We start from the raw sequence: 230,686 nt of genomic DNA on the forward strand, positions 1-230,686 counted from the left end.
TACAACTGACAAGTTACAACTGACAAGTTACAACTGACAAGTTACAACTGACAAGTTACAACTGACAAGTTACAACTGAGTCCTGCAACATGTTAGCTGTTACTTGTAACTTGTTACCTGCCACCTGCCACCTGCCACTTGTACCCTGTAACCTGTAACCTGTAACCTGTAACTTGCAACCTGTTACTTGTAACTTGCTCCTATATTTGTTATATTATTTTACAGGAGGCGAAAAAATGAAAACAGCAATACCGGCGCTTATTTTGTGTTTTATCTTTATTTCATGTGCCTCCATGTCCGACTATGAAAATACCCTGAAAAACTTTAATTACCCCAATAAAATTCCCGGGACCGGCCTGATAAAAATGGAAGACGGCTATTTTGAACAGGAATTAAAACCCGGCTCTATGAATATGGCACAGTCTTCATACATCTGCGGGGCGCACGGCTACCTTGACGATGATGCCGTGGAGGATATGGCGTCTGTTATCGCGGTTTCAGGCTCCGGAGAAGGCACATATTATTATCTGTACATCCTTGTAAAATCCGGGGAAGAGTATAAATACAAAGCCAGCGCACTTTTAGGCGACAGAATAAAAATTAAAACTATCAAAATCGGCAATAAGAAAATAGGAATTCAATACTTAACTCACGGCGCTGATGATGAAAAAAATAACCCCACTGTAAGCACAGCATCAATTTTCGCCCTTTACGGGGACAGGATAAAAAAACTTAAGTAACGGAGGATACAAAATGGCTGAAGAAATTAGCACACAAAAAGAAACACCAAAACCCCCAAAAACGGTAGAACTGGCGGTGCTGTTTACGTTTCTGGCGATTATGACAGGGATGACAGAGTTTATCCTTGAACTTGCCGGAATAGGACAGCAGACAATAGAAATGGAAAATTATGAGATAACGGCGATAATTGGTTTTGCGATAAATTTTATATTCATGATTCTGTTTCTAAAAAAGCAGAACTGGGCAAGAATACTATTTACGGTGTTTTTCTTCCTGGGGCTGCTGGCACTTGTGCCGATAGTGAAAGAGGAGTTAAAAAGCGACCTTATAGGGGCAACATCAAGTATACTTCAGACAGTTTTTGAACTTATTGCAATAATGATGCTTTTTTCAAAAACCTCTAATATCTGGTTTAAAAAAGATAAAACCGTTATAAAACTTTAATATTTTATTTTTTGTAAATTTCAGGGAAATACGAAGCGGGCGCAAGCCCGCTTTTTGCTTCTTCTTCGCTAAGCTCCCCATAGTACAAATCCATAAGCCCTTTGGGCTTGTATTCACCCGATATTACTTTTTTCATGCGTTCAACCCTTTGCTTATTGGCTTTTGGTTTATTTATCGCGTGAAAAGCCTCCGGTGCAATTACCATTGCCAGGATTGATAAAAACTGCTCCCTGTTAATGTCTTTAAAAGGTTTGCCGAAAAAAGCCCGCGCCGCGTTTTCAAAGCCGATTATAACCGCGCCGTTATGTTTTCCAAGATAAGCCTGATTTAAGAAAAGCGTAAGCTGGTCGTTTTTTGATACCAGCGCGTTTAAAGCAAACTTTGACACAAGCATAAGTTTAAGTTTTCTTATCCCGGGCTTAAACTTTTTAAAATAAAACTTCTTGCCAAGCCCCTGCGTTATTGTGGTGATACCCGCACCGGGAGATTTTAAGTCTATTCCGTCGTGGGTGAAAAATGCCGGGTCTTCAATTGCCAGTATTGCGTCAAGCTGCTCTTTACTTAAATCCGCGTAAGTAATTACCGCGCCCTGAAGCAGCGGCTTTACAATTGCGTGGGTATCAGAACGCGCTTTTATGACAACAGCGGAGTAATAGATGATAATTGCGGCAATAATAATCAGCAGTACCCTTCCCGTGAGTTCTAATGCCTTTTTCATTTTATCTCCACAAATACCGGTGCGTGGTCAGAACCCATCACATCGCTTAAAATACCGGCTGATTTTATTTTTGGTTTTAATTCTTCGTTGACGTAAAAATAATCTATCCTCCAGCCTATATTCCTCTGCCTTGCGCCGCTTTTATAATCCCACCAGGTGTAATTATTCCCGTCTTTATTGAACATCCTGAACGTATCCAAATAACCTTTAGACACAAGTTTATCCAGAAACGCGCACTCCTGCGGCAGAAAACCTGATGTTTCCCTGTTTTCTTTCGGCCGCGCAAGGTCAATTTCTTTATGTGCCGTGTTCACATCTCCGCAGATTATAATATCTTTCTTCTTTCTGTTTTTTTCGGCATTTTTTAAAAACTCTTCATAGAAGGCAAGTTTTTTATCCACAAATTCCGGGCCTCTGCCGCCGTTGGGAAAATAGATGTTATATAAGAAGAACGTTTCATACTCCGCTACTATTGTCCTGCCCTCGTCGTCAAACTGCGGTTTGCCAAGGCCGTATTTTACATTTAGAGGTTTTTGTTTTGACCACAGCGCCGTCCCGCTGTACCCTTTTTTAACAGCCGATGACATGTAAAAATTATACCCTTTGATATTTTTTAACCCTTCCGGAAATGTCTCTTCCTGCGCCTTTGTTTCCTGCACACAGAAAACATCCGGATTTTCTTTTTCTATGAAAGGTATTAATAACCCTTTATTATGCACCGCCCTTATACCATTCACATTCCACGAAATAAATTTCATAAATCTCCTTTTCGCACAGGTTTTCGGTTTAAGTCTTAATTTTTTCGTTTTGGTAGCCGCGCCTTTTAAGGCGCGTTGTTTTTATTTAGCGTTTTAACTGCCCCGGGCTAAAGCCCGCGCCTACCAGATCTAAACAAAGCATCTAAGCATCCAAACTTCCAAGCGTCCATCTATTTTTTCTTTCCCTGATTTTCCACTTTCTCCATTGACTTTTTTATCTCTTCAGGGTCGCCAAGGTAATAATGTTTTAACACCCTCATCTCATCATCAAGTTCATATATTAAAGGTATGCCCGTGGGGATATTCAGTTCTGTGATATCCGCATCAGAGACGTTATCAAAATATTTTACCAGGGCGCGCAGTGAATTGCCGTGCGCGGATATTATTACCGTCTTGCCCTGTTTAATATGCGGGATGATATTTTCCCGGTAATACGGCACTGTCCTTGCAACGGTGTCTTTAAGGCATTCGGTTGAAGGTAATAAAACCGGATCAAGGTCTTTATATAATTTATCATTTAAAGGGTGGCGCGGGTCATTTAGTTCAAGGGCGGGCGGGCGTGTGTCATAGCTTCTGCGCCATATTTTTACCTGGGCTTCGCCGTATTTTTCAGCCATCTCCGCTTTATTAAGCCCCTGCAGCGCGCCGTAGTGGCGTTCGTTTAACTGCCACGCTTTTATGACAGGAATATGCTGTAATTTCATGTCATCCATAACTATGGATAAAGTCCTTTCCGCGCGTAATAAAACAGAGGTGAATGCGATGTCAAAATTCAGATTTTCTTTTTTTAAGGTTTCCGCGGCTTTGTGGGCTTCTGCAATTCCTTTTTCAGACAGGTCAACATCGGTCCAGCCCGTAAACCGGTTTTCCTTGTTCCACTGTGATTCCCCATGGCGCAACAGTATAAGTTTATGCATGAATTAATTATACAACAGAATATAAGAATTTAACCCATATATAAAACACGAGGGACAGAGGGACGGAAGGAAAGCCGTAGCTGGGCGGCTAAGCAGCTTGGCAGCTGGGAAATAAAAACGCGAGGGACGGAAGGTTGGTTTGGATCTGGTAGGCGCACCTTTTAAGGTGCGTTGTTTTAATTTTTATTTTTTAATAATCAAAATCAACACCAGCTGCCATGCTGCTCAGCCGCTTAGCTACAGCCTTTATTTATGGGATATGGGTTAACAGTTTATTGGTTAAATATTTTTATATATTCCCCATACCCTTCCTTATATAAATCCTCTTTGGGGATGAACCTTAAAGACGCGGAGTTTATGCAATACCTCTCCCCTGTAGGATTAGGCCCGTCATTAAAGACATGGCCAAGGTGAGAGCCGCCTTTTTTACTTTTAACTTCCACGCGCGTCATATAACCGCTTTTGTCCTCTTTTTCTATTACTGATGCTTTATCAATGGGCTTTGTAAATGACGGCCAGCCCGTACCGGAATCAAACTTGTCAGTTGAACTGAACAGCGGTTCTCCTGTCACCACATCCACATATATGCCCTCTTTATGATTATCCCAGTATTCATTTTTAAAGGGCGGCTCTGTCCCGCATTCCTGCGTAACTTTATACTGTATGGATGTGAGCATCTTTTTAAGGTCAGGCTTTTTTTCATCTTTCCACGTCTTCTTTAAGAATGCTTCCCTGCCGGAGCCTTTTTTGTACATCCCGTAATGGAAAGGGTTTGTCTTGTAATAATCCTGGTGATACTCTTCGGCGTCATAAAATTCAAATGCCGCCTTTATTGAAGTCACAATTGGTTTATTAAATACCCCGGATTTTTCAAGCTCTGTTTTTGATTTTTCCGCGGCTTTTTTCTGCTCTTCATCCAGATAAAATACGGCCGTAATATACTGGCTGCCCTTATCCGCAAACTGGCCTTTGGCGTCAGTAGGGTCTATCTGATGCCAGAATATTTCAAGCAGCCGTTCGTATGATACTTTTTTAGGGTCGTAAGTAACTTTTATTGCTTCAATATGCCCTGTGCTTCCGGTAGAGACCTCTTTATACGAGGGGTCTTTAGTAGACCCCCCGGTATAACCAGCCCTTACATCAATCACGCCATTTTCTGCTTCAAACGGGCCTTCCATACACCAGAAACATCCTCCCGCAAATATCGCTGTTTTATTCATATTATTCACCGCTCCCTTCGCCAATATGGCTGCAGCTGTTAAAATCAACACCGCTGTAATTACGATAAGTTTTTTCATCTATCTCTCCTATATATCACCTTTGTAGTGATATTATAGCAGGCAGAAATCACAAAGTCAAGTTTTTGGGGTTGCAGCAGAATATATTCTCATCCTTTTAAAGTAGAGACGCATCATGATGCGTCTAGGGTTTGGTATTTCAAAACCGGAGACGCAATATATTGCGTCTCTACATTTAAAAAAAACACCGCCAATAAAAACAAAAAGCCGCGGGTACGTGCGACACACATACCCACGGCTTTAATTCTATTATGTAATTTATTTAATGATTAACGATTCTGCTGTTGCTTCCACAGGTTTTTTAACATCAAGTAAATCCAATACTGTTGCGCCTATGTCCGCTAATACGCCTTTTGCCTTTAACTTCACCTTATCCGCATCTTTATCCACATATATCATTTCCACCGGATAAGTGGTATGCGCTGTCTTAACCGCGCCTGTTGCCGCGTCTGCCATCTCTTCCGCGTTGCCGTGGTCAGCCGTTATCAGAACCGTGTAGCCGGCGTCAAGCGCCGCTTTTGTTACAAGCCCTGTGCATTCATCCACTACTTCCACCGCTTTTTTTGCGGCTTCATAAACGCCTGTGTGGCCTACCATATCGCAGTTGGCAAAATTAATTGTTACAAAATCGTATTTTCCTGTTTTTAATTCTTCAATCGCCCTGTCCTTTACAAAATACGCTTCCATTTCCGGGTGTTCCGCGAAAGCCGATGGGTCAAAACGCCCTTTTAATTCTATGCGGTCTTCGCCTTTATACGGTTCCAGCATCTTGCCGTTAAAAAACGATGTAACGTGTTTAAACTTCTGTGTTTCGGTTATGCGCAGCTGTTTTAAACCTTTTTTTGAAACCTCTTCGCCTACCAGATTCGCCATATCGCCGCCTTCGTCAAGCGGGGGCAGTACATTAAATTTAAACGCGTCATAATACCTGGTAAGCCCGCAGTACGCGATGTCCAATTTTTTATCGCGCTTTCCGGCGTACACATCATCCACAAACGCGTTGGTAAGCTGTATCGCGCGGTCCTGCCTGTAATTAAAGTGAATTACGCCGTCGCCGTCCTTTATGCCGGGGTAATCGCCTATTACTGTCGGCGGAATGTATTCATCTGTCATATCTGTTCCGTCCGGAACCTTGTCGTTTTTATAGCTTTGTTCAATTGCCTCGCGCGCGGAATTTGCTTTTTTGCCTTCGCACTTTACCATGCAGTTATACGCCATATCTGTTAAGTCCCATTTTTTTCCGCGGTCCATAGCGAAATAGCGCCCCATTAACGTGCCTACAACGCCTTTATTATATTCCTTAAACTTTGCTTCCAGTTTTTCAAGGTAGGTAAGCGAGGAACGCGGGTATGTGTCGCGGCCGTCCGCGAAGAAATGAACGTAAACATTTTTTATATTCTGCGCTGCAGCTTCCTTTATTATGGCAAACAGGTGTTCCTGATGCGCGTGCACGCCTTCATCCTGAACAAGCCCCATTGCGTGAAGGGCCCCTGATTTTTTTGCCGCTTCAAAAGCGCGCTTCATGTTGGGATTGCCGAATACCGTACCCTCTTCAATGGCCTCATTAATACGCACCACTTCCTGTTTTACAATCCTTGCCGCGCCCATGTTTAAATGTCCCACTTCGGAACTTCCCATGTATCCAGCGGGAACGCCTACAGACAATCCGGAAGCTTCAAGCACACTGTGCGGATATTGTTTTAAAAGCGCGTCAGTATAAGGTTTATTCGCGTTTTTTACTGCATTATAAGGCGAGTCGGGTCCAATTCCCCATCCGTCGCGGATGATAAGAAGTACTTTTTTAGCCATTACAGAACCTCCGGTTATTTTCGCGGAATGCCGGGGGCACACCGCAGTTTTTTCAACAGGTCATATATTACAACAAAGAAAGGGTTATGTAAACAACGGGCTTGGGAGGAAAGCAGCTCGGCAGCTCGGCAGCTTAGCAAGGACATAAAGGCGCGGCTCGGCGGCTTAGTGGCTTAGTATTTTGCTCCAACCAAGCTGCCAAGCTGCCAAGCTGCTGAGCCGCATGTTTAAAAACAGCGCAACCTTTTCCCCTTATCCTATGTCTAATATATTGAAGAGCAAAAGTGGTGACGCTTTACAACGGAGTGTGCGGCCATGAAGGTAAAAATAGCCAAGATAAACATTCAGAAAAAGCCTTCAGAGATAACCTTAAAAGAACTTCTTGAACTTGACGCAGTAGAAGAGCCGTTTTTGGGCACGCTTTGCGACCTTGATAAAGATGCCTTTTCCACTGAAATAGTCCAGATTTCCTCCCGGTCTTTAAGGACAGTTTATATTAGTGAGAATTAGTAACGGCGGAGGCTTGGACGCTTAGAGGCTTAGAAGCTTAGAAGCTTGGTTAAAACTAATACCGTAAAAAATCAGGCCGGCAAAAGCACAGAGGGACAGAAGAAGTGAAAATAAAGCGATTTAAGCTATAAGCAATTAAGCAGAAGCGATAAAATAAACAACATCGAACGCTGAAAAAATATAGGTTTTTCCAAGCATCTAAGCATCTAACCATCCAACCATCAATTACTTACTACTTGCTTTCCTTCATCTTACCCAACGCTTTGAAAACTTTTTCCCTTACCTCTTTTAACGTGTTTTCGTTTTCTGCGGAAATTCCTATGACAAACGGCATCTTTGAATAATACTTTATCTTTGCCCTTCTTATGTTTTCACCCGGATAAAAATTACCATAAAAACCAAGCTTATCTTCAGAAATATACTTAAGCTTCTTTTTCATATTCTGCTTATCCTGCGACCACCCTAAAAACACAAGATAAGACGGCCCTTTAAGGGCTATTGAACCATAACTATTCATGTCTTCTTCCTGTTCTATACTAAACACCAGACCGGCTTTTTTTAAGACGTCAACAGCACCCCTTAAATCTTCATAAAAACCTTTTGGGACTTTGTCAGCTTTAAGATATACCACTAATTTCCCGTCCATATAAACAGCCTCTCCCGAAGGCTGATCCCTAAACTCTTCTGAAAACAGCTGCGCAACACCTTCCCTTTTATTGCCGGTCATTTTTCCGTTTACACTTTTATTGCCGTTTTGAAAATAGCAGGTAAAATCAGAGGCGTTACCCCCGGAATAATTGTATTCACACTCCACACATCCTTTGCAGCGGCTGTAAAAAGTCTTTACAACACCTTCAAGTTTCCCGTTTTTGTAATTTTCTTCCAGAAAAGGAGTGCCGCTGTTAATTTTCCACAAAACCTTGCCGTCAGCAAATTCATTGTCTTTAAAAACAACTTCAGCATAGCGGTGCTCCGCGTAGGAAAACTCCCATTCTATCTCAGCCAATCCGTTTATGATTTGCCCTTCTTTCTGAATAGTGCCGTCATCTTTATAAGTCCACGAGGCTATTTCTTTATACTTTGAGTCTTTAAAAATTAATTTATTTTCATCAATGTTTTTAATAGCGTGAATTGTGGGTTCCGAGGAAAAAACTGAAATAACAAAGATAAGCGCAAACAGAGAAACAAAGAATACCTTTTTCATGAACACCCCTCCATATTTTTTTATAATATTAACAAAAAAATATAAAACATCAAGTTTTTATTTTATCAGCGGAAAAAACAGGCGGATTAAAGCTAAGGTCGTCCCGATTTTATTTTAGCGGCGATATTACCAAAGGTGTCTGTCAGGATGGTATCGCGGTTTTGGGAGAGGTACTGTACAAGTTCCCTGTGCGCGCGGTCTGTGACGGAGATATAATCGCCTTCAATTCCGTGAAATAAAAATACAACCCACATACCGTTCTGCGCGGCTTTCTTTACCATTTCTATCATCTGTGCGCCGTCACATTCCACCCCAAAACACGGCACCTCGTACAGATCAACAGACACAGGGTCAGCGTAAATGCTTTGCACGCCCCTTGCGGCTATGAACTTTTCTTTTATTAAAGGTTTATAGCTTATCTCCCTGCTCTTACCAAGAGAGCTCTGCCCGCACGGGTAAGCAAACACATATTTGTCGGCTTTATAATTAAATTCATCTTTTACTATCCTTAAATTTTCATCAATCTCTTCACGCATTCTTGCCATGTCATAATCCTGCAGGGCAAAGCCCTTAGGTACAAAATCAAAGGAGATGTCACACGGGTGGTTTATTGTATGAATGCCTATTTCGTGGCCGTCAGCTGCGGCGCCGCGCCAGGCAGGATATTTTTCCGGATTTTTAAGCGCTTCGCCCGACACAAAGAAGGTTCCTTTTAACCCGGATTCATTTAACGCGGGAACCGCGTATTTAAGCTGTGAATCAAGGCCGTCGTCATAGGTTAAACTTACCATTGCGCTGTAATCAATAATCATCTTACCGGCTTCTTCATAATAACAGCGCCAATGCGCTGCATTATTTTTTTTGCCCCTTCAATGTTCCACTTCCAGTCAAAAGGCCTTACTTTGCGTAAAAGGTATAAAGGCCTGAAAAGAAGTTTCCTGTATATATGATTCCTTAATTTCTTTAAATCATCCGCTGTAAGCGCCTGCGTCCTTATTACCGGCTCTTCCGCAAGCGGGAAATATTTTGACCAGTCTTTTGTAAGCAGAAAGCCGTTTTCTTCGTAATATTTGTAAATATCCGTGTTGGGAAAAGGCGTGGAAAAGCACACCTGCGTGTAGAACGGGTCTATCTCTTTTATGAATTTTATTGTCTCTTCAACGGTCTCTTTTGTTTCACCGGGAAGGCCTATAATCACAAGCGCGTAGAACATTATGCCAAGCTCTTTGCACCATTTTGCAGCCTGCCGGATATCGTCAAGGGTCACGCCTTTTTTAATATTTTTCAGAATTTCCGCGGAACCGGTTTCCACACCTATCGCTATTTCTTTCATGCCCGCTTTTTTCATGGCTTTTAACATTTCATAAGTTACAAGGTTTGCCCGTGTGCAGCAGACCCATTCAAGGGAATTAAGCCCTTCTTCTACCATCCTTTTAGACAGCTCTTCCACCCTGCCGCCCTTTATGGAAATGGTATCGTCAAAGAATAAGAATGATTTTATGCTGAAATTTGACTTCAAGTATTTAATTTCCTGAATTACGCTTTCAATGTTTCTTTCCCTGCAGCGCGACTTCCCATAAGCGCAGAACGTGCAGTTAAAAGGGCAGCCGCGCGTTGTCTGAACAAGCGCAAAAGGCGCGGACATAACACCGGTATGATAAGGTTTTAAGGACGGCAGCAATTCATAAGCCGGAAAAGGCAGCTTATTGATATCTTTTATTTCCGCGGCTTTCTCATTTGTAAACACGCGCCCGTTACAGCGAAAAGAGATTCCGGGCACTTTAGCCAGAAAAGTCAGGCAGCCTTCAGCTCTGTCTTCGGCGCTTAACAGCCATTGGCCGGGTTGCAGGTCTTTTGTTTTTTTATGCACCATAACTTCCCTGCATAGGGCGCCAATCACGGCTTCCGGTTCTGAATCTATAAAGACATCCACAAAGTTTTTCTTAAAAATTGAATCCCTTATTTCCGTGACATCCGCTATTATTTTATTTCTAAGCACAGTCAAGGCGCCAAGGCCGTGCGCTATTTTTAGAACTTCCAGATCCTGTTCCTGCGTGTCAAACCCGCAGCGCGAAACCACAATATCAGGGGCAAATTTTATCATTTCTTCGGTTACCGTCTGAATTCCCATATCAAACCCGTTAGCATCAATCAGCTTAACTTCATAATCCGCCTCTTTATTAATAACCGAAGCCATATATAACAATGAAAGCGGCGGATAAACCGACCCCATATCCTTATGCTCAAACCGCTCTTCCCTTACCACAGGAAAACCATCCACCCGCGGCGGGTTTATAAACAATACTTTAAGTTTGTTAATCGTTCTTCTCCCATCTTTTTTCTTAACTGACTATATCACCATGGGTTAATTTTGTAAATTGCGGGTTTTTAAACAAATCCTCCACCGCTACCTATAAGGGTCTACTAAAAAACGAATCAAAAATACCGAAATAATTATGACCACTCCCAAAACAAACAAATTACCAGTTTCCAAGAACGCCGCCAATAAAAGAAATACAAAAAAACTTGATAAACTTAAAAGTGTTCGATCGCTAGGATTGAACTTCGAATAATTCCGCCAAATTTTCAACCTTTTAGATAAAGCATTTGACCACGAACCTTTAAAATAGAAATCATCAAATAAGAATCTTTTTTCATTATATTGAAAAACAAATGTATCAGCAGGTCCATCAAATGGATCTTTATACCTCTTTACAGATAATTTATTTATCTTTATCTCGTACTTCTTAAATAACCCAATTAATACAATTGTATTTTTACGTATTACAATTTTTCTAATAAAATAAGGCGGCGCAAACAACGCACGTAAAAAAAACGCCTTGAATTCATTATTATCACTTTTCCTAACCATTAATCACATTCTCCTCTTGCTGATTAAAATTATATTGTTAAATATGATTATCCCGTAAAAGAGCTTCCACATTCACCACAAAACTTACTGTCGCTCCGGTTTATTACGCCACATTGTTTGCAAATATTGTTTGAGGTTGCCGCTTTAATAATAAAATAGAGTTCCGGCAAATTGCGCCTTCTGTAGATTTTTACCTTATTACCTGACTTTGTCGTAATAAAAATACGCACGGATTGATCTTTAACACCATATCTAACAAATTCTTCACAGCCATATTTCAATTCAGATATCTCATTATATTTTATTACATGTTTTCCCCAGTAGTTTATTAGCGTCAACTCATCCTTATCAAGCATCACATATGTGAATCCGTTTTTGTCTATAGTCATTGAATTTTTTGAATTAATACTGTATTGCCGAGGAACTCTATTTACACCAGACTCTAAATTAACTCTGCTTAAAATTTTGTTTATCAAATCATCATAATTTTCCATTTGATAATCAACAAACATAAGCATTTTCTTGTTTCCATCAAACATTTCAATGCGTCTCATAGGAATATTTTCATATAAATATTTAATCTCTTCCCATTTTAAAGTTTTCCTGCCTGACACACCCCTAAATTCTATTATATCCTGATCAATAGTAACTTTCCTGTAAGAATCAATTAAACCCCATATCAAGAAAAACGATACCATTATGGCTATAAATTTAATTTTTCCCGAACTTATACTATCCGTCAAAAAAGCATCTGCACCAAATACAAAAACCAATAATGAAACCCCGGTCAAAAAAATACTATAATCAAATTTATATACTTTTTTCTGCATCCAACTCTCCCCTGTCAATCTATAAATTCTTTTATTTCCTCTCTTTAATGTACTCCCCTGCCAGTATTGCATAGCTTTTCATGTCCCTGAAACTGCTTCCCTTATAAGCGTATTGTTTTAAGATACCTTCACACTTCATGCCGCATTTTTCCAGTACTTTCGCGGAGGCGTCATTTTCCGCGTCGCAGTATGCTTCTATGCGGTTAAGTTTTATTTCGTTAAACCCAAATTCAATTGTTTTGGCGACGCCTTCTGTCATATACCCTTTGTTCCAGCAGTCTTTGCGGATGGCAAACGCAATCTCTGCCCTTTTATTGGCGGAGTAATAGGACACAAATCCACAGACGCCTATTAACTGATTATTTTCTTTAAGAATAACCGCCCAGTTGGAAGGTTTGTTATCTGCGTAACGTTTTGTAATAAACCTTACCAGCACTTTTGAATCTTCAATTGTCTTATGGGCGTCCCATGAAGTGTATTTTGCCACATCCGGGTCGGATGCGAATTCAAACACCGCTTTATAATCATCCGCCTGCACCGGGCGCAATATAAGCCTTTTTGTTTCCAGCACCGGAAGATTTACAAAATGTTTTTTCATTTTCCATCCTTAGATGATGGCAGCAAGTATTTATCAACACTGCTCTTTGCGTCAGCAACAGCCTTAGGATTTTCATCCTTAATTACCGTCAACAACTCATAAATGTATTCACCATCATGAGAACCGGAATATTGATCCAAAAGGATCAAAAGCATGGCTGTATTGGCATCACCAAATACTTTTCTGTTTTTTTCTATGTGTTCAATTAAAATCAGCGCCTCGCCGCGATACACAGCATAATATTCATCATTTTTATTAGTACGCCTTTGAACAGCCGCTAAAACATAATCTAGAGTTTGCTCGTATGTCTTTAGATTATTTATATTTGTCTCTACTTCTTGCCTTTTGGGTTCCATTAGCGCAGACAGAGCGTCCTCATTTTTTTCAACACGTGATAAAAATACCGGGCTTATAAGAAACAAAGAAAATACCTGAACATTTAAAAAAGTAAAAACCACTATATACAATAACGAAAAAAGTATTTTAAAAACTTTTCTATCAGCCAGCGTCCAAACTAAAAACATCCCTATAAACGGCAATAAAAACATACCAATACCCAAATAAAATTCAATTGCTACAAATGTGTTATATATAAATTCATTGGTTATAAAAAGAAGCATCAGATTAATCAGAAGTAAAGGCACCCAAAAAATTAATGAAAAAATAGAAATATACAAAATATTATTTCGCTTTGTCTGTATTCTCTTTGTTATTTCAACATTTCCCATTTTTCCCATCCCATTTATTAAATTCAAACCAAATCCTGCCAAACTCAATAATCCTTTGTATGCCCCATTAACGATTTAACTCCGCGAAAGGCAAGGGCAATTTCGCGCGGGCTGCGTATTGATAATAAGCTCTTTATCAAAAATAACGGGTGCTTGTGAATGTTCCACATCTTCTTGCACCAGTATTCATTATCATAGTTAGACTTTAATATATTATGCTCCATATCCATTTTTTCATAATCTTTGCCGTCTTTTGTCAGCCAGCCGTTGTTTTCCGCGTCTTTGTATAGCGGGGTGCCGGGATACGGCATAATTATGGACGCCTGCATGGAATCCCCAAAGTGTGTCTTATATAGCATAAGTTCTTTTGCCGCGGCGTATGTTTTTTTCACCGAATCCTCGTTTTCCCACGGATATCCCACCATCATTGTCAGCAGCACTTTAAACCCGTAGCGCTTTGCCCTTTTAACATTCTCTATAATATCTTCTATTTTTTCAAGTTTGCCTATCCTGTGAAGCGTGGCAGTGTCGCCGGATTCAAGGCCGACTTTTAATAGCCTGTACCCGATCTTTTTCATAAGCGCGCATTTTTCCTCTGTTAAATTTTCCGCGCGCGCGTTGGAACTTATTACAAACTTTCCCTTAATCCCCCGCTTTTCAATTTCAACTAAAAATTCCTGCATCCACGCCGTATTCCATACAGCGCCGGATTCATTGTCGTCAAAAATCTCGTGAACGCCGTATTTCTTAACCAGCATTTCCACTTCGCCCGCCACATTAGCCGCGGAACGCAGACGCGCTTTTCTTGCCCAGAACGCGTGCTGCCAGATGCAGAACGTGCATACGCCGCCTGTGTCTTTTCCTTCACGGCCGCAGCCGCGCCCTGTTAAAATATACGCGCACGGCCTTAAAAGATACGCTTCGCCGTAAGTTTTCCAGTTTGTCAAATCGCGGTCAATATATGGAAGACTGTCAAGGTTATCATCAAGTTTAAATCTGCCGGAATTTTTTACTTCGCCGTTTTCCCTGTAATAAACCCCCGCAGGCATTTCCCCTTTACCGGACAGATGCGCTGCAAGCTGAACCGCCAGAATATCATAATCGCCGCCGGTTAAAATATAATCTGCCGGACAGTTGCTCATTGACTCTTCCGGAAAATACGTGACATGGTCGCCGCACAGTATAACTTTGCACGCGGGATATTTTAATTTGAATTGTTTTACCCATTCCCAGTGAAATTTAATTATGGGCGTCTTTGTTTCCACCATTACAATTTCCGGCGCAAAGGTATCAAGCCTTTCGTCAAACCCTTCAGCTGTCATGCCTTCGTTTATTCCGTCAAGAAAAAGCACCTGATGCCCCTGTGCTTTTAAATTGGACGCAGCGTGCGCGGGTATTAAAGGGTATATTTTTATCTGCCTTGAATGGGTGAATTTAAACTGCCTGTTCTGGCCTAAAAGCGGTATTTTTCCGCTGCGGTAAACCGGGGGATAAATGATGGCAAAACGCATGGTTAATTACTTCTTGCTTTTATTTCTACCACAGATAATCCAGCGGGTTTTTTACAGCGCCGTTTCTAAAAATTGAAAAATGAAGGTGCGGCCCTGTCGTGCGCCCCGTGTTTCCGGACTTGGCAATAAGCTGCCCGGCTTTTACGCGCTGCCCCTGCTTTACGTGTATCTTGCTTAAATGGCCGTATAAGGTGGAATACCCGTTGTCATGCTGTATGCGTATGTAATATCCGTACCCGTTGGCAAAACCCGCTTCTGTCACCCTTCCCGCGGCTGCGGCGCCTACCCACGTGCCTATCTTTGCGCGTATGTCCACGCCGTTATGCATTTTTGTAACGCCCTGAATTAACGGGTCGTTTCTTGTGCCGATAAGGGAAGTGTATTCACCGGCAAGGGGCGACCTGAAAAGGCGCCTTGTGGCAAAAAGTTTTGACATGTCTTCATTTAACAGCACCGGTTTTTTCCCCTGCATAAAAATAATATCGCCGGTCTTTACTTTGCGTTTAATATTGTTATATGTTTTTATATAGTCTTCTGTCACGTTATACAGCTCTGCTATTTCCTGTAATGTTTCCCCGTCTTTTACCTGATGAATTGTTCCGCCCAGATTTGGAAGTATTATCTGTTCGCCAAGGCCGGCGATAAGGTTTTTAAACTGCGGATTACACCCTACTATCGTATCAATTGTATAATTTCTTTTTTTCGCGATTCCCCAGAAATTTTCCCCGGCTTTAACAGTGCATACGGAAAACCTGGCTTCTTTTGCCAAAGACTTCTTATTCAGGTAAACAAGGGCAAGTTCCAGGTCACGGCTGCAGACATCGGCATAGCTGTCATTCATAAGTTCTGAATAGTCCTGCTTGTCATCTGAAAGAAGCGTGTTGCCTGATGCCTTTGGCCTTAAAGGGGCGTTTGCCGCACTGTCGCCCGCGCTTAACAGGATACCCGCGAAAGTAATTACCGTAACAAAAGCTATAAACACAAAAAGCACCGCCACCCTCTGCAGCGACACATTTTTTAAATGCTTTTTAATAAAATTCTGTAACATTCCACACATCCTTGAAGTTTTGTATTATGTATAAAAATATATAGCATATTTTGGGTTAAATCAAGCATAAAAACGGAGGCTTGTAAGGTTGGATGCTTGGAGGCTTGGATGCTTTGAGGCTTGGTAAGGCTTGGACGCTTGGAGGCTTTGACGCTTGGAAGCTTGGTTAGTTCGATTTTGCCGAGCATCTAAACATCTAACCGTCCAAGCATCCAGCTGAGCTTCTAAGCATCAACCAAGCCTCTAAGCTTCTAACCATCTAAGCATCCATCCAAGCATTTATTGACGTACCCTGTTAAATAGGTTATAATTTTTCAACTTACTTATGCACTTTATGTTACGCCCGGAGGTATTAAAAATGCTTCAATACAACAAATCAAGGAAACTTTTTGAGGAAGAATTTTATCATTATGAGCTTCAGGATGTAACAGAACCCCAGCTTTACAGGGACTTCTTTCCTTATGATGATGTCCCCAAAATAGTTTTCAACAACAGGGTCATGCCTATGGACCCGCCTGATGATATCTGGATTACAGATACCACTTTCCGCGACGGACAGCAGTCGCTTCCTCCCTTTGAAGTTGATGATATTGTCCACCTTTATGACCTTATGCACAAACTTGACGGCAATACGGGTTTAATACGCCAGACAGAGTTCTTTTTATACACAGAAAGGGACCGCGCCGCCATTGAAAAATGCCTTGCGCGCGGATACAAATACCCGGAAATTACCGGCTGGATACGCGCCGTGGAATCTGACTTTAAACTTGTTAAAGCCATGGGCTTAAAAGAAACCGGAATTTTAACATCTGTTTCCGACTACCACATCTTTTTAAAACTTAAATGGACCCGCAGACAGGCTCTTGATAACTACTTAAAGATAGCAAGGACAGCGCTTGATAACGGCATAATTCCGCGCTGCCACTTTGAAGACATTACCAGGGCGGATATTTACGGTTTTGTAGTCCCCTTGGCCAACGAACTTATGAAACTTTCCAGAGAATACAATATGCCCGTTAAAATAAGGATGTGCGACACCATGGGCTACGGAATTGCAATGCCCGGCGCCGCCCTTCCGCGAAATGTCAACGGCATCGTTTACGCAATGCACCATTTTGCCGGCGTGCCTTCCGAATGGCTTGAATGGCACGGGCACAACGATTTTTACCGCGGCCTTACAAACGGCATTTACGCCTGGATGTACGGCGCGTGCTCTGTAAACGCAGCGTGGCTTGGCATTGGCGAAAGGACAGGCAACACGCCGCTTGAAGCGCTTATCATGGAATACATTTCTTTCCGCGGGCGCGAAGGCAAAGAAACTCTTGACACAACCATCATCACGGAAATCGCGCGCTACATGAACCAGAAAATGGGTATTGAAATAGCCGCCAAACAGCCGCTTGTGGGCAAAAACTTTAATGTCACCAAAGCCGGCATACACGCGGACGGGCTGATGAAGAACGAGGAAATTTACAACATATTTGACACCAAGAAAGTTTTAAACAGGCCTATAATGGTGGGCATCACTGATAAGTCCGGCGTGTCCGGAATTGCGCTGTGGATAAATTCTTTCTTTGAAATTCCCGACGGGGAAAAACTTGCAAAGGATAATGCCGGCGTTGTAAAAATAAAGGATATCGTGGACAAACAGTATGTGGACGGCAGAATAATAGGCATTGCCGATGAAGAGATGATAACATGGGTAAAGGAATTCCTTCCCGATATTTATAAAAAATTCGGTCCGACCGTAGGAGTATAAAACATGGCTGAAAAAATTACAGTAAACGAAAAACACGAACTTAAAGTACCTGCCAACCCGATAATATGCTTCATCGAAGGCGACGGCATAGGCCCTGACATCTGGCGCGCCACTCAGTCTGTCGTGGACGCGGCTGTTGAAATCGCTTACAGCGGCGCAAGAAAGATAGAATGGAAAGAGATTCTTGCAGGCGAGAAAGCAAAAAACGCAACGGATTCCTACCTTCCCGAAGAGACAATTGACGCGATAAAAGAATACACAGTGGCAATAAAAGGCCCGCTTACAACACCGATAGGCGGCGGCATACGCAGCATTAACGTCACTTTAAGGCAGCGCCTTGACCTTTTCGCGTGCATCAGGCCCGTGCGTTATTTTCAGGGCGTTGATTCCCCTGTTAAAAAACCGCAGGACCTAAACGTGATTATATTCAGGGAAAATACCGAAGACGTTTATTCCGGCATTGAATGGGAAGCAGGAAGCGAAGACGCAAAAAAAGTTATCTCTTTTATCAACACCAATTTTAACAAGACCATACTTTCCGAAAGCGGAATAGGCATTAAGCCAATGAGCGAATTCGGCACAAGGCGCCTTATGCGCATGGCAATTCAGCACGCAATAAAAAATAAAAACAAAAGCATCACCATAGTCCACAAGGGCAACATCATGAAATTTACCGAAGGCGCGTTTGCAAAGTGGTGCTACCGCGAAGCGGAAGAAAACTTCCGGGATATAATTGTAAAAGAATCTGAAGCTGCAGCCGGCACGTCAACAGAGGGCAAGATATTAATAAAGGACAGGATAGCGGATGCCATGTTTCAGCAGATACTGTTAAGGCCGTCGGAATATGACATTATTATCACCCCTAACTTAAACGGCGATTACCTGTCAGACGCCGCGGCAGCGCAGGTAGGCGGGCTTGGAATGGCGCCCGGCGCAAACATAGGCAAATACGCCGTGTTTGAAGCCACACACGGTACCGCGCCTAAGTACGCAAATCTGGATAAAGTAAACCCGGGCTCCCTTATGCTTTCAGCCGTTATGATGCTTGAACACCTTGGCTGGCCGGAAGCCGGCAAACTTACCATTGACGGAATTGAACGCACAATTTCAAACAAAACAGTGACATACGACCTTGCGCGCCAGATGGAAGGCGCCGTTGAACTTAAATGCTCGGAATACGGAAAAAAGATTGTTGAGAACATGAAACTTATATCAACTGGCATGTAACAGGTGACAACTAACAGCTAACAGGTAACAGCTGACAAGTTACAAGTAACAACTATCAGGTTAAAGTACAAGTTTTCAGCTGTAACTTGTAAGCTGTTACTTGTAAGCTGTCACCTGTTACTTGTTACTTGTAACCTGTTACTTATCTCTCTTGGAGGTTTATTATCATGAAACCAAAAATAGGAATTGTAGGCGCAGGAAACGTGGGCGCGTCTGTCGCGCACATCTCACTGATGAGAAACCTTGGCGATATTTATCTGCTTGACCTTTACGCGGACCTTGCCAAAGGCAAAGCCATTGATTTAAACCAGAGCAAGTTTTTGCTGGCTTCTGACTGTATGGTGGAAGGCGGCGGGGATTACGCTAAAATCGCGGAATGCGATTACGTGGTGGTAACAGCAGGCCTTGCAAGAAAACCGGGGATGTCCCGCGACGACCTTCTTTTTGCCAACTTTGACATTATAAAAGGCGTGGCAAATGAACTTAAAAAATCAAAAAAGAACCCTGTTGTAATAGTGGTTTCCAACCCCCTTGATGTTATGGCTTATACCCTGCAGAAAGTGACGGGTTTCCCAAAAGAACGCGTAATTGGAATGGCAGGCGTGCTGGATACATACCGCTTTCTTCACTTCATACAGAACGCCACAGGCGCCGCCGCGGATAATATACAGTCAATAATTTTAGGCAGTCATGGAGATACTATGGTTCCCCTTTTATCCCACACATTTGTTAACGGAGAAGCGCTTGAAACTGTCATGCCCGAAGCTGATGCAGCCGCGCTTGCGGATAAGGCAGCCAACGGCGGGGCTGAAATAGTGGCGCTGTTAAAAACCGGAAGCGCGTATTACGCGCCCGCGGCATCCGTGGTTAAAATGCTGGAAGCAATTATTCAGGATAAAAAATCCGTTATCCCCTGTTCCGTGCTTGCGGAAGGTAATTTTGGAATAGACGGAATATACGTGGGATTACCCGCAGTGCTTGGTAAAAACGGCGTTGAAAAAATTGTTGCGCTTAAATTAACAGCGGTGGAAACAGAAAAACTTAAAAAATCCGCGGCAGCCATTAAAGAACAGATTGACAAAATAAACCCGCGTTTTTAAAGGATAATAATTTGAGATTATTGCGTTCGGAAAAGATATCAGAGGCAATTGAACAGCTTGTAATTGATGCCAATTATTTCCTGCCCTATGACATAGTATCAGCGGTAAAAGAAGCCGCCGGGGAAGAAAAAGAAAGAAAAGCCAAAAACGTCCTTTACAAAATCGTGGAAAATTACAAGACCGCCAAAAAAGGCGAATACCCGCTGTGCCAGGATACCGGCATTGTGGTGGTTTTTCTGGAAGTGGGAAACGACGTAAAAATAGAGGGCGACATTTACAAAGCCATAAACCGCGGAGTGGAAGCCGGATATAATAAAGGCTACTTAAGAAAATCCGTGGCTGACCCCCTTACAAGAAAAAACACCGGCACCAATACCCCTTGCGTTGTACACACGGAGATTAAGCCGGGAAATATGCTTAAGATTTCAATTATGACCAAAGGCGCGGGCGCGGAAAACAAATCCGCCGTTAAAATGCTTACCCCCGCCGACGGCGAAGAAGGAATAATTAATTTTGTGCTGGAAACGGTTAAAAAGGCCGGCGCTTCCGCCTGCCCGCCCTATATAATAGGAATAGGTATAGGCGGCAACCTTGAACGCGCGCCGTATCTTGCCAAAAAAGCGCTGCTGCGCGAAATAGGAAGTTCTAATACCAGCAAAGAAGCCGCAGTACTTGAAAAAAAGATACTTAAACTGATAAACAAACTTAACATCGGCCCGCTTGGGTTCGGCGGAATAACCACGGCATTATCGGTAATGGTGGAAACTTTCCCGTGCCACATAGCAAGCCTGCCCGTAGCTGTAAATATTCAGTGCCATTCTTCAAGGCATAAATCAATAACAATATAGCTTTACCCGGAGGACGTTTTGAAAAAGATTACCACCCCGCTTGACGCGGAGACAATAGAGGATTTAACGACCGGCGACGAAGTGCTTATTTCCGGCACCATATACACAATGCGCGACGCGGCCCACGCCCGGATAGCGGAGATGGTGGCAAAAAAGGAAAAACTTCCGCTTGATTTTAAAAATCAGATTATTTATTACTGCGGCCCCACACCGGCACGCGACGGCAATGCCATAGGTTCATGCGGCCCCACCACATCATCGCGCATGGATAAATTCACCCCTATGCTTTTAAACCTTGGCATAAAAGGCATGATAGGAAAAGGCGAACGCGCCACACCGGTAAAAGACGCTATTGCAAAGAATAAAGCAATTTATTTTTCCGCGCTTGGCGGCTTAGGCGCGGAATACGCCAGGTCGGTTGTAAAGTCCGAAGTGGTGGCTTTCGCGGAACTTGGCCCGGAGGCAATTTACAAGCTGGAAGTGGAAGATTTTTACGCAGTGGTTATAGATGACACAAAGGGAAATGACTTATATTCAATGTTCCACTTCAGTTAAGCATAACCGGCCTTTTTTATTCCGATATAACAAGCCCGCACGGAAATACCGCCAGAACATCCCTTAAATATAATTTCCTTCCGTCCGCCTTTACCGTTTTACCGGTTATCGCGCACGTAAAAACCTGCGGCGGATCTTCGGGCAGTATTATGTGAGTATCGCCCCAGACGTGTTCACCCGCGGGCATTTCATCTTCGCGTACCATCATAGAAGTAAACCTTGGCGCCGCAATCACGGCAAGTTTTTTATCCTTATCCCTTGCAAACGTAACAACTTTATCCGCGTGCCTGCCTGCGGTTTTTAAACTTACAAACCCGCCGTTTGTAAATAGCTGTTCTTCTTTGCGCCTTGCGTTAAGCATTTTAAATATTAAGAACTGCTTTACAAGCCCGCTTTTATACTTTGCTAAAATTTCCGCGGTAAAAGAAGGGTCATTTTCCCTTTCTTTTATTATCGCGGCGTTATTTTGAATTACGCCGTAATCCAAAGCCCTTCTGTTGTCCGGATCCACAAAAGCAAATTCCCACAGCTCTGTGCCGCGGTAAAAGTCCGGGACTCCCGGCGCCGCTATTTTTATGCAGGCCTGCGATAAAGAATTTAGCACGCCGTAAAAAGAAACTTTTTTTACAAAAGGCAGAAAATCGTGCAGAAAATCCTTCCCCGTTACAGGGTCTGTTATCTTCATCGCAAAATCAGTTACAGCGTTTTCATAAATTTCATCCGGCTTTATCCATGCTGTGTATACTTTTGCTTCCCTTACCGCTTTTATCACAAAATCCTTAACCCTTTCCCTGAAACCCGGCACTTCTGCTTCATTAAACGGCCATGCTGACAGTAAAGCCTGATACACCATGTATTCATCATTTTTGCTTATCACAGCCGGCCTTACCGCGTAATTGACAGACGCCCATTTTTTAGTTCTTTCCGACCATGCCTTCGGCATTTCCGAAAGCACATTAAGCCTTGCCCTTGAATCTTCCCCCCTTTTTGCGTCATGGGTGGACGTGGCATTCATGGTATGCGGCCAAAGCCTGGCGCGTTCCAGGCAAAAATTATTGAATTCCCTGATACTTATCCCAAATTTGTCAGGGCTGCTTCCCACTTCGTTTAAAGACAGCAGCCTGTTATATATGTATAAAAACGTGTCTTCAAAACCCTTTGCCATAAGCGGCCCTGTCAGCTGCTGAAGTTTCATGACCACTTTTATCCATCCCTGTTTTGCCGGTTCATCCATAAAATCATCAAATTCAAGCAGAAGAAACTTTTTCATGAAATCAAGTTCATACGACAGCCCCGGCGCGTTTCTCTTTGCCGCTTCTATCGTTTCCTTTATATACGCGGTATCCTTGTCTGTTACGTATTCATTATTTACATAAGCCCTGTAAACAGGGAAAAAAGCAAGCACTTCCACAAGGGCTCGCTTTATTCCATACATTGTAATGTCGCTTCCATGCCTGTATTTTGACATTATATCTTTGATAGCAGAGGCCAAATTATCAACATCACCGGCCATTCTTTTTCCTATAATAAGCCTCTTTTTCGCGGTCATAACGCCATAGTAATCAAACTGCGCGCCTGTAAATTTTTCATACGCCTTTGTCATCTCTTTTTCATTTTTCTGCATCACAAAAATACCGTTCACATAATTCATAAAATCATATCCTGTCGTGCCCTGAACTGTCCAGTACGCGGGAAGTTTTTCCGTGCTTTCAAGTATTTTTTCCACAACAATATATGCTTCAGGCGCGGCTTTTTTTAAAATTCTGATGTACGCGGTGGGGTCATACAGCCCGTCAATATGGTCTATCCTTAATCCTGATATAAGCCCTTTGGAAATAAGTTCAAGCACAAGCCTGTGAATGGCGTTAAATACTTCGGGTTCTTCAACCTTTACGGATATAAGCCCGTTTATGTTAAAAAACCTCCTGTAATTTATCTCTTCAGACGCCACTTTCCACAGCGCCAGGCGGAAATACTGTTCTTTTAAAAGCGCGTCCAGCAGGTTAAATGATTCAGGTTTCCCCGGTTCTCCGTTATACAAAGTTACAATCCCGTCAATATATGTTTTTATTTCCCCGCCCGATTCATACAGTTCCCACAAAATGGACTTGACAAAATCTATCTGCTCTTTCCTTTCGGTGACATCATCAATACCTTTCAGGTTCTTAAGCACATACAGCGCGCCGGTAAAACGCATATAGTCGTTATTTTTTCTGCCCAGCTTTTTTTTAAGTTCATCAATACCGCCGGTAAAGAAAGAATAATATGATTTTATGGCTATGGGAAAAGAGTGTTCATAATAACCGGCGGTTAGCCCGTCTTTTGAATATTGAACCTTTATTTTTCCGCTCTCAAGCGCTTCGCCGTATGGTTCTCCAAGAAAAGGCGCCAGCAGCCTGCCGTGCATGCTTTCAAATGAATGGCCCCAGGTAACATCAAAAAAATTTTTATATTTGGAATCTATCCCGCTTTCAAGGACATCCATAAGCATATAATTATCTTTTGTAAATGCCATATGATTGGGCACAATATCCTGAACCCATGACACCCCCTGCGCCGCGCACGCTTTTACGGCTTTTTCAAACCCGGTGATACCGCCTATTTCGCAGCTTATCTTTCCCGGATCCGTGACATCATAACCGTGCGTGGAGCCTTCCGCGGCTTTAAAAACAGGGGAAGCGTAAACATCAGAAAAGCCCATTAAAGACAGGTAGCCGGCAAGTTCCGCGGCCCGTGCCAGCGGAAAATCTTTATTAAACTGAAACCTGTACGTCGCGCGCGGTATATTCATCAGAACACCTTTACCCCAAGAAGTTCCCCGATTGAATTAAAGGCATCAAGCCACTTCATGGCGTCTGCATCGCCGGATGCCGCTTTTTCCGAATACAATCCGTAAAGCCTTTTTCCCATCCTGTAATAAACATTCTGAGCGCGCCAGAAATTAATATCCTTTTTCATATCATTTAAGACTTCAAGGGTCTCTTTTGTTTTTTCCATAAGCTGTGTGCCGTCTGTTTCTTCCAGCGCCATCTCCATTATATCGGCTATTTCGCCGCCCACAACCATTCTCATAATGTTCCTGTCCGGTTCAACCCCCCACTTTTTTATTTCCGTTACAACACGTCCAAGTTCTTCGGGCTGCGGCTCTTTTGTTTCCATCAGCTCTTTCATCCATTCATTTAATACAAATTCCACGGAGGTTAAAAAAGCTTTGGGCACATAAATCCCTTTTTCTTTTATTACCGACATTATCTGGTAATTGGATTCGTAAATCTGTGAATAGAGCGCGGATATGTTGTTCATGATGGGCTGGAATATCTTGTTTAAAATATCGTTCTGCTCCGCCTTAAAAAGGTGCCACAGCGAATAGTTATATTTTTCAAACCTTTCATCAATTGCCCTTACCGAATCCTGAACACTGTTGCTTAAAAACGCTTCTTTTATGCTGCCGTGCATTTCATTAAACGTTTCTTCCGTGGTGTACGGCCTTACCCCTGCAACTATATTGTGGTCCCCCAGATGCAGCACGGCAAAACTTACTTTTTCCTCTTCAAAAGTAATGTCAGATTTCATATACGCGTGGCCTATTGCAAGCCTCTGCCTTCCGGCTTCCAGTTTTTCAAAACTTCCCACATTTACGGAATAGCAATAAACTTTGGGATTTTCACGGTATTCTTCAAAAAGCGACGAAACCGCGAAATGCACGCTTACGCGGAAAAGGTCAATCATGGCGGGTTTTACAAACTTTTCAAACACACGCGCCCCGTCTTTGTACTCGTGGATATTGCTCTTTGCTTTTGCTATTGTGTTTACAAATTCGGGTTCCAGGTCAGGGCCGCCGCACTGCCTTAAAAGCTGTATGGACCTTGCGGCATACTGCATTATCTGTGTTGTCTCTATCCCTGACACTTCGTCAAAAAACCAGCCGCAGCTTGTGTACATTAAAAGCGCGTTGTGCTGAAGTTCAAGCAGCCTTGCAGCCTCTGTCAGTTCTTTTCCTTCAACTTTCCTGCCGGAATGTTCCTGAAGCAGCTTCTGAATTGAATCTTCCCCCGGTTCCAGTATTACCTTTATATAATCATCCCTTAATTTCCACGGCTGTTGCGAATATTTTACGGCTTTTTGTTCATAAAAATCCGCCATTTTATCCCTTGCGCTGTCAAAAGCTTCCCTTAAAGGTTCGCGCCACTTCTGTTCCCATCCATGCTTTGTCCCGGAATTACATCCGCAGTCCGACTTCCATCTTTCCACCCCGTGTATGCAGCTCCACGAGCTGTTGTCATATATTCTGACTTCATGCTGAGGCGGGAATTTTTCCAGATATTCCCCGAAAACAGTTATCTTAGCCAGCTGTTTTGTTTCAATTTCATAAACGCAGTACGCAAGCGCCATATCGCCATGCACCTGATGATGTCCGTAAGTCTCGCCGTCGGTGGCTATGCTTACGATTTCCGGCCCGGTTTCTTCCGCGGAAAAAGCCCCCATAAGCCTGTCCCTTAAAACCTCGCCGCTGCTTAAAAGCCCGCCAAAACCAATGTCCTGCGATATAGGGCCGTCATAAAAAAATATATCAATAAATTTTCCCGAAGGAAGAAAACACCTGTAAGGCCTTTTGGGGTCAACCCTGCCTTCGCTTACGCTTTCCCATTCCGTGCCGTTTATTTCCTTTATTTCAGATGCCTGCCTTGGCGCCAGTATTGTAAACTTAATATTTTCCTGCGCCAGAATTTCAAGGGTTTCCAGGTCAGCCGCGGTTTCAGCAAGCCACATGCCTTCCGGGTACCTTCCAAACCTGTGCTGAAAATCGGCAATACCCCATCTTACCTGTGTTTCTTTATCACGCTTTGACGCAAGCGGCATAATAATATGGTTGTATACCTGGGCAATGGCGGACCCATGCCCGCCAAAATAATTGCGGCTTAAGATATCCGCTTCTATTATGGACCTGTACACATCAGGTTTTTTCTTTTCCATCCAGGATAAAAGCGTAGGCCCAAAATTAAAACTTATTTTAGAGTAGTTATTTACAATATCAACTATTTTTTTGTCCTCATCAAGTATCCTGGAAGCTGCATTTGGGGCGTAGCATTCAGCTGTTATCCTTTCATTCCAGTCATGATAAGGAAAAGCGGAATCCTGAAGTTCTATCTCTCTTAGCCAGGGATTCTCCCTTGGAGGCTGATAAAAATGGCCGTGTACGCATATATATTTGTTCATTTGCCCTCCTTAACATAAAAACCAAAAGATAAAGGTTTTATTGTACCGTCATCTCCGGCCTGTACCGTGTATCCATCCGCCTTAAGTTTATACGCGGCCTCCCCAAAATTAAGCGCAAGTATGCTGTTTTCCCCTTCACATTCGTATTTTATTATAACACAGGAATCTTCTATACTTACCTGCCTGACAGTTTTTTCATCATTAAAACACCGCGTTTTTTTACGTATGTCAATAAGGCGCTTGTATAAATCAAACATCTCCGCGCCCGCGCCATTTTCATGTTTTGAAAAATCAGGGGACGAATTAAGAAACGTGCTTTCAGAATAAGGGTCAGGCGGTTCTTCGCCGTCTTTTAAAAATCCCGCGAATTCTTTTTTGCGGCCTTCCCTTACCCCTTCTATAAGCCCTTTATCCGTATGGCTGATAAAGTATAAAAACGGCTTTGTCTCGCCGTATTCTTCTCCCATAAATAAAAGAGGCACAAAAGGGGAAAGCAGGCACGCGGCAGCCGCCAGCTTTGCTTTTTTTCCGCCGCACATTGAAATCAGCCTGTCGCCTTGTGCCCTGTTTCCAATCTGGTCGTGGTTCTGAATAAATGCCACAAACCTGCCCGGGTCTATGCCGCGCGCGGAAGTGCCGTGAACTTTTTTTCTGAAAGCTGAATATTGGCCGTCATAAACAAAAACACTTTCCACCGCTTTTGCCACATCAGCCGCGCCATTAAAATCGCCGTAATAACCGCTGCTTTCACCCGTAAGCGCGCTGTGAACAGCGTGATGAAAGTCATCCGACCACTGCGCGTCAAGGCCGTATCCGCCGCTTTCAATATCCTTTACAAGGCGGCTGTCATTAAGGTCGCTTTCTGCAATTACATATGCTTTTCTCTGTCCCGCCAGGCAGAAATCCAAAACTTTTTCTTTTATCTCCTGCAGTATATGTTTTTTACTGCCGTCAAAAATAGCGTGAACAGCGTCAAGCCTTAACGCGTCCACGTGAAAACTTTCTATCCAGAATACGGCATTCTGAATAAAAAAATCCCTGACACCGGCGCTGTGTTCCCCGTCAAAATTAACCGCGTCCCCCCACGGGGTTTTATACCTGTCTGTAAAATACGGCCCATAACTGCCGGTATAATTTCCTTCCGGCCCAAGATGATTGTATACAACATCCATAATAACCGCGATATTATTTTTATGAAGTTCGTTAATAAGATATTTAAGTTTTTCCGGGCCGCCGTATGTGTCCTGCGGGGCAAAAGGGTATGTACCGTCATATCCCCAGTTGCGCCCTCCCGGAAACTGCGCCACAGGCATTATTTCCAGCGCGTTTACCCCAAGTTTTTTCAGATACGGTATCATTGAAACAGCGGATTCAAAAGTGCCCTGCGGAGTGAAAGTACCTATATGGGCTTCATAGATAATCATTTTTTTTAAGTCCGGCGGAGAAAACCCGTCATCGCTCCAGGGGAATATGTTCTGATCGTATATAATAGAAGGGCCGTGAACGCCCTGTTTCTGCCAGAAAGACGCAGGGTCCGGCCTTTTGTCCCTGCCGTCAATAAGGTACATGTATTCCATTCCAACGGTTACATCCGGCACCATTGTCCTGAAATAGCCGTCCTTATCCTTTTCCATATACAAAATGGGCCGCGGATATCCCTTTATCACAAGTTCTATTCGTTCTTTAAGCGGAGCCCATACACAAAACTCACAGGCGCCGCCCTTAAAAAAGGCGCCGTGTTTCATCTTTCCCCCTTTTTTAACTGATAAATAATTTTATCACACATGTACTGTTTATTAACAAAAAAAAATGCTTTTTTAAAAAGAAAAACCGCGGGCTGCCGCGGCCGGGAAAGATTCACTTTTTTTCATTCGGTTTATACTTTAGGGTTTTCATCGGTTAAAAAAACTTATTACTTAATAATAATTTCGCCCATTTCCCTGCACCCTTTACAATAACTTTTAGCGTATTCCCATTCGTCATTATCGCCGGTTATCATATCCCAATAGGGAAAAGAACTGCACTGAACAGGCCTTGCCTTATATATTTCGCATCTGCCGTTCTTTAAGAAAGTGCAGGAACTGTTGACCCCCGCGGGCAGCACCCTGCCAATCTGATGCACCCACCGCACGTATTTATCCCTGAACTGCTTTTCTGTCATTTTAAGGTGCCGGCTGATATTTTTAATGTCAGTAATTGTAACGTGAATATACCCTTCCACCTTGCAGCAGTCCCCGCACGCCTGACATTTAAAACTTTTATTGAATTTTCTTCTTTTATTCTTCTTCATAATATAAAAATCCTCCTTAATAATATTAACCACATTATCACAAGGAGGATTTAAAAGTATAGTTGTTTTTATTTTTTAACGCGTAAGGCCTGTCACATTGCGCCCGGATTCTTTAAAAAAAAAGGCGCACCATTCTGCGCCTTTACATTTATTATAAACACTGCCGGCAAATTAAACCGGCCTCGTAATTATCCCATCATTATATTTATTAAATTGTCCCATTTATTGTGCAGGGCGTCCATGTCCGATAACCTGTAGAAATCCCTGTTGTACAGGTGGTGTAGGCGGACTTTTGTCTTTTCCCTTAAATTATTCTCATGCGTTGCCTGTTTCTGCCTTATTACCGCGATAATGGCTTCCGCCGTTACCCCGCATATCTTTTTCCCTGAAAAATCCATAATCGTCATATCAGCACCTTCTTCCTGCGTTATGCCTGTCTTTTATTTCCTGTCCACTTTTTTCATTTTATCCATTGCATCCCTTATATATTCCAGCCCGTATTTCCATTTCTGCTGAAACATATTTAAGCCGGTTAACCGTTCTTCAAGATTTTCCATTCTCTCGTCGCTTATTGATTTAGGGTTATCTTTTTCTTTTCTTATTTCCGCCTGCGTTTTGTAATATCCCATATCCTTCACCTCCTGTTTCAGCTCTTCTTACATACCAATTATACCCTTTATATACAGCAATAGCAAATAAGGGGCGGTACAGCAGCAAAACCGCGGGTTGAATTAGAAAGGAAAATCGCCGCCCGAGGATGGTTTTTCATTTTTTATGGGGGTTAACTTCCATTCTCCCGGCCTGCTTGCTTTTACAGGGTCGCCGGCTTTGCCCTGCTTTTTCAATCCGTCAACAAAAATGGCTTTATGAGGGACAGCCGGGCATACATATTCGCATGCCCCGCACCCTATGCAGATATCCGGCAGAATTTCCGGCGCGGCAATGCCGTTATTCAGCACGGAATATACCGCCTTTGTAGGGCAGTGTTCTGTGCATACCGTGCAGGGTTTGTGGTCACTCCACGAGATGCAGTTTTCTTTTATAAGATGTACCCTGCCAAGCTGAACCGACTTTTTTTCTTTTATTAAAACCTGTTCAAGGGCGCCTGTCGGGCAGACTTTTGTACATTCATTGCAGCTGTACAGGCAGTATGAAGCGGAATAATTCATAACCGGCTGCATTAATTTTAACGCGCCAAAATCCGCCACATTTGCCGCTATCACCTTCTGCGGGCACGCGGATACGCAGGCGTGGCACGCGGTGCAATGGCTGTTATAATGATGAATGGAACCGGCGCCGGGAGGCAATACAGGCAGGCTCTTTTTTACGGGAATTACGGATTTAAAAGCAAAAAGGTCTTTACTAAAAAACGTAAGCCCTGCCGCAGCAACCGTAAAAAACGCCAGTTTTTTTATTGTTTTTCTTTTGGCATTATCCTTTTTTATAACAGATACTTTTTCATAACCTATGGCATCATCTTTACACGCGCTTATACAGTTAAAACACCCCACACACCTTTCAAAATCCACTTTTAAATTTTTATGGTCAATACATCCGGCTTTGCACGCGGCTTCGCACCTGTTGCAATGCGTGCAGTTATTTTCGTTAATTTTTATCTTATAAACAGATTTTTTAGCGATAAGCGCAAGCACCGCACCCGCAGGGCACAGCGTATTGCAGAAAAGCCTGCCTTTAATAAATGCGGCAGCCGCCATAAACAATACAAAAAAAACTGAATACCAGAAAACTCCCGCAGACACGGCAGAGCGAGACAAAAACGAAGCCGCGCTTCTTGACGCGGCGCTGTAAGGCTCCAGAACCGACATTATTGATATAAAACCCGCCGCATAGGCCAGAACCGCGGCCGCCAGTATTACAAGGTGAAAACCAAAGTAACTTTTTGAATACTTAAATTTATTTTTCGGGCTAATTTTATACCTTAAAAATATAAAAAAATCCTGAAAAATTCCAAGCGGGCAGACAGCCGAACAATATACCCTTCCAAAAAACAAAGCCGCTAAAACGGAAACAAACACAGCCGCAAAAGAGGCAATGGTAATTCCTCCGACGCTCTTTAAAAGCGCGGGCATAAACTGGCTTTTGGGCACAAACTGAAGCAGCGCGTTATATTCGTGCACGGCGCCGGAAAAAAACACAACAAAAAGCGCGCCGTAAATAAGCGAAATTATTATTCTTGCAGGTTTCAAAGGGTTATCCTTCTTATGTTTATTGAATCAAGGTTCATAGTGCCTATACCCTTGCCATCGGCAAGCTTTATATATTCAATATCCGAAGGGTCCGCCCCTGCTATCTTTGCGGATGCCGCGTCAGCTGCCACCATATCTTTTGACATTATAAGGGTTTTCATCAAAACGACGTCTTCCTTGGAAATACCTCTTGGCCCGTTGGCTTTCATTACCCTGTAACAGTCCACAATATTCAAATCGGGTTTTCTGTACGCCGCAAAATCCGCTATGCACTGATGAAGCCCCGTGGCGTGCCAGCTCCAGCGGTTCCACACTATTCCCATAAGATTTTTCATTGCAATGGTAAGCCCCGAAGATCCGTGATTTTTTAACACCGGCACGTTTATAAAAACGTCGCTTTCAACCGCAAGCTTGTGCACTTTTGTTTCTTTAAGGGTTTTACCCCCCGGCACTTTTACATCAATATAATCCGCCTCTGACGCGGCTGACACCACAAGCGCGCCCGCTTTTTTTGCCGCGTCTTCAATGCCGCTTGTCTTATATGTTTTTTTCCAGTTATCGCACGTGTGGTCAAACACATACACTTTTTTAGCGCCGGCATCAACACAGCTTTTTACCACCGCTTCCACAAGCTGCGGATTGGTATTGCCGCCAAGTTCAGGCGTTACATCCCAGCCGATATTGGGTTTAACAACCACCGTCTGCCCCCTGCGGACAAACTGCGAAATGCCGCCCATTGCAGCCAGGGCGGCGGCGTACATTTTAGCCGGGGTTGAATTTTTTACCGCCACAAGATACGGCGGTGTTTTGCCTTCAGCTGCGGCACCGAATAGTTTTGACGCGGGAAGCATTGTATACGCGCCCGCGGCTGCAGCGGCCTGAATTGATTTTTTTATGAATTCGCGCCTGTTCATTTTTTTCACCCCTGAATATTTAATTTTTTAAAGCCCTGCCCGTAAGCAGCGAGATTTCAAACAGCAGATATAGCGGCACTGCAACAAGCATCTGCGATATCACGTCCGGCGGGGAAAAAACCGCCGCTATGATAAATATGGCAATTATTATGTATGCCCTTGCCTTTGACACGGTTTCATATTTAAGTATACCCGTTTTCATAAGCAGAAGCATAACAAGCGGCAGAAGAAAAACCGCTCCGGTTACCATAATTACCGATGATAAAAAACCAAAATAATCCGTCATCCCCCACACAGGCTGTATATTATCCTGCCCTGCAAACCCCGCAAAAAAAGAAAACGCCGCCGGAAGCATAACTTTATACGCAAAAAAAGCCCCGCCGTAAAAAACCGCGGGCGCGGCAATAAGCCCCCACGCGAAAAAACTTCTCTCTTTGCTGTCAAGCGCCGGTTTCACAAACCCCCACAACTGGATTAAAAAGAACGGCACCAGGAAAAACAAGGCTGTTACCGCGGATACTTTAAGGTACGTTGTAAATTTCTCGTACACCCTGAAATAATAAAGTTTTTCCGCCGCGCCGGCAATAGGGCGCTGAAGAAATTCCATTATCGCTCCGCAGTAAAAAAAAGATATAAAAAAAGCGGCTATAAAAAAAGCAATAACCGCTATTATCCTGAAACGCAGCTCTTCAAGGTGTAAAACAAAATCCGGCAGCTTCTCAGCCGCCGGTTTCTTATTTATCTTTTTTTTCGCCGCTTTCTTCATCTTTAATGTCCTTAACGCCTTTTTTAAATTCGGTCACGGCCTTTCCCATTGACTTTCCAATTTCCGGCAGCTTTTTCGCGCCAAAAATAACAAGCACGACAAGCAGTATTACAATTATTTCCCCGAATCCGATATTCAAAGCACACCTCCGTTATTGTTTTTATTTTTTCACGTAAAGCGTCTGGGTGGGATAGGCAAATTCTATGCCCTCTTTTTCAAACGCTTCGTAAATTTTAAAGTTTATTTCCTGATTAATATCCATATACTTATTATAATCATTTCCTTCAACATAGTAAACAACTTCAAAATTAAGCGAGAAATCGCCGTACGCCGAAAAATGCGCCCTGTCAAACCTTGCCCCGCTTATCGCCGTTATTATCCCGCCGATTATTACGGGTATCTTTTCAAGTTTTTCTTTTGGCGTGCCGTAAACCACCCCAAGTTTAAAAAGGACCCTTCTTGTAACCATTTTTTTGTAATTTTTTACCTTTGAATTGGTCAGCGCGGAATTTGAAACCACTATTTCCTCCCCGCTTAAGCTGCTTATACGGGTGGTTTTTATCCCGACGTTTTCCACGGTTCCCATGACATCGTCAAATATTATAAAATCCCCGATCTTAAACGGTTTGTCAAACATTATAGAGATATAACTGAACAAATCCCCCAGAACCGCCTGCGCGGCAAGCGCCACGGCTATACCGCCTATGCCAAGGCCTGCCACAACAGCCGACACTTTATATCCCAGATTATCAAGTACAAGGATTATTCCTATAATCCATATAACCATTTTTATAAGCCCCATAATGCCTTTCATGCTCTTTGCCCTTATTTCATCGTCTTCCCCTTTAACCGCAACTTTAACAATCATGAAATTAAGCACCATAATAACAGCGCGTATTGCAAAAATTGTAACCAGTATTATCCCGGTTTTATTTACTAACGCTTTATATTGCCCGGCAACAGAGAGGTTATTAAAAGCAAGAAAAAACAGCCCGGCATAAATAAGGGGATATACTATCTTTTCAAACACGTCAACGGCAAAGTCATCTAACTTCCAGGAAGATTTACTTATCCATTTTTTTATCCTTGAAACTACAAACTTATTTAATACAAACAATAAAACCGCAGGCACCAGAAACATGCCGATAGACACCAGATACCTTAACACCGTATTGCCAAAAATCACTTTATCAAGAAAACTTTCCTGCTGAAAAAAATCAAACATAACGTCCTCCTTAAATTATTGATATAAAGAATTATAAGATAATGCCCCGAAATGTCAACCTTACAACGCCGGAAGATACAAATAGCGTTTTAAAGAAATTTTAGATACGCCTTTTATCTAAGGCATGCCGCTTTGCCGAATATCTGCACCTTTTCGCCCTTGGCCGATGCCGCCTGTATCCGGTATATATACAGCCCGGACGCGACAGGATTCCGGTTTTTATTCCTTCCGTCCCATAAAAAGCTGTTTATCCCGTGCAGCCCTTTAACCGGTTCTGATTCAAAAACAACCTCTCCGGATACCGTGTATATTTTCACAGTTACATCCGCTTCCGCGGTCAGGTAATATACTATCTGCGCCTCTTTTCTGAAAGGGTTTGGAAAAGTCCCCTTGCCCATAAGCATAAGCACCGGAGGAGTGGGAGATGCGGTCGGAGTTATTGTAGGAGAAGGAGTAAGCGTACCCGTTACAGTCACGGTGGGCGTGGCCGTTGTTGTTGCTGTTTTGGTCGGATAAAAAATATACTGTGTGTCAGACGCGGTCTCTGTTACATTGTCGGCGGAAATATACGCGGTATTGCTTATGAATCCCGCGTAAGCATTTGTTATTATAGAAGGAAAGCATACCGTAAACGGCTGGCCTTTACCCACACTGCTGTACGTCCATATCACCTGCCCGCCGGTATAACTGCCGCCGCCGTAAGGGGCAATAGGCATTAATTCCGGAGGCAGGGGGTCTCTTATGACCACATTTGAATAAGTGCTTATTGCCGTTCCAATTTCTTCCAGAAATACATCCCAATCAGACGAAGGAGTCCAATAATCCAGCCATATGCCGTGGGTAAGAGAGGGTAAATCTTTAGGATTGGAATACGTATAACCCATCATATCCGCGCATATTGCATGAATCGCTACGCCTTCATCAGATAATGATTGCGCGGTATGTGTCAACGAATGAACCCCATTACCGTCTTCAATTGTTTTAACCGTGTTATCAGTTACAAGTATTATTGTTTTTGAAGCGTCAGCCCTCCACGCGGATGACTGCGCGGACAAAAGCCCTTCAAGCCCGCTTTCCGGGCTGTCTCCGCCTGATAGAAGCGAAATTCCGTTTATTGCCGACAGAAAATCCGCGTCAGACGGCATAAAGCCATAATTGGTAATAGGCTCACCTATATATATATATCGCTGTATGTTACAAGGCCCTGCCTGTAATCTATACCCTCCGCTGCCAGAAGGTTTGTCATATGACTTATATTATTTTTAATATTGGTTATACCTGTACTCATAGATCCGCTTATATCTATCACCCATACAATATCCGCTTTTGGAACAGATGCCGAAGCTTCAATTTCCAGGCAGACAGTAACCGTATCCCCTATAAAGCCCACTGATGGTTCAATGGATTTATTCAGCGTTAACGGCCCGGAAAAGGCCGCTGTATATAAAAATAAACTGACAAAAAAAATAAATATTACCTTTTTCAACTTCCCTCCCGCGTATATTCCGTGTCTTTTCTACATAATATATTATCGGCCGGCCTTATGCTATGCCGTATTCCTTTATCCTGTAAAGAAGCGTCCTTCTGCTTATACCAAGAATTTCCGCGGCTTTTGTCCTGTTACCTTCGGTCTTTTCCAGCGCCTGCCTTATAAGCGATACTTCAGCTTCCACCTTTTTATCCTTGCCGGCCCTAAACATAAGGCTGTTATCTGTTTTACACTCCGCTTTGCTTAAATATCTTGCCGCGATTTCTTCCGTGACTTCCGCGTCTTTTTCCATTATAAGAAGTTTCTGTATCACGTTTTCAAGTTCCCTGATATTTCCGGAAAACCTGCATTCCGATATGTATTCAACAGCTTCAGGGGTAAATTTCTTCTGCGCTATGCCGTATTCGTCCGAATACTTCTTATTAAAGAAATTTATAAACAGCCCCACATCCTCCCCGCGTTCACGCAGAGGAGGCACGGCAAATTCCACCACATTAAGCCTGTAATATAAATCTTCCCTGAACGTCTTTTTTTCAATGGCTTCCTTTATATTAATATTAGTGGCGGCTATTACGCGGGCGTCTATCTTAACGGGCTTTGTATCGCCCAGCCTGTTTATTTCCTTGTCCTGCAAAGCGGCAAGCAGTTTTGCCTGAAGTTCATTTGGAAGTTCGCCTATTTCATCAAGAAAAATAGTGCCGCCTGTGCCAAGTTCAAATTTGCCGGGTTTATCGCATGCAGCGCCGGTAAAAGCGCCTTTTCTGTAGCCAAAGAGTTCTGATTCCATAAGCGTTTCCGGAATTGCCGCGCAGTTAACCTTAATAAACGCGCCCTGCCTTCCGCTTTTTTCGTGTATTATTCCCGCTAAAAGCCCTTTACCCGTGCCGGTTTCCCCCGTTATAAATACGGGCCCGCCCGTTGTTGCCACGCGGTCTATCACGCTGTTAATTTTTTCAATTTCCGGGTGGCGGGACTGAAAAAATATTTTTTCTATGCCGCCGGAAAACTGTATTTCCATTTCAGAACTGCACCGCTCTGACACTGCTTTTTTTACTGTGTTTACAAGCTCGGACTCGTCAAAAGGTTTTGATATAAAATCATAAACCCCGCTTTTTACCATATTCACCGCGGTTTCAATGGAACCAAAAGCGGTAAGTATTATAAAAACAGGCCCCAGTTTTTTTGCTTTTTCATAAAGCGCTATGCCGTCCATCCTGGGCATGTTTATGTCGCTGATAACCAGATCAACTTCATTGTCATTTATTTTTTCCAGCGCTTCCACCCCGTCAGCCGCTTCTATTATGTCGGTAAAGCCGTTTCTTGCCAGAAGCTGTTTTAAGACCTTTCTTATATTATCCTCATCATCCACAATAAGCAGTTTTGCCATTATGTCCTCCCCCGGTAAATCCGGTTTTTATGACGGAAGCGAAACAGTGACTTCCGTAAATGTTTCCCCGTCGCTGTCTATAATTAAAAGCCCGCCGTGAGCCTTTACCAGTTTTTCCGACACAGCCAGCCCAAGCCCCGAACCTTTGGACTTGCTTGTATAAAGCGGCTCTTTTACTTTTTCTATAAGCGCTTTATTAATGCCGCAGCCGTTATCCCTGACTTTTATTTCCACTGACTCTTTCTTTTTTACCGTCTCTATTTTTATCACCGGACTCTGCCTGCCTTCCATTGCTTCAACAGAATTTATCAGCAGGTTATATAAAACCTGTTTTAACTTGTCCGGGTCAGCCATGACATTTACAGGGCAGTTTGTACCCGTAAGCTGAAAATCAACTGATGCGGCCTGCGGCTGCAGTTTGGAAAGTTTTACGCATTCATCGGCCAGCGCGCATAAATCCGTCTGTTTAAGGTCAAGCCTGACCTCTCCCGAAAAGTCTTTCCACGTATCCAGAATTCCCGTAAGCCGCCTTACCTCTTTTCTTACTATTTCCACGTTTTCGCGGTCATCTTTCCTGTCGGGAATAATAAGCTGCACAGCGCCCCACAGCGCGGCAAGGGGATTTCTTATTTCATGCGCCATCTGTTTTGCCAGAAGCCCTATACGCTTCATATTCTCTTCTTCCATTATTTTTTTCTTAAGGCGCATCGCGTTTAAAAGCACGGATGTTTCCATAGCCGCCAGATTAAACGCTTCGCATTCATCCTGCGTGAAAGAAATATCAGCGGTCTGTTTTTTCCCGGCAATAATACCGGTCACTTCGCCGCCGTATTTAAGGGGCGATGCTATGTCCGCGTTTAAAACATTCAGAAAATTTTTCTCTGTTTCATCGGATAAACCGTAGCGTACCGCAACCCTGTCAGGGACAGCCATGGAATTTAAAACAAGCGGGAATTTGCCGGCTTTTTCAGGCTGAAGTATCGTAAAATACTCGCCTTCTTTTACATAAGATACAGTTTCCGTTTCAAGGTATTTTTCAAGCACACCCTGTATATAAAAAAGTTTTTCTTCTTCATCCGCCTGCATGGTTTTTGCCCCTTCAATGTGTTTGACCACAATTCCGGAAGGAGGCGACCCGGAAGCCTGTTCAAAAAAGTCCGAAAAAGAATTTCTGGTACGCGCCGAAAAAAATACGGCGCCAAAAGACAGAATGACAAAAACCGAAGCCATGGCTTTCCACTCTCCGTTTAAAAGGTGCTCCGCAGCCAGAAATAAAAAAGCCACTATAAGCGACACAATTACGGAAGCCGCAAAATTTCTTATTATAATTCCGGTGTCTAAAAGCCTTAATCTGAAAATGGCAAAAAATATCATTAACCCGTAAACCATATTGGATACTATCCCGGCGTGCTGTATTTTATGAAAGCCAAGCCCGCCTGTAAGGTCCAGCATGCCGCCGGCAAAAAGCACAAGGAAAGCCGAAATAACAATACCTATTTTTATCCGCTCCTGCCGGAACTTGACAAGCCGGTAGTTGCTGATTAGCATATAAAATACGACAATAAGCGCCGCAAAGATATATATCATAATGCCGGTCTGATATAGAACGGATTTTTCAAATTCTTCAAATGCCGGATTGAAAAAAACCATCAGAGCCGCCCCGGCAAGGATAAACGCGGGCAGCCCCACAAAAAAGGTGTATTTTATTGTTGTCTTTTTTTCAAGACGAAAAAGCGAACACGCAAAAAACATGCCTGCTGCCGGAATAAAAGAGGTTACTATCCTGTTGATTATTTCAAATTCTTCAATGCCGTAATGCTGCCAGAAAAGCACGCAGCCCGCCCATCCGGAAAGCAATAAATTCAAAAGCGCAAAAGATACGCTTAGCGGGTTAATTCCCTTTATAAGGGCTATTATTGCCAGAATGGCATTAACAGCCGCGGCTATCGCGATAATGTTATAAATCATTGTAAATAACAATTTATCACCGCTTTAAGTAATTATCAAGGATAATTACAGCCATTGGCACTCCCTTAAAATAAAAGTAGCAGGCCGGCATTTCTACCGGTCTGCTACACCCCTCGGACCCTGAACTTTGTTTCTTTAATTTCTGTATCGCCTCACTCCGGCTATAACTAAGCATAAAACATGCCGAATAATATCCTATATTTTATAGGGTTTTATTGAAAGGTTTATGCGCAAATCTTTGCACGTTGCACACTTTTGAGTTTTTCTTGCGCAGTTATAAATTGCTTTATTTATAAGGAATTTCTATTCTTACCTCTGTATAGGCGGCGCCGTCGCTTTCCAGAATAAGCGTCCCCTTGTGCGCCTCCACAATTTTATCAGACACATATAAACCAAGCCCTGTGCCTTTTACCTTTGTGGTAAAAAGCGGCTGTTTTAACTTTCTCATTATTTCCGGATTAATACCCGTACCGTTATCTTTTACCCTGATTTCAAAAGTTGTTTCCTTTTGAATTAAGGATACTTTCACCATTGGCGCGCGGCTTTTTTCACAGGCGTCTGCCGCGTTAAGAAGTATATTTAAAATTACCTGTTTCATCCTGTCTTTATCAAATTCCGCAGTAAAAGAAACCGCGGGTTTTTTAAAACTAAACTCCACATTCCGACCGGTTAACTGCGCCATCTTTACCGCTTCTTCCAGAAACATTATTACATCATTCGGCGACTTTTCCACTTTTATGCGGTCGGAAAAATCTTTCCACGATTCAAGTATGCCCCTAAGCCGGTTAATTTCATCCCTTATTATGGCAACATTTTCCGCGTCTGTTTCGCTTTTGGGGTCAATTAACTGCGCCGCGCCCCAAAGGGCTGTAAGCGGATTTTTTATTTCATGCGCCATCTGCCTTGCCATTAAACCTATGCGTTTCATATTTTCTTCCGCGTCAAGCGTACGCCTTAAAAGATAAGAGTTAATACACGCGGATATTTCTATTGCCCCGTCCGTAAAAAGGGAAATTTCATTTTCCAGAAAAGAAATATCAGCTGTCTGTTTTTTCGCGGCTATAACCCCTTGTTCTTCGCCGGCGTAAAGAAGCGGCGCTATTATATCCGCTCCGAAAATCTTAAGGGTGCCATCCTGTACGCCGGCTTCATACTTAAGCATTATGCCGCTTAATTTACCGCTGTAATCCACGGTAACACCGGAATCCGGCCCCATGCTCCACGACGGCACATAATAGTTTCCTTCCTTTATATATATAATGACATCCATTTCCATAGTTTCAGACAGCAGCGCAATTATCGCTTTTATTTTTTCTTCATCGCTTATCTCTGAAACCTTCATTTTTTTAAGTTCCTGCGCGGCCAGTTCGGTGCCCGACGCGCCGCTTACGGAATCAACAAAAAGTTTTATTACCCCGTGAAGAAACCTTGCATAGTAAAAAACAGCAAAACTTAAAATAAACAGCGCCATTATTCCAAAAAACCTGTCTTTGCCGTAAAAATAAGCGGCTATGGCATAAAACACCGTCGCGGCGCCTGCCGCTATGGAATAAATAATAAGATTTTTCAGCACCACTCCGGCGTCAAACAGCCTGTGCCTGAAAATGGCGCCAAACAGTATCAGGCAGTACACCGCGTTTGCAATGTTTCCCATGTGGTTAAACCTGTGAAGCCCAAGCGCGCCGGTTAATTCAAACAGGGCTCCCGTGAAGAGCACGACAAAAGCAAATATCACGTATTTTATCTTTATCTTTTCCTGCTTATACTGAACTTTGCCGTATTTAAACAAAAGCACCATAAAGCCTGCCATGCTGAAAACAAGAACATGCATAAGCATCCACACTTTAAACGGCGGAGTATTATAGAATGAATTCAACGCCGGCGAGAAAAACGTGGATATGCTGTACAGCGACAGCAGCGCGGAAAAAATTACGGATATTTTTAACAGGGATATACCCGGGCCTTTTGTAATTTTAAAAAAAGTAAGTATCAGAAAAATTCCGGCAGGCGGTATGAATGAAACCACAACCGCGTTTATTTTTTCAAGATAGTGTATCCCGCCGGGGCCCTGCCAAAGAATTACAAGTGCGTTCCATACCGCAAGCAGTATGCTTAGTATGGCAAATGAAATATTAAGCCTGTTTTTTCCTTTGGTTAAAGCCAGTATGCCAAGGACCGCGTTTACAGCGCCTGTTGCCGCGATAAGATAAAAAATTGTGCTGTTATATGATTCCACCATTGTGTTCATGTCCATACTTTATCACCCCGCCTGCTTATTTTCAAGTTAAAGTAAAAAGGCGGGGATTGCTCGCCCCGCCTTTTTTATACCCTTTATTTTTAAAACCTTATTGAAGTCAGAACCCCGAATACCGGGAATTCAAGGCCGTGATTGCCGTCATTTTCCACTATTTTCTGCTGCGACAGGGATTCAGAATATGACACGGAAGGCTGTGTGCCTATAGGGATAACCATAAGGTCAAAAGAATAGGTCTTGTTAAGTATGGCTCCCGCTTTTACAAGCACCCCCGCGTGGCCGCCGATAATTATGTCATAGTACGCGCCCACGCTTAAACGGAAGTCAATAGGCTTAACCGGCAGTATCAGGGCTATTTCCGCTTCCGGCATAAAATCATACAGCCCGAAAGACCAGCTGGCATCAAAGATTCCAAGCGCTTTTTTGTTAACCCCTTCATAGGCCACGTATATCAGAGGCAGGGTGAACTTTGAAGAAGCCAGCGGCAGGCTGTTTACCGCGCCGCCCGCCCCAATAACCCAGAATCCGGTCTTATCTTCTTTCTCCGCGTATATATCCCTTTCCCACGACGGTACATTATCATTTGCCTGCATATATCCGCCCGCAAAAAGCGTCCCGCATAAAGCACCCACCGCCGCAGCTGTCATTACAAACTTTCTTACACCGTTTTTAATTCTCATTGTTATTCTCCTTTTTCATTTTGTTTTGTCCTGAAAGCGCGTTCATTAACGCTTCAAGTTTTTTTATGGATTCGGTTGTTTCAAATATTACGGAATAAAAATCAAGTGCTGTTATCACCCCCAGTCCGGAACAGGCGGCAATCTTTGCCCCTTCATCCGGGTGAAATACCGCCGTTAAAAGGGCGGCTGCCTTTGCGGCTGTGAAAAAAGCGCCTACAATATTTTTTCCTATCGCGAAATTACCGCTGTACGCCGGAATAAGCGACAGCACCGCCTGATTGACGGGGTCATTGGACATTTCCTGCGCGAATTTTTCCTGAACCCAGACCCCGATAGGTTTATTGCCTGTCATATAGTGGTCATAATATCTGGGCATACCCATAAGCTCCCATGTGTTAAAATTTCTAAAACCGGCATTGTCGGCAAGAAAATCAAACAGGTCCAGCGTATAGGTAAGTTCCGTTATATACCACCCGTTATTTTTTCCGGCTTTTACCACCCTGCTTTCAGACGCTATCTTTCTTTTTGCCTCTTCATCAAAATTAAACTTAAAATCCAGAAACCTGTCTATTGAATAAACCATTTCTTCCCTTGCGTACTGCAGCGACCTGTTCTGCGCGGATAAAACATCTGTGCCCGGTATTTCCGCAGTACCCCTGGAATTAATTGTATAAATTTTATTTCCGGTTGTAGAAGCGCATCCGCAGAGAACAATTACCGCCGCTGTAACCACTGCCAGTTTTATTTTTTTCATTTTATTTTCTCCTTTTGGTATTTGTAACACCTGTGTAATAGCAACAAGCGTGCCGCGGCTTTTACCTATATTTTTAAGGGATTCTAAGGTGCATTTCCGCGCAACGCGTTGCGCGCACGGCAGATATGCGCTCATATAAAGAATTGCAGCGCAGGAAAACCGAGGGACAGAGGGACGGATGATAAAAAATAGCTGTTTAAGCTATAGGCAGATAAGCAGAAGCGAAAGAAAAAATTTTTTATGCTATAGCTTAACTACTTAAAATGCTAAAGTGCTATGTTTTGTCGTGGTAGACGCGGGTCTTTAGCCCGCGGAAGTTGATTTTGATTTGAATTTTTTTGTCTTGGTAGCCGCACCCTTTAGGGTGCGTTGTTTAGATTTCGTTATTGCTTATCTGCCTTCGTCTTAATCGCTCGTTTTTTAAATCAACTGCCGCACCCTAAAGGGATGCGCCTACCACTACATATATCTAAGCCCGGTAAACACGGAGGGACGGAAGGAGAAACAAACATAAAACAAATATCGAGAATTCGAAATTCGAAAATCGGAATAAAACCACAGGGGTTGGGTGTGTTTTTTCAGTGCGTGCCGCGTAAGCATAGTATGTATGCGGCACGGGCGGTTTAATGCTGCGCCGGCAAATCCGGTTGTGCCGCGGGTTCCCGATTGCCAATGAGTGAACACAGTATAGATTTCAAGGTTGTTTGGATACAAACATACCAATTTGCGGCGCGTGCTGAAAAAATACACACAACACCTGGAAGACTGCGGCTGGGCAGCTGGGAGGAGCGAAAGAACAGCGGTTTAAGCTATAGGCAGATAAGCAGAAGCGGAAAAGACAAATAAAACACGAGGGACAGAGGGTCGGATGCACTGAGGGACGGAAGAAAAAACATAAAACAAATATAGAGAATTCGAAATTCGAGAATTGGAAGAAAACCACAGGGGTTATGTGTTTTTTCAAAAGCGGGATTTATCGGGAAAAGTTATCCATGAACTTTATCATCTGTTCGTTTATAAATGCAAACCTGTTCTTTTTTTCCATTACAGTGTCAAGCGTCCGGACATATTTACCCGGTACAATTTCATTTTCACATCTGCTGTAAAGTTCTTTAACGCTTTCTTGTGTGGATTCAAGGTGGAACTGAAACGCGGCTATATCATTCCCACAAATAAAACCCTGATTTTCACACGCGTCAGAATACGCAATACGCTCGCAACCGTCAGGTATTTCAAAAGTTTCACCGTGCCAGTGAAAAGCAGAAAATTCATGCGGGATGCCTTCAAGGACTTTTAAATGCCTTCCTGCTTCCGTAAGATAAGTATTATGCCAGCCTATTTCTTTCTCCCTGTTGGGATAAACCCTGCCCCCCAGGCATTCTGCCAGAAGCTGCGCTCCCAAGCATATGCCCAGCACTTTTTTGCATGAAGATATTGCCATTGATATAAAACCTTTTTCGCCTGACAGCCACGCGTATTTATCAATATCATTAACACTCATCGGGCCGCCCATTATTATAAGCATATCAAAAGCGTCCATTTCCAAAAATTTTTCATTTTCATATACCCTTGTATATGTCAGCTTATGCCCCCTTGCCTTTGCCCACGGTTCTATTGTGCCGGGACCTTCAAAAGGCACGTGCATAATTATATGTATGTTCATTTTTCACGCCCGTTAAGCCTTACCATTATATACACCAGAAAAAGAAAATTAATCATAATCATAACGCCCAGTATCAGATCAGTTGCCGCCGACTTATTTTCCGCCTCTTTTATCCTCTGCAAAGTAAGCGCTTCCCTTTCATCAATCATCTTTTCTTCAAGCACCCGGTCAAGTATCTCCCTTGTCTTCTTTATATCTTTCTGCTGAATCTGCTGCGCAGGTACAGGCACAAGCGTGGCGGCCGATTCTGCCGCGGGGGTCTTTTCAATATTTTCTATCAGTACCATTATTTTGTCTTCTTTTTCAAGCGCGAATAAAATCATTGAGGAAGATAAAACAATAACGCATGCCAGTATCTGTTTTTTCATTTAACACCCCGTTTGTCCGTTTGATTAATTATACACCAAAAATTTCTATATTTCTTTTAATCTTGACCGCCAAAAATGTTTATACACGGCAGACGCGCAAAAAATACCCGCCATAAAAATGACCACAGTTGCCCCCAGGGGCAGATTAAACGCGAAAGCCAGCAGGCTGCCAAACGCCCCTCCAAGAAATCCCGCCAGGCCTGATAATATTAAAAAAGACTTAAAACTTATGCACACCTGTTTTGCCGCGGCAGCCGGCAGGATTATCATTCCAAATATCATAAGCCCGCCCGCCGTATTAAGCCCCGCAGACACCACCGCGCCGGTTAAAAGCAGCATCATATAATATATCCGTTTTTCTTTAATCCCGTTTGCCGCGGCCATCTGCCTGTTAAACAGCACAAACACAAGCCTGCTGTAGTAATAAACTATAAAAACGGTTTCTATTGCCAGGATAAAAACAGAAACAGCAATATCCGCCCAGCCGGAAAGAAAGACATTTCCCCAAAGTACCGAATACAGCATCTGCCTGTGCCCTTCAAAGATTCCCACACCTAAAAGCGCAATCGCCATTAAAAACGCGAACATCACGCTTAAAATTGAATTAACCGATGACTTAACCCTGTCAGAGACAGGCCCTAAAAGGGCCGACATTAAAATAGACGCGGCAAAAGCCGAAAGTTTACCGGGAAGCCCTAAAATAACCCCCCATACCCCGCCTGCCATTGCGGCGTGAGACACTGCCACGCCCACAAAAGGAATTTCCAGAAGCAAGATAAACGCGCCTGCAAGGCCGCACGAAGCGCCGGTAAAAACACACGATAAAAACGCCTTTACGTAAAGTTCATCCATATATTTTTTCCATGGCGTTTTTTCCGCCAAACAGCTTATCTGCCATGCCGTCAAAAGAAATTTCCCCTTTTTTCAGCACAACCACGCGCGCCGAAGAGAACGGCATGGCGTTTATCATATGCGTTACAAATATAACGGTGATATTGTGTTTTTTATGTATTGAATCGGCAAGTTTAAGAAAATTTAAGTACGCGTATGGGTCAAGGTTAAGATTAGGTTCATCAAGCACCAGCAGTTCCGGTTTTCTTACAAGCACCATAGCAAGCATCACTTTTTGTTTTTCCCCGCCTGACAGTTCATAGAAACGTGATTTTAAAATTTTCTGTATTTTAAGTTCAGTTACTATTTCACTTATTTCTTTTTTTACCGCCGCTTTATCCATTCCCGTGCTTAACGCGGAATTTTCTATCAATTCCCACGCGGTGGCGGGAAAACCGCGTTCTTCACACGAAGACTGCGGAATGTAGCCGTATAATTTTGTGTTTAAAAAAACCTTACCGCATCCCGGCTTTATAAGCCCCAGCAGGGATTTTACAAGCGTGGTTTTACCGGAGCCATTTGGCCCCACAATGGTTACAAATTCCCCCCGTTTTATTTTAAGATTTACCCGCGACAGTATTTTTTTTGAACCCAGTGTAATACCAAGATTTTCCACCGCGGCGAAAACATTGTTCATTGCCTGCAGTCTCCTGCGGTCTGCTTTATAAGGTTAAAATTGTATCTCCACAGCGCAAGAAAAGCGCTGTCATCGCCGTAGGCGCCCGGAAAATTTAAAAGCACCGCTTTTTTAACTTTCAGTTCCTTATTTATTATTTCAGCTGACGTATCGTGGCTGCCGTTTAAATTGCTTAAGATAACCGCGGCAGACTTGTTTCTGCCCTCTTTAATAATTGATGCTATTTCATTTGCGGTAAGATTTTCCGCCTCCCCGAATAACGTTACAGGGACAAAGCCAAAATATTCCGCCAAATCCTTCTGAACCGCGCTTACAACCGCTTTAACCTTCTTTTTCCTCATACAGCTTATGTACATCTGATCATCAGTCACATTTTCCATAATAGAAAAGACCACAGCCTGCCTGTTTTTTTCATACTGCTCAAAATTCCCCGGAAAATTCCCGTTTAAAAGCGCCGCCATTTCTGATAAACCGTTAAAATACCCTTCCGGCGTTGTAAGCGCGGATGCCTTTAAAACTTCCACCCTTGCTTTTTTATTTATCTTTTTTATCGCCTGCGCCAGCGCCTGCTGATACGGGTGTATTATTATAAGTTTTGCTTTTTTTACCGCAAGGGCGTCCTGAGGCTTTAAATCAAAATGTCCCGGGCAGGCATCCGGCGGGATAAGCACGGTATTTTTTATCCCCGGCGCTATATCCTTTGCCAGCGACGCAATCATGGATGTGCCGCACAAAACATTCTGCTGCGCCGTTTTATCGCCGCACGATGAAAATATTATTACAGCTGCAAGTAAAACAAATATCTTTTTCATAAACACCCCATATAATTAATTTAATTTAAAAACTATGGCTATCTGCAGGGCAAACGGCTCTGCTTTTATTGCATCCGGAAGCGGCGGATAAGGCGCGGCGCGCCATATATTCCGCACCGCTTCTTTATCAAGCATTTCATCACCTGACGATGTTAAAAGCCGCGCGTCTGCCACGGTGCCGTTACGGTTAATGGAAAAAGCCACCACAGACTTTCCCGCAATTCCCTTTTGCCTGGCCTGCGGCGGATAAAAACGGTTTGCCTGTATCCTCTGTTTTACCGCGTCATTGTACGCGTAGACTGAATTCTGTGTTTCAATATCTCCGCCGGCAGCAGCCGTGCCGCCGCCCATATCATTATTATCTGAAGTTTCGCTGCGCGCGGCCGTATCATTTTTAGCCAGTTCTGTTTTATGCCCGGTCTTTGCGACATACGGCATAAGTTCAAGCGTGACATCCACCGGCTGATTTGTAACCGTATGCTTCCCTTTAAATAAAGAAAACATACCGGATGCAGTGCCTATTATTCCGGCGTGCAGCATGGCAGAAATTAATAACGCCGCGGCGGATACGGGTAAAGTTTTATTTTTTTTCACAATTTACCTTCATATTCAGCTGTACAGGAACCTTTTTATTTTCTTGGAAGGCGTCTTTTCAAATTCCTGCGCGTGTATTTTAATGGCAGATACCTGGCTGTAAGCCGGCAGCTGCGTGTTAAGTTTTTTTCTTATATTTTCAATCTCTTTTTCAAGGCCCGCTTCGTCAAGCCCGTCTTTATCCGCGCCGTCCATATCCGGAAAAACAAGCGCTGTTATTTTTCCGCCCCTGTCCACCACAACGCATTCGCTTACATAGCGCATCACCGAAAGTTTTGTTTCTATCTCTTCAGGATAAATATTCTGCCCGGAAGGGCCAAGTATCATATTTTTCGACCTGCCGCACAGCGCGATATTGCCTTCGCTGTCCATAGTGCCAAGGTCGCCTGTCTTTAACCAGCCGTCCACAATGGTATCGCGCGTGGCCGTCGGATTCTTATAATACTCTTTCATCACGCTTTCACCCTTAAGCAGAATCTCGCCGGGGACCTTTGCCGGGTCCGGCGAATCTATCCTTGCCTGAAGATAGTTTATCAATTTTCCAACGCTGCCCTTTTTATGGTCTTTCCAGTTGGCGTAGGAAACAAGCGGGCCGCACTCTGTCATGCCGTACCCTATCGTGAACGGAAATTTAATAGATTTGAAAAAATCATCCACTTCCGGGCTTAAAGACGCGCCGCCTATTACTATTTCCATGAAGTTTCCGCCAAAAACATTCACTATCTTTTTCCTTATAACCGCTTCAATGCCTTTGCCCACAACCGGCACATTCAGTAAAAATCCCGTGGGGGTGCCGTCTATGCTCTTTTTTATCTGATTCCTGTAAATCTTTTCAAGCACAAGCGGCACAGAGAGGATAAGCCTTGGCTTTATCTTTGCAAACGCCTCCACAAGTACTGTGGGCGAAGGCAGCCTGTCAAGATACGTTATGTGGCATCCCGCCGCTGTGGGGAATAAAAATTCAAAAGCGCAGCCAAAAGAGTGCGCCAGCGGAAGAAACGACAGAACGTTGTCGCCCGGTTTTAAAGGCATGTTTTCCATGGCAAACCTTACGTTAATATAAAGGCTGCGGCGGCTTAACACCACTCCCTTGGAAAGCCCGGTAGTGCCGGACGTGTACACAATGGCGGCGGTTTCGCTGTCAGCGATGTCGCGCATAAAAAAATGCGCCGGTTCTTTTTCGGGTTTTTTTCTTGCAAAAATATTTTTAACCGCGGATACGGCTCTCATGAATAACGCGGCCTTTTTATTTAAGTATTCCCGCTCCATCGTGTCTATCCTGTACGCGGCGGCAAGTTTCTCGGTTTCAGTCAGTTCAAGCTGTTCTAATATCTCTTCAGAGGCGAATAAAAGCACGGAGTCTGAATGGTTTATTATGTGCTGAATTTCCGACGGTTTAAAATCCGCCAGAATGGGCACTATCACCGCGCCGTAAGTTATGGCAGACAGGTAAGTAAGCACCCAATTGGTGCTGTTACGCGCGGCAAGGGCTATCTTGTCGCCTTTTTTTAACCCCGCTTCGGAAAAAGATTCGTGCATCTTGGCCACTTTTTCCGCGGCTTGTGCATAAGTTATCGGCTCTTTGCCGTAATCCGAAAAAGCCGGCAGCGCCGCGTTTTGTTCAAAACTCTGCCTGTAAAGTTCCGATAATGTCTCCGCCATAAGTCCCTCCGTTGCAACTGACAAGTTGCAGGTTACAAGTTACAGCTAACAGCTGACAAGTTACAGCTAACAGCTGACAAGTTACAGGTTACAAGTTACAAGTGACAAGTTACAGGTTACAACTGACAGCTTACAAGTTGCAGCTGACAGCTGACAAGTTACAGGTTACAACTAACAACTTACAACTGAGAACTGACAGCTGTTACCTGTTACTTGTCACTTGTCACTTGTCACCTGTTACCTGTTACTTGTCACTTGTCACTTGTCACTTGTCACTTGTCACTTGTCACTTGTCACTTGTCACTTGTAACCTGTAACCTGTAACCTGTAACCTGTAACCTGTAACCTGTAACCTGTAACCTGTAACCTGTAACCTGTAACAACCTGTAACCTGTAACCTGTAACCTGTAACCTGTAACCTGTAACCTGTAACCTGTATTACAACCCTTCCACGTTCATATCTTTCGGATATGTAACTTTTACCCTGTATGTAATTACCTTTTTCGCGCCCGCGCCAAGTTTAAACTTCAGCGTGCATATTCCTTTTTCATCTTTTTCCACGCACTCTTCGCTTGCTTTGTAAACTTCAACTTTAATCTTATCGTGCTGCGATACGGGCATGGGCTCTTTAATTTCCAGCTGTGCCTCTTTTTTGTTGAAATTTTCAACTGTTATCTTAAAGCCGTAATCAGCGCCGTTGTCGCCGCCAAAAAGGCCGCGGTCTCCGGTTTTCTTATCTGTTATTTCCCTTTTTATCTTTATGTTCTCGTCTATGCCAAAGGAGACCGTAAGTTTGTCCCCTGTGTTTATCACTTTGCCAATCTGCTGTTTGCCGGAATAATCGCCGTCAAGATACACGGCCATCTCGCCGGGCATTAAGGAAAGTTCGTCTTTGTTTTCTATTTCCGCGGTAAGGTAAGCCGCGTCGTTCTGCGAAGGCACGGCCGAATAGTACATTCCCGCGGTGTCAAATTTCATATTTTTTAAAAAGACGCTTTTAGGTTCCCCGTTTGACTGAACATTAAACCTTCCCTTCATTTCCACCTTCATGGAAAGTTCATTTTCCATTATAGCGTTGTAAGCCGCGGGCGCTTCGCCGTAAGCTTCTTCAGCTTCAGCCATTACCGCTGTGTCCATTGCCATTGCCGCGGGCGCGGCTTCCGCTTTCATAAGCATCTTCTGAGCCCTGTAAACCTGGCGTTCCCTTAAAATCCATGGCGCAGGCTGTGGGATATTAATATTGTGCTGCTTGTTTCCCGTAGATACGGTAAGTTTTATATTTTTCCAGTCTTCCCCGGACTGCTGGTAAACCACAGCGTTATATGCCACTTCCGCCGATAACGATTCCGGCGTATAATTTGCTTCATAAGACGGGTACCAACCCGCGTTATATACGGCGTACTTAACGGTTATTCCCGCGTCAGTTAACGCCGCGGAAGAATCTATCCTTATAAAAAGCACCTTATTGCGCTTTAGGTTACCCGCGCGCACGGAAGAAAGTTCAGATTCCATTACCGCGGCTTTTTCTTTTAATTCTTTAACTTTCTTTTCAGCCGCGCGCTTGTCTTTGTATGCCTGCTCTAACCCTTTGGACGCGAACTTTATTATGGCGTCAAGATTTGCCACAGACACGTCTTTTGTAACCAGCGCTTTTGAAACCTCATCCGCGGACTTGGCGTTTATTGATTCCAGCGCCTTTATCTTTGATTCATTTGCTTTTATCTTATCTTCAACTGCCGCTATTTCAGTTTTTATAGTTTCAAGAGTAACCCTTAGTTCTTTCTCTTTCTGCTCGAAAACCGCTTTTGAAAGCACCTCTTTGTATTCAAACTCTTTTACAAGAAAAGCGCCTGCCCCGGATTTTTTTACCGAAAGGGTGTTTTCCACCATTCCCACAGGCAGGTCGGTTATCGCAAGAAGCGTTTCGCCTTTGACAAGTGAGGCATTAACATTTCTTTCCACATATGCCGTGTTTGAATAAACAGTAACGCCGGATATCGGCGCCTTAATTTCCGCGGCATTTTCAAACCCCGGGATAGCCGCGTACACTGAAATACACGAAAATAAAGACAGTACCATAATAAGCTTTTTCATATTATTACCTCCAAAAGTAATTAATACGCTAATTTTACACCCGTTAAACCTTATTTTCAATTTAATAATATGCAAGTATGCTATTGCTTTATACTGCGGATAAATTATAATTAAAGATATATGAAATATGTCCGATATATAACAAAGAATCTGCAATAAGGAGCATTAAATTGGCGCTAAAAAACTGTGAAAGATGCGGAAGGACAATGGATACAGGCCAGTCATCGGCAACTGTGTGCCCTGACTGCCTTATGAAAGACGGCATGGACCTTGGAAAAGTGACTTTATACTTGAGAAAAAACCCCCTTGCCAGCGTGTCTCAGGTCTGCAAGGATACCGGCGTCCCCTTTTCAACTGTCAACCGGCTTATAGATAAAGGCACGCTTAAAATTTCAAACAGGCCCAACTCTTCTGTATGCAGGTTCTGCGGAAAACCTGCAAAAGACAGCGTATGCCCTTCCTGCCGCGACAAACTGAAAAATTCCGGCATAATAAAATAAATTTTGCAAAACATCCAAGCCTCTAAGCCTCTAAGCATCCAAGCATCATTTTACTATATGTCCGGTACAGGCAATTCATTTAAGACAGCCGTCTGGGCGGGCGAAAAATTAAAGGAACACGGCTGTGCTGCGTCTGTCATACCAATGGAGAAAGCATCCCTTAAAAACAACCCGCCGTCAGATAATAACCTTACGGGAATATTTACACCCACTCACGCTTTCACCGCCGCATGGCCCGCGATTAAATTTGCTTTTATGATGCCCCGCGTAAAAAAAGCGCCCGCAATTATTATAGCCACCCGCGCCGGCGCTTACTACGGCCCGCTGCCCCTGCCCGGAATGGAAGGCACAGCGTGTTTGATTATCGCGTTAATACTTCTGCTTAAAGGTTATGACATACGCGGTTTCGCGGGAATGGATATGCCCACAAACTGGCTTGCCCTGCACTGGGGAATGACGGAGAAACACGCGCAGTATTTTTACGACAAAACAAAACGCGAAATTTCCGCGTTTATGGATACGGTTGCATCAGGCAGGCGGATATTTAAAGGCATTCCGTCATGGATAATGGGGCTGACGTTTTTACCGGTAAGTTTTGCGTATTTGATAGCCGGTCGTTTGATGCTGTCCAAGGTTATGTTTGCGGATGAAAAGTGCACAAGCTGCGGTATCTGCGCGGCCAACTGCCCTTACGGCGCGATTATAATGAAGGGTGAGAAGATAAAAAAACCTTACTGGACGTTTAAATGTGAAAGCTGCGAAAGGTGTATCGCTTACTGCCCGGAAAAATCCATTCAGGCGGCGCATTCATATTTAGTAATTGTGTGCTGGCTGCTTTTTGGGGCTGTTACAGCCGCGGTTCAGCAGGTAATAATACAGAACCCTGTTTTTAATAACGAATTTGCTTCAATGATTTTTATGTTGATCAGCTCGTTGGGGTTATTTTTTGTGTGCTATTGGGCGCTTTATCTTATTACCCGCTTTAAACCATTCGCGTGGCTGTTTTCCCACACCACCTTTACAAAGATATTCCGGCGCTACCACCAGAGCGACGTAACCCTGCGGGATTTGAAGAACGGGAAATAGAAACCGAGGGACGGATGCACAGAGGGACAGAGGGACAGAAGATTACCGGCAGCTAGACAATCGGTTTGGCCTTGGTAGCCGCGGGCTTTAGCCCGGGGCAGTTGCAGTTGTTCTAAATTGGTTTTAGATTTGGTAAGCGCACCTTTTTAATACCGAGCCCATAATAATATTACCCGGTATTATATGCGGCAGTTGATTTAAAACAACGCACCCTGAAGGGTGCGGCTACCAATACCAAACCATGTTGCCAAGCCTCCAAGCCTCTAACCATCCAAGCCTCCAAATAGCCTCCAACCATAAAATCACTTTTATTCTCCCCCCATATACGGTATATTTATCATTATGATTAACGAAAATACACTCCACGAATATGACAGCGAAACAAAAAACGCGGCGCTTATATCGGCAATGATAGCGGCTTTTTCCATGTCATTTATGGGTTCTTCGCTTAACGTGGCATTACCTTCAATAGGAAAAGAATTCGGCGTAAGCGCCCTTTTTCTTGGCTGGATTGCCACATCCTACCTTTTAAGTTCGGCAATCTTTCAGGTACCATTCGGCAGGCTTGCCGACATTTACGGAAGGCGCAGGTATTTCACCTTAGGAATGATAATTTTTACATTATCATCACTGGCCACCGTGTTTGTTACAAACGTCGTTTTATTTATAACCCTGCGCGTGGTTCAGGGTATTGGAGGGTCAATGGTGTTTGGGACGGGTGTAGCGATTTTAACATCTGTTTTTAACGCCAGAGAACGGGGCAAAGTACTTGGGCTTAACGTTGCCGCGGTTTATACGGGGCTGTCAGCAGGGCCTTTTTTAGGCGGCATTCTTACGCAGAATTTCGGATGGCGTTATATATTTCTGCTTAATACCTCAATGTGCGCGGCAGCTGTCTTTTTTGCCGCGTTTAAAATGAAAGGCGAATGGGCGGAATCGGGCGGCGAATCTTTTGACCTTATCGGCTCTTTAATTTTCGCGCCCGGAATGTTCTTTTTAATATTCGGGCTGTCGTCATTGCCTTCAACGACAGGCGCAGCGGCGCTTATACTTGGCATACTGCTTCTTATTTTATTTGTTATTGTGGAATTTAGAATAAAACACCCTGTTATGAATATGAAGCTGTTTTTTCACAACGCGGTGTTTGCCTTTTCAAATCTGGCCGCGCTTATTCACTACGCCTCTTCTTTCGCGGTCTCTTTCCTTTTAAGTTTGTACCTGCAGTACGTTAAAGGCTTTTCCCCGCAGGCGGCAGGGCTGGTGCTTATGATACAGCCGGTAATTATGATGGCATTCGCCCCCGCGGCAGGAAAATTATCAGACAGGTTTAACCCGGGTAAAATTGCATCATCAGGAATGGCAATGACAGCAGCCGGCCTTTTAATGCTTGTCTTTATTAACGCGCAGACGCCGGTGTATTACACGGCAGCCGCGCTTATTTTTATAGGGTTTGGGTTCGCGTTTTTCTCTTCGCCCAACACCAACGCGGTTATGAGCAGCGTGGAGAGAAAGGACTATTCAATTGCGTCAGCCGCGCTTGGGACAATGAGGGTGACAGGCCAGATGACCGGCCTTGCCATAGGGATGATGGCGCTTTCAATATTCATAGGAACCGCAAAGATAGAACCTTCAAATATGGGCGAGTTTATAAAAGCCGTACAGGCGGCGTTTATGCTGTCAGCCGCGCTGTGTATTACGGGTATTTTCGCGTCATTGCAGAGAAATAAAAGATAAACCTTTAATTGTGTTTCAGCGGGTCGGCAATGCCGGCTTCTTTAAAACCTTTCGCGCGGAGTCTGCACGCCGGGCATTTATTACAGGGCTTATTATTACCTTCATAACATGTGTGCGTATATTTCATCATATCAAGCACTTTCAATTCTTTCGCCAAAAGCACTGTCTGCATCTTGTTTTTGTTCAGTAAAGGAGTATGAATTTTTACAGGGTATTCCATCCCCAGCGATAGGCTTTTTTCCATTGAACGGATAAACTCCCCCCTGCAGTCCGGATATCCTGAATAATCCGCCTGCGACACGCCTATTACGATATTTTCCGCTTTGTTAACATAGGCGTAAGCCGCGGCAGCAGTTAAAAACAGGATATTCCTGCCAGGTACAAAAGACGCCGGCAGTTTTTTGTTTATTTTATCGTGTTTATTAATTGATGATGTCTTATCAAGCAAAGCGGAGTTTTGGATAGCTTCGTACTCTTTAACAACAATAACCGTGTGTTTTACCCCGGCAAGTTTGGCAATTTTAGCCGCGCTTTTAAGTTCTATTTTATGGCGCTGGCCATAGTCAAAGCTTACAGCCATAACGTTTTTGAATTTCTTCATCGCCCAAAAAAGCGCAGTGGTTGAATCCTGCCCGCCGGACAAAAGCACAACGCATCTGGAATTTATTTTTTTCATTTATCTCCGCCTTAAGTGTTTTAAGGATTTTACTATGTATCCCACCCGTGGTCAACACGATTGATGTTTGCCATTGGCATTGTATTTAATGTAGAGACGCATCATGATGCGTCTCTGATTTTGATTTTAAAAAATACGAGGCGCAATATATTGCGCCTCTACGTTATAAAACAAACCGAACAAACTAAAACAAAACCATCTCAACCGCATCTTCATCCGCAGAAGTACTGCTATTTCTTATTTTACCTTTTATTTCAAATCTATCACCAAGCAGATTAAACTCTTTAACCCACACAAAATAATTTTCCATTTTCTTTTCATTGATAGCAAACCTGTCAGCGGATTTATCATACTTCAAACTAACCAGATATCCGGACTCATTGTGATTGCAAACAAAATAAACATCAGTATTTGATGCCCAAACAAATTTCCAGGACACATCATATCGTTCCTTCAAATTCTCAAATTTCTTTTCCTCTCCATTTTCAAAAGGATATGCCACAAACATTTTTCTTGCTTTTAGATCTAAAACATCCACATAATCTGACATATACTCCTCAGGCATACCCATTCTCGGCATATATCTGAGCATACAAATAAATCGTTTATCAGGAGATATCGCAATACTTCTTGCAGGAAAATACATCATTTCTTTTTTCTTATTTATTTTAAACATCGTAAAAACGGCATTTTCATTCGAACCAAACGAATAACCTTTAACTAAAAATTCTTTATCTGTTATCCATATAATATCTTCTATTCTGTCCGTTAAATTTTTAACAATATGCTTTTTAGCGCCTTTCCCTGATAGTTTCATAGTCCATACTGTAAAGTATTCAAGATTGCCTTTTTTCGGCACTATCTGATCCTTTTTATCAAAATACGCAACCATTTCTTTATTCGGCGAAAGTATAATATGCTTTTTCTCTCCCAATCGATCAAAAAGTTTAATTTTAACCCCATCTATTTCCGCATAAACCTTTTCACCTTCCACTATAATCTCTTCACTGAAATTATATTTTGATTGCTCCTCTTCATGCGGTTCATCTTTTGTGTTAACAACAATAATATTTCTGCCTTTTTTCATTTCTTTTATTCTTTCATCTATTGCTTTTTCTTCTTCCTCCGTAAACTTAATATCTGCAGAAAAAACACACTGCGTAAATAATAAAAAAATCACTGCAAGAATGTATTTGTTTTTCACTTTTCCCACCTCATATGGTTTCATTATTAATTTAGCTTGTGCTTTTCGTTCTGGTAGCCGCACCCTTCAGGGTGCGTTGTTTTAAATCTATACTGTCCCTGCTTCTTCTGCCCGTAAACTCGCTTCATCGCAGGGATTTCCGCTGCGCATGCTCGCTCCAACCGCACCTTAAAAGGTGCGCCTACCAGGACAAAAATCTAACTGCCGCGGGCTGAAGACCCGCGTCCGCGTCTACCAAAAATCAATCCTAAATACGCTCTTTTAAATCTCCAAAACAGCCATCACGGGTTCACCGTTATGATTTGTGCCGGTTATTCTTATTCTGTTATTAACCCATTCAAGTTTTTCTATTTTCATTATCGATTTATCAAATATTTTCAAAGTCTTTCCGGGATTCTTTATGTCTTTATGAAAATTCAACACAACCAGCTTATTATTTTTAATGCCTGCAACTATAAACGCCACAGTATCCGGGTCTTTCCAAACAAAATCTGACAGCATGCCGATATCTTCGCTTTCAAATTGATAAACTACAGGTATGGGTTTTTCATCAAACTTTATCTTTTTATTGCCGGTCAGAGATAACAGTTTTACCGCCATTCTTATTGATTCAGGAGCCCCTCTTGGCGGCAATTGTATATAAATTATTTTATCTGCAGATTTCGGCATGCTGAATTTCGCCCCCAACAAACTAAGAAACCTGCTTTTATCCTTTAACCAAGAAAATCTTATCTCTTCATATCCCTTGTCTTTGTCACAGCGGCAAAACAAAATATTATTATTGGGTATCTCCACATCCAATAAATCAAAGCAACTAACCCCGGAATTTACTATAAATTCTAAGCGCCCATTTTCGGCATTATGAACATAAACATCAAAGATTCCCTCGCCTTTCTTCTTTGCATATAATATTTTCTTTTTTGATATCGAAAACTTAATATTACGTTTTTCATCCGTATCATCATTTATAATAACAGTATTTTTATCTTTTATTAAAAGGATTTTGTTATCATTGATAACTAATTCGCCGTCAACAGATTCAGCACTAAGTGGTAAAAAAGACAATCCAATTAAAGCGATAACCGCGATAAGTGAAAGTAATGTTATTTTTTTCATCCCAATTCCCTTTGTTTTGATATTTTATAATTACAAGGATATGTTAGCATAATTTCTTTAAAAAAGCGGTGAGATTTAGGATTTTGAACAAATACAAAACCGAGACGCAATGTATTGCGTCTCTACGTTAACGTTTTTTAAAACAGGCACTTAAAATCCGCAATTACGATTTTCCCGTCTTTTAAAACAGCAAAAGCAATCTCAAAATGATTTTTATCATTATAGTGTACTTTTTTTATCCCCAGCTTGCTGTCACAAACCACATTTATTATACCGGGAGTATTATTAAAGGTTTTAAGCCGGGATAACGCAAGGATAATTCTGCAGAATATTTTTTTCTTTTGCCCTGTCAGCATATTATATTTTAGTAACGCCTGTTCCAGAAAAGATATTAACTCCATCTATTTTTTTGCCGTTGTTTTGATTTTGGAAGGTATTTTTTTACCTGTTACTTCAGAAAAACCTTTGGCTGATTTTAATTTCTCTTCAAAATTATCAAACGCGGATTCAAAGTTAAACGAATCTTCTTTAAGTTCCACAATCCTCATCTCATCCAGCATGGCGCGTTCAAGTAATTTGTGTATTTTATACCCTTTTTCATCGCAAAAGTTCCTGAATTTATCCCTAACATCCTTATCTATCTTGTTTGTAAAGGTCGCAAGTTTCGCCATATCATTCACCCCGTATGCTGTCAGTTTTTGTTTCCATACAAAGTATACCCGCGCCACAATTCAAATTCAAGTACAAAATAATTATTTATTACGTGGTTTTGTTTTTTAGGTTTTAACCCCATAATTTCAAATCTACTGCCGCACCTTAAAAGGTGCGGCTACCAGTTCCAGTTCTTCCAAGCCTCCAAGCATCTAACCATCCAAGCCTCTACTTACCAAGCCTCCAAGCATCTAACCATCCATGCCTCTACTTACCAAGCCTCCGGCTTACAAAGTCCTCGCCGCCGTCAAACATATCACTTTCCCCGCTCCTGCTTTTTTTAACACGCGTGCGGCTTCATTTAGCGTCGCGCAGGTGGTGGCAACGTCGTCAACCAGCGCGATTGGCATGCCCGTAACGTCAGACGAGGCTTTAAACGCGCCTTTTACGTTTTTTGCCCTGTCTTGCCTTTCAAGAAACCTCTGCTGCTGCGTCTCTTTTACTTTTATCAGAGCGTTAATTACCTTATTGCCGCTTAGCTTTGCCAATTCTTTTGCCAGCACTTCACTTTGATTATAACCCCGCTCCGCGCCTGTTAACCTGCTTACCGGGACGGGGACAAAAACAAAACCGGTTAAATCCACATCCGCGTTATTCATAAAATATTGCGCGATTACTTTTCCGGCTTTTGTCTTTTGATGAAATTTTAAGGAGTGTATAAGCGCCCTAAGCGCGCCTTCATACGCGCCGGCAGAACGCGCGTAATCAAAATACCTTTTGTTCACCCTGCACGCGGTGCATGTGTCAACGTGTTTGGACGGTAATGAAATACCGCAGATTTTACAGTAATTTTTGCCGATTGGTTTTATGGAATTGTAACAGGAAGGGCAGACATAACCGTATTGAAAATCCTTTATGTACCTGCCGCAGTTTGCGCATTCAGTGGGATAAAAAAGGCTTATAAGCCCGTTTACAAACTTCATCTCTACCCTCTATGTTTTAATATCTTACAGCAGCGCTTTACACAGCGCTATTATCTTCCCCGCGATTATTTCATTTGTATAATTTTCACTTACGCGTTTGTATCCCTTTTCAACAAGTGAATTAAATAATTCTTTATTATTCTGCAGTTTTTCTATTGCTTCAGCAAGGCCAAAAGGGTTGCCTTCCCTGAAAATAAGGCCTGCGTCACCTATGACATTGGGTATTTCACCGGAATCAGAACCAATCACGGCTATTTTGGAAGCGAACGCCTCTATCAACACCCTTCCAAACTGCTCTTTCCACCCTTCTGTCGTCACTGACGGTAAAATTAGCACCTGCATATTCTTTATACATTCGTTAAGCTGCGCCCTGTCCATATACCCGTGAAAAATAACCCGCTCTGATATATTTAGTTTTGCTGCGGAGTTTTTAAGCGTATTAACGTATTCTTCATTACCCGTACCCACAAGATTTAAATTAATATCTTTTACTTTTGACACCGCTTCAATAAGTGTATCCATGCCTTTTTCTTCTGTAAGCCTTCCTATATATACCGCCTCTTTAATCCCGCTGCCAAAACCGCATGCAGGTGAAAAATCACTGATATTTAAACCATACTGCGGTATTACCTCCAGAGGATTTACAAAACCTTTTACTTTAAGGATATCAGCGGCTTCTTTATTGCCCGCCACTGCCGCGTCCGCGTTTTTAAGGCAGTATTTTTCTATTTTATTGTAGATAAAGTTGTAGCTGCGGTGAATGTTTTCCCAAGTGAAAAATACGGTTTTTTTGCCCGCTTTTTTTGCGGCTTTTATGAACTGCCATGTCACAGCCACAAAAGGTTCTTCTTCAAGATAAACAATATCGGGGTTATGCTTTTTGATGATGTCATAGGCGTTAAGATACAGGTGGAAGAAACGTTTTTTTATCATAACCGTTTTACCGGTTTCGTAAGTTATGGATTGATTACCCGTATATACAGGCGCATCTATGCCGCCTTCGGGCCAGTAAGGCGGGGTTACAAGTATAATTTCAGCGCCGAATTTTTCCGCCATAAGGCACAGCTTCTGCTGGTGGTACTGTAAAACAGAGCTGTGGGATACAAAAAGTATTTTCAAAACGCTACCCGATATCAGTAAACAGGTTCTTATGTTCTTTTACCCAGCCATAAAGTTTTTCCACGCCCTTTTCAGGCGAAGTTTTTGGCTGCCAGTTTAACATCTTTTTTGCCTTTGCTATATCGCAGACAAAAACAGGCTGGTCGCCGGGGCGCCATGGCCCAAACTTTGTGGGTATCTTTCTGCCGAAGAATTTTTCCAGAAATGCCAGAAGCTCCAGAAGCGACATTGTGTTTTTTGCGCCGCCGCCTATGTTAAAGGCCTGCCCTTTTACTTTGTCTATGTTTTTAATCGCCGCTTCATAAGCGTCAATTAAGTCCTCTATAAACAATACGTCGCGCACCTGTTTGCCGTCGCCGTAAATTGAAATTGTTTTGTTCAACATGGCGGCTATGGTAAACCACGCCACCCAGCCCTGGTCTTCTATGCCAAACTGGCGGTAGCCGTAAATGCAGCTCTGCCGGAACACCACTGTCCTTAAACCGTATATCCTGCTGTAATCTATCATGTACTGATCCGCGGTTCCCTTGCTGCACCCGTAGGGGGAGTGAAAATCCAAGAGCCTTCCTTCGCTTATGCCTTTTGGGTAATCCCTATAAGCATATTTGCCTTTTTTTTCAACTATCTTAATATCTGTCATACCGCCGTAAACTTTGTTGGTGGAAGAATAAATTATAACAGGGTCAGACTTTGTGTTTCTTATTGCTTCTAACACATTAAAAGTGCCAAGCGCGTTAATTTCAAAATCTTCGCGCGGGTCGGTAACAGAAGTGGTAACCGCCACCTGCGCCGCGTAGTGCAGCACCACGTCAAAATCCTTGTTCTTTTTAAAGACTTTTAAAAGGTCATTATAAATACGGGTATCGCCTTTTATAAATGTCAGGTTTTTGTGTTTTTTTAACATTGAAAGGTTCCAGTCCGTGCCCCTGCGCGACAGATTGTCAAACACATACACATCATGGCCCTGTTTTAAAAACCGCTCCGCGGCATTAGCCCCAATAAACCCCGCCCCGCCTGTAATTAATATTTTCACATATCACCTCGTATTTTTAATTTTGTCTTTATTGGTTAAACATTACCGCATGCTAATCCCATTCCTGCCGGACAGCGCAGGAGCGCTGTCCCTATAAGGTCTATTGCTTTCGTAGGGGACGTGCTCCTGCGCGTCCCGCTGATCTTCTTTCTTAATTTATTATCTATGGGTTATGGGATAAAAGTTTATGGGTTAAAATCATTCCCCAAACTTCGCCCTTATATACCTTTTAAGCGCGTCGCGCCATCCCGGCATTATGTCCTTGTCAATCAAGCCCAGGTGATAATTTCTTAAAGCGGAAAAAGCCGGCCTTTTGGCGTCCCTTTTCCACTGGCTCTGGTTTACCACTTTTACCTTGCCCGGCTTGTGCATTATTTTTATTATCTCTTCCACCATTTCCACGCGCGAACAATATCCTTTATTGGAAGCGTGAAACACGCCGCACTCTTTTGACAGTATAAACTGCTTTATCAGTTCCGCCAGATCTAATGAATACGTGGGGGAACTTACCATATCTTTTACCGCTATAATTTCATCGCCTTTATTTACGCCGTTTACAACGTAATCCACAAAATGGTTGCGCCTTTCGCCAAACACCCACGCCGTCCTTAAAATTACGCCGTTGCCCAGTATCTCCCTTACAAACCTTTCGCCTGCCAGTTTGGATTTGCCATAAAAATTGCAGGGATTTTCAGCATCAAATTCAATATAGGGCTCGTTTTTTTTGCCGTCAAAAACATAATCAGTACTTATGTGTATCATGCGGGCGCAGTATTCCCTGCAGGCAATGGCGATATTCTTGGGGCCGATTGCGTTTACTTTCATCGCGCGGTCATTATCTTTTTCGCACGCGTCAACATCGGTAATGGCCGCGCAGTTTACAACCACAGACGGCTGTTTATTTGCCATATATTCAAGGACTGCGTCAAGGTCTGTTATATCCACATCCTTGCTTGAAAGCGCGCTTACCGCGTATGTTTCATCGCATACTTTTTTAACATCCGAACCTAAAAGTCCTGTACCGCCAAAAATAGCTACTTTCATCTTTCCTCCGTTTTACTTATATGCTTTCTTAAAATAATCTTTAAACGCCCTGCCTTTTAACGCCGACCACCAGTTATTGTTTATTACGTACCAGTTGATTGTAAGTTTCAGGGCTTCGGTGAATGTGTGTTTGGGCTTCCAGCCAAGTTTTTTAATTTTGGCTGATGAAAGCGCGTAACGCCTGTCATGCGCAAGCCTGTCTTTTACAAACCTCATAATGGACACGGGCTTTTTAAGCTGTTTGATTATGGTCTTTGCCACAAGTATGTTTGGCTCTTCCACATTTCCGCCCACGTTATAAACCTCGCCCGGTTTTCCTTTTCTTAAAACAATTTCAAGGGCGGCGCAGTTGTCTTCAACATATATCCAGTTGCGCACCTGTTTGCCGTCGCCGTAAAGCGGAAGCTCTTTCCCCTCAATTGCGTTGGTGATAAAAAGAGGGATAAATTTTTCCGGATGCTGAAAAGGTCCAAAGTTATTGGAACTTCTTGTGACAATAACCGGCAGGCCGAATGTTTTAAAATAAGCAAGCGCTATAAGGTCAGAAGCGGTTTTGGACGCGGCGTAAGGGCTTGTGGGTTCAAGCATATCTGTTTCAACAGATTTGCCCTTTTTCACGCTGCCGTAAACTTCATCGGTGGAGATATGAACAAACCTTTTAACGTTATGATTTTTTGCGGCTTCAAGCATGTTCATTGTCCCGCGCACGTTTGTGTCTATAAATACACCCGGATCAAGGATAGACCGGTCCACGTGTGATTCCGCGGCGAAATGAACTACAGCATCCATACCCGCAACAGCTTTATCAACAGCACTAACATCACGGATATCGCCTTTGATAAATGAGAAGTTTGAGTATTTTTTGAATTCAGTTATAGTGTCAGGATTTGAAGCGTAAGTCAAAGCATCAAAGACTATGATTTTGTATTTTGGATATTTCTTAAGCATAAGCCGTGTAAAACAACTGCCAATAAATCCCGCTCCGCCTGTGATAAGTATTTTCAAGTTGCCCATTCTCCTTATTAGCATTTGTCCCGTTCTGTCACCTTTCTCCTATCACCTTTCTCGTTCTATGTACTGTTCTGTCACCTTTCTCCTATCACCTATCTCGCCTTATCTCTTTGCTTTTCGCCCTGGTAGCCGCGCCCTTCAGGGCGCGTTGTTTCAAATCAACTGCCGCACCTTAAAAGGTGCGCCTACCAGATCTAAACCTAGCTGCCTAGCTGCCTAGCCGCCGAGCTGCCGCCTTATCTGTCCTTCCTGCTCCAGTCGTACGGTATTTCGCTTCCGTGCGCGGGCAGCCTGAATTCATCCGGCTCTTTGGGGTTGTACGTTTCCGTGGGGGTGTTGATTATAATTGCTTCATATTCAGAGGCGCCCTTAAAACCGTGATAAACATTATTTGGAATCTGCACCATCTGCATATTGTGTTCGCCTATGAAAAATTCATTTATTTCGCCCTTTGTCTTTGAACCTTCGCGTGAATCATAAAGCACAAGCTTTATCATGCCGCGCACGCATACAAAACTGTCAAACTGTTTTTTATGATAATGCCACGCTTTGGTAACGCCCGGCATTACGGTGGTCATATATACCTGCCCGAATTTAATAAACATTTCATCGTCATGACGCATCATTTCGGCAAGGCGCCCGCGTTCATCACACATTACTTTAAGCTGTTTTATCTTCACTCCGTCTATCATTTTATCCTCCGCGTAACTTTATATTTTATTCGCGCCGCTCTTTTTTACAAGTATGTTGGCTTCCAAAAGGGCGTCTTTAGATTCACCGCTGTCCATCCACCATCCGTCAAGCACGTCATGGGTCATCATCTTTCTGTTTATGTAGGCGTTGTTAACGTCAGTTATTTCAAGTTCGCCCCTTTTGCTGGGTTTTAACTTTCCTATTATATTAAAGACTTCCGGGGGGTAAAAATATATGCCGATTACGGCAAGGTTAGAAACAGGGTCTTTTGGCTTTTCTATGATTCTTTTAACTTTACCGTTAACCACTTCGGCCACGCCGTATTCTTTGGGGTTATCAACTTCTTTAAGGATTATCTTCGCGCCCTTTTTCTGTTTCTTAAAATCCGCGGCGGCTTTTTTAATGTTCTTTTCTATTATATTATCCCCAAGCACAACCACCATTTTATCGTTGCCCACAAATTCCTGCGCAGTCCGTAAAGCGTCGGCAATACCGCCTTCGCCGTCCTGATAACCGTAATGAAGGCGCTTTAACCCAAACTCTTTTCCGTTGCCCAAAAGCCGTAAAAAATCCCCGGAATTGCTTCCGCCTGTCACCACCATGATATCCTCTATCCCGGCGTTTACAAGCATCTGAATAGGGTAATAAATCATCGGTTTATCATAAACCGGCAATAAATGTTTATTGGTAATTCTTGTAAGCGGGTGAAGCCGTGTTCCAAGCCCCCCGGCCAGTATTATCCCTTTCACACATACCTCCATAACCGCATTATTGGCTGTATTTTCATTGATTATAGCAGATAGGCGATTTTTTGCAAATGGTTAAAACAGGGGGATTACTATCTTTAGAAGGGTTTATCTTTTTGGAGTTTCCTGCGAAGAACTGATTCGATTTGATATATCTAAAAGTCGCAGTTTTATTAAGACTGCGTCGAAAAATAGAAAAGTCTCAATTCTCGAGAGCTTCAACTTCATAAAATCAGCCGTGCCTGACCTTGAAAGTAGAAAGTAAAACCATTTTCATAAAAAACCCGAACCCTTTACCTTATAAAAACTGATGTTCCCTCTATCACCTGTTTTGCGTAAGTGCCATTACCTTCTACTTTCAGGATCCGGTACCTGTTTTTTCCTTTATTTAATTCCCAAAAATATGTTTGATAAGCATTCCGACTGCCAGTGACATGCCTATTACCACCGCCGTTATCCCGGAAACTTCCAAAAATGCCTTTTTATAGTCTGTGTTTTTAACCACGGACATATAAAAAGTAAATGCTGTCAGTATCACCGCAACCGCGCAGAGCGAGTAAGAAAGCGCGGCCAGATGATTAGCAACCAGAAAGAACGGCGTTACAATCGCGGCTGTTACAAAAATATAAACTGTGCCGGCATATATCGCGGCCTTTAGCGCTTTTTTATCGCCTATATCTGTTTTTTGCGAGAGGTATTCGGAAGCTGCCATGGCCAAAGTGGCTGCCACTCCGCTTACAAGTGCGGTTTTACCCACCATAATTGAATTTGCCAGGGCAAAAGTTAGCCCCACCACTATGCCCGTGATCTCCTGTATGGAATTATTTACAGCCAGTATCATTGACCCCATGTGCTCCACAGCGTCTTCCTCCAGCTGCTTTACCAGGGCTTCTTCATGCTTTACTTCATCATTTATTATTTTTCTTATTCCGGGAAGGCTGTCTTCGGCGTTTTCATAATTATGCTCTGCTTTCACTTCGCCGTTCTCCATCATTTTCACGGAAAAAGTCATGCCAAACAGCGCGGCGGTAACAGTGTATATGAATATCCTTAGCCTGTCAGGCTTTGTATCTGTCCCGGTTATTTTTTTAAAGTAATTATAATGCGTCATTTCATCTTTGGATATCTTCGTTAAGACTTCCCTGTTCTTTCCTTTCGCCCTGCCTGCCATAAGCCCGTAAACTATGCTTTCCGTGATTTCATTTTTCTGATAAAGAAGTATCCTTTGCATTGTACCGCTGTCCATGTATCCTCCTGTAATAGTTGATATGCATACGACAAAACCAGTCACAAGTAAAAACCCGGTACTGATTTTCCACTAGTGAACTATAAATAACTTTCCCTTATATATATGTTTGTCCGGCGTTTGTATGACATAGTAGTATATACCAGGCGATACCCTGTTTCCATATCTGTTCTTTGCGTTCCAGTTTACAAACGTAGTAACAGCATCCACGGCATACACAAGTTCGGCCGAGAGCGTATATATGTTCAGGCGCGAGCCCGGCACCATGTTGCGTATTTTAAGAGCGTTGTCAATAGCCGTATCAGGATTAAACGGATTCGGATATACGCAGGGCTCGTCAACCGGATAAAAGACACTGTTTGAACTTATAGCCGGATGTTTTGAAGGCGCGGTATAGAAAGCGTCATTGTAATCGCACCAGGCGGTATTCTGTATGGGGTATCCGCTTATAAAAGTACGCACTGTGGCCATTATTTCTACCCGCGCTATTTGCCCGGGGTTAAGAACAGGAATTGTAAAAACCACATAATTGCCTGTAACCTGCGGCGCAATCGCGGCCGCATATCCGTTATAGTCCAGCTGTGAAGGCAGAGTATCCCAAACTATAAGATTTGTGACGCTTTGCAAAGTAGTATTACTTACGTTTATGGAAAAAGTCACATTAGCGCCTGTTTCAGGCTGGTCTCCGGTAACGGATTTTTCAATCGTAAGTTCCGCGGCCTCTATGGCATTTGTTGGTGTCACAGTCGCAGTCACAGTCACAGTCGCAGTCGTGGTCGCAGTCGTGGTCGCGAGAATTGGCGTGGTTGTATGTGTCAACTGCGGTGTAATTGTATTTGTCGTCGTGCATGTTTCCGAGAAAAAAGCTGTCTGCGTGACAGTCTGCGTATGCCACATGGTTGCGGTATTAGAAGCTGTTACCGTCAGGGTAGGAGTATCTGTTTCCGTGACCGTCTGTGTGAATACTTCGGTTTGTGTCTGCGTAACAGTATTTGTCTGTGTGCAAGTGGGGGTATTTGTATGTGTGGTGCATACACCGAACTTTTGCACCCTGTTTGCACTTAATGAAGAATCAGTAACATATATATTTCCGGCATTATCAAAGGCAATAGCTACAGGAAAAAGAAACTGCCCATCGCCAATACCCATAGTGCCCCAATCATACTGATAAATTCCTGCCTGATCAAAAACCTGAACATTGCGGTTTCCGGCGTCAGCTACATATACAAGTCCGGCGCTGTCAACAGCTACTCCAAAGGGATTTGAAAACCCTCCCCACTGCAGTATATAATTGCCTGATGAATCAAACTTCTGCACCCTTTGGTTTGCCGCGTCCGCCACATAGACATTGCCTGTTGAATCACAGGCTATTCCATAAGGGTTCAAAAACTGCCCGTCTCCGGTTCCATTGCTGCCCCATTGCAGGATATAATTTCCGGATGAGTCAAATTTCTGGACCCTGGAATTACCCAGTTCTACAACATAAATATTACCCAAAGAATCAAGTGCAATGCTTGTCGGCGCGTGAAATTGCCCGTTCCCGGCGCCGGATCCGGAGCCGACATCAGATATATATGTGCCTGCAGCGCTAAATTTCTTAACCCGGTCATTATCAGAATCAACCACATAAACAAACCCAAGAGTATCACAAGCCACTCCAAAAGGGGTATTTAACCCGCCCCACCCTGATATATAATTCCCCGAAGTCCCATATCTCTTTATCTGGTCATTGCCCTGGTCAGCAACGTAAACATTGCCCGAATTATCCACGGCAATCCCATAAGGCCCGTTAAAAACCCCGCCGCCCAAAGACCCGTCCCATTTGGTTATAAAACATGGCGCAGCAGCAAAGGACAAAACAGCCGTAAAATTCAGCAACAAAACAATGACAACAATTTTTTTTAACATTTTCCCCTATTCCCGTTATTTGGTAACCAATCAGCCATACCAGACCTTGAAAGTAGAAAGTAAACCCATTCTCATTAAAAACCTGAACCCTTTATCTTATAAAAACTGATATTTCTTCTATCACCTGTATTGCGTAAGTACCCTTACTTTCTACTTTCAAGGCCCGGCACCATTTTCCTTCTTCTGCTGCAATCAAAAAATACTTTCTACTTTCAAGGTGGGCACTAATTTCTTACCCTTTGAAACAAGCTTCAGACTCCGCAGATTATTTTCCTATCTTCTAATTTTTATAGCCGGTAAAACTTTTCTATAAATTACTTCTTTATCTTTAAAAAGAATAGCACATACTATATAAGTGCCGTTTGCTAAATTTTCCGTTTTGATACTGTACTTCATTTCAGGAATAGCATCAAATTCTTCACCGCAAACAAGTCTTAAACTCACTGTATAGATTTTTATTTCCACGCTGTCCGCTCCTGAATCATTTCTTAAAAAAACCTGCATCCGTTCATTAAACGGATTAGGATAAACCATCATCTCATTTTCAGAGTATAGGCTTATCTCCGGTGTAACCGTAGGTGTTTGTGTTATGGTACTTGTAGAACTTGGCGTCTGCGATACAGTAGCCGTTTTAGTCACTGTAATAGTCTCTGTAATAGAAAAAGTCGGCGTGATTGTTGTTGTAGGTGAAGATGTATGTGTTTCTGTTGCAGAGAAAGTTTCTGTAATTGTAAATGTGGGCGTCGGAGAAAGAACAGGCGTGTCTGTTGAAGTTGGCGTCCTTGTCCCTGTTGTTGTTCTGGTGGGCGTGATAGTTGCCGTACAAGTTCCTGTACGTGTCGGCGAGCATATTGGAGTCACGGTTTGAGTCGGTCCATTCTCAACACAAAAAGCCGCAAATCCCCAGGCATTATGATATGTAGAACGCCTGAAATTTCCGCCGGTAAATAGTTTTTTTCTGTCCTGTGAAATTGCTATTCCTCTGCACCAACCATCAACAGGCGGTACAAAAGAATGGTCAATATAATTATTATATATATCAGCCCTTGATATAAAGTATAATCCGTCTCCGTTATCATTATTAAAAGAACCGCAGTAATACAGCCAGCCGGCGCTTGTATCCAGTTCAACATCCTCAGAACTATTTAAAACCGGGAAATTCGGGTCAAAGATACCTGTAATCCAGTCATATTTTCGTAATTTACTTGATCCCGACGAATAAATATTAGACCCATCAAACGCTATTGTATCTCCCGAAACATTCGGATTATAGGATGTATCTATAGCACCTGTGATCATACTGGCCTTTCTTATTCTACTCGTGTTTATGTCCCCATAGTAAATGTCGTTGCCAATAATAAAAACATTCCTAACAGAACCAGACGCTCCCTGATTAAATACAGGATCAACTGCACCTGTGATGCCATCAACTTTTGCAAGATAACTTCTGGTTATCCCCCCTATGCTGGTCATATCTCCACCCATATATAAATTAGTACCATCAAAAGCCAATCCATACACTTCATTACTGCTGACCCCTTCTATAATTCCCGGAAAAAAGGACGCATCGCCATTGCCTGTAGCAGCATCAAGTTTCGCCACCATTCTTCTTCCATAACCTCCCGCAGAATAAAATGCACCGCCTACATAAATGTAATTATCTGCAAGACATATAACATTTACACTACTTCCCATTTTTGCGTCAAATGAGGCATCTACAAGCCCTGTAGATATATCTATTTTTGCTAAAGCCCTTCTTTGTATCGCACCAATACTGGAAAAATAACCTCCAAGAAAAATATTAGCCCCATCATTTGCAATTGTGATAACTTGATGGCTAGCATTAGGCATAAAGGAATTATCCGGAATACCCGTTGTTTTACTAATTTTCGCACAAGCCAGGCGCGCAGTATTGCTTACGCTTACAAATGCTCCCCCTATATATAAATCAGAACCCGACGGCGTTATAACAAAAACTGAATTATCCGGACCAGCTGAAAAAGATGTATCAAGCGCGCCGTTTATCTGATCTAATTTAACTATAAATTTTGCCGTTGTGGCATTCACAGAAGCAAAACGTCCGGCTATATAAACAGAAGCAGCATCAACGCACACATCATAGACAGCATCATCATATAAACTCGCACTATTAACGTCCGTAATAAAAGAAGTATCCAAAATCCCCGTCGAGGCATTTATTTTAGCAATTCCTCTTCTTATCTGCGAAGGTTCATTCACCTGAAACGACCCTCCTGCAATATAATAATTAGTCCCGTCACCATCAATATCAAGCACCGTACCAGCGATAACCGGGTTAAAAGCAGGTATTCTCGCTCCTGTTAACGCATTAACTTTTATTACCGATCCATATTCTATTACACCATTACTAAAATGAGAACCTCCAAGCACCAGATTTGAGCCATCCGGATACATTGTATTTACAGCAAACCCGCCAAAATTGTCAGTTACGTTAAACGTCATATCAACAGCACCTGTTACCGGATTAAGTTTTGCAATAGATGATCTTCCACTTGAATTTATATTCATAAAATTTCCTGCCACATAAAGACTGCCACCATACAATAAAAGTTTCTTAAACACCCCGAAAGCAGTTGGCGAAAAATCAGGATCAAGCGCTCCGTTCGAATAAATGTGTGCAATACTTTGCCTGCTTATACCTGCGACATAATCAAAATCTCCCGCAACATACCATCCGCCAGAGCCGTCTGAAATAGCGGTATTAATAACAGTTCCTGATACTTCAGGAAACCCGGATATTATTTGACCCGTCACACTATTTACAGGCGAACCATTTCCTGTTCTTGGTCCAATTATTCCGAAATTACCGCCTATATACACGCTGTCCGCTGTAGCAGTTACACTATAAACCACTCCATTTACAACCGGAAAACTAAGCAAACTTAAATATCCACCCGGAGTAGGTGTTATAGTACACGACGGAGCAGGTGCTCCATAAACTGAAATGCTAAAAAAAATAAACAAAATAGTTAAACAAAATAAGTCCCTTTTCTTCAAAATACTCAAAGAAACTGCCTCCCTGATTTTAGATACCATTTCAAAAATATTAATATTTAACTGTTATTAATAAAATAATCAGTGCCCAACTTTGAAAATAGAAAGTAAAACTACTGTTTTTTAAAGAAATCAGCCGTGCCAGACCTTGAAAGTAGAAAGTAAAACCATTTCCATAAAAAACCTTAACCCTTTATCTTACCTTTAATTAATTCTTATCTTCGTAAAAACTGATGTTTCTTCTATCACCTGTATTGCGTAAGTACCCTTACTTTCTACTTTCAAGGTCCGGCACCGTTTTCCTTCTTTCAATACCTGTTTTACTGCTTTCCAGCATCCTTCTGTTCAAATATCGCGGCAATGGGATCAACAGCTTCACCGACTATTGTTCCTGTTTCCCAGCCTGCTAATCCGCCTCCAAATAATCCAAGACATACCGCAAACACATCAATTATCGGCACTATCAAAGCCATTTCGCCATATGCGTATTTCGAATTATTAACACATATCCAAATTCCCCATGTAAGGCCGGCAGCTGCACCGGCTACTGTAAAAATCTTAGCTGTAAGGCCGTACGCATCAGAATCTTTTTTCTCGTCATAATACAAAACCGACGGCAGCAAAAGCCCTGCAGCAGCGCATGCGATACCGGCATCTGAATTCTTAAAAACAGGCACTGCAATAAGCCCTGCCGCCAGCCCTCCCGCAAGTCCAATCCCCTTAACTTTTAACCTGTCAAGCTGCCTGTCAGCTGAATATTTAATTGTGTTATTTTTCTTTTCAAATTCATCCTGTTTGTCCTGCAATCCCGGAGTGGTTGCACAGGAACACATAAAAATAGATACTGCACACAACAGAACAACCAAAACCCTTCCGGATTTTTGTCTTTTGTTAAAACTCCGGCTAATTAATGACTTGTAACTACTTTTTAATCCCAAGTTAAAATTCATCTACGCTCCCGGCGCCGCTTTACGGCGTAAAATATCAATAACCAGTACCATAACCACCTAATATCCTCGACAATTGCTTATTCAAATTTAAACCATCAAAAATACCACTTACTGTCAACCACAACCTGTATAACTTCGAAATCTTTCAAGTATCCCGTTTCCTGTTCAGGTAAGTCCTGGTAAGAAATATGTTTTACGGCAATGTTGATATCACCGTGGTCCAGCTTATATCCAACACCAAAATTTATATTTAACATCCCCATATAAGACTTACCCTCTCTTACATAAGGAATCAACACATCATCTACATCCGAATATTCTTCTGAATAAATAGAATACCCGGCACCGGTTCTAAGGGTAAGTTTTTCTGTCACGCCCCATTCAACCCCCAGCTTTCCTTTATAATAATCCATTTGCCGATCATATCCCTGATTATCATACAGATTATTGTAATTTATATTTTCATAATTAAACTCAACAGGTATTAAGATATTACCCGGCGCTTTGGCAGACGATCCTGCCGAAATGCTGTATCTGGTGTTTTTACCGCCATTTTCATCTGAACGCATAAAATACCTGCCGTCTATTCCAACATTAAAAATATCAAGGCTCTTTTTCAAAACCGCCTTAACATCAAATAATAGCGTGTCATCAAAGATGATTTTTTCGTATGTTCCATCAAACCAATTTTCTCTATATTCCGCATATCCTAACCCCACCCCTATATTAAACAAAAACTCTATGTCTTCGGGGGCTGTTTTCGATACCGCAGCACTTAACCTTAATGTTTCATCATTTATAGTTTGCGTACTAAGTACATCATTATTATACGAGTATGAAACCGCAGTTTTATTTCCAACAGCCAAAGAAAACAGCCAGTCAGTTTTGTCCTCCGGCAGCAAAGACAGAGAAGCATGATAAAAAGATTTGCCGACATTTTGATGTATTTGCGTATCATCGACGAAATAATAAGACCCGCTGAAACCCGCTGACAGCCTTCCGATTATTCTTCGGGCAATTTCAACAGCCCCGCCTAAATGTTTCTCCCTATATGGAAACCCCGCGTATGGTTTAACCGAAACAACCGTATCTTTATCAAACCAATACACTATTCCAATGTCCCCTGTATATATTAAAGTATTTGCAGACATTTCCTTTTTGTATCTAAGATGCGTTTCCCATCCAAAATCAACAGCAATAATATTCTGCATAGGCCTGTTAAGCAACGATGACACATATCCTGCGAAATAGCTGTCATTCAACCTGCTCTGGCCCGGTATGGCCGTGCTTTGATCCCCCAGCGCCGAAATACGCGCCGCCCCGCCGTCATAATACGAATCCGCAAATACGGATGTGCTGATAATAATATAAGCAGCTAAAATTAATATCCTTCTCATTTTCCCTCCGGTTAATTTTCACTACAACAAAACATCAAACCCCTACATCCACTGTTCCCCGCAGTCTTTACAAACCATCTTAGTATAAGTGAAATTTGCAGATTTCACTTTTCCGGAGCCGCACGAAGGGCAGTAAAACCCGGCATATTGTGCGGCTGATTTTTTTAATATGGCGGTAAGCGCTATGATTAACGGCGCGAGAAGCGCAAGCAAAAACAGGAAAATAACCGCATTAAATTCTTTGTTTGTCATCGCAGGTACAATTACCGCAGCCAATACTCCAATCACCGACATCACCAGATAAATTATAAGAATTATCCTGCTTATTCTGCCGCCTTTGGCAAAAAAGAACAGAAGCAAAGCCCATATAATCAGCTGGCCTATGTTTGATGTTGGTTTTCCGTTTAAAACCGCAGACCCAAACAAAGCAAGCACAAAAATCCCGGCGCTTATAAGTACCGTTATCACGCTTCCCGGCATCCTGCTTTTTATTTCATTCTGATTTTCCATACCGCCTCCCGAATACTGATAAAATCCCATATTGCTATTCAACAAATTAAAATTATTATACGCCTGACAAACGGAATTTGGAATATAAAAAACGGCATTGGGGTTACAATTGAATTGCAGGATTTTAACGGAACTTTACACCCAGATAACCTTTATCTCCCCTTCCACTTCCTTAAATTCCTTATCCCCTGTCAAAACCGGAGCTTTGTGTATCTTAGCCAGCGCCGCCGCGAAACAATCCGCATATGACATTTTTTTATGCGCTTTTATTCCGGCTGCGGCTATTGCAGTATCAATATCTATAACCTCTATTTCAATCGAAGTGGAAGCCATAATGCCACGCAGCGCTTCTGCAGCTTCAATGCCTTTTTGCCTTAATATTATGTAATATAACTCCCCAAAATTAACAGAACTCATTATTAACTTTGTCTTCTTTGCCTGCCATTCTTTTATATATGCTGCAATCTTAGCGCTGTTTGGCTCGCCAAACATAAGCGATGTCATTGCATACGTATCAATAATTACTTTTTCCATTTTTTTGCCTTTCTTTCCATTTTGCCATACTCTGCGGCACGTTCTTCAAGCAGTATCTTAGTCAGGCTTTCCCCGCCGGAAAATATACCGATAAGAGAATCAACATATTCAGGAGTCTCCGGCCTTAGTGTAATAGTACCGCCCTGTAAATCCACGTGTATTTTTGTACCCTTTTTAATCTTCATCTTTTTGCGTATTTCCGCGGGTATTACAATCTGCCCTTTTTCAGTGGCCGTTATTGTATACATTTTTATCCTCCGTCTTACTTTATTTAACCAAGTATACATAATTACATAATGTATTACAAGTCTGATTTCAGAAAATTCGGATATCATCTACGTTTGATTTACAGCCTGATATCTTCTTCCCTGCAACTGCAAATAGCAATGTTACAAATCAGGCTTTGACGCCTCTTCTTTTTATCCTTTTCAGAATGAACTCCTGCCCCGGGGCAAGAACATATACGCGGGACGGGTTGGTTACAAGCCCAAGCAGTTTCTTTGGGTCTGCGTTAAAGGGGGTAAAGTCCGGCGCGTCCACCGACCCCCAGTGGCATAGTAACAGGTGCGTATCCGGATACGCGTTTGCAAGCTTTACCGCGCCTTTTATCCCAAAATGCCATTCGTTATCCGAAAAATCAAAAAAGATTGCATCGGGCACAGGCATATGCAGATGCGATTTTAAAAGGCGAGAATCCCCCGGCGCCCATATTGTACCGTCAGGTGTCTCTATAAAAAATCCGCACGCATCGCTGTCTTTAAACCGGCGGGTATTGCCCGGCTGTTCGTTCTGCCACGCGTGATCAACCGGCGTTAATTTTATTTTCACCGGCCCCACGATAAATGAATTGCCTATTTTATGCCCTACAGAAGGCAGCTCTTCTTTTTTCATAAGTGAAGCACCATATATTGTTGAATGAAACTTTTTTGTTACGCCCTTCAGCGCGGCGCATGTGGCAGCGCTGTAATGGTCGTTATCACTGTGCGTTATTAAAACCGCATCAAGGCGCGGGACTTGTCTTGCCTTTACCGGCATATCAATAAGCAGCGGCATATCAAAACCCTGCAGGACAGGGTCCAGCATAATGTTTGTGCCATGGCAGTTAATATGAAAACCGGCAAGCCCCAGCCAGCGTATGGATGTTTTATCGTAAGGTTTAAATTCTTTTGCCCCAAAACGCATGGCCTTAGGCGCTTTGGCCTGGTACTTTTTCTTGCCGGCTTTTCCTGTTTTAACCGCTTTACCCCGAATACCCAAGTATTTTTCCCCTTTTCATATTAATGCTTATTATTTAAGCACTCTTCCTATTATATATAATTAAACCTAATTGCCCCTTACAAATATTTTCCCTCTGCGCAGCAGTTTTGAATTCTGCCCCTGTTCATATATCAGATAATAATAAATTCCGGAAGAGACTTTATCACCCCATTGATTCAGCCCGCACCAGAAATCAGCCGTGCCAGACCTTGAAAGTTGAAAGTAAAACTATTTCTGTTAAAAAAAATGCACCCTTTATCTCATCTTTAATTAACTCTTTTCTCCATAAAAACTGATTTTTCCTCTATCACCTGTATTGCGTAAGCGCCATTACTTTCTACTTTCAAGGTCCGGCACCGTTTTCTTTTCTTCTTCTCTTCAATTTATACCCCGAAATTATATATCCAAAAGAACCTGAATGTTTTCTTATTCTACTCCCACTCTCCCCCGCAGTCTTTACACACCATCCTGGAATAATTAAAGTTTTTAGATTTAACTTTTCCGGAGCCGCATGAAGGGCAGTAAAACCCGGCATATTCTGCGGCTGATTTTTTTAATATGGCAATCAGCGCGGTTATTAACGGCGCAACCACAACCAACAGAACTATCAGCAAATTAATTGTGAATTGATGATTTGTTACAGCAGGCACAATTACCGCAGCCAATATGCCCAGAATTGATAATACAAGATATGCCGTAAGTATTATCCTGCTTATTCTTCCTCCTTTGGCAAAAAAGAACAGCAGCGATCCCCAAATTAAAATCTGTAACACAGCCGTCAGATAAACCCCGCTTACCGCTGTCACCGCAAGCAGCATAAGCACAAAAACCCCGCAGCTTACAAGAACAGTTATAACGCTTGTTGGCATTTGTTTCTTAATTGCTTTACCATCATTCTGATTTTCCATACCGCCTCCCTTGTATTATCAGCATCCCGATTCCGTGATATTACCCTATCAGTATACTCCCGTGCTTATATATGTCTGATTAATAAATTCTATCTCTGTTTCCGTCAATTCAGCGTGGCCTGGTTCGTAATAGCATTTAGACTCTACCCGCAGAAACGAAACAGGCTCGTACCGTCTTAATATTTCCCTCTTTTTATTTGCCCCTATCGTAACTTCAATATGCATGATGTGGTTATCGAGGTTATCATATTGATCTCTTGCTATCATCATATAATCTGAATTATACGTAGTAATACCTTTCCCCAGATACATTCCGGTCAACAAATAAAAATCCTGTTTTGTCAGTTTTCCGGCCATGTTATAGGTATACAATACCTGAAGCGGAAATACCGGGACAACCTCATGCTGTTCTCTTCTATATACCAGCCCTGCCGAATCAGTCTCGTAATAATTGGTTGCAAAAACATTACCGCTGTTATCCCTTTGAACAGTGGTTCTAATCCTGCCTCCGGGCCAATAATTAAAATCGGACTTCACAGATAATAGACCGTCTTTAAAGTAATCAATTCTGATAATTTTTCCCAAAACGTCATAATAGTATTTATATGCTTTATCAAAACCTTGTATGGTGTCCTGTGCGGTGCATGATACAAGCTTGCCCGCATCATCATAATAATAGCGTTCATAAAAACTTACGTTTTTCAAATAATCATACCCCTCCTGATAAAACATCCTTTCCTCCACTTCCGTTTCAATTGACGTGGGGCATTTATGCTTTGTGCAGGAAGCAATAACCAATAATGTAAAAACAAGCACAATTCCCGTTATTGATTTTTTCATTTACCCTCCGGTAAAAATCATCACATTCCCGTACTGTTTTTAATAAATTAAAATTATTATACGCCTGACAAACAGAATTTGGAATATAAAAAATGGCATTGCGGTTAAAATTGAATCGCAGGATTTTAACGAAACTTCACACCCGGATAACCTTTATTTTATTACTTCAACTCTCCTCTATTTTTCACGGGCGGCAGGAAATTCTCACCTGTTACAACTCTTTTACCGGTCTTGCTTTCAAGTTCTTTTCTTGCCCTTTTCGCTATTTTTCCACCCTTTTTACCCGCAGTGCCGTTCTGTGCCATTCCTTTCGCCTTCATTGTCTCGGCTATCTGCCGTGTTGATAATTCGGCAAGCGCGGTAAAAATAAGTTCGGCTTCAGTCATATGGTCACGCAGGTTCTGCTGCTTCAACCCTTTTAACCTTTTATGTTCTTTAACTTCCAAATCAGACCATTCTTTATGAATTATATTTGTCAGGATGGCATATTCCTCATCTTTTTTAATCTCATTTTTACTCCAGTAGTCGGTCAGCTTATTCCTTGTTTCCTGCCCTGTCATCCTCTGTTGTATCCATTTTTCGCTCCTTCCGTGTTTCTGCCAGTTTTCTCTAGCCCTGTTTAAAGACCTTTCAGGGTCAGCCATCTCCTGCATGCGTTCATAGCCCACCTTCGCCAGCCAAAGTTTGATGGGCTCGGCTTTTGGGCTTGGAACAGACTGTATCAACCGGAGGATAGTTTCAGGATTCGCAGCATCCGTAATCCTCATTTTCCCGTCTTCCGCGGCCATTTTCAAACGGTGACAATTTGTCACCGTTTGACTGCCTTCACTTTTAAGACGTTGTTTCAGCTTATTCCAATATTTTCTTGCCGTTTGAAAATCAGGCTGCTGTATCAACGCTCTTACGATATCAACAACAGAAAAATACCATATTTCACTTTTTTCATCATACTGACGCCTTATTTTGTAATTTTCAAAAAATGCAAGTGAATTTTCCATAACAGTTATAACCCTCCGCTTTTGCATTTAAAAATATTTATCCCTCTCCCAATTATGTTTTGCATTATACGCTTCAGATAATAATACGTCAATTTTTTAAATATTTTCAGTATAATACAAAAATAACCCGCACCACACCTTCTACGTTTATGATAATGTGTTGTAAAACATTAAATTGCAGGATTTTATCGGAACTTTACACCCAGATAACCTTTATCTCCCCTTCCACTTCCTTAAATCCCTTATCCCCCGTCAAAACCGGAGCTTTGTGTATCTTGGCCAGCGCCGCCGCGAAACAATCCGCGTATGACATTTTTTTATAAGCCTTATACCTTGCCGCCATAACAACTTCTTCTTTTCCCGCCTCTACAATTTCAATTGGAATGCCGGCAAGCATACTTTCAAGCGACTCTGCCGCTTGCATTCCTTTTTTTCGCAGCATGAAATAGTATAATTCTCCAAAATTAATTACTGACATCAGCATCCTTGTCCTGTTTTGACGGAACTTGTCAATATGCGTGAATATCTCTTCATAGTTCTTTTCGGCATTAAGCAGCGCGGCAATGGAATACGTATCAATTATCACTTTTCCCATTTCTTAAACCTTTTCTCTGACTCACGTTTTTCCGCCGCGCGTTCTTCAAGCAAAAAATCCGTCACATTTCCGCCCTTGCCAAAAATACCCACAAGCGACTGCAGGTATTCAGTTGTTTCAGGCCTTAGTGTAATAGTGCCGCCCTGTAAATCCACGTGTATTTTTGTCCCCTTTTTAATCTTCATCTTTTTGCGTATTTCCACGGGTATTACAATCTGCCCTTTTTCAGTGGCTGTTATAGTATACATTTTTATCCTCCGTCTTACTTTATTTAACTAAGTATACATAATTACATAATGTATTACAAGACTGATTTGGGTAAATTCAGATGAAACCGCTTAATTCCTGTTTGTTTAACTTCCCTATATATACAGCATTATCCCCTGCAAATAAAAATCATGTGGTTACAAACCAAGTTTTTATTTAATACAATTTTAAACCTAATTACCCCTTACAAATATTTTCCCCCTGCGCAACAGTTTTGAATTCTGCCCACGTTCATATATCAGATAATAATAGATTCCGGGGGAGACTTTATCTCCCCATTGATTCAGCCCATACCAGTAAATCACGGGTTCCTGCGGCCTTGCCGACCAGACAAATTCCGCGCTTATTGTATATACTGCCACCATTGAATTAGCAGGCACATTTTTAAATTTAAGGGGAACACCGGAATCAATATTAAACGGATTCGGGTAAACCTGAATTTCGCCGCCCGGCCATACTATTGTGGCGGTTACAGTGGGAGTGCAGGTGGATGTCCGCGTAAAAGACGGCGTTAATGTAATTGTCCATGTTGGGGTAAACGTCGGCTCTGCGGTGTGTGTCCATGTAACCGTCAGGGTAACAGACGCGGTCAAAGTGCCGGTCATAGTCTGTGTTACGCTCTGTGTCGCAGTCTGTGTATTTGTTAATGTCTGTGTCGGCGTTGCTGTCTGCGTCTGCGTTATTGAATACGTGGATGTCGCGGTTAAGGTTGCCGTGGGAGTAGGCGTTAAATCGGTTCTCCATTGAAGAAACGACACGCTGGAACCAGACACCCATGCGCCGCCGGTCCTGAACATAACACCGGGCCTGCCTGTATTATCCAGATCTAATGATGTCCCTACCCCGCTGCTGACAAACATTCCCGCGGCAAAGCCGTCCGGGTCTGTCCATGCTGAACCGCTCCACTGCGCGTAACGCACGCCAACAGGAGAATCCGCGACATTATAAAGGCTGCTTGTCCACGCCATACACGGTGTACCAAACGCGTCAGTATCAAGGCATAAATAATCTGCAGTATTCATAAAACCGCCGGAAACGACAATATCTCCAATACCCGTGCCGTCCACATCCACCCACGCGCTGCCGTTATATTTAAGATAATAAACATCCCTGTTATAAGCGCCGGGCAAATTTATGTCAGACAGCCACGCCACATGAGAATACCCAAAAGCGTCAATATCAAGATCCGGCGTTACAGAATTATATGTGTCATTTGAAATATTGATACCGGCAAGCCCGCTGCCGCTTATATCAACCCATGCAGAAGAGTCCCATTTAATATAATAAATTTCATTTGGGGCAATAATGCCGTTTGCCTCGCTGTATACTATATGCGGGTTGTCCATCGCGTCAATTTCAATATCAGGATCAGTGGAAATATTGGATGAATTGCTTACATTGCTTTCTCCCGTGCCCGTGCCGTCCGCGTCCACCCATGCGGCGCCGTCCCATTTAAGGTAAAAAATATCACTGTATGAGCCGTTTTCTTTAACAAAGACAACATGCGCCTGCCCCAAAGAATCAAGCGCAAAAACGGCATTTGATTCAGTATCCGTGCTGTTAGTGATGTTTATTTCACCCGTGCCCGTGCCGTCCGCGTCTACCCACGCACTGCCGTTCCAGCGCATATAAAAAACGTCATTATTTAATGTCGCCGCCTCATAATTTATCCAAAGCACATGCGCCCTGTCCGCGCTGTCCAGCCTTAATTCAGCGCTTTCACCCGCGCCTATCATCATATTTGACTGCCCGACACCGTCGGCATCCACCCACGCGGTTCCGTTATATTTTAAATAATAAAGATTACCGGAATCGCTCCAAAGCACATGCGGATAGTTTAAGCTGTCATATTTCATGGAAAAAGTTGATGTCATTACAAACGGAGGATGTATAAGCACCTCCGCCGTCCCCGTGCCGTCAACATCCACCCAGGAAGAAAACAAAGCATAAGGAAAAATCATAAATAAAACCATCACAATTAAAAGCCGTTTCACTGATTCTCCTCTTCTGACTTACAAAAAAATTTCAGCATCAGAAACTGTTTTTTTACCATGCCTGTTATTGTCACTTACCGGATAATAACACATATATTCAACCCGCCGCCACTAAATTACGAATCAGGCAATAACACCTTGCCCCGGAGAAAGGTCCTTCCTTATAATACCCTGCTATACGCAGGAAATATCATATTCGCCGTAAAAAAACTGCCGATTTTTTTCATTTAATATTTTACTGTCTAAGTAATCTACGCGTGACGTTTTCAGGTTATAACAGGAAATTGAAGCCGGTTATAATTTCATATCCCGCTTCTTAAATTGACATATTACTATTCTCTTCCATTAAATCACATTTCCCGGCAACGACCTGCCTGTTACCATATTCTTAAACTTTTTTGCCCTGTACCCAAAAGCCGCGGCAGCATAAATCTTTTCGCCTTTTTTAATGCCCAGCGCCTTTCTTACAGCCGCGCTTTTGTTTATAAACATATTATTGCCTGTAAGGTTTCTGCACCCAAGCCCAAGGGTTCTTGCGTAAAGGTCCATATTGTAAAGTATATACTGCGCGCTTTCAATTGTAAGCGGGGCGCTGCCGCCTGATACAAGGTAAACTATCGCAGGCGGCCTTGATTCGTACGACCTGCCAATTTTTATTGAATGTGCAAGTTTCGGTTCGCCTTTAAAATACTCTTTTTTAAGCGCGCCCGGCAGAAGCGATGTAAGCAGAAAACGGATTACCGGATTTTTAAAATAGTTATTATATATGCCTTTTGTTATCTTAAAAAGCCCGTTGTCAACAGCGTCTATAACCGCGTCATCATACGCTATAATGGCCCTGAAAGTATGCGTGTGCGACGGCGCGTAAGCGCCTATATTAATAATATCATGCAAAATATCCACAGGCGGTTTTTCAGGCAGAAAATTTCTGTCTGTGCGGCGGGACATTAAGAACTTTTTCATCTGCGCCGCGTCCACGCTGCAGTCAGCGGTTATTTTTTCCGGCGCCTTTTCATCCCACCAAAGCGCCCGCGAAGAACAAATCGCAACACACTGCCCGCATTCGCTGCACGCATCATAATCTATAGTTATTTTTTTACCCGACAATTTCATACAGCTTTCGTGGCAGATTTCAACGCACTGCCCGCAGCCGGAGCACATTTCAGATTTTATTGTCACCATACATATAACCCCTTTTCATTGACGGCATTTCTTTCGGCAGCCGTAAAATTTCGCATACATAACAGCTTACAATACACAAAACTTTTTATTTTACTCCCGGCGCTTTATAAACCCCGCTTTTAAACTTTTTAACCGAATCCGTTATCATAAACGCAAGAGTCGTGATGTCTATATCTGACAGCCTGCGGATATAAAGGCACGCCCTTCCCCTTGAATGTTTCCCAAGCTTTCCAAGTTCCACAGGATAATCATCAATATTGGGAAAAATATACACTGAAATTTTGCCTTTTCTTGCCGCAAAGGCGGTTTTCATCCAGTCGCCCTGCCGTCCTGATTTATAAATGTAATGTACTTTCCCAAAACCCACAATAGACGGCCCCCACATAACAGGTTTCTCTCCTGCCGCCTTTTCCATTATAGACGCCAGCTTTAGGCAGTCCTCTTTAAGCTGAATATCCTTTATGGAGTTTATGTATTTCATTGCGTCTTTCTTTGTGGGCTGTGTCTTATTTTCCGCCATTATCCCCTCCCTTTAATATCATCCTACTTGTATTTGATTTATACTATTTTAATCCCCTTTTTTTCTATGTTGCCGATTAGTGCCAGATTTTTTCTGTCTTTATACTCTTTTTCGGTAAGTATATACCCATTAAGGACATTTCCATACAGTTCAAGAAAATCCGCAGAAAGCCTGTCTATTATATCCATAGCTTCTTTCTTTTTATTATTATCTTTAACCAGCACAAACACATCAATATCGCTTGTATCTGTTTCTTTTTTTACCGCAACAGAACCGAATATCTTTATCTCTTTTACATCTGCATTTTTAAAAGCCTTTTTCAGCCTTGATGCCATATCGCCAAACGGTACATTTTTTTGTGCAGCCGAGTCTATTATGGGTTTTAGAACGGAATATGCGTAACTATTTTCATTTACCGCCCATACATTTGAATTGCCAACGCCTTTTACTGTGGTAAGGTTAATTTCCTTAAATTCAGCAAGCGCCCTGTTTAGTTTTACATTTGAAACCCCAATTACACGGCTTAATTCCCTTTCACTCATGTCCGGAAACTTTTTTTGTCCCAGCATGAATTTAAGGATTTTTATCTTATCCTCTGAGCTTAATACCTTTAAAACTCCGGAATTTATTTTCATAACTCTCCTGTGTTACATATTTGTAACAATTGTAACATAAAAGCAACTTTCATTCAATACCCGCCATACCTCTTATATTACATTTAATAATTATTAAACCCCCGGAAGTTTTACACAGTTCATCTTTGTTAAATATAATTAACAACTGTTAAATAAATTAAACAGGGGGATGCAGCTGCATCCCCCTGTTTATAACAGATTTAATTTTATATTTTTAATACGTGAACTTCTGCACCCTGTTATTATAAGCATCCACTATATAAAAAACATTGCCGGTTATGTAGATGGCTCCCGGGATATCAAACTGCCCGTTTCCCGTACCGGCGCTTCCCCACTTTGAAAGATAATTACCTGAAGAATCAAACTTTTGTATCCTGTTAGTCATATCAGATACATACACAAAACCCCTTGAATCCACCGCAATTCCATAAGGAGTATTAAATTTACCGTTCGTTGAACCCGCGCTTCCCCAGGTTAAAACATGCGTCCCGCCGGCTGTAAATTTGTGCACCCTGTTATTAAATGTATCTGCCACGTAAAAATATTGCGTGGTTGTTTTATTGTCCGGCGCAATAGCGCACGGATTATTAAACTGTCCTGTGCCCGATCCCGCGGTTCCAAACTGGCTCTGCTTTACATTGGACAAATCCATCTTTTTAATCAAATTATTGTCGGTATCAGGCACAAAATAAAAACTATCCGATGTCACGGTTGCCATTGTGCCGCCCCAGGCGCCGTTTGATCCGCCGCCAAAACTTTCAGCGCTTGCTCCGTAATATGTAGGAGTTGTTCCGCCGATTCCAAACTTTTTTATTTTTGTAGAATCCGTTATAAACACAACGTCTTCCCCGGTTCCGGCATAACCGTCTATTCCCTGCGGATTAACAAAAGTGGTTGAATCTCCCCACTGCCTTACATATCCGCCGGCAGTTGTAAACTGCTGAATCCTTTTATTATTCCTGTCGCAAACATAAACATTTGAACCTATAACTGTAATTCCCGCGGGCAGGTTAAACTGCCCATTTCCTGTGCCAGAAGCCCCAAACTGCGAGCTGTACACAGGCACCGCAACAGCGGTCTGGGTTGCAACAGCGGCAACGTGTGTTTGTGTCGCATTTGGTGTATTGCTTGAGGTATGTGTCAGCGTTACGGTATTGGTTATCGTCCTTGTAATTGTCCGGGTGGCTGTGCGTGTGAAAGTGGCAGTGGCAGCCGGAGTCCTTGTGCGGGTTGCCCTGCGGGTGGCTGTACGGGTAGCGGTGCATGTTGACGACGGCGATAAAACCGGCGACGCGGTTTGGGTAATTGTGGCGGAATCGCCGGGCGTTATTGTTATTGTGGCAGTTGCCGTAAGTGTGTCTTCTGCCGCAGGAATCTGCGTGGGTTCAGCCGCCGGCGCTGTAGGATTGTTCTTTTTACATCCAAAAATAAAAACTGTAAATACCATAATTACCCAAATAAATAGTACGCCTTTTTTCATGTTTTCTTCTCCCCTTAATTTTTATGCAGCCGCTTTGCAGGTATTTTATTAAACATAACAGGCAAAACACAGGCAAATTATCCGGTTTATCCCCGATTACATCCCCGTATTGCGCAGCCGCACGGATAAATATACCATAATAATACTTTTAATTACCACATAAACTTACCCAAAAATTCCCATTCAGCATATACATTAAACATAAATTCCGCTGATTATTTTTTCTTTTTACGTTTAGGCTTAACTTCACCAAGTTCATTTTTTGACAGCTTAATAAGCGTGCTTATCCATTCCCTTTCTTCAAACCTGTCCTTAATGTGAAAGTACATCTTTGCGCCGGGATAAGGAGCACCGAGCGTGACTTTATCATCTTTAAGTATGAATTCTTCCCCTGCTTTGGTAGGTTTAACGAAAAGTTTATCATCGCAGATAAGCGCGACAATTACCCCGTCTTTATAAAGGCCGTATTCCCCAAACATCTTTTTTGCGGTAACCCCGCCTGCCCCCTGCATCTGGTCCACAATAAAATCCGCGAAGCTTTTGTCAGTTGCCATATTCTACTGCACCGTATTTGCTGTCTTCTTGTATATATAAACCTGAACTGCCTTCGGGTCAGAATTTATGGCGTCCCCATCCACACCCATCATAAGCATGTGCTCTTCAAGCATTTTTGCTTCCCTGTTATCTGTGGCAACATCCCAAAGCCAAAGGTCATTCTTTTTATCAACTTTGTGTTTTTTGTAAAGCGCGTCTTCCGCTTTTTTCGCAATCCCCACATACCAGTTGCCGTATCTGGGGCTGTGGTCTGTAATGAATTTTAAAAACTCCTCGCGCAGCTGTTTTTCATATTTTGCCATTTCCCCTCCGCTTATCTGACTTTTTTACCCTTTCATAACATCATTAAAACCCGTCCGCCGTGTTTCTGTCAACATTAAACTCTCATTCCCTCCGCATTCAATGTGCCAGTTTTTATCGGTAATCGCATTTAAAAACTTTATGTCATGGCTTACCAGAACTACGGCGCATGGGCATTCCTTAAGCGCGGTTTCAAGGCACTGAATTGATATTATGTCCATGTGATTTGTCGGTTCATCCATCACTATAATATGTGGGGTTTTCATTATCCCCATGGCAAGCATAAGCTTTCTTGTCTCACCGGGGCTTGGCGAAACACTCTGCAGAAGCTGTTTTGGGTCCGAACCAAGATTGCTGATAATCACAAGCACGCGCCCAAGATCTGCCCCGTTCATGGCGCGGATCTGCTTCCAGATTTTATCTGACTGTACTTTTGTTATTTCCTGCGGAATATAGCAAATGTGCCCTTCTTCGGTATTTATTCCCTGCATCATAAAATTAATAAACGTGCTTTTTCCCGCGCCATTACCGCCTGTAACCGACACCTTTTCATGTGTATCAAGAATCAGCCGTGGAATAACAAGTGTTTTATTACCCATGCCAATAACGTGCCTTTCCGTTTTAAAAATATAGTTTCTGCGGCTTTTAGAGCCTGGCAGGAATATTACATGCCTTTTTTCCTTTATATATTCAATCCTTCCCAGCTCATCCGAAACCCGCAGTACTCTTTTTTCCATTTGTTTCTGAAGCCTACCCGCTACCGCGTCTTTTCCGGTCAGCCTTGCAAGGTCTATTTTGGCACGCCCGTCAGAATCATGCCTGTCAAGGTGTTTCTTGGAGCGTTTCGAATCCGCCTGCATCGCTTTGTTTTTTCTATTCGTTAGCTCATCTGATAAACGCCGAAGCCCGCGCTGTTTTTCCATGAACTCTTTCTTTTTTGAAGCATTAATAATATCCAGAGTTACCAGAGCGTCTGATATGCCTCTATTATGCGCCGTTATCCTATTGCCGTCAATAATCAGGCACCCACGGCAAAGTTCATCGGACGTTTCCCTGTCATGGCTTACAAGAAGCCCAATACCCGCGTACCCCTTAAGCGCGGAAACAACCGCCTGCTTTGCCGCGGCGTCAAGGTGATTAAACGGCTCGTCCACGCATAACACGTCCGGATTCATCCACAGCGCGCACGCAAGCTGAAACTTTTTACGCTCGCCATGCGAAAGTACCTGCCAGTTATCAAACCAGCCGCGCTGTACCCCCAATTTTCGCATGGCATTTTCCGCGCTGCCGTTATTATCATCAATCATCTTACGTGATATTTCAGGCGGCGTGTCCGTTCTCTGCTCACAGTAATAGACACTGCCGGGTATTGTGACAGTTCCGGAATCGGGCATAATAATAGCTGAAGCCAGTTTTAGAAAAGTTGTCTTACCCGTGCCGTTAGCACCTGCTATCGCGTACCATCCGGGCGGAAAGGAATGCGACAATTCCGCGATAAGCGGAGCAGACATAGAATCGTAGGAAAAAGTGACTTTATTAAAGTTTAGAAACTTTTGGAACATAGAGGCCTCCTGCCATTTGATTGTTGCCGGCAGACAGGCGCTGCGTACAGAAAGATTACGGGCGCGTTTGCCGGTTTTAAATATTTCCGGTTGATATTATTCGCATTCCCGTTCTCCTTTGTTTTTATTTACCGCATTAATAATATATCAGAAAATAACCGCTTAACGCAAGTGCCCGCGTTAACATTTCTTTACATCTTTACAATACCCCTGAAACCCCTTACAGAATAGTATGATTCCGCGCCGTTGTGGTAAATAAAAACCCTGCCAAAACGGTTGTCGCCAAACAGCGCGCCGCCTAATTTCCTTACGTCATCAGGGGTCTTTATCCAGCTTGATGTCTTTGTGTCAAACTCCCCAAGTTTCTGTAGCGCCATATATTCCTCTTCTGTTAAAAGTTCAATTCCCATATCAGATGCCATATCAACAGCGTTATTTTTTGGCTTAAACTGCTTTCTTGAATTTAGGGCTTCCCTGTCATAACACACGTTTGTGCGTGCTGCGGGCGTCTGGGCGCTGCAGTCACAGAAAACATACGCGGTTTTTTTCTTATCAATATTTATTACATCCGGCTCGCCGCCGGTTCTTTCCATTTCATTAAGCGTCCATAATATGGCCGGTTTTAACAGAAGCTTCTTCTGTACATCCGCCCATTTAATGCCTTTGTGCCTGTACAAGTTCTTTTCAAAACGCTCTTTTAAAATTTCCAGAACTTTTTCCGCCTGATTCTGCTTTAATTCCGCTTTTTTCATTTCCCCCTCCACATCTTAATTGGATTTAAAAATTCCAGCTGTGCCTGTATTTAATTATATACTAAAATATACAAATTTAAAGTATCACTTTAAATTTGTATATTTTAGATTTTTTACAACAGTCACCTGTTTCGGGCGGATTTTACTCCCCGCCCAAAACAGGCATTAAAAAAGTTTTACTTTTTCACCGCTGTTTTTGAAGGGTGTACAAGTTCTTCAAATGTATCCTTTCCTTCGTCAATAATTTCCCCTGTCTTTTCCCCTATCCCCTCAATGAAAACCCTTACTTTTCTTCTTGTTTCCTTGCCGGGCTGCGTCGCATAAAAAACACCAAGGCCCGCGCCGATTACCGTACCCAAAAGCAAAGCTAATACTGCGTCTCCAGCGTTATGTTCGCTCATTTTTTTCCTCCTTTAGCGGTTTTTCCCAAAAAGCCGCTTATTTTTTTTACAATTTTAGCAACTATCCCTTTTCCCAAAAACATCAATTCAACAAACGGAGCCGCCATGTTAATAATTTCAGCCACGCCTTCAAGTTCTTTGGCTGTCTTTCTTACCTGCACCATGGTAATTATAAAAAATACCGTCCCTGTGGTAATAGCCGCAGTAGTGACTATTACACACACCACAATTATCATATCCATTGTTTCCCCCTTTTATTTCTTTTTTTCAGAACTAAAATCCATCTGCCTGTGCGCGTCCCGTATTATGTAAAACACAACAAAACTTATTACAGCCGCGAAAAAACACCAGACTGACGTAAGGCACTGCATATAAAAAACAGCCGATACGGCAAACGAAACAGCCATAATTATTCCAAGTATGTACATCCTTTTAACGCCCGAAATAAAGAGCGGAAGGACAGTCACCGCCAGATAAAGTATAAGCGCTGTCCAGCCTAAATCGTCCTGAAATCCGCTTTGATAAGTAAGATGCCTGGAACTTACCTCTGCGTATATTCCATGAGCGATAAGCAGATACGCATCGTATATTCCTACGGCGCATCCCATGAATGCCATCACATAAAGAATTTTTTTACGTATGCTGTTTTTTTCAAGCAGCAGTACGGAAAGCGGTATCATTACCGGCCACAATATCTGCGCCATTATTATAAACATATACGTGGCCGCCGTACGCACGCCCTGGTAGCCTTCCCGCGCTATCGTCAGCCATAAAATACCTTCCGCAAACTGCTGAATGGCAAAAAATAAAGGAATGGACGCAAAAATTAACTGCGCCGGTTTATGCACTTTTTTAAGCGTTTCCACCCCTATAAAAGTCAGCAGCACTCCTGCTGTAAGGCTTGCCCCTGCCGAAAAGCACATCAGCGGTAATCCCGCGTTTTATTGGGCATATTCACCATACTTTGACTTGCCGCTTTAATTCTGCCGTGAATGCCGTTGCCATGCTTAAAACTGTTCTGCACGGGAATGTCATCAGGCGCCGTGCTTACAAGCCCTGCCCGGCTTTCCTGTGAATTTTTAGGTTCTTTTTTCATCCATAACAAAAATTTCTTTCTTATCATCTGCAAACCTCCATTGGTTTATACTTAAATCATACCTGATGAAAATCTGCCGCGTTATGCCCCTGTTCCGCTATTTATTGACTTAATTCATTACATCAATAGCCGTATCCGGCGGGGCTGCCGCCGCGTGTATAACCACCCTTAACCCGCCATTCTGCGGTGTCATAAGTTCAACAATATTGCCTGCCGATTCAGCCAGCCTTTTTACCACAGCAAGCCCCAGACCCGTGCCCGTATACTCTTCCTGCTGTTCTTTTGATAAACTGTAAAACGGCTTAAAAACGCTTTCAATTTCAGATTTTTCTATTCCCGGCCCGTTGTCTTCCACGCAAATTTCACCTTTGTCAGCCGTGACTTTAAGCACAACCTTTTCTTTGTCGGAAAATTTAAATGAATTTTCAATCAGTTCTTTAAGGACCGTTTTCTGCCACTTTTTTAAGTCTGTCAGCGCGCTGTTTTCTTTTAATTCGTAATTTTTTTTATAGACTGTTTCAAAAGTTTCTGCCATCTGCTTTAAATCAAGGGTGCTTATACTGTTTCCTTTATACCCGTCTTCCCTGTCAGCGTAATAGATATCATCCATCCCGGCAAATTCAGTCATTCTCATTGCCAGTTTTTCGGTCAGTTCCGCATTGCGGACAAGCGCAAGGGCCAGCTGGGCAAGCTGTTCTTCGGGAGGATGCGCGGCAATAAGCCTGGAGTAGCCGTTGATAACCGCAAGCGGCGCGCGCAGCCGGTCTGATATAAGCGAAATAAAATCCCTTTTCATCCTGTTTCTTCCATATTCTTCCGATATGTCCCTTATGACAAAAACAAAAGCCTCTGTTTTCCCGCTTTTTGACGTGGATTTCGCGAAGCGTATAGAAATGTAAGACATTGCTGTGGTATTAACAGCCGGTATTTCCATTATAAAAGTCCCTTTTTCGTCGTTCTTATCAATAACGCGGCCGTACTTTTCCGCCAGAAAAGAGGCAAAATTACCCTTAAATTTATTAATCTTCAGCAGCCCGTCAGCAAGCGCGTTTGAATGCATAATATTGTAATTTTCATCTGTTATTACAATTGCGTCAGATACCAGTTCTATCACGCTTATAAGCTTATCTTTTTCATTTATCTGCCTTCTTAAGACTGACAGTCCCGCCTGTGTTTTGACCCTGCTGACAAGTTCTGTTTTATCAAATGGCTTGGTGATAAAATCATCAGCCCCCGCCTGTATTCCCCTTATTACGTGTTCTTTGTCATTAAAGGCGGACAGCAGAATTACCGGAACGGCGCCGGTTGCGGGATTTTTTCTTATCTCTTCCAGCACCTGATAGCCGGACATACCGGGCATAAGAATATCCAAAAGGACAAGGTCAGGTTGAAACGAATTTAAAAAACTTACAGCTTGCGGGCCGTTATTTGCTTTTTCAACCACGTAATCTTCCGGAGCAAGCAGCGCTTCAATAAGTTCAATATTTTTTGGTTCGTCGTCAACAAGTAATATTTTTATTTTCATAAACTGCAGCTCCGGAAATTTTTTTACGCTTAAGCCTTGGCAGGCTTTATTACAATTTTTTTCTCTACAATTACCCGCAGGCCGCCATACTTTGTAATTTCCAGGCGGGTTTCCAGTCCGGCAGTTTCAGCCAGCCTTTTTACTATGGAAAGGCCAAGCCCAACTCCTGGAGTATTGCCGGAGGAGTTACGGTACCCCTGGTAAAAAGAGTCAAATGCTTTTTTGCGGTTTGTTTCGGACATGCCGGGGCCGTTATCCTCTACAATAAGGCTTTTTTCAGTCACCTTCACATCCAATTCAAGCGTGGGCTTATCATTAAACTTAAACGCGTTGCTTATAAGTTCTTCAGCCGCCATCTTCTGCCAGTACTTCACGCTCATCTCGTCCTGGTTAAGGTTTAACTCATAGGGTTTTTTGAATTCGGCGGAATACACATCCATTATCGCCCTTATATCAAGAAGCTCGTCAGAACCGTCCCTTGCCCTGTTTTCTATTTCCACAAAATAAAGTATCCTTTTTATAAGATTTTCCATCGTCTGACTGCTGCTTACTATCGCGTGTGCCATGTCCTTTAACTTCTCGTCAGACGCGAATGATTCAAGCATTTTTGAATAGCCGCTTATTACCGTCAAAGGCGTGCGCAGTTTATGCGATATAAGGGATAGAAAATCCGTCTTCATCCTGTTTCTGGTGTGCTCATCTGTGACATCTTTAAATACAAACACACAGGAACTGCCTTCCCCATCCCCCCCTTCCACCCTTCGGTATTCAATAGAAAAGAAAAACGACGGAGCAGATGTGGTTTCGCCCCGTCCCGCAACAAACACGCTGCTTTCCGGAAATTTTGTTATGTCGTGCCCAAATTTTTCCAGTATAAATTTGGCAAGGCTGCCTTTTAACTCTTTTAACTGCAGCATATCAAGCGCCTTGCTGTTTATCTGCTGTACATTAAAATTTTCATCGGTTACCGCCGTGCCTTCAAGCACCAGATCCATCATGCTGTAAAGTTTTTCTTTTTCGTTTATCTGCCTTCTTAAAAGCGACAAGTTTACCTGTGTCCTTACCTTAAATACCAGTTCGGCTTTGTCAAATGGCTTTGAAATAAAATCATCCGCGCCCGCGCCAAGGCCTTTTAACCTGTCCTCCCTTTCCTTAAGGGCGGTCAGAATTATAACCGGCACCGCCTTGTCCGCCGCGCTTTTCCTTATTTCTTCCAGCACGTCAAAACCCGACATGCCGGGCATCATCACATCAAGCAGTATCAGTTCAACGTAATTATGCGAAAGGTACTCCAAAGCCTCTTTCCCGTTTTCCGCCTTTACCAGCGTATAATTTTCCGGTTTCAGCAGCGCTTCAAGCAGTTCAACGTTTTTTGGTTCGTCATCCACAATAAGAATTTTTGCTTCCATTTTTTACCCCTTAGCACTTTAATTTTTCGTATATCGCCTCAAAATCTGCGGCGTACTCGGTAAATACTCTTAATACAGAAGGGTCAAAATCGCCGGGATTGGTCCTGCCGTCGCCTTTTACAATTATGTCAACCGTTTTTTGGTGGTCAAAAGCAGGCTTATAAACCCTTGCATTTCTAAGCGCGTCATACTGGTCTGCTATTGTGGTTATGCGGGCTTCAAGCGGTATCTCTTTTCCCGCAAGCCCTTCAGGGTATCCCCTGCCGTCCCATTTTTCATGATGGCTGGCCGCAATCCTGCGGCCCATTGAAAGCCAGTCCTGGCTTCCTATTATTTTTGCCCCAAATACCGTGTGCAGTTTCATGACTTCAAATTCTTCAGGTGTTAAAGGGCCTGGTTTTCTTAATATTTCAGATTTTATGTGTATCTTGCCCACATCATGCATCTGCGCCTGCATCCGTATTTTTTCGGTAAAAGTTTTATCAAGCCCAAGCCTGGCAGAAAGCATAGCAGCGTACTCTCCCACCCTTACAATATGCATTCCGGTATCTTCGTCATTTGCTTCCGCGGCGCGCGCAAGGGTTAACACAAGATAATCATAAGCCTGTTCTGTTTCTTTTATCTGCTGCGACACGGAACGCAGAAACATAATCTGCATGGTAATGGCTTTAAGTATCACCGCATCCTGTTCATTTACGTTTTTCTTATATCCGTACGCCGCCGCGCATAAGCCCGCGCCTGCCCGGCAGATAAAATTCCCGGCGTTTATACCCGCCTTTGAAAGAACCCCGGAGACCTTAACCGCTTCATCCTGCGGGTGTTCATATTCGCCTGAATAAAACATCCTTGTATTGCCTTCAAGCAGAAACGAAAGGTTATTCCCGGGAAAACTTTTTCCCGGCTTTTTGCTGAACCCGGAATTCATATCATAATGCAGCCACCCTATTTCATTAGTGCCAATAAGCATGCCGCGCGGCCCGCGTCCGTTGGCAGACGCAATCCCCGTCATAAGTTCGTCAACTTCCGTGAAGAAATTAAACCTGCTGTTTTTAAGCAGTTCGGCTGACCTGTTTCCCCTGTCAGCCAGCCCTGATAAAACCCCAAAGAGCGAAACAATCTTTGAATTTTTTTCGGATATTTCAAGCAGTTTCCTTATGCGGGTCAGCACTTCCGCTTTTTCAAACGGTTTTGTAATAAAATCTTCAGAACCGGCTTCAATACTTTTAATCCTGTCTTCCCTGCCGGACAAAGCCGTTATCATTACCACAGGCACACCTGATGTTTCCGGCGAAGCCTTGATAAGTTTGCATACATCATACCCGTTTAACCCCGGCATCATGACGTCAAGAAGCACCAAATCTATTTCTTTATTTTTCAGAAGTACAAGCGCCGCGCTGCCGTCTGCCGCTTTTATTACATTGTAGCCGGCAGGAATAAGTATGGCTTCCAACAGTTCAAGATTAAGCGGTTCGTCATCCACGCACAGTATCCTGAATTTATTCACATAACCGTTATTTTTTGCCCTGAAATTTTCAATAAATTCTTTGTATCCTGAAGCGCTGACAGGTTTTATCAGCACAGCGTCATATATTTCCTCTAAATTCTTAACCTCTATTTTAGAAAGCCCGGGCTGTGCCAAAGCCGCTATTTGTAACGGATTCCATTTATCTTTCTGCCGCAGGCGCGAAATTATTTCGGCGGCTCCGGTTATTGCTGTTTGAACATCCATAAAAATTATTTCAGGTTTGAACTCTTCGGCTTTTTCAGCCGTTTCTTTTTCATCCCCGGACAGTTCCACTTCACAGCCCATTTCAAGAAGAATTCCGGCGGCAAGCGCCCTGCTTTGGCTGTCTTTATCAGCGATAAGTACTTTTATCCACATGATACAGCCCGCCTTTTATTTTTTTTACTGTTCATCTTATAAAGCCCCTTATGGTTTTGGCAAACGTACGCGTGTCTATAGGTTTTCCTATAAATCCTGAATTTATAACACCCCTTACCTCTTCAAGGCCCTCCTCCATTACGGAAGCCGTGACAAATACTATCGGTATTCCCTCTGTAAGCCTGTCCTGCCGCAGTATCATAGCCGCGTCAGTTCCCCGCATATCCGGCAGCCTTACATCCATAACTATTACATCCGGATTAATTGACCTGGCGGCTTCAATTCCGCCTGTCGCGTCCCGCGCGGTAAAAACTTCAAAACCGTCAAGTTCCAGAAGGTCTTTTTCAAGCAACAGGTTATTCTTATTGTCGTCAACAACAACAACTTTATTTTTCATTTTTTTACGCTCCATTCTGATACTATCGGAAGTGTAAACGTGACAGCAGTGCCTTTATCCAGCCCTTTTGACTTTACAGAGAGGTTTCCGCCGTGCAGTTCCACCATTTTTTTTGACAAAGGCAGGCCCAGCCCGGTACCTTCCGTCACCCTTGAAAACGGCGTGTCCACCCTGAAAAAACCTTCAAATATTTTTTCCATGTTCTCCGCGGCAATACCCACTCCGGTATCCCATACCGTAACTTCCACGTTCAATCCGCATTTTTTAGCTTTCATTCCTATCTTACCGCCTTCCGGCGTGAATTTAACCGCGTTTGAAAGCAGGTTGTATATTATCTCTTTTACCTTAAGTTCATCAGCTTCTATGTCAGGCAGCCCCGGCTCTATATCAAGCTGTATGTGCAGGTTCTTTTTTCCGGCAAGGTCGGCCACCAGCAGTGATATTTCATTTAAAAGAGTTTCAGTGGGAAGCAAAACAAGTTCCAGTTTCATTTTTCCGGATTCCACTTTCGCCATATCAAGTATCTGATTTATTAAAAGCAGCAGGTGCTTGCCGCTTGTAAGGACATTATTCACATATTTTTTCTGTTTTTCATTTAAAGGCCCAAAAGATTCGTCATAGAGCACTTCCGAAAAACCATTTATGGAATTCAACGGCGTCCTTAATTCATGTGACATGTTTGCCAGAAATTCCGACTTCGCCGTGGCCGCACGCTCTAATTCCGTGGCCAGGTCTTTTAATTCCTCCCGCGCCCTTTCCAGCCCGTTTTCTATATCCCTTCTCCCGGTAATATCCTCAACAGATAGAAGTATTATCCTCTCTTTTCCCAGAACCCTTATAATCTGACGCGCGTTTAAAAGCATTATGCGCCTGCCTATTGTGGCAAAATTATGTTCAACCTCGTAATTGTCAAATGTGGCCTGCTTTGGAAGGATTGTTTCAAGAAGCTCTCTAAGTTTTGGAATGTTCCACTGTTTGTTTCCAAGGTCATATATAAGCTGCCCCACGGTCTCTTCGGGTTTTACCTTAAAAAATTCGTAAAATGAACGGCTTACAGAAACAACCCTTAGGTCCTGATCAAGCACAAGAAGGGGCTCGCGGATTGTATTAATAACACTCTCTGAGTATTCACGCGCGGCGTCCTCTGATATTTTTGTGGTTTCCAGTTCCTTGCGCGCTTTTTCCAGCCCGTTTTCTATTTCCCTGCGCTCCGTTATATCTTCAATTGCCAGCAGTATTATACGGTCTTTGCCCATTACCCTTTGTATCTGCCTGGCGTTTAAAAGCATTATACGCCTGCCTATAGTTGTAAAGTCGTGTTCAACCACATAATTGTCAAAGGTGGCTTTTTGCGGCAGGATTGTTTCCAGAAGTTCGCGCAGTTTTGGTATGTCCCACTGTTTGTTTCCAAGGTCATATATAAGCTGCCCCACTGTCTCTTCGGGGTTAACTTTAAAAACTTCGTAAAATGAACGGCTGACAGATACTACCCTTAAGTCCTGATCCAGCGAAATCAACGGTTCGCGGATTGTATTAATTATGCTTTCCGAATACTCACGGGCTTCATCTTCTGACCTTTTTATTATATCAAGCTGCTTTCTTGATTTTTCAAGCCCCATTTCAATTTTTGAACGCTCTGTAATATCCCTAAACACAAGCACGGCTCCGGCCACTCTGCCGTCACGGCCGCGTATGGGCGCGCAGGAATCTGCTATAACAAATTCAGCACCGCCGCGTGATATAAGTATTGTGTGGCTTCCAAGCCCGTGCACCGTTCCATGTTCCAGGGTTTCTTTTATGGGTATAAAGCTTGGTTTGCGCGTTTCCTGATTTATAATATGGAAAACTTCTTCCACAGGATGCCCTAAAGCCTCTGAAAACTTCCATCCGGTCAGTTTCTCAGCGTGCGGATTTAAAAGTGTTATGTTTCCGCCTCTGTCCGTGGCTAAAACCGCGTCGCCTATGGAATTAATGGTGACCGCAAATTTTTCTTCGCTTATCTGAAGCAGCGCATTTATATTCAAAAGTTCCACGTTTAAATCTTCCTGCATACCCAAAAGGCGGGACGTTTCAGCCGCCATAGCGTCTTTCAGCCTGTTTTTTGAACCGCGGTAAACCATCAGCGCGTAAGAAACCGCTATCACCATCATTATCAGGCCGGCTGCCATAATTATTATAAACATATAGCGCATACTTTGCCTGAAAGCGCCTTCCTTTTTATTCAGGCTATCCTGTTCAATCTTTTTAAAGGCATTTAACTGCAGCCGTATGGAATCCATAAGCCTTATGCTTTCACCGGTGTTTAAAAGTTCCAGGGCCGCTGTTTTTTCGCCGGCTTTGTAAAGATGAACAGTTTTAGCCGCTAATTCCATCTTTGCTTTCACCATTGATATCATGGCTTCCAGATATTTACGACCCTCCGAAGAAGGTGTACTATTCATTAAAGTTTCAATGCGTCCGGGCGTCATTACGGCTGATTTACCGTAATTTTGAAGAAAACTACTGTTTCCTGTAAGTAAATATCCGCGCATGCCGGTTTCAGTTTCCAGCAGTTCAAGGTAAAAATCGTCAGCCTGATTTATAACAAGGTTAATGTGCTGCCTGTCTTTTTCGCCTTTCTCTATCTTCATAAACTCCCGGATTGATATTGCCGCCACAATTAAGGAAAGGCTAAGCAGGATCACGCCTGCGGATACCGCGGAAAATTTACTGCTTTTTTTCAGATTTTTTTCATTTTCTTTCATTAAAAAACCATTCTTTCTTCCGGTTTAACGAAGTATTTTTTTCTGCATACTTCATATTTAAAAACAGCGGCAGGGTATATGGGGTGAAAAAGCTGCCGGGCTTTCTTTGCCGAATATTCTGAAAAAACTGTATTCCAAAAAGCGGTTTTTTAAAAGACATAATTCCCTCCATTTACAATAAGAACTGTAATTCTTTCCTTAAACAAGCATACACACAGTAAATACATTTAGTTATGCCATGATTCCCTTTTTTATTGACTTTTATCAGATTTAAAAACCCAAATATAAAATTTATTATTTAAGGGCAATATTCAGTTTTTTCATACGTTTTTTATGGGCTTTCACAGAAGCTTTGGCATAATAACGGTTTTCTTTATCGGGTATAAACGCCGCTGTTTTTATATACAGCTCTTTCGCGCCTTTGGTATCGCCCATTTCCCAAAGGGTGTCAGCCAGAAACATCCCCCCTTCGGTGTCTGCCGGATTGGCCTTTAAAAACTCTGTAAGATAGGACTTTGATTTATTTTTATCCGGCCATCCGAAAAAAACCGGTATGTTGGGCGACATATAATGCAGCCTGCCCAGTATCTTGCAGGCAAATGAACCGCTGTAATTTTTATCAATGCGGTAAAGTTCTTCTCCGTAAAACTTTATTTTTTCAGCAACATCCTTATTGCTGTTGTCCATCACATTCTGGGTTATTTCCCCCCGCCTGCCCCAAAGCAGCGCCATAACATAGTTATATTCCGCGGTTTTTAAAAGCTTCTTATCAGAAGATTCAAACCGTTTTATCAGCGCTTCATAGGCTTTTTTCTTATCAGAAGATTTTTTGGTAAAATAGCGGTGTTTAAAATCGCAGGCGTCAACATACTTAACCATAATGGCAGGATTTATTTTTCCGCCGCCCAGCGCCTTATCATAGGACGCAATAGCGGAATTTATGCTTTTTATGGATTTATCAGCGCGAAAACTTGTTTTGCCGGCGGTAAAATATTTATCTCCGTCAATTTCCGCTTTTTTCTGTTCAGGATTAACACTTCCAAAAGCATACCCCGTTAAAAAATATACCGCAGCAAAAAAAATAAGAATTTTTTTCATAAAACCTCCGGCGCGGCTTTTTTTCCTGTGCAGCATCAAAATCCCGCTTATATTAATGATATACCCGCGGACGGCGCTTTGTAACAGCCGCATTCCCCTTTTTATCTTCTTTTATCCAAAGGCCATTTATAAAAAAAATTTAAATTATCTTAAAAGATAACCGTAGACAGGTGCCATAATTGAAAAACCCTATGATTAATGCTTACCTTCCTGCATATCCTTTTAAAAGATATGCAGGAAGTATCCCCCCTCAAAAAAACGCCCTGAAGTTAATTAAACCAGAATCTTATACCCAGCCCGCCGCCGCCGGTAAACCTTACCGCCGGAACTACGCTTATGCCGGGTTCAATCTGCAGAAAAACATCTATCGGAGCATCCCTTGGTATCCAGGCTATTCCAAGCGGAACCTGTATTCCTGCCGCCAGCCCGCCGTGCGCCAACGCTGCCCAGCCTTTTATTCCAAAATAAAGCGGGAATTTATTGTCATCCGCCCTGATGATGCTAAAATCATGTATCAGGTATGCGGCTCCAAAACCCACGCCGCCGTAATTAAGGTCCCACGTTGCGTCAAACTGAAACGCTGTATTTCCACTTGTCCAATTCTTGACGCTAAGCCCGTTTACCACACCAAGTACAATTCCCAATCCAAGGCCCCTTGAACCCGCGTACGCGCCGCCCGCGGCAGAATGGCCAGCAATGCTTACATCAGCAGAAACAATTGTTACAAAGGCAAAAAGCGCTATAACTGTCATCAACAATTTTTTTCTCATTTTTTCCTCTTTTTATGCACTGTTAAGCGCTGTTTTTAGAAAATTAAATTAACGCCCACGCCGATGTTTATACCCGAAAAATCCACTTCAACCGGTTTTCCTTCGTTATCACTGAACGGGTCGTCTGACGGAATTACGTAAAGCCCGTAACCCGGCACTTCCGCGCTTACGCTTTCCACATTTTTAAAGCTTGTCATTTTGGCAAACCTGTAGCCGCCATTTAAACTTACAGACAGGAATGGAAGGATTTTCATTTCAGCTTTCGCGGACAAATCAGCCACAAAACCGTTTGCACCGTAAAGCGTACGGACATCCGGGCTGTTATTGTATGAAGTAGTCTGTTCGCAGTACGCAAGTCCCCAGCCCGCGTATACTCCCGCGCTTAATGCCACGGCAGATTCAGTGCCCAGCGGCATATAAAAGTTTAAGCCCGCCATAACAGGTATAAGGTAATTGGCAATTGATGTTTCAGTGTACATCCAGGTCAAAGGCGGAACATTTATAAGCCTGTATCCGGTATATGTTGACGGAAATATGTACTGTACGCCCGTCCTTATGCCGGCCATGATATTGGTATCAAGATTCACGCTAAGGTCAACGTTTCCAAATATCCCGTTGCCATACCCTTTCCAGTTTGCGTTTGACGTTGTCGTGTAGGCTGCAGCGTCAGTTTTAATAGTTTCCCAGTACGAATTCATACTTTCCATTGAAGAGTAAGAATACCCGCCGCTAACCGAGATATTAAAAGCGGCAAAAGAAGCAGAAGCAAAAGCCAGTGCAATTACGGTTAAAACAAATAATTTACGCATAAAACCTCCCTGTATTTCAATTTTAAATCAAATTTAAGTAATACCTTAAAACATAAAACGCCACATAAAACCAGCTTAAAAAAGCTCCTAAAATACACCACAGTATGGAATGATGAACCTGCCACATAAGAATAATGGCGATAACACTTCCTACTCCTATTCCTCCGAACGCATAATCAGACCTTCTCATATCTGCCCCTCCTTTCTGTTTTTTTAATATTAGGTGCCTTATTTAGATACTTAATTTATTAAAACTTCATTAACCTTCATGTGCCTGCCCGTCATCCCTCCAGTAACCCTGCCTTTTGTAATGCAGGTGCAGCCTTTCTTCATAATTTCTGTCAGGCATTGTTTCCGGGGTATATTCCGGAGATTCTTTTACATCATTCATTTTAAGGTTAAGGTGTACTTTAAGTTCTTCAAAACTTACGCTTTCTATCCAGTGCGGGGACACAAGAACTTTTTTGTCCGCAAACCACTTGCCCAGGCTTATTACCAGATAACGTATCGCCCAGACCTCATCATCAATGATAAAATCTTCAACCTTTCCCATTTGTCCCTCTTCGGCATGTACGTTGTAGCCGGTGACATATTTTGTCCCGCGAAGGTTCGGATTCCAGACCTTATTGGTGTCAGGCTGTGATTCCGTATTTTTTTCCGCATTGTCTAATATTGAAGAGCCGTTCCAGTAAACCGGCCAGCCAAAAAAATGGTAATAATCCTCTTCAAACTGCCGTGTTACGGGTTTATCCGCGTCCACAGAAGGCGCGTCTTCAACCTGCTTTTTCGTCAGTTGTATATATATATTTTTATCTTCCCTTGTAACTTCTTTTAAAGCACAAGGTGATATCAGAACCTGCTTTTTTAAAGAATCCTGCCCGGTTGAAGCCACCAGGTAGCGTACAACCCAGAACCTGTCGTCAAAATAGAATTCATCCACTTCGCCTATCTCACCGTCAGTACATTTCAATTTATAGCCCTTTAAATTTTTTACGCTGTTAAGCATTTAAAATACTCCTTAGGCTGTGCGGCTTTAAAGCCTGTTATTTTCAATTCTGCAGCTTCATTTTTTTTAAAATATCTCCGGCTGCGGACAGTTTCAGGTCAGGCGCGGTGGACGTTTCCAGATCTTTTAAAAGCGCCTGCAGAAGTTCATCAAATTCCGGGTCTTTCTGGTTTGTCAGCACGTGATATACCCCCTGCCTTAAAAGCGGCGAATTTTCGCCCCTTTCAACAAGCATTTTAAGCAGAATCGGCCACGCCAGTTTTTTAAATTTTTTTAACCCTTCCGCTGCCGCCCACGCGGTATCCGGAAAAATATCTTCCAGTTCCATCACCAGATGCTTAATCACTTCCGGATGATTTATAGTGCCTAAAGCCATTACAGCTTCCCACCTTATCTCTTTGGTGGAAAATCCTTTCAGTGCCCTTCCAAGATGCCCTATTGCCGGCGCTCCAATTTCCACCAGCGCGCGCCTTGCCCGCTGACGTATTGTCATGTCGTCATTCCCGATTAAACCGATAAGCGTTTCCACATCTTCCATTTCTTCATCCTGCGCGCACATATTTTCGCTCCTATTATTGCCCGTTTTAAACCTTTTATCAGAACCCTGCATATCAAGAATAACCTGCATGATGAAAATTATGAATAGCGCATGTCCGCTTTATATGGACTTATTTCAGCAGGTTAAAGCAGCCTGTTACCTTATCTTTTCCACCTTTACAACCGCTATCAGCGGCAGATGATCCGAAGCTGCTTTTTCAAGCGCTGTGCGCGGCGTTTCTATCGTCTCTGCCTTTACGCCTTTGCCAAGAAATATATGGTCAACAAGCCCCAGCGGAAAAACACTTGGAAATGTCTTAAGATGGCCAAAACCCGGGGCGTGAAAATGTATGCTGCTAAGGCGCTTTTCAAAAGCACAGTATATCCGCGAATTTATCCGCGAATTAAAATCCCCGCATAATATAACCGGGGACAACGCGCCTATGGCGCCAAGCCATTCTTTACCAAGCAGATACTTTGCCTGCATCATGCCTTCAGGCGCAAACAGGCTTAAATGTGTGTTTAATACCTGTATTTTTCTGCCATGCGCGTTTATTTCCACCCAAAGGACGCCGCGTTGTTCCAGAAAAGGCGTCCTTATAAGTGCCGGAAGCGAACCTCTCTTTATAAGTTTCATGTTAAACCTGCTTAAGACTGCATTGCCGTGAAAACCGGCTTTAAGCATTACGCTTGAATGGTAATAAAAATTCATGGAAAGAAGGCCGGCTATTATTTTTGCCTGCTCAACATTGTCACGCGTATCAATTTCCTGCAGCGCGATAATATCAGGATTGTGCATGGCTATAACTTTGGCAATTTGCTCCGGGTTTACCTTCCCGTCACGGCCCCTGCAGGAATGAACGTTGTAGCTCATAATTTTTAATCTCAGTTCTCTTTTATTCGGAGCTTCAATTTTTGAAATCAGCGACGCCGTCCCGTTGCCGCGGTTAAGCGACCTAAACACAGCAGCGCGTATTGCCTGGTTATCAATATCAGCAGTATCAGGCAGGCTTATATCCGGCGGAAAAATGGCAAACCCGGAAGTTTCATTGGCTCCCGGCCCTCCATGGCTTCCGCGTTCATTATAAAAAGTGACTGTTTTGCCGTCAGGTTTCATCCCGCATAAAATTATATCCCCGGCATCTTTATGTCCGCACAAATCCGCCAGGTCTTTTGCGGTTCTTTTAAGAAACGGATGGCTTTTGCCAAGCACGGCTGCCGCGTTTTGCGGAAGCACGTGTTTCCCGGTTTCGTTCCAGACATAAGCCCTGCCGCGCCCCGCCCGTATAAGCACCATGGGTATTTTCGCGTTCGCGGCAAGCGACTTTGCTATTTTCATTTTTTCTTTCATTTTTAATTTTGCCGGAGTATAAATATGCCCCACAGGCCCAAGCGCGGTTATGGCAGCGTATCTGGAAGTTTTAATATTTTCCTGCATTTCAACGCGCTGCATTTTTTTCATTCTGCCTTTATCCATCTGATTCAGCGGGTATCCGCCGGGCGGCTCCGGCTGCGTATTAACACAGTCAATTGATGTTTCAGTTTTAATTACTTCATTAACCGCTTCCTGCACAGGGCGCCCATGCAGTTCCCCGTAATAAGATGCTTCTTCCTGCCCGTGGTCAGAATAAACAATCACATCATAATCCCTTAACGGCGAGCGTTTGGCGGCTTTCCAGATTATCCTTATAACGCTGTCTACGGCGCGAAGCGACCAGTGCGCAAACCGTGATTTGGGCCCGCGGTGGTGGGCCTGTTCGTCATAACCGGCAAAGTTCATGTGTATCACCCTTATTCCCCGGGCTATATCTATCTTGGCGCCCACGCCTATAACTTCCCGCATAATCACGCAGGCAATTACCCTTAATGGGATGTATTTTATTTCATGAAACAGGTTTTTTCCAAGCAGGGAACCCCGTATAGAATCTATAATTGCAAGCGTTAATTCCATGGCTGCCAGGACAGCGCCCCTGAGTATTATATGAAGGTGCATCAGCGTAAAAATACCTATTGCAACCGGGTTTGCCGCCGAGAAAAGAGTTTTCCACCCTATGGCAGAAACACAAAAATGCGCCTCATCTGCGCCCCCGGTAAAAATATTTCCATAGGCGCTTCCGCCCTTAAGAAGGGGGATGCCTTTATTCCTGATTCGTTTTTCCACCTTCACGGCGTGCGCGGGATTAAACATATTAAATAAAATCCCTGTTTTTTTATCCTTAAAATTGAACGCCGGAACGCATGTTTTCACGCCGTAAAAAAGTTCCCCCTGCACGGCAGGCGTGCTTGAAGGCTGCCCGCTGTAATGTTTATACTCTTTGCAGCCTTCCCTTTTTAAAAGCATTTTCAGGTGCGGCATTTCGTTGTGCTGCAAAGCCCTGGTGAATTCCGCATGGCTTAAACCGTCTATCTGTATTATCACCGCTCCCGGTTTTGCCGACTGTTCTTTTATCACGGACAGCCTGAGCAGTTTTACCATCCATGCGTCTATGCTTAAAAACCGCCTTATCTTTGCCCAGCGTGTATTAACCCTGAAAAACATTTAATTCCCTTTTGCCGCTAAAATACCGTTGCCTGCAATATTTTTATCCGGCAGGCCGGTTATTAACAAAAAACATCACGCCGGTTCCGCCCCTTAAACTGCCGGAACACAGCGCAATGCGTATTTGTTTTACAGTTTCTTTCCGCCTTTCAAAAGCCATACAATAATTAGTATGACGGCAAGGACAAATAAAATATGTATTGCCCCGCCAAGCGTATAAGAAGTTACAAGCCCAAGCGCCCATAAAACAAGAAAGATAATACCTATAGTAAAAAGAGTGTTCATCGTTTTTTTATCCACCTTTTTTATCCCCCTGTTAATATAATATTCTGAATCCAAGCCTTGCTGATAAAGTCCAGTCAATGGCCGGGACAAGAATAATCATGGGTGATACTTCTAAAAATATTTCCAAAGGGTCTATAGGAAATAACTGCAGCCCTACAGGCACCCTTCCGCCAAAATGAAAAGTATTTGGGGCGCCTCCCGTAATTGCAGCGTAGCCGCCTATGCCGATATAATAGGCAAGCCTTTCCGCAATAAAGTGATTTACAAGCCAGGCGTCAAGGCTGACGCCTATAAGCGAAGCTTTGGGCATAAAATTCCACTCTATTCCCAATACGGGAAACTGTCCGTACCTTAAAGTTAAGCCTGCTCCGCCTCCGGCGCCTGTACCGTTGCCGGCAAGGTTTCCGTAAAAGCCTATTCCGCTATTGTAAGCAGCACCGGCAGGCACTGCTGACATTAAAAATAAAACAGCCAAAACTATCACTATTTTTTTCATATTTTTTCTATCACCTTGCGTATTTCCGCCTTTGATTTACCAAGCTTTTTTTCCAGTTTTCCAAGCAGTTCTTCTTCTTTTCCTTCAACAAAAAGAAGGTCATCATCGGTTAAATTCGCGTACTGCTGTTTTAATTTTCCCGCCAGTTCTTTTAAGCTCCCTTTAATTTTAAGTGGTTTCATTTATCCTCTCCTTTTTTATTATCGTGGGCGCAGCTTTAAGCTGCGCCCACACAGGCAGTACTAAAACCCCAAACTTACCCCTACACCAATATTAAAGCCGCTGAAATCATAAGCCATATCTGTGTTATCTGAATCTTTAAGTACATCTCCCTTTTCACCCGCCGAATGTGAAATACCAAGCGAATCGGTATAACTTACATCCTTAGACTGCTTAAGCTGCATAATTTTTGCAAGCCTGTAGCCTGCGTTAATGTTAACATTGATGCCTGATACCATTTCGTAATTTACTTTTCCCATTAACTCGCCTACAAATCCCGCACCGTCAAACGGCTGTACGGATTCCGCGGTCACTCCAAGTATGTCATATTTTGTTTCGTATGACGCTAAAGCAAAACCATACCCGCCGTAAATACCGGCCATTATGGAAATAGGAGTTGATGCCATGCTGAAATTTGTAATTACGCCTATTTCAACCGGTATAAGCCCCGCGTTTATGGTCTGTTTAACTGTTTCAAACAGGTAATCAGCACCTGCCGGAAGGCAGTAAATATAACCGCCCCTTAACCCGACCATAATAAACGGAGCCATTGCCGCGTCAACATTCAGCATCATCGCTATTCCCGCGTTCATTTCTCTAACATTACTTCCGCCGTCGTTTAGCTGCGCGTTCAACTGATTCATGGCGGGCATTGTGTAATCAATGTCTAAACCCACATTTATAGTCTTGTACGGCTTGTCTTCATTGTTTACTGCATCTTCCGCAATTGCCGGTAAAGCAAAAACACATACAATCATTGCTGCTGCTAAAAATTTTTTCATTTACTTTTCTCCCCGTTTTTTTTTCCGGGCGGGGTAAAACCCGCCCGGTACACATTTACTATTGTTTTACTATTGTTGCCTGATCCAAAGAAACCTGCCCTGCTGCCGCTCCCTGTACCATAGCCTGGCCGTCAAGCCTTGCACGTGTAAGTAATGATATGGAAGTGCTTGCAATAAGCGTGCCTTTCATCTTGCTGTCTGTCCCTAAAGTAATGGCTGAACCTGCCACCCAGAATATATTCTTTGCCTGCGCTCCGCCGGCAAGTACAACTTCGCTTGTACTTTCAGTGGTGATGGATGTGGCGCTGCGGAATACAAATATTCCGTTAGAATCCCCCTGCGCGTCAAGGTACAGAAAACCGCCCGGTGATATTTCAATTGAAGATCCCGATTCATACAGTCCCGGAGCAAGCGTAAGCCCATTTAAGTTGCCTGATATGGATGTGGGCGTTCCTCTTCCTGAATCTACCGCGTCATTATACGCGGCAAGCGCGTCTGTCTTGGCCGCAGTCAGCATATTTGCCACCGCAAGCGAATCATCCGAAGCGTAAATCCCGCCGTTTACTTCCGGAGCTGTAAGTCCGGAAATATCCGACCTTACACCCGGGCTTAAACCCACATCTCCCGTAATTGAAGAACTTGGAATATTGGTTATTGCCGAATTTGAAAGTATGGCATATACCGAAGCTGTTCCAAGTATCACTGCCGCCTGGCCTACCGCGCCTGTGGTTGTTGCGATAGGCGTGGGTATTACTGTTGCTGTTGCCGCCGGTGATGACGGATTTGAACTGTTACATCCTGCCGAAAATACTGACAGTGCGATTGCAAGCGACAATCCCGCCGCCGTTAAAATTATTTTTTTCATTTTCAAGCTCCTTGTTTTTTTACTTAATTATTCTAAGCATTACTTTTCTGTTCATTTCCCTGCCTTCTGCAGTCTTATTGTCAAAAGCCGAACCGCCCTGGCCTTCACTTACAATTGAAAGCCTTTTTTCTGATATTCCTTTTGATACAAGGTATTTTTTAACAGTATTCGCCCTGTCCCTTGAAAGTTCTATATTGTAATTACTGGATCCCACATAATCCGTGTATCCCGATATCTCCACTTTCATTTCAGGTTTTTCTTTCATCAGTTTAACCGTTTTGTTAAGCACGGCGTATGACTCCGGCAGAAGGGTGGATTCATCAAAAGCAAAATTGACCCCAACCAGTACCAGTTTGTCATTTGCAAGCGAAAGAATATACCTGTCAACCACCTTGCTGTTGTATATCAGGCGGTCCCTTTCCTGTTTTGTCATTCCGTCTGCCTGTCCGTCTCCCTGTATGTATGACGGTCCGCACTTTTCACACAGTTCAGATGGTTCCCCTTTTCCAAAGATAAAATTAACGCCGATTGTGAAAGTAAGATGGGAATCCTGAGCGTTTACCTCTCCCGGAACTATGGTGCCGTCAAGCGATGAGCCGTCGGAAATATGGTATCCAAATTCGGTTGTAAGTTTTACATCCTGCGCAACCGTAAAATCCACGCCAACGCCAAGATTAAGCTGGGCTCCCATGTCATTTTCATCCGGTATTACAGTCTGCGGATTGTTTATCATCTTGTAGCTTGCCCCAACTCCGCCTAAGATATAAGGCGATATTTCTTCGCAGGGCACGGGATAGAACAGCATATCAAGGTCACCCGTTATCAGATTTGTTGACTGATTAATAAGCTCTGCTGCCAAATTTGTGTAACTGCCTTCCATGTGCGAAAATGCCCCTTTTAACCTTAATCCAATATGTTCAGAAAAGTTGCGCTGTATTGAAATATACCCCTTATAATTGACGTTTTCCGCGTCAATGTTGATAGAGGCAAATCTTGGATATCCAATTCCAAGCCCCAAAGCCCAGCTGTCGCTTGCTATGGGTTCCTGCGCAAAAGCCATTGATGCCGCTGCGGCAAAGACCAGTGTTAAAAGTGTCTTTTTCATTTACTCTCTCCTTTTTTTTTATTTTCCGGGCGGGATTTTTTTCCCGCCCGGATTAGGTTATTACGGAAGAACTATAATGTTCTGCGAAAGCGAAATCTGTCCGGCCGAGGCGCTTTGAATAATTGCCCTGCCATTCAGGTCTGCCATGTTCAAAAGCGAAATGGATGTTGAAGCAATCAGAGTGCCTTTCATTACAGAATTTGTACCAAGCGTGATTGCTGAACCTGCCACCCAGAATACATTCTGCGCCTGAGCGTTGCCTGTCAGGACAACCTGACTGGTGCTTTCTGTTGTGATGGTGCTAGCGCTTCTAATAATGAAAACCGCGTTTGAATCGCCCATTCCGTCAAGATAAACAATTCCGCCCGCTGATATTTCTATGGACGAACCTGATTCATACAATCCCGGAGCAAGCGTAAGGCCGTTTATATTGCCTACAAGTGAAGTGGGTGTTCCTCGTGAAGCATTTACGGCGTCAAGGTAAGCCGCACCCGCATCATCGTAAGCCTGTGTAAGCATTGCAGCTGTTCCTGCCGGCACTAAATCATCTGACGCGTATATTGCGTATCCCGAAGCAACCTGTCCGTCGCCGTCAAGCAGCCCTACGATGTTTGATCTTGCTCCGGGGCTTATGCCCACGTCTCCCGTTATCGAACTTGAAGGAATGTTAGTCAGATCCGAAAACGAAAGTACGGCAAAACGCGCCGATGTTCCAAGTACCGGTGTTACCTGCGCGACTCCGCCTATAACTGTAGCCAAAGCGGTGGGTATTTCAGTCGTTGTACTTGTAATTGTTGCCGTTGCTGTAATTGTTTCAGTTGCTGTACTTGTTACTGTAATTGTTGATGTAACAGTAACCGTTGGTGAAATTGTTACTGTCTGCGTTGCGGTCCGCGTTGCGGTTTGTGTCGCAGTATCCGTTAAAGTTCCTATTACAATTTCAGTGGCAGTCATAGTATATGTATTTGTATTTACCACAATATCTGTTGCCGTATCGGTTGGCGTGGACGTATTGACTGTAACAACCTCTGTTGATGTTCCGGTATAGGTGTATGTTACAGACACAACCGGTGTGTTAACTGCGGGAGATGTAAGACCATCCCTTTTTGAACAGCCTGCCGCTATAGTGTACAGCATAGCCGCGACCAGCATAAATCTTAAAAAGTTTTTCATTTTCATCCTCCTTTAATTTTTTATTTCTACTGCCTGATTTTTAAAACACTTCATATTTCTTCTTACTGTGCTGTTATTACTGTGTTTACAAGCGTTACCGAAGCGCCAAGGCTTAATGCCCTTCCGTTTAACACTGTTAAAGCAGCGTTTCCTGCCGTTGAAAAAGCCGCTCCCGCGTTGCAGATAATTGTGCCTTCCATAGTTCCGCCGCCTGCCGCGTTGATAACCGCCGAACTTCCAACCTGCCAGTAAACATTAGCTGCTTTTGCATTGTTTATCAGTATTATGCTGCGTGGCTGTGCTGCCTGTCCTACTGTAAGCGTTGTTGCCATCTGGAATACAAATACCGCGTTTGAATTGCCCTGCGCGTCCAGAGTCAAATCACCCAGCGTTATTCCAAAAGTTCCGCCTGCCGCCGTGTATGTTCCCGGTGCCAGTACCAGATTTCCAAGTTCTCCCGCTCCCGGATCAGTCCCTGCCGGTAAACCCGCAAGGTAACCATATGCCGTTGAAGCGTCATCCCATGCCTGCTGTGCAATTACAAGTTTATCCGCGCTGCCCGGTGCCGGTACATCACAGTAAACCAGACCTGATACCGCCCCTATATTAAGGGTTGTTTCTGTATATATATCAGCGTTGCTGTCATGAAATCCTGTGACAAGTGTTGAAGCGCCTGTTGTGCCCACATCTCCCGTTATAACTGTGTCAATACCGCTGTTTGTAGTCCCTGCGGTTCCTCCAAATACAGCGAAAGCGGATGCGGAACCTAATTCAACAACCGGATAAACCACTGCCGTTGTGGAAGTTGAAGTAGCCGTGGCTGTCACTACTTCTGTTGCCGTTGATGTGGATGTTGATGTGTCTGTTGCTGTTGCCGTTGAAGTGGAAGTCGATGTGTCTGTTGCCGTTGAAGTAAATGTTGATGTGTGTGTTGAAGTACTTACAACTTCAGTTGAAGTCTGTGTAAACGTCAGCGTGTTTATCACCTGTGTTGACGTATGCGTGAACGTCGCTGTGTTAATTGTTTCAGTAGGCGTGCTTACAGGCGCCGTAGGTGATTTCTGGCAGCCTATTGCCGCCGCTATAACTATCAGCGGGAACAGCAGTACTATAAGGTTCTTTTTCATTTTTATTCCTCCCGGAAAACTTTCAGTTTTAAAATAATCTTTTTTGCTTCTTACTTTTCGTACAATTCTTTACTTTTTTTTTTGAGCTTTTATCCGCGTCAAGCCAGACCTGCAGCTCGTTGCCAAGTACATACCCCCTTTTTTCATAGAGTGAATACGCAAATTCCCTTGCCTGTTCAATTTTTCCCCATGCTTTTCCCTTTGGCAGCTTTTCAACCGCTTTTATTACTTTCTTGCCGTCTTTATTACCGCCCATATTTTTCACCTGTCCTTGTTTGTATGACAAGCATACAGGCGCGGCGCATTTTAGGGTATGTCGGCAATCCACTGTTTATAGACTTAATTCAAGGCGGGTTTTAACACGGCAAAAGGCGGGTGTATTTAAAAAATAATCATGCCAAAATCGAAAACAAAACTAAACGCTTAAAAAAAGGCTTAAAAATTACCTTTTACTGTTTAGTTTTTTTACGAATTTGCGGTAAGTTTTGCGTTTTAGATTTTTTGGTTTGGATACTTACAGATGGGTTTTAAATCTTATGCGGCAATTTACTGCTGTCCGGCCAGCATGCTTATCTTTCCAAGAAGTTTTACAACGTCAAAGGGCTTATTTAGTACAATGTCTGCAAACTTAAGTATCTTTGTCTTTTCAGCGTAGCTTAAGTCATCTTTATCCGGCAGCGTGGAACCCAGTATGCTGCCGGTTAGCACTATTGTTCTAATCGTGTTTTTTTCGGCTTCAAGTACTTTTAAGACATCAAAACCGGTCATGACAGGCATTTTCAGGTCAAGAAGCATTACATCTATTTTATGCTTTTTTATAAGATCAATGGCTTCACGCCCGTTGGCAGCCTGCATAACCATATATCCTTCACCTTTTAAAATAGTGGAAAGTTCCTCGCGCATATCTTTTTCATCATCGGTAATAAGCACTGTTTTTTTAACCATGAACCCTCCTTAAAGGAAGCGTCACGGTAAAAGTACTGCCCTTTCCATACGTGCTGACAATTCCAATTGTGCCGTCGTGCATTTTAATCATATCCCTGCATATCAACAGCCCAAGCCCTGTCCCTTTTGTTTTTCTGGTAAAAAAGGGCTTGAACATTTTTCCCATGTCTTCTTTACTTATGCCTATTCCGGTGTCTTTTACGCTTACTTTTATCCGCCTTCCGGAAATCAGCGCAGCTTTTACTGTCACTTTCCCTTCTTTGCCTTCTATTGCCTGATACGCGTTGGTGATTATGTTGGTAAACACTTCCTTAATCTGCAGAGGATCCGCCCACATATAAACTTTTTTTACCGTGCTCATCATCGCGCTTATTTTTATTTTTTTGTCTTCAAAATGCCTGCTGACATTGTCTATACTTTCAGAAATAAGGGTGTGAATGTTTACCATTTCAAATTCCGGCATTTTCATCCTGGAATAAACCAGCAGGTTGTTTATTATCTGCCCGCTCTCTGTAACTTTTTTATCAATGCTGGCAAGGTGCTTCAGCAGGTCTTTGTCCTTTACCTTTTTTCTGATATTATACGAAGCAAGGTTTATCACGCCCAGCGGATTTCTAAGTTCATGGGCCACTGTCGCCGCAAGCGTGCCTAAGTCTGCCAGGTGTTTTGAAGCAAGAAGCTCGGACGTACGGCGCTGCACTTTTAATTCCATGTGGGTGTAAAGTTTTTTAATTTCGTTTTCTGAATTTATTTTCTTTGTAACGTCCACCCCGTAAGTGCGTATTGTTTCTTCCGCCGGTATATACACCATAGTCTGCAGATAATATTTGTTGTTTACCTTTATGTCGCGCTTTATTATTTTTTTTCTGCTGCCTTTAAGGTTTACAAAAATTCCGCTTATCCCCTCAAACCACGGGTGCTGCAGGGTATTTTTAGCGGCGTCCGGAAACATCTTTTTAAAAGCGGGGTTTATATAGTAAAGTTTTCCCGTGGAATCTATCTCGCTTATCGGATTCGGGTCCAGTTTTGGAAAAGCCGCTATTTTTTTCACTTCAAGTTCAACAGCCGTTTTCTCTTTACGCATTCTTATCATTATAATGCCGTAGGACAGGTCATACGCCAGTTCTTCAAACAATTTCACTTCCGCGTCAGGATAAGATTCCTGCTGCGCCGAATACACCATAAGCACGCCAAAAGTTTTATTATCAGACTTAAGCGGTATTGCCATAAGCGAAGCGAAAGAATGTTTTAACGCTTCCGTGCGCCACGGGGCAAAATTAACATCATTATTTATATTAAAAGTCAGCACTGTCTTTCCCATTCTTACAGCCATTTCGGCAGGGTGATTTCCCTCACTTATGTTTGTCCAGGTTTTACCCAGTTTTTTCAGATAGCCGCCCTCATCCCCCGCTTCTGCCATGGGAATCAAAGAACGCTGATTATTGCCGGAAGTAAAACCCACCCATACCATTTTCATTCCGCAGTCATCCACTATTATCCTGCAGACTTTATTAATATATTCCTGTTCGCTTTTCACGTGCATAAGCGCCTGATTCGTATTACTTATAGCCCTTAGCGCGTTATTGAATTTTGTAAGTATGTACTCCGAATTCCTGCGCTGTGTTACATCCTCAATTGCCAGCAGTATTATGCTCTCTTTACCCGCCGCCCTTATAATCTGACGGGCGTTTAAAAGCATTATGCGCCTGCCTATAAAGTCAAAATCATGTTCAACTTCATAATTGTCAAATGTGGTCTTCTGGGGCAGAATCCTTTCCAGAAGCTGCCTTAATTTTGGTATATCCCACTGTTTATTGCCAAGGTCGTAAATAAGCTTGCCTACCGTATCTTCGGGCTTTACCCGGAAGAATTCATAAAAAGAACGGCTGACCGAAACCACCCTTAAATCCTGGTCCAGGGCTATCAGTGGCTCCCTTATGGTATCAATTAGGCTCTCCGCATATTCCCTTGCCGCGTCTTCTGATATTTTTGTAGCGGCAAGTTCAAGCCGCGTTTTTTCAAGGGCCGCGTCTTTCTGCATGCGCTCTGTGACATCGCGGAAAACAAGCACGGCGCCTATTACCTTCCCCTCGCGGTCCTTAATAGGCGCGCATGAATCGGCTATATCCCGTTCTGATTTATCTTTTGAAATCAGAACAGTGTGATTCGCAAGCCCCTTCACCGTCCCAAATTTCAGCGTTTCCATTATTGGTACTGCTGCCGGCTTGCGGCTGTCATAGTTTATAATATTAAATACTTTATCCACCTGTTTTCCAAAAGCATCCCGCTGTGTCCAGCCGGTCAGCTCCTGCGCGACCTGGTTAAGTATGGTGACACAGCCGTTTGTATCCGTGGCAAGGACACCGTCCCCTATGGAATTAATGGTAACCGAAAACATTTCTTCGCTTTGTTTTAAAGCTTCAGCTGTTTTTTTTAACCTGGTTATGTCTAAATTTACGAATATTATACCCTTGGGTTTGCCGTCGTCGTCACGGTGAAGTATCGCGTGGCTTGAAACAATCACTCCGGTTCCGTCGCGCTTAAACTGCGACAGCTCGCCTGTCCAGATATAATTTTTTACGGTCTCCGCGATAAATTCATACATTCTAAGGTGAAATTCAGTTTTAAAAAGCTCATACGCGGTTTTTCCCACCGCCTCTGTTTTTTTCCACCCATACAGCAATTCAGCGCCGCGGTTCCAGGAAACTATGACGCTGTCCGTGTTTATTTCATAAATTACATCCTGTTCAAGTACAAGCTGTTCCATATCGGGTTCTTTACCGCTGCCGCTGACCATATTTTACGCTCCAATGACGGGTTATTTTTTTTTCTTTTTCACGGAATGAATAATTTTTTTCCCAACCTGCCTGTCCCTGAACAAAGCCGGCGTAAAACCCGTTATTTTTTTAAACGTCCTGATAAATGATTCGGCATTCGCGTACGCAAGCTTATCCGATATCTGATTCACGTTAAATCCCTGTTTCAATAATTCCCGCGCTTTTTTTACCTTAACAGCCGATTTATAATCACTGAAACCCGTGCCGGCCAGGTCTTCAAATACCCGGCTTAAATACTTTGCGCTTAAACCCACATAATCAGACGCTTCTTTTAAGCTTACCTTTTTATCAAAATTACGTTCAAGAAAATTTTTCACCTTATCTATTTTCGCCTTAACATTGCCCGTGTCAGGAATACCTTTTGATTCCTTTTCACCCAGCATTTTTACAATTATCCGCCTTGTCTCTTCCACGTTCATCGGTTTTTCTATGTATTCATCAGCTTTATTCTTAAGGCTTTCCACGACCACATCTTTTGACCTGTTGGCCGTAAGCATAACTATTTTTATATCGGGCTTAATTTTTTTCATTTCCAGAAGCACTTCATTTCCTTTAATACCGGGCATTTCTACATCAAGCAGCACAAGGTCTATAGTATTGGGTTTTTTCAATATACTAAGCGCGGCTTCCCCGTCTGCGGCCTGTGTTATATCATATCCTTCAAAACAGTCGCAAAATTCAAACCTGAACGCTGCATCGTCGTCCACAAGCAGTAAATTGTATGACATAACCACCTCTCTTTTACTCCGGGATTTTTATTTATTCCCGTCACCCATTAAAACCACCAATTATCTAAAACAACTATATCAGCACAACCCCGGGTTATAGAGTATTTAAATACCCAATTAACAGACTTATTTCCACCTGTCCGTTATTGGACTTTTATAAAAACACTCAATCACTTGATTTATATTGTTTAAGTTTAAGGAAATCTGCGTGTTCCGGGAAGAGTATTTAAATGCCATCCGCCGTAATTTTGGCATTTATCAGCGCTAAAGAGCGCCTTGTATATCCGTCAAAAGGGTGTGATTTACTTTAAATATTTTGCGTATTAATATTATACACCTTAATCAGCACATAACAAAACTTATATTTAAAAGCGGCTTTAACCCTATAAGCCCCCAAGTACAGCTGCCTTATCACCCGTCAATAGGTTTTTATCTTCTTATTTACACTGTATTTCCATCGCGCCTTTTTCCCCTATGTCATAGCCGCCCGGCAGTTCCGGTTTTCTGCCGAAAGCGGAAGCATTTGACCCGTTGTAAATACAACTATTTTGCGCAGATACTTTGCTTACGCTGTCTTTATCGGGATAGCACATATAGATTACGCCGCCTTTGCTTTTGGCGGCAATGGGAGTTAAAACTTTTACAAAGCGGTGCTCCTGAATACCTGTAATTGTGACTCCTTCCGGATTAATACCCACAAGATTTTTACCAGCGTAAAAATTATGGCTGCCGGCGCCTATTTCAAGCACGCTGTCCGGCATGTAAAGGGTATCTTCATCAGCGTATATGATACCTACAGAAAAATTATCGGTAATAGCCCTGATATTGGCCTGTTCTTTTATGGAATAGAATACCGCATAGTCTATTCTGTTAATGCCGTTAGAACGCAGATATGACAGTACAGTATTCTTCAAACCCTGTGATACTTTGCCTTCATCACATGCAAGCACAAGCATGGCGGAGCCGTCTTCAAGCCTGTAAAAAACCGAATTTATCCCCTGCGCGGGTATGTAGGATGCGGCAAAACCCGTTTTCGGCACAGCCGAAATAATATATACCGCCATTACTGTTATAATCATAGAATGTTTTAACGTAATTTTTTTTACTTTAACTTCCACATCAGCGTGCGGAAGCGCCAGAAAATAAATGTAATAAAGTATCACCGCCGCAGCCGGCAGTGATTTTAATGATACCGATGCAAAGGGCATCTGCCCCATTATCGCGGATGATTTTGTCATAATTTCTATTATCAGCCACTGCGCGGCTCCAAACGGCGCCGCAAGAACCGGCGCAATTGACCCAAAAAGCCACATGGCAAAACCCAGTATGGTGGCAAACCCTGACAGGGGGACAATGATAAGGTTGGCAAATACAGAGATAAGCGAGAACTGATTAAATGTATTTATCATCACCGGCAGCACAAAGACCTGCGCTGTAATTGTGGCTGACAGCGTTTCAGATACCCACTTAGGCAGAAAAATCAGATATCCGGAGACCTTCTCATTTAAATATATAATTCCAAACGCAGCAAGAAAAGACAGCTGAAACCCGGCTTCAAACAGCGCCTGAGAATCAAATAACAGAATAAAAAATCCCGCCGCGCACAGCGAATTTAACGCATCCCCGTCGCGCTGTATCACGTATCCAAAAAGAATAAACGAAGCCATTATAGCAGCCCTTACTATGGATGCTTCACCTCCGGTTATAAGGGCAAAACACCAGATGCAGAAAATTGCGATAAACGCGGAAAGTTCTTTCTTTACCCTTAGAATTTTTAAAAACACAAATACAAAAACAGTAATAAGCCCGGCATTCATCCCTGACACGGCAAGTATATGGGCTGTGCCTGTTTTTTTAAAGTCATCATAAACATTGGCAGGGATGGATTTTCTGCTGCCAAGCATTACCCCTTCCAGTATGCCCGCCTGAGGGGCAGGTACGTACGCGTAAATAAGCGCCAGTAATTTTTCCCTTGCGCCGTAAGAGACATTCCCTACAATATTTGTTTTGCGGCCGATTTTTACAACTTTAAAATCAGACGCGTATGCCGTATATGATATCCCGATGCGTTTAAGATAAAGCGAATAATCAAACCCGCCTTTATAAGCTGCTTTCTGCGGTTTTTTAAGTTTGGCTTCTATTTCAAGTATGTCGCCATGGTCAATTTTAAGATTCGCTTTTCCGTCAACAGTAACCCTGACTTTTGCCGCGCGCAGTCTTGTTTTTTTAATATTTTTACTGCCGGTTTTTATCCCTGTTATACTGCCGTCAAAATACGTCCTGCCGCCGGAGCGCTCCGGCATTCCCGACACCCTTACTGTAAACGCACTCATCTCCGGAAGATATTCATCAACCGACGCGCTGTTGGTTAGAAAAATACTGACAGTTACCACAACAAACCCGCAAGCAGCCGTGATTAAAAACACCCGCGTCCTGCCCTTTTTAAAGATAATAATACCCGCTGCCAGCAGGCACAGAATAATTATAACTGCCGGTAAATAATTATTAACAAATCCGCCGGCTGCTATCCCGCAGGAAAAAAAAGCGATAAGCGCCAGAAACGGCCTGTTCATTGGACGGTAACAAACCTTTTTATTTTTAGATATTTCTTACTGCCTATCCCTTTTACTTTCTGCAGCTCTTCAGGCGACTTAAACCCGCCGTTTTCCTTCCTGTAAGTGATTATTTTATCAGCGTACGAGGGGCCTATTCCCGGAAGTTTAACCAGTTCTTCCGCAGGCGCCTGATTAATATTTACAAGCAGCTGTTTTACGGAAGATTGCGCCTGAATTGTTGTGGTTTTTGGATTGATAAAAGCAAGGATAAGAATTCCCGCTATAGCCCCTATAAGAATAGTAAAAATGACAGACTTTTCCTCTTTGGTGAATGTTCCCATCTCTGGCCCCTCTGTTTTCCGGTTACCCGTTTGTATATTGAATCAGTATTTTATTTTTATCCCATAAACATCTATCCCATATCCCATAAATAAAACTTAAATCTAAACAACGCGCCCTAAAGGGACGCGGCTACCAGATCTAAATCATTTCTCTGAGCTGCTGAGCCGCTGAGCTTCCGAGCTGCTGCCCTTATACGTCCTTAAACCTTCCCGCGGATTTTTCGTAGCCAAGCGACGCGAAGTTATGTACAAAGTCCTGAAGGTTATCAAACTTTTTTTCAAACTCTTTTGTGTCATCATCCGTAAACGGACCAAGCACATAATCCACAACCATACTCTTTTTTTCCGGCCTTCCCACGCCAAACCTTATCCTGGGATATTTGTCTGTCGCAAGATTTTCTGTTATTGATTTAATTCCGTTGTGCCCGCCGTCGCCGCCTCCGTTTTTTAGTTTAACCGTAAAAAGCGGAAGGTCCATATCATCGTGGCATATAAGGATGTCTTCAGGAGAGATTTTGTGTTTGTCCGCGAAAAACTTTACCGCTTCGCCGGAAAGGTTCATGTATGTCAAGGGTTTGATAAATAAAACAGAAACGCCGCGGATGCTTTTTGTCGCATACGCGGCGTACTTGTTTTTCTCTGTAAACGAAAATCCCAGCTTTGACGCCAGAAAATCCGCGAACATGAAGCCCACATTGTGCCTTGTGCCTTTGTACTCTGTTCCCTTGTTTCCCAGGCCGGCTATAAGCTTCATGGCTTATATTGTTATTTTTTCTTTGGTGCAGGTGCCGCTTTCGCCGCAGGTGCTGCTTTTGCCGCAGGTGCGCCTTTTGCTCCCGCTTTTCCTGCCGGTGCCGCTTCTTCAGCCTTTGGCGCGCCTTTAATAACTTCAGGTTCTTTTGCCGCTTCAACGCCCGGTACTGCCGCTCCCGGTACTGCCGCAACTTCCACCTTAATTCCCTTAACAATTACAACAGGAAATTTTGGGTTATCCATTATTTCCACGCCTTCTTTTAACTTAATATCCGACACCTTTATTTCGTCGTTAATCATAAGCGCGGATACGTCAAGGTCTATCCTGCTTGGAAGGTCTTTCGGGAAACATTTTACGTTAATGTGCCTTGCAATGTGTTCCAGGACGCCGCCGGCTTTAACGCCTTCCGCAAGCCCTGTTGTAAACACGGGCACTTCAAACCTGCCTTTTTTATTGTCAGTTACAGCGTGCAGGTCAGCATGAATAATTTCATCCGTAACAGGGTGCCTTGAAACTTCTTTGATGATTACAGTCTTTTCTTCTTTTTTGTCGTGGTCGGTAAGCTTCAGAGTGATAAGAATAGTCCCTTCCTGAAGTGTCTTAACCGTTTTTTCGATATCCTTAATCCTTATCTCTATCGGCATGGTCTTTGTTTCCTTGCCGTAGATTACAGCCGGAATCTTTCCTTCTTTTTTCAATTTCTTTACTGATGCATTTTCCTGTCTTACTTCCGCCTCTATCGTTACTTTTTCCATTTTAAAACTCCTCCTATCGGAATGTTACGCTGTATTCAAGGTTGTGTATTACCTGAACAGCTCACTTATGGTCTGCTCGTCGTGTATCCGCTTTATTGCTTCGCCGAATAACTTTCCGACTGACAGTACCTTTATTTTTTTAACTTTTTCACGGTCTGCCTGGGGAATGGTATTTGAAACCACCACTTCCAGTATCTCTGAATCATTTATTTTTTCAACTGCCTGTCCGGAAAATATCCCGTGCGTCATGCATGCGTATATTTTTTTCGCGCCTTTTGCCTTTAAGAACTTTGCCGCCTGCACAAGCGTGCCGCCTGTGGCAATCATGTCGTCCGGTATAATTACATTCTTTCCCTGTACATCGCCTATTATGTGCATGGCCTCAACTGATTCAGGGCCGCTTCTCTTTTTGTCAACAATTGCTATCGGGGTGTTTAATTTATCGGCAAAGTACCAGGCGCGTTTTACGCCGCCGATGTCAGATGCCGCCACAACAAAGTCATCCTTTTCAACCATCTTTCTGAAATAATCTATAAACACAGGCGCCGCCAGAAGGTGGTCCACCGGTATGTCAAAAAATCCCTGTATCTGGTCAGCGTGCAGGTCCATTGTCAATATTCTGTCCGCACCGGCTACTGTAAGTACATTTGCCACAAGTTTTGCCGTGATAGGCACCCTGGGCTGGTCTTTTCTGTCCTGCCTGGCGTAACCGTAATAAGGCAGTACAGCTGTTATCCTTCCGGCAGAAGCGCGCTTTAAAGCGTCCATCATTACCAGAAGTTCCATCAAATTATCATTTGTAGGCATGCAGGTGGACTGAATTACAAATACATCCGCGCCGCGTACATTGTCATTTATTTTTACCCTTATTTCACCTTCGGGAAACCTTCCTACAAACGCGTCCGCAAGTTCCACGCCCGCGTATTTAACAATCTCTTTTGCAAGGTTAAGGTTGCTTGTCCCTGAAAATACAAGCATCCTGTCTGTTCTATGCCCTTTTTTTGCCTTTTTCATTTGGTCTTTCTCCTCTTTTTTACCCAGCCGGTTTTTGTTTCCTGCCTGGGCCTTGCAATCGCCAGAGAATCATCCGGCACGTTTTCCGTTATAACGGAACCCGCGCCAATTACCGCGTTCTTTCCTATTTTCACCGGCGCCACAAAAACTGAATTGCTTCCAACGTACGCGCCGTCTAAAATCACCGTTTTGTTCTTTTTCACGCCGTCATAATTGGCGGTAATGGTGCCCGCGCCGATATTGACGTTACTGCCAATTTCAGAGTCGCCTATGTAGCTTAAGTGCGCGACATTTGTATTATTACCTATTGTGGAGTTTTTTACTTCCACAAAATTTCCTATCTTGCAGTTATTTCCTATTACAGCGCCCTGCCTTAAATGCGCCGAAGGCCCTATGCTGCAGCCTGTGCCGATTTTTACGCCGGCTTTAATTACCGTAAAGGGGTGAACCGTTGTATCACTGCCAATTTCCACGCCTTCTTCAATGTAAACCGTGTCAAAATCAACAATAGTTATACCATTTTCAGAAAGCTTTTCAAGAACTTTTTTGTTTCTAATCTTTGCCGCCTCCGCAAGCTGAGCCCTGCTGTTCACGCCCGCAAGCTCCCTGTAAGGGACATCCACGGGCACAAGCGGCCTGTCTTCTGCGTACATTAAAGCCGCGATATCAGTCAGGTAATACTCGCCTTTTGCCTTGTTTACCTTTATTTTTCCAAGGTTTCTTTCAAGGCTGTCTTTCCTTATTATATATATACCGCCGTTTATTACCTTAATTGTCTTTTCGCGGTCATTGGCGTCTTTATCTTCAACAATTCGCATCACATAATCTTCGCTGTTTCTTACAATCCTGCCGTATCCGGCCGGATTTTCGGCAAAAGAGACACCAATTATACCACCGTCACTTTTCTTTGTAAACATTTTAATTAGAAAACTGACAGTATCCGGTGTTATAAGCGGAGTATCCCCGCTTAATATCATTACCCCGTCTTTTAAGGGAATTTTTGCCTTAATTACCGAACTTACGGCGTCTGCCGTGCCAAGCTGTTCTTTCTGCAGTACAAATCTTATATTTATGCCGTTATACCGCGCTGCGGCAAAACTTTTAAGCTGCTGCATATTGGCGCCGGCTACAACGGTGATATCAGAGACCTGCGCTTCAAGGCACGCGTCAATAACGTGCGCCAGCATGGGCTTACCGCTTACTTCATGCAGGACTTTTGTTTTATCGGATTTCATCCTTGTGCCTTTGCCTGCAGCAAGGATTACCGCGGAAATTCCGTTTACAGGTTTCATTGTTTTTTCATTTTTTACGGCCGCGGCGCCGGCAGCATTTTCAGCGCGCTCTTTTCCGGAAAAAAACGCCACATCAATTTCCATGTCTTTACCCAGCGCGTTTTTGCCCACTTTAAACTTTTCATTATTCCGCGTTTTTTTCATCCTGTTATTTACCGCACGATCCGTCTTTTGAATGCTCACAGGCAGAGCAGGACTCTTTGCTTCCTTCTTTTATGTTGTTTTCTTTCCTTTTATAATCGGTCTCATAAAAACCGCTGCCTTTAAAGATTATTCCGCTTCCGCGGCTTACAAGCCTTTTTATCTTACTGCCGCCGCAATTGGGGCATTTTTCAAAAGCATCATCTTTAATTGACTGTTTGTGTTCAAATACACCGCATTTTTCGCATTCATAATCATAAGTGGGCATCTTTTTTTCCTCCGCTACCTGAAACTTTTATGTTCAAAATCAACGCATTTTTTGGAATTGGGGCGCTCCGGGTGCGCGCAGGTGGAAGGGTGGTTAAGCCTGCATACGTCGCACAGAAAACCGTTATCCAGTTTTATTAAAAGCTTCAAAAAAGCATTTTTTACTTTTTTTAACATTTGTCCGCCTTATCTCTTTTGAAGGATTATATTACATACCGCCCAAAAGTCAAGAGAACCATAAATATAACCTATTTTTTCAGCAGCAGCCAGAACATTGCCGCCAGAGATACCGCTATAAGATACGGTGTGATACTGTGTATTAAATGCACGGCATCATGCGCGGGTTTTTCAAAACTTAAAATAGCACCGGTGGCAAATAAGGCAGCTGCAAATATGCCTGACGCCGCCATAAGAATTATTATTACGGTTTTTAAATCAAAACCTTTCTGCAGCTGTACCGCTGCCAGTACGGCAAACACAACCCCTGCAAGCGCAAGCAGTTTATGCACCGTAAAAATTACCGTATTTAACGGCCTGCCTGTACCGCTTACCCAATAACCGGAAAGTACAGCCAAAATTAATAATACTGCCGCCGCTATTATCTTTGCATTCACGTTTTCCCCCCTGACGTTTTATTTCTTTAATTTTTCATTTATCTGTTTTACCAGTTCTTCCGCCATCTTTCTGTTGGCTTCCACATTGGGATGCCAGTCACACCCCATTAGTTCCTGTGGTACGGATGATAGCGTCACAAAATATGTCTTTTTATCTTTAAATCTTTTTATGATGTTTTTTATGTATTCCGGCAGCGGCTCACCCATTACAGGGCCTGCCACGCAGAATATGTCCGCCTGCGGATAATAACCGCGCACGGTATTCAGGATTGAAAGATAACCTTTTTCAAAAAGCTCCCTGTCCGGCTTTGGCTCCGTGGATAAATCATTTGTGCCGAGGTTAATGACCACTATTTCCGGTATCCACGATTTAAAATCCCATTCAGAGGTGTCTATGTTCATTAAGGTTTTTTTGTAATAATAACCAATGGGCTTATCTGTTGGAATCTTTGATTCCCCATAATTTTTAACCACACCGCGCCCGGATATTGCAATCATATGCGCCTGTGCGCCCAGCACGCGCGAAGTGATGGAGGCAAAAGAGAGAAAATTATTCTTGTATTTCTTCTCGCTGCCTTCCTCACAGGTAACAGAAGGGCCTTCTATACCATAACCCACGGTAAGCGAATCGCCTATAAACTCTATTTTCTTTGCGGGCTTAACAGGCGGGGGCAGAACTTTTGCTTTCTTATCAAGAATGAAACCTTTAAAAATACCTACACCGTCGTATGTTTCAGTCCTTTTGGTGATAATTACCGAATGCGCCCCGCGGTTAAGATTTTTTGCTATGACATATTTTTTAATTTTAGCGTCAGCCGTTATAACCGGCATGCGTGTTCCGTCAACAAACACATTATAATGGTTTGCCCCGTCTTCAAGCAGTACAGCGCAGTATGAGCCTTCAAAGTTAAGCGCTATTTCAATTCCCGGCCAGTCAAATTTTGGCGCGTTTTTATCGGTAAAATCAATGCGGCCGATATATGATATGCCCGGGTCAGACGGCAGAACAGTTCTTACTGCGTTTTTAAAGCCGTAAAAAATACCGCCCGCAAAAGCAGCGGCGCCGATTACAGCAAGAAGCAGTATTTTTTCCATTACTTTCCCCTTTTCTGTTTCTTTTCTTTTTTCTCCGCGTGAAGTTTTTCCGCGTACACTTCTATCAGTTTATGCACAACACTTTTGCCAAGGTATTTTTCCAGCTGTTCGGCAAGTGAAAACGCCGCCACCACATCCATTTTTCCGGAAACGCATCCAAGCGCGCAGGTCTGCTGTGAAAGATAATATCCGTTATGCCCGCAGATGGTGGTCACAAATATTTTTTTATCCACCTTTATAGTTTCAAGCGGCCACGAATAGCACACCGCCGGTTTGTATTCAGTGCGTTTTAAACCCTTATTTATTGATATTAAATCTACCAGGCACAACAGCGCTTTGCCTTTAATAACGGAGAGCATGCAGCTGCCGTCTTTTCTGTGATTAAGGTAAATACCGCTTTTATCTTTTTTAAAGACTTTTTCTTTCAGCACCCACGGATATTTTTCCGCGAATTCTTCTTTGTTATCTTCTATGAATTTTTCAAGCTTTTTTCTTTCTTTTGGCTCTATATCCACCGTGTAATCAGTGCAGCAGCAGCCGTGATATTTTTTTCCTTTCAGTTTAAGGCATTTTGAAGAATCGCATTCGTAGGTGGTGTGAAACAGGCTGTATGTGTCAAAAATGTAATTGTCAAATTCCACCAGCCCGCCGTTCTTTCTAAGGATGCTTATGTACTGTTTTAATTTTGCCTTGTTGTTGGGTATGTGAATAATTGTTTTCATAAAACCGCCGTTTTTATTATTTAACAAATTTAAACACGCATATTATAACAAAAAAACGGGCGGAGCGCACGTAAGCGCGCCGCCCGTTTTTATCAAAACTTTTTATTAATCAAAAAGCATTTTTTTCTTTGTAAGCAGAAGGATAAGGTCAATAAGCGTGCCTATTCCGGCAAATCCAAATGTTAAAAGCCAGATTATGCCCGAAACAATCTTTCCGTTATAAAACCTGTGAAGCCCCGCAAGCCCGAAAAAACCCACACAACAAAGTAAAATCGTAATTGTTTTCCTGTCTGCTGCCATTTTTACGCCTCCTAATTTTTTTATTAATGAATGTATTATAACACCTGTCTTGTGTTTTTCAACCCTGTCAGTTTTTTAACGGCGCCAATATCCGCGGGCGCAAAATCATACCGGGTAAGGTTTGGGATTTTAACCCATTTAGAATCTTCATGCACATTAAGAGTAAGGTCACCCGATACTATTTCACATAAAAACGAGGTCAATTCTATTTTATCCACGGCGGTTACTTCAAATAAATCCCCCACCTTTATTTCAAGGTTAAGTTCTTCTTTTATCTCCCTTTTCAGGCACTTTTTTAAAGTTTCGCCTTTTTCCGCTTTGCCGCCGGGGAATTCCCACTTTAAAGCGTGCGCGTCATCTTTGGCGCGCTTTGTTATAAGCACTTTTTCGCCCTTCATAATAATTGCGGCCGCCACTTTTATCATTTAATAAAACCTTTATCCGCGCATTCTTCTATAAGATTCCGCGCGTATTCCCATAATTCAGCCGAACCATTTCCAATGTGGCTGTTTACTTCAACCACCCGTTCTTTGCTTATTTTATGTTCTACCCACGCGCCGCCGTTGTGGGCGTGGTTCTGCATTATGGGTTCCAGCCTGTCTATGGCCGCGGCAAATTTGGCTTCAGGGGTTTTCTTTTCCTCAAATTCGCGCCACAGCGCTTTTAATTCATCACCCATAGGCGCCGGCACCATGCCGAATATTTTATCAGCAGCTTCATTATCTTCTTTGCTTATTTCACCCTGTTTTTTGTTATACACCATTATATCGCCGGAATATATTTCCGGCAGGTCGTGCACAAGCACCATCTTAATGACTTTATTTACGTCTATTTTGGTGTTTGAATATCCTGACAATATGACCGCCATCATGGCAAGGTGGTAGGAATGTTCCGCGTCATTTTCATGGCGGGAGTTATCAAGGATGCGAGTCTTTCTGAATATTGATTTTAATTTATCTATCTCTTTAATAAATTCAAGCTGTTTATATAGTCCGGAATTTATCAAATTCTTATTCCAGCGCGGCAAGATAATCTTTTGCTTTTTCCTCGTCATTAAAAACTACAAGGTTTTTTCTTCCGGTAAAAGCCACAACGCCTTTAAAAACCACTTCGGTTATGCCTTCCATCCCTATTATAGCGGAAGCTTTTATATAAGGGGTATTGTCTTTTACAAAGTCTTTCATGGCAGCCACTGCCGCCCTGTCATATTTTGTCTTACTGATATTTACAAGGGCAAGAACGGAGCCCTTTGGCCGGCTTGTAATTATTTTTTTTGCTTCAGCAAGAAGCCCCGGCAGCTGTGCCGGAGTGCTTTCGGAATAATCTTCATATAAAATCTTTTTTCCTTTATGCTCAAAAAAACTTATGCCTGCCATAGAAACCTCCTGATAATGGTTTAATTACACCATAATAACATCAGGATTATTTGAAGGCAAACATTTTTCAGTTGTTTTTCCACTCATTGTACCAGCCGTTTAACAGGGGTACAAATTCAGACACGGCTTTCTGCTGGCCTGCCTCGCTTGGATGGTTATCTGTGGAAGGATAATACAGCGTGTTCCGGCTGTTGGCCACAATATGCCGCTCTGCGCTGTTAATTACCATGTGGTGATTGTCAGGGTGTGTCAGCACATTGTAATAATCATAAGCGTAGACGTTACCGTGAGTGTAATTTTTAAGCCAGCCGTTTTGCCTGTCTGCCAGCCAGTTGGATATTTCCCGTGTTAAAAGCGGGTCTTCAAGCACCTGTTCCGGCGGCGGGATGATAAGGATAAAAAGTTTATCAGTATGCAGCGCCGTATATGTAAGGATATTATTATAAATCGTTTTCTCATCATCAATAGACCCTTCCACTTCGCTGTTAGGATAGCACGACTTAAACATTATTATTTCATTTTCACCCGCAGGTTCGGTAATTGTATTTGTGTAGCAGCTGTTTGCGTCTTCATCATAGACGTACGGCATTACTTCATCCCTGAACCAGTCAGGCCAGTCTTCGGTATCAGTATAAGACCCCTGGTCATAACCCGGATCAGACCAGCCATAATTTGTATCGCTGACAAAGTAATTGTTGGTATTAAGCGCGGTTGCCAGCCCGCCGTAAGATGATTCCAGCCAGTGCTGCCCGGTGCTGTGGTGAATGAATATGATTTTTACCGTTGATGAAGGTGCGGCGGTGTTTAAATTGCCTGCTTCAGGCACAGGATCAGTAACTGCGGCAGGATTTTTTTTATCAGAACACGATAAAGAAAATACCACAACAAGTATAAGTATTAAAACTGTAAAAATTCTGAATTTCATAAAAACCCCCTGTTTTTTACCGCCCCCGGTATAACAGTTGATTAATTATGACAAAAATAGATTATAATAGTTCCGCAGGTTTTTTATCTTATTACTGCTTATCGTACCTTAAAACCCTGCTTATGTTATACCCCGTGTGGTAATCCGTAAGATACATATTTCCCTGACTGTCAAACGCCACATCCTGCAGTCCGTTAAACGACTGATTCTCGCACGAGAAACAGTCATTAAACATATAAATCACCTGTTCACCGCTGAAATCCTTAAAGATTAAGGAATTTGAAATCACCTGGACCACATTACCGTCACTGTCACACCCAATACTTTCAGAACTGCCCAGCCATACAGGATTAACTGGCAGAGCCCCGTCAGGATTAATTATGTACGCGTACTGTTCACAGGATACATAAACATTATTGTTATTTTTATTAATTGCCAGCCTCTTATTTAATGCTGAAAATTGCGGATGCCCCGTTGACTCACTTTCCCATTTTGTCACAAAGACACCTTCGGTTGTATATTTAAGAATTCTTGCGTTGGAACCGTCGCTTATATATACATTGTCATTTCCGTCTATCGCCACATCAACCGGTCCGTTAAACTGAGTGTCGCCGGTCCCTTCAGTACCCCATTGAGCCACATAAACACCATCCTGCGTGAATTTTTGTATCCTGTTATTTCCTGTATCCGCAACATAAATATTATTTGAACTGTCAGCGGCGATTCCCGTCGGTGCGTCAAATTCTCCGTTGCCGTTTCCGGCAGTACCCCATTTTCTTACAAAAACTCCGTTTGAAGTAAATTTTTGTATCCTGTTGTTTCCCTTGTCCACAATGTATATGTTGTCAACGGAATCGGCAATAATGCCTTCCGGCGCATTAAAGTTACCGTCTTCATCGCCGGGAGCGCCCCATTCGTCAACTTTTAGAAAAGCAGTGGAAGATACGGGAATAGGCGTCGGAATCGGCGTCGGAATTTCCCCGTCATTTACAGAACCGATTTCAGATTTCGGCTCTGATACATCCATTTTTTTGGAACATGAAGATATTATAAACACGGACAAAATTACAATACAAAACAATGTTAATATATGTTTCATAAACCCTCCAAAAATTATTATTTTAAACAAATAAATAACCATCCCTTACGAACGGCTATTATTATTATTTTAATACATTTCGTACTCTATTGTACCTTCTGTTACCGTAGTCATAACAATTCCCATAAAACTGTTTTCCATAGTTACTTTTATATAAGTTGGCAGATCAGCTTCATTATACGCGTAAACCATTGATTCAGTGCTTGTATCTCCGCTTCCGTAATCTTTAGGAATAATCACGGACAGAATATTCCCCCTGCTGTCACAGGTGACCGGCCCATAACCCATAGGTACGTCAGCAGCACTGAATACCTCAATCCCGGAATTAAAACCGAGCGCGTCAAAATAATAAACCGTGTATGTAGAAAGCGTTGACCCCATATATGTGTTATTTCTTGCAAGCTTACCCGCTGCATTATAAAAATATTCCGTGGCGCCTTTCTGAATACCTCCCTGATAACTTGCATCCCTTGTTTTCTGTCCCGCGGCATTATATTCAAATACGTCAGACTGCATAAGAACACCATTTTCATCATAATAATCAATCCTTGTCTTTCTGCCCATTGAATCGTTCTGGTAAACTTCCCGCTTTTCAAGAATCCCATCTTTATCATAATACTGAATTTCCGTCAGCTTGTCCGACATAACAATTCCCGTAAAACTGCTTTTTAAAGCTCCGGTACTGTCATTTACAATTCCACTTATTGTATTTCCTTTATCATCAAAAATAATATTTCCCGTGGTATCAAGAAGCCCGTCCGCATAGGTTGCCACTGTAAGCCCTGTCTGAATTGCACCGCCAGCAGCATAAATAAAATCATATTCTATCCTTCTTAGCTCCAGCATAGAGTCATCAATAATAAAAGTATAGCTTTTCACCCTGTAATTTGTGCCTGTGCCTGTTGCCGTGGCGACAGCGGTAAAAGTGGCGGTTGAAACGGATGTGCTTGTATACGTTTGAGTATAAGTATGCGTGAACGTATTAGACGGGGTGTTTGTGCTGATAACAGTTACTGTCCCCAAAGTGGATGTGGCTGTTATTGAACCTGTCGGCACAACCGCAGGTGTTTCGGTGGATGCAGCAGTTAGAACCGCTGTTAATACGGGTGTATTTATATCCGGTTCTGTGACAGCAGCCGGAGATACATGCCTTGAGCACGCGGAAACTAAAATGATTAACGAAAAAACGTAGATTGCAGCAATTGTTTTTTTCATAATTCCCTCCGCAAGTAAGATATATATAATATTAACACATATTTTGCGGCTTTGTATATAAAAGCCCTTATAATCTGTTTTTGTACTTTGCGGCAAGCGCCATGGCTTTTTTCAGCGAGACGCCGCCGGTGCAGCCGGTCTGCGTCACGGCAAGCGCGCCGCAGGCTGAGGCAAATAATATTAAATCAAGGAGGGTTTTTTCATCTTTTATCTTTTCTTTTATGGTTTTGCCTTTAAGCTTTGAAAGTTTTGCAATTAACCCCGATGTGAATGCGTCGCCCGCGCCTGTGGAATCAACGCACTTAACAGGCAGCACTCCCATTTCATATGTTTTGCCGTTGTAGGAGAAGACAGTATTATCACCGCCGCATGTAATAACAGCAAACTTAAAACCTGACTTTACCAGAAAATCAAGCGCCTGTTTGACGTCTTTTTTGCCTGTTATAAGCCGCGCTTCATAATCGTTAATGTGCAGTATATCCGTAAACTTCCCGCACTTAAGCAGGTTGCCGCCGAATTTATCCGAAGAAATAATGTAATCCAGGACAGTAATCGCGCCGGATGTCTTTGCGGTTTTTAAAATACTGTCAAGCCCGCTTTCTACATTAGGCATTGACGGAGTCTCGCCGGCGTAAAAAACAGCCGGTTTAATTCTTTTTATCAGTTTAATAACTTCGCCGGAGGTATAACAGTCGTTTGAACCTTTATCGCCGATAAATGCCCTGCTTTTGTCTTTAAACCCAAGAATAAAACATTTCGCGGTCTGCCCGTTTTTTATAATTTTAACTTCACTTTTAATTTTATGTTTTTCAAGATACCCGGTCAGCATCTTCCCGAACATGTCATCCCCGGCTACACTTGCGCAGTATATGTTTTTCATACCAAGTTTTGATAAATCAACCGACACATTTAATACATTGCCGCCGGGATGGTGCGAAATCCGCGATTTAAATCCGGTATTGGGTCCAACAACAGAATCCAGCCCTTCCGCGAAAATATCCACCACAAGCGTGCCGATACACAAAATTTTTGTCATTTTTGCCCTCTTTTTTATTATTCTTTAAGCCCCGTTCTGTTTAATTCCATAAAAAGTTTTGAAAACGTGCTTATGATTTTTTTTGGCTCTATCTTGGGGTAATCCCGCGCGGCGCGCAGCAGAAATTCCTTGTAATCGCGCTTTATTGCCATAGACGCTATTTCCTGCAGGGTAAAAGTTTTAAAAATAGCATTAAGCGCCCGCGCCGCAAATTTCAGGCTAAGGTCATTACCTATAAGAAAACTTCTTATAAACATCGGGCTGTTTATTTTCATCTGGCTGACAGTTTTATTGAAAATGGCGTCGTTCATATTTTTTAAAATGTCCGCGGCAAGGTAATGCAGTTCATACCCCGGATACCTCACGGCAATTACATGTTTTTCATATTCAATCTTTCCTGTTTCAAACCCTTCATTAATGCATTTAGCAAGCAGCTTTGCCTCCTGCATCGCACGCAAAAGCCCAAACCCGCTTGAAGGCAAAGGGGATGACACGCTGTCGCCGCAAAAAAATATCCTTTCACTGCTAAAGTGTTTTCTTTCCATCAGTGGAATATTTCCGGATATTATGTTTGTCCTTTTTCCTGACACGCCAAGAAATTTAATATACTTGTTAAGGGAATCTTTCATTCTTTTTCCGCTTTTATTATCCAGTTTTTCAAATGAAAAACACCCAATTAAAACGTCGTGCTTATTATAGGGAAGAAACCAAAAATAATCTTTACCCGGAAAAGCCGCGTCAAAAATAAGCGCTTTTGAAGTATCCTTTATGCTTTCTTTTAATTTCATTTCAACCGCATAGCACCCCATGTGGTCATTACGTGCCATATTGCCGCTTAATTTACGCTGTTTTTTTGAATTCCAGCCGGTAGCATCCACACAATATCGCCCGCTATAGGACGCTTTGGAGGTTTTGATGCCTACCGAACCGCTTTTCTGCCTGCAGCTTAAGTACACTTCTTTTTCTTTTACTTCAACGCCGGAGTTAAGCGCTTCTTTTTTCATTTTTAAAAGCATTTTCTTAGTGTTAACTATTACAGAGTCTGATTTTTTAAGGTCATATTTGCCGCCTAAAAAACTGGAAAACGTAAGGGTGTCAATCCTGTTAACGGCTGTGTCCGCGTAACCTTCTTTTTTAAGCCCGTCATACCAGGTTATCCAGCTTCTGGGCGCACTGCCTATAATACCTTTTTCTATCAGAAGAGTTTTTAATCCTGTTTTGGATATTTCACGCGCGGCAGTCAGTCCCGCCGGCCCCCCGCCCGCCACAATAACATCATATTGTTTTATAACACCCACCATTGCCGAACTTAATCCTTATCTTTTATATCAGCCAAAGCATCCTGTACCATCAGCTGATTAAAAAACATGGGTATTATTATAAGCCTGTGAAAGGGACGGATGAAAAAAAACTCCAGTTTTCCAAACCATGTATTATATTTCACCGTTGTTGACTCTATTATTCTGTAAATACCCGCTTTATCCGTGTTTTTATCCAGCAATACAGATAACCTGAAATCCATGTTTTTATCATCCAGCCCCATTATCACTTCATTTTCCAGAACCTGAAAAACCATAAAGCCGCCAAACTTATCGCCCTGTTTAATTGAATCAGGCCCCCCGGATTTCATCTGATTCTCTTTTGTATAAAATTCCTTTGACCCTATCAACAGTGCCGCTTTGTCCCTGATTTTCTCAAGAACTTTCATCCACCACGGGTCCATGCTTCCATCAAGGACCTTTATAAGCGCTTTTTTAACATCTTCTAACGTTATCTGCCTTCCCCACCGGGCAAACACGCATTCATAACTCTCTTTATAACCGAATGATTCCTTCTGCGGATACAGAGCGGATAAAGGGGTAAATGGTATTTCTTTTATTTTGTAATCTTTCCTCATTAATCTCCCTCCAAAAATATCCGAATACGCCGCCGTCTCCAAAAAAAACGCCTTTTACACCGTCAACTTCCCTGATAAACAATCTGATAATATTCGGATTTTCTTTATATTTTAGTTGTTAAAATAAACCTAAACTAACTACAACTGCCCCGGGCTGAAGCCCGCGCCTACCGGAACATTACAAACCTGAACACAAACAGGATGCAGCATTAAAAACCCATGTCTGTCAAAACATATTATAAACAATCGCTCCGGCAGCCGCGCTTTTTAAGGCGCATTGTTTAGATTTCGCTTCTGCTTAATTGCTTATAGCTTAACTCTCTCTTTTTTAGCTTAACTTCAGCAGAAAAAATTATTATTTTAATTCAAACTTTACCATCACACCCGCTGATATCTTTACAGTCCCCGCCGATAACGTGCCGCCGCTTTCTGATTCCGCATTGACGCTGTCCATCATCGCGTTTGCCGCCATTTTTCCGGCCGCACGGAAATACTGCTGCTGCGGCTGCAGTTCTTCAATTGCAAGCGGTTTTCCTATCCTTCTGCCAAGCGCCGCGGCCATCGCCTTTGCTTTTTCCTGTGCGGCTTTTAAAGCAAGCGCCCTTGCTTCGTCCGAGTATTTTCTTTTTTCTGAAACAACAAATTCAACGCCGTTAAGATAGTTTGACCCGGCGCCAAGTATCCCTTCTGCCACCGCCTCATATTTTTCCAGTGTGCGTAAAAGCACCGTAATATTTTTTGTCACCGTATATCCGATAAGCACCTGTTTGCCGCTGTAATCATACCTGGGCTGAATTGATATCCTGTCCGTCTGAATGTCTTTTTCATCAACGCCGTTTAGTTTTAGGGCTTCAAATATTTTTCTTGTTTTGCCGTCATTGTCTTTTTTTGCCGCTTCTATCTCTTTACTTTCGGAATTAACCCCAAAACTGATTATCACCTGGTCCGGAACCGCCTTTACATCCGCCATTCCCGTCACAGTAATGTAACGCTTTCCGTTTGAATCATCCGCCCCCGCCATTGCACCACATGCCAGCAGCAGTACAGCTGCAAAACAAAAACTTTTAATACGCATATTTTCCCCCGGTTTAATGTATTTTAAAAACAAATATATTCTATCAGATAAAACCGTCTGTGCCAACATTCATCCGGCCATTTCAAACCATCCCGTTTTACTATACTAAGGTCAAAAAAAAAGCCCCCCTTATTCAGGAGGGCTTTGTAAATATTTCTTATTTTTGGGACAGCTTTAACGCTTCATCAAGCGCTTCTTTTATATCGTCAATGTGCTCAATGCCAATTGAAAGCCTGATTAAATCCGGGGTAATTCCGCCTGCCTTCTGCTGTTCTTCTGTTAACTGGGAATGTGTTGTACTTGCGCTGTGGATTATAAGGCTCTTCGCGTCGCCCACGTTTGCCACGTGCGAAAACAGCCCGATATTGTTGATAAGTTTTACCGCGGCATCGTATCCGCCTTTAATGCCGAATACCACCATTCCGCCAAAACCATTCTTTAAATATTTTTTTGCTACACTATTATCTTCATGTGAAGCAAGGCCGGGATATTTTACCCACGCCACTGCCGGATGCTTTTCAAGGAACTTTGCCGTTTCCAGCCCGTTATAACTGTGACGCTCCATCCTTAAAGCAAGCGTTTCCACTCCCTGCAGAATCTGCCACGCGTTATCCGGTGATATCGCCGCGCCAAGATTTCGCAGAGGCGTTAAGCGGAACTTAAGCGCGTAACACAGCGGTGACAGCTCCCCTAAGTCGTGCGCCCACCTTAAACCGTGATAACTTTCATCCGGCTTGTTGAAAAGTTCAAACTTTTCATCTTTCCAGTTGAACTTTCCCGCGTCAACCACAATGCCGCCCATTACCGTGCCATGCCCGCCTATCCATTTTGTAAGCGAATGCACCACAATATCCGCCCCGTGTTCTATTGGCTTTAAAAGCGTAGGCGGAGTGAATGTTGAATCCACTATAAGCGGCAGCTTGTGCTTTTTTGCAATCTTTGACACTTCTTCAATATCCGTAACACCAAGCGCCGGGTTGCCGATAGTTTCAACGTATATGGCGCGGGTTCTGGGATTTATCGCTTTTTCATACGCCTCAAAATCATTATGTCCGACAAACACAGTCTTTATCCCGTGCTGCGGCAAAATGTCATTTAACATCGTATACGTTCCGCCGTAAAGGTTATTGGCGGACACAATTTCATCCCCCATTTTACAGATGTTAATCAGCGCGTAATGTATTGCGGATGTGCCTGTCGCGGTTGCAATAGCCGCCACACCGCCTTCAAGCGCGGCAATCCTCTGCTCCAAAACATCAGTAGTGGGGTTCATTAACCTTGTGTAAATATTTCCAAGCTGGCGAAGCGCGAATAAATCCGCCCCCCTTGCCGTTGTGCCAAGGTCATAAGCCGTGGTTCTGTAAACAGGCACCGCCCTTGACTTTGTGTCGCTGTCGGGTTTGTGCCCTGCGTGAAGCGCCTTTGTTTCTGCCCTGTAATTTTTTTCTGCCATTATTTTTCTCCTTATTTTTTTGTTTTGTTTTTATGACACCTCTTAAAAATTTCAACTACTTACACATTCGCCTCATATTTACCCTCCCTGTTAATTTATTCTTCAAAAAGCCAGGTGCTTAAATACCGCTCTCCTGTGTCGCACATTACTGTCACTATCAGTTTGCCTTTATTTTCCGGCAGTTTTGCCAGTTCAAGCGCGCAGTGCAGGTTCGCGCCCGCGGAAATACCTATCAATAACCCTTCCTCTTTTGCGGCCCGGCGCGCCGCCATACCAGCGTCTTCTTCTTTTACTTTCATAATGCTGTCAATTACCTTTAAGTTTACAACTTCAGGAATAAAGTTTGCCCCTATCCCCTGAATCTTATGCGGCCCGGGTGCTTCGCCTGACAGCACTGCGGACTTTTCCGGTTCAACAGCCACCACTTTTATTTTTTTGTTTTTAGATTTTAAATACCCGCCGGCGCCGCTGACCGTACCGCCTGTCCCGACCGCCGCTACAAATATATCCACTTTACCGTCTGTGTCTTTCCATATTTCAGGGCCTGTTGTCTTTTTATGAATTTCCGGATTAGCCGGATTTTTAAACTGCTGCGGTATAAAACTGCCGGCAGTTTTGGATGCAAGTTCTTCCGCCGCGTCCACCGCGCCTTTCATCCCTTTTGCACCTTCTGTTAAAACAAGTTCCGCGCCAAGGGCTTTTAACAGTTTTCTTCTTTCCACGCTCATTGTTTCCGGCATTGTCAGTATAAGTTTGTATCCCTTTACGGCGCAGACATACGCAAGCGCGATGCCTGTGTTTCCCGATGTGGGTTCTATTATTACAGATCCCTTTTTTATCCGCCCTGCTTTCTCCGCATCCTCTATCATTGACAGGCCTATCCTATCCTTTACGCTGGACAGCGGGTTAAAGAATTCCAGTTTTACCGCCACCTTTGCGTAACCTCCCTCATTCATTTTATTGATGTATACAAGGGGGGTGTTGCCTATCAGTTTTGTAATATCGGCTGCTATCTTCATTATGTCCTCCTGTTAAATCAGATGTAGTATGTTCCTTCGTTTTCTTTATTCAGCGTTTTATAGTCATTTACAAGGTCTTCAAGTGTCGTGCCTTCAAGTATCTTTGCTGTCTGCGCTTCCAATTTGCACCACAGGCTGCGCGCCGGACATCGCCTGCTTTTCGCGCACAATGCGGCGTCATTTACACATTCAACCATTGCGCTGTTACCTTCAAGTGAATTCATTACCTGCAGCATATTTATCTTTGAAGGTTCTTTTGCCAGTTCATAACCGCCTTTAGCGCCGCGGTGCGATGTAATTATACCCGCGCTTTTAAGCTGAAGCACTATCTTGCTTAAATATTTTTCGGATATATCCTGCTTTGCGGCTATTGCATTTAACAGCTGCGGCCCTTTGCCGTAATTATACGCAAGTTCAAACAAAAGCCTTGTGCCGTATCTTGTCCTTGTTGAAAGTTTCATCCTGCTCTCCTGTCAATCTCTACCATTTAGGTCTTGATAGTAGTAATTATATTCAAAAAATTTGAATTGTCAACTGTTTTTATTATTTATTTAAAAGTTTGTTTTTCAGCGCTTCCCTTGCGCGGAAGATAAGCGATTCCACCGAGGATACGGACACGGACAATATCTGCGCTATCTCCTTATAGGACTTATCCTCATATACCAGCAGCACCATTGCCATCCTTTGATTTTCAGGAAGAGACAGCAATGCTGTGTTTACATTTTCTTCGGCCTGGTTTTTTTCCGCGCGCAGGTCAGCGGAAACAGATGCTGTATCGGCGATATCACTTAAGTCTTTCGCGTGTTCGCCTGTGCTTTCTTCATAAATACTTTTTGCCCCAAGCCCGGCATCTGTCTTTTTTTTCCTTATAAAATCAATGGCGGTATTTGAAGTTATCCTGTACAGCCAGGTGGTAAATTTTGCCGAAGGGGAATAATTGCCTGCGCCTTTATAAACTTTAATAAAGACCTCCTGGGCAATATCTTCAGCTTCCTGCCTGCCGCGGACAAGCCTGTACGCATAATTAAGAACCGCCTGCTGATACTTATCAAGCAGTTCATTAAACGCGTTCTTATCCCCCTGTTTAACCCTTTGCATTAAATTATGGTCTTCCATCATAACCGCCTTTAACGTTACAGAGACACTTCCCTTTTTCCCACGGCTCTGCGCTTACATCTGTATATTGTTAAATGAACAGTGTGGCGTCTGACCCGTCGGACGATTCCAGCATTGAGGCTACTCCGCCAATTTCCACTCCGTCAATTAATTCTTCCTTTTTTATTCCCATAAGATCCATTGTCATCTGGCACGCCACAATTTTAGCGCCGCTTTCTATCGCGGATTTAATAAGTTCTTCAACGCTGCTTATGTTATGTTTTTTCATGATGCCCCTGATCATAACAGGCCCCATGCCCGCCATGTTCATCTTTGAAAGCGATAATTTTTTGCTGCCGCGCGGAAGCATAAAACCAAAAGCTTTTTCAATAATGTTTTTCTTTAAGCCCTTTGGCTCTTTTGATTTTTTAAGGGCATTTAAACCCCAGAACGTAAAGAACATGGTCATTTTGCGCCCCATGGAAAGCGCGCCGTTGGCAATAATAAATGAAGCAATTATTTTATCCATATCGCCGGAAAACACTATCATTGTTTTATCGTGGGATGACGTCATATTTGTTTTAACCTCCGTTTTTTCGCCCGATTTTTCTATAACGGCGCTTATCACTCCCTTATCTGATTCAAGCGAAAATATTTTGTTGCCCGTGGAACGTGCCCAAGCGCCCACGTCATTATAAAAACCCGGGTCTGTCGCTTTTATTTCAAGCCTGTCGCCGGGCCTTATGGCGTCAATTTCTGTTTTAAGCCTCATAATAGGGCCGGGGCACTGCAGACCGCACGCGTTAACAGAAATTATTCTGGACGGTATTGCTTCCTCACGCCTGTCCTGCGCTTTTGCGGAGCCCATTTCCTGTTTTTCATCAAATATATTTTCGTTGCCCTGTTTGCCGGTTATGGCGGAATATGTAATGTATCCGCCGGAGACATTATAGACATTGTTAAAACCGTTCTGAACCATTATCCTGCACGCAAGATAACCCCTTAACCCCACCCTGCAGTAAACCGCCACTTTTTTATCTTTTGGAACGTCTTTCAGCCGTTTTCTTAATTCATTAAGCGGGATATGCACGGCATTGGGTATCATGCCCAGGTCTGTTTCTTCTTTTTCCCTCACGTCAAGTATATACCAGCTGCTGTTGTTATTAATAAGTTCCGCACAGGTGGTCTGCCTTACCCTTCCTTTAATAATATTTTCCGCGACAAAACCCGCCATATTAATGGGGTCCTTTGCCGAAGAAAAAGGCGGCGCATAGCAGTGTTCAAAATTAAGCAGGTCTTCAACGGTCCCGTTTTTCTGTATGAAAGCCGCTGCCACATCAATCCTTTTTTCAACCCCTTCATAACCCACTGCCTGAACACCCAATATTTTACCGTCAGACGGCGAGAACATCATCTTTAAAGACATCTGCGTGCCGCCCGGATAATAGCCGGCGTGATTATTGGGGTGTATCACAACGCTTTCATAATGGATTTTATCGGCGTCAAGCGCCCTGGAATTTAATCCGGTAGAAGCGGAAGTCATATCAAATACTTTAATGACGCCGGTGCCGATGGTGCCCCTGTACTTTATTTTATTGCCCTCTAACAAATTCTCCGCGACAAGCCTTCCCTGTTTGTTAGCCGGCCCCGCAAGCGCTATTGCCGCTTTTTTTCCGGAAACGGGATTTACAGTTTCAATGGCGTCGCCCACCGCGTAAATATCAGGGTCAGATGTCTGCATGTATTCGTTGACCGCAATTCCCCTTGCGCCGATTTCAAGGCCTGCCTGTTTGGCAAGCGTAACATCCGGTTTTACACCTATAGAGAACATCACAAAATCAGATTCAATCTCTTTGCCGCTGTTTAATGTTGTCTTTATTTTGTTATGCGCTTCGGCAAATGCCTTTACCCCGTCATTAAGGTATAGTTCAATACCTTTCTGCTGTATATGCTGATGAAGCATGGCTGCAAGTTCAAAATCAATTAAACCCATCACCTGCGGCAGCGCTTCCACTATTGTCACAAACATGCCCTTGTGCTTTAAATTCTCCGCTATTTCCAGCCCTATGTAGCCGCCGCCCACTACAACAACTTTTTTTGGATTATTATCCCTTATGTAATTGTATATCTTATCCGTGTCTTCCATATTGCGAAGGGTGAATATTTTTTTACTGTCTATGCCGGGAATAGGCGGCTTAACCGGTTCCGCGCCCGGGGATAAAAGCAGTTTGTCATATTTTTCAGCGTATTCATTGCCGGTCTTTAAATCTTTTACCCTTACTTCTTTTGCCTTTGTATCAAGAGACAGCACTTCAGAATTAACGCGAACGTTGACGTTAAACCTGTCTTTGAATGATTCCGGTGTCTGTAAAAGCAGGTTCTGCCTTTCGGTAATCTCCCCGCCTATATAATAAGGAAGCCCGCAATTGGCAAATGACACATAGCCGCCTTTTTCAAATACGGTAATTTCCGCTGTCTCTGACAGCCTTCTTAACCTTGCGGCCGCTGACATGCCGCCTGCCACTCCGCCTACAATAACAATTTTCATAATTTTGCCCTCCCTAACTTATTTTTAATGCCTTTTTCATAAATATTTTTCTTGCGCCCAAGGGCAGACATCATAATTTCCGCCATCATGGAACATACCTTTGGAATTCTGGGGTCGGATATGCTGTAAAAGACATTCTGCCCCTGTTTTCTGGAAACCACAATCCCCTTGCTTAAAAGCAAAGACATGTGCTGGGAAAGGTTTGCCTTGCCCAGCCCGGTTGCCTTTATTATCTGCGACGCGTTAAGTTCTTCATCGCACAATAATTTTATGATGTTAAGCCTGTGCGGGTTGGAAAATGTCTTACAGATATCTGACTGGGCTTTTATTAAGTCTTCCATAACACCTCCGTTAAACAGTTAATTGGATGTAGTTCACTAATTTATTAACTATTTAACTTATATCAGATGTCCTGATTATTGTCAAGCCCTCCGTTCCCTAATCATTACCCTTAATCATCACAAGCATCATTTTGAACTGTTCCAGCGCTTTTAACGCATGCGGTTCATTTGCCGGCATAATTAGGGATTCCCCTGCGTTAAGAATGTGAGGTTCGCCGCTGATTTTAATTTCTGCTTTGCCTTCCGTCACATTAACCAGCGCGTCAAAAGGCGCGGTGTGTTCAGACAGCCCCTGCCCCTTGTCAAAAGCAAAAAGGGTTACAGTTCCGCTTTTTTTGTTGATTAACGTCTTAGAGACAACCGCCCCGTCGCCGTACTTTACCGAAACGTTCACGTCAAATTTTTCAGCCATAACATCCTCCTGTTTTTTAAAAACAGATATTTTTTTTCTTCTTTACGCACGGTTTATTGCACTGATAGCATATTTCATTTGTAAGGGTGTGCTTTTCAAAATACTCCTTTATATTGCCAAGCGTGGTGTCCGCAATGTTTTCTACCGCCTCTTTTGTGAAAAACGCCTGGTGCGAAGTGATAATAACATTGGGAAAAGTAAGCAGGCGCGCCAGCACGTCATCGCTTAACACCCTGCCGGAAAAATCTTCAAAGAAATACTTGTCTTCCTCTTCATACACGTCAAGCCCTGCGTACCCTATCCTGCCGCTTTTTAACCCGTTGATAAGGGCTTTGGCGTCTATAAGGCTTCCGCGGCCGGTATTTATTACCATCACGCCCTTTTTCATCTTCTTGATGCTCTGCGTGTTTATCATGTGAAACGTGTCTTTGTTTAACGGGCAGTGAAGCGTGATGATATCCGCTTCTTTATAGATTCTGCTTAAAGGCGCGTACTCTATTTTATTATCAACGGCGTACTTTTTATCAGGAAACGCGTCATAGGCAAGCACCTTTACACCGAAACCTTTAAGGATATTTATCATCTCCCTGCCTATTTTACCCGTCCCTATTACGGCCGCTGTCTTGCCCTTCATGTCAAATCCTAAAAGCCCGTTTATGGAAAATTTGCCATCGCGCGTCCTAAAGTATGCTTTATGCACTTTTCTGTTAAGGGTCATCATAAGGGCTGCCGCGTGTTCCGCAACAGCATTAGGCGAATATGCCGGAACCCTTGCCACATGCAGGGTATTAAAAGCGCCTTTTAAATCCACATTGTTATAACCCGCGCACCTTAGAGCGATTAATTTTACACCCTGCTTTTTAAGTTCTGTGATGACCGGAGCGTCAATGGTGTCATTGACAAACGCACATACAACATCCGCACCGCCTGCCATAAAAGCGGTCTCTTTATTCAGGTGGGGCGGAAGATACTTGATTGTGTAGCCGTATTTTTTGTTCACGTGGTCAAAATTTGCAATGTCATAGGGCTTTGCGTCAAAGAATGCCAATTTTATCTTTTTCATATACTACCCTCCTTATTTATCAGTATTATATCATATTGCCATCCTGCTTCACCTTGAATATTACTAATTTAGTGATATATCAGCTGTTAAAAAAAGCCGTTTTCACGGCTTTTTATTTTTAAGAAGGGAGCAGGCTGATAAAGGGGTTTGGGAGGGGTATTATCGTAGATACCTGCTCCCCGTCTTATTGTTATCGTTTTAGTCTGTGACTTTTAAAGAACCATATATCTATCACCTTGTTAGTGATATTATACCTGCTAAATTCAAAAAGTCAAGAAGAAATTAAAAAAAAAAATTTAATTTTTCCGCAGCACTTCACACAAAGGGCTTGGGTTGTATTTTTTCGGGGCGCGCTGCCCAAGCCTTACTAAAGATCTAATACGCGGGACGCGCAGGAGCACGTCCCCTACGAATACCAAATCATTTAAATACATGCCCTGCTTCACGGAACCAAAGGGTTAAATCCAGGCCGTCCATCGGTATTTTTATCTTTTTAGAGAACTTTTTCATCTTCTGTTCTATTTCAAGGTATTTCGCGTTTGTAAGGCTTTCCGGAATGGCGGGTATCACGCCCATCCTGGCCAGATTCCTTAATATGTGCCTGTCCAGAATGGCAATATCATCGCCAAAACCGATATTTCTTAAAAAGTGGCTGGCTTCTTTATAACCATAACCTTTAATATTTTTAACAAGCCATTCGCGCATTTCATACGGGTCTTTGAACTCTGACAGGAACTCTTTAATTATAAACTTCCCGTTCTTTACGAATTTGTCCCTTGCTTCACAGGCATAGACCGCTTTTTTGTTTTTGAATCTGACCCCGTTAATTTCTTTAAGCTGCAGAAGCTGCGCGGGTGTGGCGTTTAACAGCAGTTTTTTCTCCAGAATCTTTTCCACGCACGCCCAGCAGTTAACCGCCTTTGACTGCGGCGTAAATATGCAGAAAATCATTTCATGCATTATGTCGCGCGACGTGCCGTTTTTCCACTTGCTCCTGAAACTTTCAAGAGCGCGGCCTATTGTGTTCTTCTGTGATACATATATCTTTTTTACGGCTTTTATTTCTGACGCATAAGACATTCAGTCCGCTCTCCCGTTAAAAAGCGTTATTTAAAATCTCTTCCAGTTCTTTCCTGTCTTTTATGGGGGCAGGCACTCCTGCCACTTCTATAACCTTATCTGCTATTTTTTTCAGTTCTTCCTGCTTTATGCCAAGGTCTTTTAGATTATCTTTTAAACCAATCTCGGTCATAAACGCTTTTAACCTGTCAATTGTATAAGGTATTTTCATTTTATCATCCACATCTTCCGGAATTCCAAACACGCGCTGTCCAAACTGAATCACCCTGTTGGGCCTTAACCTTTCAAGAAACTGAAGATACGACGGCAGTATTGCCGCTATTCCGGCGCCGTGCGCTATTTCATCATGCAGCGCGGATATGGCGTGTTCAATGGGATGCACGGTCCAGTTTCCCGCGCGCCCCGCGTTTGGAACGCCCATAAGCGCGACCGTGCTTGAAAGCGAAATGTCCGCGCGCAGTACCGGGTTTTTTAAATCTTTCATTAATTTGGCGCCGCTTTCCACGCAGGTTAACATCACACCTTCTGTTATCCTGTCCTGCAGGGCGCAGTTTTCATCGCCTGTTAAATACTCTTCAAGCACGTGCATTATTATGTCTATTATTCCTTCCGCTGTCTGCTGTGCCGGAACCGTCGTGGTAAGCAGCGGGTCTACAATTGAAACTTTTGGATAAAGAAATTCCGGATTATATAAACCCTGTTTCTGCCCCGTTTCCGGATTTGAAAAAACAGCCGCAGGATTGCCTTCTGAACCTGTTGCCGCAAGTGTCGGGATAAGCATTAATGGAAGGGCTTTTTCAATTTTTTCCGCGCCTTTGTCAGGGATGTAAACAAAGTCCCATATGCTTTTTTTATTCGCCGCAGCCACGCATACGCCTTTTGCAGCGTCCATTGCAGAACCGCCGCCAAGACCTATTACCATATCGCAGTTTTCAGCTATTGCAAGTTCCGCAGCTTCATCCACTTCATTTACTTTTGGATTAGGCGTAACGTATGAGTATGTCACAAAACCCACACCGGCTTTTTCAAGTGATTTCTGCACCGCGTCAAGAAGTCCGGAAGTTTTAACCGACCGCTTTCCGGTTACTATAACAGCTTTCTTTCCAAGGTGTTTTGCTTCATTACCGACGGAATTTATCTCCCCCGCGCCAAAGACCACTTTTACAGGGTTTGCGAATGTTAAGTTTTTCATTTTTTCCTCCAAGTTTTTGTTTTTACGTTAAAATACTAACATATAACAACTGCTAAATCAAAGCCCAAAGATTATTTTATGAACTTAAGATTTAGTTAAGGTATCAGACATCGCTTTTTTATTTGAAGGAAAACTTAAAAATAATATCTTTACATATAATTTTTAATTATTAAATTCCGTATCCAAAATACTCGTATTAAGTCTATTCACTTTAAAAGTCATAGTATTAATAACTTCATTTTTGTTTGCATGAAATTCTTCAACTATTTCTTCCGGAATGTCGATTCCTTTAATTTTTACATATTTGTTCATTTTCAAAACATAATACTTTTTTCCTGAAAAACTGTAAAATCTCATTTCAACAATCTTATCTTTAATAATATTCATTCTTATTTGAGGATATTCTTTTTGTTGGTTATTTTTTATTGCAATAATTTCTTTTCCTTTAATTTCTTCAATTCGTTCATCCTTATTAACTGAAGTTAAATTATAATCATTTAAGAAATTTTTAATATCAAAAAGGCATGCCGGATAAAGAGATGCCGAAGATATTTCATTATTTTTAACAACGCTGAATTTTATAGTTGACGTAGAATCTAACAATTCAAGTTTCTTTTTTTTATTTTCTTTTTTCAAAACTATTCTTTTTATCTTATTCTTCAATTCCTTGTGATTATTTGATAGGATTGTCTCTTCGGACGCTGATGATATTTCAACGTCAATTGTATTAATACTATCAAAATTAGAATAAATTTTTGAAATAACATTTCCCGCCGTATTGTCAGCATATATACATCCAATAAAAAACGAACAAAATAGAAGGTTAAATAATATTTTTTTCATTTGTTACCTCACTACAACTATTTTTTTTGTGATTTCAATAGCGTCTGTAGATATTTTTAATAGGTACACGCCGTTTGAAACCGGTATTTCGGAACTATTTTTTAAATTCCACAGATACTGATTGATTCCAATTTTCACACTGTCTTTCATAATCTTTTTATTCCACACAGTTGTTCCTTTTATATCAAGAATTTTTAAATTGACTTCTTCTTTTCCAGACAAAGAAAAACGAATTATTGTATCTTTTTTACATGGATTAGGATAGTTATATGCATTTTTTTTTGATAACGAGTCACCTTTTTCCAAAGTTATTTTTTTTGAACTTAACGAAGCAAAACCAGAAGTCGGTTCGTTACCCCAAACTAAACTACCTTGCAGATAGACACATACATAACTCCAATCTGCATATATGTTACTGTTTCTAAAGCTATAGTCATTTCCTTGATCATATTGAGACCAGTCATTCTTATGAAATCTAGATTTTATTTCTACTGTTTCATTATTTTCTAAATAGCCTGCACCCGAATCAAAAGTAATTTTTAAATAACTGTTTTGATTTCCACCAAAATCTCCACTTATGATATCTAAATTTACATTACTTCTACTTGCCCAGTTTAAATCTGTTAATTCCGGGACAGATCCTTCTTTTTGATAAAAATATCTTATTTCAACATCACTTAAACTTATGCTGTTGCTTCCATTATTTTTTAAAATGAATTTAGGCTGAGGTTCCTGCGTATTTAGTGTAATATTTTCATTTGCATGCTGTAGTTGAATATTTGTAATTGAGTTCGTTGATGTTATTGTTGCTGAAGGTGTCAAAGTACTTGTTACAGATAGGGTTTGTGTTAATGATGGTTCAAAAGAATATGTATATGTAATTGATGGGGTTATCGTTTCTGTACTACTTGATTCTGTAATAAAGGTTTGTGTTATTGTTGGTGTTATAGAAACTGTAGATGTAGCCGTATATACCGGATCCATTAATATACTTACGCTGTATTGGTCTATCTCATTTAAATTTTCATAAGCGCCTAATTTAACAAAATATACTCCCGGTTCTAAATAAGTATCTATTTTTGAAAAGTACGAATCTCCATTATCATCATTTGATTCAATTGGATTAATTAAATCATCGTTACTATATAAACCTATTACCGTGTCACTATTTTCCAGACCACTTGTTTCAATCGTTACTTTTGACCTATAAGAAACTAGAATTTTAACCCAATCAATATCTCCCAATGGTGAGATACTATGTGTCTGTACCTGGCTACTCGTAATTATGTCAGCTTGAGTATAATCATCATCATATTCATAATTATCTATTAGAGGCGTTCTTGTAATAGTAATAGTCGGAGATATAGTGTCCGTTTGAGTTATTGTAGATGTCGCTGTTGTAGTTGCGGTTTCGCTATTTGTTGAAGTGATTGTCATAGTTGCTGTTTCTGTACTTGTTTCAGTAACTGTAACAACAGGTGTGTTTGAACCGGTTGATGTTACTGTTATTGTTGGCGTTATTTTTATATATTCTATACTATCAACCCACCCTGAATCCGTTCCCGAGAACCCGCTACCATCTTTAGAATATTCCCATCTTAATATATGTCGTCCTGCAGTGATATCTTTAATTACTTGTTCCCAAACTGTTTCACCACTTATTTGTGCCATTACATTACCGTCTATTAAAAATCTTAAATAGTCATAATTTTGTTCTGACGAAATTTTCCAATAAAACTTTATTGAATCAATATTATTTACTTCCGTTTCAAAATAACTGATCTCATGATCTCTAATCTTTGCCGATTTAACACTATCTGTATTATCTATAATCGGAGCAAATTGGTCTGTTGTAAATAACCACTTTGAAAGACCCGTAATAAACTCCGTATTATTATCAACGCCCTCTGAAATATAGTCAACCGGTGTTACTGTTAGCGTTACTGTAGCAGTTGCGGTGGGTGAAGCAATCATAGTATTTGTCATTGTTTCTGTTATCGTTAATGTTGGTGATACTGTATTTGTATCCGAATTTGTCGGACTTGCTGTTGAAGTATCGGTAATTGTCATTGACGCTGTATTTGAAGCAATAGGCGTCATTGTAGCAGTACTTGTATTTGATGGGCTGACCGTTAGCGACGGTGTTGCAGTTATAGAAGCTGTATTTGTTATAGTATTAGTCGGCAACACAATACAAGGTTCTTGTCCAGATTGTTGATCTATGTCATCCGGGTCTGCCCACTCGGTTACTAACATATCATTTTCATATAAAGTAAAATGAGATTCATTAATATATGCTGTCGAATCAGGCAGTTTTGAATAATCATCACAATTTAAATCAAATGGATCTATCCACCCATTAATATATAACTTTCCGTCGAGACTTTGTGCAAACCCTCCGGGTGGAATATTAAAATCTGTAGTAAAAATTAACGTAGCAGTTCTATTTGCTTTTCTTGTATCACCCGAGAAACAAATATTTGAACTATGTGAATTATCTACAATAATATCAGCATTTACATTCGTTCTCCAGCTATCTGATTGATCTTTAATTTCCCCACCATAAAAACCATTCGATAAGATATTTTGTGTATTATATATCCATATTTTAATTTTTAAATTCTTTATATTCACACTTACAGAATCGTTATTCACTATTTTGAAGTTATACCACATTTCTTTTGATGTTGAATAATTTGCACTACAGTCGTTTGTCGTATCAACATTTGCCACTTGTAAATTTAATTTATGCGTTCCTTGAGTTGAAGTAGGCGTTAATGTTGAAGTCATTGTTTGAGTACATGTTGCTGTTATAGTCTGTGTCGGCGTTGGAGTGCCGTATACAAAAGTTAATAGATCAGATGGCTCCGATTCTCTATCATAAGCATCAACACTTGTAATAATAAATGAATATCTATTTCCGGGAATTAAATTAATTACGGTATAAGATGTGTCTGTAATTACTTCCTCATTTAATAAGTGAAATGGACTTCCAGATTGATATAGGTAATATCCTGTAGCGCCTGTTATTGGCTGCCAAGAAATACTTACACTATTTTCCAAATAATTAATAGACGTTGATGGCATTACTATTTGTGTTGTCTGGGCCGGCGGAGTAGGGATGGGTTTCCCCGTTCCTATTCCCAACAATTCATTATTTCCAACATTACAATACATACGACTATCATTTCCAATAATCAATTCTTGTTTTTCGCCACTAATATTATATTGTCTTTGTAGGTGCAACGCATTGTTGAATATATAAATTGAATTCGGAGTACCAATAAATATTCTAATATTTTTATCAATGACAAAATTTGAAAATCTATTTCCTGGCCCAATATTTGCAATATGATTAGATATTAAATTATTATGCTCTTGATCTGCCGTTACCGGTTTATACCTATAAATGTATTTGTTATCTGCTGAATTGCCACTCAAACTAAAATTATTCGTCCCAATAAAATAGAAATAACCATTATTTAAGGCTCCTATAGGATAATAACTATCGGATGCATTAATAATACCTGTTCCAAACTTATCAAAATATTTTAAATCATCAGTTACAACTATATATCTTAATTCGTGAGTATTTTTGTCTTCATATCTAATGTATATCTTATTATATCTGCTATCATAAAGCAGCTTCACATTTGACCAGTCTGAAAAGTATGTTACATTCATTATTTCATCCAGATTTAGAAACGCCATTGGTTGAGTGCTATATCCTGGCGTTGGCGTTGCGTTTGGCATACTTCCAGAGGGTGGATATTTAACTATTCGCAAGCCCCAATTACCAGGATAACAACCACCAAGAGTTGATGGTTCAACGAAATAAATATATCCGTTATCATCAACAATATAATTTTTCCCGGTATGATTGTTACATACGGCATTTCCTAATTTAATATCTGCCGGCCATTGTTCTTGTAATTGAAATGTTTGCCCTGAAATTTGAACATCTTTATATTTTCTTATTGAACCAGCATCTAAATGATATACATATTCTCCATCAACTTTTGTGTCGTGGTTTAAATAACCGCCTCCTCCAACTTGCCAAACTACTTCTCCGGTTAAAATATTTCTTGCTTTAAATAAGTTTGAAGGTGTTGCTACAACTCCAGGGGTCAATTCAGGATTTGGATCGAAAGTTGTATAATACAGATGATCATTATTACCAAGAACCATATTTGATGTAAGACCTCTTTCAACAATAGAATTTACTTCACCATCAGGGGATAATTGAATTATATAATCTTGAAGTTCATCTCCCGTGAATGCATAAGTATTACTGTATTTATCAGATAATATATTATATATCCTGTCAGGCGCATAAAAATTATATGCCAGAATCATTGAGGTTTCAGAATAACCACTGTTATGTGACCCATAACTGTTTCGAGTATCATAGCCATATTGCTGCCAGCTGTGAACTAATTCATTTAATGGCGTTAGTGTCGGTGTTGGTGATATTATTGGCGTAGCAGTAACAGTCGGTGTAATAATCGGGTTCGTTAAAAAGTTAACATAAACTTCCGCACTAGACGAATACTCACTTTCAATACCATAATTATTAAATGTTTTTACTTTATAATAATAGTTTCCATTAAAGTCCATAAATCTGTCATCTTCAAAAAAATTATTTGATACATCTGTTGTTCCTACATACACATAATCATTATTTTCGTATTTTCTATATATATTATATCCTGATATTTTTGGCGAATTTGTATCACCAACTGAAGCGGTCCACTCAATGCGTGTATAATAATTGTCCGTTTGATATGTAGATTCAGTAGACGAAGACGCCAACACATTAGTTGGAGCAGCCGGTTGAGTATTTACACTGCGCTTAGCTAATATTTGAGCATTTGACGCAGCAATCCAAACCGGTTTTTCCTGCTCTCCATTTATTTGTGAAGAACTGTATAATTCTAAACTTCCAGGCAGGGATGACTTTATCCACGAATTTCCATTATAGTTAAATATTGCCGAATTTGAACCTGTTAATAATGCATATCCTTCTTGCGAATTTACCATTGATATATCTTTAATACCATTAATTATAGAATTATTGGTTGTTTCAGAAGAATCAATATATTCAATATTCCAATTATTTCCATTCCAGCGAGCAAATCCTAAGTGCTTATTAGTTTCAATATTTTCATTTTTATCATGTGAGAATACCGCCCATCCATTTAAAGACATGTTATCATTTAAATTTGTAAAATTAATCTGCTTGAAATTCAGATGATTTAAATTATTTTTATGTATACCAATTCCATTCAAATTAAAGAACGTTTGACCAGGAACACTTATTAAACTATTGTTATATAGAATCTTTGGATAATTATATGTACCCCAACCCGTAGAGTTATTTTTCATTATAAAGGTATTACTTTTTAGAGCCGTAAGAGTTACATCTGATATTGACTTTTGATACCAGCTCCCGTTTCCTAAATATTTACCAAGAAATGGTTTTGATACACCCGAAGCATTTCCTAATATCCAAATATTACTGGTACCACCTATAACATCAAATATTTCATCCCCACAACCCGTTGAACTTGTATTGTTCAATCCAATACAATGATTTACGGTATTTGCTTTTTGCCATCCTGTTAGTTCATTATATTCCCATAATTCATTATTTATCCCTGTAGTATTTTGATTCATTTTAGCCACAGCTATCATATTTCCATTTTGATCTATATCAAATGAACCTATTGAATTTACCCCCGCATAACTACTTAAAGACTGAACAAAATCAAATGAATATGGATGTGATATGTCTAAAGACTGCCACATTTGTTCATTGCTGTTAAACGTCATAATATTAAGTGTGCCAGCATAGTATTTACTGTGAATTTTTCTTTGCGGATTTAATGAATCAAGACCAACGGTTTTCTCGTTATTTCCAAAGTGGAATTTCCATCCCGGATATAAGTCTGTACCGACAGTTTTCCAAATAGATCCTTTTGGAGTTCCAAAGCCCTCGTTACTGTAATAAGTTTCACCAGCAATACCGCTCCCATTTCCATAAACTGCATCTACTGCATATATATATTTTGTAGTATCTTCATTAGTGCTAAAATTTACTATAAATTGATTATTTGTCGTAGATGCTATTTTTACAAATTGCACATTATTTATTGCGCTTTCTGAAGTGTAATTACCTTGATACACATTATAACTTAAAATTTGGTATTCATTATTTCCTGTAGCTTTTTTCCAAGATAGTTTTATGGATTTTGGATCTGACTCAATTTCTAATCCTTTTGGACGTTCAACAGGAATATATGTTTTATAATTTGAGCTTCTTATCAAGACATTCTCGTTTTGATTAAATGTTATCGCCCCTGATATTTCATCTTTAGTAATTTTTCCAGAACCTGCAAAAATATTATTGTTATCTGCAACAACAAATTGTAAATTTAAATTCGTTGGTGTAATTGTAACTATCCATTTATTCTGATTTGAATCCCATACTAATATTTTACCTTGATCTGCCGCTATCCATCCATGTTTTTTATCTTTCATATATATTGCATTTAAGGACCCGTTAAATTCTGAAGAAATCGAATAATCTATAACATTGCTGATATTACCCGTATTGTCCATACTAAAATACTTTATCGTGCCACCCTTTCCAATTGCCCAGCCTGTATTGTCTGCAAAAATGTGTATATCTGTCAATTCCGATTCTGTAATCGAAGATCCTATCTGGCTCCAGTAAGTTAAATTTGTCTTCTGATCCGGACTTAATTGCGTTCCATTTCTCAAAACAGTTCCTACATCACCTACTACATAATAAAAACCATCTCCTCCTAGTTTAACTTTATTTAATTTATTATTTGTTACATTATACGTTGAGGACGTTAAATCATCATTAAGAATAAGAATACTTCCATCGTTTTTGGATATAATTGCCTGCTCATGATTGATATTTTCTATATAGTATTTGTTGTAACAAATGTCAATTTGTTCTTCAGCATTGTTTATTGTATTAAATGGATAATCTATTAAATTATTCTTTTTATCCCACTTCTGGTAAGGTGAAAAAATTTCTTTATTTAAAGCAACAACAAAACGTCTTCTATATTGATTATTATTTGGATAGTTATAATTATTATCCGGTACTACTTTCGTTTCATTTAGCGCTATTGATTCAAAAGATTGTCCATTAAACCTCAAAACATCAGAATAATAAAGCTGTGGGTATCTTAAACCCAGATTTATGGTCTCATCATATTTAGACTTTCGACCTCCGGAAAACCAAATTTCCGTGTCACTGACTTTATATGCCCAGTCAGCCCAATAATCATTAACAATTTCAAATCCAATATGTATTTTATTAATATATGTATACGTATTACTAAAAGCATTATTATTGTATTGTACACGATATATCAAAGAAATATCACTACTTGCGTTCATATCGTTTTCGTTTAGATGAAAAATCGATACAGTCGGATCCACATTTTTCCATGTCGTTCCGTTGTCTACGGAATACTGATATGTTTTAATGCCGTTTTGTCCATTACTATTAGTCGTTGAAAATATAATATTGCTTGCAGAAGTAATATATTCAACACCGCTTTTTATTGAACTCTCGCTTATTGTTATTTTTGGTATTTCTGTATTATAATTTATCGTCATACTTTCTGATTCATCACTTGTGTGATACCCTTTACCAACATATCTTGTAGCCTTTGCTGTTATTATGTTTTCACCCGGAATGAGTTCAATATCTTTTGCAAAACTTCCAGCTTCATTTGTTGTGCAGTAACCTGCTGAGATATCATTAATAAATATCTCAACTTTAGATGCAACCTCAGAAGTACCAGATAATGTAATAATATTAGATGTAATTGCCTGATTAATTGTATTTAGAACTGGAGCATTCATTTTTGACATTACAACAAATTCAGTGAAATGTGTAACTGGAAAATCTAATCTCGTTATATTCACCGGGGTAGAATCACTTGAAAGTTCTGTATTTCTGATGATGTTTCCCATTATTTCCATAGAACCATCACTTTGCACTTTGTATACATTTAAAGAATTAGGGTCATATCCATCTAATTCCCCAGGTAATAGTCTTATTGACATTGTTGCGGGATTATCTGTATTGAAAATTAAACCTTCAGGCTGCGCTTTATACATCACACCATACGGTAACGGCAATAAAGAATCTAAAATAACAGAACTATCCTCAGGTCTAATTGCACTTATTGTGATTATCGTATCCGAACTCAAAGATCCTGATGGAATAGTTAAATAAGCCTTATTGCATGGCGCACTAATTATAGTTGAGGCAGTAGCTGAAGCAAGTTGCCCAACAGTATAGTTTTGCGTTGTTTCTACAGATCCGCTTCCATCAAATACTATTAGTTTAACAATATAGTCTCCATTAAGTTCTGTTACATCCCAATACGCTAAAACGCCGCCAGGTGAAACTGGTCCAGTTGATGCTTTTGGAATCTCATTCCATACACTTGAACCTGCTTTTTTATAAAACATTTTATACCCGGCGAATCCATCTGAAAGGGTTGAGGTTGCGCCATATATTTTTTCAATTCTTTTTGGATAAGAGTTATTCTTCATATTTATTGTAAAAATATCGTCAACATCGTTTGGTAAATTAAATAGACTTGTTAAATTTGAATTTGGAATGGATGACTTATTATAATCTATTTCAAAATCATTATTTATTGATTGAGAATCAGAATATTGTGCAACAACATTCCAACTTGGTGTCGCATTGGCATCTATATTTATAAGCGGATTGTTAATCGGCGAAGTACCACTACCATACCAGTATAAATATTTATTCGTCATTGTATCCGCAAAACTCATATCATTATTATTATAGTAGTCCGAGTATTTAATAGGTTGTGTTTTAGTGATAAAATAATTTGGATTTGAATTACCGTTAAAAACATAACCTTCATTTATAATATTTCCTGCCGTAGCATTCAACGATTGATCCTGCGTGCTATCCCAATTCACTGAGGAATCACTCGAAACAGTTAAATAATCACCGGCTAAACTAATTGAAACATTTGGGGAAACATTAACATTAGTGTATTTAGTTCCAGAGAAGGTGAAATTGTGTGCAGGTAAAATACTTGAATATATAGTTTCAAGATTAACACTTGTTAACTGATGATTTTTGAAACATTTTTTCAATCCATCTGCTGCTATCCACTTGCCAGTATCAGAACTCGCAATTGTAAAAGTTTGATTCCAAGGCGTTGGAGCATTAGGTGAAGTTGTATCAATAGAATTTAACGTTCCTTCTATTTTATAATTTGCATCATCTGTTTTAGTTACTACAAGCTCTGAAATATTTGTATTAATAACAGAATTATCATCATAATCAGCACTTCCTGTATAATATGTTCCCCCTATTGCTTCTGCAAGCACAAAAATTGGAGTACTTCCAAAAGTGGCATTAGTTAAAATTTGACCGTTGTGTGAAGTTGCAGCAGGAATATTCTCTATAAAATTAATATCAGAAGGCGCGCCTGGTATGGCTGAATAATCAGTAATTTCTTTATTTGAAATAACTTCCTTCATTAAGGTTTTGCCTGTAACGGTATACGAAATATTTATATTACTTGGACTTATTTGAAAATAATCATAAACATGTTCATTTGGTTTTACTATACATTGCCCTGCGGTTGCTGCATGTACATCTGCCCAAACAAACGTTTTCGCTTTAAAATGATCTTTGCCTTTCTCTGTTATAACAAATCCTCTATTCGGATCTACGCTAAGGTATATCGAAGGTGTTGGATATGGTTCTAAATATTCTACCGAATTTCCATATTCATCAAAATAATATACAGTTACTTCAATCCACCTTGTTTCCATTGCTTTTCTAAATAAAGTATATTTCCCTTGATTATCCTGTTCAATAATGCACATTTTGCTATAATCTCTAATGCCAACATCACTCCCACCCACTTGTATTCCAGAAACCGTTTTGTCATAAATAATATCTGATTTTAATCCTATTTTCCAATTATATATATTATTGTGTGCCGGATAAGTTGTTTCTTCTCCATTAACAGTAAAAGAACAGGTAAAATCTTGTGGCTGATAATATAATCCATTAGCTGATGCATTCCAATTTAATAAAGTTTTTCCTTGGATTATCGAACCCGAAGAAGGAGAACTTATCACTGCCGTCGTTCCTCCTGTACCATTAGTTATAATTAAAGGTATTTGGGCTGTAGCAATTGATCCGTCACTAATAGATTCGGCTGTTATTACACATTTGTATAAACCGTTGATTGCACTACCAGCCCAATTAGTTACTTGTGCTGATGTATCTGTTATAATATTTGGTACTAAAGTTGAGATTAATGAATCATTTTGATCTAAAATTTTCACTAGAACCGAAGAATCTTGAGAAACTTGATAATTAATAGTAATTGATTGTGCAGGTAATGCAATATTAGGAGATGCCGTAATACTCGAAATTGTATTCGGTCTAATCCAATTGTCTTGTACAATAACATCGTTATAACTTGTGGAAATACCAATTCCATCATTATCCATAGCAGTAAGCTTTATTCTATAATTTCCAGCCTCCACATAATCTGTTCCTAACGTATTTCTTCCGTCCCACACAAATGTACCATCGGTGCTGCAATCAGCATTTACTCTATGATATACAACTTCTTTTTCTTCTGTAGTTTCAAGTTTCATTATATCCAAACTTAAATATGTAGATCTACCTGAAGAATTTAAAATATATTTTATATCAAAAGTGGTTAATGTTGATGTAATTGATAGTATTGCTGTATTTGTTGGTTCTTGAATGGATATAATCGGTACTGATGAATCTATTACTGTGTCTGTATATACAAATTCTTTATGGTCAAAACTTATATTCCCGCCACTATCTTTTGAAACTAATAAAATCGTATAAATTGACCCATTAATCAGCGACGAAGTGTTTGTATTCCATAAACCTATAATCGAGTTATTAACTGGTACTTTTGAAATGTTTGAATTTGGATAAAAAGTATCAACTTCCTGCTGTGAAACCGGTACTGTTATTCTGTGCCAATCTAACGAAGAAATTAATGCCGGATTATCCGTTCCTGTCCAAGATGTTATACTTCCTTCTCTGTACCATAATTCATATGAATGAAAATCTCCCGTGTCATTTACAGTTGGATCTAGGGCGGTACCACGAATTATTATATTTCCATTAGTACCAGATGCAGGTAATACAATCTCAGTTGGTATTCTATTATTAATAATACTAATTGTTTGTACCGATTGATTTAAATTATTATCTGTTGTGGTTAATTTTATATAGTATTTCCCGTCAATAACACTATTATTACTTGTATCTTTTCCATCCCAAATAAAAGACCCTGCCATTGAAGAATTTGCAGAATATACTTTTACAAGAGCATTCAAACTATTTCTTATTTCAATTACTGCAGTTGCTGTCTTATCTAAATCATAATTAATACTTACATTCGTATTTAATCCGCCAATACCCGTAGAACTAAATACACCAGGATTTGCAATAAAATTACTAATAATAGCCGGTGTTCTTTGTATTACAACCGGCACTGCCGTTGTTTCTATAGATATATTTCCGGCTTCATCAGTTGCGGATATTTGTAAATAATACGTTCCATCAGGTAAAAATTGTCCTGTTTCATCTTTCCCATTCCATTGAATTTGCTTTATATTCATTAATCCCGGCGTTATTGTTTCCGATGTAGAAAACATATATTTTTTAGAAGTATCATAAATATTATAATCAACTTTTATATTATCAGAATACGAATCAGCTATTTTATATCCAATTAATATATTTGAATCATTTGCTGCAAATGTTAAATCACCTGACGATGTAGAAACTGTAACATCATTTATAGCCGGAGCCTGTATATCTAAAACAACCGTCATGGTTTGCACTGCTGAATTATAAGCCACATCAAGTACTGTTAATTCTAATAAATATAACCCTTCATCAGCAGTTGCTGGTTCCCACTCATAATTAATACTGTTTCCAGAACTTAGGTCTGTTCTAATAGGCCAAGTTTCATTATTTGTGGTTGTTCCAACTTTTCTTGCAACTAAAGATACACTGCTAATTAAATTTGATGGATTAGTATCAGATGCAATTACAGTCATTAATACCTTGTCTTGTATTCCATCACTATTAGGAGAAAAAACCGTAGGGCTTGCAATAAAATTAATATTAGGGGGCGTATTGTCAATTGTTAAAAGGTATACAGTTGCAGGTTCAGCAGATAAATTTCCACCTGCAGGGTTTGTCACTTCGTTAAAATCCGTGTCAGGAAGTTGTCCATCAGCAGCATAAAAATAATACTTTATTGAATCATTATCATTTAAACCTAATCCACTTAAATCAAAACTATAATTATACTCATCGCCATAATTTATTGAAGTATCATCATAATTTAAATTGGCAATTTGCCAACTACCCCAGGTTCCTTCATGATTAATACTATATACAATCTTTCTTATAAGATTAGGACTGTTCTGATTTTCATCATTATCCAAAACGAAAGCAGTTAATCGAGTATTATTTGGCTGATAAAGTTCTGGCTGTATGTGATAAATTAAAGGCTTATATGAAACATGATCCGTTCGATACCCGGGCAATGAAAATAAGTTTTGGAAATTGAAATCACGTATATTTGAATCCCAAAAATGAAGTTGTTCCTCCCCAAAAATAAACGTTGAATCCGAGGCTGTTGTATACATAACATTCTGTTGCTTATTATCCGGATTTGTTTCTTCGTCAATACCTAAACCATGCCCTATTTCATGGGCTACAACAGAACCTTCCCACTCATTTATAAACGGATTATCCTTTGTATTATTGATTCTAGTAGTGCCATCTTTATTGTATAAGTTTCTTGTATTTAGGTCAAAAACATATAAACCTTTAGCATTTGCATTATTTATATATAAACCCGCCGCACCCTTTAAATTTACCCCCTGAGACGTCGTCCCAACAATATTAGTCCAACCCGGTGCAAAAATAATATGCATAACTCTATCGCTGAAATTATAGCCATCCTTAATATAATCAGCAAATTTGCTTGAATTTAATGAATTTTCAAGATAAGAAATGTTTATATCCGGCTTAATACCATCCGCAGGTAAAATTGATATTTGAGTAGCCGGTTGCGAAGAAGCAAAATGAAGTTTTACTCCAGCATTCTCCATTAATGTTGTTACATACGTTTTTGTTAAAGGTGTGATCTGATATTTATATTCTGTTGCGCTATAAAAAAAACGCATCCAATCAATTTCCACTAATAAATCAATATATTGCGGACTTAAATCTTTAAATTCAATTTCGTCAGAAGGTGCGGATAATAATGAATAATGTGCTATTCGACATTCCTGCAAAGCATTCAAACCATCACCAAGCGAAGGTCTTTTATTAGAAGCAATTTTATATGGAATATCTCTATCTAAAGTTGCTTCATTTATATCTATTCCAGGAACTTTTTGTTTTGACAGATCACAACCATCTGCTGGCGTCCATCCAACCCAATTTTTCCAACATTTAAATTCCCAACCATCCGGCATCAAATCACCATCGCTGTCTACTGACGAATCATAATTAGCTTCATTAAATAAATAAGGATTAAAATCTAAAATTTCATAGTCTGAAACATCCGCCTTTGAATCCATAGTCAAATCCGGCCTCGTCGGTGTAGAATAACCCTGTTTTGCAATAGCGACCTGATATGTTCCAACTGATGGCACCAAGATAGAGTTATTACTAAATCCAGAAGCAACATAAATATCAGAATTTAATGCAGAAATGTATTGTTTTGCTGTAAATAAAACATTTGGTACTTCTATGTAACTTATAGCACTGTCTACTCGTGGTGACGTTTTGGCAACAAAATTAATAGTTTTTCTTGGTATAGAAATATTTATATTTGATGATTCATAGTACTTTACGCCATGTCCCGGCGGCATTTTGTAATAGTTTCCAGCTGCATCTTTAAGTTGTATTCTTAATTGATACACATCATTATTTAAAAGTTGCTGTTGCTCCGATGAATCTTTAAATGTTCCATACCAAGTAAAACTTTGTGCCCCTGCAGTTTTTGCTTGAAAACTTTGAACAAGATGCTCATTTCCTGATGAATCAGTAACTTTATATTCAATTTCACAATTCTCATCAACAAAATAAGAAATAATGATAGGTTGTCCAACAGTTGATAAATTTGAGTTGCTAATAGAAACCGAACTAATTTCTGGCGGAGTAATATCTTTACTAATAAATTTATCCCAATCCGAATCATTTGTCAATTTTAATAACGAGTAATTTGCTTGCGGCCAGTCAATAAAATGATTATAATTTTTTTGATCCGTTGGAAAATAGATGGTAATTCCACCGGCATCAGACAAATCATCAGCCGGAATTAAAGATATTGTTGGATCATCCCATTTATAAAAAACTAAAGAATTAGGATCATTTGGACTCATAACATTGATTAAATTTTGACATTTCGTATATAAGCCTGAAGTTGTTATATCTCCGGTTATAAGTGACTGAAATTGATTAGTTGTTTTATATAAGTCCGCAAAAAATCTTTTTTCAGGATTTTCATCAAATGGGAATCTTAAAGCAAATTCTTCTTTTATAGAATTTATTTCAGGATAGAAATACTCATAAATTTCAGGGGTCATTAATTCCTTGGCTAATTCTGTTAATTTTGCTTTTGCGTCATCCATTTTATTTAAATCTAAAGCCGCACACGTTCCATTATTGTAGGGTAATTCATGACCTTCTCTAAAGTTTTCCACATACTGTTTAGCCATCTCTTTTGCTTGTTGATTATCAGGAAAAGCATTAATTACAGTTTTAAAGTCATTAAATAAATTTTTATAGTTTAACGCTCCTGCATATGTAATATTTTCTGAACCTACCATATAATCAACCGCATCTTTAATTTGATATGCCGTTTCAAATGAACTTTGTAAACAAGAATCAAATGCAATCAAATCTATTTTTTTGTTTTTTATGTTTTTTATGTTCGTTAATGCTACAGATACATTATTAATGCCTGTGTAAACACCAGAATCATCATCAAATAAATTTTCTATAAAACTAAACCCATGACACGCAATAATGACCATATAATGATCTGCCGGGTATTTTTCAAAAGCAAATTCTATAAATCTTTGTAGAATCCTATAGTCTGCTGAATTTAACTCCGGATTTAAACGACTTCCTGTATTTGTAATATTAGGAATATTTAAAATGCCGGTCGTGTCAAAATCAAGTTTTTCCATATATCCAGATTTTAATTCATAAACTGCAGCCTCGGGATGTAGCGTTGAATTACCGTCAAAATACACAATCCCATCTAGATTGTTATCACAACCAGCAACTTTCATGCCTCCATTATTATCAAAAATCGCACCGTGCTGAAACCCTGTTATATCAGTAAATAAATTAGGATCATTATCAGCACATACATAATCAATAACCGTCCATTTCTTTTTTCTAATCACAGTAAACGAAGATTTAACAGTAGTTTTTGTATCTGAAGCAACTATTTCTATTAGACTTGTTCCTCTTTTTATACTATAAATGGAATAATTTAATGAATAGGATGTAAGCGCTCCACCTGTAATAATCGGTTGCGAACTATATAATATACCGTCTTGATATAAGTTTATTATTACGCTATTTAATGGCAATCCCCCTGCATCAGTTATTGAAGCTGATACATTTAAAGAATCTGAATATATGGTATTTATCGAATCCGAAATAGGATTTAAACCTGAAATTGTGGGTGGGGCGTCAAAATAATAAGTAAAACTTTGAGATAAATTATTTCCACTATAGTCACTTGCAGATATGGAAACAATATTGCTTCCCGGAGATAAAACAAAATTTTGATTAAATATTGAACTTTGTCCAGAAGTTACAACTGCCGAACCAGAATTTAGAGCTATAGATTTATTTTGTATTCCGGAATCATAATCATTATTATCATCAGCAACTTCACAAATAACTGTAACGTTCGGGTCTGCTGTTGTATATCCATTTAAAGGTGAAATAGATACAATTCTAGGACTCGTGGAATCAATCCATAAATTCGTACTTGACGAATAAACATTTGGAGAAGCTTTTGCAAAATCAGATGCATTTGTACTTAGACAAAATAAATCATTTTTCATTGATAACGTTGAATATGTTTTTGTATTACTGGCCGAATTACTGCCAGGAGCAGAATAATTTGTAGTTGGAAAAGCTTCTGTTTTATCTCCATTCCCAAAAGAAGTGTCTGTATTTTCATTATAAATATTTGCACCCATACTGCTTATTCCTGATTCATCATCACTTGCATTCCAAGAAAAAATAAAACTTTGTGTTGAACCATAATAGTTATTCCCTAAATATTGATAGGCGCCAGATATGGAAATTGATGATATCGGATTTATATCATCATATGGATATTCATAATTTATTTTAAAACCACATGCAACTGGCTGCGTTCCCGTTTTAACGCCTGTATTATCATATATATCTTCAGTCTGAACAGCATTTAATAGTTCAACCTTCACTTCACAACTTGTTATTGCGGAAGGATTAACAGAATAAATTAACGTTGTAGAATCTATGGCATTGGCAACTTCCGTTCCTCCAACAAATAGATGCATTTTCAAACCAACGCTTTGCGTTTTATCCGAAATCGAAACAGTAATTGCTTGTGTATAATTTACATAAAAAGTACATGCAGATATTGATGAATTTACTGTTGTTGAAGAATTCAAAACAGCAAATCCTGTGTCAGCAAAAACGTTTATATGCATTAAACAGAAATTTAAACTTAATAATACAAAATATTTAAAATACTTTTTAATATTCAACTTTATCATTACTCCTTTATTTTTTTTCCCTGATTTCCTGAACATTTATAATTTCACATAATAACATTTCTTTTTTAGTACCATTTATTACACCCTTATTTTTATGAATGAATATAAGAAGTTTAATATAATCATTATTTTCATTCTCTGCTTCATATTTTTGTATATATGGAAGTAAACTTCCGATATATAGAACATACTTTCCGTCACTTATTCCAGAATCCCTTGCAGTACTCATCTCATTTATTTTTACTATTTTTGAATAATCAATATTTGTTATTTTTTTTAAATAACCTTCTACTTCTACAATTCTATTATTGTTTTCTGACGTATCATTATAAAGGTTTTCAAGTTCTACTTTTGTTAAGTTGGTTTCACATTTATTTTCCTTATTATCCTCTTTGTAATCTTCAGGCGTGGAAAATTCAACGCTTGATTGTAATGAAACGGTGCCATCTCCGCTAACTGTTGTATATCCTAACGAATAGTGATCCATGAAGTTACTATCTTTTTGTTTTCGCGTTTTTTCCACCACAACATTTCTTACAACAACATAATACTGTGTAGCAGCTTCTAAATTTGGTAAATACAAACATTTATTCTCTGTAAAATATATTTTTTCACTAAAATCAGGAATATTTTGAATATATGACATAGAATTTGAATCAGCTTTTTTTAAGACATGAACTAAATAACCCAATTCTTTTTCTTTGCTTTCTCCCGATTTAGCAATATATTTATCATCTGTTTCTATTTTATTAAAATCCTCCCAATTTAACATTACAGAAGAACTAGTCACGGTAATATGAACATACGTTTTATTGTTTTGATCGGGGGTTTTTTTTGCATAATATTTATTAACATTATCATTAATATTTTCACCAAATGCACAGATTGAAAAGATTAACAAAATACCAACAATGCAAATAACCAATTTATTACATTTTCCCATTTTTCCTCCTATATACCTTGAAAATTTTTTCTATCTCAGTTTGTTATTATGTATTTTTATAGCGTAATTTAGTTTTTAATTAATACGCTTTAAACTATCGCTCATTCTTTATGCATGTTCTATTAATCAATAAAAACTTTATTTCAAAATTATTTTAATAATTACATTTAAACTTGGTTCACAGCTAATTATTAACAAAAATTTTCCAGTCATTTTTTATAGGTTTCAGTTTTTTCTGTAAATCTTCAGATAAGTAATATAAAAATGTTAATCCGGTTTTATTTTCTATATCTTCAATAGTCGTACTATAATCTGGGGATATTGTATCAATATCTGTATTGGGAAGAAGAAGCGCCCAGGTTTTAATATTATCCCAATTATTTCCGCCTGTTATTACAATTACAAAGAAGTGTGAAGGTATCCAGATTTTACTTTTCCCTAAAACCGCGACAGGTTTTTTTGTTCTTTCGTTATTAGAATCCAGGAACACTGGCCCGGTTAAAACAGTACAATCTTTCTTTAACACTTCTGTCTCAACTTGTTTCCATACATACTTATTAAAATTTTTATTCTGCGGACAGGTATTTGAAAAATAATAGAATTCTTTTTTCGCTTCATATCCACCCTCATAAGTAGGGTGAGAAAAAGCCATTTGTCCAATAACATAATCGCCGGATTTGTAGTCTAAATTATTTGCCTGCTCATCGGACTTAAAATTAGCATCATGCATATAGGAAAAAGCCGTATGCGAAAAAGACTTATACAATTCCACATTGTTTATAATATTAACAACTAATGGCTGTTTTTTTTCTTTACTGTATATTATTCCATATCCCCAACGCAAAGAGTTTAAACTGTTCTCTTCGTGAAAGATAATTCCATAATTCCCGTGCGAAGCCGTGCTTAACCATTTTTTTGACAGTCCCGTACAGCTAATTAACATTAAAATAGCAATAACAGATATAACCAATTTTAATACTTTAATTTTACCTGTTATTGGACTGTTTTTTAAACCCATTTACTTCCCCTTCTGATTCATTTTTCAAATTTTATTCTTAAGTACTGATTTAAGTAATGAAAACTTTAACAAAACAATAAATTAATGCAAACCTTGAAAGTAGAACCACATCTATCCCTTATACTAACCTAAACATTACAGTCATATTTAAACATACCGCAGCCGTCCGGTGAAATATTTTCAATTTTAACAATCTCTGATTTTATTTCTATTTGATTAGTATTGGTTTTCCGGGAATTAATAACATTGAAAAGATTATAATCCTTAGCAGAAATAGAATAAGGAAATAAAAGATTTGCATCCGTTAGCATCGCTAAGTTCTTAAAATAAAAACCCTGTTTCAAAAAAACCCTCCCTCTTGCTTGTGTTATGAAAATTAATCTACAACAAACATTTTTTTCTGTCAACTATTTTGTTAATTTAAAACATTAAACATATCACTTTAGGGGATAAAGGTATTAACACGTGTAAATGTTTAAGCTGATATTATTAGTTAGTATTATCTTTGCCCGTAAAAACAAAAACTCTTTATCATCCCCTGCAAGGTTTTACTTTGCGGTAATATTATTGACCCGGGTTATTTCTATTACTATCGCAATCCTTTTAGCGCCGACTTTTACATGAAAATGAATGCGGGACTTGAGCTGTCTTGCTTTTGGTATATTTGCCCCAAAGACCATTTTTCCTAAATTTAAACTCAAGGGACACCCCCTTATCTCTTCTAACCGGTACTCACCTTTAAAACCTCTTTTGCCCCTTCCAAAAACTCAAATTCTGTTTCTATTATCTCGAATTCCGCGTTTTTAAATATTACATCCTTCATTATCCTGTCTACAAATTCTGATTTCCGGTAGCGAAGGTTAATAAGCGGATAAATAAGTATTGTACCTTTAGTCACGCGCACCAATTCCTCTATTGCCTTTCTGTGAAACTCATAATCCAGATGCTCGTCATAAAGAAAAAGAAAATGCGAACACAGCGCAAGCGTAAATTCCTTATCATAAAAAGGCGAAACAGGCATATTGCACGTTATATATTTCTTTCCCCTGTTTTCCCTGTAATCCTTTAAAAATAAATCCCTGGCAAAATTCCTGTGTTTTTCAAGATCAGTTTCGTCCTTATAGTAATCCCATTTGTAATGATGTTTTGTTTTGGAAAGGGAATTGAACATTATTTTTAAATCATCTGCTGATTTTGTTTCTAATTCTTTGTGAGTAAATTTATATATCCTGTCCGCGGATATGCTGTTAATTCCTTTTATTGACGCTTCGTGTGTGAATGAAGATACCCCGCCGCCGCAGTCCAGCACGTTTTCCGCGCGCATATCAATTTTATCAAGTCCGAATATCGCTTCGTATTCACTGTAACTGCGGCCTATAGCCACAATGTCTTTTAATTCAAATTTTTCCATAAATATATATTACAACAAAAACACCTCACTTTCCAACATCCGTGTACGCCGCATACGTTGTCCCGTTGCAGGCATATAGAGAGGTATAGTCTGCTATACCTGCAGATAATCCGGCTGTTTCAATAAGCTTCCACGCACTTCCGTTATATTTCATTACCGTTGTTGCCGCTATTTCTCTTTAATGATTTAATTATAACTTTCTTACTTTACGGCATTGTGAATTTATCAGCCACATGTTAAAATCCTTTTCATTAAATTCAAGAAGGGGTAAATAAAAAAACAAGGAGATTTGAAAATGAAAAAAACATTAATTGGATTGGGGCTTGGAGCAATTGCCGGGGTTGTGGATGTTATTCCTATGATAATACAGAAATTACCATTGTCTGCTGACATTTCGGCGTTTACATTTTGGGTAGTTTCCGGGTTCCTGATAGTACACAGCGAAATAAAGATAAAACCTTTCTTTAAAGGCGTGCTTATATCGTACCTTGTGCTTATTCCGTCTGCTGTATTAGTGGGAGCATCAGATCCAAAAAGCCTTATCCCTATGTCAATAATGGCCTTAATTCTTGGCGGATTGCTGGGAGTCTCTTCCGCACGCTTGAGCCGTTAAGCAGGTTTAGGAGCTTACAAATAGTTTTTATCTTTTTATAGCTCATCAAAAACAGCAGGTACAGGCGATGCATATTTTTTGCCTTTATGTATTAAAAACTCTTTATCATTCCCTGCAGACCTTTTACTTTTGCGGTGATGTTATCAGCCCGGGTTATTTCTGTTACCATCGCAATCCTCTTCGCTCCGGCTTTAACAAGCTGTGGGATGTGGTGTTCTTTAATCCCGCCCATGACGGTATATGGGATGTTAATTTTTTTGGAGATTTTTATCAGGGTTTCAATACCAAGCGGGGCCATTAAATTTTCTTTTGTTTTTGTCGCAAATATTGGCCCTATGTTTATATAATCCGCGCCGTCTTTCTGTGCCTGAAGCGCCTCTTTCATGTTATGGGTGGAGACTCCTATTATCAGCCCGGGTGCAAGTTTCTTTGCGTCTTTACATGGAATGTCATCCTGCCCAAGGTGAACGCCGTCTGCCTTGCATATTAGGGCTACGTCTATATGGTCGTTTATAATAAGCAGGGCTTTATATTTATCTGTCAGTTTTCTGAATTCAAGAGCCATTTTTAAAATTCTGCCTTTATGGTACTCCTTTTCCCGTAACTGCACCATTTTCACCCCGCCCTTTAAAACCTTTTCAAGCGTTTTAACGGATGAGCCGTTGGAACAGAATTTTTCCGTTATAACGGAATAAATGCCAAAAGGCCAGCTGTTTAGTTTTGTATTATTCATAATTTCTCCTTTAAAAAGGTTTTTCACCGATCTGGTAGCCGCGCCTTTTAAGGCGCGTTGTTTAGATTTATGTTTTTAACTGCCGCACCCTAAAGGGTGCGCCTACCAATACAACACCATTACAAAAACAAAAACGCGCGGGCTAAAGACCCGCGTCTACCAATGCTAAACCATACCAAACATTTTTTTATATCCCTTTAACTGCCGCACCCTAAAGGGTGCGCCTACCAGTACCAAACCATTTTCCGAGCCACCGAGCTGCCGACCTTCCAAGCATCCAACCTTCCAAGCATCCAAGCATCTAGAACTATCCTCCCCCTACAAACCTTACTATTTCCACTTTATCTCCTGAACTAATACTTCTATTATCAAAATCATCTCTTCCAATTATCTCCCCATTTAATTCCACGACAGTCATGCCTTTTTTTAGTCCAAGCGATACAAGCAGCGCGGAAATAGTCATGGTGTTTTCAAATTCTTTTTCAGAGCCGTTAATTACCGCTTTCATTTATTACCCCCAAACGTATCAGCCCAGTCTTTAAACACGGGATAATACCCTTTGCTTTTAATTGCCAGAAGTATTTCTTCCACGCTTCTGTCGTCGCAAATTTCAAACTGGCCTTCAGATTCGCTTCCGACGTAGCCGCCGGGATTTGTCTTTGAACCGGCGCTCATATTTGTTACTCCAAGGCTTATCATATTGTCCCTGAAATCCGCGGCTTCCCTTGTGGAAAGGGTGATGCCGGCAAATTTGGTATATATCCTTAAGGCAAATATCATCTGCACAAGCTCCCTATCGCTTATTATCTGATACGGTTTGAATGCGGAGCTGGAGCCTCTCATCCTTGGAAAACTTACGGATACTTCTGTTTTCCAGTATTTTTTCATTATATATGCCGCGTGCGCGCCCACATACGCCGCTTCCGTGCGCCAGTCATAAAGCCCTAAAAGCGCGCCTATGCCGATTTTACGGAACCCCGCCTGCGCCGCGCGGTCAGGAGTGTTAATGCGCCATTCAAAATTTTTCTTCTGCCCGGACAGGTGGACTTTTTTATATGTTTCAGGGTCATAAGTTTCCTGATACACCGTAAGCCCTGTGGCACCGTTATCCACAAGTTTTTTATAGCCATCAACATCCATAGGGTAAATTTCAAGCGAGACCTGCGTAAAATACTTTCTTGCAAACGCTACACACCGCGCTATGTAATCAAGCCCGGCTTTGTCAGGAGCTTCCCCGGTTAACAGAAGAATACTGTTATATCCCAGGTTTTTTATACCTTCAAGTTCGGCTTTCACTTCTTCTTCGCTTAGCGTCTTTCTGTTGATTTTATTTTTTCTGTTGAACCCGCAGTAAGCGCATTCATTGGAACATTCATTGGAAATATAAAGGGGAATGTACATGTTAATATTTTTACCAAAGTGTTTCTGCGTCATTTCCCTTGCCCTTATCGCCATGTAATCAAGCAATGAAGCCGCCGCGGGCGAAAGCATCGCAAGAAAATCCTGATAGGAGGCACTCTCTTTTTTAACCGCGCTTTCAACACGCGTTTTATCATCGGAATTAACCGCTGCTTTTATCTGCTCTGTATCTATTTTTAAAAACTCTTCATAAAACATATTATTTTACCAGCCAGTCTGTGGGTGATGAAGGCCTTGCGTTGTCCCTTTTTTCTGCCATACCCGCAAGGTAAGCAAGCCTGCCCGCGCGCGCGGCAAGTTTAAACGCCTCCGCCATTCTGACAGGGTCAGGCGAGGCTGATATGGCGGTGTTTATCATTACCGCGTCCGCGCCAAGTTCCATTGCAAGCGCCGCGTCCGAAGGCGAACCGATACCCGCGTCTATGACAACTGGAATCCCCGCCTGTTCTATTATTATTTTTATCGTATCAATTGACTTCATTCCTTTATTGGTACCTATCGGCGACGCAAGCGGCATAACCGTTGCAGTGCCCGCGTCTTCAAGTTTTTTTGCCAGCACGGGATCAGGCCCTATGTATGGCAGCACCACAAAACCTTCTTTTACAAGTATCCGCGCGGCTTTAAGGGTTTCGTCCCCGTCCGGCCACAGATATTTTGGGTCGGGCGTCACTTCAAGTTTTATCCAGTTTGACAGCCCCATTCCGCGCGCCAGCATTGCCGTCCTTACGGCTTCATCCGCGTTCTGCGCGCCGGAAGTGTTGGGGAGAATGAATATTTTTTTGGGGTCAAGCGCGGACATAATATCCGCGTTGGGGTTTTCAAGGTCCACGCGCCTTACAGCCACTGTTATTATTTCCGCTTCTGACGCATCAAGGCATTTGTTCATGATTTCATCTGACGGAAATTTTCCCGTACCAATCATGAACCTGCTTTTAAATTCCCTGTCTGCTATTTTTAAAATGTCATCCATGTAAACTCCTTTATCCGCCGCAGGCGGTGCATCCCTGTTTTTTAGTAATATTTAACACCCTGTATTGCATTTTTAATCCGTCAAAAAACAGCATGCGCCCTGTATTCAGGGTGCCTGCGTTAGTAATGTATTTCACCGCTTCCATTGCCTGCAGCGTCCCTATATTACCCGCAACAGCTCCCAATATACCGTCGTTTATTGATGTGTGCGCGTCATCGCCGGCCGGCACATTTGACATAAAACACCTTAAGCACGCCTGCCCGGGTGTATATGTCATTAACTGGCCGCCCCACGCCAGCGCGCCGCCGTGGCAGTACGGTTTTTTTAATTTCACGCAGGTGTCATTAATAAGGTACTTAACCGCAAAATTATCAACCGCATCTATTATAAAATCATACTGTGATATTATGTCCGCCGCGTTCTGCGCGTTTATCATTTGCGGATGGCAGATAACTTTAACTTTAGAATTAAGTTTTTTTACTTTATCAGCGGCCGAATCTGTTTTAAGCCGCCCAAGGTCAGATTCAAAATGAAGTATCTGCCTGTTTAAATTTATTACTTCAACTTCATCCCCGTCCGCTATTGCAATTGTGCCCGTGCCTGCGGCTGCAAGATAATATATGACAGGCGAACCAAGGCCGCCCGCGCCGATTACAAGCACGGAGGAGGACAAAAGTTTATTCTGCCCTTCAGCACCTATCTCTTTTATTCTGATGTTCCTGTCATAACGTGTGTCCATAGTTGTCCTTATACATTAAATGAAAATCCGAGGGACGGATGCACGGAGGGACAGAGGGACGGAAGTAATACCACATATCAAAGCATCCATTCCTCCAAGCATCTAACCTTCCAAATCAAAATCACGCACCCTAAAGGGTGCGGCTATCCCGCCTGCTTACGCTCGTAAACTTGCTTCATCGCCGGGATTTCCGCTCGCATGCTCGCTCCAACCAATACAACAAGATAATGTCAAAACAAGACGCAACATGTTGCGTCTCTACATTAGACACCATCACTACAAAATCGCGCGGGCTAAAGACCCGCGTCTACCAAAACAAAACCAAATATTAAAAAAAAACCAACCACTTAAAAACAAAAAAGCCCCTGTTTTGCAGGGGCTTTTAAATTTATAAGCTCCCTGCGGCGGCATTATCCGCGTCAGGTTCATAGGGTATAATCTCAGACTGTTTTTATTACCAGCCACCCCTGCCTTAATACTTTATTCTCTATTAATTTCTTTTTAAGAACTAAAATTTAGTAGGAGCAGGCACTTAGGGGGTTTGGGAGGGGGGTATTTGGGAAAAAAGCGCCTGCCCCGTATTTTTATTATACAACTTTACGTTTCATTTGCAATATCGAATTTAATCTTTCACCGAATCCGGATTTGGCGCCTGTTCTTCCTGTTCTGTATCTTCCGTATATTTATCCCTTATAGCGGCTATGACATCATACACCTTTAAAAAAGCGTCCACTACTTCCGGGTCAAAATGTTTTTCTGAATTGTCTTTTATATATTCAATTACCCTTGTTTCATCCCAGGGTTCCTTATAAATTCTTTTTGATACCAGCGCGTCATATACATCCGCCACCGCCACTATTCTTCCTGTTACGGGAATTTCAAGGTCTGTCTTGCCGCTTTCGGAATCCAGTTTTTTTAAGGTCATCACATCTTTAACCCTTCCCGGGTATCCTGTGCCGTCCCATTTTTCATGGTGCGCAAGGGCTATTTCCGCTGCCATGGCGTCAATTTCCGAATCCTTGGATTCAAATAACCGGTACCCGAAAATAGTATGCATTTTCATCGTACCAAATTCTTCAGGGGTTAACTTCGCGGGTTTTTTCAATATACTGTCCGGTATGGCAATCTTTCCGGCATCATGCAGCATGGAAGCTATTCTTAATTTATCCTTAAAACGCCTTATAAGTTCCGGAGGAAAGCCCCTGTCCTTTGCCCACTGGTGGTAAATTTCAACAGAATACGCGCCCATTCTGTTTACATGTCCGCCGGTTTCCTTGGGGTCGCGGAATTCAACCATACGCAGCATCCTTAAAACCATCTGCCTTGTGCTTATCGCTTTTTCAATGGCAATCGCCGCGTCATTGGCAAAATAAGAGATATAAAGCTGATCCTCTTCGGAAAAAGGCACCACTTTACCCATGTCATTTTTCGCGTTAATTATCTGCATGACGCCTATAACCCTGCTTCTTGCGGTTTTAAGCGGCATGTTAAGCACCGACTGTGTTTTGTATCCTGAAGAAATATCAAAATCTTTGTTAAAGGAGTATTTTTCTTTTGAACTTATTTTGTACGCGTCATCCACCACAAGCATTTCCCCGTTAAAAGCGGCAAAACCCGCCATGGAAGTTTCATTGATTGGGATTTCATGATTAAGGTATTTATACCTGTTAGAAATGCTTTTCCCGAAAAGGACTTCATTCTGGGTATAACTGATACGCAGAATATTGCCGTCAACAAGAAAAATAGTGCCTGCTTCGGCATTTGTGAATTTTCTGACTTCAAAAAGAATTTTATCAAGAAGGATGTCAATATCGCTTATATTGTGGATATCTTCTGTTATTTTAAGGATTTTTTGAAGTATATCCTTGTCCGCTTTCTCGCTTACCCCTCGTGAAGTTTTTTTCTTTTTCGCCGGCATTTAACTCACCTTTTATGATAGTTTTATCTGCCACTAATTATAGCACATAAAAAAATGCCTTCAACACTTCTCTTCTATTTCATTACCTCTAACCGCGCATAGCGCCAATAAACCCGCTTGCAATAACCGTATTTCCCGCATAAATAACAGCAAGCTGCCCGGGTGTCACCGCAAACTGCGGTTTTATAAAAGTAATAACGGCTGTTTTGCCGGTAATTTTTACCCTTGCAGATGCCGCCTTGTGCAGGTATCTTATCTTAACTTTCGCGGCAAAATCTTTTATACCGTCATCATAAAGCAGGTTAAGCGAATCTATTTCAAACGCGGAGGAAAAAGCCTCTTCTTTATTGCCTATAAATACCTTTTTTTCTTTCGCGTCAATCTTTGTCACATATACAGGGTGCCCGGCGCTGTAATTAAGCCCCTTTCGCTGCCCTATTGTGTAATTAAAATAAGGTGTGTCCAGTGTTTTTAATCTTTTATTATCCCCGTCAAAAAGCCCGCCCGCCTCCCCGGTGTATCCCCGCTGCCTTTTTATGAAGTCAAAAGGCGTTTCGTTTCCATGCAGAAAACACACTTCCTGGCTTTCCGGCTTTTCCCTTAAAAGCCCCTGATGCTTTGTTATCTCTTTTATCTCTTTTTTTTCCATGTTCCCAAGCGGAAATATAATGTCTTTAAGTTCCTCTTTTTTCAGGCGCGCCAGAAAGTATTCCTGTGTTTTACTTTTGTCTTTTCCGGCTTTAAGCACAAGCTGCCCCGCCTTTTTGCCGATTCTGGCGTAATGCCCGGTTGCCGCTTTATCATATGATAATTCTTTCATTTTTTTTAAAAGCGCCGCGAATTTTATCTCTTCATTGCATAAAACGCACGGGTTGGGAGTTTCTCCGGAAAGATAGGAATTAATAAACGGTTCCACCACTTTTTCCCTGAACTCTTTTTTCAGGTTAAGCGTGTAATGCCGTATCCCCAGTTTCGCGCACGCAGCTTTGGCGTCCATGATATCATCAAGGTTACAACAGCGGGAAGCTTCATCCCATAAGGAAAGGGTTATTCCGGTAAGTTCATGCCCTTTTTGTTTTAAAAGCCAGGCGGCGGCCGTGGAATCCGCGCCGCCGCTCATTCCTATTATAATCTTCACTTTTTACTCTTCTTCGCCTTCGTGGCCGTGGTCATGGCCGTCATCTTCTTTTTCCGCAAGGGGCGGCAGCCCCTGCTTTCTTCTGTTGTAATCTTCTATCGCCCTTCTTATGCCGTCTTCCGCAAGTACAGAGCAATGCAGTTTTTCAGGCGGAAGCCCGTCTAACAGCTCCACTATGCTTTTATTTGTAACTTCAAGCGCCTTTTCAACCGTCATTCCTTTTACAAGGTCTGTGGCCATTGAAGACGTGGCAATAGCGGCCACGCAGCCGAAAGTTTCAAACTTGCAGTCTGTGATTATGCCGTCATCCACCTTTATATATATCCACATCACGTCGCCGCATCTGGCGTTGCCCACTTTGCCAATACCGTCCGCATTGTCAATTCTTCCCATGTTCTTTAAATTTTTAAACCGTTCCATTACTTTTTCGGAGTATTTCATATCGCACCTCTTTTTTATTTACAGTTCTACCATTTTTTCTATCGGCCTTCTTGCGTTTATTATGGTTTCTTCATCAAGTATAATTTCCGTTTTTTCTTCTTCCAGGCAGGCAAGCAGGTCTGACAGCCTGGTCTTTTTCATATTCACGCATACTTTAGCGCTGCCAAGGGAGAAAAATTCAGCGTCAGGCCTTTCTTTTTTAAGCCTGTGTATATGCCCTTCTTCCGTGCCTATTATAAACTGTTTGTCCGGGCTTTCCCTTACATACTTTATCATGCCGGATGTTGACCCCACTACATCCGCAGAATCCACCACTTCAGGTTCACATTCCGGATGTACTAAAATCTTTACTCCCGGATGAGCCTCACGCGACTTTATTACATCTTCCTTATTAAACTGGCGGTGTACAATACATCCGCCCTGATGAATAATAAGTTCTTTTTCAGGAACACTTTTCTTTACCCAATAGCCAAGGTTTTTATCAGGAAGAAAGACCACCTGTTTCTGGGGAAGTTTTTTAACCACGTCTATGGCATTTGCCGATGTGACACATACATCCAGAAGTACTTTTACTTCGGCGTTTGTGTTGACATAACCTGCAAAAGCCGCGTTTGGATATTTTTTACGGTATTCTTTTACCTCTTCCACTGTAATTGTATCAGCCAGAGGGCATCCCGCGTCAATTCTGGGGATTAATACTTTCTTTTTAGGAGAAAGAATTTTTGCGGTCTCTGCCATAAATTTTACGCCGCAGAATACTATTAACTGTTCCGGCGCCGCCGCTGTTTTGCGCGCCAGTTCCAGAGAGTCGCCGGTAAAATCCGCGATATCCTGAATGTCCGGTATCTGATAGTTGTGCGCGACTATAAGCGCGCCTTTTTTTACCTTTAGTTCCTTGATCTTTGCAATCATTTCATTTTTTTCCATTTTTAATTCTCCCTTTCCATCTGTATATTTGTTTTAATTTTTATCCCTGTTTTTCCAAAATGGCGACATGCTTCTTAATTTTTCAACCGCCGGCGGAAGCGTTTTTAACACCGCATCTATGTCTTCCTGCGTGGTATATTTGCTTAAACTGAAACGTATGCTGCCGTGCGCTGTGCCGTGGTCAAGCCCCATTGCCAGAAGCACGTGCGACGGGTCAAGCGAACCTGAAGTACAGGCAGAGCCGGATGACGCGCATATGCCTTCAAAGTCCATCTGTATAAGCATCCCTTCGCCTTCAATAAATTTCACGCTGACATTAAGGGTGTTTTCAGCCCTGTTTTCTGGATGGCCGTTTAATATTACTTCTGGAATTTTTTCAAATATGCCCGCATGCAGTTTATCGCGCAGCTGCTTTATCTTTTCATGCGCTTCGGGATGCTTAAAACTTTCCATGGCAAGGCTGCACGCTTTGGCAAGGCCTACAATACCGGCTATATTTTCAGTGCCGGGCCTCTTTCTGTTTTCGTGGTGGCCGCCCTGCATTATGGGGGAAACCTTTACGCCTTTTCTTATGTACAGCGCGCCGATGCCTTTAGGGCCGTAGAATTTATGGGCGGAGATAGAGACTAAATCGGCGTTCATTAATTTTACATCTAACGGGTATTTGCCCGCCGCCTGAACCGCGTCGGTGTGAAATATAATCTTATGCTCCCTTGCAATTGCGCCTATTTCAGCAATGGGTTCAACTGTGCCAATTTCGTTATTTACCGCCATAATTGAGATAAGTATAGTATCCTGCCTTATGGCTTTTTTTACATCTTCCGGATTTACAACCCCGTATTTGTCCACGGGAAGATATGTGACTTCATAACCCTCTTTTTCAAGCGCCTTGCAGACATTTAATACAGCGTGGTGTTCAATGGCGCTTGTTATTATATGTCTGCCTTTTGCGGAATTAGCCAGCGCCGCGCCGCGAACGGCTATATTATCAGATTCTGTCCCGCCGGAAGTAAAGATTATTTCCCTGCTGTCGGCAGCGTTAAAAAATTCAGCGACAATTGCGCGTGATTCTTCCACGGCTTTTCTTGCGTCCTGCCCGAAAGAATAAACGCCCGACGCGTTGGCGTAATTATCAGTCATGTAAGGCATCATTGCCTTTAAAACTTCATCATCCATTCTTGTGGTCGCGTTATTGTCCAGATAATGTATTTTCATATCAGTATCTCCTTATTTCACTGCTGAGGCGTGTGGTTTTCCGCAACTTCAGACAGTTTAGTTTGTTTTAAATAACCGCTTATCACTTTATCCAGCCCCACCCATACCTTTCTTATGCCGCATTTTGGGGCGTTGTTACACAGTTTTATGTTCATTACGCACTTTGAAGGCGACACGCCTTTTTCAACCGCTTCCAGTACATCATAAACCGAAATATCTTTAGGCGCCCTTGCAAGCATAAATCCGCCTTTTTCGCCCTTTACACTTGTAATAATGGAAGCTTTACGCAGTGTGACAAATATATTTTCAAGGTACCTGTTGGATATACTTTCCCTTTCTGATATATGTTTTATGGAGACAGGCTTGTTGCTGTTCTTTAAATAGGACTCTGCCAGATGAGTCAAAGCCCTTAAAGCATACCTGCCCTTTGTTGATACATTCATTCCTGCCTCCTAGTTTATCACCGTTCTTGTGATAATTATATATTCCTTTGACGTCAATGTCAAGGTTAATTTAATCCCGGTATGAATTTTATATTATCACCGAAATGGTGTGGAATCAAGGGTAAAGAACGGAGGGAAAAACTTAAGCTATAAGCAGTTAAGCAATTAAGCATAAACGAAAACCTAAAAACAATTTTTCGCTATAGCTTAATTGCCTATAGCTTAAATCGCTATGTTTATAACTGTTTATAGCTTAATTTAACGTCAACTGCCGCGCCCTGCAATTATAAATTACATAAAGACAAAATAACTATTTACATTTCACCTGCACACCTATAGAATCATAAAAAACAGGAGGTAATACAATGAAAAAAATAATGGTTTTACTGATAATTTTAGGTTTTATGGCGGCAGGCTGCGCTTCATCCGCTTCGGTAAAAAAGGATGACGCGCCGGCTGGAAAACAATCCGTAATAACTTCGGATAAGCCGGTTGATGTTTGGCTTTCCCCGGCTTTGACAGGCGCCGTGCCGTTTAGAACCTTAAACCCGGGCGATGAAGTAAAGGTATTAAGCACATCAAATGTTTCCGCACTTATTGAAATGAAAGACGGCTCACGGGGATTTGTGGATGTTTTGAAGATTTCTAAATAATCAGATGCTTGGACGCTTAGAGGCTTATATGCTTGGAAAAGCATGACGCTTTGAAAACATGACGCTTGGATGGTTGGAAGCTTGGATGCTTGGTTGAAACCGGCATACAAGCGAAAATTGCAAGGACAGTTTAACATTACATCTAAACAATTACTGATATATTTATATATAACTACTTTCTTTTAAAGAATGTCTTTAACTGCCGCGGGCTAAAGACCCGCGTCTACCAATGCCTCCAAGCCTCCAAGCCTCTAAGCCTCCAAGCCTCTAAGCCTCCAAGCCTCTAAGCCTCTAAGCCTCCAAGCATCTAAAATTCTGCCTTATCTCACCACCGCTACTTTTTCAGTTGCTTTGTAATGGGATGTTTCTACGGTTATTAAATATGTGCCGCTGTTTATTATATTGCCGTTGTCATTTTTGCCTTCCCAATAAAGTTCTTTTGTCCCCACCTGTGTTATGACCCCGTCAAAGAGCGTCGCCACAAGCACGCCGGTTCTTGTGTAAACTTTAACCTTCACATTGTCACCGGAATACACATTAAACATTATTGTGACTCTTTCGCCTTTATCCGGCTCTATCACGTTATTGAATATCTTTATGTCTTTTTCAGATATGACTTCCTTGTCAAATTTTCCGCTGCTTGTGCCCCATACACCGCAGATATCCTGCCCTTTTACCACAATCCTGTCTATGTCGCCAAACCCTGTCTGCTTGGGATAAAGCACACGATAGACCATATCCTGTCCCGGGACAAGTGTGCTTACAAAAGAAAGCACGTCTTTATTTTCTGTTCCGCCGTGCGGGTAAACATCAATTGACGGAGGGTTCATTAACGGTACGTTTGAAGTAATCTGGAAATAAATGTTGTCAGTATGTTCGGGATTAAAAATCATCTTTACCGTAAATGACGGCGGCGTCACCCCGTCGCACGGAAGCGGCGTTGATGTTAACGTTGGCTGTGCGGTAATAGTCATTGTGGGGGTAAATGTCGGGGTTATTGTTACAGTAATTGTAGAAGTCTGTGTGACTGTGCAGGTGAAAGTACGCGTTGAAGAAGCGGTTGCTGTTATGGTTGTTGTCGCGGTTTTTGTAACAGTTGTGGTTGGGGTTACTGTTGCAGTAGGTGTAACCGTGAACGTTGGCGATAATACAGCAGTAAGTGTAATAGTGGATGTGGGTGTATGCGGCGGGCACATATCTTCTATGTTCCAGATAACCTGGTCATAACCCGTGGTAAGCGATGCTGTGTGACCGGTTACCAGTAACCTGCAGATAGTCAGGCGCAATATAGAATAACATTCATCATCATAGCCGGAGTCATATACCCATTCCCCTGCTGTTCCAAAAGTGGTATCTAGCGTGCCGTCCATATTAAAGCGCTTTACAACGCAGTCCGTATCACTTCCGTTATGCCTTACATAAAGAATCACAAGTTTTCCGTCTATTTCTATTACGCTTCTTATTTCTTCCCCCGGGCCGGCTGTTAATATGCCGTCCGAATCAAAACCTGTGTCAAAAGTGCCGTCTGCATTTAATACTATTGTGATTGAAGTACGGCACGTTAAAGTGCAGCCGCTTCCGTCATCCACATAGCCGGTTATTACTATTTTTCCGGCGACAGTTATTATCATGGACTTTGGCACGCAGTTTTTATGGTTTAACACAGTATTGATATATGAAGTGCAGCCGCCTGTGCCAAAAGCGGAATCCAGGCTTCCGTCATTTAAAAACTTCCACGTACACATTGCCCTGCACGTGCCTGTGCAGCCCGGGTCATTGGAATCGCTCCACCCTGATACAAGTATTTCTGTGCCAATGCACTTTATTGTAAGCGCGCAGTCATTTCCGTTGCCGCCCGCCTGATTGTGGATTTTTCTGCATCCCAACGGCCCGAATGTGGTATCAGGTGTGGAATTGGGATTTATCCTTGTTACGCACGCGTCATAGTCGGTGCCGTTCCAGGACTTGCCCACGCATACATATCTGCCGTTTGAATCTATGTCAAAGTCATAAAAATAATCATTCCCGCTGCCATAAGTCCTGAAGCACTGGCCCGCGTTAAAACTTGTGTCAGGGGTGCCGTTTGACAGGAACCTGTAAATAATTCCATACGAGCAGGTTCCGCCGCAGGGGTCAACAGTACCAGCCACAATTATATTTCCGCTGCTGTCGCACTTTACCGTTATGGAATCACCCCATACATATTTTGTGGAAGGGCCCGGGCAGACCATTCTGCCGTTATTTCCAAACGACGTGTCTATTGAACCGTCCGGCAGATACCTGTAAAGGACCGTAACGTAGCAGGTACAGTTATCGTCCCATTCCAGCGCAACAACTATCAGGTTGCCATTATTATCAGTACACGAACCTCTTCCTCCGTTATCACCCGGAAGCGGATTAATTATAATATCGTCGCCGGGGAAACTGTCAGCAGGCACAGTGGCAACCGGTGTAAGCGTGGGTGTGATGCTAAGGTCTACCGATGCTGTTATTGTCACCGTGGGTGACGGAGTTCTTGTTGTAGTCGGCGTTGAAGTTGCTGATACCGTTGGTGTTCTGGTTCTAGTATTTGTAAGTGAAAGTGTCAAATTATACGTAATAGTAGGTGTGAATGTCGGCGTAACTGTCTTCGTCCACTCCGCAGACGGCGTGATTGTTATTGTGGGGGTAAATGTTGTCGTTGTAGATAGGCACGGCACATTAAGCACCACGCTGTTTGAATATTCTGTTCCGCTGCCGGTAACTGCAAGGCCCGCCTGATTTGTGACATTTCCGCAGGAAGTTGCCATACCCATCCATGTGAAAGTGGCGGGATTATTTGATAATTCTACAGCCCACTGCATAAGCTGGCCTGTTACTATAACAGGTGTCGCTGCCGAAGTTAAATATGAAATACCCGCAGGCAGCGTGTCAAATAAACCTGCTGTAATAGAACCTGTAGCCGGCCCAAATACCATAAAGTTATCGTATGTATCATTTACAAAGTACTGATCCCCGCCCTGCTGCACCACGCCCGGCGTCCATGTATCACCGTTATTACATTCAAAGCCCGACGGTGAAGGGTCTGTCCATGATATCATCCAGCCCGCGGGTTCCGGGTCCCCCCTTAGCCAAACTTTTGCGTTAAAGGTATAGGGGCTGCCCTGCGGCACCTGAATTCTTACGCTGTACCACTGCCTGTTGTCAACAGGCTGAACATTTACAGACAACGGCCAGGAACAGGTTAAACCATCGCATTTTTGAAATCCTATATTTCCGCCTGAATTAGAACCGATAAAATCATCAGTTGATAATACAAGCGAATATGATTTTAATTCTTCGGCAGTGCTTTTGTTGTTCTGCCTGATAACAATATTGGCATCGGCACCTTCATAAGAAGCTGCGATCATTGTTTCCGCGTAAATCTCGCCTTCACAAAATTCAGCATCAGAACCGGAAAGTGCCATTATTGGATATACAAAAGCATTGGAACTTCCCTTAATAGCATAATCTCCGGGGCTGCAGGTTTCAACAATTTCCCAGCTTCCATTATTACTTAAGCTTGACCACCCGGCCGGCACTGAAGGATTATTGTATGTATCGCCAAGGTTAAAATTATCAAAATTTCTGAAAGCCCTGAGCCCAAGTGAATCTTCAAGCTGATAAGTAAGCGTGTAGGTTACGGTATTATAAGGCATCAAAAGCGCTGAGCTTTGTGATTTTGTGATGGAGAATGCCACCGGCGCAACTACTGTGCTTGCTGCCGCCGCTTTAACACTTGCATTCATCTGCCCCTGCGCAGTAAGCGATACATTTGTCCCTGGTGTCATCTGGGTTTTCATTTTTAATAATATGTAAGCTGTGCCTTTTGCCGGCCCCGGAACGCCTGTCCTGTTTGGAAATACCCATCCAACAGTTCCGGAAGTTGAACCTACCGCGGGCTGTGTCACCCCTCCACCGCTTATAGTCCCCGGCCCGCATTCCACAAATTCAAGATTTCCGCTTCCCGGTATTACTGCCGAGATACTTAAAGGCCCGTTGGAATACTCATAGTTAATTTCATACAGCACAAGATCTCCGGGCATTTTAAGAACCCCATTAACTGATGTACTAATGTAGAAATCCGCCGGCGATACAGCCGGTGTCCAGGTCAGGGATTCCGATGAACAATCCGCTGCAACGACCCATTCAGAATCTCTTAAATTAGCGTTTTTCATCACCAAATGAAGATACATCTCTGAAATATTGCATTGAGGATACATATCTTTTTCAGGAATATGTATTACATATTCTTTTACGTAACTCCGCCCTCCGCTTCCTGTACAATCCGTACAGGGAAATGTTTCCATCCACCCTTCACTAGTATTGGCAAGGTAATCTATATCACCGGTCACTATATCTGCAGGATTTTCAGCCGGGACATCAAGTCCTTTTTCACTTATTACAAATACCTGCCCAACCCCCGTATAACCCACAGTTGTTCTTTCCGGCTGGCTGCTTATTGCAAGTGCCATCTGATTGCTATTGTAAGGATCCGCGCAATAATCAATTGTGACTGTTACTGCATCTCCAAAAGTGGGGTTTGCAGGATTCATGGTGACAGAATTTATTTTTGCATCCGCGTATGCCGTACCTGCAAGCATTATAAAAACCGCAAGAATCATTATCAGTGCTTTTTTTATTTTCATTTTATATCCTCCGTTATTGCTTTATTATTACCCTTGCCTATATGACAGAATATAACTTAAATTAGTTCCAATTATTCCAGCAGCAGGTCCAGGCTTATCCTGTGGGTGGCTCCAAGGGTGTCAAACGGCTGGTACGCGTAGGCAAACTTTACTTTTTCTAAAAGCACCCCGATGCCAATGCTTAAATTGGCGGCATCGTGCCTGAAGCCGTATCCTGCCCTGGCGCACAGTATGTTAAACATTGTGCATTCTGCCCCCAAATCAAGCGTGGGAAGTTCGTCTTTTATCCACAGCCGGTTTACGTCAACAGAAGCCCCTATATTTACTTCCTGCGATATATCATATGAAGTGCTGATTCCGGCTTTTATATTTATCGGCATTGTATCCGCTATTTTAATATACGCCTGCTGCCAGCCGATGTTCTGTACTGATATTCCGCCGTAAGTGTCCGGGTTGGACCCTATTTTAACCATTGCCCCCGCGTCCACCGCAAACCCTATCTTGTCGTACACGTAAAGTTTGCTGTAAAAGAATTTAAATGTGGCGCCCGCGTATATCCCCGCGAAAACCGGCTGAGCGTAAGAAATTAAACCCATCACGTCATAATTTTCCACATTGCCGCATTCATCCCCAAATTCATCTATTTCTACAAAATCAAAGGTATAATCCATAAAGACACCGACAGACGTTGCGGCGCCGTTTTTAAGCGGAATCACCAGTGCCGCGTATTCATAATTGGTATCGGCAAACGAGGCAAAGTGGGAAAGCGTAATTTCCATAAGTTTTAAATCCGCGATGCCTGCGGGGTTAAACAGAAGTGAATTAATGTCGTGCGGTACGGCGCAGTAAGCGCCGCTAAAAGAGGCTGCCTTGGCAGGGGGAGATATCCTTAAAAAATCCGGCCCAACACCGCCGGCGGCAAATAATGACACGCTTAAAAACAAACACAAAAAAACGCCTGATAAGCGCTTTATCCCCGCCATTTATCCCTCTTTGTTTTTAATTAAATGCTTTATTATCTTATAACAGCCGCTTTTATCTTTTTTTCCACAAGCGGCGTCTTTATGTAAACAGTGTAAATTCCCGAAGCAATCGCGCGGCCGGCGTCATCTTTTCCGTCCCATGTATATTCATAAGCGCCCGCGGGTTTTTTTTCGTAATAATGCGCCACCGGCTGCCCTGTCCTGTCGTATATTCTTATTTCCACCTGCCCCAAATCATCCAGTCTGTATTTTATAACAAACTTCTCTCCCTTAACAGCGTTAATTACATTATTCTTGACTTCTATTTCAGCAGGCGTGGGGGTTATTATTATTTTCTTATCGGCAGCGGCGGCAACAACAGGCGCGGCAGATATTTCATTACTGCCTTTTAATGCAATTGGGAGTTTTTCATCCAGATCCGGTTTTACCTGCGCCACCTGATTTACCTGCGGAATGTCTTTTGGTTCTTCCTTTATTATATCTTCCTTAACCGGCTCTACCGAGACAATACGCGTTTCGCCTTCAGCCTGTTTCTGCGTGATATATGTAACAGATTTTTTTGTATTTGTAATTTTTTGATTTTCTATGGTTTTGACCGCGGGCTCTGCTGATGCGAATTCAACTTTTTTATCCTGAACCACACCCGGGTTCATTACAAATAACCCGAATAACACAGCAGCCGCAAACGCCGCTGCCGGCACAACAAAAACAGGCCGTTTAATATATTTTATAACCCTGTCAATTATGGATGGTGAAGGCTGCCCTATTTTATCCCAGACCTTGATATTAAAATCAGCGGGCAGTTTTGGCTCTTCTTTCATATCTGAAAACACACTTTTAAGCACAAGCGCGGCTTTATATTCCAACGCGCATTTTTCGCATGTTTTAACGTGCGTTTTTATTTCACCCTCTTCGGCCGCTTTTATATTTCCTTCTATTAAGCTGTTAATCAATCCGTTTACCTTTTTACAGCTCATTTTTTTCACCCAGCTTTCTTGCCAGTTTTTGTTTCAATTTTTCCCTTGCCCTTGAAAGCTTTGACTTTACGCTTCCCAGCGGAATTTTAAGCACTTTGCTTATTTCATCATACTCCATGCCTTCCAAGTCCCTTAGTATAACCACGCTTCTTTCCGCGGGTTCAAAACCTTCCATGGCTTCCATCACGCATTCGCGCAGCTGCTTCTTTTCAGCCAGTATATCCTGCCCTTCGCGGACATCCGCCACATCCACCGGTTCTTTATCGCAGCTCTCGTCCCCGCTTATGGAATCGGTTTCATAGTACTTTCTGCGTTTTAACATATCCAGCCGGTTTATGCACATGTTGACCGCCACCCGATAAAGCCAGGTGGACAGCTTAGAGTCAAATTTAAAAGAGCCAATTTTCTCATACGCTTTGCAGAAGACTTCCTGCGCCATATCACACGCTTCTTCATTGTTTCTCATATACTTCAGGCAGACAGACGCAACCGTTCTTTTATAAGCGGTAATCACCCTGTCAAAAGCCTGCCTGTCTCCGCGAACCGCTTTTTTAATTTCCTGTTCGTTCAGTTCTTCCATTTATCCCTCATTTAATCGGACAGAATCCGCCCAAAATTAGTTCCGGTTATTTTTACCCCGCAATTACCGTAAAATGCTTTCCTATTATATAACAATACGCGGTAAGATTAACAGATGAAAAAACACCTTTTTCCACGCGCGGCAGAATATAACAAAATATCTCAATATTTGGCTTTATGCAGGGTAGTTTTTATGCTAAAATAACTTAAATTTTTTACATCTTACAGGAGGAAATATAGATGAAACTTATGGATTTTAATGTACAGCCAAATCTGCCGGAGAAGCTTAAACCGCTTCTGGACCTTGCTTACAACGTATGGTGGGCGTGGGATTCCGAAGCGTTTGCCCTTTTCAGGGACATTGACCCGGACTTATGGTCACAGACATCACACAACCCGGTAAAGCTGCTTTACAGAGTGCAGCAGGAAAAACTTGAAACAATCGCAAATGACGAAGGTTTTATCTTCCGTATTGAAAATGTCCTTAAAAAACGCAACCAGTACATGTCCAGGCCTTGCTGGTACGACAAAATAAAGAACAATCTGCCGAAAGAGTACCAGATAGCGTATTTCAGCGCTGAATTTGGGCTTGCGGAATGCCTGCCCATTTATTCCGGCGGCCTTGGAGTCCTTGCGGGCGACCATTTAAAATCCGCTTCTGACCTTGGACTTCCTTTTATCGCGGTTGGCCTTCTATATTCACAGGGCTATTTTCACCAGTACCTGACAACAGACGGCTGGCAGCATGAAAAATACGTAACGCACGATTACAACACAGCCCCCGTGAAACAGCTTAAAAAAGCGGACGGCACCAATATTATAATTGAACTGAAAATGCCCCACGGCATTGTTAAGTTCGCGCTGTGGAAGGTTCAGGTGGGGCGCATAAGCCTTTACCTTTTAGACACAAACATTTCGGAAAACAGCCACGCTGACCGCGACATCACTTCCAAACTTTACGGCGGCGACCTTGAAATGAGGATTAAACAGGAATACCTTCTTGGCATCGGCGGCATGATTGCGCTGGACGCCCTTGGAATTAAGCCCACTGTCACACACATGAATGAAGGCCATTCTTCATTTTTAGCGCTGGAGCGCATAAAGATGCTGATGGAAAAAGAAAAACTTTCATTCAATGAAGCAAAAGAAATTGTGGCAGCCAGCAGCGTGTTTACCACGCATACCCCTGTCCCCGCCGGCAATGACAGGTTTCCGCAGGAAATGATGGAAAGATATTTAAAGGGTTACGTAGAGCACTCCCTTAAAATTTCCTTTGAAGAATTTATGAAGCTGGGGCGCGTGTATCCGGAAGATAAAAGCGAATGGTTCTGCATGACAGTACTTGCCCTTAAGCTTTCGCACTTTAATAACGGCGTGTCAAAACTGCACGGCCGCGTATCTCGCGATATGTGGAAAGACATCTGGACAGGCGTGCCTGTCGCGGAAGTCCCCATTGGATACATCACCAACGGCATACACATGAACAGCTGGATATCAAAAGAAATGTCAGACCTTTTCTTCCGTTACCTTGGCACCCGCTGGGTGGACGCGCCTGATGAACACGAAATATGGAAAAAAGTGGACGAGATTCCGGACACAGAACTGTGGAGCACGCACGAGCGCAGAAAAGAAAGGCTTGTGGAATTTGTCCGCAGAAAACTTAAATCACAGTTAAAAGCGCGCGGCTCTTCAAAAGAAGAAATAGACGGCGCCGGCGAAGTGCTTTCTTCCGACGTATTAACCATAGGATTCGCCAGAAGGTTTGCCACATACAAAAGGGCGAATTTAATGATGCGCGACATTGAAAGGCTTAAGGCGATACTTACCAACAAGCACATGCCCGTACAGATAATATTTGCCGGCAAAGCGCATCCCAAAGATGACGCGGGCAAAGAGTTCATTAAACAGATAATTCACATCACAGAAAAAGAGGGTTTAAGAAACCACATAGTCTTTGTTGAAGACTATGACCTTAACACCGCCCATTACCTTGTACAGGGAGTGGACGTGTGGATGAACAATCCCAGAAGGCCGCTGGAAGCAAGCGGCACATCCGGCATGAAGGTTATTTTCAACGGCGGATTAAACTTTTCAGTGCTTGACGGCTGGTGGGACGAAAAAGCGGACGCGGACAACGGCTGGTGCATAGGACGCGGCGAAGAGTACGAAGATATCGCCTATCAGGACGCTGTGGAAGCTAATTCCATTTATGACACGCTTGAAAATGACCTTGTCCCGCTTTATTACAAACACGGCAAAGACGGGCTGCCGCACGACTGGATAAAAAAGATGAAAACTTCCATAGCCACACTTGGCCCTGTGTTTAACACCAACAGGCAGGTAATGGAATATACAGAGATGTTCTATAAACCCGCCGGCCTTAACTACGTAAAACTTGCCGGCAGCGGCCTTGACAAACCTAAAAACATAAGCAAGTGGAAAGAAAAAATAGCTTCCAAATGGGACGCGGTAAAGATTACATCCGTAAGTTCAGCTGATTCATCCGCCATTAAAGTGGGCGGTTCGCTTAAGATAAACGCGGAACTGGAAAGCGGCGGATTAAACGCGGAAGACCTGCTGGTGGAAATTTATGCCGGCTATGACAGGGGCAGCGAAATTCTGGAAGACATAACAACATTTGAAATGAAAGCCGTTTCAAATGAACACGGGAAAATAAAATACGAAGCCACCGTGACACCTTCCACTTCCGGGGCTGTGAATTATTCCGTAAGGGTAATGCCGGCGCATCCGGACGTTGCTTTTAAATTCCTTCCCGGCTACATTAAGTGGTACGAATAAAATAATCTTTTACAGCAGGCGCCGGGCGAAAGCACGGCGCCTGTATATTAAGGAGGGTTAAAAATGTCAATGAGAACCCCTAAAGAAATGAAAATGCAGGAAACAATCATTAAAACCTTAAAAACCATATATTTAAACCAGAAAGGCGCGGACTCTGTACTTACCAACATTGACAAAGCAGAAGCGGTGGTACAGGGGTTGTATCCGGACCTTATCGCGAAGGGAAACCAGACTTACACTTTTAAAGTGGAAACCGAAAGCACGGTCACAGACGGGTCCGCGATAGAGTGGAAAAGTTTTTCGGAAAAAATAGGCACCTTTTACCTGCTTGTGCCGGAACCTTTAAAAACAGAGGCCCTTTCAATCATTAAAAAACTTGCCATCCCGCATATTGTGATTGCCACATATAAAATCGCGGATAACAAGTTAAAGTTTAACAACCTGCCATAGACAGAGGGAAAACCGCAGCTAAGCAGCTGAGCGGCTGGGCAAAAACGGAAGGTCAAAAAAAGTTTAAGCTATAGGCAGTTAAGCATACGCGAAAGATTTGGGGGAAATACCAGCTTAAATTGCTTATGATTATTTCTTCGCTTTAGCTTAAATGCTTAAGACGCTTTTGCTTATCTCTTTCGCTATAGCTTATATCGCTTATTCCTATTTTATTGCTTTGCAGTACGCGTCAAGCGCCGACAGCGCTTCTTGTATCCCTTTTATTTTTACGTGAAGCACGCCCTCTTTAAGCGACACTCCTTTAACCCCGGCTTTTGAAAGTTCCCTTGGCCCTATTGAGGGTTTGTCATACCAGACCACAAACATCTCTGTTTCATTCACGGATATTTCATCCGCCGCAAGCAGCCTACCGGCAATTTTTAATTTTAAAACATAAAATATATTCTGCGCTTCCTGCGGCATTTTTCCCCAGACATCTTCAACCTGTTTTTTTACGGTTTCCGCTTCAGCTGTGCTCTGCGCCGCAAAAATTCTGCGGTATATCCTTACCTTTTCGCCTGTATCCCAGACATATTCATCCGGTATGTGCGCTTCAAAATCTGTTTTTATTTTTGTATCCTTATCCGGCACATGCACTTCGCCTTCAATTTCAGCCACCGCTTCTTCCAGCATCCTGCAGTACATCTCAAAACCTATTTTTTCCATGTAGCCGTGCTGTCTTGTGCCAAGAATATTTCCGGCTCCTCGCAGTTCAAGGTCGCGCATGGCAATTGAAAAACCCGCGCCCGGGTCCACATAACTTTCAAGCGTTTTTAACCGCTCCCTGGCGGTTTCTGTCATGGCCCGAACATCCGCCACCATCATATAAGCGTACGCCTGCCTGTCGCGGCGGCCCACCCTGCCCCTAAGCTGATAAAGCTGGGACAGCCCAAACCTGTCCGCGCTGCTTACTATTATTGTATTAACATCCGGCATATCAAGGCCGGATTCCACTATGGTGGTGGTGATAAGCACATCAAATTTTTTTAGAAGAAAATCTTCCATCAGGTGTTCCAGTTCGCCTTTGTCCATCTGTCCGTGCGCGGTTTTAAAACGTATCTCCGGCAGTAATTTCTGAAGGCTTTCTTTTGTTTTTTCCAGCGTCCTTATGCTGTTGTGCACGTAGAACACCTGTCCTTTTCTTAAAACTTCCCTTAATATTATTTCGCGCAGCACCTGCATACGCTCCTGTATTATCACCGTTTCAATCGCTTTCTTGCCCGGCGGCGGCGTCTGTATTATGCTTATGTCCCTGATGCCGGAGAGGGAAAAATAAAGAGTCCTTGGAATAGGGGTGGCGGTAAGCGTCAGCAAATCAGCTGACGGATATTTCTGCCTTAAGTTTTCCTTATTCTTAACCCCAAAATGCTGCTCTTCGTCAATTATCACAAGTCCGGGGTTTTTAAATTCCACAGAGGCGGATAACACAGCGTGGGTGCCTATAAGGATATCGGTTTTACCTTCTTTTAAACGCTGCAGAATTATTTTTTTATCGGATGCTTTAACCAGCCTTGACAGCATATCCACTTTTACGGGATAGTCAGCCATTCTTTCCCTGAAGGAATTCAGGTGCTGCGCCGCAAGCAGCGTGGTGGCGGTAAGCACAAGCACCTGTTTGCCGTCGTTTACCGCCTTAAAAGCGGCGCGCATTGCCACTTCTGTTTTGCCAAAACCTGCGTCACCGCAGACAAGCCTGTCCATCTGTTTTTCCTTTTCCATATCCGCCATCACGTCATTAATGGCCTTTGCCTGGTCCGGTGTTTCCTCAAAGATAAAGGCATTTTCAAAAGCTTTTACCGTGGCATCAGATAAGCTGTACTTTATCCCTAAAGAGGTTTTTCTTGACGCGTAAATCCTTAAAAGCTCCGCGGCCATTTCTTTCATCTCGCGCTCTATTGCCTCTTTAGAGCGCCTGAAGACCTGCGTGCCAAGTTTGGACAAAACCGGTATTTTGTCCGACCCGGTATATTTGTCTATAAGGTCTATTTTATAAATGGGAATATACAGTTTGTCATCCCCGAAGTATTTTATGTAAAGAAAGTCCCCCGTTATCCCGTCAAAATCCATATTGCGGACGCCTTCAAAAACTCCTATGCCGTGTTCCCTGTGCACAATATAATCGCCTTTTTCCAGGTCGGTGTAATGCTTCAGCGCTTTTAGGTTTTTATCCTTTACCCTGCTTAAAATTTTACCTTTATACCTGTCAAAAATTTCCCTGTTGGAAATTACACACAGCTTCGCTTCTGTTAATACAAAGCCCCTGTATATATCGGCGTTTATGAATTCAACATGCGGCGCTTTAGCGTTTTTTTCCTCTGCTTTCTGCGTTATTATAGTTTTTAAATGCTCTGTCTCACCTTCATTGTCAGATGCAATATATACAGAATGCTTTTTTATTTCCTGCGCGGCCAGATAATCAAAAAGCCGTTCCATGTCGCGTTCAAACGCCGGATTAGCTGATGCCTTTAAACTTTGCGCGTCATTTCCTACAGCTGTTTCATATACTTTCAGCTTCGGGTATTTTTTTATTTTCTTTAAAATTGTCCTTATGGAAAAAATGTTTTTTTCCGCGTCTTTCGGGTCAATATACCTTTCTATCTTTTTTATTTTTTCAAGAATTTCGCTTTTTAAACCTTCAAGCCCGTCGGTTATTATCACGGCGTCATTTCCATTTATGTATTCAAGGATGGAAGAATGCCCCCTTCTTGCGGGTCCGCCCGGGTTAAAAATAAACAGCTGCGCTTCCTTTACCGAATGCGTGGTGTCAAAAGTGTCCGGCGAAAAATAACGCACGGATTCTACAGTATCGCCGAAGAATTCTATCCTTACCGGATATTCGCCGCCCGGCGCGTACACGTCAAGTATGCTGCCCCTTACGCTGTATTCAAAACACTCGGACGCCTTTACGCACCGCTCGTAGCCGTTGCTGTTAAGCGCCTTTATTATTTCTTCCATGCCAGCGCCGGAGCCTGCTTTAATATTAAACATAAATCCGGATATATCTTCCGGCGGCGCTATTTTTTCGGAAACGGCATTTATATCCGTTATTACTATTTTTTTTCCCCCCGACAGCATCAGTTTTATGGCTGACGCCCTTTCCTTTGACACTTCGCGGGATGCCTTTAACTGTGTATAAAGAAGGCTGTCATCTTCCGGGTACGCCGCAATCTGCGCGTTGTGTTTGAAAATATTCTGCAGGCTCAGCATTTCTCCAAAAAGAGGGTATATGTTTTCAGACGAGGTGATTATTACAAGGTCTTTATTGACCGCGGATGCCAGATATGAATACATCACAGCTTTGAAAGACGGGTTTACAGAATCCACCAGGCAGTCTTTGCCGGCAGAAAGTTTTGTGACGGTATTTTTTAGGCTTGCTGACCTTTCAAGGGCGGATAACATTGGTTATCAGCTGCTGCAGCGGCAGGTCCAGCTTAAAATAAATTACCGCCCACATAAAAATATTCGCCTGAATTCCGGCTATTACGTCATCAATCATTATGCCCGTGCCGCCGGGAAGCGCTTCTGACTGCCTTGCCGGAAATATTTTCAGAATATCAAACACGCGCGACGCGAAAAAACCTATTATCATCCTTGAATCAGTGTAGGGGATAAACATCATGGTCACCATATAGCCCGCCACTTCATCTATTACCACCCGTGAAGGATCCTTTTTGCCGTGTATCACAATCGCGTAGTTGGAAGCCCAGATACCGGCAAGCACAAGTATTACGGTAATTATTACATAGGGTGCCGGGTGCATATCGCGCAGAAAAAACCAGTACACGGGAAGAAATGCCAAAGTAGCCACTGTGCCTGAAGCCTTGGGCGCATAGCCGGTGTAAAAAAAAGAAGTGAAGATTATTATAAGCTGCCTCATTAGAGTTCGCTTTCAAAAATTGATTTGTTCTTGAAAAAATATTCCATGCCGGAAATAAGCGAAAAAGAAGCCGCTATAAAGAAAAGGATGTACGGGATAACTTTCAGCATCCATGTGTCCTGGCTTACATCCATCAGTTCGCCCGCGTTTATCCCGTAAAATACAAGGGTCTTGTGAATGGACATTAAAAGAAGCGTGGCGGAAATTGCCGTCATTTCAGTGGCGGTCTTTAACTTGCCCCATTTGCTGGCAGCAATTATTTTTCCCTGCTGCGCGGCCATGGTCCTGATTCCTGATACAAAAAATTCCCTGCTGATGATTATTATTACCATCCATACCGGCGCCACCTGAAGGTGCACAAAACATAACAGCGCCGCAAGCACCAGTATTTTATCCGCTAGCGGGTCCATTACCTGCCCGAAAATACTTATAATGTTGTACTTTCTTGCAATATAGCCGTCAAGAAAATCGCTTATGGACGCGATTAAAAAAATTCCCAGCGCCACATAATTCCACATAAGCCTTTCGGCCAGTATCGTGGGGATAAAGGCAAAAGTGATAATTATTCTGAACATTGTAATTCTGTTTGGAAGTTTCTTAAGATTTTCGCTTATCTGCATAATTCCCCTTTCAGATCATAACCCTGCGCTCCGGTTATTTTTACGTTACAAAAACTTCCGGCAGAGAGCTTTTTTTTGGTATTGATAAGTACATAACTGTCAATGTCAGGAGCGTTGCCCTGCGTCCTTGCAGCGTAAGTGTTATTGTTTTTCATTCCCGCAATTAAAACTTTAACCTTTTTTCCCTGTAACGTTTCTTTATTATATGCGTATTTTTCAGCTGAATCAACCATTAATATGTCACGCCTTCTCTCACACTCTTTTTTTGCGGCTTTGCCTTTTAAGGTATAAGCGTGCGTGCCCGGTTCGTCAGAATAAGCAAAAAAACCGGCCCTGTCTATCAAACCCTGATTTATAAATTCCCTTAATTCATTAAAACGCGCCTTTGTCTCGCCGGGATATCCGGTTATAAAAGCGCTTCTTATTATTATCCCCGGTACCTGTTCTTTTAAATACTTTATAATTTCAATTATGTCTTTTTTTCTGTAGCCGCGCCTCATACTTTTTAGAATATCGTCATTAACGTGCTGAAACGGCATATCAATGTAGCGGCACAGCCTTTCATCTTTTTTCATTACTTTTACAACCCGTTTTATAATTTCAAGGTCCGGGTAAAGATATAAAAGCCGCAGCCAGAAATATTTTTTTGTTTTTTTAAGGATTGCTTCAAGCAGTTTATCCAGTTTCTTTTCGCCGTAAATATCCGCGCCGTAATATACAAGGTCCTGCGAAATAAGGTTTATCTCTTTTATCCCGGATTCTGTCATGGCGTGTGTTTCTTTTACAATATCTTCAATTGTCCTGCTTCTGTACTTTCCTTTTATGGACGGAATGGCGCAGAAACTGCATTTATGATTGCACCCTTCGGATATTTTCACGTACGCGGAATAGGAATTTAAAAGCGCGGTGTGGTTTTTGCCTTTATAGATAAACGGTTTTTCATTTACAAATTCGCCGCCTTTTTCCACCGCGGTTTTTATATTTTCTATATTGTTGACGCCCACCCAGGCATGCACACCCGAAAATTTTTCTTTTAAGCCCTTTAAATCCTTGGAAACAAAACACCCCGCCACCACCACTTTTAATGCGGGCTTTTTTTTCTTAAGGGACAGCATTTCCGTAATTGCGCCGGATGATTCTTCCCTGGCGCTTTTTAAAAACGCGCAGGTATTTATTAATATCACATCGGCGTCAGACGGGTCTGTGGTTAAAAGGGCGTTGTCCAGGCATGAAAGCATGCACTCTGTATCAACGGTGTTTTTTGGGCACCCAAGGCTTATGACTCCAAGTTTCATATTAATACCCCTTGGGTGATTCTGTATTTTTACGAACGGAAGTTCGTGAACTGCATGTCAATTCCAAAATCCTTCTGCTTTAAATGCGCCATAACTTCCTGAAGGTCGTCAAGTTTGGGCCCTGACACCCTTACCACGTCTTTCTGGATGGAAGCCTGTATCTTTTTCAGCCCAAGCTCTTTTATGTATTTCACGATATCTTTTGCTTTTTCCTGCGGAATGCCGTCCTGTATGGCTATGTCCTGGTGCATTTTATCCATGCCGGTCTGCACAGGTTCGGAATCTGTAAGCGCCTTTATGGGTATGCCCCTTTTGATCAGCTTATTTTTAAGCACATCATTGGCAGCGCGTACTTTATAATCATCAGTTGATTTAATAATTATTTTTTTGTCTTCTTTTTTAAGTTCAATTTCCGTATTGCTGTCGCGGAAATCATACCTGTTGGTTATTTCCCTTAACGCCTGGTCTATGCCGTTAACCATTTCCTGCATGTCTACCTTTGAAGAAATATCAAATGAGTTATCGCCTGCCATTAATCAACGCCTCCTTTTACTGTTCGGCCGGAGTTTCAGCGGCAGCCGGTTCCTGTTCTATAACTTCTGTCGGAACAGCAGTCGGAACTTCCGTGGGCTTTCTTGCACCCTGTGTGAAACCCTGCCCTTTATCTATGTACCAGTTTTTACCCGACTGGAAGATAAGCCCGTTTATCACTTCGCCCTCTTCTCCTATCGCGCCGATGGATTCGCCGTTTACCGTAAATTCAACTCCTGCGGCATTTCCCACTAAAAAAACAATCTTAGTGATGTCTTTCCACCTTTTATCAGAGCCTTTTTTCAGAAGAAAATCTTCTTCTCCGTTGTCATGCCTTACCTTTATCCAGGTATCCGCCTTGCCCTTTGCTAAAACATTAAGGGTTTCTGTCTGGCCGGGAACGGGATAAACAGATTTATTACCTTCTGATTTTTTTCCGCCTAACACGGCAAAAAGTATTATAGCCAGAATAAGAAGCGCAGCCGCGGCAATTACAATTATCAGGTTCTTTTTATTGTTTAAAGTAAGCTCCATTCCGCCGGCTTTTAACACGGGCGTTTCCGCCTGTTTTTCATGAAACTGTTTTTCGTGGTCGTGATTAGCGTCTTTAAGCACGCTTTTTGCAAAATCGCCTTTAATTGTTTCTTTGCCTATCCTGTTAATCTCTTTTTCCGTCTGCTGGCCTTCCGGCGTCTGGTCAAACAAAGATATAATCTGAGCTTCTTCCAGTTTTAAAAAGCGCGCGTAAGTACGCAGAAAAAGCCTCATATAAACCGGCTTTTCAAAAGCGGTGGCATCTTCCTCTTCCAGCGCCTTTAAATACACCGGGTCCACTTTCATTTCTTTATGCAGATCCTGAAACTTAAGGTTTCTTGACTCCCTTGCTTTCTTTAGAAGATCTCCGTATCCTTTTAACATTTATAGCTCCTCTCGTTTACTTTATTATCGGGTTTCCCTGCATAAGGTCAGATGCTTCTATTATTTCAATGCCTTCCGGCGCTTTGAAAATAAAAGCACTGTCCTTAAACTCGGGCAATAAATCCGCTTTTTCGGCGGAATATTTTTTTATGTTTGAAAAAACCGATTCCACAATCATTGCTTCATACTTCATCTTCATGGATTCGGGGAACAGCGTCTCTTTATTCACTTTTACCGTAAGCTCATCAAAAGCCATTTCCTGCTTCTTTACAGGAATCATTTTTATGGTATAGAAGTTTTCCGAAACAGTAAGGGTAGACTTGCTTCTTTTGGAAAAGTACGCTATTGAAGATTCAAAATCTATGTAAAATTTTGAATTAAAACTCATCTGTTCCACGTCCTGCTTTATTACCTGGCTTAAAACAGGAGTATATACCCATACCGTTTTTCCGTCAGAGATAAGATGCTGTTCGGTGGGTTCGGAGTAAATCACTTTGAATTTGTCCGGCTTTACTATGTAAGCAAGCCCTTTAATTCTCTGGGACGTGTCCGCGTCAGTGTATTTTGTATTTATGTCAATGTTCATAATTATGGCTTTTCTTTTAACCTGAGCCGCCTCTATTTTTTCAATGACTTCCTGAAGTGTAATTTCCTCTTTTTTTTCGGGAGTGCTTACTGACTTAGCTTTAACAACCGCGGTTGGTTCTTTCTTTGCCGCTGTTTTTGTGGCAGTGGGCGCTGGTTTTGCTTCTTTTGTGGATGTAGGCGATGGCTTTGCTTTTGTCGGTACTGCAGTCAGAGTAAATGTCAATGTGGCTGTCTGTGTGGGTTCCTCTTTTACTGACTGTGCCTGAACACCGGCCTGCGCAGTGGCGTCTGCCGCGGCTGAAATATCCGCGTCTTTTATGACTGTTTTATTATCAGTGGCGCAGCTGATTAAAAAAACCATAGAAATCAATGTTAAACCTATAACTATATTTTTATTCATATTAAGGTCCTCCTGTACGGCAAACTTACCGCTTAACCATTGTAATGATAAAATCCTTTAAAATCAAGAAAAAAAAGCATAAGGGGCTGTGTTTGAAACACGCATTTCAACGGTGGATACCATTGTTTACATAAACCACCCCTTTTCAGCGCTTCCAATTTTACCTGCCATGCTGTATTATATCAGCCATGATAAAAAAAGACAGGCGTCCTAAAAAGCACTTACAGGCAAAACACGGCAATAACAGGCAGCCCTCGGCGCGCCCCGCGCAGCCGTCCGGCACATCTGCCGCGCGCAGGGATATTACCGTTACAATTGACGGATTTGCCTACGGCGGCGACGGAATCGCGCGGTTTGAAAACAGCACGGTCTATATCCCGTATGCGCTTCCGGGCAGCACAATTACCGCCAGGATAACAGAAGAAAAAAATAAAGTTATTCAGGCGCGGATGGTATCTGTCGTAAAACCTTCGCCTTTTTACACAAAACCCGAATGCCCTTATTTTGGCGAATGCGGCGGCTGTGATTTTATGAACATGCCTTATGAGACCCAGGCGAATTTTAAAATAGATATAATACAGGCAATAATGGAAGAAACTGCCGCTATAAAAAGCCCGCCGATGAAACCCCTTATAAGATATGAAGTGCCGCTGCATTACCGCAACAGGGCCGAATACAGGCCGGCGGTAATTGGAAGCAAGATATCACTTGGCTTTTACCGGGCGCGCAGCCACGAAGTTATAGGCATTAAAGAGTGTTTATTATTACACCCGAAAATAAACCTTCTTGCAAAAATTATTACGGATTCTATAAACGAAAACCCGCACAGCGCGTCTATTTACAGCCCTTCAAAACATAAGGGCTATCTGCGCCACGTGACAATAAGAATAAACAGCCGCGGCGACGCGCTTATCACCTTTGTGGTAAACGGTAAAGAGCCAAAACAGTTTATCCTGCGCGCCGCTCAGGCGCTGCAGGCACAGCCCGGTATCGCGGGCATTCTTATCAACTTTAACATGGAAGAGACAAATGATGTCTTTGGTTCAAGGGAAAAAATTCTCTACGGCAGGCCTTCAATAATAGAAACCGCCGCGGGTATTTCTTTTAAATTAAATAACAGCGCCTTTTTTCAGGTAAACGCGGTTATGATGGAAAAAATGGCTGAATTTGTAGGCAAAAAAATCCCTGACAGGGCATCTGTCTTGGATTTATACGGCGGCGTCGGCGCGCTTACCCTCCCGTCGCACAAAAAATTCAGGGACATAACTGTAATTGAAGCGGACAGAAACGCGGCCCAGAACCTGCGCGAAATAATTAAATGGAATAAAATTTCACACGTAAACATAATTACAAGCAAAGTGGAAGATACAATAGACAGGGTTTTGGAAGATAAATCTTTTGACGCCGCCGTAATTGACCCGCCGCGTTCAGGCATGCACCCGCGCGTAATAAGCGCGATTAAGGCGGCGAAAATAGGTACTCTTATTTACATTTCCTGCAACCCTTCAAGTTTTGCCCGCGATATAGCGGATTTAAAATCGCATTACCACCTTGATGAAATGACCCCTTTGGACCAGTTTGCCCAGACATACCACACGGAAATCATGGCGCGCCTCAGCATAATATAAAACATAGCACCTTAGCGGATTAAGCAATTAAGCTATAGCGCTCTGTCAGAACAACCTTCCATATTTATTAACCCGAACTCCTGATAATATAAAACATAGCACTTTAGCGGATTAAGCATTTAAGCTATAGCGAAAAATAAAAACTTTTTTTTTAAATTTTCTGCTGGTCAGCAATTGTGAAATAAAAAGAGGCCCCTTCGCCGGCGTGTGAACTTACCCATATTTTCCCTTTGTGCTGGGTTACTATTTTTCTGCATACCGCAAGGCCTATCCCGGTGCCTTCATATTCATCCTGAGTATGCAGTTTTTCAAATATTTCAAATATTTTTTCCTTATAGCCTTCTTCTATCCCTATGCCGTTGTCTTTTACGCAAAACTCCCATTCATTGCCTTTTTTCTCCGCAAAAACTGCAATTACCGGTTCTTTAACGCGCCTTGTAAACTTAACGGCATTACCTATAAGATTTTCCATAAGCCTTATCATCTGTGTCTTTGCCCCGCGGATAACAGGAAGGTTTCCTTTATTTACCGTTATCTTTGATTCCTGTATAGCTGACTTCATGTCCAAAAGACAGGTCTGCACAACCTCATTCATATCTACATCCGTAAAAGGCTCCGCCTTGCTTTTATTGCCCACCCTTGAATACTCCAGAAGGTCTTTAATAAGCTGCCTTAACCTTATGGCCCCGTTCATTATATTATCCAGAAATTCTTTGCCTTCCGAATTAATCTGCGTACCGTACTTTTTAATAAGCAGCTCTGAGTATATGTATATCATCCTTAACGGTTCCTGCAGGTCATGCGAAGCCACATACGCGAACTTTTCAAGTTCTTCATTTGATTTTAAAAGTTCCGCCACTGACTGTTCCAGTTTTTTCTGTACCTCTATCACCTGTGATATTTCCATTATATTAACAAGCGTTGCCGTTGAATTTTCAAATATTATCTCTTTTTTATTAACCGCCACCCATTTTGCTTCACCCTGATTATCTCTTAACATTAAATTACAAGTGATTTCATGGCGGCACTCTTTAAACCGTTCTTCCGTAAGCACCCCGTTTTCATCCTGTAGTTTTGCCAGAAAACCCGCAAGGGTAAGCGCCTGCGACTCTTTATATTCCATACCGGAAAGTTCACAAAAACCTTTATTTGCAAAAACTACTTTTTCATTTTTTATTATAACAATACCCATCATCTGCTGTTCCGTAAGCATCCTGAACTTTTCTTCAGACGTCTTCACCGCTTCCATCGCCTGAATGATTTCGGTTATATCCCTTGCCTCAATCACAAGCATCTGAACACTGCCATCAAATCCCATTACAGGAGAAATTGAAACATCCACTTTTATATCTTTGCCGTCAGAAAAACGTATATTTGTTTCATATCTGAATGTTTCGCCTGCAGAAGCTTCCGACACACCAAGTTTTAATTGTTTAGTGTCAAATTCATTGGCATCCCACCATGGTACATCCCATATTTTAATCCCTTTCATACCCTCAAAAGAACCTGCAAAAGTATCAAAAGACCTTTTGTTGGCGTCAATCATGCTTCCGTCAGCTGATAATAACCCGATAAAGTCAAAAGAAGACTCAAATATTGCTTTAAACCGGTTCTCGCTTAATTTAAGTTCTTCGAGAGTTTTTTTAATTTCTTTTGTCTTTTTATCAACTTCGTTTTTAAGCGATTTATTCCAGACAAAAAACACCATAAACACAAACAGACTTAGACCGACAAACAGCGATAAAAATACCAGTAATTCCCTTCTGCTTATTATTTCCGAACCGCGCCAGGCAACTTCTATTTTTTTATATTCTGCCGCACTTATCAATTTAAAACCTTTTTCAAGAACTGCCAGCAGTCCGGGCCGGTTCTTATTAACAGCCCTGTGAAAAGCCCCCGTATAAAGGTTCATACTGTACTTAAAATCATCCTCTATCTTTCTTTTATTCAGATAATAAATTGCGGGAGGTTTGTCAACACAGAAAACTTTTATCATGCCCGCGGCGGCTTCGGCAATTATCTCCGCGTAATCTGTGTATTCAGCCATTTCCGTAATACCGTCTTTTTTAAGCACCTCTATGCAGGCATCCCCCTTTTTAACCCCAATATTAAAACCATGAAGCGAATCCAAATTACGTATCCCTGAAATATCCTTATGAAAAAATACCGGAACCTCTATCACCGCGTATGGTTGCGTAAACAGGTATTTTTTCTGCCTCTCTTCGGTTTTAAATATGGAATCTATGACATCGGCTTTGCCTGAATCAATTTTTTCAAAAGCACTGCTCCACTGCATTCCTTCAAGGTTGACTTTTATGCCTGTCTTTTTTTCCCACAGTTTCCAGTGGTCAATGGAAATACCGACAAGTTCACCGTTTTTTTCGCGAAAAGAGTACGGCGGGTAATTATCATCAATAACAACATTAATTTCAGATATAGTTTCAGCAGATATTGTATAGGCAGGAAAAAATAAAATTAAAACAAAAAAAAGTATCAGCGCCGGTGCTGTCCCTAACTTCCCCATTTTCACCCTCTTAACACTATGTTTGTCATCTTACAAAAAGGCGGTTTGGAAAAATCCGGTGGGGTTAATTTTATTCGGGCTTCAAACCCGTCCCGCGGATTATGTCCAAACCGCCCGCAATGTTCCTGATTTCCCGTTATTGGATCCATAATTATTATACACAATAAAAACGGGAAAAACAAATTTTATTACCCGCGCACGCGTATTAACCGCAGGTATAGTACCGGCACATCCCCATTAACACTTTATTACTCTTTTTATTCATCTATGTGGTGTTTTATTGTCTTTCCTTCCAGCATATAGACCACATCTTCGGCTATATTTGTCACATGGTCAGCCATTCTTTCTATATGTTTGGCTACAAGTATAAGCCTTATTCCCCTTTTTATATTATTGTTATCTTCCATCATATACGTTAAAATTTCGCGGAAAACCTGAACATACAGGCTGTCAATTTCGCTGTCTTTTAAACATATTTCCCTTGCTGCCGCGGAATTCTTCTCAACTATCGCGCTTACCGCCTGCCTTAACATCTTTCTTGTCTCTTCTTCCATTTTTGGAATGTCAACAAGCGGTTTTAACGGAGGGTGTTTTGCCAGGTAAATAGAGGCATGAGCCACATTTATTGCTAAATCGCCTATGCGTTCCAGATCATTATTTATTTTCTGCAGCGACGTTATAAACCTTAAATCCACCGCCATGGGCTGCCTTTTTGCCAGCAGTTCCAGGCACTGCCTGTCTATTTCCACTTCAAGCAGGTCTATTATCTGATCATCCTCTATAAGTTTTTCCGCCATTTCCACATCCATATCCACAAGCGATTCAACGCTTTTATGCACAGCGTCATCCACCATCGCCGCCATCTTTAATACATTTTTTTTAAGGGCTTCCAGTTCTTCATCAAAATGCCTTTCCATATTTTTCCTCCGTTATAAAGAAAGTATATTTAAAATTAACCCGCCGAGTATTATACCCTAAACTCTACCCGAATCTGCCTGTTATATAATCTTCCGTTATTTTTTTATCCGGCTTTGTGAATATTTTAGATGTCTCGCCGTATTCAGCAAGCTCTCCCATCATAAAGAATGCCGTATTATCAGCCACTCTTGCGGCCTGCTGCATATTATGCGTGACTATTATTATAGTGTAGTTCTTTTTAAGTTCCTGTATCAATTCTTCAATTTTCGCAGTTGAAATCGGGTCAAGCGATGCTGTGGGTTCATCCATTAATATTACTTCCGGCCTTATTACAAGGGCGCGCGCGATGCAAAGCCTTTGCTGCTGGCCTCCGGACAGGTCATACGCGTTTTTATTCAGGTTATCCTTTACTTCATCCCAAAGCCCGGCTTCACGCAGGCTTTCTTCCACTTTTAAATTCAGTTCCGCCTCCCCTTTAAACAGCCTGTTCACCCTTAACCCGTAAGCGACATTTTCAAATATGGATTTTGGAAACGGGTTTGGTTTCTGAAAAACCATCCCAACTTCACGGCGCAGCCTTGTCACGTCCACGCTTTTTTCATTTACATCCATTCCGCCGAATAAAAGCGTGCCTTTGGTATGTGTCCCTTCAATTAAGTCATTCATCCTGTTTATGGAGCGAAGAAAAGTGGATTTTCCGCATCCGGAAGGGCCTATCATTGCCATCACTTTATTTTTCATTACATCAAGATTTATGTTTTTCAGCGCGTGATGGCTGCCGTAATAAAAATTAAAATCAACCGCTTTTATGCTTAGTGTGTTTTCTACCATTTTCTCCCTCTCCTTGCTTTTATTCTTATTGCTATCGCTGCCGCGTTTACCGCAAGCACAAGCATAAGCAGCACCAGCGCGGTTCCATAGGCGATTTCCATCTGGCCTGCCTGGCTGCCCTCTGTCATTAAAGCGTAAATATGGTAAGGAAGCGCCATCACTTCAGAAAACAGCGAATCCGGCAGTTTTATGGTAAAGAAAGTGGCGGCCGTAAACATAATAGGCGCGGTCTCGCCGGCGGCGCGGCCTATGCCCAGTATTACCCCGGTTAATATTCCGGAAATAGCGTTGGGAAGAATTACTTTGTACATAGTCTGCCACCTTGTGGCGCCAAGCGCCAGCGAAGCTTCTTTAAATGATTTGGGGACAGACAAAAGCGCTTCTTCTGCCGTGACTATAATAGTGGGAAGCACCATTATCCCAAGCACAACAATTCCGGATAAAAGCGACACGCCAAACTGCATAAACTTTACAAGAAACGCAAGCCCAAAAAGGCCGAAAACAATTGACGGCACACCGGCAAGCGAATTTATTCCTATTCTTAGAAGCCTTACCATTTTCATATTGGTGCTGTACTCTGTAAGCCAGACTGCTGTTAGCACTCCCAGCGGCAGGGCAAAAAGTATAGCGCCTGTGGACAGTAAAAAAGTCCCCATAATAGCCGGGAAAATTCCGCCTTCTGACATTCCATTTTCAGGAAATTTTATAAAGAAATCAACACTAAGCGCCCCGAAACCTTTTACAACAATAAAACCTATAAGCACAATAAGCGATAATACGACAGACAGCACGCAGGCTTTAAGCACAATAAAGCCGGCTGACTGTTGGGCGTATCTTTTTTTATCTATTGCCTGCTTTTCCGGATTGGTGTCTTTCATTTATTCTTCCCTTTTTTGATATTTTCCGCGATGATGTTAAAAATAATATTAAAAATAAACAGAATAAGCCCCATGGCAAACAGCATATAATAATGAGAATCACCCACAACTGTTTCCCCCATTTCACCTGCTATGCAAGCGGTCATGGGCCTCATAGGGACGAATATATTATCCGGGATTCCCCTTGAACCGCCTGCTGCCATTAACACTGTCATGGTCTCGCCCATTGCCCTGGAAATTCCCAGAATTATTCCCGTAAGTATGCCTGACTTGGCGGCGGGGACAGATACCCTTATTATAGTCTCCCATTTTGTCCCGCCAAGCGCCAGGGACGCGTGCCTTAATTCCTTAGGGACAGCGGTAACCGCGTCCTCTGTAATGCTGGCAATTGTCGGCACCGACATTATGGCAAGAAGTATTGCAGCGGTAAAACCGGTAAGCCCGGTATCAAGATGAAATATGTTTTTTACCAGGGGCGCAAGAAATACAATTCCAAAAAAACCAAGCACCACGGAAGGTATACCCGCAAGCACTTCCAGTGCGGGTTTAATTATTTCCCTTACTTTTGCCGGCGCTATTTCCGCAAGATATACAGCAGCGCCCACGCCAAGCGGCACGGCAATGGCTATCGCCGTGAACGTAACGTAAAATGATGACAGTATTAAGGGCCACATGCCAAACAAAGGCGGATCGTCAGTGGGCCTCCAGACTTTCCCTGTCAGTGTGGATATTATTCCGTATTCCCTGAAAGCCGGCACCGCTGAAACTATAAGTGTCATGGCTATGCCAAAGAGAAACAAAATGGAGATAAATGACACCATTGGAAGAGCCCGCTCTATAAAATTCTTTTTCATTCCGCTATGTACAGCCATTCAACCTTCCTTATCTTTTATTTGACTGAATTATAGATTTTTATGATTAAATCTCTGTTAGCCTAATGTTAATTTTCTGTTAATAAAAAGGGCGGGGTTATCCCCGCCCTTTTTATCCAAAACATTTTATTTTACGGGAACGTAACCCACTTCTTTTACTATCTTCTGTCCGGCAGGGCTTAATACGTAATCAATGTACTGTTTTACAAGCCCGGATGGATCTCCGTTAGTGTACATAAAAAGCGGCCTTGCAACCTTATACGTTCCGTTTATTACATTTGCCTCTGTTGCCATTACCCCTTCAACTTTAAGCACTTTCATATCATCTGACAAAAATGCCAGCCCAAGATACCCTATGGCGCCTTCCGTATTCTTTACATTTTCCGCCACTTCCCTGTTGGAAACCGTCATTATAGAATCATCACGAAGCTTTGCGCCCCTTAAAACAAGCTCGCTGAACACTTCATATGTGCCTGATGTGGTATCCCTGGAAACCGCGACTATTTTTCCGCTGCCGATGCCAAGCTGGCTCCATTTGGTTATCTTTCCGCTGAAGATATCGCGCAGCTGGTTAATGGTGATGGCATCAACCGGATTGGATTTATGCACAACCATTGCTATACCGTCTTTTGCAACTTCAGTTCCAAAAGCATTAACCCCTTTAGATTTGGCATTAATTATCTCTTTTGCCTTAATAGCCCTTGAAGCATTGCCGATATCCGCGGAACCGTCAATAATGGCGGCTATACCCACTCCCGAACCGCCGCCTTTTACCGATACTTCAACAGAAGGGTTTGCCTTCATAAATTCTTCCGCGGCTTTCTGCGCTATGGGAAGCACCGTAGTAGAACCCGTAAGTGAAATCTTATTTTCTGATTTTTTTGCCCACGGCCAGTCCCACGCGAATGCCGAACCTGCCGCCAATGCCATTACTGATAATACAACTGCCATTTTAAAAAATTTTTTCATTTCTTTCTCCTTTTATATTTTTTTAAATTACCAGCTCCACTTTGTCTGTGCCATCCAAAGATTTGTTGTCACGGGGCTTGATGCGCCGCCAACCTTATCCTGTTCCATCTGATAGTTAAGCTGAAGAAGTACTTTTTCAGTAACATCATAGTTTAACCCTATTGCGTAAACATTTTTTTCATCCCTTACCTTTAATGTGTCCGGGTTTGAAACCATATACATCGCATGGGCGCTTATCCCGTCAACAATTTCCATTCCAAGATATGCGCTTAAAGACTGCCCGATTCCGCTTTTGCCGGATGACTTCTGGTCTTTTGATTCAAGCGCTTCAACAAAGCCCGATATTGGGCCGCTTGCGAAACCAACCACAACCGCTTTCCTGTCAGCATACTTTGCAAGGCTTGACGGCTGTCCGTTTACCTGCTGGTCTTCTCCAATCTGGTGCCCTAAATAAGAACCCCTTACATATATACCTGCAATAGGAACAATGTTTACGCTTGCAACAACTGACTTTGCAAGGTTTGCTTCCGCTTTCTTGTAGCCTGAGCCGCTTAAAACACCGGCTTCAAAGTTTCCAAGTTCCATCGGAAGGTATCCTCTTAAAGCCACGCCATAATCCGCGCTGTCAACAAGCTTAAGCTTGTCTTCAAGAGCTTTTTCAATAAGCGGGTATTCCCATGTGTCAATTGTACCAAAAGGAACAGGCTGAAGGCCCGCCCTTAATGACATTCCCGCGTCCATTAATAATGGAATACTCTTTAAATCCACATAAGCGTACTTAACCCAGGTTCCAAAATTAATATTGTTTTGCCCGTCAGTATTTTCATAATCAAGCGTCAACGCGCCTTCATACCCTTCCCCCGTTGTCTTTACCCTTACATACGTCCTTTTTACTTCAAATGCGCTTTTCTTTTGTGCTGCGTTGTCATAACCAAGCGTGTACCTGAACCAGTTGTAGCCATAAACTTTTGTTTCAGGCCCGGCGGCAAAAACGCCCGCCGATATTGCCAGACTTAATACCGCTGCAGCTGTGATTCTTAAAACTTTTTTCATTGTCTTCCTCCTTGTTTTTATAACTTCATCTTACGGTGAAATTATAAAAAACAAGGATTAACATACAGTGAATTAAAAATTAATTATCAGTTAAGATTTTTTTGGCTAAAAAGAAGGAAAATATAACGTAAAAACAGTGCCTTTGCCGGCTTCACTTGTCACGGTAACGTCGCCGCCGTGCACAAGCATTATGTGTTTTACAATTGAAAGGCCAAGCCCGGTGCCGCCAAGTTTGCGCGAGCGGGAGCGGTCAACCGTATAGAACCTTTCAAACAGCCTGGGAAGGCTTTCTTTAGGGATAGAGCATCCCGTGTCTTTTACGCTGATTAGGATTGAATTATTTTCACGCGCCGCTGATACAATTACGCTTCCGCTGTCAGTGTACTTGACCGCGTTGTCAATAAGGTTTATAAGCGCCTGTTCCGCCATTATGGGGTCTGCCTTGGCATAAAAGCCGCTGTCTTTCATTTCAACAGCAAGCGTAATGCCTTTTTGCGCGGCTTTTTTTTCAAATATTTTCACTGCAGAAAGAACCGTTTCTTTAAGATTTGCTTTTTCAAAACGTACACCGTGTTCTTTTGCTTCCAGTTTTGACAATGAAAGCAGGTCTTCCACAATATTGACAAGCCTGTCAGTGTGTTTTATTATTATCCCAAGGTATTTTTTCTCGCTTTCGGTTTCCGTTTCGGCTTCCAGCGTTTCGGCAAAACCCTTTATTGCCGTAAGCGGCGTCTTTAATTCATGGGATACATTTGCCACAAAATCTTTTTTCATTTCTTCAAATTCCTTAATACCCGTGACATCATACAGGATTAATACAACCCCTGAAGTTTCTTTTAGGTAGTTGGCGCCGGCAAGATAAACCCTGTTGTTTATTTCCAGCTGTTCGGACAGCCCTGCTCTTTCTTTTAATGCCTTTTCAATCAGGGCATTAAATCCCGGCGACAGCATCAGTTCCCAGTAAGATTTTCTTTCCGCCTCACCGGTAAAACCTGTATTTTTCAGCATTGTTTTAAAACTGTCATTTACAAGCTGAATTCTGCCTTTTTCATCCGTAACCAGCAGCCCTTCTTTTATTGAAGTAATTACGGTATTAAGTTCTTCTTTCTGCATGGATAGTTCTGAAAAAAGTTTTTTGACCCTTCCTGCCATGTGGTTAAAGTCATCGCCCATCTTCTGCAGTTCGTCGCCGCTTTGTATGTTTACCAGGACATCAAAATCGCCTTCAGACATTTTTCGGGTGGCATTTTCCAGGTCTTTAACAGGGCGTGATATTTTTTTTGCGGCAAAAAACATAATTATCACGGACACGGCAAGTATAAGCAGTGTTAAATTTATTATTTTACCCGTCAAACTGGCAATAAGCCCGTTTACCCTGTCAGAAAACATACTTAACCTTATGACTCCGGCAGGATTCCCTTGTGTATCATTAAACAGCATGGCAAAGTACAGCATCTCTTTTTTTGCCGTGTCACTGTAACGGATGGAATGTCCAAATCCGCCGTGCAGGGAATTTTTAAGGGCTTCCTGAATTTCCGGCCTTTCCATGTGATTTTCCATTTTATCCGGGTTATTCTCTGAATCCGCCAATACCCTGCCGTTAACATCAACAACAGTCAGCCTGTCGCCTGTTTTTTTGTCTGTTTCAATTGCGTAATTTTCAAGCCCCAAAAAATCTTTTTTATTTACATATTCTTCCACCTGCGGCATCAGGACATATCCCGTTGTTTTTAGCCTTTCCTGCAGCATGTCAATATAATTTGACCTTATTGCCCTGACGGAAAAAAAAGTGATAAGCAGCGATAGTGCAATTATAATGGAAAAAAAATATAAGAAGGTTTTCAGAAATATGGACTTTTTCATTCTTCCGCCTTGTAACCCACGCCGCGGATATTTTTTATAAGTTTGCCCGCGGGCCCCAATTTTTCCCTTAAATGCTTAATATGGACGTCTATGGTCCTGTCCACAACTGTCTTTTCATCCCCCCAAAGGCTTTCCAGCAGCTGCTCCCTTGAAAAAACCCTGCCCTTTTTCAGTATAAGAATTTTAAGTATGTTAAATTCAGTGGCTGTAAGGTCAATATTATTTCCCTTTACTTCCACAGTATGCTTTTCTTCATCAATTACAATGCTTCCAGCTTTTATTTTTTTGTCTGCTTTATTTCTTACCGGCCTTCTTAAAACCGCCTTTACCCTTGCCGTCAGCTCGCGCGGGGAAAAGGGCTTTGTGACATAATCATCAGCGCCAAGTTCCAGCCCTAATACCTTGTCGGTTTCAGAGGATTTGGCGGTAAGCATTATAATAGGAATGTCAGATGTGTTATTGTCTTTTTTCATGGTTTTGCAGACTGTTAAGCCGTCAATTTCAGGCATCATAAGGTCAAGTATTACAAGCGCGGGTTTTACCTTAACAAGCGATTTTAAAAACGATTTGCCGTCGCCGTATTCTTTAGTTTTAAAACCCTCTTTTTGAAGGTTTATCGCGACAAGTTGGGCAATATCTTCTTCATCGTCCACTATTGCTATTAACTCTTCCATTTTTCACCTCTTCTTCTTTGTTAACTATTTTTAACAAAGGTTTGTTAAGAATTGGTTAATTTTTAAACTTTTTTACAGTATCTTAACCTGGTCCATTGATTTTACTATTATCTCCACCTTGCCTTTATAGTCCTTTACCCTTCCTTCAACCCTGACTTTTTTGTTAAGAAAATATTTTTCCGGGGATGCCGGGAACTTCACAAAATCAGAGGCAAATATTACCAGAGACAGCCCCTGCTTGTAGTTTTTATCAAAATTCAAAAAGCAGACCTTGCCGCTGTTATATGAACCGACAATAATACCTTCTGTCACCACATACCGCCCCAGATATGAAGCTGCGTCCTGCGGCTTTATCTTTACCATCTCTTTTGTTTCAAAATCCGAAGCGGGACGGGTACTTGTTGCAGGTTCACCTGCAGGCGCGGCTGAAAGTTCAGACGCAGCCGGGGTTATCTTTGATACTTTTTTTATCTCGTCAATAATTAAAAACTTAACCGCTACGATTATAAGCAGTACGGCAAAGGTTACAAAACCTGTTTTCTTATAAAAATCCCCGTTGTTCATCTCATTTCCCTCCCGCCGGCTCCCTGTTCCCACACGCCTTTTTTAAACTGCCTGGCAATGTTTTCAAGCATAAGGAATTCTTTGGTCTTTGAACATTCGGATTTGGCATAGACATAAGCATAACCGCTTTTTACCAGCTCCGCGTTTACCAGCACGCCTTCTTTGGTATAAACATACGCCAGAAGCCTTCCGTATTTATCGTTCATATTCAGGGTGTCATATTCTATTATTACTTCTTTTCCCTGAATAAGATTTTTAACATACGCTTTTGCCTCTTTTCCGAATTTCTGCACGGGCAGGTCAGGGTGATGAAGTTCAGGAGTGTCTATACCCAGAAGCCTTACAAGATTATTACGTTCTTTTATCTTGATGGTATCCCCGTCAATCACCTGTTCTGTTACCGCGGGAAACTTTACCCATCTTTTCTTTTCATTGGCGGCTTTAATGGCATTATTGCCAAGCCAGACAATTCCAAGCACCGCGGCAGTAAGAATGATTACAGAAACATAAAAATTTTTATTTTTCATACATTTACCCCTGTTGATTTTTAAAAACGTGAATATTATAACATAAATTTAAGACAATGAGGGACGGATGCACGGAGGGACAGAGGGACGGAAGTAAAGACAAAACAAATATTGAAAATTCGAAATTGGAAGATTAGATTAACACCTACAGGGGTTGGGTGTGTTTTTTCAGTGCGTGCCGCCCGGCTGCCAATGACGTTAACATATTGGCGGATTCAAGTTTATTTGGATACAAACATACCAGTTTGCGGCGCGTACTGAAAAAATATACCCAACCCCGGTAGAGCTGAGGGACGGATGCACAGAGGGACAGAGGGACAGAAGTAAAATCCAAATCAACTGCCGCGGCCTAAAGACCCGCGTCTACCAGAACATAAAACTAAATCAAAAAAACGCGCCCTAAAGGGACGCGGCTACCAGATCTAAACCAAGCTGCCTAGTTGCTGCCTTCATCCCCGCGGATGATACTTCTTATGCAGATTTTTAAGGCCGCTTCTGTCAATGTGGGTATAAATCTGCGTTGTGGCAATATCGGAATGGCCCAGCATTTCCTGCACGCTTCGCAGGTCAGCGCCGCCTGCCAGAAGATGTGTGGCAAAACTGTGCCGAAAAATATGCGGGTAAACATCTTTTTCTATTTTCTCTTTTTTTGCGTACCGCTTTATAAGTTTCCAGATACCCTCGCGCGTAAATTTTCCCCCGCGCTTTGTTACAAAAAGATTCGGGCAGAACTTTTTTACTATTTCCATACGCACTTCAAGGTAGTTCTTAATCGCGTCCACAACGTATTCCCCTATTGGGACAAGCCTTTCCTTGGACCCTTTTCCAAAACACCTTATCACGCGTTCATCCAAATCAACATCGGTAAGTTCCAGGTTTACAAGTTCGGAAACGCGCACTCCGGATGAATATAAAAGTTCCATTATAGCCCTGTCCCTTTTTCCTTCCGGTTTTGACATATCCGGCGATGACAATAAAGCGTCTATGTCCTGTTTCAGAAGCACTTCAGGCATTTTTTTACGCGTTTTAAAAGTTTCAAGGTTTTCAAAAGGGTTTTTGTCGGCAGCTTTTGTTTTTATCATGTATTTATAAAGCCCCCGCAGGCTTACCAGAGCGCGGGCTATTGAAAGCGGGGAGTATTTGTGCGACTTCATGTAAAAAATAAAATCCACAATTGAATCTTCGGTAACTTCTGTTTCTTTTCTCTCTTCCATATATTTAAGAAATATTTCTATGTCAGACGCGTATGCCGCCGCGGTATTTTTTGAAAGCCCTTTTTCATATAGGGTATACCCTTTATACTTTTCCCTGATGCCTTTTATGGAATCAGTCCCGCCCATTAATCATCCCCGCAAGCGCGCGAATTTTTCTTATACTGCCCGGCGATTTTTCCACGGCGCCTGTTTTATCCATGCTGCCAAATGTCATGACAAAAGGCGCTTTTATGCCGTTAACCGCTAACATTGAAGCAATCTCTCTTTTTGCGGGCAGGAAATACTTTTTTTTGCCGCTGCCTGCCGTAAGGATTATTATGCCTTTTGTTTTGACGGCTGTTTTTTTACTGTTGTATTTTTCCCACTGCGGCTGGTTTCTGTCAATAAAAGCTTTTAAGGGCGCGGGTGAGCCGCAAAAATATACAGGAGAGACAATAATGACAAGTTTTACTTTTTTTATTTTAGAAATAAGCGCGTCAGCGTCATCATGATAGACGCACCTGAAAGTTTTGGCGCACTTATTGCACGCGGTGCATGCTTTTATTTTAAGGCGGTTAATGTCAGTTATTTCCGCGTTTTTTACATTAAGGAATTTCAGGAGAATTTCCGCGATTTTACCGGAATTGCTGTTTTTTCGCGGACTGGCATTAATTACAAGTACGTCAGCCATTTGTCCCGTTTGAAAGGTAATCTTCTATGTAAGAACGCAGCAGTTCCGCCACAGCCCACGCGTGCGATATTCTTCCGCGCGCCGTGTAAGGAAAATTGCCGTCAAACATCTCTGATACCGTGGATAAGCCGGCGTTTTTCAGATGTTCAAAAAACGGTTCATATACGGTCTCTATAAATTCAAGGCTTTCTTTTCCCCGTCCAAATGTCTTAAAATATGCGGTTACAAAATGGCCCACTGTAAATCCCCAGACTGTGCCCTGATGCGCGGCAGCGTCGCGCGCGTTCTGGTCCCCGTCATAGCGCTGTTTAAACATAACATTCATATTGCTTAATGTGCGCATTCCAAAAGAGGTATAAAGTTCTTTAATAACGGCGTTCATTATTTTTTCTTTTTTGGCAATTTCCTCTATAAGAGGAAAAGGAAGGCTTATTGCCATTACCTGATTGGGCCTTACATTGCTGTCGTTATTTATCCCGTCAATTACGTCATAAAGGTAGCCGCCGTCCGCGTACCAGAATTTTTCATTGAAACTTTTGTACACCTTATCCGCCAGGTCTTTATATGACACGGACATTTCCGCTTCGCCGTTCTTGTGGGATATTTCCTGCATCGTGCGCAATGCGTTATACCACAGCGCGTTTACTTCAACTGACTTTCCCTGCCTTGGCGTAATAGGGGTTCCGTTTATTTTGGCATCCATCCAGGTAAGCTGCATCCCGGGATACCCCGCGTCTAAAAGCCCGTCAGTGTCAGCATGTATATTATAGTCCGTGCCGTTAATGTGTTTGTGTATTATCCAGGTAAGCCTTTTAAAGAAATCTGTCTGGGCTGCCACAAGCGCCGTGTCCCCGGTATAATCAAGGTATTTTTTAAGGGCGTAGAAAAACCACAATGTGGTATCCACCGACATATATGTAATGTCATTTTTTTCCATTGTCATTTTAAGCGGCAGTAATCCGTTTTTTTCAAACAACAAAGCGCTTTCAAGGACTTTTTTTGCCTCTTCAAATTTATGCAGCACAAGAAAAATACCCGGCAGGGACGCAAACGTATCCCTGAACCACGTGTAATTTGCCCACGGAAGCCCCGCCACCATGTAAGGGGTGCCGTCTTCCCTTACTACAACAAACGATTCCGCCGCGGAAATAAGTTCCTGCACCGATGCCCTGTAATCATCTTCGCGCACGCACGCGCCTGTCACTTCACAGATTTCATGTATTTTTTTAACTTCTCCCGCGTAACGGCTTTTAAGCTCCGCGGTATTCATGTCAGGTACATCCTCTGTGGAAAAAACTATTGACTTAGGATGGTTATATTCAAGGTCCAGGGTGAATTTGCCAACGTTATAAAGATCCTCTACCGCGTCAAATCCGGATACGTCTTCTTTCATGTAGAAAAAGTCCCTGTACCATACCCCTTCAAGCTCCACTTCCCCGCCGTCCGGCAGATAAATAAAAGCGGGCGGCATATTCATGTACGCGTGAATAATGGTTTTTTTGTTTCCGTTATCAAGTTTTACCGACGGGTCAAATATAGGCATTTCCCTTATAAGATGCTCCGCTTCCCGAAAAGCAATAAGAGGGCGTATGTGAAGTTTTGCGTGGCTGTCCGGCGTAAGTACGGTATATGTGACAACAGTGCTGTTTGTGTCTTTCATAAGATAAACTTCTTTTTTAAGCCTTATATTATCAATAAGGTAAAGGAACGTTACAATGTCATCTTTAAGCCTGAAGTTTTCAAGCAGGGAATAACCTTTGGGATAAACTGTTTTTTTATATTTATGCGTGGAAATGTGGTAGATGTGCCCTGCAACTTCAAGTTCTTCGTCGCAGTTTGGGAACATTACCATTCTGTTGTCAACACCTGGAAGTTTGGCAACCAAAAGCCCGTGATGCCTTCTGGTATTGGTCATAAGTATAGTGGAAGACGCATAGCTTCCGCGCCTGTTTGTAACTATCCATTCCTTCTCTGCCGCAACGTTAAAATCGTTGCAGATGTGCCGTCCAAAAGAAATCATGTCCCTGTATTCCCCTTAATAAATTTATTTCAATTATCAAATCTTCGAATCTTCTAATTTTCCGAACTACCAACTACCGCGGGCTAAAGACCCGCGTCTACCAATACGAAATCTTTTATCCAATAACCTGTTATCCCATATCCCATAAATAAACCATACATCAAAAACACGCGCCCTAAAGGGACGCGGCTACCAGATCTTTTTGCCAACCATCCAAGCATCCAACCTTCCAAGCATCCGTTACTACTACTCCCACTCTATTGTCGCGGGGGGTTTGTTAGAAATATCATACACCACCCTGTTTATTCCCTTTACTTCATTTATTATTCTTGAACTGACGGTGCTTAAAAGTTCATACGGCAGTTTTACCCATTCCGCCGTCATACCGTCCCTTGAATGCACGGCCCTTACGGCTAAAACATTTTCATACGTCCTTTTATCGCCCATTACGCCTACGGTTTTAACCGGAAGCAGGACGCCAAAAGTCTGCCATATTGTAAAGTATAATCCCGCCTTTTTTATCTCTTCTACAATTATATCATCTGCCCTCTTTAAAACCTCAAGTTTTTCTTTTGTAATATCGCCAAGTATCCTTACCGCAAGCCCGGGGCCGGGGAAAGGCTGCCTCATAAGCACTTCTTCGGGGATGCCAAGTTTTCTTCCTATTTCCCTTACTTCATCCTTAAACAGGAATTTAAGCGGTTCCACAAGTTTCATATCCATTTTTTCCGGCAGGCCGCCCACGTTGTGGTGCGACTTAATTGTAACCGAAGGCCCTTTTACCGAAACGCTTTCAATAAGATCCGGATACAGCGTGCCCTGCGCAAGGTAGTGAAACTTGCCCAGTTTTTTTATGTTCTGTTCAAAAACTTCTATGAAATAATTGCCTATTATTTTTCTCTTTTTTTCCGGTTCGCTTACCCCTGCAAGCCTTTTTAAAAAACCCGCTTCCGCGTCCGCGTAGCGGACGGTTAATCCAAGTTTTTTATACATTGCCATCACGCGTTTTTCTTCATTAAGGCGCAGCAGCCCGTTGTTTACAAAGACATTTACAAGCTGTTTCCCAATGGCTTTGTTTATAAGAATTGCCGCCACCGTGGAATCCACGCCGCCGGACACGCCGCAGACCACTTTTTTATTTCCCACTTCTTTTCTTATTTCGGCTATGGTGGTGTTAATGTAAGATTCCGCTGTCCAGTCGCGCTTTGCTTTGCATATCTTCGCGAAATTGCTTATTATTTTCTTTCCGTTTTTCGTGTGCACCACTTCTGGGTGAAACTGCACCGCGAAGAAGTTTTCTTTTTTGTGGCTGATAACGGCATATTTGGAACCTGTTGTGGAAGCCGCCACTTCAAAATTTTTCGGAATTAAAGTCATTTTATCGCCGTGGCTCATCCAAACCTGTTCTTTATTCTTAAGCCCTGCCAGAAGCGGGCTCTTTTTAACATGCAGTTCCGCAAAACCGTATTCCCTGTGTTTTGACCCCGCCACTTTTCCGCCAAAGAAATGCGATATTACCTGCATCCCGTAGCAGATGCCCAGCACGGGTATTCCAAGTTCAAATATTCCCTTATCCGGAACCGGCGCGTCTTTTTCATAAACAGAAGAAGGGCTGCCGGAAAGTATTATGCCTTTGGGGTTTAAAGCTTTAATATCCGTAAGTTTCATTGAAAAAGGGTGCACTTCGGAATATATGTTTAATTCCCTTACCCTTCTTGCAATAAGCTGTGTGTACTGCGAACCAAAATCAAGAACCAGTATCATGTCATTTTTCATATTAATTCCCGTGATATTTATTTTAATCAGGCAGCAAGGCCGCTTTTTTATCCGTTAACCCTGTAATTGGGCGCTTCGTTTGTGATTGCAATATCGTGCGCGTGGGATTCTTTAAGCCCCGCGTTGGAAATTTTTACAAACCTTGTGTCCCTCTGCAGTTCTTTTATTGTCTTTGTCCCGCAGTATCCCATGCCGCTTCTTAACCCGCCTATCATCTGATGCACGGTGGACGACAGCCCGCCCCGAAAAGGCACGCGGCCTTCAATTCCTTCGGGAACAAGTTTATCTTCTTCTTCATCCCACTGAAAATATCTTTCCCTGCCGCCGCGTTTTTTCATTGCCGCAAGCGACCCCATTCCCCTGTGAACCTTAAAACTTCTGCCTTCTAACAGTACGGTTTCTCCCGGGCTTTCTTCAGTACCCGCGAAAAGCCCGCCTATCATAACAGAATCCGCGCCTGCCGCTATTGCCTTTACTATATCGCCGGAGTATTTGATACCGCCGTCTGCTATTACCGGAATGCCTTTTTTTGAAGCTGCCTTAACACAGTCCATTATAGCGGTCACCTGCGGCACACCCATGCCGGAAATAATTCTGGTTGTGCAGATAGAACCGGGCCCCATTCCAACTTTTATGCCGTCAACACCCGCCGCTATAAGGTCGCGCGCCGCGTCTTCTGTTGCTATGTTTCCGCCAAGTATATCCACTGACGGGAATCTTTTTTTCACTTCTTTCACCGCTTTTAAAACGCCTTCGGAATGGCCGTGCGCCGTATCCACCACAAGCGCGTCAACACCCGCTTTTATAAGCGCTTCCGCGCGTTCCATCATGTCATTGCTTGGCCCTATCGCGGCTGCCACGCGCAGCCTGCCAAACTTATCAACCGTGGCGTTTGGGTACATTAATTTTTTTTCAATATCTTTAATTGTAATAAGCCCTTTTAATTCAAAATTTTTATTTACCACGGGAAGTTTTTCTATCCTGTTGTCGTGAAGTATCTGCTTTGCCTGTTCAAGCGTGGTACCGGTTTTTGTGGTAATAAGTTTATCCGCGGGCGTCATAATTTCTTTGACCAGCTGTTTTTTATTTTTTACAAAACGCAGGTCCCTGTTGGTAAGGATACCCACAAGTTTTTTGCCCTCTATAATAGGAAAGCCGGAAATGTGATATTTATTCATAAGTTCCCCGGCCTGCATTACTGTGGCATCCGGAGAAAGGGTAACAGGGTCAAGTATCATTCCGCTTTCAGATCGTTTGACTTTGTCAACTTCCCGTACCTGTTCTTCTATTGTAAGATTTTTATGTATAACGCCTATTCCGCCCACCTGCGCCATTGCAATTGCCATTCTGGATTCTGTTACAGAATCCATGGCAGCCGACACAAGGGGTATATTTATATGAATATTTCTGCTGAACCTGGTCTTTGTCTCCGCCTCTTTTGGAAGCACGGCAGAACGCCTTGGAACAAGCAGAACGTCGTCAAATGTAAGGGCCTCTTTAAGAATTTTGGATGAATTATTCATAACTTTGCGGATCATTGTGTTTTCCTCCTTTTGAAGATAAAATATCACATTTACAGGTAATAGTCAATTTCATAAAAATAGATATAATACGGCCGGAAAATTGACGTATTAAAAATAAAAGTATCACATTATGAAAAAATATACACCAATTTTTAAAACAGAAATTTGGGAAAAAACTGTGCTATTTAAAAGGTATTGTCACCAGAAAGTATGCTAAAGCAGAGATAAGTGCGGCAGCGGGAATCGTGATAATCCAAGCCCATATAATTCCGCCTGCAACGCCCCATTTAACGGCAGAAAGCCTTCTTATGGAGCCTACTCCCATTATGGAACCCGTGATAGTGTGCGTGGTGGAAACAGGAATACCCATTGCAGTTGCAACGTATAAGCTTATCGCGCCCCCTGTTTCCGCGCAAAAGCCGTCTATTGGTTTTAACTTGGCCACTTTCTGGCCCATTGTTTTTACTATCCTCCAGCCGCCAAACATTGTGCCAAGCGCGATAGCAACGTAGCACGACAGCGCCACCCACATTGGTATTTCAAAAACTTCTATTATACCGGCGCTGAACAACAGCCCGGTTATAATACCCATTGTTTTCTGCGCGTCATTTCCGCCGTGCCCCATACTGTAAAGGGCGGCTGATAAAAGCTGGCCTTTGCGGAATAAATGGTCCACTTTTACAGGCGTGGATTTTCTTACCAGCTGATATACAAGCTGACCTATCAGCCTGCCAAGAATAAAACCGGCAAGAGGCGATATAACTATAAAAATAGCGGTCTTAAAAATACCGCTGTAAATCAGCGCCGAAGGGCCCACTTTTACCATGGCAGCGCCTATAAGCCCGCCTATCAAAGCGTGTGAAGAACTTGTGGGAAGTCCAAAATACCATGTAATTATGTTCCAAATGCAGGCTCCCATTAACGTCCCAAAAATTACCTGCTGGGTGATTATGTTTACATCAATTATCCCTTTGCCCATAGTTTTTGCGACAAGGTGCCCAAAAAAGAAGAAAGCCAGAAAATTAAACGAAGCCGCCCAGATGACAGCGTATTTAGGGGACAACACGCGCGTTGAAACAATAGTGGCTATTGAATTCGCGGAATCATGAAACCCGTTTAAAAAATCAAAAAGCAAAGCCAGCAGAATAAGCAGTATTATCGTAGTGGTCATATTATCCTTCTATGCCTGTTTTACAAGTATAGACTCTATGTTATGAGCCACATGCTTGCATATATCCAGTGAAGTTTCGGCTATCTGATAGATTTCTTTCCATTTAATTACCTGTATCGGGTCTTTTTCATTTTCAAAAAGTTCCATAAGCGCTGAATCCCTTAACCTGTCGCCAAGCGATTCAAGGTTTCCCACTTCAACGCAGGCTTTTAAAATATTATTCATGTTCTTCATGTCCCTTAATCCCGCAACCGCTCCGGAAATAACATTAACAGCCTGGGTTATAAGCTCCGCGAACTGAACCATATTTTTATCCGGCCCTTTAAGCTTGTACAGCCTCATCCTTGCCACTACAGTATTCATAATGTCATTTACTTCATCCATCTCTTTTGCAAGCTGATGTATGTCTTCCCTGTCAAAAGGGGTGATAAAAGTTTTGTTAAGATGGTCCATAATTGCATACGCCATTTTATCGCCGTTTCTTTCAATTTCTTTCATTTTTGTCTGTGATTGTTCCGTTACCTCGGACTGTGCCACTATTTCGCGGAAACAGGCCGCGGCATCAACCAGGTTAACCGCCTGTTTGTCAAAAAATTCAAAAAAGTTAAATTCTTTCGGAAAAAATCTGGATAGCATAAGTTACTCCTTTAATTTTAGTATAATTTCTGTTAAACGCGATAACTATAACATGTTTTATTCAAAATTTCAAATTGTTAATTTTTAATAAATTTTAGTTTCCCCCGGGTGTTAATACTGTTAATTCTGTGGGTAACTTTCTGTATAACGTAAAACCTGCGGTAATACCGCCTTTTTTTATCCACAGCGTTTCAACAATAGTAAAAACGTATTATTGCCTTTATTTTAAAGGGTTTTATTGGTTTTGTGGTCATTTCACACATGGAATGTTGTAAAAAGCAGACATTTATTGAACAGATGATATTATATATATCCACATGGAAATTGTAAACAAAGACAGCGCGGTGGTCACGGTTATGGCAGCCGCGCTGAATTCGTGGTCGCTGCCGTATTTCTTAACCAGCACATAACTTGAAAGGGCTGTCGGGAAAGAAAAGGTTAAAACAGCCACGCCAAGAGTCTCTTTATCCGTAATTTTCAGCAGATAAGTAAATATAAAAAAGCTTAAAGCCGGAAACAATAGAAGTTTTATAAACGATGCCAGCCCAAGAAGCACCCTGTCCCTGCGGATTATGGCTATATTTAAACCCGCGCCCACAGCCAGAAGCATTAATGGCGACCCCATCATGGCAAGCATGCTGATTGTGTTTGAAAAAACAACAGGTATTTTTAAGCCGTAATAAGAGGCCGCAAGCGCGGCAATGCAGGTAAGAATAAGCGGGTCTTTTAAAAGCACCTCTGCCAGCCTCTGTTTTTTTGAATTATCTTTGTGGATGATATTCAGATAAGCTATTGCAAGCCCTATAAGCACAGGCGCCACAAAACCTGTTACCACGCTTAACCTTGCAAGCCCGTGGGTGCCGTATAAGCTGTAAGCTATGGGAAACCCGATGTAGGCAATGTTGGACCTTAAAGCGCCGTTGACAAAAGCGCCTTTTTTTTCTTTGGGAAGCTTCATCGCTATAAGGACACACAGAATAAATACAAGTACAGACACCGCATAAAGCCCAAGTATAACCTTAATTTCAAAAATTTCTTTAAACGGGACTTTATAAATGGAATCAAATATCATGACCGGCAGGATAAGGTAATACGCAAGATTATTAAGAAAAGTTTCCGTGCAGGGTTCCATCACCTTTTTCTGTTTTAACGCGAACCCGATTGCTATTATTATAAATGTGGGTATTACGCTGTTTATAATTAACATGTTTTTCTCCATTATTATTAAAACTTTAACCTACATCCGGCCGGCCAGTTTTTTTATATCACCAAACCGGGATGACTTAAAATCAGGGTTTAATTTATTTACAACTTTTAAATCCGCGTAGCCGTAGGTCAGAAAAAAAGTAAAACAACCGGCGCGTTTTCCCGCTTCAACATCAAACTGGCTGTCGCCTATCATAAGGGTCTGGCTTTTATCAATTTTATACTTTTTCATTAAAAGGTTCAACGGGTACGGGTGGGGTTTTCTTTTGGCCACGGATTCGCTGCCCAGTATAATATCAAAATAACCGTCTATTCCAAGTTCTTCATTAATGCCCTTTATGTACCGGGAAAGCTTATTGGAAACAATGGCAAGTTTGACTCCCTTTGACTTTAATTCCTTTAACGTTTCTTTAACACCCTTAAACATTATAAGGCCTTTTTTATAGTTAATGTCATATAAACGCCTGTACTGTTTTATCAGTTTATCCATTGAAACATTTTTTATAACGTCAGGAAACATGTCTTCTATAAAGTTATCAAGCCCGGTGCCCACCGCGGTGTGCACCTGTTCCATGGTAAATTTCTTCATGCCGTAATACGCTGCCATGGCATTAGCCGTGGCAAGTATTCCCGGCGCGCTTTCAACCAGTGTGCCGTCAAAATCAAAAATCATAAGTTTAAAATTGTAATCTGAATTTATTGTGTCGTCGTGTGAATAAGGGGGAGAGCACGCGCAGATTATTTTTAAAACGCCCCTGCCCGTGTTTTTTACTTTATGGAGAACGCCCGGCGGAATAAGCACGCTGTCATTTTTTATTACCTTAAAACTTCTGCCATTAAGCGTCATTATGCCGCTGCCCGCGGTAAAGTAATATATTTCCTCTGTTTTTATGTGTTTGTGCCCAATTGTGGAAAGCCCCGGTTTTAAGCTTGCTTCCGCAAGGGTGACGTTTTTCACCGGCGCGTTTGTGGTGTCTGTTATAACGCGGATTATGGAGCTGTCTTTGGTGACAAAAGGTTTTACTTTTTGAATATTGCTTTTATGTATTTTCATTTTATCTTTACCATTACGGGTTTTCTGTTTTTAAACACGGCAATTTCTTTAATGCCTATCTCTTCAAATATTTCATACGCGCGCTTTAACCCGTAAAAAGTGTCCTTAACATAGTGCGAATCAGAGCCCACAGTGATTATTTTTCCGCCAAGTTCCATGTATGCTTTTAGCACATCCGCTCCCGGAAGCATGTCGCCGCCGTGATACCTGAAACCGGATGTGTTAACCTCTATTCCCGCGCCGCGGGAGATGAGTGTTTTTAAAATATCATCAATTTCCTTTTTAAACATCTCGTAGCCGTATTCCGGCAAAAACTGCACGCCGCGCCTGTGCACAAGGTTTAAATGTCCTAAAACATCAAAATTACCGTAAGAGGCAAGTTTGTAAACCTCTTCAAAATACGCTTTGTAAGCGTCTTTAATATCAGAATACTGCTGAAAATACTCTTCATACACAGGGGTAAATTCGCCCACATGGTGAAGCGACCCCATTATAAAATCTATATCCTTATTTTCTATGTACTTTTCATATTCATCATGAAAAATATGCGGCTCGCCGGCTTCAAACCCTTTCATAAGATTGGGAAATCCGCCGCGCGCGTCTTCTATAGCTTTGGTGTAACCGGTGTAATTAAACTTTGTGTGATTCTGTTTGTGAAGCGGGTGAAAATCAAGGTGTTCTGTAATTGTAATATAGCCCACGTTTTCGGCCTTGGCTTTTACAAGTACTTCATCTATGGCCTGGGAAGCGTCCCAGGAAAATGACGTGTGCAGGTGCGAATCTGTATAGTTGTACATCTTTTTTCCTTTTGACATTTAATGTAAAAAATCCACGGGCACACACCCGTGGATTTTTATTTAAAACGGCAGTGTAAGCCGGATTCTGTGTCCCCGTTGCCGGGGTGCCAGCCATTAATCTTAGCGGTCTACCCGGAGCTTAAGAGATGAAGCATCCCTGCCCCTTTGCTTGCGCAAAGAGATCTGCCCCCTATTTGACCTTGCTCCCGGTTGGGTTTTCCGTGCCGTGTCGCTTGCGCTTCACGCGGTGGGCTCTTACCCCGCCTTTTCACCCTTACTCCGTCATGAAAATATCATACACGGAGCGGTCTGTTTTCTGTGGCACTATCCTTTACGCTGCGCTTTCGCGCCGCGCACCCCGCTGTTCTAGTGGGAACCGTGCTCCATGGAGTCCGGACTTTCCTCGGAAGAATCATCTGAATATTCCTCCGTGGCCAGCTGCACTGCCGTTAACTTGCTCTCTTCAATCTGTGGTAATTCGGTAAAACCTTTCGATTTTGCCAGAAGAACAAAGGGCATGGTCTTTATGCGGAAATTATACTCGCTTACCGTGTCCCTGTAATGATTGCGCTTTATCTTATATTCATGTATAAACTCTTTTGTAACAAGGCCCCATTCAAGGTAGTAAAACCTTTCGCGCCTTAATTCCATTTTCTTATTGTACTGTGCAATTATGGTATTAACAGACTCTTCAAGTTTGCCTATGTGCGCGGCTTTATCTTTTAATGTGTCGCCGCCAAGAATAATGCTTCTGGCGCCTACCGCTTCGTCAAAAGGTTTGGGGTCGTATTTCATTTTATCCTTATCCATCATTTCCCTGTACTTAATTGTCCTGTCCACTATCTTGCTTACGTAATATTCCATTCTGCCCCAGTCCTCAACCGAATAACTTTTAAGGTTCGTAAGGGATTGGGTAAAAACCCTGTCAAACATTACAAGGCTGATAAAACCGCCTATTGCCATTCCTATTAGTACTAAAATCAGGGTTGTCAGTTTCTTAACCACGTTATACCTCCGGGTTATTGTTTTGCACCATGAAAACCAGTTTTTAAGCCGTTATTTATTATATCAATTGAATAGCGGGTATGTCAATTCTGAATTGGGCTGGGGAGGGGATATGTTTGTTTACTGCTAAATTATCTTTATCCCCTTCATTGCGTTTTTTACAACCGGGAGTTCTTTTTTCGCCTTAAACTCTTTTTGCGTCATAATATACGGCGACAAAGGATTGCCATAAAGCTTAAGGCAGTTTTTTTCAAGTTTTATTAACGCGGGTTCAATTTCTTTTACCGCCGTTTCATCCTGCACCACAATAAACAGGTCAATATCGCTGTCCGGCTTTTCCACCCCTGAAGCAACAGAACCATATAAAACAGCAGTTACAATTTTACTGTTTTTTAAGCCGTCTTTTATGGTTTTTTTAAGTTCTTTAAGCGGGTCTGCAGCCCCGGGCATTTTATTCATTACCGCTGATATAATGTCATAGGCATAGCTGTCCGTGTTCAACTCCCACAAATTTACGTTTCCCGCCCTTACTACTTTAAGAAAATTAACACTGAACAGTTCGTTTATCGCCCTGTTAACGCTCATGTGGGATGTTTTCAGCTGCCGGGCAATCTCCCTTTCGCTCATTTTAGGCGGATTTGAAAGAAAAAATTCCGCCACACGCGCTTTTGTGCCGGTTGATATAACCTTTAAGACCGATTCATTGAATACCATACGCTCTCCTTTGTAACACTTTATGTTACAATTGTAACATATTACGTTACAAAGTCAAGAATGGTACAAATCTATCCCATAACCATTTATCCCATATCCCATAAATGAAACCCGAGGGACGGAGATAACTTACAGGTAACATCTTACAAGTTACAACTGAAACCTGTTACACCAAAAACGCGCACCTTAAAAGGTGCGGCTACCACTTCCAAACCTTCCTTCCGTCCCTCTGTGCATCTATCCCTCTGTCTCTCGCGTTCTTTCTTCCGACCCTCTGACCTTCCGACCCTCTGACCTTCCGACCCTCTGACCTTCCGACCTTCTGACCTTCCGACCTTCTGCCTTTTCTTCCCAGCTGCTTAGCTTCCCAGCTGCTTAGCTTCCCAGCTGCTTAGCTTCCCAGCTGCTGCCGTTACCGTCATTTTGTCTTTTTAATCTTACTCCCCACAGCAAACGCGTCACCGATTTTATTACCCACGCCATAATAAGCCCTGCTGCCGAAGGAACCAAACATTATGGGCTTAACCTTTTTTATATCAGGGAGGCTGTTTTTGCCAAGCACATTGCTGTCAGCCACTATCCCCACAATTTCGCCTATAAACATAGTGTGCGACCCGACGTTTACGGTATTTACCAGTTTACATTCAAGGCAGTAGGGAAATTCTTTTATATATGGAGCGTTTACAAGCGCGCTTTTTTCAGGGGTTAATTTTGCCTCTTCAAATTTGTTGTATTCCCTGCCGGAAACCAGCCCTGCATAGTCGGCCTGTTTCACAAACTTTTCAGAAGGGATATTTATGGTAAAACATTTATTTCTGATGATATTTTCATGTGTAAGCCTTACCGGCTGCACGCTTATACTGATACACGGCGGTTTGCTTGATGCTATCCCGCCCCATGCGGCATTCATGATGTTGGGAGCGTCATTCTCCCCGTATGTTCCTATTATAAGGACAGGTGATGGAAGCAGTATCGGCTGCGGTGCAAGAAACTTTTTCATAATATACTCCTTTATGCTTGTATCTTTATTTTTTCCTTAAGGATACTGTATACCTCTTCAAATTCCTTTTTGGATTTAAACATCCGGTTGTTGATTGAATATTTTCTTCCGGTAACCGGGGTCAGTTCTATAATAATAGTCCCCTGCACGTTTGTTTCTGTCATATTTGTTATCTCGTACCACTTAAATTCGCACATCTCTTTACGCATAGGAAAAGAAATGCCGTCATCATAAACTGTCAGCACCCTGGGAACTTTTGAAGACATTTCCAGAAGCGGAATCACAATTCCCGCAATAGCAAAGACAACAGAAAACCCTGTCAGCACGTAATAAAAAATATCCGCCTGGCTTTCATTTAGTTTTATAAACCCGTTGATTATAAGCCCCCTGTCATTTGTAACTGCCAGGTGGTACAGCACAAAAGCCCCCGCCCCAAACATAAGGGTTATTAAGGCCATCATCAAATACCCCGACCTGTACCTGTATTCTTTTATTATCTGTTTCATCCTATTTCTCCTTTATGTCAGTTTAATACCTATTTCCACAAAATTTCCGGTAAATTTCCGCGAAATATTATCACCATCGCAGATAAATTGCAGATAAATTGCGGGTAAAAAATCCCGCTTTACTTCCCGGGTTTGTCGGCTTTAAGCTGTTTTTCCCAGTCCACTTTACCCGTAAACTGCATCACCACAAACAGGGTTATAACAACAAGCGCGGTGATTGTAAGCCCTGTGTATCCCTGCAGAAAGAACGCGGCGGAGAAAAGCACAAGGTAAACAAACTGCGACAGCCCCACTTCAAAAAAAGCAAACTTATTGCCCACAACCAGGCGCATGTAGCTTATGACAAGAAAAATGGATACGGCAGAGGCGATGGTAAAGGCAATGTAAATGTTCACCACATCCGCAAGGTAAGAAAGCATAAGGTGGAAGCTGAAAAAAGCCGCGGCAATGAAAAAGTAATTCATTGGATGAATCTTTATTCCCTTTATCGCGGTGATTATGAACATAAGAAAGAAAAAGAAGAACAGCGACACAGGCGCGAAAAAGCTTACCTGGCTGGCAAAAGGGCCGGGATTAAGTTTCTTTGGCATTTCAAGGCCGATATTTATGCCTGACAGCAGGTTCTTGTAATTCCACGCAAGTTCCCACCCTTTTTCTGTTTTCTTTTTGGACGAAGGCGACATAGCCCTTTCCGGAAAATCTATTTTATTAAAATCAGTTGTCATGACAAGGTTAAAGTTTTTCACGTTGGTAACGCTGCTGCCAAAACTGTACCACCAGTTATCCATTCCCTGTGAAACATAAGAAACAGTTACAGACGCTTTTTCACCTGCTTTCATAGGAAGCTTAACAGCCACTTTCCCGTTTGCAGGCCTTACGTTTTCAAATTTTTTCCCGTTAACCATTATTAAAAAGTCGTCATAAACACCGTTTGACGAAGGGAATTTATAGACAAAATTAACATCAGTGTTTTTACCCGCGGTATTAATAAAACCATATTCCCCCGCTATCTTTACTTTATATGTGGAGTACCAAAGCAGCCCCTTCTTGCGGTAATCAAGGTTAAAGTCGGCTTTAAGGTCTGTTGATTCAAGGTTAATGCCAAACTGTTCGATGGTTTCAACCGTACGCGAAGCCATCCTGTCTGTATCTTCATCCCTTTCCTTTACGGTCTTCATTTTCTTTTCCTCATAAAATACATCCGGCGCTTCCTGGTCCTGACTTGCCCCCCAAAGCCCGCCCACACGCTGTTTTAATTTATCATCCTGCGAGTAAGACCGAAAAGAAGTAACCGACCCCAATATCATCCACCCGATTAGAGCAATAACGTAGATAAGAACTAACGGAAATATCTTCTTCATAAACCCTCCTGAAATATTATTTATTGAATTTTCCCTAATTGCCCTATAGTATCCGCCTTATAAGATATTCTGTCAACCAGCCGGATATACTTATTTTCGTATTACAGAATATAAACAAATTACTTATTTTCTTTAAGCACTTTATTTACCATAATATCAGATACTTTTCCGGTTCTTCATAGGCGCACATATGGGCGAAGTTTTATATAATATTTATATATTCCCCCGCTTTTTTGGCTGTTATTTATTCTTCAGTTGCAAATCCGCCGCCTTCAGTAACTTGAATTACCGTAGTTGCTAAAAGTCCCCATAGAATTACCGGTCCAAATGTAGAAAAAGCCAGCAATTTAACAGCCATGCGTTCGCCGCTTACTCCCAAAATATGAACACAAGCCTTTTTTAAATATTCTGATGATATTTTACCTCTAAGATAAGCCACAACAAAAGGCCAGAGCGAAACAGTCAAAGCAACCGCAGCACCCGCTCCTACAACCTTACCGCCATCAAAGTCCTGATGAGTTTTTGACTGATGTAATAACTTATCAAAATTTTCCTCAGTAACATTTGTAACATATTCATTACTGATACCCGACGAACTGACCATATCATGTTCTTTAAAATAGTTATCATATACTTCATTTGTTGTTATTACCTCATCACTTGGATATTTGGACAATGCTTTTTCTATCAGTTCCGGACTGTCAGTTGCCTTTAAAGATACAGCCAGTCTTTCATGAGTATCAGAGTTTTCAAAAATAATGTCCGTTGATGGATGCGATTCATTTTCAAATAATTTTGCCACCCACCTGTCGCCGTCTGTGTTTTCGGCTTTTTCAACCATGTGTTCAAACATTTTACCCTTTATCATGGTTATTACGCCTTGCATCTGCTCTTCATCATAATTCTGCATATGTTCTGCAATTTCTTCAACTTCAGCATTTTTTAATTTTGAAAACCTTTCTCTGATTGCATCCAGAAACATTTCCCCCATAGGCCCTTCAAGTTTGTCATAATCTCTTGTTTTTAAAGCGACCATAGCAATTGATGTATAAACATTGTCCCTGATTACTGGTGTTTTCACCACAACTTCCCCGGTGTAATATTCTCTCATTCTTTTAACTACGATTAAAATATTGTTTTTTGTCATAAGTTTGGAGAATTTATTTATCTGGTAAGATACTATCTTTTTAGTTTCTTTAGAAACTTCAACAAGAGCAGAAAAAGGAACAGAAAAACTGCCTTTTTTCTTAACTTCCTTAAACCCAACCCAGAATATAACACCCACGAATGTAGTTACAACTAATTCAGCAAAGATTAAAGGATTAACCATGGGAATTACAGAGAAAAGAGAAAAAAATAATGATAATAACTGCTTAAATACCATAAGAACTGTCAGTAATATCCCGGAAATTAATCCAAAATATTTAAATACATCCTTTGGCTCATCAATCTTGACTCCAACGTACCGCCCTATTGAATAAGCCATATAAGCTTCAAGCGCAATACTAACGGCAACTCCTATTCCCATTTTACCGGGTAACCCTGCCAAAACCGCATTAACAACTGCAGTCTGTGTTATTATTGCCCTTATCCCGTCATCAGATGATGCCTTTCTTAAAAACATTACCCGGAAAGGTTCAAATATATAATCTCTAATCCGTTCTACAGAAAACAAAACCATTGTCTTTTTTAGCGCACTATCAACTTCCGGATTGCCGTCATTTAAATTCTTATACCTGTTAATGCGCTCTTTCATTAAATCATCATTAATACTATCCTTATCCGTTATGTCGGTCGTATTTAACTCTACATTTGCCTTAATCGTATCTTTATCTGTTTTATAGCTTAATTTACTGTGCTTGGAGTTTTTATTTTCAAGGTTTGCGGAACTATTATTTTTTAAATCTTCAGAATTATAATCTCTTGTGCCTTTGCAGTTGGGATATTTTTTGCACCCATAAAACTGTTTGCCTGCACTTTTCCCTTTTCTCGCCGTACGAAGCACCATTTCGTTGCTACATATGGGACACTTAGGTGTATCCATAATCCCTCCCGCCGAGTGTAGTCTGCCAACTTAACACACTAAGTTTTCTTAATAACAAATAGTAAATATTGCTACTGCATTCTTTTATATCGATTTTTATTATAATCCTTATTCAGTTATATGGTCAACGCATTTTCATTGAAACTTATCACTGTAATAAGTTGTTATACCGTTGTCTTGCAGGTAATAAAATATTTGTAAGACTTAAACGCTAACACTTTCCATAGAATACTTTATTTCGCACAGGTTAATGTCAACACCGTTTGCTTTAAGCAACGACAAAAGCTTACTTGCCAGATTATAATCACCATTACTGCTGTTCTTTCTTTGGGATTCTTCATAATAAACCGCATCAGCCACAATCACCGGTTTAAAGTTAAAAGTCTTTGCCGGAAAAATATTATCTGCATTTGAAACCATATAGCAGTAATATCCTGCAATCTGGCAGATGGCTTTTGTTAGGTCGTCTTTTGACGCATATTTAAGTTCATACAGGTAAATGTCATTACCATTTTTGCCAATCAGGTCTATATGTCCCGCACCTGATTTCTTTCCAACCGGGAATTCTCTGCACACTATGTCAATCCCGTTTAACTGTCCGCTTTCACATATAAACCGCTGAAGCTGAAGTTCGCGTGTGGAAGCAAGGGGTATTCTTGGAAATTTGGCGACTTCAGGCATGGAATAATATCCAATTTTAGCGCATGCCTCCTTTGTGTTTTCAATTACATCAGCAATTAATTTAGCATCAGCATTGTTGAGAATTGTCCTTCGTGTCTTAGAATCCGCCTTTTCAAGTTGCTTGAATATTTTTATATCACTCATTTCCGTTCCTCCCGATTCTCTTTAATATCCTGTTAAAATATAACTTCTTCTACGTTTATATTAGCAATTCATATGCCACGGAAATATGGGATAAAATAAGGGGATTTTAGAGAGGAGTGTCAAAAAGTGACAGTAAAATTATAGTTTAGTTTCCTCTTTATCGGCTAATTTCAGAACCTTGTGTTTTTTAAAAATATCCGCATATTTGCAGGGGTTATTAGTATGAATTGGGATAATTACACCCGGTTTCAACTTATCAGCCAGTTTCTTCAGGGCTGCTACATCCGCATGCCCGGATGCATGGATTTTACACATTTCGACATTTTTCCCCGCCCAATAGTTATTTTCCTGCTTTAGATACCCTTCCCACATCGACCAAATTACCCTTGAGCCTTCCAACTTCTTCTTGAACGCTTCCCTGACATGATGGTGGTCGATTATTACGTACTGCTCAGGGTTTTCTAAAATTTCTTTAACCGATATTTTATTCTTACCGAATTTATATATCTTATAATCTTTAAAAATTACCTTTGAGTGATTGCTATTTTTTACACAATAAACCTTAATATTATTTGCGTTATATTTAGGCATGCTTATAGGCCATTTTTCAAGTATGTATGCCTGATATGGATCGATAATAAACGTCTTGCGAGTTTTAACACAGGCTCTATAAATACTCCTGAACCTTCCGATATTCTGACTGCTGAACGAAATAAAAGTCAGCCCTTTATGTTCTTTCTGTAGTTCTTTAACAAGATCATCTTCCACGTTTTCTTCGGTACGGTTCTGCCTTTCAGTCCCCCCTATCATCGTTCCTTCAAGCAGCAGTGCATCTACCTGCTCGTTAACTCCTTTTAACAAGTTCTCAAACACCCAATTTCTCTGCCCATTCGCCCTGAAGTCACCCGAATACACCAGCGTTTTCCCGCCTGCCTTAACTTTAAAAGCCATAGAATCATAAGCAGAGTGGTCTACGCTATAAGCTGTTATCTCGAAAGGCCCGATAATAAATACTTGTTTATCTTTTATCATTCTAAAACGGCTTTCACTAATCTTGAATTTTTCCAGCATTTCAGAAATAAGAGTTAGGTCAATGCTCCCTTTACTTGCGTATACAGGAATGCTCTCTGCCGAATAGGCAATCAGGCCGTAGTGGTCCTGGTGCGAGTGGCTTAATAGAATTGCATCTATATAGGGTTGTTTGTATAATCCTGGTTCGTCTGGCAGCATTTCTCGTGCTTTACGTTTGTCAAAATTCTTACCGTCTTTATCATATAGCGGTAAACCCATGTCAATTATGATAGCGTGGCCGTCGTGAGAAATCTTTACGCAGCTCCCGCCGATTTCCAAAGAGCCGCGAAGAATGGATAGTTTCATTTTCGATCCTGTATTTTCAATCCAAAATCCTCAGCTAATTCTTTTCTGCTTATTTTTGATGGTTTTCCTTTCAAATATTTGTTAGTCAGTAAATCATTCCTATCTTTCATGATTTTTATCAATCCATTCTTGTCATCTTTTATAAAAACTTCACTAAACTTGAATTTAAGATGCTCCACATTATAATCTTTTGATAACTGCAACACTTTAAGTAGGTTCTTTTCTATTTCTTTAGATCTTTTCTTATAACTATCAATTCCTTGACAATCATAATATTCAGCCGGTGCGATAACTTCAATTTGAAACTTATTACATTTTGGTGCCCATCTATCATCTTTGTCTTTTTCTTTTTCTCTCATAATTAGATAAATCATAAAATTCGTAATTATTTCAATAACTGCAAATATTAAAGTATCCGCACCTTTCCATTCTTTTACTTCCGCAAGTTTAAGAACGTTTTTATGCTTTTTTGCCAGATCAATAGAAAATTTACCACCCGATTTACTACTATTATTGTATCCGGATAACAGATTTAGTTCAGTTGTCCAATTTTTTAGCAATCCAATTAATCTTACAAGAGGGACTTCTAATTTATTCCTATTTGAATATTTATCAATTGTATTGTCTTTCAAAGGCACAAAACCCCTAAGTTTTCCTCTTTGACTGCTTTCCTTAAAACTTTTACTTTTAACCTCTTCTTCTAAAATTTTTAGTATGTTTATTAGATTATCTTCGTTGATCTTTTTTAATTCAGATATATTATCCTTTTTGTTTTTGACATCTATTCCTGTCCTTTTCTTTATCTCTTTGTTAATTGTTTCTCTAATTCCCATTTTAACCACCTGCTCTATATTTTTTTTACTTGGTTTTTCAGCACGATTGTCTTCAAACCCTAAAAGAATTGCCAAACGTATGTATATATTTCATCGTCTTCTACTTTAACTCGCTTTTTTCATACCCCCAGTACAAGCTGGCCTTTGGTGTGTTTGTTTAATATCTTTATTATCTCACCGTCGCTGGTTAAATCATAGACGGTTTTGTCGTCGTAGTTTATTACGGTCATATCGGCGCCGTGCCTTAGCAGGGTCATGATTATCCGGATGCGGCCGAGCCTGATTGATTTTATGTGTTTATCTTTTTCACTTCTGCCTTTTAACATGTTAAATTCAAACCTTCTGTATAAAAACTTTTTATACTGATCACTGACCACCCTCATCAGCGGGGTGTTGTTGTCGTGGTTTCTTTTATTCACATCAGCGCCGTTTTTTATCAATAACCTTACAGACCTGTAATCTAAATCTGAACACGCGGATTCAACGGAAATATCCGCGGCATTAACCCCGGCATCAAGCGCCATCTTTACATCCGGGTATCCAAACCAGTTTATCAACTGTCTTTCACATGAAGATTTGGGTGAAATTCCCAAATTGTGTATTATCATCATATTATAATAGTCGCAGACTTCCGCCATAACGTCAAAGATACTGCGGCTGCTGTCCGCAGTTGCATACGCATCTGCCCCGTTATCCACCAGCAGTTTTATCATATCTGCCATTACCGGCCCGCAGTGTTCATACGCGACATGCGCAAGGGGTTCTG

Annotated in this window: 207 protein-coding genes, 1 other RNA gene, 1 pseudogene and 1 riboswitch (1 of these 210 cut by a window edge); of the genes and pseudogenes, 16 read left to right on the plus strand and 193 right to left on the minus strand. The window is 41.8% G+C overall.

Annotated features, from left to right (window positions below):
* Nucleotides 1-236 precede the first annotated feature (236 nt).
* Both CVV21_04425 and CVV21_04430 read left to right on the plus strand, forming a co-directional pair.
* The gene (locus CVV21_04425; GenBank protein ID PKL91996.1) at nucleotides 237-740 is read left to right on the plus strand and encodes a hypothetical protein; all 504 of its coding nucleotides are present in this window, start codon (nucleotides 237-239) and stop codon (nucleotides 738-740) included.
* A 13-nt stretch (nucleotides 741-753) separates the two neighbouring features.
* The gene (locus tag CVV21_04430; GenBank protein PKL91997.1) at nucleotides 754-1,185 is read left to right on the plus strand and encodes a hypothetical protein; all 432 of its coding nucleotides are present in this window, start codon (nucleotides 754-756) and stop codon (nucleotides 1,183-1,185) included.
* Between the two features lie 4 nt (nucleotides 1,186-1,189).
* On the opposite strand, the gene CVV21_04435 is transcribed toward CVV21_04430, so the two are convergent.
* The 5 genes from CVV21_04435 to CVV21_04455 all read right to left on the minus strand — a co-directional run bounded on the left by CVV21_04435 (nucleotide 1,190) and on the right by CVV21_04455 (nucleotide 6,685).
* Complete coding sequence (locus CVV21_04435; protein ID PKL91998.1) at nucleotides 1,190-1,903, minus strand: glycosyl transferase family 51; 714 nt, start codon at nucleotides 1,901-1,903, stop codon at nucleotides 1,190-1,192.
* A complete protein-coding gene (gene xth, locus CVV21_04440; protein ID PKL91999.1) occupies nucleotides 1,900-2,661 on the minus strand; it encodes an exodeoxyribonuclease III in 762 nt (253 codons plus the stop codon). Before xth ends, CVV21_04435 begins: the two co-directional genes overlap by 4 nt.
* Nucleotides 2,662-2,831: 170 nt before the next feature.
* The gene (locus tag CVV21_04445; GenBank protein PKL92000.1) at nucleotides 2,832-3,578 is read right to left on the minus strand and encodes a 2,3-diphosphoglycerate-dependent phosphoglycerate mutase; all 747 of its coding nucleotides are present in this window, start codon (nucleotides 3,576-3,578) and stop codon (nucleotides 2,832-2,834) included.
* Between the two features lie 272 nt (nucleotides 3,579-3,850).
* Entirely contained in the window at nucleotides 3,851-4,876 is a 1,026-nt protein-coding gene (locus CVV21_04450) for a methionine sulfoxide reductase (protein PKL92001.1), read from the minus strand.
* Nucleotides 4,877-5,134: 258 nt separating this feature from the next.
* Nucleotides 5,135-6,685: a 2,3-bisphosphoglycerate-independent phosphoglycerate mutase gene (locus tag CVV21_04455; GenBank protein ID PKL92002.1), complete on the minus strand. Its 1,551-nt coding sequence runs from the start codon at nucleotides 6,683-6,685 to the stop codon at nucleotides 5,135-5,137.
* A 315-nt stretch (nucleotides 6,686-7,000) separates the two neighbouring features.
* Here CVV21_04455 and CVV21_04460 point away from each other — a divergent pair, with 315 nt between their 5' ends.
* Nucleotides 7,001-7,195 carry a hypothetical protein gene (locus CVV21_04460; GenBank protein PKL92003.1) on the plus strand — a complete coding sequence of 65 codons (195 nt, stop codon included), beginning with the start codon at nucleotides 7,001-7,003 and terminating at the stop codon, nucleotides 7,193-7,195.
* Nucleotides 7,196-7,427: 232 nt separating this feature from the next.
* Here CVV21_04460 and CVV21_04465 read toward each other — a convergent pair whose 3' ends face one another.
* From CVV21_04465 to CVV21_04505, 9 genes are all read right to left on the minus strand, one after another.
* Nucleotides 7,428-8,399 carry a hypothetical protein gene (locus tag CVV21_04465; protein PKL92004.1) on the minus strand — a complete coding sequence of 324 codons (972 nt, stop codon included), beginning with the start codon at nucleotides 8,397-8,399 and terminating at the stop codon, nucleotides 7,428-7,430.
* Between the two features lie 92 nt (nucleotides 8,400-8,491).
* Nucleotides 8,492-9,211, minus strand: a complete 720-nt coding sequence (locus CVV21_04470; protein ID PKL92005.1) for a chitooligosaccharide deacetylase — start codon at nucleotides 9,209-9,211, stop codon at nucleotides 8,492-8,494.
* Nucleotides 9,208-10,701 (minus strand): hypothetical protein, encoded by a 1,494-nt coding sequence (locus tag CVV21_04475; GenBank protein PKL92006.1) that lies wholly within the window; start codon nucleotides 10,699-10,701, stop codon nucleotides 9,208-9,210. Before CVV21_04475 ends, CVV21_04470 begins: the two co-directional genes overlap by 4 nt.
* A 105-nt stretch (nucleotides 10,702-10,806) precedes the next feature.
* A complete protein-coding gene (locus CVV21_04480) occupies nucleotides 10,807-11,271 on the minus strand; it encodes a hypothetical protein (protein PKL92007.1) in 465 nt (154 codons plus the stop codon).
* A gap of 47 nt (nucleotides 11,272-11,318) precedes the next feature.
* Entirely contained in the window at nucleotides 11,319-12,101 is a 783-nt protein-coding gene (locus CVV21_04485; protein ID PKL92008.1) for a hypothetical protein, read from the minus strand.
* Nucleotides 12,102-12,132: 31 nt separating this feature from the next.
* Nucleotides 12,133-12,699, minus strand: coding sequence for a GNAT family N-acetyltransferase (locus CVV21_04490; protein PKL92009.1), 567 nt, complete (start codon nucleotides 12,697-12,699; stop codon nucleotides 12,133-12,135).
* Entirely contained in the window at nucleotides 12,696-13,454 is a 759-nt protein-coding gene (locus tag CVV21_04495) for a hypothetical protein (GenBank protein ID PKL92010.1), read from the minus strand. The genes CVV21_04490 and CVV21_04495 overlap by 4 nt, the downstream gene beginning before the upstream one ends.
* 17 nt (nucleotides 13,455-13,471) lie before the next feature.
* Nucleotides 13,472-14,938, minus strand: coding sequence for a hypothetical protein (locus CVV21_04500; GenBank protein PKL92011.1), 1,467 nt, complete (start codon nucleotides 14,936-14,938; stop codon nucleotides 13,472-13,474).
* 25 nt (nucleotides 14,939-14,963) lie between these two features.
* Nucleotides 14,964-15,995, minus strand: a complete 1,032-nt coding sequence (locus tag CVV21_04505) for a hypothetical protein (protein ID PKL92012.1) — start codon at nucleotides 15,993-15,995, stop codon at nucleotides 14,964-14,966.
* A gap of 349 nt (nucleotides 15,996-16,344) precedes the next feature.
* Here CVV21_04505 and CVV21_04510 point away from each other — a divergent pair, with 349 nt between their 5' ends.
* The 5 genes from CVV21_04510 (at nucleotide 16,345) to CVV21_04530 (ending at nucleotide 21,475) form a co-directional block, all read left to right on the plus strand.
* On the plus strand, nucleotides 16,345-17,745 hold the full coding sequence (locus CVV21_04510; protein PKL92013.1) for a 2-isopropylmalate synthase: 1,401 nt from the start codon (nucleotides 16,345-16,347) through the stop codon (nucleotides 17,743-17,745).
* A gap of 3 nt (nucleotides 17,746-17,748) precedes the next feature.
* Nucleotides 17,749-18,972 (plus strand): isocitrate dehydrogenase (NADP(+)), encoded by a 1,224-nt coding sequence (locus CVV21_04515; GenBank protein ID PKL92014.1) that lies wholly within the window; start codon nucleotides 17,749-17,751, stop codon nucleotides 18,970-18,972.
* Nucleotides 18,973-19,139: 167 nt separating this feature from the next.
* Nucleotides 19,140-20,072: a malate dehydrogenase gene (locus CVV21_04520; GenBank protein PKL92015.1), complete on the plus strand. Its 933-nt coding sequence runs from the start codon at nucleotides 19,140-19,142 to the stop codon at nucleotides 20,070-20,072.
* 11 nt (nucleotides 20,073-20,083) lie between these two features.
* Nucleotides 20,084-20,920, plus strand: coding sequence for a fumarate hydratase (locus CVV21_04525; GenBank protein ID PKL92016.1), 837 nt, complete (start codon nucleotides 20,084-20,086; stop codon nucleotides 20,918-20,920).
* An 18-nt stretch (nucleotides 20,921-20,938) separates the two neighbouring features.
* Nucleotides 20,939-21,475 carry a fumarate hydratase gene (locus tag CVV21_04530; protein ID PKL92017.1) on the plus strand — a complete coding sequence of 179 codons (537 nt, stop codon included), beginning with the start codon at nucleotides 20,939-20,941 and terminating at the stop codon, nucleotides 21,473-21,475.
* 16 nt (nucleotides 21,476-21,491) lie between these two features.
* Here the strand turns inward: CVV21_04530 and treY are convergent, their stop codons facing one another.
* The 26 genes from treY to CVV21_04660 all read right to left on the minus strand — a co-directional run bounded on the left by treY (nucleotide 21,492) and on the right by CVV21_04660 (nucleotide 51,347).
* Complete coding sequence (gene treY / locus CVV21_04535) at nucleotides 21,492-24,266, minus strand: malto-oligosyltrehalose synthase (protein PKL92018.1); 2,775 nt, start codon at nucleotides 24,264-24,266, stop codon at nucleotides 21,492-21,494.
* The gene (locus CVV21_04540) at nucleotides 24,266-26,692 is read right to left on the minus strand and encodes a glycoside hydrolase (protein PKL92019.1); all 2,427 of its coding nucleotides are present in this window, start codon (nucleotides 26,690-26,692) and stop codon (nucleotides 24,266-24,268) included. Before CVV21_04540 ends, treY begins: the two co-directional genes overlap by 1 nt.
* Complete coding sequence (gene treZ, locus CVV21_04545; protein PKL92020.1) at nucleotides 26,689-28,437, minus strand: malto-oligosyltrehalose trehalohydrolase; 1,749 nt, start codon at nucleotides 28,435-28,437, stop codon at nucleotides 26,689-26,691. Before treZ ends, CVV21_04540 begins: the two co-directional genes overlap by 4 nt.
* Before the next feature lie 167 nt (nucleotides 28,438-28,604).
* Complete coding sequence (locus tag CVV21_04550; protein ID PKL92021.1) at nucleotides 28,605-28,982, minus strand: YkgJ family cysteine cluster protein; 378 nt, start codon at nucleotides 28,980-28,982, stop codon at nucleotides 28,605-28,607.
* Between the two features lie 188 nt (nucleotides 28,983-29,170).
* A complete protein-coding gene (locus tag CVV21_04555; GenBank protein PKL92022.1) occupies nucleotides 29,171-29,389 on the minus strand; it encodes a hypothetical protein in 219 nt (72 codons plus the stop codon).
* A 33-nt stretch (nucleotides 29,390-29,422) separates the two neighbouring features.
* Nucleotides 29,423-29,611, minus strand: a complete 189-nt coding sequence (locus tag CVV21_04560; GenBank protein PKL92023.1) for a hypothetical protein — start codon at nucleotides 29,609-29,611, stop codon at nucleotides 29,423-29,425.
* Nucleotides 29,612-29,713: 102 nt separating this feature from the next.
* Nucleotides 29,714-31,189: a hypothetical protein gene (locus tag CVV21_04565; GenBank protein PKL92024.1), complete on the minus strand. Its 1,476-nt coding sequence runs from the start codon at nucleotides 31,187-31,189 to the stop codon at nucleotides 29,714-29,716.
* Nucleotides 31,186-32,103: a tat (twin-arginine translocation) pathway signal sequence gene (locus tag CVV21_04570; protein PKL92025.1), complete on the minus strand. Its 918-nt coding sequence runs from the start codon at nucleotides 32,101-32,103 to the stop codon at nucleotides 31,186-31,188. Before CVV21_04570 ends, CVV21_04565 begins: the two co-directional genes overlap by 4 nt.
* Before the next feature lie 19 nt (nucleotides 32,104-32,122).
* Complete coding sequence (tatC, locus tag CVV21_04575; protein ID PKL92026.1) at nucleotides 32,123-32,869, minus strand: twin-arginine translocase subunit TatC; 747 nt, start codon at nucleotides 32,867-32,869, stop codon at nucleotides 32,123-32,125.
* Nucleotides 32,838-33,008: a twin-arginine translocase TatA/TatE family subunit gene (gene tatA, locus CVV21_04580; GenBank protein ID PKL92027.1), complete on the minus strand. Its 171-nt coding sequence runs from the start codon at nucleotides 33,006-33,008 to the stop codon at nucleotides 32,838-32,840. The genes tatC and tatA overlap by 32 nt, the downstream gene beginning before the upstream one ends.
* Before the next feature lie 21 nt (nucleotides 33,009-33,029).
* Entirely contained in the window at nucleotides 33,030-34,094 is a 1,065-nt protein-coding gene (locus tag CVV21_04585; GenBank protein ID PKL92028.1) for a mechanosensitive ion channel protein MscS, read from the minus strand.
* A 113-nt stretch (nucleotides 34,095-34,207) separates the two neighbouring features.
* Nucleotides 34,208-35,239, minus strand: a complete 1,032-nt coding sequence (locus tag CVV21_04590; protein ID PKL92029.1) for a hypothetical protein — start codon at nucleotides 35,237-35,239, stop codon at nucleotides 34,208-34,210.
* Nucleotides 35,240-35,265: 26 nt separating this feature from the next.
* Entirely contained in the window at nucleotides 35,266-35,580 is a 315-nt protein-coding gene (locus CVV21_04595) for a hypothetical protein (protein ID PKL92030.1), read from the minus strand.
* A gap of 55 nt (nucleotides 35,581-35,635) precedes the next feature.
* Nucleotides 35,636-36,970: a hypothetical protein gene (locus tag CVV21_04600; protein ID PKL92031.1), complete on the minus strand. Its 1,335-nt coding sequence runs from the start codon at nucleotides 36,968-36,970 to the stop codon at nucleotides 35,636-35,638.
* A gap of 27 nt (nucleotides 36,971-36,997) precedes the next feature.
* Nucleotides 36,998-38,950: a hypothetical protein gene (locus CVV21_04605; GenBank protein PKL92032.1), complete on the minus strand. Its 1,953-nt coding sequence runs from the start codon at nucleotides 38,948-38,950 to the stop codon at nucleotides 36,998-37,000.
* A 274-nt stretch (nucleotides 38,951-39,224) separates the two neighbouring features.
* The gene (locus CVV21_04610; protein PKL92033.1) at nucleotides 39,225-41,192 is read right to left on the minus strand and encodes a hypothetical protein; all 1,968 of its coding nucleotides are present in this window, start codon (nucleotides 41,190-41,192) and stop codon (nucleotides 39,225-39,227) included.
* 83 nt (nucleotides 41,193-41,275) lie between these two features.
* Nucleotides 41,276-41,872 (minus strand): hypothetical protein, encoded by a 597-nt coding sequence (locus CVV21_04615; protein ID PKL92034.1) that lies wholly within the window; start codon nucleotides 41,870-41,872, stop codon nucleotides 41,276-41,278.
* Nucleotides 41,862-42,761, minus strand: coding sequence for a hypothetical protein (locus CVV21_04620; protein ID PKL92035.1), 900 nt, complete (start codon nucleotides 42,759-42,761; stop codon nucleotides 41,862-41,864). The genes CVV21_04615 and CVV21_04620 overlap by 11 nt, the downstream gene beginning before the upstream one ends.
* Nucleotides 42,762-43,599: 838 nt before the next feature.
* Nucleotides 43,600-44,289, minus strand: coding sequence for an amidotransferase (locus CVV21_04625; protein ID PKL92036.1), 690 nt, complete (start codon nucleotides 44,287-44,289; stop codon nucleotides 43,600-43,602).
* Nucleotides 44,286-44,657, minus strand: coding sequence for a hypothetical protein (locus tag CVV21_04630; GenBank protein ID PKL92037.1), 372 nt, complete (start codon nucleotides 44,655-44,657; stop codon nucleotides 44,286-44,288). Before CVV21_04630 ends, CVV21_04625 begins: the two co-directional genes overlap by 4 nt.
* Before the next feature lie 45 nt (nucleotides 44,658-44,702).
* Entirely contained in the window at nucleotides 44,703-45,539 is an 837-nt protein-coding gene (locus CVV21_04635; protein ID PKL92038.1) for a hypothetical protein, read from the minus strand.
* Nucleotides 45,502-46,185 carry a hypothetical protein gene (locus CVV21_04640; protein ID PKL92039.1) on the minus strand — a complete coding sequence of 228 codons (684 nt, stop codon included), beginning with the start codon at nucleotides 46,183-46,185 and terminating at the stop codon, nucleotides 45,502-45,504. Before CVV21_04640 ends, CVV21_04635 begins: the two co-directional genes overlap by 38 nt.
* The gene (locus CVV21_04645; GenBank protein PKL92040.1) at nucleotides 46,182-46,997 is read right to left on the minus strand and encodes a hypothetical protein; all 816 of its coding nucleotides are present in this window, start codon (nucleotides 46,995-46,997) and stop codon (nucleotides 46,182-46,184) included. Before CVV21_04645 ends, CVV21_04640 begins: the two co-directional genes overlap by 4 nt.
* Before the next feature lie 15 nt (nucleotides 46,998-47,012).
* The gene (locus CVV21_04650; GenBank protein PKL92041.1) at nucleotides 47,013-47,591 is read right to left on the minus strand and encodes a hypothetical protein; all 579 of its coding nucleotides are present in this window, start codon (nucleotides 47,589-47,591) and stop codon (nucleotides 47,013-47,015) included.
* Nucleotides 47,592-47,606: 15 nt separating this feature from the next.
* Complete coding sequence (locus CVV21_04655; GenBank protein ID PKL92042.1) at nucleotides 47,607-49,253, minus strand: long-chain fatty acid--CoA ligase; 1,647 nt, start codon at nucleotides 49,251-49,253, stop codon at nucleotides 47,607-47,609.
* Between the two features lie 438 nt (nucleotides 49,254-49,691).
* Nucleotides 49,692-51,347, minus strand: a complete 1,656-nt coding sequence (locus CVV21_04660; GenBank protein ID PKL92043.1) for a hypothetical protein — start codon at nucleotides 51,345-51,347, stop codon at nucleotides 49,692-49,694.
* 170 nt (nucleotides 51,348-51,517) lie between these two features.
* Here CVV21_04660 and CVV21_04665 point away from each other — a divergent pair, with 170 nt between their 5' ends.
* The 3 genes from CVV21_04665 to CVV21_04675 all read left to right on the plus strand — a co-directional run bounded on the left by CVV21_04665 (nucleotide 51,518) and on the right by CVV21_04675 (nucleotide 54,667).
* Nucleotides 51,518-51,847: a hypothetical protein gene (locus CVV21_04665; protein ID PKL92044.1), complete on the plus strand. Its 330-nt coding sequence runs from the start codon at nucleotides 51,518-51,520 to the stop codon at nucleotides 51,845-51,847.
* A gap of 57 nt (nucleotides 51,848-51,904) precedes the next feature.
* Nucleotides 51,905-52,933, plus strand: coding sequence for a (4Fe-4S)-binding protein (locus CVV21_04670; protein PKL92045.1), 1,029 nt, complete (start codon nucleotides 51,905-51,907; stop codon nucleotides 52,931-52,933).
* Between the two features lie 342 nt (nucleotides 52,934-53,275).
* Complete coding sequence (locus CVV21_04675) at nucleotides 53,276-54,667, plus strand: MFS transporter (protein ID PKL92046.1); 1,392 nt, start codon at nucleotides 53,276-53,278, stop codon at nucleotides 54,665-54,667.
* A gap of 4 nt (nucleotides 54,668-54,671) precedes the next feature.
* On the opposite strand, the gene queC is transcribed toward CVV21_04675, so the two are convergent.
* The 99 genes from queC to CVV21_05170 form a co-directional block, all read right to left on the minus strand.
* On the minus strand, nucleotides 54,672-55,343 hold the full coding sequence (gene queC, locus CVV21_04680; protein ID PKL92047.1) for a 7-cyano-7-deazaguanine synthase QueC: 672 nt from the start codon (nucleotides 55,341-55,343) through the stop codon (nucleotides 54,672-54,674).
* Nucleotides 55,344-55,527: 184 nt separating this feature from the next.
* The gene (locus tag CVV21_04685) at nucleotides 55,528-56,547 is read right to left on the minus strand and encodes a hypothetical protein (GenBank protein ID PKL92048.1); all 1,020 of its coding nucleotides are present in this window, start codon (nucleotides 56,545-56,547) and stop codon (nucleotides 55,528-55,530) included.
* Nucleotides 56,548-56,808: 261 nt separating this feature from the next.
* Nucleotides 56,809-57,663 carry a hypothetical protein gene (locus CVV21_04690; GenBank protein ID PKL92049.1) on the minus strand — a complete coding sequence of 285 codons (855 nt, stop codon included), beginning with the start codon at nucleotides 57,661-57,663 and terminating at the stop codon, nucleotides 56,809-56,811.
* 137 nt (nucleotides 57,664-57,800) lie between these two features.
* Entirely contained in the window at nucleotides 57,801-58,064 is a 264-nt protein-coding gene (locus CVV21_04695; GenBank protein PKL92050.1) for a hypothetical protein, read from the minus strand.
* The gene (locus CVV21_04700) at nucleotides 58,065-58,334 is read right to left on the minus strand and encodes a hypothetical protein (GenBank protein PKL92051.1); all 270 of its coding nucleotides are present in this window, start codon (nucleotides 58,332-58,334) and stop codon (nucleotides 58,065-58,067) included.
* Between the two features lie 267 nt (nucleotides 58,335-58,601).
* Nucleotides 58,602-59,297: a hypothetical protein gene (locus CVV21_04705; protein PKL92052.1), complete on the minus strand. Its 696-nt coding sequence runs from the start codon at nucleotides 59,295-59,297 to the stop codon at nucleotides 58,602-58,604.
* A 24-nt stretch (nucleotides 59,298-59,321) separates the two neighbouring features.
* Entirely contained in the window at nucleotides 59,322-60,416 is a 1,095-nt protein-coding gene (locus tag CVV21_04710) for a hypothetical protein (GenBank protein ID PKL92053.1), read from the minus strand.
* A gap of 4 nt (nucleotides 60,417-60,420) precedes the next feature.
* Nucleotides 60,421-61,449 carry a CDP-paratose 2-epimerase gene (locus CVV21_04715; GenBank protein PKL92054.1) on the minus strand — a complete coding sequence of 343 codons (1,029 nt, stop codon included), beginning with the start codon at nucleotides 61,447-61,449 and terminating at the stop codon, nucleotides 60,421-60,423.
* 198 nt (nucleotides 61,450-61,647) lie between these two features.
* Complete coding sequence (rfbD, locus tag CVV21_04720) at nucleotides 61,648-62,493, minus strand: dTDP-4-dehydrorhamnose reductase (GenBank protein PKL92055.1); 846 nt, start codon at nucleotides 62,491-62,493, stop codon at nucleotides 61,648-61,650.
* A gap of 12 nt (nucleotides 62,494-62,505) precedes the next feature.
* Nucleotides 62,506-63,498, minus strand: coding sequence for a dTDP-glucose 4,6-dehydratase (gene rfbB / locus CVV21_04725; protein ID PKL92056.1), 993 nt, complete (start codon nucleotides 63,496-63,498; stop codon nucleotides 62,506-62,508).
* A gap of 242 nt (nucleotides 63,499-63,740) precedes the next feature.
* Entirely contained in the window at nucleotides 63,741-64,196 is a 456-nt protein-coding gene (locus CVV21_04730; GenBank protein PKL92057.1) for a dTDP-4-dehydrorhamnose 3,5-epimerase, read from the minus strand.
* Nucleotides 64,197-64,214: 18 nt separating this feature from the next.
* On the minus strand, nucleotides 64,215-64,946 hold the full coding sequence (locus tag CVV21_04735) for a spore coat protein (protein ID PKL92058.1): 732 nt from the start codon (nucleotides 64,944-64,946) through the stop codon (nucleotides 64,215-64,217).
* Between the two features lie 385 nt (nucleotides 64,947-65,331).
* Nucleotides 65,332-66,189, minus strand: coding sequence for a rubrerythrin family protein (locus tag CVV21_04740; protein PKL92059.1), 858 nt, complete (start codon nucleotides 66,187-66,189; stop codon nucleotides 65,332-65,334).
* Nucleotides 66,190-66,261: 72 nt separating this feature from the next.
* Nucleotides 66,262-68,097: a hypothetical protein gene (locus CVV21_04745; protein PKL92060.1), complete on the minus strand. Its 1,836-nt coding sequence runs from the start codon at nucleotides 68,095-68,097 to the stop codon at nucleotides 66,262-66,264.
* Nucleotides 68,098-68,370: 273 nt separating this feature from the next.
* On the minus strand, nucleotides 68,371-71,172 hold the full coding sequence (locus CVV21_04750) for a hypothetical protein (GenBank protein PKL92061.1): 2,802 nt from the start codon (nucleotides 71,170-71,172) through the stop codon (nucleotides 68,371-68,373).
* A gap of 278 nt (nucleotides 71,173-71,450) precedes the next feature.
* The gene (locus CVV21_04755) at nucleotides 71,451-71,963 is read right to left on the minus strand and encodes a hypothetical protein (GenBank protein PKL92062.1); all 513 of its coding nucleotides are present in this window, start codon (nucleotides 71,961-71,963) and stop codon (nucleotides 71,451-71,453) included.
* Nucleotides 71,964-72,175: 212 nt separating this feature from the next.
* Nucleotides 72,176-73,477 carry a hypothetical protein gene (locus CVV21_04760; protein ID PKL92063.1) on the minus strand — a complete coding sequence of 434 codons (1,302 nt, stop codon included), beginning with the start codon at nucleotides 73,475-73,477 and terminating at the stop codon, nucleotides 72,176-72,178.
* A gap of 42 nt (nucleotides 73,478-73,519) precedes the next feature.
* Nucleotides 73,520-73,987 carry a hypothetical protein gene (locus CVV21_04765; protein ID PKL92064.1) on the minus strand — a complete coding sequence of 156 codons (468 nt, stop codon included), beginning with the start codon at nucleotides 73,985-73,987 and terminating at the stop codon, nucleotides 73,520-73,522.
* A 135-nt stretch (nucleotides 73,988-74,122) separates the two neighbouring features.
* Complete coding sequence (locus tag CVV21_04770; protein ID PKL92065.1) at nucleotides 74,123-74,521, minus strand: VapC toxin family PIN domain ribonuclease; 399 nt, start codon at nucleotides 74,519-74,521, stop codon at nucleotides 74,123-74,125.
* The gene (locus CVV21_04775) at nucleotides 74,509-74,856 is read right to left on the minus strand and encodes a hypothetical protein (protein ID PKL92066.1); all 348 of its coding nucleotides are present in this window, start codon (nucleotides 74,854-74,856) and stop codon (nucleotides 74,509-74,511) included. Before CVV21_04775 ends, CVV21_04770 begins: the two co-directional genes overlap by 13 nt.
* 61 nt (nucleotides 74,857-74,917) lie before the next feature.
* A complete protein-coding gene (locus CVV21_04780) occupies nucleotides 74,918-75,703 on the minus strand; it encodes an MBL fold metallo-hydrolase (protein ID PKL92287.1) in 786 nt (261 codons plus the stop codon).
* A gap of 506 nt (nucleotides 75,704-76,209) precedes the next feature.
* On the minus strand, nucleotides 76,210-76,686 hold the full coding sequence (locus CVV21_04785; GenBank protein ID PKL92067.1) for a hypothetical protein: 477 nt from the start codon (nucleotides 76,684-76,686) through the stop codon (nucleotides 76,210-76,212).
* A gap of 48 nt (nucleotides 76,687-76,734) precedes the next feature.
* Entirely contained in the window at nucleotides 76,735-77,526 is a 792-nt protein-coding gene (locus CVV21_04790) for a hypothetical protein (GenBank protein PKL92068.1), read from the minus strand.
* A 161-nt stretch (nucleotides 77,527-77,687) separates the two neighbouring features.
* Complete coding sequence (locus CVV21_04795; GenBank protein ID PKL92069.1) at nucleotides 77,688-78,524, minus strand: hypothetical protein; 837 nt, start codon at nucleotides 78,522-78,524, stop codon at nucleotides 77,688-77,690.
* Nucleotides 78,525-78,720: 196 nt separating this feature from the next.
* On the minus strand, nucleotides 78,721-79,119 hold the full coding sequence (locus tag CVV21_04800) for a VapC toxin family PIN domain ribonuclease (GenBank protein PKL92070.1): 399 nt from the start codon (nucleotides 79,117-79,119) through the stop codon (nucleotides 78,721-78,723).
* Nucleotides 79,107-79,367, minus strand: a complete 261-nt coding sequence (locus CVV21_04805; protein PKL92071.1) for an AbrB family transcriptional regulator — start codon at nucleotides 79,365-79,367, stop codon at nucleotides 79,107-79,109. Before CVV21_04805 ends, CVV21_04800 begins: the two co-directional genes overlap by 13 nt.
* Nucleotides 79,368-79,559: 192 nt before the next feature.
* Nucleotides 79,560-81,380: a hypothetical protein gene (locus CVV21_04810; GenBank protein ID PKL92072.1), complete on the minus strand. Its 1,821-nt coding sequence runs from the start codon at nucleotides 81,378-81,380 to the stop codon at nucleotides 79,560-79,562.
* Nucleotides 81,381-81,725: 345 nt separating this feature from the next.
* Nucleotides 81,726-82,562, minus strand: a complete 837-nt coding sequence (locus tag CVV21_04815) for a hypothetical protein (GenBank protein ID PKL92073.1) — start codon at nucleotides 82,560-82,562, stop codon at nucleotides 81,726-81,728.
* Between the two features lie 85 nt (nucleotides 82,563-82,647).
* Nucleotides 82,648-83,082 carry a hypothetical protein gene (locus CVV21_04820; GenBank protein PKL92074.1) on the minus strand — a complete coding sequence of 145 codons (435 nt, stop codon included), beginning with the start codon at nucleotides 83,080-83,082 and terminating at the stop codon, nucleotides 82,648-82,650.
* 38 nt (nucleotides 83,083-83,120) lie between these two features.
* Entirely contained in the window at nucleotides 83,121-83,717 is a 597-nt protein-coding gene (locus tag CVV21_04825) for a hypothetical protein (GenBank protein ID PKL92075.1), read from the minus strand.
* A 214-nt stretch (nucleotides 83,718-83,931) separates the two neighbouring features.
* Nucleotides 83,932-85,197, minus strand: coding sequence for a hypothetical protein (locus tag CVV21_04830; protein PKL92076.1), 1,266 nt, complete (start codon nucleotides 85,195-85,197; stop codon nucleotides 83,932-83,934).
* A gap of 215 nt (nucleotides 85,198-85,412) precedes the next feature.
* Nucleotides 85,413-85,751 carry a competence protein TfoX gene (locus tag CVV21_04835; protein PKL92077.1) on the minus strand — a complete coding sequence of 113 codons (339 nt, stop codon included), beginning with the start codon at nucleotides 85,749-85,751 and terminating at the stop codon, nucleotides 85,413-85,415.
* A gap of 3 nt (nucleotides 85,752-85,754) precedes the next feature.
* Nucleotides 85,755-86,054: a hypothetical protein gene (locus CVV21_04840; GenBank protein PKL92078.1), complete on the minus strand. Its 300-nt coding sequence runs from the start codon at nucleotides 86,052-86,054 to the stop codon at nucleotides 85,755-85,757.
* Nucleotides 86,055-86,078: 24 nt separating this feature from the next.
* Entirely contained in the window at nucleotides 86,079-87,614 is a 1,536-nt protein-coding gene (locus tag CVV21_04845) for an ABC transporter ATP-binding protein (protein ID PKL92079.1), read from the minus strand.
* A gap of 191 nt (nucleotides 87,615-87,805) precedes the next feature.
* A complete protein-coding gene (locus tag CVV21_04850) occupies nucleotides 87,806-88,366 on the minus strand; it encodes a DUF4256 domain-containing protein (protein ID PKL92080.1) in 561 nt (186 codons plus the stop codon).
* A 176-nt stretch (nucleotides 88,367-88,542) separates the two neighbouring features.
* Complete coding sequence (locus CVV21_04855) at nucleotides 88,543-88,767, minus strand: hypothetical protein (protein PKL92081.1); 225 nt, start codon at nucleotides 88,765-88,767, stop codon at nucleotides 88,543-88,545.
* Nucleotides 88,764-89,009: a hypothetical protein gene (locus CVV21_04860; GenBank protein PKL92082.1), complete on the minus strand. Its 246-nt coding sequence runs from the start codon at nucleotides 89,007-89,009 to the stop codon at nucleotides 88,764-88,766. Before CVV21_04860 ends, CVV21_04855 begins: the two co-directional genes overlap by 4 nt.
* Before the next feature lie 12 nt (nucleotides 89,010-89,021).
* A complete protein-coding gene (locus CVV21_04865) occupies nucleotides 89,022-89,690 on the minus strand; it encodes a hypothetical protein (GenBank protein ID PKL92083.1) in 669 nt (222 codons plus the stop codon).
* On the minus strand, nucleotides 89,690-89,890 hold the full coding sequence (locus CVV21_04870) for a hypothetical protein (GenBank protein ID PKL92084.1): 201 nt from the start codon (nucleotides 89,888-89,890) through the stop codon (nucleotides 89,690-89,692). Before CVV21_04870 ends, CVV21_04865 begins: the two co-directional genes overlap by 1 nt.
* 82 nt (nucleotides 89,891-89,972) lie before the next feature.
* Nucleotides 89,973-91,388 carry a hypothetical protein gene (locus CVV21_04875; GenBank protein ID PKL92085.1) on the minus strand — a complete coding sequence of 472 codons (1,416 nt, stop codon included), beginning with the start codon at nucleotides 91,386-91,388 and terminating at the stop codon, nucleotides 89,973-89,975.
* 29 nt (nucleotides 91,389-91,417) lie between these two features.
* Nucleotides 91,418-92,797 (minus strand): hypothetical protein, encoded by a 1,380-nt coding sequence (locus CVV21_04880; protein PKL92086.1) that lies wholly within the window; start codon nucleotides 92,795-92,797, stop codon nucleotides 91,418-91,420.
* Between the two features lie 10 nt (nucleotides 92,798-92,807).
* Complete coding sequence (locus CVV21_04885) at nucleotides 92,808-94,679, minus strand: two-component system response regulator (protein PKL92087.1); 1,872 nt, start codon at nucleotides 94,677-94,679, stop codon at nucleotides 92,808-92,810.
* A 31-nt stretch (nucleotides 94,680-94,710) separates the two neighbouring features.
* Nucleotides 94,711-95,076 (minus strand): response regulator, encoded by a 366-nt coding sequence (locus tag CVV21_04890; GenBank protein ID PKL92088.1) that lies wholly within the window; start codon nucleotides 95,074-95,076, stop codon nucleotides 94,711-94,713.
* Nucleotides 95,073-97,820: a hypothetical protein gene (locus CVV21_04895; GenBank protein PKL92089.1), complete on the minus strand. Its 2,748-nt coding sequence runs from the start codon at nucleotides 97,818-97,820 to the stop codon at nucleotides 95,073-95,075. The genes CVV21_04890 and CVV21_04895 overlap by 4 nt, the downstream gene beginning before the upstream one ends.
* 294 nt (nucleotides 97,821-98,114) lie before the next feature.
* The gene (locus CVV21_04900) at nucleotides 98,115-98,954 is read right to left on the minus strand and encodes a hypothetical protein (protein ID PKL92090.1); all 840 of its coding nucleotides are present in this window, start codon (nucleotides 98,952-98,954) and stop codon (nucleotides 98,115-98,117) included.
* Between the two features lie 233 nt (nucleotides 98,955-99,187).
* Complete coding sequence (locus CVV21_04905; GenBank protein PKL92091.1) at nucleotides 99,188-99,688, minus strand: hypothetical protein; 501 nt, start codon at nucleotides 99,686-99,688, stop codon at nucleotides 99,188-99,190.
* A 35-nt stretch (nucleotides 99,689-99,723) separates the two neighbouring features.
* A complete protein-coding gene (locus CVV21_04910; protein PKL92092.1) occupies nucleotides 99,724-100,497 on the minus strand; it encodes a hypothetical protein in 774 nt (257 codons plus the stop codon).
* Between the two features lie 259 nt (nucleotides 100,498-100,756).
* On the minus strand, nucleotides 100,757-101,503 hold the full coding sequence (locus CVV21_04915; protein PKL92093.1) for a photosystem reaction center subunit H: 747 nt from the start codon (nucleotides 101,501-101,503) through the stop codon (nucleotides 100,757-100,759).
* Nucleotides 101,504-101,546: 43 nt separating this feature from the next.
* Nucleotides 101,547-102,131 carry a hypothetical protein gene (locus CVV21_04920; GenBank protein PKL92094.1) on the minus strand — a complete coding sequence of 195 codons (585 nt, stop codon included), beginning with the start codon at nucleotides 102,129-102,131 and terminating at the stop codon, nucleotides 101,547-101,549.
* 66 nt (nucleotides 102,132-102,197) lie between these two features.
* A complete protein-coding gene (locus tag CVV21_04925) occupies nucleotides 102,198-104,579 on the minus strand; it encodes a hypothetical protein (GenBank protein PKL92095.1) in 2,382 nt (793 codons plus the stop codon).
* A 129-nt stretch (nucleotides 104,580-104,708) separates the two neighbouring features.
* On the minus strand, nucleotides 104,709-104,918 hold the full coding sequence (locus tag CVV21_04930) for a hypothetical protein (GenBank protein ID PKL92096.1): 210 nt from the start codon (nucleotides 104,916-104,918) through the stop codon (nucleotides 104,709-104,711).
* Nucleotides 104,896-105,360, minus strand: coding sequence for a hypothetical protein (locus tag CVV21_04935; protein ID PKL92097.1), 465 nt, complete (start codon nucleotides 105,358-105,360; stop codon nucleotides 104,896-104,898). Before CVV21_04935 ends, CVV21_04930 begins: the two co-directional genes overlap by 23 nt.
* Nucleotides 105,357-105,542 carry a general stress protein CsbD gene (locus tag CVV21_04940; protein PKL92098.1) on the minus strand — a complete coding sequence of 62 codons (186 nt, stop codon included), beginning with the start codon at nucleotides 105,540-105,542 and terminating at the stop codon, nucleotides 105,357-105,359. Before CVV21_04940 ends, CVV21_04935 begins: the two co-directional genes overlap by 4 nt.
* Before the next feature lie 60 nt (nucleotides 105,543-105,602).
* A complete protein-coding gene (locus CVV21_04945; GenBank protein PKL92099.1) occupies nucleotides 105,603-106,361 on the minus strand; it encodes a hypothetical protein in 759 nt (252 codons plus the stop codon).
* A gap of 58 nt (nucleotides 106,362-106,419) precedes the next feature.
* Entirely contained in the window at nucleotides 106,420-107,226 is an 807-nt protein-coding gene (locus CVV21_04950; GenBank protein PKL92100.1) for a hypothetical protein, read from the minus strand.
* 19 nt (nucleotides 107,227-107,245) lie between these two features.
* Nucleotides 107,246-108,331, minus strand: coding sequence for a hypothetical protein (locus tag CVV21_04955; GenBank protein ID PKL92101.1), 1,086 nt, complete (start codon nucleotides 108,329-108,331; stop codon nucleotides 107,246-107,248).
* 60 nt (nucleotides 108,332-108,391) lie between these two features.
* Nucleotides 108,392-109,510, minus strand: coding sequence for a hypothetical protein (locus tag CVV21_04960; GenBank protein ID PKL92102.1), 1,119 nt, complete (start codon nucleotides 109,508-109,510; stop codon nucleotides 108,392-108,394).
* 56 nt (nucleotides 109,511-109,566) lie between these two features.
* Nucleotides 109,567-110,631: a hypothetical protein gene (locus CVV21_04965; GenBank protein ID PKL92103.1), complete on the minus strand. Its 1,065-nt coding sequence runs from the start codon at nucleotides 110,629-110,631 to the stop codon at nucleotides 109,567-109,569.
* A 28-nt stretch (nucleotides 110,632-110,659) separates the two neighbouring features.
* The gene (locus tag CVV21_04970; GenBank protein PKL92104.1) at nucleotides 110,660-110,887 is read right to left on the minus strand and encodes a hypothetical protein; all 228 of its coding nucleotides are present in this window, start codon (nucleotides 110,885-110,887) and stop codon (nucleotides 110,660-110,662) included.
* 290 nt (nucleotides 110,888-111,177) lie between these two features.
* Nucleotides 111,178-111,576, minus strand: a complete 399-nt coding sequence (locus CVV21_04975) for a hypothetical protein (GenBank protein ID PKL92105.1) — start codon at nucleotides 111,574-111,576, stop codon at nucleotides 111,178-111,180.
* Nucleotides 111,569-114,373 carry a hypothetical protein gene (locus CVV21_04980; GenBank protein ID PKL92106.1) on the minus strand — a complete coding sequence of 935 codons (2,805 nt, stop codon included), beginning with the start codon at nucleotides 114,371-114,373 and terminating at the stop codon, nucleotides 111,569-111,571. Before CVV21_04980 ends, CVV21_04975 begins: the two co-directional genes overlap by 8 nt.
* 21 nt (nucleotides 114,374-114,394) lie before the next feature.
* Entirely contained in the window at nucleotides 114,395-115,141 is a 747-nt protein-coding gene (locus CVV21_04985) for a hypothetical protein (GenBank protein ID PKL92107.1), read from the minus strand.
* 437 nt (nucleotides 115,142-115,578) lie between these two features.
* Nucleotides 115,579-117,714, minus strand: coding sequence for a hypothetical protein (locus CVV21_04990; protein ID PKL92108.1), 2,136 nt, complete (start codon nucleotides 117,712-117,714; stop codon nucleotides 115,579-115,581).
* Nucleotides 117,711-118,037 (minus strand): hypothetical protein, encoded by a 327-nt coding sequence (locus tag CVV21_04995; protein ID PKL92109.1) that lies wholly within the window; start codon nucleotides 118,035-118,037, stop codon nucleotides 117,711-117,713. Before CVV21_04995 ends, CVV21_04990 begins: the two co-directional genes overlap by 4 nt.
* Before the next feature lie 190 nt (nucleotides 118,038-118,227).
* Nucleotides 118,228-118,791, minus strand: a complete 564-nt coding sequence (locus tag CVV21_05000) for an aminoacyl-tRNA hydrolase (GenBank protein ID PKL92110.1) — start codon at nucleotides 118,789-118,791, stop codon at nucleotides 118,228-118,230.
* Nucleotides 118,792-118,802: 11 nt separating this feature from the next.
* A complete protein-coding gene (locus CVV21_05005; GenBank protein ID PKL92111.1) occupies nucleotides 118,803-119,546 on the minus strand; it encodes a 50S ribosomal protein L25 in 744 nt (247 codons plus the stop codon).
* 48 nt (nucleotides 119,547-119,594) lie between these two features.
* Nucleotides 119,595-120,560 carry a phosphoribosylpyrophosphate synthetase gene (locus CVV21_05010; GenBank protein ID PKL92112.1) on the minus strand — a complete coding sequence of 322 codons (966 nt, stop codon included), beginning with the start codon at nucleotides 120,558-120,560 and terminating at the stop codon, nucleotides 119,595-119,597.
* Entirely contained in the window at nucleotides 120,557-121,996 is a 1,440-nt protein-coding gene (gene glmU, locus CVV21_05015) for a bifunctional UDP-N-acetylglucosamine diphosphorylase/glucosamine-1-phosphate N-acetyltransferase GlmU (protein PKL92113.1), read from the minus strand. The genes CVV21_05010 and glmU overlap by 4 nt, the downstream gene beginning before the upstream one ends.
* Before the next feature lie 4 nt (nucleotides 121,997-122,000).
* The gene (locus tag CVV21_05020; protein ID PKL92114.1) at nucleotides 122,001-122,261 is read right to left on the minus strand and encodes an FmdB family transcriptional regulator; all 261 of its coding nucleotides are present in this window, start codon (nucleotides 122,259-122,261) and stop codon (nucleotides 122,001-122,003) included.
* 247 nt (nucleotides 122,262-122,508) lie between these two features.
* Nucleotides 122,509-122,874, minus strand: coding sequence for a hypothetical protein (locus CVV21_05025; protein ID PKL92115.1), 366 nt, complete (start codon nucleotides 122,872-122,874; stop codon nucleotides 122,509-122,511).
* Nucleotides 122,875-122,892: 18 nt separating this feature from the next.
* Nucleotides 122,893-123,969, minus strand: coding sequence for an endoglucanase (locus CVV21_05030; GenBank protein ID PKL92116.1), 1,077 nt, complete (start codon nucleotides 123,967-123,969; stop codon nucleotides 122,893-122,895).
* Nucleotides 123,969-124,691 carry a hypothetical protein gene (locus CVV21_05035; GenBank protein PKL92117.1) on the minus strand — a complete coding sequence of 241 codons (723 nt, stop codon included), beginning with the start codon at nucleotides 124,689-124,691 and terminating at the stop codon, nucleotides 123,969-123,971. The genes CVV21_05030 and CVV21_05035 overlap by 1 nt, the downstream gene beginning before the upstream one ends.
* A 105-nt stretch (nucleotides 124,692-124,796) precedes the next feature.
* Nucleotides 124,797-124,991, minus strand: a complete 195-nt coding sequence (locus CVV21_05040; protein PKL92118.1) for a hypothetical protein — start codon at nucleotides 124,989-124,991, stop codon at nucleotides 124,797-124,799.
* A gap of 35 nt (nucleotides 124,992-125,026) precedes the next feature.
* Nucleotides 125,027-125,416 (minus strand): 8-oxo-dGTP diphosphatase MutT, encoded by a 390-nt coding sequence (locus tag CVV21_05045; GenBank protein PKL92119.1) that lies wholly within the window; start codon nucleotides 125,414-125,416, stop codon nucleotides 125,027-125,029.
* Nucleotides 125,413-126,045 carry a phosphohydrolase gene (locus tag CVV21_05050; protein PKL92120.1) on the minus strand — a complete coding sequence of 211 codons (633 nt, stop codon included), beginning with the start codon at nucleotides 126,043-126,045 and terminating at the stop codon, nucleotides 125,413-125,415. Before CVV21_05050 ends, CVV21_05045 begins: the two co-directional genes overlap by 4 nt.
* Nucleotides 126,002-126,367 (minus strand): hypothetical protein, encoded by a 366-nt coding sequence (locus tag CVV21_05055; GenBank protein PKL92121.1) that lies wholly within the window; start codon nucleotides 126,365-126,367, stop codon nucleotides 126,002-126,004. The genes CVV21_05050 and CVV21_05055 overlap by 44 nt, the downstream gene beginning before the upstream one ends.
* Nucleotides 126,368-126,434: 67 nt before the next feature.
* Nucleotides 126,435-127,292: a hypothetical protein gene (locus tag CVV21_05060; GenBank protein PKL92122.1), complete on the minus strand. Its 858-nt coding sequence runs from the start codon at nucleotides 127,290-127,292 to the stop codon at nucleotides 126,435-126,437.
* A 91-nt stretch (nucleotides 127,293-127,383) separates the two neighbouring features.
* Nucleotides 127,384-128,433: a hypothetical protein gene (locus CVV21_05065; GenBank protein ID PKL92123.1), complete on the minus strand. Its 1,050-nt coding sequence runs from the start codon at nucleotides 128,431-128,433 to the stop codon at nucleotides 127,384-127,386.
* Nucleotides 128,434-128,460: 27 nt separating this feature from the next.
* Nucleotides 128,461-129,606 (minus strand): hypothetical protein, encoded by a 1,146-nt coding sequence (locus CVV21_05070; protein PKL92124.1) that lies wholly within the window; start codon nucleotides 129,604-129,606, stop codon nucleotides 128,461-128,463.
* Between the two features lie 67 nt (nucleotides 129,607-129,673).
* Nucleotides 129,674-130,642 carry a hypothetical protein gene (locus CVV21_05075; protein PKL92125.1) on the minus strand — a complete coding sequence of 323 codons (969 nt, stop codon included), beginning with the start codon at nucleotides 130,640-130,642 and terminating at the stop codon, nucleotides 129,674-129,676.
* Nucleotides 130,643-130,659: 17 nt separating this feature from the next.
* Nucleotides 130,660-131,943: a hypothetical protein gene (locus CVV21_05080; GenBank protein ID PKL92126.1), complete on the minus strand. Its 1,284-nt coding sequence runs from the start codon at nucleotides 131,941-131,943 to the stop codon at nucleotides 130,660-130,662.
* A gap of 8 nt (nucleotides 131,944-131,951) precedes the next feature.
* Entirely contained in the window at nucleotides 131,952-132,539 is a 588-nt protein-coding gene (locus CVV21_05085) for a hypothetical protein (GenBank protein ID PKL92127.1), read from the minus strand.
* A gap of 355 nt (nucleotides 132,540-132,894) precedes the next feature.
* Nucleotides 132,895-133,683 carry a hypothetical protein gene (locus CVV21_05090; GenBank protein PKL92128.1) on the minus strand — a complete coding sequence of 263 codons (789 nt, stop codon included), beginning with the start codon at nucleotides 133,681-133,683 and terminating at the stop codon, nucleotides 132,895-132,897.
* Nucleotides 133,684-133,771: 88 nt separating this feature from the next.
* Nucleotides 133,772-135,067 (minus strand): O-acetylhomoserine aminocarboxypropyltransferase, encoded by a 1,296-nt coding sequence (locus CVV21_05095; protein PKL92129.1) that lies wholly within the window; start codon nucleotides 135,065-135,067, stop codon nucleotides 133,772-133,774.
* Between the two features lie 95 nt (nucleotides 135,068-135,162).
* Nucleotides 135,163-136,086, minus strand: a complete 924-nt coding sequence (cysK, locus tag CVV21_05100; GenBank protein ID PKL92130.1) for a cysteine synthase A — start codon at nucleotides 136,084-136,086, stop codon at nucleotides 135,163-135,165.
* A 17-nt stretch (nucleotides 136,087-136,103) separates the two neighbouring features.
* Entirely contained in the window at nucleotides 136,104-136,547 is a 444-nt protein-coding gene (locus tag CVV21_05105) for a hypothetical protein (protein ID PKL92131.1), read from the minus strand.
* Between the two features lie 82 nt (nucleotides 136,548-136,629).
* Nucleotides 136,630-137,205: an RNA polymerase subunit sigma-24 gene (locus tag CVV21_05110; GenBank protein ID PKL92132.1), complete on the minus strand. Its 576-nt coding sequence runs from the start codon at nucleotides 137,203-137,205 to the stop codon at nucleotides 136,630-136,632.
* Between the two features lie 67 nt (nucleotides 137,206-137,272).
* Complete coding sequence (locus tag CVV21_05115) at nucleotides 137,273-139,729, minus strand: CoA-disulfide reductase (GenBank protein ID PKL92133.1); 2,457 nt, start codon at nucleotides 139,727-139,729, stop codon at nucleotides 137,273-137,275.
* The gene (locus CVV21_05120; protein ID PKL92134.1) at nucleotides 139,726-140,070 is read right to left on the minus strand and encodes a transcriptional regulator; all 345 of its coding nucleotides are present in this window, start codon (nucleotides 140,068-140,070) and stop codon (nucleotides 139,726-139,728) included. Before CVV21_05120 ends, CVV21_05115 begins: the two co-directional genes overlap by 4 nt.
* Before the next feature lie 97 nt (nucleotides 140,071-140,167).
* Nucleotides 140,168-140,482, minus strand: coding sequence for a cupin domain-containing protein (locus CVV21_05125; GenBank protein ID PKL92135.1), 315 nt, complete (start codon nucleotides 140,480-140,482; stop codon nucleotides 140,168-140,170).
* 16 nt (nucleotides 140,483-140,498) lie between these two features.
* A complete protein-coding gene (locus tag CVV21_05130) occupies nucleotides 140,499-141,545 on the minus strand; it encodes a hydroxyacid dehydrogenase (GenBank protein PKL92136.1) in 1,047 nt (348 codons plus the stop codon).
* Between the two features lie 420 nt (nucleotides 141,546-141,965).
* Nucleotides 141,966-142,625, minus strand: a complete 660-nt coding sequence (locus CVV21_05135; protein ID PKL92137.1) for a DNA lyase — start codon at nucleotides 142,623-142,625, stop codon at nucleotides 141,966-141,968.
* Between the two features lie 16 nt (nucleotides 142,626-142,641).
* Complete coding sequence (locus tag CVV21_05140; protein ID PKL92138.1) at nucleotides 142,642-143,817, minus strand: alcohol dehydrogenase; 1,176 nt, start codon at nucleotides 143,815-143,817, stop codon at nucleotides 142,642-142,644.
* Between the two features lie 162 nt (nucleotides 143,818-143,979).
* Nucleotides 143,980-144,660: a hypothetical protein gene (locus CVV21_05145; protein ID PKL92139.1), complete on the minus strand. Its 681-nt coding sequence runs from the start codon at nucleotides 144,658-144,660 to the stop codon at nucleotides 143,980-143,982.
* 3 nt (nucleotides 144,661-144,663) lie between these two features.
* Nucleotides 144,664-161,619 carry a hypothetical protein gene (locus CVV21_05150; GenBank protein PKL92140.1) on the minus strand — a complete coding sequence of 5,652 codons (16,956 nt, stop codon included), beginning with the start codon at nucleotides 161,617-161,619 and terminating at the stop codon, nucleotides 144,664-144,666.
* Nucleotides 161,591-162,526, minus strand: coding sequence for a hypothetical protein (locus CVV21_05155; GenBank protein ID PKL92141.1), 936 nt, complete (start codon nucleotides 162,524-162,526; stop codon nucleotides 161,591-161,593). The genes CVV21_05150 and CVV21_05155 overlap by 29 nt, the downstream gene beginning before the upstream one ends.
* A 184-nt stretch (nucleotides 162,527-162,710) precedes the next feature.
* The gene (locus tag CVV21_05160; protein PKL92142.1) at nucleotides 162,711-163,544 is read right to left on the minus strand and encodes a hypothetical protein; all 834 of its coding nucleotides are present in this window, start codon (nucleotides 163,542-163,544) and stop codon (nucleotides 162,711-162,713) included.
* Between the two features lie 128 nt (nucleotides 163,545-163,672).
* On the minus strand, nucleotides 163,673-163,888 hold the full coding sequence (locus CVV21_05165; protein ID PKL92143.1) for a hypothetical protein: 216 nt from the start codon (nucleotides 163,886-163,888) through the stop codon (nucleotides 163,673-163,675).
* A 377-nt stretch (nucleotides 163,889-164,265) separates the two neighbouring features.
* Nucleotides 164,266-164,955, minus strand: a complete 690-nt coding sequence (locus CVV21_05170) for a hypothetical protein (GenBank protein PKL92144.1) — start codon at nucleotides 164,953-164,955, stop codon at nucleotides 164,266-164,268.
* Nucleotides 164,956-165,250: 295 nt separating this feature from the next.
* Here CVV21_05170 and CVV21_05175 point away from each other — a divergent pair, with 295 nt between their 5' ends.
* Nucleotides 165,251-165,568, plus strand: coding sequence for a hypothetical protein (locus CVV21_05175; GenBank protein PKL92145.1), 318 nt, complete (start codon nucleotides 165,251-165,253; stop codon nucleotides 165,566-165,568).
* Between the two features lie 91 nt (nucleotides 165,569-165,659).
* Here the strand turns inward: CVV21_05175 and thiE are convergent, their stop codons facing one another.
* The 11 genes from thiE to CVV21_05230 all read right to left on the minus strand — a co-directional run bounded on the left by thiE (nucleotide 165,660) and on the right by CVV21_05230 (nucleotide 175,511).
* Nucleotides 165,660-166,301, minus strand: coding sequence for a thiamine phosphate synthase (gene thiE / locus CVV21_05180; GenBank protein PKL92146.1), 642 nt, complete (start codon nucleotides 166,299-166,301; stop codon nucleotides 165,660-165,662).
* A gap of 307 nt (nucleotides 166,302-166,608) precedes the next feature.
* The gene (thiS, locus tag CVV21_05185) at nucleotides 166,609-166,809 is read right to left on the minus strand and encodes a thiamine biosynthesis protein ThiS (protein ID PKL92147.1); all 201 of its coding nucleotides are present in this window, start codon (nucleotides 166,807-166,809) and stop codon (nucleotides 166,609-166,611) included.
* A complete protein-coding gene (locus tag CVV21_05190; GenBank protein PKL92148.1) occupies nucleotides 166,806-167,918 on the minus strand; it encodes a 2-iminoacetate synthase ThiH in 1,113 nt (370 codons plus the stop codon). The genes thiS and CVV21_05190 overlap by 4 nt, the downstream gene beginning before the upstream one ends.
* Before the next feature lies 1 nt (nucleotide 167,919).
* Nucleotides 167,920-168,690: a thiazole synthase gene (locus tag CVV21_05195; GenBank protein PKL92149.1), complete on the minus strand. Its 771-nt coding sequence runs from the start codon at nucleotides 168,688-168,690 to the stop codon at nucleotides 167,920-167,922.
* Nucleotides 168,691-168,700: 10 nt separating this feature from the next.
* Nucleotides 168,701-169,429 carry an adenylyltransferase gene (locus CVV21_05200; protein ID PKL92150.1) on the minus strand — a complete coding sequence of 243 codons (729 nt, stop codon included), beginning with the start codon at nucleotides 169,427-169,429 and terminating at the stop codon, nucleotides 168,701-168,703.
* 379 nt (nucleotides 169,430-169,808) lie between these two features.
* Nucleotides 169,809-169,908: riboswitch (TPP riboswitch) on the minus strand.
* 143 nt (nucleotides 169,909-170,051) lie between these two features.
* Complete coding sequence (locus CVV21_05205) at nucleotides 170,052-171,347, minus strand: metal-dependent phosphohydrolase (protein PKL92151.1); 1,296 nt, start codon at nucleotides 171,345-171,347, stop codon at nucleotides 170,052-170,054.
* A gap of 88 nt (nucleotides 171,348-171,435) precedes the next feature.
* Complete coding sequence (locus tag CVV21_05210) at nucleotides 171,436-172,485, minus strand: tRNA 2-thiouridine(34) synthase MnmA (GenBank protein PKL92152.1); 1,050 nt, start codon at nucleotides 172,483-172,485, stop codon at nucleotides 171,436-171,438.
* Nucleotides 172,486-172,488: 3 nt separating this feature from the next.
* Nucleotides 172,489-172,926 carry a Fe-S cluster assembly scaffold protein NifU gene (nifU, locus tag CVV21_05215; protein ID PKL92153.1) on the minus strand — a complete coding sequence of 146 codons (438 nt, stop codon included), beginning with the start codon at nucleotides 172,924-172,926 and terminating at the stop codon, nucleotides 172,489-172,491.
* Between the two features lie 18 nt (nucleotides 172,927-172,944).
* Nucleotides 172,945-173,853, minus strand: coding sequence for a quinolinate synthase (locus CVV21_05220; protein ID PKL92154.1), 909 nt, complete (start codon nucleotides 173,851-173,853; stop codon nucleotides 172,945-172,947).
* Nucleotides 173,854-173,886: 33 nt separating this feature from the next.
* Entirely contained in the window at nucleotides 173,887-175,068 is a 1,182-nt protein-coding gene (gene nifS, locus CVV21_05225; protein PKL92155.1) for a cysteine desulfurase NifS, read from the minus strand.
* 17 nt (nucleotides 175,069-175,085) lie between these two features.
* On the minus strand, nucleotides 175,086-175,511 hold the full coding sequence (locus CVV21_05230) for a transcriptional regulator (protein PKL92156.1): 426 nt from the start codon (nucleotides 175,509-175,511) through the stop codon (nucleotides 175,086-175,088).
* 365 nt (nucleotides 175,512-175,876) lie between these two features.
* On the opposite strand from CVV21_05230, the gene CVV21_05235 reads away from it, so the two are divergent.
* Nucleotides 175,877-176,164 (plus strand): hypothetical protein, encoded by a 288-nt coding sequence (locus CVV21_05235; GenBank protein PKL92157.1) that lies wholly within the window; start codon nucleotides 175,877-175,879, stop codon nucleotides 176,162-176,164.
* 320 nt (nucleotides 176,165-176,484) lie between these two features.
* Here the strand turns inward: CVV21_05235 and CVV21_05240 are convergent, their stop codons facing one another.
* From CVV21_05240 to CVV21_05255, 4 genes are all read right to left on the minus strand, one after another.
* A complete protein-coding gene (locus CVV21_05240; protein PKL92158.1) occupies nucleotides 176,485-180,831 on the minus strand; it encodes a hypothetical protein in 4,347 nt (1,448 codons plus the stop codon).
* Between the two features lie 71 nt (nucleotides 180,832-180,902).
* Entirely contained in the window at nucleotides 180,903-181,814 is a 912-nt protein-coding gene (locus tag CVV21_05245) for a hypothetical protein (protein PKL92159.1), read from the minus strand.
* 32 nt (nucleotides 181,815-181,846) lie between these two features.
* Entirely contained in the window at nucleotides 181,847-182,791 is a 945-nt protein-coding gene (locus CVV21_05250; protein ID PKL92160.1) for a hypothetical protein, read from the minus strand.
* A complete protein-coding gene (locus CVV21_05255; protein PKL92161.1) occupies nucleotides 182,781-183,371 on the minus strand; it encodes a hypothetical protein in 591 nt (196 codons plus the stop codon). Before CVV21_05255 ends, CVV21_05250 begins: the two co-directional genes overlap by 11 nt.
* 239 nt (nucleotides 183,372-183,610) lie before the next feature.
* Between CVV21_05255 and CVV21_05260 the strand changes: the two genes are divergently transcribed.
* Complete coding sequence (locus CVV21_05260) at nucleotides 183,611-186,169, plus strand: alpha-glucan phosphorylase (protein ID PKL92162.1); 2,559 nt, start codon at nucleotides 183,611-183,613, stop codon at nucleotides 186,167-186,169.
* Between the two features lie 63 nt (nucleotides 186,170-186,232).
* On the plus strand, nucleotides 186,233-186,619 hold the full coding sequence (locus tag CVV21_05265) for a hypothetical protein (protein ID PKL92163.1): 387 nt from the start codon (nucleotides 186,233-186,235) through the stop codon (nucleotides 186,617-186,619).
* 204 nt (nucleotides 186,620-186,823) lie between these two features.
* Here CVV21_05265 and mfd read toward each other — a convergent pair whose 3' ends face one another.
* Genes mfd through CVV21_05300 form a run of 7 tightly spaced genes read right to left on the minus strand, consistent with a single transcriptional unit; the run spans nucleotide 186,824 to nucleotide 194,887 of the window.
* Entirely contained in the window at nucleotides 186,824-190,057 is a 3,234-nt protein-coding gene (gene mfd / locus CVV21_05270) for a transcription-repair coupling factor (protein ID PKL92164.1), read from the minus strand.
* Complete coding sequence (locus tag CVV21_05275) at nucleotides 190,041-190,535, minus strand: phosphatidylglycerophosphatase A (GenBank protein ID PKL92165.1); 495 nt, start codon at nucleotides 190,533-190,535, stop codon at nucleotides 190,041-190,043. Before CVV21_05275 ends, mfd begins: the two co-directional genes overlap by 17 nt.
* Nucleotides 190,535-191,155 (minus strand): CDP-diacylglycerol--glycerol-3-phosphate 3-phosphatidyltransferase, encoded by a 621-nt coding sequence (gene pgsA, locus CVV21_05280; GenBank protein PKL92166.1) that lies wholly within the window; start codon nucleotides 191,153-191,155, stop codon nucleotides 190,535-190,537. Before pgsA ends, CVV21_05275 begins: the two co-directional genes overlap by 1 nt.
* Entirely contained in the window at nucleotides 191,146-192,450 is a 1,305-nt protein-coding gene (rimO, locus tag CVV21_05285) for a 30S ribosomal protein S12 methylthiotransferase RimO (GenBank protein PKL92167.1), read from the minus strand. The genes pgsA and rimO overlap by 10 nt, the downstream gene beginning before the upstream one ends.
* A 29-nt stretch (nucleotides 192,451-192,479) precedes the next feature.
* Nucleotides 192,480-192,983 (minus strand): YajQ family cyclic di-GMP-binding protein, encoded by a 504-nt coding sequence (locus CVV21_05290; GenBank protein ID PKL92168.1) that lies wholly within the window; start codon nucleotides 192,981-192,983, stop codon nucleotides 192,480-192,482.
* A gap of 16 nt (nucleotides 192,984-192,999) precedes the next feature.
* Nucleotides 193,000-193,899: a hypothetical protein gene (locus tag CVV21_05295; protein PKL92169.1), complete on the minus strand. Its 900-nt coding sequence runs from the start codon at nucleotides 193,897-193,899 to the stop codon at nucleotides 193,000-193,002.
* 16 nt (nucleotides 193,900-193,915) lie between these two features.
* On the minus strand, nucleotides 193,916-194,887 hold the full coding sequence (locus CVV21_05300) for a hypothetical protein (protein PKL92170.1): 972 nt from the start codon (nucleotides 194,885-194,887) through the stop codon (nucleotides 193,916-193,918).
* Between the two features lie 188 nt (nucleotides 194,888-195,075).
* On the opposite strand from CVV21_05300, the gene CVV21_05305 reads away from it, so the two are divergent.
* Nucleotides 195,076-196,515, plus strand: coding sequence for a 23S rRNA (uracil(1939)-C(5))-methyltransferase RlmD (locus CVV21_05305; GenBank protein ID PKL92171.1), 1,440 nt, complete (start codon nucleotides 195,076-195,078; stop codon nucleotides 196,513-196,515).
* 151 nt (nucleotides 196,516-196,666) lie between these two features.
* On the opposite strand, the gene CVV21_05310 is transcribed toward CVV21_05305, so the two are convergent.
* The 32 genes and pseudogenes from CVV21_05310 to CVV21_05465 all read right to left on the minus strand — a co-directional run.
* Nucleotides 196,667-199,039: a hypothetical protein gene (locus CVV21_05310; GenBank protein PKL92172.1), complete on the minus strand. Its 2,373-nt coding sequence runs from the start codon at nucleotides 199,037-199,039 to the stop codon at nucleotides 196,667-196,669.
* A gap of 257 nt (nucleotides 199,040-199,296) precedes the next feature.
* Nucleotides 199,297-199,956, minus strand: a complete 660-nt coding sequence (phoU, locus tag CVV21_05315; GenBank protein ID PKL92173.1) for a phosphate transport system regulatory protein PhoU — start codon at nucleotides 199,954-199,956, stop codon at nucleotides 199,297-199,299.
* A gap of 64 nt (nucleotides 199,957-200,020) precedes the next feature.
* The gene (pstB, locus tag CVV21_05320; protein ID PKL92174.1) at nucleotides 200,021-200,788 is read right to left on the minus strand and encodes a phosphate ABC transporter ATP-binding protein; all 768 of its coding nucleotides are present in this window, start codon (nucleotides 200,786-200,788) and stop codon (nucleotides 200,021-200,023) included.
* Nucleotides 200,782-201,666 (minus strand): phosphate ABC transporter, permease protein PstA, encoded by an 885-nt coding sequence (gene pstA / locus CVV21_05325; protein ID PKL92175.1) that lies wholly within the window; start codon nucleotides 201,664-201,666, stop codon nucleotides 200,782-200,784. Before pstA ends, pstB begins: the two co-directional genes overlap by 7 nt.
* Nucleotides 201,663-202,520, minus strand: coding sequence for a phosphate ABC transporter permease subunit PstC (gene pstC / locus CVV21_05330; GenBank protein PKL92288.1), 858 nt, complete (start codon nucleotides 202,518-202,520; stop codon nucleotides 201,663-201,665). Before pstC ends, pstA begins: the two co-directional genes overlap by 4 nt.
* 144 nt (nucleotides 202,521-202,664) lie before the next feature.
* Nucleotides 202,665-203,507, minus strand: a complete 843-nt coding sequence (locus tag CVV21_05335) for a phosphate ABC transporter substrate-binding protein (protein ID PKL92176.1) — start codon at nucleotides 203,505-203,507, stop codon at nucleotides 202,665-202,667.
* Nucleotides 203,508-203,534: 27 nt separating this feature from the next.
* Nucleotides 203,535-204,560: a hypothetical protein gene (locus tag CVV21_05340; GenBank protein ID PKL92177.1), complete on the minus strand. Its 1,026-nt coding sequence runs from the start codon at nucleotides 204,558-204,560 to the stop codon at nucleotides 203,535-203,537.
* Between the two features lie 105 nt (nucleotides 204,561-204,665).
* Entirely contained in the window at nucleotides 204,666-206,423 is a 1,758-nt protein-coding gene (locus tag CVV21_05345; protein PKL92178.1) for a hypothetical protein, read from the minus strand.
* A complete protein-coding gene (locus CVV21_05350) occupies nucleotides 206,420-207,097 on the minus strand; it encodes a two-component system response regulator (protein PKL92179.1) in 678 nt (225 codons plus the stop codon). The genes CVV21_05345 and CVV21_05350 overlap by 4 nt, the downstream gene beginning before the upstream one ends.
* 72 nt (nucleotides 207,098-207,169) lie before the next feature.
* On the minus strand, nucleotides 207,170-207,661 hold the full coding sequence (locus tag CVV21_05355) for a hypothetical protein (protein ID PKL92180.1): 492 nt from the start codon (nucleotides 207,659-207,661) through the stop codon (nucleotides 207,170-207,172).
* A complete protein-coding gene (locus tag CVV21_05360; protein PKL92181.1) occupies nucleotides 207,658-208,188 on the minus strand; it encodes a hypothetical protein in 531 nt (176 codons plus the stop codon). Before CVV21_05360 ends, CVV21_05355 begins: the two co-directional genes overlap by 4 nt.
* A gap of 449 nt (nucleotides 208,189-208,637) precedes the next feature.
* Nucleotides 208,638-209,528 carry a site-specific tyrosine recombinase XerD gene (locus CVV21_05365; protein ID PKL92182.1) on the minus strand — a complete coding sequence of 297 codons (891 nt, stop codon included), beginning with the start codon at nucleotides 209,526-209,528 and terminating at the stop codon, nucleotides 208,638-208,640.
* Nucleotides 209,515-210,072, minus strand: coding sequence for a hypothetical protein (locus CVV21_05370; GenBank protein ID PKL92183.1), 558 nt, complete (start codon nucleotides 210,070-210,072; stop codon nucleotides 209,515-209,517). Before CVV21_05370 ends, CVV21_05365 begins: the two co-directional genes overlap by 14 nt.
* Nucleotides 210,065-212,092, minus strand: a complete 2,028-nt coding sequence (locus CVV21_05375; protein PKL92184.1) for a hypothetical protein — start codon at nucleotides 212,090-212,092, stop codon at nucleotides 210,065-210,067. The genes CVV21_05370 and CVV21_05375 overlap by 8 nt, the downstream gene beginning before the upstream one ends.
* A 246-nt stretch (nucleotides 212,093-212,338) precedes the next feature.
* Complete coding sequence (gene guaA, locus CVV21_05380) at nucleotides 212,339-213,868, minus strand: GMP synthase (glutamine-hydrolyzing) (GenBank protein PKL92185.1); 1,530 nt, start codon at nucleotides 213,866-213,868, stop codon at nucleotides 212,339-212,341.
* A gap of 47 nt (nucleotides 213,869-213,915) precedes the next feature.
* Nucleotides 213,916-215,391 carry an IMP dehydrogenase gene (locus CVV21_05385; GenBank protein ID PKL92289.1) on the minus strand — a complete coding sequence of 492 codons (1,476 nt, stop codon included), beginning with the start codon at nucleotides 215,389-215,391 and terminating at the stop codon, nucleotides 213,916-213,918.
* A 181-nt stretch (nucleotides 215,392-215,572) separates the two neighbouring features.
* Nucleotides 215,573-216,562: an anion permease gene (locus CVV21_05390; GenBank protein PKL92186.1), complete on the minus strand. Its 990-nt coding sequence runs from the start codon at nucleotides 216,560-216,562 to the stop codon at nucleotides 215,573-215,575.
* Between the two features lie 9 nt (nucleotides 216,563-216,571).
* The gene (locus tag CVV21_05395; GenBank protein ID PKL92187.1) at nucleotides 216,572-217,198 is read right to left on the minus strand and encodes a DUF47 domain-containing protein; all 627 of its coding nucleotides are present in this window, start codon (nucleotides 217,196-217,198) and stop codon (nucleotides 216,572-216,574) included.
* Nucleotides 217,199-217,484: 286 nt separating this feature from the next.
* Entirely contained in the window at nucleotides 217,485-218,417 is a 933-nt protein-coding gene (locus tag CVV21_05400; protein ID PKL92188.1) for a hypothetical protein, read from the minus strand.
* 18 nt (nucleotides 218,418-218,435) lie between these two features.
* Nucleotides 218,436-219,458 carry a hypothetical protein gene (locus tag CVV21_05405; protein ID PKL92189.1) on the minus strand — a complete coding sequence of 341 codons (1,023 nt, stop codon included), beginning with the start codon at nucleotides 219,456-219,458 and terminating at the stop codon, nucleotides 218,436-218,438.
* Nucleotides 219,455-220,273 carry a hypothetical protein gene (locus CVV21_05410; protein ID PKL92190.1) on the minus strand — a complete coding sequence of 273 codons (819 nt, stop codon included), beginning with the start codon at nucleotides 220,271-220,273 and terminating at the stop codon, nucleotides 219,455-219,457. Before CVV21_05410 ends, CVV21_05405 begins: the two co-directional genes overlap by 4 nt.
* A 42-nt stretch (nucleotides 220,274-220,315) precedes the next feature.
* An RNA gene (rnpB, locus tag CVV21_05415) (RNase P RNA component class A) lies at nucleotides 220,316-220,706 on the minus strand.
* A gap of 11 nt (nucleotides 220,707-220,717) precedes the next feature.
* A pseudogene (locus tag CVV21_05420) lies at nucleotides 220,718-221,218 on the minus strand (hypothetical protein).
* A gap of 168 nt (nucleotides 221,219-221,386) precedes the next feature.
* Nucleotides 221,387-221,974 (minus strand): hypothetical protein, encoded by a 588-nt coding sequence (locus tag CVV21_05425; protein ID PKL92191.1) that lies wholly within the window; start codon nucleotides 221,972-221,974, stop codon nucleotides 221,387-221,389.
* Nucleotides 221,975-222,392: 418 nt separating this feature from the next.
* Entirely contained in the window at nucleotides 222,393-222,974 is a 582-nt protein-coding gene (locus tag CVV21_05430; protein PKL92192.1) for a flavoredoxin, read from the minus strand.
* An 11-nt stretch (nucleotides 222,975-222,985) separates the two neighbouring features.
* Nucleotides 222,986-223,480, minus strand: a complete 495-nt coding sequence (locus CVV21_05435; protein PKL92193.1) for a hypothetical protein — start codon at nucleotides 223,478-223,480, stop codon at nucleotides 222,986-222,988.
* Between the two features lie 119 nt (nucleotides 223,481-223,599).
* Nucleotides 223,600-224,841, minus strand: coding sequence for a hypothetical protein (locus CVV21_05440; protein ID PKL92194.1), 1,242 nt, complete (start codon nucleotides 224,839-224,841; stop codon nucleotides 223,600-223,602).
* A 244-nt stretch (nucleotides 224,842-225,085) separates the two neighbouring features.
* Nucleotides 225,086-226,885: a hypothetical protein gene (locus CVV21_05445; protein PKL92195.1), complete on the minus strand. Its 1,800-nt coding sequence runs from the start codon at nucleotides 226,883-226,885 to the stop codon at nucleotides 225,086-225,088.
* A gap of 204 nt (nucleotides 226,886-227,089) precedes the next feature.
* Complete coding sequence (locus CVV21_05450; protein PKL92196.1) at nucleotides 227,090-227,710, minus strand: hypothetical protein; 621 nt, start codon at nucleotides 227,708-227,710, stop codon at nucleotides 227,090-227,092.
* A 138-nt stretch (nucleotides 227,711-227,848) separates the two neighbouring features.
* On the minus strand, nucleotides 227,849-229,087 hold the full coding sequence (locus CVV21_05455) for a hypothetical protein (protein ID PKL92197.1): 1,239 nt from the start codon (nucleotides 229,085-229,087) through the stop codon (nucleotides 227,849-227,851).
* Complete coding sequence (locus CVV21_05460; GenBank protein ID PKL92198.1) at nucleotides 229,084-229,920, minus strand: hypothetical protein; 837 nt, start codon at nucleotides 229,918-229,920, stop codon at nucleotides 229,084-229,086. The genes CVV21_05455 and CVV21_05460 overlap by 4 nt, the downstream gene beginning before the upstream one ends.
* Nucleotides 229,921-230,039: 119 nt before the next feature.
* Nucleotides 230,040-230,686 carry the 3' portion of a hypothetical protein gene (locus CVV21_05465; GenBank protein ID PKL92199.1) on the minus strand. Its footprint extends 118 nt past the window's final position, so only the last 647 of its 765 coding nucleotides appear in the window; its start codon lies off the right edge, out of view; its stop codon occupies nucleotides 230,040-230,042.

It is taken from the genome of Candidatus Goldiibacteriota bacterium HGW-Goldbacteria-1, from assembly GCA_002839855.1.
Taxonomy (GTDB): domain Bacteria; phylum Oederibacteriota; class PGYV01; order PGYV01; family PGYV01; genus PGYV01.

Bases quoted from the DNA above. Each gene is read 5' to 3' on its own strand.
- CVV21_04425 (PKL91996.1), top strand. From the start codon at position 237: ATGAAAACAGCAATACCGGCGCTTATTTTGTGTTTTATCTTTATTTCA.
- CVV21_04430 (PKL91997.1), top strand. From the start codon at position 754: ATGGCTGAAGAAATTAGCACACAAAAAGAAACACCAAAACCCCCAAAA.
- CVV21_04435 (PKL91998.1), bottom strand. From the start codon at position 1,903: ATGAAAAAGGCATTAGAACTCACGGGAAGGGTACTGCTGATTATTATT.
- xth (PKL91999.1), bottom strand. From the start codon at position 2,661: ATGAAATTTATTTCGTGGAATGTGAATGGTATAAGGGCGGTGCATAAT.
- CVV21_04445 (PKL92000.1), bottom strand. From the start codon at position 3,578: ATGCATAAACTTATACTGTTGCGCCATGGGGAATCACAGTGGAACAAG.
- CVV21_04450 (PKL92001.1), bottom strand. From the start codon at position 4,876: ATGAAAAAACTTATCGTAATTACAGCGGTGTTGATTTTAACAGCTGCA.
- CVV21_04455 (PKL92002.1), bottom strand. From the start codon at position 6,685: ATGGCTAAAAAAGTACTTCTTATCATCCGCGACGGATGGGGAATTGGA.
- CVV21_04460 (PKL92003.1), top strand. From the start codon at position 7,001: ATGAAGGTAAAAATAGCCAAGATAAACATTCAGAAAAAGCCTTCAGAG.
- CVV21_04465 (PKL92004.1), bottom strand. From the start codon at position 8,399: ATGAAAAAGGTATTCTTTGTTTCTCTGTTTGCGCTTATCTTTGTTATT.
- CVV21_04470 (PKL92005.1), bottom strand. From the start codon at position 9,211: ATGATTATTGATTACAGCGCAATGGTAAGTTTAACCTATGACGACGGC.
- CVV21_04480 (PKL92007.1), bottom strand. From the start codon at position 11,271: ATGGTTAGGAAAAGTGATAATAATGAATTCAAGGCGTTTTTTTTACGT.
- CVV21_04485 (PKL92008.1), bottom strand. From the start codon at position 12,101: ATGCAGAAAAAAGTATATAAATTTGATTATAGTATTTTTTTGACCGGG.
- CVV21_04490 (PKL92009.1), bottom strand. From the start codon at position 12,699: ATGAAAAAACATTTTGTAAATCTTCCGGTGCTGGAAACAAAAAGGCTT.
- CVV21_04500 (PKL92011.1), bottom strand. From the start codon at position 14,938: ATGCGTTTTGCCATCATTTATCCCCCGGTTTACCGCAGCGGAAAAATA.
- CVV21_04505 (PKL92012.1), bottom strand. From the start codon at position 15,995: ATGTGTGGAATGTTACAGAATTTTATTAAAAAGCATTTAAAAAATGTG.
- CVV21_04510 (PKL92013.1), top strand. From the start codon at position 16,345: ATGCTTCAATACAACAAATCAAGGAAACTTTTTGAGGAAGAATTTTAT.
- CVV21_04515 (PKL92014.1), top strand. From the start codon at position 17,749: ATGGCTGAAAAAATTACAGTAAACGAAAAACACGAACTTAAAGTACCT.
- CVV21_04520 (PKL92015.1), top strand. From the start codon at position 19,140: ATGAAACCAAAAATAGGAATTGTAGGCGCAGGAAACGTGGGCGCGTCT.
- treY (PKL92018.1), bottom strand. From the start codon at position 24,266: ATGAATATACCGCGCGCGACGTACAGGTTTCAGTTTAATAAAGATTTT.
- CVV21_04540 (PKL92019.1), bottom strand. From the start codon at position 26,692: ATGAACAAATATATATGCGTACACGGCCATTTTTATCAGCCTCCAAGG.
- treZ (PKL92020.1), bottom strand. From the start codon at position 28,437: ATGAAACACGGCGCCTTTTTTAAGGGCGGCGCCTGTGAGTTTTGTGTA.
- CVV21_04550 (PKL92021.1), bottom strand. From the start codon at position 28,982: ATGAAGAAGAATAAAAGAAGAAAATTCAATAAAAGTTTTAAATGTCAG.
- CVV21_04555 (PKL92022.1), bottom strand. From the start codon at position 29,389: ATGACGATTATGGATTTTTCAGGGAAAAAGATATGCGGGGTAACGGCG.
- CVV21_04560 (PKL92023.1), bottom strand. From the start codon at position 29,611: ATGGGATATTACAAAACGCAGGCGGAAATAAGAAAAGAAAAAGATAAC.
- CVV21_04570 (PKL92025.1), bottom strand. From the start codon at position 32,103: ATGAACAGGCGCGAATTCATAAAAAAATCAATTCAGGCCGCTGCAGCC.
- tatC (PKL92026.1), bottom strand. From the start codon at position 32,869: ATGAAGAAAGCGGCGAAAAAAAAGATAAATAAGAAACCGGCGGCTGAG.
- CVV21_04585 (PKL92028.1), bottom strand. From the start codon at position 34,094: ATGTTTGATTTTTTTCAGCAGGAAAGTTTTCTTGATAAAGTGATTTTT.
- CVV21_04590 (PKL92029.1), bottom strand. From the start codon at position 35,239: ATGCCGTCTGACGCGGATTTTCTGTCGGCAATAAACGGAATTTCGCTT.
- CVV21_04600 (PKL92031.1), bottom strand. From the start codon at position 36,970: ATGGCAAAACTGCTTATTGTGGATGATGAGGATAATATAAGAAAGGTC.
- CVV21_04610 (PKL92033.1), bottom strand. From the start codon at position 41,192: ATGGACATGAACACAATGGTGGAATCATATAACAGCACAATTTTTTAT.
- CVV21_04615 (PKL92034.1), bottom strand. From the start codon at position 41,872: ATGAGAATTAAAAACGGTGTAAGAAAGTTTGTAATGACAGCTGCGGCG.
- CVV21_04620 (PKL92035.1), bottom strand. From the start codon at position 42,761: ATGAGCGCATATCTGCCGTGCGCGCAACGCGTTGCGCGGAAATGCACC.
- CVV21_04625 (PKL92036.1), bottom strand. From the start codon at position 44,289: ATGAACATACATATAATTATGCACGTGCCTTTTGAAGGTCCCGGCACA.
- CVV21_04630 (PKL92037.1), bottom strand. From the start codon at position 44,657: ATGAAAAAACAGATACTGGCATGCGTTATTGTTTTATCTTCCTCAATG.
- CVV21_04640 (PKL92039.1), bottom strand. From the start codon at position 46,185: ATGAACAATGTTTTCGCCGCGGTGGAAAATCTTGGTATTACACTGGGT.
- CVV21_04645 (PKL92040.1), bottom strand. From the start codon at position 46,997: ATGAAAAAGATATTTGTTTTACTTGCAGCTGTAATAATATTTTCATCG.
- CVV21_04655 (PKL92042.1), bottom strand. From the start codon at position 49,253: ATGGCGGAGACATTATCGGAACTTTACAGGCAGAGTTTTGAACAAAAC.
- CVV21_04660 (PKL92043.1), bottom strand. From the start codon at position 51,347: ATGAAAAAGCTTATTATGGTACTGTCTTTATTTTCGTGTATTTCAGTG.
- CVV21_04670 (PKL92045.1), top strand. From the start codon at position 51,905: ATGTCCGGTACAGGCAATTCATTTAAGACAGCCGTCTGGGCGGGCGAA.
- CVV21_04675 (PKL92046.1), top strand. From the start codon at position 53,276: ATGATTAACGAAAATACACTCCACGAATATGACAGCGAAACAAAAAAC.
- queC (PKL92047.1), bottom strand. From the start codon at position 55,343: ATGAAAAAAATAAATTCCAGATGCGTTGTGCTTTTGTCCGGCGGGCAG.
- CVV21_04690 (PKL92049.1), bottom strand. From the start codon at position 57,663: ATGAAAAAAATAACATTACTTTCACTTATCGCGGTTATCGCTTTAATT.
- CVV21_04695 (PKL92050.1), bottom strand. From the start codon at position 58,064: ATGGAGTTAATATCTTTTCTGGAACAGGCGTTACTAAAATATAATATG.
- CVV21_04700 (PKL92051.1), bottom strand. From the start codon at position 58,334: ATGGCGAAACTTGCGACCTTTACAAACAAGATAGATAAGGATGTTAGG.
- CVV21_04705 (PKL92052.1), bottom strand. From the start codon at position 59,297: ATGAAGTTTGTAAACGGGCTTATAAGCCTTTTTTATCCCACTGAATGC.
- rfbD (PKL92055.1), bottom strand. From the start codon at position 62,493: ATGAAAGTAGCTATTTTTGGCGGTACAGGACTTTTAGGTTCGGATGTT.
- CVV21_04730 (PKL92057.1), bottom strand. From the start codon at position 64,196: ATGATAGACGGAGTGAAGATAAAACAGCTTAAAGTAATGTGTGATGAA.
- CVV21_04740 (PKL92059.1), bottom strand. From the start codon at position 66,189: ATGGACAGCGGTACAATGCAAAGGATACTTCTTTATCAGAAAAATGAA.
- CVV21_04745 (PKL92060.1), bottom strand. From the start codon at position 68,097: ATGTTAAAAAAAATTGTTGTCATTGTTTTGTTGCTGAATTTTACGGCT.
- CVV21_04750 (PKL92061.1), bottom strand. From the start codon at position 71,172: ATGGTATCTAAAATCAGGGAGGCAGTTTCTTTGAGTATTTTGAAGAAA.
- CVV21_04755 (PKL92062.1), bottom strand. From the start codon at position 71,963: ATGTGTTCCTGTGCAACCACTCCGGGATTGCAGGACAAACAGGATGAA.
- CVV21_04760 (PKL92063.1), bottom strand. From the start codon at position 73,477: ATGAGAAGGATATTAATTTTAGCTGCTTATATTATTATCAGCACATCC.
- CVV21_04765 (PKL92064.1), bottom strand. From the start codon at position 73,987: ATGGAAAATCAGAATGAAATAAAAAGCAGGATGCCGGGAAGCGTGATA.
- CVV21_04770 (PKL92065.1), bottom strand. From the start codon at position 74,521: ATGGAAAAAGTAATTATTGATACGTATGCAATGACATCGCTTATGTTT.
- CVV21_04775 (PKL92066.1), bottom strand. From the start codon at position 74,856: ATGATATCCGAATTTTCTGAAATCAGACTTGTAATACATTATGTAATT.
- CVV21_04780 (PKL92287.1), bottom strand. From the start codon at position 75,703: ATGCGTTTTGGGGCAAAAGAATTTAAACCTTACGATAAAACATCCATA.
- CVV21_04785 (PKL92067.1), bottom strand. From the start codon at position 76,686: ATGGAAAATCAGAATGATGGTAAAGCAATTAAGAAACAAATGCCAACA.
- CVV21_04790 (PKL92068.1), bottom strand. From the start codon at position 77,526: ATGAAAAAATCAATAACGGGAATTGTGCTTGTTTTTACATTATTGGTT.
- CVV21_04795 (PKL92069.1), bottom strand. From the start codon at position 78,524: ATGGAAAATTCACTTGCATTTTTTGAAAATTACAAAATAAGGCGTCAG.
- CVV21_04800 (PKL92070.1), bottom strand. From the start codon at position 79,119: ATGGGAAAAGTGATAATTGATACGTATTCCATTGCCGCGCTGCTTAAT.
- CVV21_04805 (PKL92071.1), bottom strand. From the start codon at position 79,367: ATGTATACTATAACAGCCACTGAAAAAGGGCAGATTGTAATACCCGTG.
- CVV21_04815 (PKL92073.1), bottom strand. From the start codon at position 82,562: ATGGTGACAATAAAATCTGAAATGTGCTCCGGCTGCGGGCAGTGCGTT.
- CVV21_04820 (PKL92074.1), bottom strand. From the start codon at position 83,082: ATGGCGGAAAATAAGACACAGCCCACAAAGAAAGACGCAATGAAATAC.
- CVV21_04825 (PKL92075.1), bottom strand. From the start codon at position 83,717: ATGAAAATAAATTCCGGAGTTTTAAAGGTATTAAGCTCAGAGGATAAG.
- CVV21_04830 (PKL92076.1), bottom strand. From the start codon at position 85,197: ATGAAAAAAGGCGTACTATTTATTTGGGTAATTATGGTATTTACAGTT.
- CVV21_04835 (PKL92077.1), bottom strand. From the start codon at position 85,751: ATGGCAACTGACAAAAGCTTCGCGGATTTTATTGTGGACCAGATGCAG.
- CVV21_04840 (PKL92078.1), bottom strand. From the start codon at position 86,054: ATGGCAAAATATGAAAAACAGCTGCGCGAGGAGTTTTTAAAATTCATT.
- CVV21_04845 (PKL92079.1), bottom strand. From the start codon at position 87,614: ATGTTCCAAAAGTTTCTAAACTTTAATAAAGTCACTTTTTCCTACGAT.
- CVV21_04850 (PKL92080.1), bottom strand. From the start codon at position 88,366: ATGAAAAAAGCGGAATTAAAGCAGAATCAGGCGGAAAAAGTTCTGGAA.
- CVV21_04855 (PKL92081.1), bottom strand. From the start codon at position 88,767: ATGAGCGAACATAACGCTGGAGACGCAGTATTAGCTTTGCTTTTGGGT.
- CVV21_04860 (PKL92082.1), bottom strand. From the start codon at position 89,009: ATGGATATGATAATTGTGGTGTGTGTAATAGTCACTACTGCGGCTATT.
- CVV21_04865 (PKL92083.1), bottom strand. From the start codon at position 89,690: ATGTGCTTTTCGGCAGGGGCAAGCCTTACAGCAGGAGTGCTGCTGACT.
- CVV21_04870 (PKL92084.1), bottom strand. From the start codon at position 89,890: ATGATAAGAAAGAAATTTTTGTTATGGATGAAAAAAGAACCTAAAAAT.
- CVV21_04875 (PKL92085.1), bottom strand. From the start codon at position 91,388: ATGAAAATAAAAATATTACTTGTTGACGACGAACCAAAAAATATTGAA.
- CVV21_04880 (PKL92086.1), bottom strand. From the start codon at position 92,797: ATGGAAGCAAAAATTCTTATTGTGGATGACGAACCAAAAAACGTTGAA.
- CVV21_04885 (PKL92087.1), bottom strand. From the start codon at position 94,679: ATGTGGATAAAAGTACTTATCGCTGATAAAGACAGCCAAAGCAGGGCG.
- CVV21_04890 (PKL92088.1), bottom strand. From the start codon at position 95,076: ATGAAAAATAAAGTTGTTGTTGTTGACGACAATAAGAATAACCTGTTG.
- CVV21_04895 (PKL92089.1), bottom strand. From the start codon at position 97,820: ATGAAAGAAAATGAAAAAAATCTGAAAAAAAGCAGTAAATTTTCCGCG.
- CVV21_04900 (PKL92090.1), bottom strand. From the start codon at position 98,954: ATGCTGCACAGGAAAAAAAGCCGCGCCGGAGGTTTTATGAAAAAAATT.
- CVV21_04905 (PKL92091.1), bottom strand. From the start codon at position 99,688: ATGAGAAAAAAATTGTTGATGACAGTTATAGCGCTTTTTGCCTTTGTA.
- CVV21_04910 (PKL92092.1), bottom strand. From the start codon at position 100,497: ATGCGTAAATTATTTGTTTTAACCGTAATTGCACTGGCTTTTGCTTCT.
- CVV21_04915 (PKL92093.1), bottom strand. From the start codon at position 101,503: ATGCTTAACAGCGTAAAAAATTTAAAGGGCTATAAATTGAAATGTACT.
- CVV21_04920 (PKL92094.1), bottom strand. From the start codon at position 102,131: ATGCAGGTTATTCTTGATATGCAGGGTTCTGATAAAAGGTTTAAAACG.
- CVV21_04925 (PKL92095.1), bottom strand. From the start codon at position 104,579: ATGTTTTTCAGGGTTAATACACGCTGGGCAAAGATAAGGCGGTTTTTA.
- CVV21_04935 (PKL92097.1), bottom strand. From the start codon at position 105,360: ATGAAAAAAATAGTGATAGTTTTGGCTGTTTTATTTTTAATGTCAGCA.
- CVV21_04940 (PKL92098.1), bottom strand. From the start codon at position 105,542: ATGAAACCACTTAAAATTAAAGGGAGCTTAAAAGAACTGGCGGGAAAA.
- CVV21_04945 (PKL92099.1), bottom strand. From the start codon at position 106,361: ATGAAAAAATTTTTAGCAGCAGCAATGATTGTATGTGTTTTTGCTTTA.
- CVV21_04950 (PKL92100.1), bottom strand. From the start codon at position 107,226: ATGAAAAAAATAATTTTAACGGCGGCGGGATTGTCGCTTGCAATCGCA.
- CVV21_04955 (PKL92101.1), bottom strand. From the start codon at position 108,331: ATGAAAAAGACACTTTTAACACTGGTCTTTGCCGCAGCGGCATCAATG.
- CVV21_04960 (PKL92102.1), bottom strand. From the start codon at position 109,510: ATGAAAATGAAAAACTTTTTAAGATTTATGCTGGTCGCGGCTATGCTG.
- CVV21_04965 (PKL92103.1), bottom strand. From the start codon at position 110,631: ATGAAAAAGAACCTTATAGTACTGCTGTTCCCGCTGATAGTTATAGCG.
- CVV21_04970 (PKL92104.1), bottom strand. From the start codon at position 110,887: ATGGGCGGTAATAAAGACGGCAAGAAAGTAATAAAAGCGGTTGAAAAG.
- CVV21_04975 (PKL92105.1), bottom strand. From the start codon at position 111,576: ATGGTTAAAAAAACAGTGCTTATTACCGATGATGAAAAAGATATGCGC.
- CVV21_04980 (PKL92106.1), bottom strand. From the start codon at position 114,373: ATGGTCAGCGGCAGCGGTAAAGAACCCGATATGGAACAGCTTGTACTT.
- CVV21_04985 (PKL92107.1), bottom strand. From the start codon at position 115,141: ATGTCATACAATTTACTGCTTGTGGACGACGATGCAGCGTTCAGGTTT.
- CVV21_04990 (PKL92108.1), bottom strand. From the start codon at position 117,714: ATGAACAGGCCGTTTCTGGCGCTTATCGCTTTTTTTTCCTGCGGGATA.
- CVV21_04995 (PKL92109.1), bottom strand. From the start codon at position 118,037: ATGGGAACATTCACCAAAGAGGAAAAGTCTGTCATTTTTACTATTCTT.
- CVV21_05000 (PKL92110.1), bottom strand. From the start codon at position 118,791: ATGAAGCTTATAGCCGGCCTGGGAAACAAGGGAACAGAGTACAAAGGC.
- CVV21_05005 (PKL92111.1), bottom strand. From the start codon at position 119,546: ATGGAAAAAGTAACGATAGAGGCGGAAGTAAGACAGGAAAATGCATCA.
- CVV21_05010 (PKL92112.1), bottom strand. From the start codon at position 120,560: ATGAAAAAGGCAAAAAAAGGGCATAGAACAGACAGGATGCTTGTATTT.
- glmU (PKL92113.1), bottom strand. From the start codon at position 121,996: ATGAAAAAAACGCGGAATAATGAAAAGTTTAAAGTGGGCAAAAACGCG.
- CVV21_05020 (PKL92114.1), bottom strand. From the start codon at position 122,261: ATGCCCACTTATGATTATGAATGCGAAAAATGCGGTGTATTTGAACAC.
- CVV21_05030 (PKL92116.1), bottom strand. From the start codon at position 123,969: ATGGAAAAAATACTGCTTCTTGCTGTAATCGGCGCCGCTGCTTTTGCG.
- CVV21_05035 (PKL92117.1), bottom strand. From the start codon at position 124,691: ATGAAAACAATTATTCACATACCCAACAACAAGGCAAAATTAAAACAG.
- CVV21_05040 (PKL92118.1), bottom strand. From the start codon at position 124,991: ATGGCAGCAGACAGGAAAACAATTACGATTTTACTTTGTTGTGTGGGT.
- CVV21_05045 (PKL92119.1), bottom strand. From the start codon at position 125,416: ATGATAAAAGTGGCGGCCGCAATTATTATGAAGGGCGAAAAAGTGCTT.
- CVV21_05050 (PKL92120.1), bottom strand. From the start codon at position 126,045: ATGACGAGGAAAAAGCAAAAGATTATCTTGCCGCGCTGGAATAAGAAT.
- CVV21_05055 (PKL92121.1), bottom strand. From the start codon at position 126,367: ATGGCAGGCATAAGTTTTTTTGAGCATAAAGGAAAAAAGATTTTATAT.
- CVV21_05060 (PKL92122.1), bottom strand. From the start codon at position 127,292: ATGAAATTCAGAATTTTTACAGTTTTAATACTTATACTTGTTGTGGTA.
- CVV21_05065 (PKL92123.1), bottom strand. From the start codon at position 128,433: ATGGTTATTTATTTGTTTAAAATAATAATTTTTGGAGGGTTTATGAAA.
- CVV21_05070 (PKL92124.1), bottom strand. From the start codon at position 129,606: ATGAAAAAAACAATTGCTGCAATCTACGTTTTTTCGTTAATCATTTTA.
- CVV21_05075 (PKL92125.1), bottom strand. From the start codon at position 130,642: ATGACAAAAATTTTGTGTATCGGCACGCTTGTGGTGGATATTTTCGCG.
- CVV21_05080 (PKL92126.1), bottom strand. From the start codon at position 131,943: ATGGTGGGTGTTATAAAACAATATGATGTTATTGTGGCGGGCGGGGGG.
- CVV21_05085 (PKL92127.1), bottom strand. From the start codon at position 132,539: ATGAGGAAAGATTACAAAATAAAAGAAATACCATTTACCCCTTTATCC.
- CVV21_05090 (PKL92128.1), bottom strand. From the start codon at position 133,683: ATGTTGGCACAGACGGTTTTATCTGATAGAATATATTTGTTTTTAAAA.
- CVV21_05095 (PKL92129.1), bottom strand. From the start codon at position 135,067: ATGGCAGAAAAAAATTACAGGGCAGAAACAAAGGCGCTTCACGCAGGG.
- cysK (PKL92130.1), bottom strand. From the start codon at position 136,086: ATGAAGATAGCAGCCGATATTACAAAACTGATAGGCAACACCCCCCTT.
- CVV21_05105 (PKL92131.1), bottom strand. From the start codon at position 136,547: ATGAAACTTTCAACAAGGACAAGATACGGCACAAGGCTTTTGTTTGAA.
- CVV21_05110 (PKL92132.1), bottom strand. From the start codon at position 137,205: ATGATGGAAGACCATAATTTAATGCAAAGGGTTAAACAGGGGGATAAG.
- CVV21_05115 (PKL92133.1), bottom strand. From the start codon at position 139,729: ATGAAAATTGTTATTGTAGGCGGAGTGGCAGGCGGCATGTCAGCGGCC.
- CVV21_05120 (PKL92134.1), bottom strand. From the start codon at position 140,070: ATGGAAGACTTAATAAAAGCCCAGTCAGATATCTGTAAGACATTTTCC.
- CVV21_05125 (PKL92135.1), bottom strand. From the start codon at position 140,482: ATGGCTGAAAAATTTGACGTGAACGTTTCGGTAAAGTACGGCGACGGG.
- CVV21_05130 (PKL92136.1), bottom strand. From the start codon at position 141,545: ATGAAAAAGATAAAATTGGCATTCTTTGACGCAAAGCCCTATGACATT.
- CVV21_05135 (PKL92137.1), bottom strand. From the start codon at position 142,625: ATGTCTTATGCGTCAGAAATAAAAGCCGTAAAAAAGATATATGTATCA.
- CVV21_05140 (PKL92138.1), bottom strand. From the start codon at position 143,817: ATGAAAAACTTAACATTCGCAAACCCTGTAAAAGTGGTCTTTGGCGCG.
- CVV21_05145 (PKL92139.1), bottom strand. From the start codon at position 144,660: ATGAAAAAAATATTATTTAACCTTCTATTTTGTTCGTTTTTTATTGGA.
- CVV21_05150 (PKL92140.1), bottom strand. From the start codon at position 161,619: ATGTTCAGGAAATCAGGGAAAAAAAATAAAGGAGTAATGATAAAGTTG.
- CVV21_05155 (PKL92141.1), bottom strand. From the start codon at position 162,526: ATGGGAAAATGTAATAAATTGGTTATTTGCATTGTTGGTATTTTGTTA.
- CVV21_05160 (PKL92142.1), bottom strand. From the start codon at position 163,544: ATGGGTTTAAAAAACAGTCCAATAACAGGTAAAATTAAAGTATTAAAA.
- CVV21_05170 (PKL92144.1), bottom strand. From the start codon at position 164,955: ATGGAAAAATTTGAATTAAAAGACATTGTGGCTATAGGCCGCAGTTAC.
- CVV21_05175 (PKL92145.1), top strand. From the start codon at position 165,251: ATGAAAAAAACATTAATTGGATTGGGGCTTGGAGCAATTGCCGGGGTT.
- thiE (PKL92146.1), bottom strand. From the start codon at position 166,301: ATGAATAATACAAAACTAAACAGCTGGCCTTTTGGCATTTATTCCGTT.
- thiS (PKL92147.1), bottom strand. From the start codon at position 166,809: ATGAAAGCGGTAATTAACGGCTCTGAAAAAGAATTTGAAAACACCATG.
- CVV21_05190 (PKL92148.1), bottom strand. From the start codon at position 167,918: ATGTTTTATGAAGAGTTTTTAAAAATAGATACAGAGCAGATAAAAGCA.
- CVV21_05195 (PKL92149.1), bottom strand. From the start codon at position 168,690: ATGGATGACATTTTAAAAATAGCAGACAGGGAATTTAAAAGCAGGTTC.
- CVV21_05200 (PKL92150.1), bottom strand. From the start codon at position 169,429: ATGGACACACGTTATGACAGGAACATCAGAATAAAAGAGATAGGTGCT.
- CVV21_05205 (PKL92151.1), bottom strand. From the start codon at position 171,347: ATGCCGGCGAAAAAGAAAAAAACTTCACGAGGGGTAAGCGAGAAAGCG.
- nifU (PKL92153.1), bottom strand. From the start codon at position 172,926: ATGAAATACTCCGAAAAAGTAATGGAACGGTTTAAAAATTTAAAGAAC.
- CVV21_05220 (PKL92154.1), bottom strand. From the start codon at position 173,853: ATGGAAAAAAATGAAATGATTGCAAAGATCAAGGAACTAAAGGTAAAA.
- nifS (PKL92155.1), bottom strand. From the start codon at position 175,068: ATGAAAATACATTATCTGGACAATAACGCGACCACAAGAATGGATGAT.
- CVV21_05230 (PKL92156.1), bottom strand. From the start codon at position 175,511: ATGAATGTATCAACAAAGGGCAGGTATGCTTTAAGGGCTTTGACTCAT.
- CVV21_05235 (PKL92157.1), top strand. From the start codon at position 175,877: ATGAAAAAAATAATGGTTTTACTGATAATTTTAGGTTTTATGGCGGCA.
- CVV21_05240 (PKL92158.1), bottom strand. From the start codon at position 180,831: ATGAAAATAAAAAAAGCACTGATAATGATTCTTGCGGTTTTTATAATG.
- CVV21_05245 (PKL92159.1), bottom strand. From the start codon at position 181,814: ATGGCGGGGATAAAGCGCTTATCAGGCGTTTTTTTGTGTTTGTTTTTA.
- CVV21_05250 (PKL92160.1), bottom strand. From the start codon at position 182,791: ATGAGCTGTAAAAAGGTAAACGGATTGATTAACAGCTTAATAGAAGGA.
- CVV21_05255 (PKL92161.1), bottom strand. From the start codon at position 183,371: ATGGAAGAACTGAACGAACAGGAAATTAAAAAAGCGGTTCGCGGAGAC.
- CVV21_05260 (PKL92162.1), top strand. From the start codon at position 183,611: ATGAAACTTATGGATTTTAATGTACAGCCAAATCTGCCGGAGAAGCTT.
- CVV21_05265 (PKL92163.1), top strand. From the start codon at position 186,233: ATGTCAATGAGAACCCCTAAAGAAATGAAAATGCAGGAAACAATCATT.
- mfd (PKL92164.1), bottom strand. From the start codon at position 190,057: ATGTTATCCGCCCTTGAAAGGTCAGCAAGCCTAAAAAATACCGTCACA.
- CVV21_05275 (PKL92165.1), bottom strand. From the start codon at position 190,535: ATGAGGCAGCTTATAATAATCTTCACTTCTTTTTTTTACACCGGCTAT.
- pgsA (PKL92166.1), bottom strand. From the start codon at position 191,155: ATGCAGATAAGCGAAAATCTTAAGAAACTTCCAAACAGAATTACAATG.
- rimO (PKL92167.1), bottom strand. From the start codon at position 192,450: ATGAAACTTGGAGTCATAAGCCTTGGGTGCCCAAAAAACACCGTTGAT.
- CVV21_05290 (PKL92168.1), bottom strand. From the start codon at position 192,983: ATGGCAGGCGATAACTCATTTGATATTTCTTCAAAGGTAGACATGCAG.
- CVV21_05295 (PKL92169.1), bottom strand. From the start codon at position 193,899: ATGTTAAAAGGATACGGAGATCTTCTAAAGAAAGCAAGGGAGTCAAGA.
- CVV21_05300 (PKL92170.1), bottom strand. From the start codon at position 194,887: ATGAATAAAAATATAGTTATAGGTTTAACATTGATTTCTATGGTTTTT.
- CVV21_05305 (PKL92171.1), top strand. From the start codon at position 195,076: ATGATAAAAAAAGACAGGCGTCCTAAAAAGCACTTACAGGCAAAACAC.
- CVV21_05310 (PKL92172.1), bottom strand. From the start codon at position 199,039: ATGGGGAAGTTAGGGACAGCACCGGCGCTGATACTTTTTTTTGTTTTA.
- phoU (PKL92173.1), bottom strand. From the start codon at position 199,956: ATGGAAAGGCATTTTGATGAAGAACTGGAAGCCCTTAAAAAAAATGTA.
- pstB (PKL92174.1), bottom strand. From the start codon at position 200,788: ATGGTAGAAAACACACTAAGCATAAAAGCGGTTGATTTTAATTTTTAT.
- pstA (PKL92175.1), bottom strand. From the start codon at position 201,666: ATGAAAGACACCAATCCGGAAAAGCAGGCAATAGATAAAAAAAGATAC.
- pstC (PKL92288.1), bottom strand. From the start codon at position 202,520: ATGAAAAAGAATTTTATAGAGCGGGCTCTTCCAATGGTGTCATTTATC.
- CVV21_05335 (PKL92176.1), bottom strand. From the start codon at position 203,507: ATGAAAAAATTTTTTAAAATGGCAGTTGTATTATCAGTAATGGCATTG.
- CVV21_05340 (PKL92177.1), bottom strand. From the start codon at position 204,560: ATGAAAAAAGTTTTAAGAATCACAGCTGCAGCGGTATTAAGTCTGGCA.
- CVV21_05345 (PKL92178.1), bottom strand. From the start codon at position 206,423: ATGAAAAAGTCCATATTTCTGAAAACCTTCTTATATTTTTTTTCCATT.
- CVV21_05350 (PKL92179.1), bottom strand. From the start codon at position 207,097: ATGGAAGAGTTAATAGCAATAGTGGACGATGAAGAAGATATTGCCCAA.
- CVV21_05355 (PKL92180.1), bottom strand. From the start codon at position 207,661: ATGAACAACGGGGATTTTTATAAGAAAACAGGTTTTGTAACCTTTGCC.
- CVV21_05360 (PKL92181.1), bottom strand. From the start codon at position 208,188: ATGAAAAATAAAAATTTTTATGTTTCTGTAATCATTCTTACTGCCGCG.
- CVV21_05365 (PKL92182.1), bottom strand. From the start codon at position 209,528: ATGGGCGGGACTGATTCCATAAAAGGCATCAGGGAAAAGTATAAAGGG.
- CVV21_05370 (PKL92183.1), bottom strand. From the start codon at position 210,072: ATGGCTGACGTACTTGTAATTAATGCCAGTCCGCGAAAAAACAGCAAT.
- CVV21_05375 (PKL92184.1), bottom strand. From the start codon at position 212,092: ATGATTTCTTTTGGACGGCACATCTGCAACGATTTTAACGTTGCGGCA.
- guaA (PKL92185.1), bottom strand. From the start codon at position 213,868: ATGAAAAATGACATGATACTGGTTCTTGATTTTGGTTCGCAGTACACA.
- CVV21_05385 (PKL92289.1), bottom strand. From the start codon at position 215,391: ATGAATAATTCATCCAAAATTCTTAAAGAGGCCCTTACATTTGACGAC.
- CVV21_05390 (PKL92186.1), bottom strand. From the start codon at position 216,562: ATGACCACTACGATAATACTGCTTATTCTGCTGGCTTTGCTTTTTGAT.
- CVV21_05395 (PKL92187.1), bottom strand. From the start codon at position 217,198: ATGCTATCCAGATTTTTTCCGAAAGAATTTAACTTTTTTGAATTTTTT.
- CVV21_05400 (PKL92188.1), bottom strand. From the start codon at position 218,417: ATGGAGAAAAACATGTTAATTATAAACAGCGTAATACCCACATTTATA.
- CVV21_05405 (PKL92189.1), bottom strand. From the start codon at position 219,458: ATGAAAATACATAAAAGCAATATTCAAAAAGTAAAACCTTTTGTCACC.
- CVV21_05410 (PKL92190.1), bottom strand. From the start codon at position 220,273: ATGTCAAAAGGAAAAAAGATGTACAACTATACAGATTCGCACCTGCAC.
- CVV21_05425 (PKL92191.1), bottom strand. From the start codon at position 221,974: ATGGTATTCAATGAATCGGTCTTAAAGGTTATATCAACCGGCACAAAA.
- CVV21_05430 (PKL92192.1), bottom strand. From the start codon at position 222,974: ATGAAAAAGTTTCTTGCACCGCAGCCGATACTGCTTCCATCACCTGTC.
- CVV21_05435 (PKL92193.1), bottom strand. From the start codon at position 223,480: ATGAAACAGATAATAAAAGAATACAGGTACAGGTCGGGGTATTTGATG.
- CVV21_05440 (PKL92194.1), bottom strand. From the start codon at position 224,841: ATGAAGAAGATATTTCCGTTAGTTCTTATCTACGTTATTGCTCTAATC.
- CVV21_05445 (PKL92195.1), bottom strand. From the start codon at position 226,885: ATGGATACACCTAAGTGTCCCATATGTAGCAACGAAATGGTGCTTCGT.
- CVV21_05450 (PKL92196.1), bottom strand. From the start codon at position 227,710: ATGAGTGATATAAAAATATTCAAGCAACTTGAAAAGGCGGATTCTAAG.
- CVV21_05455 (PKL92197.1), bottom strand. From the start codon at position 229,087: ATGAAACTATCCATTCTTCGCGGCTCTTTGGAAATCGGCGGGAGCTGC.
- CVV21_05460 (PKL92198.1), bottom strand. From the start codon at position 229,920: ATGGGAATTAGAGAAACAATTAACAAAGAGATAAAGAAAAGGACAGGA.